We start from the raw sequence: 222,332 nt of genomic DNA on the forward strand, positions 1-222,332 counted from the left end.
CGTCTGCTGCGGGCCACCGCGGTGCTGCTGCAGTGCCCCAAGAGCTTCCGCCCGACGGCCGACAACGTGCGGCGGCTGCGCAGCTTCGTGGCGCAGGTGGAGCGCCCGGCCGGGCGGCTGCTGTGGGAGCCCCGCGGCGAGTGGCCCACCCAGCTGCTCACGGAGCTCTGCTCCGAGCTCGACCTCGTCCACGTGGTCGACCCGATGCAGACCGAGACGGTGACACCGGAGCAGACCTACTACCGGCTGCACGGCACCACGGGCTCCCGGCACGTCCACACCGACGACGAGCTGCGCCGGCTGCGGGACCTCGTCGACGGCCGGCCGTCGCCGTACGTCATGTTCAACAACCTGCCGCGCACCGGCGACGCGGAGCGGTTCCGCGCCCTGCTCTGATCCGTGCCGGGACGCTGGCTACGTGTCGAGCAGCACCAGCCAGGAGCCCAAGCCGTCCTCATTCCAGCTCGGGGTTCCTCCATGACAGGAGATCCTCCCGCTGCACGTGCAGAGGGGGCAGCAGCTGGTCCCTGGCATCGGCCGGGAGCCAGTTCGGATCGGCGAACGTCCGGAGCTCGTAGTCGAGGCTGCGGAGAGCGAGCTCACGGTCCTGCTCGGCCAGGTGACCGGTGAACCGCAGCAGGGCGAACGCCGCCGCGCGAACGATCGCCGCCTGGTCCAGGTGGTCGATGCCCGACATGTGCCCCACCAGGGTGTCGAGCTGCGCTTGGTCGATCTTCATCACGTCGGCGATGGTCGAGTGCGGACCCAGCTCGTCAGGTCGACGTCCCCATTCCCACAAGACGTCTGACCCCTCGTCACTGCCGAACGGTGCGGTCTCCGAGGCGTCGTCGTCATAGGTGGGGTCGGTGAAGTGGGTGGCGAAGGCCGGGTGCGGCGCGAGCATGCTCACGGCGGGAGCCTCCCGCATCTACGGAGCCGAGTCCAGGACCTGCGAGTCCCTTGGGGCCGGCTCGTGGATGATCGGTCCGTGGCGAACCGCGACAGCTGGGAGATCCGCCCCGTGGGCGAGGACTGCGACGACCTCCTGGGACTGAGAAGGCGCTGGTTCCCGCCGGCCGAGGACGACGGTGACGAAGGCTTCGACGAGGAGTTCCGCGCCTGGTGGGCCGCCGAGCGTCACCACCGACGCGCCTGGGTGGCCTACGACGACACCAGGTGCCCGATCGGCATGGCCAACGCCCAGGTCTTCTCGCGCATGCCCGCGCCGGGGCGGCCGCGCACCCAGTGGCTCTACGGCGCCAACGTCTACGTCGTACCGGAACAGCGACGCCGGGGCGTCGGCCGGGCACTGATGACGGCCCTCCTCGGGTTCGCCCGGAGCAACGGCATGGTGCGGGTGGTGCTTGCGCCGTCGGAGGTGTCGATCCCCCTCTACGAGTCCCTCGGCTTCCGCCCCGCCCACGACCTGATGCGCCTCGACCTGTCCTCGTAGCGCGATGACCGACAACAGCTGCTCCGGCAGCTCATCGTCGAGGGACACGCTCGGCGGCGCTGAGGAGTCGCGGCAGGATCGTCGCCAGCTCCGCCAGCGCCGCATCCAGCGGTGCGCTCGCCAGCTTTTCGGCTGTCGCCGCCTCCTCGTGGAGCGCGAGCGCGCGCAGGGTGTCAGCCAGGTCCTGACCCTCGAGGTCGACCTCGACTCCTGGGTCGACCTGGTGGAGGACGAGATCGATGCAGGCACCGACACCTCGCGACTGGTCGTCGGCCTGGGGAAAGGCCGGAAAGCGGTCGCTGAGCTCGTCGTGGCCCGCGCAGTAGATGCCCTGGGTGCCGCCGCACTGCCCGGGGGCGAAGCCCGCCGGTACCAGGACGGGGTCGAGGGCTGCCTTGACCGCCTGGGCGAAGTCCATCTCCACATCCTGACAGGGCTGGCACCGCGCGACCTGGTCATCCCCGGCGCCAGGGTCCCCGGGTAGTGCAGACTCGCCCCTTGTGACCGACGAGCAGCCCGCCCCGCCTTCGCGCCTCGAGGCCATCCTCGGGCTCCCGCTCCTCCCCTTCGTGCTGCTCTGGGACCTCGTTCGCGCGCTCGGACGCCGGGTGCGCGCCGTGCTCTCCGCGGTCGCGTCCGGGGTGGCGCGGCTCCTGGCCGCGATGAAGCGGGGGGTGCTCCGGGTGCTGCGCACTCCCCTGCGCTGGCTCTCCGCGGCGCTGCGCGCCGTGGGCCGGGTGCTGCGCCGACCGTGGCGTTGGCTCGCGACGGCCCTGGGCGCCCTCCTCGGCTGGGTCGAGGCGGCTCTGCGTGCGCTCGGCCGGCTGCTGTCGGCTCCGGTGCGTTGGCTCTGGACGGCCCTGAGCACGCTCGGCGGCTGGGTCGCGTCCGCCCTGCGTGCGCTCGGGCGGCTGCTGGCGGCGCCGGTGCGTTGGCTCTCCGCGGCGGTACGCACGGTGGGCGGCTGGGTCACCCGGGCCCGTCTCCTCGTGGCACGTGTCTTCGGCTCGCCGATCCGCTGGGCCAGGGCCGCCGCCCGCGCCGTGTGGCGTGTGCTCGCCGCACCCTTCGTGTGGGTCGGTGACCGCGTCGGCCGCGCCGTCCGGCGCCTGCGCGACGGCGTGCGGCGGCAGCGCCAGCGCCTGGCGAGCGCCGGCCGCCGTCTCGTGGGTCGGGTGCGCGCAGCGCTGCCTCGCCCGCGCTTCCGCCGACGCTAGGCCGCGGCCTGGGGGCTCCCACCCGAGGTCGTCAGCTCCGCGGCAGTGAACCCAACCAGGGCCGCATGTTGGCGACGGCGTCCGGCATGAAGTCCAGCTCGTCGAGCATCTCCAGCAGCCGCGCCGGGGTCACCCACTGGCCCCAGGCGACCTCCTCGGGTTGCCAGCGGATCGGGCCGTCCCAGAGGCACTCGTAGCAGTAGGCGTGGAACCTGGTCCGGTCGTCCGCGTAGTCGCACTCGAAGAGCGGCACCAGCTGCGCGCCGGAGACCCCCAGCTCCTCCTCGACCTCGCGGGTCGCGGAGACGAGCGGGTCCTCGTCCGCCTGCAGCACTCCCCCAGCGGTGAAGTCGTAGAGGCCCGGGTAGAGGTCCTTGGTCGCGGTGCGGCGATGGACGTAGATCAGTCCCTCGGAGCTGCGCACCACCACATGGGTGGCGGCGTGGCGCAGGTTCTCGCGTCGCACTCGGACTCGGTCGGCCACCTCGCCGGTCGGCTGCCCGTCGGGCCCGTACAGGGCGACCCGCTCGCTCATGCCCGCCGGCCCGCGAGGTCGCCGTCCGCGGTCATCGAGGTGGGCGGGAGCCAGTCGGCACCGAGCAGCTCCGCGAGGTCGGCCAGGCCGCTGGTGTCGCTTCCCACCGAGTCCGACGCCGCGGCGATGCGCTCCACCATCACCTTGCCGACCTGCTCCTCGACCGTGCCCTCGGCGTAGGCGATGTGCCACGGCGAGACCTGGTGGTCGCGGTGGGTGCGGCCGGTGACCTGCCGGGCGGCGATGCCCGAGAAGCGGGCCTGGTGGAAGAGGCCGACCCGCGGCTCGGTGCTCGCCTGGCGGCCGTCGGGGAGGGTCTCGCCGGCGTGCAGGCTGATCGAGGCGACCGTGGTGAAGACGCAGACCTTCGCCTCCCCGGTCTGGAACCTGAGCCGCTCGGCCTCCACGTCGAACCGGTCGCGGCCATAGATCGTGGCCACCTCGATCCCGGCGTCACGCAGCCGGTCGGCGATGGGGTCGGCGGCGGTGGTGACGAACTCGACCGAGCAGGCCACCTGCCGCTCGGCCTGCACCTGCTGGGCGATCCAGGCGACCGTCGAGTCGACCCGGATCAGGCCGGCCTTCTGCCGGAAGCGCAGCAGCGCGGCCCGGCCCTTCACCACGTTGCGGCCGCGTCGCGCGAGGTCCATCTCACGGCAGAACTCGCCCCACTCGGCCTCGTACGCCGTCCGCTCCGTCGGCGTGAGCGTCACCGGCATGCCGGAGATCGGCACCGGCCCCCACGGCGCCGCGCGGTGCAGCATCGCCGGCGGCCGGTCGTCGGCGAGCCACCCCCGCACCAGCTTGAGGTCCGCCGCGCGTCGCGCGGGATCGGCGGTCCAGGTCGCGCCGTAGCGGCCGTGCTCGACTGCGACGCCGTGGCGCTCGAGCGCGGTGGCGAACGCCGTCCCGGGCTGCGTCGCCGAGGTCCACTGCCGCATCGGCTCGCGCAGCACCTGCGCATAGGCGGGTGCCAGGTACGGCAGCTCGAGCGGCGTGTGTCCGGGCGTCGCGGTCGTCGCGATGACGAACGGCGCCTGGTCGTGCGGCTTGCCGTGCCCCGAGACCTTCGCCCAGAGCTTCCACCGCTTCGTCGTCGTCCGTCGCAGCGCATGGGCCTCGTCGGCGATGATCACGTCCCAGGGGTGGTCCTTGACCTTCTCCAGCCGGTCCCAGGTGATCACCACCCACTCCAGGCCCCCGTCGCCCAGCGCGGTGATCGTGCGGCACCAGTGGCCGATGGTGATCGCGGCAGGCCGGTCGGCCACGACGAGCACCCGGCGCGCGCCGCGCAGGTCGCCCACCGCCGTCGCGCCGAGGACGGCCGAGATCGTCTTGCCCACCCCCGGCTCGTCGGCCAGCAGGAACAGCCGACCGCCGCTGGCGGCCCGCTCGGCGATCGCGTCGGCCGCCTCGAACTGGATCCTCCGGGGCTCGAGAGCGTCCGTCGGTGGGGGGTTGGGTGTCGGGTCGTCGGGGTTCAAGGTGTTCTCGAGGAACCGGCCGAGCGTGTGTGGTCCAGGAGCGTAGGGAGCCAGATGCGCGGGCAGCGCGCGCCCGACGAAGAGGTGGGTCTTCACCGCCGGGTGCCAGGCGGCGCCGTCGACCTGGGTGCCGTACGGAACGTCGAGCACCCAGACCCGCTCGCCGGGCCCGGCGGCCGGCAACGGCCGCGGCGGCTGTCGCGTCCGGCCCCGTCGCGCCGACGCGCTGCGCCCGCGAGCACTGGTTCGACGAGAAGTGGCCACCCGCGGACGCTACCCGGCTCGCCCCCTCACCCCGTGGCGCCTCACCCGGTGGCGCTCGCCCAGCGCGGACCCGACCGACCGGGGCAGCGGTACCGAAGCCCGATCCCGGGTACGCACCCCGGGGCCTCGGTGACCCCACGGCCAGCACATTCCTTCGACGAACGGAGCTCCGGATGCCTCCCACTCCCCTGACCGACTCGGCCCGGCAGATGCTCGAGAAGGCCAACCCGGCCGTGATCGCGACCGTCCGCTCCGACGGTCGACCGGTCTCGGCGGCCACCTGGTACCTCCTGCGCGAGGACCGCGTCCTCGTCAACATGGACGAGGGCCGCAAGCGGCTCGCCCACCTCCGGAAGGACCCCCGTGTCTCGCTCACGGTCCTCGACGAGGCGTCGTGGTACACCCACGTCACGCTCATCGGACGTGTCGTGGAGATCTACGACGACGAGGGGCTGGCGGACATCGACGCGCTGTCCACGCACTACAGCGGTCGGCCTTACCCCACGCGCGACCGCGCGCGGGTGAGCGCCCTGATCGAGATCGAGCGCGTCCACGGCTGGGGAGCGCAGAAGAACAACGACCAGCCGGACGGCAGCGAGTAGGGACCCGCTGGGGTTGCTGAGACTCGACAACCCTGCCGTGAGGTGAGGTCAAGCAGAGCCGGTCTGTTCGGAGCGCAGGATTCCCATGAGCACGATGTCCTCGTACTCGCCTCGGACCCACGCATGCTCGCGCTGTCGGCCCTCGACCACGAAACCTGCCTTCTCGTACGCGCGAATGGCGCCGGCGTTCGAGGCGATCGCCTGAAGATGGATTCGGCGGAGGTTGCGACGCACGAACCCGAAATCCACGAGCTGGGCGATCGCTGCCGTTCCGATGCCGCGACCGCGGGCCTGGGGCACCAAGCTGAGCCCGGCCTCGGCGTGACGGGCGAACGAGTCGAACCCGAACAGCGACGCAACGCCGACCGCTGTCCCGTCGACGTCGACGACGAAGTTCACGGCCTCGTCCCGTGCAGCACTGTCGGCGGCGAGCGCGCGTCGCGCATTGAATCGTTCCCTGGTCAGCGGGACTGGTGCCCAAGGATTCCGCTCTTCCCAGGTGTCCAGATCCGCCGCGATGCTGAACAACACATCAAGGTCGTCGTCGGTCTGCGTCCGCAGCAACACTTTGGGCATGTCGGGCATGGGGAGCACCGTAGTTCAGCCCGGGTATCTAGGCTCCGAGAAACGCTCGTTCTGGCGCTCGACCCTTCCCGCACGACTCAGCAGCATGACCGTGGCACCTGCTTCACTGAGAGACCGTGAGCTCACGGTCGAACGGCCGGATGAGATGGCTGTCCGTCGGCGGGTGCTGGCGATACGTTGAAGGCCGCACGGCCATGGGTTTCGGCGACGGGGAGGTGCTCATGCTCGGGGTGTTGTTGGTGGCGATCGCCATCCCGGTCTGCCTGCTCGCCACGCAGCTCTTCTGGGGAGCGGAGCCCACGCGTGCTCGGATCCTGGCCACGATCTGGGGCGGCATCGTCGCCGCCCTGGTGATCTGGATGCTGGTCGCGAAGTTCGTCGGGCTGCCCGAGGAGTCGTCTGGACTGGCAGGTCTGACGATCGAGCTCATCGTGCTGGCCGCGGTGCTCGGCACGACGGGGAAGCGCCGAGTCGCGGCCTGAGCGCGCGGCGACTCCCTCAATGAGGGCCCTGGACAGCGTCGGCGAATGCCTCCACCACTGCGGGACCGTCTGCTGCCATGACCACGTCGACGACGAACCCAGCCTGCGAGTGCCCCACCGGAATCAGCCGTCGTCCCACGACCGCCATGCGAGATCTCGTGACTTCGAAGAGCTCAGGGTGGGTCAGGAACACCAGTGCGCCGACGTCACCGAGCATGTGGTCGCGCCGGACGCTGAGCAGGTCACCGGCGAGCTGAGCCGCCGGTGCTGGCGCGTGCTGCAGCCGCGCGACGAGTCCCGGCGACACGGTGACCGTCTCGAACAGATCGATCGGGTACACCGTGGTCGGAACGCCGGCTTCGAGCACGGCGACTGCGGCAGCTGGATCCTGGCCCACGTTGAACTCCGGCTCGTCCTCGACGACCAGCTCGCCGCCGACCAACACGATCCCTGCAACGCCCCGGCGCGATGCGTAGTGGGCGACGTTCGTCAGCGGAGCGCAGGCGGCCACCGTGATCGGACGATCGGACGTCAGCGCGTCGAAGAGTCCCAGCACATCCATATGCGGCTCTCGCACCTGGCTGGCCGGTCTCGGGTTCACGCCTCCCAATCCGTCGGGCCCGTGATTGGTCGGCCCGATGCGGGGCCCGCTTCCCTGGGTCGAAGCGGACGCACCGGCCGCTACCGGGATCGAGGCCTTGCCGACCGCCGCCAAGACAGTCGCAGCGTTGCGAGCACCTACGTGGACGGGCACGTTCCCGACTACGGCTGACACCCCAGCAACATCGAGGCGTGACGTCGCCGTCGCGTACAGAATCGCCAAGGCGTCGTCGATCCCGGTGTCGACATCAAGAAGAACCCTGGTCGGCTGTGCCATCCAGCCAGCCTCGCAGCCCGGACCGACGACCGCCGCACGGAGTCACCGTGCGGACGGACGCTCTGCTTCGGGGTCTTGGGTGCGTCGGTCATGAAGTGATTCTCGCCCCGTGGGTCAGCTCGTCGACTCGGCCCCGCGCCTCCCCTAGCCTTCGTCCATGCGGACACGGGGGACGACGGGACTGGTGATGGCGTCGTGCGCGGCGCTGCTGACGACGCTGCTCGGGGGCCAGGTCGCCTCGGCGACCTCCCACGGGGCGGCACCGCGCGAGGACGCGCCGAAGATCCTGACGCCGTACCCGAAGTTCTCGCCCAACGGGGACGGCGTCCACGACCGCCTCTCGGTCGGCTACCAGCTCCGTGTCGCCGCGCCGGTGCGGATCCGCGTCGAGCCGGACACGGACACGAAGGTCGCGCCGTTCACCGTCGAGCTCGGGCGGCAGCGGGCCGGCCGCCACACCTGGACGTGGGACGGTCGGACGCCGCGCGGCCGACTCGTGCCGCACTCCTATTACCGGATCCACGTCATCACGCCGCAAGGTAGCGGCGACGCCTTCGCAGAGGCGGACCTGGAGTTCGGGGGCGGCCTCTACGTCGAGGATCGGTACGGCGCCAAGAAGGGCGTGGTGCCCAAGGTCTACCCGCGCTCGGTCGACGTGCGCGACGGCGTGCGGTTGGCGGCCTACGGGGAGGACGGCATGCGACGTGCTGTCGTCTCCTTTCGCAACGCCGACGGACGGGTCGTGCTGCGGCGGACGGTCCGCCTCCGGAAGAAGTGGGGCGCCGAGGTGGTCTGGGAGGGGCGCGACGGCCGCGGTCGCCCCCTGGCTCCCGGGCGCTACACCGGCACGGTCTCGGGCGAGGACGTGCTGGGCAACCGGGGCTCGAGCAAGCCGGTCCCGCTCTACGTCTCCCGCGACCGCCTCGTGTGGCGGGAGGAGACGAGGACGATGACCGCGGAGGAGGCGATGACCCCGCCGTGCGTCGGGAGCTCGTGGCCGGAGTGCTGGGCCTACCTCCCGCAGGGTGAGGTGACGCCCAGCGCCCAGTTCCCTGGCGGCCTGACCCACCGGGCCGACCCGAACCCCGACGTCTGGGGCCGGGCGGAGTCCAACTACTTCGTCCGCGTTCCCGAGGCGGTGCGCGGGCTCGACGCCATCCGGGTCGCCTTCGTGGGGGCGCCGACCAACGCCGGCGAGATCGACGAGGGACACCTCAGCACCGAAGCGTTCCGCGAGGAAGGCGTCGTGGTCTCCTCGAACAGCACCGCGCAGACCCCGTGGGACGAGAACCCGGTCTACGGCGACGGCCAGGGGTGGGGCAGCCGCTCCGAGCGGTTGCCTCCCGGCGCGTACTGGGAGTTCTGGACCGACGGGGACGCCGGGGACGACGCCTTCGACGTCGCGAGCTTCACCCTCGACATGCGCTTCCTAGTCGTCGCGGAGTAGCACGGCTCCGGGTCGCATACGGTCTGGTTGTGGTCATGGACGTGCAGCGAGGAGTCCCCTTGGGCGTTCGGGAGGACCGCGCGCTCGTCGCTGTGCCGACACCGAAGCCTCCGCCGGGGACGGCATTCCCGCCGCGGCGCCTGACCCTTCGCGGGGCACCGGTGTTCGAGCTGGGTCTGTGGTGCGGGACCTGTCCTGCTCTCTTCGAGAAGTTGAGCGAGCCGGTGGCGGCGGATCTGGGGGTTGCGAACGAGCGCCTCAACGCTGGCCTCGGGGCGATCGAGGCTGACGTCTTGCGGGCATACGGGAAGGCGCTGCCCAAGTCGCACTACACGGCACTCCTGATCGATGTGACCCCTCAGCTCGTGACGCCAGGGAGCACGTCCGACTACTTCACTCATGAGCAGGTCGCTACATGGGGCGTGGACCCTGTGGCCGGTTCACCCCAGAACCCGGCCACGCCCTATTACCGAACCTTCGAGACGCCGGTCGGGCCAGACCAGCACCTGTACGAATTCGTGGTGCCCATGGTTCCGCCTGCCTGGAACGACCAAGAGCGTGTGGCCGAGTACAGCGGGAGTTCTGGAGGGGCGCCGCCCACTGCTGTGGCGTACTCGCTCCTCGACGTGATCCAGCCGGCAATGGAAGCAGGGGACGACTACTACGAGCACTGGGTGCTCAGCCACTTCCTGCTGGATGGACACCACAAGGTCCAGGCAGCCGCGGCCGCCGGCAACCCTGTGCGCTTGCTCAGTCTCGTGGACGAGCGCATCAGCATCGCGTCACAGGATGAGATCGCGACCCTCGTCGAGGCGCGCTCCAAGCCGCCTCAGACCAGAACCTGAGCGCAGAGGTCAACGAGAACCTGCGGCGGCCGATCGGCAGCGTCCCCGGATGGCCACAGGCGGGGAAAAGACGCTCTCCGATCCGCAATTGTGCCGAGGCAGATCTAAGGTCGTGACGTGAGAGAACTCCCCGTCCTCGATGCGACTGACCAGCGCATCCTCGGCAGCCTGCTGGAGAAGCAGACGACCGTGCCCGCCACCTATCCCCTCTCCGCCAAGGCACTGGTGTCGGCGTGCAACCAGACGAGCAGCCGCGACCCCGTCACCGACCTCGACCAGCAGACCGTCGAGCGGACCGCGAAGTCGCTCAAGGAGCGCGGGCTGCTGCGGATCGTGTGGTCCGACACCGGACGCCGGACACTGAAGTACCACCAGATCCTCGACGAGCATCTCGCCCTCGAGCCCGACGAGCGAGCGCTGCTCACGGTCCTGCTGCTCCGCGGCGCGCAGGCGCCGGGTGAGCTGCGCACCCGCACCGAGCGATTGCACGGGTTCGCCGACCGGGGCCAGGTCGAGGAGTGCCTGAGCCGAATGGCGAGCCGCCCGCAACCGCTGGTGCGCGAACTCGAGCGCTCGTCCGGCCAGCAGGATCCGCGCTGGATCCACCTCCTGGGCGCCGCGCCGGAGCGGACCTCAGGCGAAACCGATCCGGCTGGGAGTGCCGACCCGTCGCGCATCCACGTCACGCAGATCATCGCCGACCTCCACGTACCCGACCTCCCCGCCTCCAGGAGCTTCTACAGCGACTACCTCGGGTTAGCCGAAGAGGAGTTCAACCTGGGCTGGGTGGCCCGCCACACGTCGCCGGCATCCAGGGCGACGCTCCAGGTGATGACCAGCGATGCCACCGCGCCCGTGGACCCCGTCGTCTCGGTCATGGTCGACGATGTCGAAGCCGCCTACCGCCAAGCACAGGAGCGTGGGTACGAGATCGTGCATCCCCTGACAACCGAGGCATGGGGCGTGACTCGCTTCTTCGTCCGCGCTCCCGATGGCAACGTGCTCAACGTCGTTCAGCAGCACGCAAGCTGAGGGTCTTGGTCATCCGCGGCGGAAAGACGCAGCCCAACGGAGGGAGGGACATGCAGTCCTGAGCGGCGGCCTAGAGGCCACGGATCTCTGCGCCTATGGCGGTGGGTTGCCCCCTCCATTGGTCCCGGCCCCAAGGTGGGTCCTGCTGCGCCTGCTCCTCCGTGATCGGGATGAGACTGAATCCGGAGGGACTTCTTGGGGTCGCGACGTATAGGTCACCCGCTAGCTCTAGCAACATGAGGTCCCCCTGAGTCACGCGAACCCGGGCCGTGAAGACGCTTGATCCCTTCTCGTCCACGAACGACCATGGATCACTGACGACTACAGACACCTTGCGCACCCGTCAACGCTAACCCTTGGCTCGGGGCCGCGAGCAGATCACGCCAGATCCATGCGCCCGGATCGCGGCGGAATGGGTCAGGTCAACCTGGCGCGATCCGTGCAGCCCAACGGTCGTGGCAACTCTCCACGGGCGCGACTACATCCAGGGAGCGAGGTAGCCGGTGCACTCGGCCGGCTTGGTGGTGGTGTAGAGCGAGGACGCGTCGACCAGCACACGACCCGACGCGGGTATGAGCTCTGGATACTCGCCGGAACCGCCGATGATCTCACCGGACTTGTTCGTGCAGACCACCTGGAACGCCGACCCAGCAAGCGGCTCATCGGTCGGATTCGTGACTTCGAACTGGGCGCCGTAGGAGTCGGAGTACTCCGGCTGGTAGATCGTGCCTGGGAAGGTGCCCCAGTCATCGGAGGTCTGGTCGTCGAAGGTTCCCTCGTCCTCGACGAGCACCGTGGCCTCGATGGTTGCGGGCTTCTTCCCCTTCGGCACCTCGACCTGGGTTGCGACCGGGAGCACTTGTCCTGGCCAACTGAAGTGAGATACCTGGGAGCCGCTTGCAAGTAGTCCGCCGGAATCGTCTAGCAGGTTGAAGTTGACGGTGACGGTCTGGCCGGCTGCGCCGAGCTCTGAGCGGTGGGGTCGCTCGAATCGGAGGAGTCGTCAGAACCGCCACCGCAACCGGCAAAGCAGGACCAAGGCCGCGCAAACCGCGAACATTTTCGCATGGAGTGGACCGTAGTGCAGTCGATCGCCGGCGCGGTGCCGATCAGAGAACGTCTAGCTCACGGGCCACTTCATGGGAGGACTCGTTCGCTCGCGCTCGGGTGGTAATTGAGCGCGCGCCATCACATGACCGCTGACGCGGGGGAATGACTCAGCTACCACGGCAGGGGAGATGGCTCCCGCGGTGCGCGAACGTCGTGGATGATGCGCAGGTGACTTCTCTGGGAAACCCCTCGGCGATCGCACGGGCCGTCGAGGAGTTCTTCGCACAGCACGAGGTCGCCACGCTCCGACTTCCCGCAGGATGGTTCGGTCGGCCGTATGACAACTGGCATGAGCTGACGGGAACGCAGGCGGACGGCGAGAACGTGCAGGTACGGCTGGATGACAAACAGGAACTCACCCTCGACGCGCGGAAAGTGTCTCTTCAGAGGAGCGCATCCTTCGGGTCGTGATCCGACGCGGCAATTGGCGCTGGACCGAGTACGGGGCCGACGTCGAGCACACCGAGGTGCTCGGTCCAGGCGTCGTGGAGTTTCACGCGCCGTTCCGTCGCTGACCTAGCGCCCGCACTTCAGCCAGTCCTTGACACAGGGGGGGTGCCAGATCCGTGCGGCGTTCTCGAGACGAAGGCTGATCGCTTCGTGTTGACTGCTCTCGACACTCGACACGAGCAGTCCGAGGACCGACATAACGTCAGTTCATAAACAATCCGTAGGCAAGTTTCACTGCATCGCGGAGGTCCGCGCGGGCTACATCGACGAAACCGGGCTCTTGGGCGTCAGGTCAAAGGACGCACACCATGGGGGCATGCGAACGCATTCCTCGCATGCGTGCGTAGAACCATGGCCGTCGGGTGCCCGGAGTGCAGTGCTCAGCGTGCTTCGGAAATCGGGAGGGCGTCGATGCGGAACGTGCGGCTCCGCCCCGTCTGGGTTGGGTGTGTGATCACCGCCAGCAGCCGCCCGTGGGCCGTGTAGAGACTGTCACCGTCGGGGCTTCTGTAATGCTCGACGTCCTCGTCGGGCTCGATGTCTCGCAGCCGAGGCACCGAAGCGAAAGGCGCCAAGATCCACGCCGGGTCGGTCACGTGCATCACTAGGGTCTTCTGTGCCGGCGTCGCCCGCGTCCAATGCGCCGTGGACAGGCCCCCGGTGCTCGTGGTCTGCACCTCGCCCGAGCGGATGCGGAACCGGTAGTAGCCGCTCTGCTCATCGGCCTTCATCGTCTGGACGTCACCGTTCAGGATGCCGTTGCGGCGAACCACCGTGACGTTGTGCGTGCGGGCTCCCTGAAACTGGGCCACCATTCGGTGGTCGTGCGTGGCAAGCCAGCGCTGGGCGGTGGCCGCGGGGGCCGCCGAATCCGAGGCGGGTGGACGGACCGGCGCGTTGCCGGTGATCCAGGCGACGCTGAGGGCTGCTCCGAGGATGATCAGCAAGCCCGCGGTGACCCCACCTCGACGGCGTCGTCGACGAGAACTCGTGGCAGCACCAGCGCCGGGTGAGCCGTTCGCGATCGCCATGCTCATGCCCGCAGACTAGGGCAAGGCCGCCACGGCTACGCAGGATATGCGAACTGGTGGCCGCGCCGCGCGTCCTGGGCTGAACGCGACCCCCGATGGGACGAAGCATGTCGACTCGACCAAGGCGCGGGCTGTCGAAGACTTCGAGCCCGACATTGGCAACATCCGTGAGAGAGCTGGGCGGCTGCTGAAAGCGGCCAGAGCGAAGGACTGACCTCCGAGTATCCATATGACGGAAATACGTCATTCTGGGTGGTAAGCCGCACCCCTCACCCGCGGCCCGCTCGCTCCTCCCCAAGCCAACCCCGGTTCATCCGCAGCGCGTCGTTGACGCCGTACCGGACCGCCAACCGGATGATCCAGAACAGTGCAAAGAGGACCAGCACGGCGAGCAGGACGAAGAACAGCGAGGCTTCCATCCCCGGAGGCTAGGGCAGACTCCTCCCCCGCCGCGGCAAGAGATGCAGAACGGCCGCCCCGGATCCCCGGAGACGGCCGTCGTGCAAGAGGCGTTCAGCTCTCGCGCCGCACCTTCCGGGCGTGCGCCAGCCAGTCCTTCGCTTTCTCCATGTGCGCGAGGTCGACGTGGGTGCCGCGGAAGCGGACTGCGCCGTGGCCCTCGGCGCTGGCCTTCTCCACGGTCTCCACCAGCTCCTCGTGGTAGGCGACCTCCTCGTCGGAGGGGGTGTAGACCTCGTGCACCACCGGGACGTGGGAGGGGTGGATCAGGATCTGGCCGCGGAAGCCGAGCTGCAGGCCGTAGTCGGCGAACGTGCGCAGGCCCTCGAGGTCGGCGAGGTCCTCCCAGAGACCGGTGAGCGGGTGCAGCCCGAACTGGCGGCAGGCCAGCAGGATGCGGCTGCGCAGGTAGAGCGTCTCGCTGCCCTCGCGCGACTGGCGGTAGCCCACCGCGCGGGCGATGTCGGCGTGCTCGGAGGTCGGCCCGATCATCGCGCCCACCCGCGGGGAGGCGCCGGCGATCTCGGTGGCGTTGGTGATCGCGTCGACCATCTCCACCGGCACGATCATCTCCAGGCCCTCGGCGCCGTTGCGCGCCTCGAACCAGTCGATCAGCGTCTCCCACCGGATCACGTCGGTGGCGTTGCGGATCTTGGGGGTGAACAGACCCGTCAGCTCGGGACAGACGACGGCCTCGAGGTCCGCTCCCGACATCTTGGTGTCCAGCGCGTTGGGCCGCACGAAGAGGCCCACGTCGGGCGACTCGGCACGCAGCTCGGCGAGCGTCTTGCGCGCGGTGTCGCGGGCCGACTCCTTGAGACCGGCCGGGACCGAGTCCTCCAGGTCGATGACCAGGCAGTCGGCCCCGGAGGCCAGCGCCTTGCGGGCCCACTCGGGCTTGTGCGCAGGGACGAAGAGGATCGAGCGGTAGGGATGCACGTCACAGGCTCCTGGAAGAGAGGTGGCTCAGCGGGTCTCGGGGGTCCGGTCGAAGGTGTCCTCGGTGACCCCGAGCTCACGGAGCTTGGCCTTCTGCACCCGCTGCGACGGGGTCTTGGGCAGCTCCTCGACGAAGCGCAGGAAGCGCGGCACCGCGAACGACGGGATCCGCCCGTCGCAGTGCGCCCACAGCTCCTCGGCGGTGACCTTCTCCTTGGTGATGACGTAGGCCATCACCTCGTCCTCGCCCGCCTCGGTGGAGGCCGGCACCGCGATCACCGCGCACTCCACGACGGCCGGGTGACTCAGCACGGAGGTCTCGATCTCGTAGGAGGAGATGTTCTCCCCGCGGCGGCGCAGCGCGTCCTTGAAGCGGTCGACGAAGTAGTACCAGCCCTCCTCGTCCTGCCGCAGCGCGTCGCCGGTGTGGTACCAGAGGTTGCGCCACGCCTCGACGGTCTTCTCAGGGGCGTTGAAGTAGCCCATCGAGCAGATGAAGGGCACCTTGGGCCGGATGACCAGCTCGCCGATCTCACCCACCGCGACCGGCTCGTCGGTCGCCGGGTCGACCAGCGCGACGTCGAACCACTCGTCGGCGGCCAGGCCGGCCGCGCCCGCCGGGCGGTCCTCGCCGTACGGCGAGATGATCGGCGCCGAGGTCTCGGTGAGGCCGAAGACCTCCACGAACGCCTCGATGCCGTAGCGCTCCTTCATCGGCTGCACCAGCGTGGCGGCGGTCGGGGCGGCGAAGACGACCCGCAGCGGGTTGTCGGCGTCGTCCTCGCGGCGATCCTGCTTCCAGATGAAGTCCATCATCACGCCGATGAAGTTGGTGACCGTCACCCGGCTCTCACGGATGTGGTCGATCCACCGGCTCGCGGAGAACTTGCTGCGGATCACGCAGCGGGCCCCGGCGACCAGCGTCGGGTAGGCGGCCATGAACTGGGCGTTGCCGTGGAAGAGGGGGGTGAGCGTCATCCAGGCGTCGTCCGGGGTGAGCCGGACCAGCGAGACGCACTCGTCGGCGAAGAAGTACATCTGGGCGTGCGGCATCGCCACGCCCTTCGAGGGGCCGGTGGTCCCGGAGGTGAAGAGGACCGAGGCGAGGTCCTGCGGCTGCACCTCGGGCAGCTCGACGCTCGTCCCGGCGGGCAGCTCGACCTCGAGCTCGTCCCACGGGGCGGCCTCCCAGCCGTTCTCGCGGAGCAGCGCGATCGCCTTGTCCTGCTGGCCGTTGTCGATCACCCAGAACTTGGTGATCGTCGAGGCCGCCTCCTTGACCGCGACGAACCGCTCGGCGAAGACGTCGTCGATGACCGCCAGCTTCGCCTCCACGGTGCGCACCTGGTGGGCCAGGAAGTCGTGCTCGTAGGCGGTGTTGATCGGCACCTCGACCAGGCCCGCCACCGCGGTGCCGATCCAGGTGCGGACGAAGCGCGAGGAGTTCTGGGCGACCAGCACCACGCGGTCACCCTGGCCGGCGCCGTGGGTGAGGAAGGTGCGGCCCACCCGCTCGGCGGAGGCCAGCATCTCGGCGAAGGTCCACGTGGCGCTCTCCTCCGGCACGTCGAGCCAGACCGAGTCGGGTCGCTCGGCCACGTGGTGGCGCAGCACCGTCGGCAGCGCCCACTTCGAGCGGTCCTCGAAGGTGGGCTTCAGGTCGCGGTAGTAGCGGAACGTCACTGGTTCGAACCCCTCGTCAGGACTTCTTGGCGCGGGCGCCACGGAAGTCGGGTTTGCGCTTGGCCAGGAAGGCCCTGGCTCCTTCGAGCATGTCCTCGCTGCCGATCGCCTGGATCAGCGCGCCGAGGTTGGCGGCCATGTTGTCCTTCGACAGGTTCCACCACTGGTTGGAGCTGGTCTTGGCGATCTCCAGGTAGCGCGGGCTGAGCGCGTCGATCTCGTCGAGCCACCGCTCCACTGCGGCGTCGAGGCCGTCGTCGGGGACGACCTCGTTGACCAGGCCCCACTCGTGGGCCTGGGCGGCGGAGTAGCGACGGCACATCATCGCCATCTCCTTGGCCCGGCGCTCGCCGATCTGCACCGCCATCAGGTTGGTCGCCCCGAGCACCGGCGCGGAGCCGACCTTGGGACCGGTCTGGCCGAACGTCGAGCGCTCGGTGGCGATGGCGAAGTCACAGGCCACGACCATCTCGTTGCCACCCCCGGCGGCGGCGCCGTCGACCGCGGCGATCACCGGGCGCGGGCAGGCGCGGATCGCGTCGAGCAGCTTCAGCGACGTGGTGAAAAGACGCCGCAGCTGGGCCGGGTCGGGCTCGCCGAGCTGGGTCAGCGCGCCACCGGCGCAGAAGCTGCCGGCCGCCCCGGTGATGACCACCGCGCGGGCCTCGGCGGCGTCCTCGACCGCGGTGATCATGGCGCGGGCCATGTCCAGGTCGTAGGCGTTGCGCCGCTCGGGTGCGTTGATGGTGATCCACACGACGTCGCGGCGCTCGGCCACCTCGATGCTGCCCACGGGCGCTCCTCTCCTACCACCTATTGATGGTGTTGATGATCAACATTACCCTCAGACGCTTCCGCTTGGCAACGGCCCCCGCCACCCTCTCCCAGTCGGCCCCCGACCGCGAGGACCCCCGGGACGTCATCGGAGTGGGTCGTCCGGGCAACCAGGGCCGATGACGTCCCGCGGAGGAGTTGCCGGGCCCGATTGGACTCAGGGACCCACGGCTTTACAGATAACCTCCGGAAGAGGCACTATTCTGTTATGGCGACGGGGAAAGACTTCCTGACGACCCAAGAGGTATCCGACCTCCTGGGTATCGAGTCGCGCCAGGTCCGCGGCCTCGCGGAGTCGGGATCCATCACGCGCATCGCCCGCGGCATCTTCGACCGCACCTCGGTGGAGCGGTACCGCGTCGAGCGCGGCTCGGGCCGAACCCGGACATGGGCAGAGCACACCGCCTGGGGTGCGATCGCGCTGCTCTCCAACGTGGCCCCGCTGAACGTCGGCGACACCCAGCGGTCCCGGCTCCGCGCCACCCTGCGGGAGATCACGGACCCGACCGAGCTGGCCATCAGGCTGCGCGACCGCGCGATCGTCTACACCTGCACTGGCCATCGCTCCGTCGCAGAGCGCATCCGCAACGACCTCGTCGTCCCCGGCCGCCAGCGACTCGGGCTCGTGGAGGCCGACACGGCCATCGACGGCTACGTCCACGCAGACCAGATCGCGGACCTCGTGCACCGTTACCGGCTGATCGAGGACGCCACCGGGTCCATCATCCTGCGCAGCACCCGCATGGACGTCGACTTCGTCAGGTACCTCGCGGCCTTCAACAGGACGCTGTCCGCCGTCGACGCCGCCACCTCCCTCGACCCGCGCGAGCGCGGCGTGGGGGAGCGCCACCTACTCAGCAGGCTGGAGCTGTTCCGCCAGAATGACCGACTCTGACCAGCCGGGCGCCAGACGCCCGACAATCGACGTCGCGAGCCCGCTCGGTGGCTGGCCCGCCCCGTGGCCGAACGTCGCCGAGATCGCCGCCGTGCTGCCGACCGACAAGTGGTCCCTCGTCGGCGGCCTGATGGCCCAGCTGCACTCGATTCACCGGAACTTGGGGATCGTGCGGCCGACTAACGACGTCGACATCGTGCTGCACATCGAGACCTCTCGCGGCATCGCTGCCGAGACCGCGGACGCGCTTCGCTCCCTCAGCTACACCCTGCGTCCGGCCGTCGACCCGCGCGACAACACCGCGCACCGCTTCTTCCGCGGCACTAGCAAGATCGACCTGGTCGCGGGACGTCCGGACGAGGACTCCGAGAGGCAGCAGCACGAGCAGGAGGAGGAGGTCGTGGACGTCCTGGTCGCCGACCACCACGCACCAAAGGTCACCCAACGACTCGCCGGCCGCGACATGGTCCGCATCGAGGGCGGAACGCAAGCGCTCCGGCGCACCATCAACGCGCGCCTGGAGATCGAGCCCGGAGCCCTCACCACGGTCTCGGTCCCCGGCCCGTTCGGGGCGCTCATCTTGAAGGCGGCCGCCTACAAGACCGACACCCGTGACCGCGACCGCCACCTGCGCGACGCCGTGGCCCTGCTCGCCTGCATCGACGACCCGTTCGCCGAGCGCGCCGGCCTCACCGGCTCAGACCGATCCCGTCTCCAGACGCTCCGCACCAGGCTCACACCCGACGAGGTGTCGTGGGCCACGCTGACCGGCCAGGAGCTCGTCGACGCGAAGACGGCGTGGGAGATCCTCACCGACGAGGACTGACCCCAGACCGGTACGTACTAGGCATGACGGTCAGCCAGTCCCACGCCTGCGTGGGCAACCGATCATCCAGATCCCGAAACTTGGGTCGCTCATAGGGACACGTCCGGTCAGGGCGGCCCACCGCTCTAGGGCGTCATGGGCACTGGTCGTCCCAGCCACCCAGGTCGATGACGTCCAGCGGGGGTGGGGCCTACGGCCCCGGGACGTCATCGGAGTGGGTCGTCCGGGCGACCAGGGCCGATGACGTCCCGCGGAGGGGGCGGGTCAGGTACGGCGAGCCCGGAAGGCCGCGACCGCGTCGCGGTGCTCCGGGGTGCCGAAGAGGAGCGCGATCGCCTCGACGGACTCCGGGTAGCCGACCTCGGTGCCCCGGTTGAGGAACGCCTTGCCGACCTGCACGGCGAGCGCGGAGTTGCCGGCCATCTCGGCAGCCAGCTCGACCGCCGCGTCGACCAGCCGGTCGTCGGCGTGCACCTCCTGCACCAGCCCCATCTCCAGGGCCTTCGCGGCGTCCACCGTGCGGCCGCTCAAGGCCAGGTAGCGCGTCCAGTGCCGCCCGATCACGTCCGGGCCGCGGACGATGCCGTAGCCGGGCATCAGCCCCACCGAGGCCTCCTTGAAGGAGAACCGGGCCGACTCCGCGGCGTACGCCACGTCGCAGGCCAGGGTCAGCTCGCTGCCCCCGCCGAAGGCGATCCCGTTGACCGCGCCGACCACCGGGACGGCGCACTTCTCCACCGCGTGGAACGCCTCGTAGACCCGCAGCAGGTGGGGCCGGACCAGGTGCACGTCACCGTCCAGGCCATGGAACATGTCGATGTCGCCGCCGGCGGAGAACGCACGCCCCTCCCCCGTCAGCACCACCGCGCGGTGCGGGTCGCCGTCCTTGCCGGCCCGGCGCATCAGGCTGGTCAGCTCGGCGAACCACTGCTGGTCCATCGCGTTGAGCTTCTCGGGCCGGCACATGGTCACCAGCAGCACGCCGGAGTCGAGCGACTCCAGCCGGAACCGCTCGTAGCCCTGCAGGTGCTCGGGCAGCGCGGTGCTCATCAGGCCTCCCGGTCGTAGGTGTCGGGGGTGACCCCGTCCTGGCGCAGCTTGTACTTCTCCACCCGCTGGCTCGGGGTGAGCGGCAGGGCGTCGACCAGGCGCACGAAGCGCGGGACGGCGAAGGCGGTCAGCCGGCCCTCGCAGTGGGCCAGCAGCTCCTTCGGCTCGAGGCGGACGCCGGGAGCCGGGACCACCGCGACCATCACCTCCTCCTCGGAGAGCTCGGAGTCCACCCCGAAGGCGGCGACCTGGGCGACGTCGGGGTGCTCGGCGAGCACCCGCTCCACCTCCCAGGTGGAGATGTTCTCGCCCCGGCGGCGCACGGTGTCCTTCATCCGGTCGAGGAAGGTGAGGTAGCCGTCCTCGTCGAGGACGCCGCGGTCACCGGTGTGGAACCACAGGTTGCGCCACGCCTGCACGGTGGCGGCCGCGTCCTCCTCGTAGCCGTCGAACATCCAGCCCGGGTTCTTGGGCCGGGCCACGATCTCGCCGGGGCTGCCCGGGGGCAGCGCCTCGTCGTTCTCGTCGACCACGGCGACCCGGTAGAGCGGCGACTCCTGGCCGGCGGTGCCGACCCGGCGCCGCTCCGGCGGCATCTCGCAGATCAGCGAGAACTCGGTGCTGCCGTAGATCTCGGTGAGCCGCAGGTCGAACCGCTCCTCGAACGCCTCGAAGATCTCGGCCGGGCACGGGGCGCCGAAGGCCACCCGGACCGGGTTGTCCCGGTCGTCGGGCAGCGCGGGCTGCTTGTGCAGGATGCTCATCATCGCGCCCTGGTAGTTGAAGGCGGTGATGCCCTCGCGACGGCAGATGTCCCAGAAGCCCGAGGCGGTGAAGCGGCGGTGCATCAGCAGCCGCGCGCCGGCCTCGAGGGCGGTCATCACCGAGCAGTAGCGCGCGTTGGAGTGGTAGAGCGGGAAGACGCTGTAGAGCCGGTCGGCCGCGGTGTAGCCCATCAGCCCGACGGTGTGACGGGCCAGGTTGACGTTGGCCCGGTGCGAGAGCCGGACGCCCTTGGGCGGCCCCGTCGTCCCCGAGGTGTAGAGGATCACCGCGATCGAGCCGGGGTCGACCACCGGGGCGTCCGTCGCCGGGTGGGCCAGCAGGTCGGCGAAGGTGCTGGTCCTGAGCCCCGGCAGCTCCACCGGAGCCGCGTGCGCCGCAGCCGGCTCCTCGGGGTCGAGCAGCACCAGGTGCTCCACCGACGAGCCCTCGACCGCGCCCTGCAGCAGCTCGAGCAGCTCGGGTGCGCAGACGACCACCCGGGCCCGCGACTTGGTCAGGCAGTGCTGGAGCAGCACCGTGCCCGACGCCGGGTTGAGCGGGACCTCGACCAGCCCGGCCCGGGCGATGCCGAACCAGGCCTGGAGGGCGGCGATCCGGGCGCTGGTCAGGACGGCGACCCGGTCGCCCGGGCCGAGCCCGAGGGCGAGCAGGCCGGCCGCCACCGAGCTCGCGGCCCGGTCGAGCTCGACGGCGCTGGCCGCCTCGTCCTCGACGACGATCTCGGCGTCGCGGCGCGCGGGGTCGGCGGCCAGGGCGGCCAGCCACCCCCCGATGCTCAGGTCCGGCACGTCAGGCGTCTTCGGCAACGGGCTTCTCCTCCTGGGTCTTCCGGCCTCGACCGTCACCGGCCAGCCGGGTGGAGTCGTGGGAGGCGGTGACCCGGGTGGGCACCACCTCGATCACGACACGCTGGGGGCTGTCGAGCAGCCGCACGAAGGCGTCGGGGTCCTCGGGGGCGAGCCGGGGGGCCAGCTTGCGCACCCTGTCCCGGATCACCTCGCGGTCCCGGTGCACCCGGGCCTCCCCGCGCAGCGCCACCATCCGGCGGCCCGGCAGGTCGGTCCCGGTGTTGGAGACGACCACGGCGACCCGCGGGTCGGAGTCGACCCCGCGGACCTGGCGGCGTCCCTCGACCGTGGCGAACCAGAAGTGCCCGTCCTCGTCGACCTGGAAGCTCATCACCACCGCGGTGGGGAACCCGTCCTGGAGGAACGAGAGCACGCACTCGGTCTGGGCCTCCCAGAGCCGCTGCTGCTCGGCGACGCCGAGGCGCGCCTGGGCGAGGTCCTCGATGTCCTTGTCGCCCGGGCGCCCCGCGGCAGCGACCGGCTGCTCCGGCTGCTCCGGCTGCTCAGGCATCGTCGACGAGCGCTGCCTCGCCCAGCATCGCGTGCACGATCGCCTTGTTGCCGCGCGCCTCCGAGGCGGGGCCGCTCCAGACGGTCTCGCCGCGGTTGACCACGACCACCGAGTCGGCGATCCGCAGCCCGGCGTCGGCGTTCTGCTCGACCATCAGGATCCCGATGCCCGCGTCGGCCATCGTCCGGACGCTGCTGAGCACCTTCTCGACCATCGTCGGCGCCAGGCCCATCGAGGGCTCGTCCATCAGCATCAGCTTGGGCTTCGACATCAGCGCCCGCCCGAAGGCCAGCATCTGCTGCTCGCCGCCGGAGAGCAGGCCGGCCTGGGAGTGGCGCCGGTCGCCGAGGATCGGGAACTTCTCGTAGACCTCCTCCATGCCGGCGTCCAGGCCGCCGCGGGGCGCGGCGTACCCGCCGATGCGCAGGTTCTCCTCCACCGTGAGGGGGAAGAAGATCTTGCGACCCTCCGGGACCAGCACCATCCCCCGGCGCACCACCTTGTGGGCGGGGATGCCGGTGGTCGCCTTGCCGTCGAAGGTGACCGTGCCGGAGGCGGGCTTGTGGAAGCCGGCGACCGCGCGGAGGCTGGTCGTCTTGCCGGCGCCGTTGGCGCCCAGCACCAGCGTGATGCTGCCGGCCTCGGCGGAGAACGAGACGCCGTGCACCGCCCTCACCGGGCCGTAGTTGACGTGCAGGTCGGTGACCTCAAGCATCGTCGGCCGCCCCCTTCCCCAAGTAGGCCTCCTGGACGTCGGGGTGGCGCACCACCTCCGCGGGCGTGCCCTGGGCGATCAGCTTGCCGAAGTTCATCGCGAAGAGGTAGTCGCAGGTGTCGACCATCATCTGCACGTCGTGCTCGACGATGAACTGGGTGATCCCCTCCTCGAGCAGCTGCTTCATCAGCGCGCCGATCTCCTCGCGCTCGGAGGTGTTCATGCCGGCGGTCGGCTCGTCGAGGAGCAGCAGCCGGGGACGGCCGATGATGGCGCGGGCGAACTCCACCCGGCGCTGCATGCCGTAGGAGAGCTCGTCGGGGCGCATCCGCGCCACCTCGCGCAGTCCGATCCGCTCCATCACCTCCTCCACCCGGGTCGAGGCCTCCTTGCGCGTCTCCTTCGGCAGGGTGTCCTGGCCGAGCAGGATGTTGTCGCGCACCGAGCGGTCGTCGAGCAGCCGCACCGTCTGGAAGGTGCGGGCGATCCCCATGTGGTGGACCTTGCGCGCCGGCCGGCGGGTGTAGTCCTCCCCGTCGAGCACGAAGCGCCCGCGGGTCAGCGGCGTCAGCCGGGTCATCGCGCCGAGCAGCGTCGACTTGCCCGACCCGTTGGGGCCGAGAACCCCGTAGATCTGGCCCGGCCGCATCTCGAGGGTGATGCCGTCGACGGCCTTGACGCCACCGAAGTGGACCGCGACGTCCTGGACCTCCAGCAGCGCCGTCCTGGCGCGCACTGCGGTGTCAGTCATCTGCCTCAGCTCTTCTCTTGCAGGAGGGCGGCCACGCGGGCGCGCTCCTCTCGGGTGCGGAAGCGGTGCCAGGCGTCCTTGATCACGCCGAGCACGCCGTTGGGCAGGTAGATCGCGGCGGCGGCGACGATGAAGCCGTAGGCGACCTTCTCCCACTCCTGGACGAACGCGAGCCAGGTGGGCAGCCACACGAAGATGACCGCCCCGATCAGCGCGCCGATCCACGACCGGGCGCCGCCCACCACGATCGCGGTCAGCGCCACGATCACCAGGTGGAAGTTGACCTCGGCCGGGGTGATGGTCGAGCGCAGCAGGGTGGTGATGGCACCGGCCAGGCCGCCGATCAGGCCCGAGAGGGCGAACGACATCAGCCGGTAGCTGTTGACGTCGATGCCCAGGGCGTTGGCGAGCTCGGGGTCCTCACGGACGGTGTCGATCCGCCGGCCGAGGCCGCGGGCCTCGGTCCAGACCAGGACCGCGACGACCGCCAGGGCCACCAGCACGATCTGCAGCATGCTGATCTCGCCCAGCGCCCCGTAGAGGCCGCCGGCCCCGCCGGTCAGGTCGCCGCCGTTGACCGCGACGACCGAGACGATGAGGGTGAAGGCGATGGTCGCCATGCCCATGTAGAGGCCGGTGAGGCGTCGCACCACCAGGCCCAGGACGAAGACCACCAGGGCGGCGGCCAGCGCACCGACGGCCACCGACGGCCAGGTCGACCACTCCAGGTGGACCATCGTCATCGCGGCGCCGTAGCCGCCGACGCCGAAGGCGCCGACCCCGGCGAAGGAGAAGACCCCGAAGCGCAGCGGCACCTGGATGCTCAGCGCCAGCAGCAGCGTGGTCAGCGTCGTCTGGATCAGGACGACGTTCATGTAGTACCAGTCGCTCATGTGCGTCGCACCTCCTTGCGGCCGAGGAGCCCCTGGGGGCGAGCGAGCAGGATCAGGAAGATGAGACCGAAGGAGACCGCGTCCACCCAGGTCCCCCAGTTCATGTAGAGGACGAAGGTCTCCGCGCCGGCCAGCACGTAGGCGCCGATGACGGTGCCCGCCATCGACCCCAGGCCGCCGAGCACGATGACCGCGAACGCCTTGATGATCAGCTGGTCACCGGTCTCCGGCGCGATCGCGCCGAGCTGGAAGGTGAGCAGCGCCCCGGCCAGGCCGGCCAGCGCCCCGGCGACGGCCATGGTGCCGAAGGCCAGGACGGTGCGGTTGACCCCCATGCCGGCGGCGGTCTCGGCGTCGACGCCGATCGCGCGCAGCGCCAGGCCCTGTCGGGACCTGCGCAGCCAGAGGGTGAGGCCGATCCCCATGGCGAGGCCGGCGACGATGATGATGGCCGACGTGGTGGTCAGCCGGAGACCGAAGACCTCGAAGACCTCGGCCTTGTAGCTGCTGTTGAAGCCGAAGGGGCTCGAGCGCGTCTCGCGCTGTGCCAGGGCCAGCGGGATGGCGGCGACGCCGATGCCGCCGATCAGGATCCGCATCTCGGCGGCGTGCTGGTTCTTGGACCGCTTCAGGATCGGTTGGAAGGCGAGCAGCATGGTCAGGGAGGAGATGATCGCGCCGGTCAGCACGGCGATCGCGATCACGCCCAGGAAGGGCAGCTCGGTCTCCCGGCTGACCAGGTGGCCGACGAAGGCCGAGAACATGAAGGTGGCGCCGTGGGCGAAGTTGAGGATGCCGATGGTCCCCCAGACCAAGGCCATGCCCAGCGCGAACAGCAGATAGATCGAGCCCAGCGTCGCTGCGTTCAGCAGATCTTGCACGGGGGTTCCTCTCGGTGTTGACGGGACGGGATCACCGGGGTGCGGTCCCTGCGGACCGCACCCCGGTCGCACTCACTTGACGAGCGTCTCCTTGCCGTCCTGCCAGCGCACGAGGACGCCGTCGATCCGGGCGTCGTTGCCGTCGAAGGTCACCTCGCCCATCGCGCCGGTCAGGCCCTCGGCGGCGATCTCGGCGAGACCCTCGCGGATCCCCTCACGGGAGGAGTCGCCCGAGGCCTTGATGGCCCGCGCGATCCACCACATGGCGTCGTAGCCGTCGGCGGCGTAGGGCGTGGGCTCCTTGTCGAACTTCTCCTGGAACGCCGTGGTGAAGGCGTCCGAGGTCTTGTCCTCCATGGCGACCGAGAAGGGCACCGGGTAGACCAGACCGTTGGCGTTGTCGCCGGCGGCCTCGATGTTGCCGGCGGCCTGGACCGAGGTGGCCACGATCTGGCCGTCGTAGCCCGCGTCGTTGAGCTGGCCGAGCGCGGTCACCGACTGCGGGGCGATGAGCAGCATGACGAGCGCGTCCGCGCCCTCCTTGGCGACCTGCTGGGCCTGGCCGGAGAAGTCCTGCGTGGTCATCTGGACCGGCAGCGACTGCACGATCTCGATGCCGCGCTCCTCGGCCATCGCCGGGACGTCGTCCTCACCGAGCACGGCGAAGGTCGGGAAGGTGGCGTTGTAGAGGACCGAGATGGTCTCGACGCCCTCCTCCTCCAGGAAGTCCATCACCGAGGCGTAGTAGGACTCCATCGGCGGGGTGACGCGGAAGGTGTAGTCGTTGGTCACGACGCCCTCGCCACCGGCCTGGGTGAAGATCGTCGGCACCTTCTGCCGGCCCACCAGCGGCGAGACCGTGGCGGCCTGCTGGGTGGAGACCGGGCCGATGATCGCGGAGACGTCGCGGTCGCCCATCGCCTTGCTCATCTCGCTCGACGCCCGCTCGATCTCACCGGCGGTGTCGAGCTTGTCCAGGTCGATCGTCACGCCGTCGCCGAGGAAGCCCTGCTCCTCGATCTCGTCGATCGCGAGCTCGGCACCCTCCGAGGCACCCAGGCCGGCGTAGGCCACGGTGCCGGTCTGGTCCTGGACCTGGGCGATCTTGATGGTGTCGGCGATGCCGCCGTCGCCACCGCCCGCGCTGCCGCCGCCGCTGTCGCCGCACGCGGCGGTGCCGAACACCGTCGCCATCGCCAGGCCTGCCAGCAGCGCCTTGCGCATCTGCGCTCCTCTACCCATCGTTCCTCCACTGTTCGTTAGGTTGCAGGTCCGGCCGCGGGAGCGGCGGACTCTTGGGTGTCACGCGACCGGGTCGCCCGACAGTTCATGACCGACCAGGTAGGCCAGCGTGAGTCCGCGCCCGAGCGCGATTCCCGAGTTGTAGGCGGTGCCGGTGGTGGTCAGTGCCGCCACCGACCCGGCGGCGTAGAGCCCGGGAACCGGCTCCCCGCCCTCGGCGAGGACGTGTCCGTCGCCGTCGATGCGCACGCCCGAGGTGCCGATCCCGGTGCCGACGAAACGCAGCCGGATGCCGTGGAAGGGAGCCTGGACGACGGGGCCGAGCACGGGGCTCGGCTTGTTCTCCGGGTCACCGGCGAACTTGTTGACGTAGTCCACGGTGCCGCGGCCCCAGTCGGGGTCCTCACCCTTCTCGGCGTACTGGCTGAACCGCTCGGCGGTCCGGGTGAGCTGGTCGCCGTCGATGCCGAGCTTCTCCCCCAGCTCCTCCAGGGTGCCGGCCGAGGTGACCCACCCCTCGGGGTAGTCGCCACCGGGCGGGGTCGCGGCCAGGCCGTACTTGATCCGGTGCTGGTCGTCCCAGACCAGGAAGAACGGCAGGTGGCTGTCGTCGGGGTCGAGGGTGCGGCGGCAGATGTCGACCCAGTAGGAGTCGTTGCAGTAACGGTTGCCGTGCCGGTCGACGATCATCGAGTGCGGCATCGCGTACTCCGGGCCGTAGCCGAAGCCGGTGCCGACCTGCGAGCGCCACCCGGGCAGGATCGGCGTCGCGTTGGCGGGGATCCGGGCGATCTCGCCGCCGACCTGACGGGCCAGCTTGATGCCGTCGCCGCGCAGCGTCTCGGGGGCGACCGAGCCCCAGTCCTCCTCGGTGAGCCCGAGGATCTCGTGGACCAGCTCGGGTTCCCAGTCGTAGGTGCTGGTGGCCAGCACCACCGGGCCGCGGAGCTCCACGGTGCCGTCGGGGGTCTCGGCGCGGAGGCCGACGACGGCGCCCTCCTCGGTGATCAGCTCGACGACCCGGTGCTCGGTGCGGATCTCCACCAGCTCGTGGGCGACCACGCGGGCCAGGAAGCCGGCGACCACGCCGGTGCCGTAGGTGAGCGGGTCGGCGTCGGTCGCCCGCTCGAACTCGGTGCCGTCGGAGAGCCCGAAGGCCGGGAGCCCGGCGTGCGACTGCTTGGTCGCGCTCTGCTCCTCGCCGGCGTCGTCGACGTACGTCGCCCGGCGGCCCTTCTCCAGCAGGTCGCGGTAGGTGGTGCCGACCGGGAAGTAGGGGCTGTAGCGCAGCTTCTCGCGCCACGGGCCGAGCACCGAGCCGTCGATGACCTCGTTGGTCAGGTAGCGCCCCTGCGGGAGGGCGCCGGCGGCCTCGTTGTGGTAGTCGGCGAGACCGGGGATCACGGTCCAGCGGATGGCGCCGTTCTCCTCGAAGTACTCCATGGCGGCGGGCGACACGTCGATCCAGCGCAGCAGCGCCTGCTCGTCGAGCACCTCGGGCGCCAGGTGGGAGGCGACGTCGCGGATGTAGGTCTCGGTCAGCGCCTTGGAGTCGCCCTCGATGCCCTCGCGGCGGGCCACGTGGTTGTCGCCGCACCAGACCTGGCCGCCGGAGTAGGCGGCCGCGCCGCCGACCAGGTCGGCGGCCTCGAGGACCAGCGCCGGGCGGCCGTTGAGCGCACAGGTCAGCGCGGTGGAGAGCCCCGAGAGGCCGGCGCCGACCACGAGGACGGGCCTCTGCTCCTCGCCGGAGGAGGGGGCGGTCGAGGGGCTGTCGGTCATCGGGGAACGCTCCTTGGCCGGGTGACAGTGGTCTGCGTCACAGGTACTAAGGATGAGTGAATATCATGATCACCGTTGTGTCAATATCCCTGCGCATCATTTGACTCGTTATGTGGCGGGGCTCGGACGCCCCTCCCCCACCGGGGTGATCGCGCTGCTGCGTGCCGGCTCACCCGGGAACCGGATCCGGTCCACCTCCGGCAGGGTCGCGGCGTACTCCAGCGCCGAGGTGGCGTAGAGGAACCGGACCTCGCGGCGGGTGAAGACCCAGCGGCCCTCGTGGCGGGCGTACCGGTCGGCGTAGCGGTAGGCGGCCAGCACCACGCCCCGACCGGTGATCAGCTCGCCGTGGCCGCTGGAGCTCCCCACCGCCTCGTCGGGGCCGGTGGTCTCGACCACCACGGCGTGCGGGGTGTGCAGCATCCGCCGGAAGCCGCGCATCGACGCGCCCAGCATCTCCGCGATCTCCGGCCAGCCGGTGGCGAGGTGTCCGTCGCGGTCGAAGACCGCCTCGGGGTGGAACATCGCCTGGAGGGCGCCGAGGTCGTGGTCGTCGACGCGCAGCGCGTAGCGGGCCACCAGGTCGCGCACCTCCTCGCGGTCCAGGAGGCCCTGGACCCGGGGGTCGGCCCCGGCGGCCCCGCTCACACCTGGACCTCGAACCGGGGCGCCGGCAGCTCCCCGAGGACCTTGCGCAGCCGCTCGGGGATGGCCGCCTTGGAGAAGTCGCCGGGGTTGCGCGAGGCGAAGACCATCTGGCCCTTGGTCACCAGCGTGTCCCCCCGGGTGAACTCGAAGCCCACCGCGTAGGAGCTGGCGCCGATCCGCTCGGCGACGGCCTGGCAGACGATCTCGTCGAAGACCTCGACGGTGTCGACGTAGCGGCAGCCCGAGCTGATGCCGACGGTGACCACACCGAGGTCGTCGGCCATCTGGCCGCTGCGGATCCCGTGGGAGTAGAGCCACGTGGAGTAGCAGCGCTCCATCCAGCGGTAGTAGATGTCGAAGTAGGCGATGCCCACCGTGTCGGTGTCGCCGTAGGCCAGCTGGAAGGCGAGGCGGCCCTTCTCGGGCTCGTGGGTCAGCGTCGTCATCGGTTCTCCTCCAGGAGCACGTCGGCGGTCCCGGAGAGCACGACGGCGCCACCGACGACCTCCAGGCTGATGTCACAGGTGGCCACCCGGCCACGCTCGGTCTCCTCGACCGCGGCGACCGTGCCGGTGGCCCGCACCCGGTCGCCGGCCAGGACGTTGCCCTGGAAGCGCACCCGGAAGGCGAGCAAGCGGTCACGTCCGCCGGCCCAGCGGGCCAGCATGGTCTGCAGGTACCCCATGTTGAGCGGGCCCTGGTTGACCGGCCGCTCGTCCATGCCGAGCGCGGCCAGCGCGCGGGTGTCGAAGTGGATCGGGTTGGGGTCGGCCAGCAGCGCGGCCATCACCTTCATCTTCTCCGGGTCGACGGTGAGCTCGAGCTCGGGGATCGTGGTGCCGATCCGGACGTCGCTGGGGGCGCTCATGCCGACCTCCGCGGGAAGACGATCGAGTTGTAGCAGCGGGCCACGTGGTCGCCGCCGTGGTGCAGGTCGAGCTCGTAGCCGACCACGTCCATGGCGCCGGCACGCCGGCCGACCTTGCGGTCGACCGAGACCACCCGTCCGGAGACCTGGTAGGTCGCGCCGGTCTCCAGGGGGCGGTGCAGCGTGGTGTGGTGCTCGCCGAACATCGGGCCGTCCGCGGCGGTGGCGTCGAACCACGCGAAGAGCTCGTCCCAGGTCAGCCCGCTCCCGGCGACGCCGGCCATCCAGGCCAGCACCGGGTGGGGAACCTCGTCCCACGGGTCGTCGAGCAGGGTGTCGGCCACCAGCCAGGCCCGCCAGGGGGCGAGCGTGTACTCGCCCCCCGGGAACTCGCGACCGACCCTGTCCTCGTAGCCTCCCGGCTCAGACATTGCGATCCTGGTCCTCCCAGAACGGCTTGCGCAGCTCGCGCTTGAGGATCTTGCCGGTGGGCGCCTTGGGCAGCTCGACGACGAAGTCGACCGACCGCGGCTTCTGGTAGCTCGCCAGGTGCTTCTTGGCCTGGTCGATGATCTCCTGCTCGGTGACCTCCGCACCCGGCTTGAGCACCACGAAGCCCTTGACCGTCTCGCCCCACTCCTCGTCGGGCACGCCGATCACGGCACACTCGAGGACGGCCGGGTGCGAGGCGATGGCCTCCTCGACCTGGACGGAGTAGATGTTCTCCCCGCCCGAGATGATCATGTCCTTGGCGCGGTCGACGATGAAGACGTAGCGGTCCTCGTCCCAGGTGGCCACGTCGCCGGTCCACATCCAGCCGTCCCGCAAGGTCTGCGCGGTCAGGTCGGGGCGGTTGAGGTAGCCCACCATGTTGGCCGGGCTCTTGACGATGATCTGGCCGGGGGTCTTCCCGTCCTGGGGCACGTCGTTGCCGTCGAGGTCGACGACCCGCACGGTGGTCACGAAGCCCTCGCGGCCGCACGACTTGAGCCGCTCGGGGTGGATCCCGTTGATCGCGTCGAGGTGGTCCTCCTGGGAGAGGAACGTCATCGTGGTGCCCTCGGTCTGCCCGTAGCCCTGGATCAGGGTGCACGGGAAGGAGTCGAGCGCCTGCCGGACAATGTTGGACGGCATCGGCCCGCCGCCGTACTGGATGTTGCGCAGGCTGGAGAGGTCGTACTGCGCGAAGTTGGGCTCCGCCATCATCCAGTTGAGCATCGTGGTGACGCCGAGGAACGCCGAGACCTTCTCGTTCTCGATCAGGTCGAGGGCGAGCTTGGGCGCGAAGTTCATCAGCACCAGCGGGCAGCCGTGCTTGAGGTAGTTCATCGCCAGCACGATCGGGATGTGGTACATCTGCCCGGTCAGCATGTAGACGTCGGTCGGCACGATCCGCTCCGCGACCGTCTGGTTGAGCATGCCGGCCGCGGCGCTGCGGTGGGTGTGCAGGGCGCCCTTGGAGTCGCCCGTGGTGCCGCCGGTGTAGAGCAGGAAGAACGGGTCGTCCTCCCCGACCTCGGCGCTCTGCGCGGGCTCCTCGTCGGAGGACCGGGCGATCAGCTCGTCGAGGCTGCCGTCGGAGCCGGGGCCGAAGGAGAGCGAGGCGATCAGGTCGACCTCACGCTCGACGGCGGTCGCGACCTCGGCGAACTCGCCCTGGGTGATCAGCACCCGGGGCCCGGCGTCGCGGACCACGCCGACGAGCGCCGGGGTGGCCAGCCGCCAGTTGAGGGGCTGGGTGACCAGCCCGACCCGGCCGGCGGCGAAGTAGAGCGCCTGGAACTCGACGCAGTTGCGCGACAGCATCGCGACCTTGTCGCCCTTGGTGAGGCCGAGCGCCAGCAGGCCGTTGGCCAGCCGCCGGACGAGCTCGTCGAAGTCGCGCCAGGTGACGCGCCGGTCGTCGGCGGCGTCGTAGATGGCCTGCTTGTGGGGGGTCATGCGCGCCCACTTGGCAGGGATGAGTCCTTGGTTCATGCAGGTCCTCCGGGAAGTCTCCGAGATCGTCGGGCGGCAGGTGGCGCTCAGTAGGCCTTGTCGAGGTCCAGGTGGAGCGAGCGGAAGCGCAGGCTGCCGCCCTCCTCGACGATCTCGGAGGAGTAGAGGCCCGCGGAGAGCAGGTTGGTCTGGTCGTTCTCCGTGGCGATCAGGGTGAGGTAGTGCTTGGTCCTCGTCACGCCGTCCTCGGTGCCCTCGACGATCAGGTTGGTGTTGACGTGGCGGCGCTGGTCGGTCTGGGACGACATCGAGTCGCGCATCAGCTTCATGATCGCCTCACGGGGTCCGAAGGAGATCTTGTCACCGCCCGCGATCACCATCGAGAAGGTGGCGTCCTCGGTGAAGACCGACTCCATCGTCTCGAGATCGGCGGTGTCGTAGGCCAGGGAGTAGCGGTTGGCGAGATCCTCGAGAGCGGCACGGTCAGTCATGGTGACTCCTTGGTGAGAGCGGGCGCGGCGGTGCGCCCGCACGGAGAGAAGCGATTCGTGCATATTGTGCGCATGGTTTGAACGTGATGTCCACCACGCGCCGCCACGACTTGGGAAATTCCGCCGAGCCCGGCCTTACTGCACCGACGCGCCCCCGTCGACGGGGATCTGCCCGCCCGACACGTAGTAGGACTCCGGCCCGGCCAGCCAGGCCACCGCGTGGGAGACGTGCTCGGGCTCGATCCACGCCTTGCCCATCGGGTTGAGCCCGGCGAACGCCGCCTCGGCGTCCTCGGCCCTCGGCTCGTCCAGGTCGGGGCGGAAGAGCCGGTAGGTCCGGCTGTTCTTCACCATGTCGGTGTCGATGGAGTTGGGGTGGATGGTGTTGACCCGGATGCCGTGCGGGCCGAGCTCGTTGGCCAGCACCTTCATCAAGCCGACGATCGCGTGCTTGGTGGTCGTGTACGCCGCCACGTTGGCCAGGCCCTTGAAGCCCGCCAGCGACGCGATGATGATGACCGAGCCGCCGGGACCCGCGGCGAGGAGGTGCGGCGCCGCCGCCTTGTAGGTGTGCCAGACGCCGGTCACGTTGACGTCCATCAGCTCGCGCCACGCGTCGGCGCTCACCTCGTGGGTCGCCTCGCCGAAGGTGAAGATGCCGGCGTTGGCCACGACGACGTCGAGGCTGCCCAGCGCGGCCACCCCGGCGTCCACCGCAGCGGTCAGCGCGTCGATGTCGCGCACGTCGGCCTGGGCGGCGTGGATGCGCCCGCCCGCCGCCTCCACCTGGCGCACCGTCTCGGCGAGGTCCTCAGGCGTGGCCAGGTCGTAGAACCCGTCGAGGCTGCCGATGTGGTCGCAGAGGTCGACGGCGATGATCGCCGCCCCGTCGCGCACCAGGCGCAGGGCGTGGCTGCGGCCCTGGCCGCGAGCGGCGCCGGTGATGAGGGCGACCTTGCCCGCGAGAGGCCCCTCCCCCTGGCGGGGGGTGGAGGTCGTGGTGGTGGTGTCGGTCATGCGGTCCTGCCTTCCGAGAGAGTGCGGGGCTCGAGGAGCCCCTCGTGGTCTGCCTTGATCTGCAGTGCGAGGAACTTGCCGTAGAAGCGGGCCATCGCCAGGTTGCCGCCCATGAACCAGAGACCCTCCTGGCCGGAGCGGCGCCACACGCCCTGGAGCTCGCCCTCCGCGTCGAGCCCCCAGACGGGGCCGCAGCGGTCGGCGACCTCGTCGCCGAGCAGCCGCCGGGCGGTCGCGAGCATCCCCTTGTAGCCGGTGGCGAAGACGACGACGTCGGCCTCCAGCACGGTGCCGTCCTCGAGCTCCAGGCCGCCGGGGGTGAAGCGGCGTACGCCGACCCCGGAGCGGACCTTGACCTTGCCCTCGGCGATCAGCTCCGAGCAGCCGACGTTGATGTAGTAGCCGCCGCCGCGCTGCAGGAAGAGCTGGAGCGCGCCGGTGCCGTCGATGCCGGAGGAGGTGAGGAAGCCCGCCTGCTCCAGGCCCGCCAGCATCTCCCGGTCGTGCTCCGCCATCGCGGCGGTGGTGGCCTGGTGCATCTCCGGCGCGCAGTTGAAGGGGAAGGAGGCGCTCAGCAGGTCGGCCACCTCCGTCGGCGGCCCGCTCTCGTCGTACATCCCGGTCATCGCGAGACCGGAGCCGGCGACGCTCACCACGTAGGTGGGCGAGCGCTGCACCATGGTCACCTCGGCGCCCTTCTCGAAGAGCTCCTGGGCGATGTCGTGGCCGCTGTTGCAGCTGCCGACGACCACGGCCCGGCGCCCGGCGAAGTCGGCGCCCCGCGGGAACGCCTTGGAGTGGCAGGCCAGGCCGGTGAACTCCTCGGCGCCCGGCAGGTCGGGCAGGTGGGGCTCGGTGCCGCTGACCCCGGTGGCGAGCACCAGGTGGCGGGGCCGGACCGTGCGCACCGTGCCGTCGCCGCGCCGCAGGGTGACCTCCCAGCCGTCGGCCCCTCGGTGCGTGCTCTCCACGAGCTCGGTGCCGGTCCAGACGTTGAGCTCCATGGTCCGGGCATAGGACTCGAGCCAGTCGGCGAGCTTGTCCTTGGGCGTGTAGACCGGCCAGCTGGGCGGGAAGGGGAGGTACGGCAGGTGGTCGTACCAGACCGGGTCGTGCAGCACGAGCGAGTCGTAGCGGTGGCGCCACCCGTCGCCGACCCGCTCGTTGCGGTCGACGACCAGGGTGGGCACCCCGAGGCAGCCCAGGCGGGCGGCCAGTCCCAGGCCGCCGTGCCCGGCCCCGACCACGAGCACGGCCGGCTCCCCGTCGGCGAACTCCTCCTGGCGCCGGCGCGTCTCCGACCAGCTGCGCGCCATCCGGTCGGCGCCCTGCGCGCCGCCGAGCGGTCGCCTGGTGCCGGTGAGCTCCTCGTGGCCCACCAGTTCGTCGGCGGCGGTGAGCAGCGTCCACGCCCGCCAGGCGCCGTCGCGCTGCACCAGGCGCAGCACCCCTCGACCGCGGACGAGGGGGGTCTCCAGGTCGAAGGTGGCCTGCACCCAGGGCTCGGCTCCCGCCTCGACCAGGGCGGGGGCGTCGGTGAGGGTCAGCGTCACCGGTCCGGCGGGCAGCTCCTCGATCCTGGCCGCCAGGGCGTCGTGGCCGTGGGCGGTGCGCAGGTCCCAGGTGAGGGCGAGCAGGTCGCGCCACCACCCGTCGGCGTGGAAGAGCTGCGGCACGGCGGTGGTGGTGCCGTCGCGCAGCACCGCCCTGAACTGCTCCAGCCAGGCTCCGGTGAGGGCACCCAGGTCGGGTGCCACCCTCTCGTCGGTCGTCGTCATGGGCCCGAGACTCCAATCCTGATATCCGTAATCATGAATTGGTAAAAGTGTCTCAGATCACATCAGGACCGACAAGAGGGTGGGACGCTCACTCCCCCGCGACCGCGCGCCCGCAGCGGTACCCGAAGACCATCGCCGGCCCGAGGGTGCCGCCCGCGCCGCCGTAGACCATCCCGGTCGGCGCGGCCATCGCGTTGCCCACCGCGTAGAGGCCGGGGATCGGGTCGCCGTCGACGTCGACGACCTCGCAGTCGGGCGTCGTCAACGGGCCGCCCTTGGTGCCGAGCGAGCTCGAGTGCACGGGCGCGGCATAGAAGGGGCCGCGGTCGATCGGACCCAGCGTGGCGGCGGTCCCCGGGTAGTGGCTGCGGTCGCCGCACCACCCGTCGTACGCCGAGTCCCCGCGACCGTGGTCGGTGTCGCGACCCTGGGCGCAGAGCTCGTTCCACCGGGCGACCGTGGCGTCCAGCTCCTCGCCGGGGACGCCGATCTTGTCGGCCAGCTCCACCAGGGTGTCGGCCCGGGTCATCCACTCCGGCATCTCACCGCCGGCGGGGATGCCGTAGCCGCCGTACATCTCGACGTAGCCCTGGTCGAAGACCGCCCAGGCGGGCTGGTTCTCGTACTCGAAGCGGGTCGGGTGAAAGACGTGGAACGCCGCGCCCAGCGCGTTGTAGTTGGCGGCCTCGTTGGTGAACCGCCGACCGTCCGCGTTGACCATGATCGTGCGGGGCAGGGTGCGCTCGCGCTGCAGCAGCTGGATGCCGTGGTTGGCGTACTGCTCCCCCTCGAACCCGGGGATCGTGACGACCGGGACCCACCACGCCTCGCGCATCACGCCGAGCTGGGCGCCGACGCGCATGGCCATCCGCAGCCCGTCGCCGGTGTTGGTCGGGGCGCCGGGCGCGTGGCTGAGCGGGCCGCGCAGGAACGCGGTGGCCAGCTGCTCATCCCGCTCGAAGCCCCCGGTGGCCAGCACCACCCCGCGACGCGCGCCGATCCGGCGGCCGTCGGCCAGCTCCACGCCGGTGACCCGACCGGAGTCGGTGACCAGCCGGACGGCGTCGGCCGAGGTCCGCACCGCGACGTCGCGGTCGAGCAGACCCTTCAGCAGCGCCCCGAGCAGGCCTCGGCCCAGGCCCTCGAGCGCCTGCTCGGTGCGGCGGGACGCCTCCTCGGGCTCGAGGAAGCCGGTGCCGCCGCCGACCGGCGTCTCACCGACGTACATCGAGCGCGGGAAGCCCAGGAAACGGTCCGCCCACTCCCCCAGCTCGTGGAAGGAGAAGAGCTCGGGCTCGGTCGAGCGGCCACCGCCCGGCATCCCGCCGGGGTGCTCGGGGTGGTAGTCCGGATAGCCCGGGACGAGGCGCATCCGCAGCGGGGTGCGGTCCTCGACCCAGTCGAGCATCTCCTTGACGGTCGAGACGAAGGCCTCAGCCATCTCGGGGCGGATGAGTCCGTGGGAGAGCGCCGAGAGGTAGTCCAGGCCGTCGGCCTCGGAGTCGACCACGCCGTGCTCGGCCTGGTACGTGTTGGCCGGCAGCCAGGCGACCCCGCTGGAGAGCGCGCTGGTGCCGCCGAGCACGTCGGCCTTCTCCAGCAGCGCGACGCGGGCGCCCCGGTCGGCGGCGCTGAGCGCCGACATCATCCCGGCGCACCCGCTGCCGAGCACCACGACGTCGAAGGTCTCCTCGAACCCCTCCCGCTCGCCGCCGCGCTCGATGTCCTGGTCCGTGCTCGTGACGCTCATGCACCCACCTCGTTCGGGTAGAAGGAACGCAACCAACCGAGATCGCCACCGTGCAGCACCGAGGGCCAGTCGGCGGGCCGTGGATCGCCGTAGACCAGGGTGCGCCGGTCGCTCTTCATCGTCTCGACGTACTCCGAGGCGGGCAGGTAGTACATGTAGCCGAGCTGCCGCTCGGCGATCCGCCAGCCGCGCTCGGTGCGGCGGTAGACGTCGTGGTAGCGCAGCGCGACCCACATCGTCTCCCCCTCGCGCACCAGCTCGGCGTGCCCGCTGACCAGGCCGGCAGCCCGGTCGGGGTCCGACTCGTCGAAGCGGGTGAGCACCGAGTGCATGAAGTGGTGGGTGGCACCCAACGAGTCGTAGCGCCCCTGGTAGGTCTGGGCGATCGTCTCGAGGCCGCGGGCGTCGAAGACCCCGTCCGCCGAGGTCAGGTGGGCGTCGGCGGTGAAGAGACTCTCCAGCCCCGGCAGGTCGCGCTCGTCCATCACGAACCCGTAGAGGTGCACGAGGTCCTGGATCGCCTGCCTGTCCTCGAGCCGGCGCAGCCTCTCCTCGGTGGTCGTCATGTCTCTCTCCTTCTCCTCAGGGTCGGTCGGGGCGGGGGCCGAACGACTCCATCGACGCCGGCGCCAGCGCCGAGGGGTCGAGGAACGCCGTGCCCTTCACGTGGAGGCGCTTGGCGCTGATCAGCCACCGCCCGCCGTCGCGCACCATGTCGTCGCGGTAGCGCCCCCAGACCATCCGGGCCTCGCCGGAGGCGTGCGTGGTGACCACCCAGAAGGTGGCGTCGAACCGGACCGGGTCGTAGGGGCCGGTGCCGAGCGGGGAGACCTCCACGTTGGTGGCCATGTGCTGGGCCACCTCGACGTCCGAGGCCGCGAACCGGCGGTAGAGGTCGAGGAACGCCTCGCGCCCGCGGGTCTCCTCGCCCTTGCGGGCGAGGAGCACGTCGCGGGTCACCAGCTCGCCCAGCCCGTCGACGTCCTTGGCGTCGACCAGCCGCTGGTAGGCGTGGAGCAGCCGCTCGGCCTCCCGCTGCGGCAGCAGGCCCTCGAGACCGTCGGCGCTCCCGACCCCGGCCATCAGTACGACCTGGGCAGTCCGAGCACGTGCTCGGCGACGTAGTTGAGGACCATCTCCTGGCTGATCGGGGCGATCCGGTTGAGGCGCGACTCCCGGAAGTACCGCTCCACGTGGTACTCCTTCGCGTAGCCGTAGCCGCCGTGCACGTTGATCGCGACGTCGGCGGCGTTGAAGCCGGCCTCGCTGGCCAGGAACTTGGCCATGTTGGCCTCCCGGCCGCAGGGGATGTCGTTGTCCACCATCCAGGCCGCCTTGTCGCAGATCGCGGTGGCGGCGTCGAGGCGGATCCGGGCCTCGGCGAGCTGACCGGCGATCAGCTGGTTCTGCCCGATCGGCCGGCCGAAGACGATCCGCTCGTTGGCGTAGGCGACGGCGCGGCGCAGCGCGGCCTCACCGAGGCCCAGCGCCGCGTTGGCGGAGATCACCCGCTCGGCGTTGAGGCCGCTCAGGATCACCTTGAAGCCCTCGCCGACCTCGCCGATGACGTCCTCGTCGGCGACGAAGAGGTCGTCGATGAAGAGCTCGTTGGTGTCGACCGCGTGCCGTCCCAGCTTGGGGATCTCGCGGATGGTCACGGCCTCGGGGTCGAGGGTCGCGAACATCAGGGTCAGGCCGCGGTGCGCCTTGCCCTCGCGCGGGGAGGTGCGGACCAGGAGGAACATCCGCTCCGCCTCCTGGGCCTTGGTGATCCAGACCTTCTTGCCCGAGACGAGCCAGCCGCCGTCGACCTTGCGGGCGGCGGTCTGCAGGTTGAGGGTGTCGGTGCCGGCGTCCGGCTCGGTGACGGCGAAGGAGACGTGCAGGTCGCCGGAGACCGCGCGGGGCAGGAAGCGCTTCTTGAGGCTCTCGCTGCCGTGGCGGATCAGGGGCTCGAAGCCGAAGATGCCGATGTGGACCGCCGAGCAGCCGGCCATGCCGGCACCCGAGGCGGAGATCTCGCGCTCCACGACGGCCGCCTCCTGGACGCCGAGGCCGCCACCGCCGTACTCCTCCGGGATGCTCAGCCCGAGCCAGCCGGCCTCGGCCACCGCGTGGTAGAAGTCCCAGGGGAACTCGTGCTTGTCGTCCTGCTTCATCCAGTAGTCGTCGTCGAACCGGGCGCACATGGCTCGCACCGCCTGCCTGATGGACTCGTGCGTCTCGTCCACGGCGAAGTCCATGGTTCCTCCTGCTCTCGGGGCGGCCCGGCTCGCGTGTCCTGGCTCACAAGATTTCCTTATCACTATTATCACTAGAGGAGCCGCGCTGTCACCCCCCGGGGCGGCCCCTCCCCACCGGGGGCGCCCTTCGTGACGGGCGCGCCGCGACCCGGACCAGGAGCATCGCGACCGCCGTGGTGACTGCCATCAGCGCCCAGGCCCAGCCACGACCGCCCGCCGCGGAGAGCAGGCCGAAGCCGATTGGGCCGACGGCCGACCCCACCCCGCTGCCGAGCTGGAGCAGGCCGCTGGCCGCGCCAGCCCCGGCCGAGCGACGGACCAGAGCGACCAGCAGGAGCGCGGGCCAGGTCCACGCCGCGACCAGGCTGAGGAGCACCCCGGCGACCACCAGGGCGCGCCACCCGGCAGCGCCCGCGGCGCTGGGGTCGGTGGCGGGGTCGGGGACGGCGTCCAGGCCCAGGGTGCCGGCCGCGACCAGGGCCAGCGCGAGGACCGCGACGGCCATCACGCCCAGCAGCGGCGCCAGGTCGTCGGCCGGACGGCGGTCCAGCCACCAGCCGGCCGCGACCCGCGCCAGCACGGCCACCAGGCTCCCCGCGGAGACGACGCCCGCCGCCTGTACCGGGCGCAGCCCGGCCGAGACCAGGCTCAGCACCGCGAAGCCGGTCAGGGTGGCGACGGCGAAGGTCCCGAGACCGGCGGCGACCACCACCGGGACCGCCCGCAGCGGGGCCGCCGGTGCTGCCGGCCCAGCCTGGCCGCGGTCGCCCGGGGCCTCCCGCCCGGTGCCCGGGGCGGCCAGCAGCAGGCCGCCCACCACCGCGAGCGGCAGCACCAGGCCGACGGCCATCGCCGGACGCCAGCCGTGCAGGTGGGCGAGGGCGGGGAGGGTGGCGCCGGCCACCGTCATCAGCAGCGGGGGCGCGGTCTGCTTGAGGCCCAGCACGGAGGCCTGCCGCCCGGGCGCCACCGTCGCCATCACCAGGATGTTGCTGGTCGGGGAGGCGAAGGCGTAGCCGAGCCCACTGAGCGCGACCACCGCCAGCAGCGCGGGCAGGGAGTCGACCAGGAGCACGCAGGCGACCAGGCAGGCGGCGGTGAGCAGGGCGCCCCACCACGCCCCGGCCGGCCACCCGCGGCCGTCCACCCAGCGCCCGGCGAGCGGGGCGGCGACCGCGGTCACCGCCCAGAAGGCGGAGACCACCAGGCCGAGCCGGGCATCGTCGAGGCCCAGGTCGGCGGTGAGCTCGACCGAGAGCAGCCCGAGCAGCGTCGGCACCGCCACCGCGGTGCCGAGCAGCAGGAACGCGAGGAGGCCCGCCGACCGTCCTCGCGGACGGCGGCGGGCCGCAAGACCCACGCGGGGACTCAGTCCCGGGAGCCCCGGTCCTCGGCGCTCAGTCCTCGATGGTCAGCGCGATCTCCGGGCACGAGTCGACGCCGAGCGCGGCGGCGTCCTCGAGCTCCTCGGGGATCTCCCCGTCGAACTTCACGATGACCTGGCCCTCGTCGACCGTCACGTCGTAGACGTCCGGGGCGGACATGCGGCAAAGGCCGTGGCCCTGACACTTGTCGAGATCAGCGACAACTCTCATGCTGGCTCCTCCTGACTGGGTGCACCGTCGGTGCCGGCTCCGGGAATCGGTCGAGGCCCGGCGTGTTCGCGCCAGTCTCCCTTGACTCCATGCTGGGTATAACTATTATCATGATCCTGCTCACCCAAGGAACCCCTTGGCCACCAAGGAGGATTGATCTGATGTCCGACCAGCCGCGCTGCCCCGTGACCAACTTCGACCACCACTCGGCGGAACACGCCGCGGACCACGTGGGCGCCTACCGCAAGCTGCGTCAGGAGTCCCCGGTGGCCTGGACGGAGGCACACGGAGGGTACTGGGTCATCTCCAACTACAAGGGGGTCTTCGATGCCTCGCGCGACGACGACCTCTTCTCCTCCGGCCGGCACGACGAGTTCGGCGGCCCCGGCCTCTCGGTGACCATCCCCAAGGCCCCGACCGCCTTCCACATCCCGATCGAGCTCGACCCGCCGCACTTCCGGCCCTACCGCAAGGCCGTCAACAAGGTCACCGCCCCCGCCGCGGTGGAGAACCTGGACGACGTGATCAAGCACTACGTCACCGGCTTCATCGACACCATCATCGAGAAGGGCGAGGCCGACCTCGCGATCGTGGCGGGCGTCCCGGCCGCGGTCACCATCGACTGGCTGGGCCTCGACCCCTCGGAGTACAGCAACTACGTCGACGCGATGCACACCCTGGTCGCGGCCGCGCCCGGCTCCCCGGAGTACGTGCACGCCGCGGAGGTCGCCGTCCCGTGGGTCAGCAAGACGGTCCGCGAGCACATCGCGCACCGCCGGGAGAACCCCAGCGACGACGCCACCACGCACTTCATCAACTCCGAGGTCGACGGCCGGCGGATGGACGACGATGAGGTCTACTCGATCCTCGAGCTGGTCATCTCCGGCGGGGTGGGCACCACCGCCTCCCTGGTCACCCAGTCGCTGGTCTGGCTCTACGAGAACCCCGACCAGCGGCAGCGGCTGATCGACGACCCCTCGATGGTCGACATCGCGGTCGAGGAGTTCCTCCGGGTCTTCTCCCCCACCCAGGCGCTGGCCCGGACGATCATGGAGGACACCGAGTTCCAGGGCTGCCCGGTGCGCAAGGGCGACCGCGCCCTGCTCTCGTGGGGCTCGGCCAACCGCGACGAGGAGCAGTTCGAGAACCCCGACGAGGTCGACATCACCCGCTGGCCCAACCGGCACGTCGCCTTCGGCCTCGGCATCCACCGCTGCGCCGGCTCCCACATGGGCAAGGCGATGGCGCGCGAGATGATCCGCCAGGTGCTCGCCCGGATGGGCGACTACGCGGTCGACATGGAGAACGTGGTGGCCTACCCCGACCAGGGCACCAACGCCGGCTTCCACACCATCCCGGTCACCTTCACCCCCGGGGAGCGCCTGCTCGGCGACACGCCGCTCTTCCGCGACCACTACACCAAGACCGGGAAGTGAGCGCCGCACCCGGCGGCACGTTCCCAGGGCTGGACCCCGAGGACGGACGGGTCGTCGTCGTCGGTGCAGGACTGGCCGCCGCCCGGCTCTGCGCGGTCCTGCGTCGCAAGAAGTTCCGCGGCACGATCACGGTGCTCGGCGCCGAGGACGTGCCGCCCTACGACCGGCCGCCGCTCTCCAAGGCGGTGCTGGCCGGCGAGCGCGACGACTCACCGCTGCCCTTCGACACCGAGAAGCTCGGCGTCGACCTGCGCCTGGGCACGACCGCGACGGGGCTGGACACGGCCTCCCGGACGGTGCTGACAGACGCCGGCACCGACCGTGCCGACGCGGTCGCCTACGACGCGCTGGCGATCGCCACCGGCGCCGCGCCGCTGCGCCTGCCCGGGGACGGCCCCCAGCTGACGCTGCGGACCCTCGACGACGCCCTGGCGCTGCGCGCCCACCTCGTCCCGGGGGCCCGGATCGTGGTGGTCGGCGCGAGCTGGATCGGCGCCGAGGTCGCGACCACGGCCCGGGCGGCGGGCTGCGAGGTCACCTGCGTGGAGTTCGGGCCCGAGCCGCTGGCCGGCGCCCTGGGCGAGAAGGTCGGTGGAGCCTCCCGCGCCTGGTGGGAGGGGATCGACCTGCGCACCTCCACCGGGGTCACCTCGGTGGAGGCCGACGGCGTCCACCTCGAGGACGGCACGGTGCTGCCGGCCGAGGCCGTGGTCACCGGGATCGGGGTGCGCCCCGACCTGGCGTGGCTGACCGGATCAAGCGTGGAGACCGACCGGGGCATCCTCACCGACACCCGCTGCCGGACCAACGTGCCCGGCGTCGTCGCCCTGGGTGACGTGGCCCAGCGCTGGTCGAGGCACACCGGCACCCACCGGCTCACCGAGCACTGGGACGAGGCGAGCATGGTGGCCACCGCCGCGGCCTCCACCCTGCTCGACTGGGAGCAGGGCCCCGAGCACGACCCGGTCCCCTACTTCTGGTCCGACCAGTTCGGCCGCAAGCTGCAGTACGTCGGGGCCCACGGCCTCGAGGACGAGCTCGCGCTGGACCGGGACGCCGACGGCGCCCTGCTCCGCGCCTCCTGGAGCCGCGAGGGCACCCTGACCGCCTGGCTCGGCGTCGACCTGAGCAAGGAGCTGGTGAGGGCCCGGACGGCGGTGGGCGGCCCCCTCTCCGCCCTGGGATGAGCGCGGACCCCGCCCTCGCGGCAGGCACGGAGCCGGGCATCGCGGACCAGGGCGGCCGGCTCCGGACCTGGGTGGCGCTCCTGCTGGTCGTGGGGATCGGGGTCAACATCCGCGCCGTCTTCGGCGTCACCCCGCCCCTGGTCCCGGTGATCAGCGACGACCTGTCACTGAGCGCCACCGCGGCGAGCCTGCTCACCTCGGTGCCGATCCTGGCCATGGCGGTCTGCGCCCCGCTGGGGCACGCACTCTCGACCCGGCTCGGCCCGGACCGGGCGATGATCGCCCTGCTGGCCTTCCTCGGCGTCGCGGAGCTCTCCCGGCTGGCGATCGGCACCGCGGTGTCGCTGGTGGTCTCCGCCGGGCTCATCGGAGGCGCCCTGGGGGCGGTCTCCACGCTGACCCCGGCCTTCATCTCCCACCACCTCCCCCGGCTGCGCGGGCTGGCCACCGGGGTCTACTCGACGTCCATGGCGCTGGGCGTGGCCCTGGCCGCCGGCACCGCGCAGCCGATCACCGAGCTGCTCGGCGGGTGGCGGGTCGCCCTGGGCCTGTGGGGGGTCGCGGCGCTGCTGCTGGTGGCCGCCCTGCTCGCCGCCCGGGCCTCCGGGGCGGGCCTGCCGCGCGAGACCGGGCCGGCGCAGCGGATCTCGCTGCCGCTGCGCGAGAAGCGGGCGTGGTTCGTCACCGCGGTCTACAGCGTCCCGATGTTCCTGGGCTTCGGCGTGATCGCCTGGCTGCCCAGCCTCTTCATCGAGCACGGGCTCTCGGCGGGCACCGCGGCGCTCTACCTGGTCCTCTTCCAGTCCGTCCAGCTCTTCTCCATCCTGTCCCTCACCCCCCTGACCGACCGGATCCCCGGCCGGCGCGGGGTCTTCGCCACCGTGATGGTCACCGCGACGGCAGGGCTGCTCCTGCTCACCCTGGAGCCGCGGGACCTGGCGCTGCCCGGGCTGCTGCTGGCGGGCTTCGGGATCGGGGGCGCCAGCAGCCTGGCCCTGGTCAAGGTGCAGGACGAGGCGACGTCGCCCCAGGACGCCACCCGGCTGAGCTCGATGGCGATGCTCTTCTCCTTCACCGGCGGGGCGGCGGCGCCGTTCCTGATGGGCGCCCTGACCGACCTCACCGGCAGCCTGGTGCCGGGTTTCGGTCTCTGCTTCGGCGTCAGCGCGCTGAGCATGCTGCTGCTGATCGGGATGCACCCGGCGCCCGGCCACCCGCGCGCGCACGCCATACCGGTCTAGAATCCATGCTCATCATTGCCCTAGACTGGGCCAAATTTCCAGAGCTGTACGGAAGGAGTGCCCATGCCCGGCATGTGGTTCGAAGAGTTCGAGGAGGGCCAGGAGTTCAAGCACCCCTGGAGCCGCACCGTCACCGAGATGGACAACATCCTGTTCACCTCCATCACGATGAACCCGGCACCGATCCACCTGGACGCCGAGTACATGGCGACCCAGCCGCACGGCCAGCGCCTGATGAACAGCCTCTACACCGCCGGCCTGATCGGCGGGATGATCGTCTACGACCTCACCATGGGCACCACCCTGGGCAACCTGGGCTACACCAAGTTCGACTTCCCCAACCCGGTCTTCCACGGCGACACCCTGCGGGCCGAGACCACGATCCTGGACAAGCGCGAGTCCAAGAGCCGCACCGACTCCGGCATCGTCAGGTTCGAGCACCGCGGCTACAACCAGCGCGACGAGCTCGTCCACATCGCGCACCGGGCCGGGCTGATGCTCAAGCGCCCGGCCGACGCCTGAGGCCTGGCCGCACCCCTCCGCAAAGCAAAGGGGCCGCTCACCGTGACGGTGAGCGGCCCTTCGCGCGTCCCGGTGAGGGAGGGGCACCGGAGACGCGAGTCAGACGGGCTGCTTGGCTGCCAGCTCGTCGAAGCCGATGCTCTGCAGCTCCTTGAGCGGCTCGACGACCTCGCGGCCGACCTGCTCGAGGTAGGCGGCGGTCTGGTCGGCGTCCATGCCCGGCCAGTGCGGACGCACCAGCAGCGGGCCGACCGGGAGCCGGGAGGCGATGTCGCGGATCTGGTCGCGGACCTGCTCCCCGTTCCCGAGGAGCACGTGGTCCTTGACGTTCTCCAGGAAGTCCGCTTCGACCCGCTCGCGGTCCAGCAGCGCCATCCCCTGGTCGGCGTAGGAGACGTACTTGACCCGGGCGACCTCGGCGAACTTGTGCAGCGCGTCCTCGGGGTCGGTGCCGAGCTGCAGCTCGCGGCGCAGCGGGAACTTGGTCAGCGGCAGGTCGAACTTGGCCCGCTCGTCGAGGTAGGCGCCGACGAGCTGCTCGACCTGCTCGATGGTCTGCTGGGGGGTGATGGTCCAGACGTCACCGTGCCGGGCGGCGCGGCGCACGCCCATCTCCTTCATCGCGCCGAGCCAGATCGGCGGGCGCGGCTTCTGCACGGGGTGCAGGTGGGTGGGCCGGTCCTCGATGTCGAAGAACTTGCCGTGGTGGGTGACCCGGTCCTGGGTCCAGACCTTGGTCATCACCTCGATCAGCTCCTCGAGCAGCGAGTAGCGCTGCTTGTAGGGCTTGCCGAAGACCTCGTACTCGTGCGGCAGGTAGCCGGTGCCGATCCCGACCACCAGCTTGCCGCGCGTGATGATGTCGAGGGTGGCCAGGTCCTCGGCCAGCTGCACGGGGTGGTGGAGCGGCCCGACCAGCACGGTGGTGCCGATCTTGACGTGGTCGTCGAGCTCGGCGGCCAGGCGCGCCAGCATGGGCACCGGCTGGAGCCAGCGGAACCCGTCGTAGAGGTAGTGCTGCCCGATGGTGAGGTAGGTGAACCCCGCCTTCTGGGCCGCCTCGACCTTCCGCAGCATCAGGTCGAGGTGCTCCTCGGGCGGCGTCGAGACCGGCTGGTCCCCCATCAGGATGCCGAATTCCATGCTCTCTCCTCTACTCGTTGCCGCCGTCCGGACCCCTCGGCCGCGGGACGGTCACTGCTCGACTGTGGGACCGGTGCCGACCCGGTGGGGCTCAGGTGCCCGGGGGGCGGGTGATGCCGGCCAGCGCGTACTGGATGTGCTTGACCTCGAAGAACTCCGCGTAGCCGTCCTCGCCGAGCTCGCGCCCGACGCCGCTGCGGCCGGGGCCGCCCCACGGGGCGTCGGGACGCATCCCGGAGCCGCCGTTGACGGTGACCGTGCCGGCGCGCACCCGGCGGGCCACGGCGATGGCCTCGTCGAGCTGACCGAAGACGTTGCTCGCCAGCCCGTAGCGGCTGTGGTTGGCCAGCTCGACGGCGTGGTCGACGTCGCGGTAGCCGAAGATCATCCCGATCGGGGCGAAGAACTCGGTGTCGGCCAGCGGGTCGTCGGGGTCGACGTCGCGCAGCAGGCCGGGACGCAGGTAGTGGCCGGCCTCCAGCCCCTCGGGGCGGCCGCCTCCGGCGCCCCAGCTGGCGCCGCGCTCGAGCAGCTCGGCGACCCAGCCCTCGACCTTCTCGCGCTGGACGGCGGAGATGACGGGGCCGACGACGCTGTCCTCCTCGAGCGGGTCGCCCACCTTGACCCCGGCGATGAACTCGTCGGCGAGCCGGCAGAACTCGTCCACCTTCTCCTCCGGCACCAGGACCCGGCTCCACGCCGCGCAGCCCTGACCCGCGTTGCGGGCGAACCGCAGGATCGAGGCGCCGACGGTGGCCGGGAGGTCGGCGCTGGGCAGGATGATGTTGGGGCTCTTGCCGCCGAGCTCGAGCACCGCCTTGCTCAGCGAGCCGAGCGCGCCCTGCGACATCACCCGGGCGCCGACGGCGTCGGAGCCGGTGAACGACACCATGTCGACGTCCTGGTGGCTGGTCAGGTGGATGCCGATCTCGGGACCACCGGTGACCAGGTTGACCACGCCGGGCGGCAGGCCGACCTCGTCGAGCAGCTCGAAGATGCGCAGGGTGCTCAGGATCCCCTGCGGGGAGGGCAGGACCACGCTGGTGCAGCCCGCCGCGAGCGCGCCGCCGAGCTTCCAGACCAGCAGGTTGAGCGGGTAGTTGAAGGCCGGCAGGCAGGCGATCACGCCGACCGGCTCGTAGTGCAGCAGGCTGCCCGACGGCACCGGGTTGTCGTAGTGCGGGAGCGCCTGCTCGTAGCCGCCGCGGGGGCCCTTGACCGCCATCTGGGCATACCAGCGCAGCACGTCGATGGGCCCGCCGACCTGCATCGTCCGGCAGGCGGCGACGGGGGTGCCGATCTCGGTGGCGATGAGCCGGGAGAGCGGCTCGAGCTCGCGCTCGAGGATGTCGGCGAAGCGGTTGATGGCGTCGGCCCGCATCTGCGGGGTCCAGTCACGCCACTCGGAGCGGTCGAAGGCGCGGCGGGCCGAGGCGATCGCCTCGTCGACCTGCCCGGTCGAGCTGGTGACGGTCTCACCCAGGGGCTGCTCGGTCGAGGGACTCACCGAGACGAAGGACTCGCCCGAGGCGCCATCGACCCACGCCGAGTCGATGTAGGTGCTGGCGGTGCGCTTCTCCACTGTCATCAGTCTCCTCACCATCGGCGGGCACGTCGGAGGGCGACGGCCGGTGCTGACGGGATCATAGCAATCATATGCATGATTGGAAAGGGTGCTGCCGCCTGAGCGGGAGCCGGGGCTCCTGTCACAGCACTTGACGTACGGCCGCTATTCCGTAGGATTGATTATCACTATTAGGGCACGTTTCGTCGCCCGACCCCACGAGCATGGGAGCACCATGACAGTCGCACCCGAGAAGCCGGTCGAGCAGGTCGAACGCGTGGTCATCCGCTTCGCCGGAGACTCCGGCGACGGCATGCAGCTCACCGGTGACCGGTTCACCCAGGAGACCGCGGCGTTCGGCAACGACCTGTCGACCCTGCCCAGCTTCCCCGCCGAGATCCGCGCCCCCCAGGGCACGATCCCCGGCGTCTCGTCGTTCCAGCTGCACTTCGCCAGCCGCGACATCCTCACCCCGGGAGACCGACCCGACGTGCTCGTGGCGATGAACCCGGCGGCGTTGAAGGCCAACATCGCCGACGTGCGCCCCGGCGCGGTGATCATCGTCGACACCCACGACTTCACCGCCCGCAACCTCACCAAGGCCGGCTACACCCAGAGCCCCCTCGACGACGGCTCCCTGGACGACTTCCAGCTCCACGCCCTGGACCTGACCGGGATGACGGTCGAGGCGGTCAAGGAGTTCGGCCTCTCCCGCAAGGACGCCGCCCGGTCGAAGAACATGTACTCCCTCGGGCTCCTTTCGTGGATGTACGGCAGGCCCGTGCAGGGCACGCTCGACTACGTCTCGACCAAGTTCGCCTCCAAGCCGGCCGTCCGGGACGCCAACATCGCCGCCTTCAAGGCCGGCTACCACTTCGGTGAGACCACCGAGTCGTTCGCCGTCTCCTACGAGGTGAAGCCGGCGAAGACCGCCGCCGGGCGCTACCGCAACATCACCGGCAACACCGCACTCTCCTACGGGCTGGTGACCGCCGGACGCCTCAGCGACCTCCCGGTCTTCCTGGGCGCCTACCCGATCACCCCGGCCTCCGACATCCTCCACGAGCTGAGCCGGCACAAGGCGTTCGGCGTCACCACGTTCCAGGCCGAGGACGAGATCGCCGGCATCGGCGCCGCCATCGGGGCGTCGTACGCCGGCCACCTGGGCGTCACCACCACCTCGGGTCCGGGCGTCTCGCTGAAGTCCGAGGCGATGGGCCTGGCCGTGATGCTGGAGCTCCCGCTCGTCGTCGTCGACGTGCAGCGCGGCGGCCCCTCCACGGGTCTGCCCACCAAGACCGAGCAGGCCGACCTGCTGCAGGCGATGTTCGGCCGCAACGGCGAGTCGCCGCTGCCGATCGTGGCGGCCCAGTCGCCGGCCGACTGTTTCGACGCCGCGATCGAGGCGTGCCGGATCGCGATCACCTACCGCACCCCGGTGATCCTGCTCTCCGACGGCTACCTGGCCAACGGCTCGGAGCCGTGGCGGCTCCCGGACGTGGCCTCCCTGGCGAAGATCGACCCCGGCTTCGCCACCGGGCCCAACCACACCTCGGTCGGCAAGGACGCCAAGACCGGCGAGCAGAGCGAGGTGGCCGACTTCTGGCCCTACCTGCGCGACGAGGAGACCTTGGCCCGCCCGTGGGCGCCGCCGGGCACCGCGGGTCTCGAGCACCGCATCGGCGGGCTGGAGAAGGCCGACGGCCACGGCAACATCTCCTACGACCCGGCCAACCACGACCACATGGTCCGCACCCGCCAGGCCAAGATCGACGGCATCGCCCGGTCGATCCCCGACCTCGAGGTCGACGACCCGTCGGGCCGGGCCCGGCTGCTGGTGATCGGCTGGGGCTCGACCTACGGCCCGATCGGCGCCGGCGTCCGCCGGGTGCGCGAGCGCGGCCTCGACGTCGCCCAGGCGCACCTGCGCCACGTGAACCCGTTCCCGCGCAACCTCGGCGAGATCCTGGCCCGCTACGACAAGGTCGTGGTCCCGGAGATGAACCTGGGTCAGCTGTCGCTGCTGCTGCGCGGCGAGTTCCTGGTGGACGCCGAGTCGCGCACCAACGTGCGCGGCATGCCGTTCGGCGCCGAGGAGATGGAGGGCATCCTGCTGGAGTCCCTCGCCCAGCTCGGCGTCGTGCCGCCCGCCCCCACCGACGACCACCAGGCCGAGGAGGCACTGCGATGACCGCCACCCCCACCACGACCGACCTGCCGTTCCCCCGCTCCGGCACCGCCGGGGTCCCGGTGATCGCCGAGGGCGAGAAGCAGACCGGCAAGGAGTTCACCTCCGACCAGGAGGTCCGCTGGTGCCCCGGCTGCGGCGACTACGCCGTCCTCAAGGCCGTCCAGTCCTTCCTCCCCGACCTCGGACTGCGCCGCGAGAACATCGTCTTCGTCTCCGGCATCGGCTGCTCCAGCCGCTTCCCCTACTACCTCGACACCTACGGGATGCACTCCATCCACGGCCGCGCCCCCTCCATCGCCACCGGCATCGCCACCGCCCGCGAAGACCTCTCCGTCTGGGTCGTCACCGGCGACGGCGACGCCCTCTCCATCGGCGGCAACCACCTCATCCACGCCCTCCGCCGCAACGTCAACATGACGATCCTGCTCTTCAACAACCGCATCTACGGCCTCACCAAGGGCCAGTACTCCCCCACCAGCGAGACCGGCAAGGTCACCAAGTCCACCCCCATGGGCTCCGTCGACCACCCCTTCAACCCCGTCTCCCTCGCCCTGGGCGCCGAAGCCACCTTCGTGGCCCGCACCATCGACTCCGACCGCAAGCACCTCACCTCCGTGCTCGCCGCCGCCGCCGCCCACCGCGGCACCTCCCTGGTCGAGATCTACCAGAACTGCCCCATCTTCAACGACGGCGCCTTCGACGCCATCAAGAACCCCGACACCAAGCAAGACGCCATCATCCCCCTCGTCCACGGCGAACAGATCCGCTTCGGCCCCCACGACGACAACGGCCACGGCACCAAGGTCCTCATCCGCGACGAGGTCACCGGCGGCGTCCGCGCCGCCCTCGCCACCGACGTCCCCGACGACGCCGTCCTGGTCCACGACGCCCACAACCCCGACCCGACGCTGGCCTTCGCCATCAGCCGCCTCACCGACTCCGGCTACCTCAACCAGTCCCCCATCGGCATCTTCCGCGCCGTCGACCGCCCCACCTACGACGACCAGGCCCGCGAGCAGCTCGCGGTCGTCGGCGGCTCCGGCGGCGAGGCGGACCTGCAGGCGCTGATCGACGGACAAGACACCTGGACCGTGGAAGGAGAAGCCCGATGACCTACGTGATCGCGCAGCCCTGCGTGGACGTCAAGGACCGTTCCTGCGTCGACGAGTGCCCGGTCGACTGCATCTACGAGGGCAAGCGGATGCTCTACATCCAGCCCGACGAGTGCGTCGACTGCGGCGCCTGCGAGCCGGTCTGCCCGGCCGAGGCGATCTTCTACGAGGACGACACCCCGGAGGAGTGGAAGGAGTACTACGACGTCAACGTCGGGTTCTTCGCCGAGATCGGCTCCCCCGGCGGCGCGACCAAGACCGACGTGAGCGACCGCGACCACCCGACCATCGCTGCCCTGCCGCCCCAGAACCAGGAGTGACGCAGTTCCAGCGGAATCGACAGCAGGCCTGCTCCGGGAGATCCCCGAGCAGGCCTGCTGTCTCTTTCGGTCGCGAGGGTCAGACGTCGGTGACGCGCACCCCGGCGTGCGCCTTGTAGCGCCGGTTGATGCTGATCAGGTTGGCGGTCAGCGCCTCGACCTGGTGGGCGTTGCGGCGGCGGCCGGCATAGACGCCGCGCATCCCGGGGACCGCGTCGGCGAGCGCCTGCACCAGGTCGGTCGCGTCGCGGTCGTCGCCGAGCACCAGCACGTCGGTCTCGATCGTCCGGACCTCCGGGTCCTCCAGCAGCACCGCGCTGACGTTGTGGAACGCCCCGACCACGGTCGACTCGGTGAGGATCGCCGCGGCCTGCTCGGTCGCGGAGCCCTCCTCGACGGGGAGCGCGTAGGCGCCCTGCTTGTCGAAGCCGAGCGGGTTGACGCAGTCCACCACGATCTTGCCGGCCAGCTGCGGCTTGAGCTCCTGGAGCAGCTCGGCGTGGCCGTCCCACGGGACGACGACCAGCACCAGGTCGCCGGCCGCGGCGGCGTCGGCGTTGGCGGCTCCGGTGACGTTGCCACCCGTCGCCTCCGCGAGGTCGGCGGCGGCCTGCTCGGCCTTCTCCGCCGCGCGGCTCCCGACCACGACGGTCAGGCCGGCGGTCGCGAAGCGCCGGGCGAGCCCGCGCCCCTGCGGTCCGGTGCCGCCGAGGATGGCGATCGTGCGGGTGGTCAGTTCGGTGTTCAAGGCACTCTCCTGGTCTGAGGGATCTATGAACATAGTATCCGTGATGACCGGGGTGCCCGTCCGTGTCCGCCTCCGCCGGAACCTGCCGCTCAGGCGCGGGTGGCGCGCGCGTCGGGCACCAGCCGGGACGCCGCCACCAGCGGCAGCACGGCCAGCAGGAGAAGGGCGCCGGCGAAGCCCAGGGGGCCGCTGAGCCCGCCGACCATGGCCGAGCCCACGCTGCCCCCGGTGAGGAAGAGCAGCATCGCGATCCCGAGGGCCACGCCGCGCACCTCGTCGTCCACAGAGTCGCCCACGGCGCGGAGCAGCGCCGGCTGCCCGACGGCGAAGCAGGCCGTGATGGTGACCAGCGACACCGCCAGCAGGAGGGGGGAGGGCATGGCGGCGCCGCCGGCGGCCAGCACGAGACTGGCCGAGGCTCCCACGCTCGCGATGACCAGGCACCCGGCCGCACCGCGTCGCTCCAGCAGGTAGCCGGAGAGGCGCGGGGTGAACAGGCCGGTCAAGGCGCCGGGCACGAGCAGGAGGCCGACCTGCCACGGCTCCCACCCCTCCGCGGCCAGCACGGTGGGGGCACTGACGAGCAGGGCGAACCAGCCCGCGGGTAGGGCGGCCGCCGCCACGGCGCTGCGGATCACGGTCCCGTTGCGCACCACGGCGAGCGGCAGGAAGCCCAGGGGCGCTCGCCGCACCCACAGCGCCAGCGCGGGCACCCCGACGAGCAGCAGCGAGCCGCCGACCACCGCGAGGACCGGGTCGGTGGAGGGCGACTGGACCAGCAGCACCAGCCCCGCCGCGGCGAGGGTGACCAGCAACGCGCCCATCAGGTCGACCGGCTGCCACCGCCCCTCGGCGTGCAGAGCGTGCCAGATGAGTGGCAGCACCAGCACTGCCAGGACCGGGACGGCCATCACGGCACGCCAGCCGAGGGTCGCCTCCACGGCGCCGCCGATCAGGGGGCCGAGGCCGCCCACCACCGCGGCCGCACCGGCCATCCGCCCGAGCGCCCGGCTGCGCACCGCGCCGGCGTAGCGGGCGGTCAGGGCCGCCACCCCGACGGTCGGGACCGCGGCCGCCCCGGTGCCCTGCAGCACCCTGCCGATGAGGTGGAGCTCGTACGTCGGGGCGAGGGCGGCCACCAGGGCACCGACCGTCATCAGCCCGACCCCGGTGGCCAAGGGCCCCCTGACTCCGACGAGGTCCGAGACACGGCCGTAGACGGCCGTCGCGACCCCGAGCGCCAGCACGTAGAGGCTGATCGTCCACACAGTGGTCGTGACCTCGATGCCGAGGTCCCGCGCCATCGGCGCGAGCGCCACGGCGGCCGACGAGGACCCCATGCTGCCGATGCCGAAGAGGGCCCCGACGGCGACGGCCACGCGCTTGGAGTCGTCCATCGGCTCAGTGCGCCTCGGGCTTCGGGAACGCGACGAACAGGCCGGTCGCCGTCACGCACCGGTCGCCGTCGAGGGTGATCTCGCCGGTGGTGACGATCTTGCGCCCCTCGCGGCGTTCCTGCCGCGCCGTCACGGTCAGCTCGGCGAAGAGGGGGCTGGGGCGCAGGTAGCGCAGCTCGAGACGCCCGGTCATCCCGATCTCGCCGGACCACGAGTTCGCCAGCGCCAGCACGTGGTCCAGCACCATCGCCAGCACCCCGCCGTGGACGAGTCCCGGCGGGCCCTGGTGCGCGAGCCCGAACCGCACGGTGCCGCGCACCGAGCCGTCGCTGAGCCCGGTGACCTCGACCGGGGGTGCGTACGGGTTGTGGGCACCCGAGACCGGGTCGTGGAGGCTGTACCTCTCCTGGCGCTCCAGCCCGTCGACGACCTCGTCCGCCGTGAGGGAGCGGGGCTCCAGCCGGTCGGCCAGGCGCTCCAGCTCCTCGGCCACGGAGACCAGCTGCGGTTCCGCGGAGAACGTGTGGCGGATCAGCACGTCGGCAAACCGCCGCGCCGCGGTGATCGCTCGCTCGGCCGCCGGGTCGCTCGGGCTGGGCGCGATGAGCCGGGGCTCCTCCCATGTCATCGCAACACCGTATCCCACCAATCGGTCGGTAGGCTGCGTCTCCATTCCATCGACAAACAGGAGAGGTGCGCCATGGAGCCCATCCCGAGCATCGAGCAGGTCGAGCAGCTCCAGGAGGCGATGGCCCGCGAGGTCGGGGCCGACTGGATCGACGAGAACGGGCACATGAACATCCTGTTCTTCCTTGACCTGAACTCGCGTGGCGCCGACTTCCTGCAGCGTCGCGCCGGGATCGACGACGACTACCGCACCGTGCGTCGCCTGGGGACGTTCACCGTGGAGCACCACATCCGCTATTACTCCGAGCTCAGGCTCGGCGAGGAGCTGGCCGTGCACCCTCGGCTGGTGGCGCTGAGCGACAAGGCGATGCACCTGCTCGTCTTCTGCGTCGACCGCACCAATCGGCGCCTGGCGAACACCTTGGAGGTCACCTTCGTCCACGTCGACCTGGAGAGCCGTCGGGCGACCGCGTTCCCCGACGACGTCCACTCCGGCCTCCACGCGATCCTGGCCGAGCACACGGCCCTGGAGTGGCCGGCGCCGGTGTGCGGAGCGATGGGCATCCGCCGCTGACGGCCCGCCCGTCCCCTGCGGCATCGTCGGTCCCTGCCGGCGGCGGCCAGCCCTGATCGGGCTGACCGCCGACGGCCTCAAGCGGGCCTGCGCTCGTTCAGGACGTCGACGAACAGCCGCTCGATGAACGGCTCGAACGCGTCCCGCCCCTCCTCCTCGTACCAGTCGACGAAGTCGGTCGGGCTCATCGACTCGTCGAAGCCCAGGTCCTCGGTGAGGACCTGGTGCCACTTCGCGGAGGCAGACTCCACGTCGTCCACGAAGGCCTCGGCGTCATCGATCCCCTCGACCCCGTCCCTCGTCTCCTGCAAGATGGTCGCGTTGGTCTCCTGCAGGGCCTCGCGGGCGTCCTCGGCCATCGGCTGGATGCCGCCGCCGCCCTTCTCGGTCGCCTTGACCATCTCGACGTAGCTCTCCAGTGTGGCGCCCATCTGGTGCTTGAAGAAGACGTCCAGCCGGTCGTGCAGCAGCTGGCGGGCGACCAGCGGCAGGGACTCCCACACGTCCTGGTTGATGACCAGGCTGCCCGTCCCCGCGGCGAAGCCTGCCTCCGGGTCGATGGTGACGTGCGGCGTCAGCTCGAAGATGCCGCTGAGGACACCGACGAGCGGGCTGGCGATGGTGCAGTCGATCACTCCGCGCTGCAGGCCCTCGAACATCTCGGTGAAGTCCAGGCTCACCGACTCCATGCCGAGGCCGGCGAACTGCTTGGTCTGCATCCGGGCGCCGGCACGGGCGGCGGCTCCGTCGAAGTCCTCCATCGAGGTGCGGGGCTGGGTGCAGAGCAGCCCCTCGCCGCCTCCCGGGTAGAGCGGGATCAGCGGGTGCGCCCCCTTGCCGTTCAGCTCTTCGGAGATCTCGTCGGTGGCGAAGCCGACCTCGACGAGCATCCCGAGCAGCTGGAGCGTCCCGACCATCGGTGTCTGGCTGGCATGGAACGACAGGTCGATCAGTGCGTTCGTCGCCGGGTAGTTGTCGGGGTCGTACGTCGGAGCCGAGGCCGCCATGTCGAGGCGCCCGTCCTCGATGGCGTCGCCGATCTCGGGCGGCGGTGCCACCACGTTGGCGTAGTTGACGTCGAACTGGATCTTGCCGTCGGACCACTCGGTCACCGACTCGAAGTACTCCTCGAAGAACGAGCTGACGAGGGAGCCCTGGGCGCCACTCGTCTGCCCGGAGATCACCACCTCGTCGACATCGGCGAAGGCCTCCTGGTACTCGTCCATCGAGGCGCCGAACTCAACGCCGCTGCCCGCGTCCGAGGCGCCGCCATCCTCTCCCCCGCAGGCTCCGAGGGCCAGCAAGGCCACGGCCGTCCCCACGGCGGCCGCCCTCGTCCTGCCCGACCGCACGGAAATCACTCTGATCGACATCACTCGTCCTCCTCGTTGCACTACTTGGTCGGGGGTGGTGCCTACTGGAGCTCGACGTTCTTCGCCGCGTCGCTGGTGAACCAGTCCTGGACCAGCTCCATCCCGTCGGCGTCCTTGACCGCGCCACAGATCCGCCCCTCCCGATAGGGGGTGCGCTCGTTGAGGGTCGCGCCGTAGGCGATCGGCGGTGTGACGCCGCCGGTGCCGACAGTGGTGCGGCCGGCACTGGCCACGATGCCCTCCCGGGAGAGGTCGCCGTCCTCGGCAGCCTGCCGCAGGATGGCCTCGAGGATCATCCCGGAGAGCCAGCCGTTGATGTACGAGCCATGGGGCGGGACCTCCCCGAGGGCCGTCTTGAACTCCTCGATCCCCTCCCCCTCGTCGTCCCAGAGCGGGTAGGAGCACGAGGTGAGCAGCTTCTCCTCCAGCGTCGGGCCGACGGGAAGGTCGAGCAGCGAGCCGGTGTAGCCGGAGCCCGGGTTGAGCAGCTGCACGTCGTAGTCGAGGGAGGCGACCGCGCCGGCCGCTGCGATGAGGGCACCGGGCGAGACTCCGAGGAGCACGTGGTCCGCTCCGGCCCGGCGCATGGCCGTCACCTGGGCGGTCAGGTCCTGGGCGGTGGCATCGACCGTGGTCTCGGCCACCAGCTTCGCGCCCGTCGCCTGCGCGACGGCCTGGACCCCGCGCTCGATGCCCTCCCCCATGGCGTCCGCCTGGTAGATGGCGCCGATCTTGGCCTCCGGGTCCTTCTCCAGCACGTGACTCAGGAGCAGGGCCGTGTCGACCTCGTAGGCGTTCATCACCGAGAACGAGTTGGGCTCGGGGTACGGCCCCTTGATGCCGAGGAGGAGGACGCTCTCGTCCGAGGTGAACGAGCGGACGGCGTCCGTGGTGGGGGTGCCGTGGCTCCACACCGCCGCGACGTCTCCGCCGTCACTCTGGTAGGCCTGCACGGCCTTCTGGGGGTCGTACTGGGTGTCCGCGACGATGAGCTCGACCGCCCGCCCGTCGATCCCTCCCCCGGCGTTCAGCTTCTCGATGTAGGCGTCGAGCCCGGCCTGGATCGGCTTGCCGCCGGAGGCGGCTGGTCCGGAGAGGTCATTGAGGGCCAGGACGTTGATCGCGTCGTCGCTTACGCCCGGCCCCGTCCTCACGCCCGCACCGTCGTCCCCACCCCCCGACTCGGGGGCGGCCGTGCAGGCACTCGTGGTCAGCGCCAGGGAGGCGAGGGCCGCCCCCAGCATGCATCGCGTGGGGGTCATGTCTCTCCTCGTGGCTCTAGATGTCTAGATGAAGGTGACGGGGGCTTGACGCCAGGGGGCGAGCGTCGCGTCGGGATCGCCGTACTCCGCGGGCAGGTCCTCGGTCATGGCCAGGGCGGAGTCCATCCGGCCGTAGCCGACGAACGACCCGACCAGCAGGCACAGCTCCATCACCTCGGGGGAGGTGAAGTGCTCGTGCAGGCGGGCGAAGGTCGAGTCGTCCACCCGCAGGTGGTCGGTCGCCATCAGGTCGGCGTAGGCCAGGGCGGCGCGCTCGGCCTCGGTGAGGTCCTCGGCCTCCTCGGGCTTCTCCAGCGAGCAGACGAGGTCCTCGTCGATGCCGCCGGTGGAGTAGCGGATCGCCATGCAGCTGCGGCACTGGTTGTGGAAGGCGACCCGCAGCCGCACCAGCTCCACCAGGCGACCGGGGAGGATCCCCTTCGTGCGGATGGCGGTCATCCAGGCGATGTAGTCGGCGGTCAGGTGAGAGGCCTGGGCATAGATCTGTCGTCGCAGGGAGGCGTCCGCGCCGAAGAGGGGCTCGTAGACGTCGGCCGCGGCCGGGGGTACTCGAGACATGGGGCTCTCCTTCGATCGATCAGTTCTGGGGGCTGGGCGGCTTCATCGCTTGTCGTGACCTGCGCGCTCGAGGACGTGGTACGCGAGAACCCCGCCGGGCGCGAAGCCCGTCTCGACGAAGAGCCGACGCACCTCGTCGCCACCGAAGAACTCCTCGCCCCACTCCTGGTGGTCGAAGTAGAGCTCGAGGTAGGCCAGGCGCGGCGACTCCGTGGTCCGAGAGGTGATGCCCTGGCGCGGCTCGCGCGCATCGTCGTACTCGGACTCCGAGAGGACCCGGTTGCTGACCATGAGCCGCGCTCCGTAGGCGTCTGCCAAGAGCCCTTGGAGCGCCGTCTCGACCTTCTCCACCTCGGCCGTCGCCGCCGTGCGGTCGCTGCCGTCCGGCACGTCGAGGACCACCACGTACTTGTCGCTCGAGAGCTGGCCGGACCGTCGGTCGAGCCACACCGACTCCCTGACCTGGAAGCCGCGCAGGTCGCGGCAGAAGTTCTGGTGGTCGGCGCTGAGGAAGTCGATCACCTCGGCGGGGAAGCCCTTGCTCCCTCCGGGTCGGGTCCGCATCGTGGCGAAGCGCCACAGGTCTGGCGCCTGCCGGAAACCGCCGGTGAGGTCCCACTGCCCGAGCGCGAGGTTGGTGTGGTACGCCACCATGTCGTCCATCCGGCGCACCTCTCTCAGCGCCCAGGGACTGTGGACCTCGAGGTAGTGGCGCTCGCTCTGCTCGCGCGGGATCAGGCCACTGGGCTGGAACTGGATCAGGCTCTTCCGCCACGGCTCAGCTTGGGGCACGACCCTGCTCCTCTGCTGACGTGTGACCTGGACCACAGAGTCAATCGACCAATCGGATGGTTGTCAACGGGCGTCCGGCGCCCCCGAGACGCTCCTTGACAGCCCTCACGGCCCCCTACACAGTGACCAAACAGTTGGTTGATACCAGGAGGCTCCCCATGGTTGCTGCACGGCCGTTCCGCACCCCCCATCCGCTGCGAGGAGCCGGTGCCCTGGCGCTCGCCGCCGTCCTCGCCCTCTCCGGCTGCGGGGGAGGCTCCAACGACACCGACGGGGGCGACGACTCGTCCGGCGTCGCCTTCGGCGCCTCGCAGGCCGACTACGAGGCCGCCTTCGCCGAGATGGACCCCGTCACCCTCTCCACCCAGACCAGCGGAGCCCCCGGGTCCGCGGTGGCCTCGTACTTCGAGGAGTACGGCGCAGTCCTGGACGAGTGGTCGGGGGGCAAGCTGACCCTGGACATCAACTACGCGGACGCGGTCGCACCGGCCACCGAGGTGGACGACGCCGTCGCCGACGGCCGGTTGGACCTCGGCGCGTCGGCTCCCACCTACGGGCCGGACAGGTACCCCGCGACGAACGCGCTCATCGACCTGACGTTCGGCGTCAGCCAGACCCCCGTGGTCGGCACCCTGCAGATGCTCGGCATGATCGCGGAGACGTCCTCCACCCCCGAGGTCCGCTCCGAGCTGAGCAGTCAGGGCGTCCATCCCCTGATCCCGCTGTACTCGGCCGGCACGGACGGCCTGGCCTGCACCGAGCCTCGCTCGTCCTTGGCGGACTTCAACGGCAAGGGCGTCCGGGTCGGCGCGCGCATGCAGCTCCCCCAGTTCGAGGGCCTGGGGATGTCGACGGTCAGCATCGCCTTCCCCGAGATGTTCGAGTCCCTGCAGCGTGGCGTCATCGACTGCACCCCGGCCAGCCCCCTGGTCGGCAGCATGACCGGCATCTTCGAGCTGGCACCTCACCTCACCATCGACCCCGCGGCCGGCCTCACAGCCGCGAGCTCGGGGAGCTACATCGCCAACGAGCAGGTGTGGGACGACCTGCCCACGGTCGCCAAGCAGCTGATGCACGATCGCCTCGACGTCTTCCTCAAGCACCTGATCAAGGCGACCCTCGACAGCTACGCCGAGATGGTGGAGCAGGTGGGCGAGAGCGGCGGCCAGATCACCCCCTTCGACGCCGACGCCCGCGCGGCGCTCCAGGAGACCAACGAGGGCATCCTCGCCGAAGCCCGCAAGGAGCTGGCGGGGATCGAGGACCCGGCCGCCTTCGTCGACGGCCAGGTGGCGTCCACGAAGCGCTGGCACGAGATCGTCACCGAGGAGCTCGGCTTCGACGAGGAGATGACCCCCGAGGAGTTCGTCACCTGGCATGCCGAGCAGGACCTCGAGGTCTACGACGGCTTCGTCGAGCGGCTCTTCGAGGACGTGCTCAACGAGCAGCGCGCGAAGTAGCCCTGACCGGGGGCGCGAGCAGGCCGGCTCGCGCCCCCGACCGAAGGGACGTCACTCCTGGCGCCGCCCGGGGGTCACGACGGCGGGGTTCCCGGAGGTCCAGGTGCGGATCAGCTGGCGGTGCTCGATGCGCCAGCCCTCCGGGACGTGCCTGAGCGCGTCCACGTAGGTGCCGGCGACGATGAAGGTCTCACCTCCGGGGGTCCCCCGCTTCAGGTGCTGGGCCTGGAAGTAGCAGGTGGCCCGGGCCTGGTCGCCCTCGACCGTGGCCCGGAAGGTCGAGACCAGGTGCTGACTGGCGTCCAGCGGGGTGAGCACCTCGCGGACCAGCTCCTTGATCGCCTCGAGCCCCTGCCGTCGTGGCCGTCCCTGGTAGTCGATCACGGCGTCCGGCAGGAAGCAGAGATCCAGGTCGTCCCACTGCCGCTGGTCGATCGCCCACGCATAGGTCGTGGCCACGTTCGCGATCTCGTGGCTGGCCCACATGGTTCGCAGGGCACGCTCGGGGTCGAAGGGCTCACTCTCCGGGCCGGGCGTCGGGTGGGAGGTGCCGCTCATGCGTCGGCGCTCGCGGGGCTGCTCGGCTGGAACTCCACGAACCTCTTGCCGGGCTCCCCTGGCTCCCCCTGCCGGGCCGTCACAGCCGCGTCGCCAAGGCGTAGGCCTGACGGGTCGCGAAGGAGATCCGCCGGGGCGCGTAGGCGTCCCCTAGGACGTGCACCTCGGCGCCCGACTCCGCGAGCTCGTCGTACAGGGCCGAGTCGGCGTCGCCGCCGCAGGCGAGCACGACGCTGTCGAAGCCGGAGTACGACTGCTCGAGGCCGCTGTAGGAGTTCCGGGTCACGACCCGGTCGCCGTCGATCTCGGTGACCCGCTCCATCACCTTGACCTCGGCTCCCCCCGCCGAGAGCCTGGCCAGCGACGCCCCGACCGAGTACTTCCCGACCAGGGGCGCGATGCTCGGGGTCTGGTAGAAGATCGTGACCTCCCGCCCCTCGTCGACCAGGTGGCCGGCGATCGTCAACGGCTGCATGTGGTCCTCGACGGCGACGACCGCCACCCGCTGACCGACCTGCGCGTCGCCGAGGAGGACGTCCCTGCCCTCCAGCACGTGGGCAGCGTCGAACCCCGGCAGGTCGGGACGCCGGGGCCGGGCCCCGGTGGCCACCACGACGACGTCGGCGCCCTCAGCCCGGACGTCGTCGGCGGTGGCCTCCCGGCCCAGCTCCACCGTGACCCCGGCGGCGGCGAGACGCCGTTGCTGGAAGGCGACGAAGGCGCCGTACGCGGCGTTCTCGGGGACCTGCCCCGCCGCCCGCAGCTGGCCGCCCAGCTCGGCGGCGCGCTCCCAGAGGGAGACCCGGTGGCCACGTTCGGCGAGGAGCGCCGCGGTCTCCATCCCGGCCGGCCCTCCGCCGACCACCAGCATGGTGCGCGGAGTCTCGACGGTGGGCAGCGGGCCCTCGACCTCGTGGCCGGTGGAGGGGTTGACGCTGCAGGAGAACGGGAGCGCGTCGACGATCGTCCGGTGCAGGCAGTCGTTGGTGCCGATGCAAGGTCGTACGGCGTCGAACTCGCCGGCCCGCGTCTTGGAGACGAACCGCGACTCGGCGAACATCGCGCGCGCCAGGCCGACCACGTCCGCCTTCCCCTCGGCCACCACCGCGGCCGCCGCCTGCGGCGTGGAGACCCGGCCGGTGTAGATCACGGGCAACCCGATGGCGCCCTTGATCTCCGCGGCCAGGTCGGCCCAGCCGGCCACCGGGTAGTGGTGGGGCTGGAGATAGCTCGGCGCGCCCCAGTTGTTGCCCATCACGCAGTGGACGTAGTCGACGTGGCCGGTCGCCTCCAGCATCTGCGCGATCTCGATCCCGCCGGCGAGGTCGTAGCCGCCCTCGAAGAGCTCGTCCATGTTCATCCGGACGCCGACCGCCATCCCCTCGCCGAGCACGGAGCGGATCCCGGCGAGGATCTCCCGGATGAACCGGCTGCGTCCCTCGAGGTCGCCGCCGTACTCGTCGGTCCGCTTGTTGGTGGCGGGCGAGAGGAAGAGGTGCAGCAGGTCCTCGTGGTTGGCGTGCAGCTCGATCACGTCCAGGCCGGCGGCGACCGACTCGGCGGCCGAGAAGGTGTACTCCTCGACGAACCAGGCGATCTCCGAGCGGGTCAGGACGTGCGGGACCACGTTGTTGTAGTAGTTGGCCAGCACCCCCGAGGGCGAGTGGGGGGTCGCGCCCTGGGCGATGAACTGGATCCCGGCGTGGGCCCCGCCCTCGTGCACCGCGTCCACGTACAGGCTGGCGCGCTCGCGGAAGTGCGGCATCCGGAAGACGCCCGTGATGACGGCGCCCACTCCCGTCGGGTCGAAGCCCGGGATGACCTGGCTGTTGTCGATGAACCCGTTGAGCCCGCAGACCAGCCCGACGCCGTCGGCCGCGCGACTCCCCCAGTAGGCCGCCCCGCGGCGCGCCGCCCGCTCCGAGGCCCAGAGGTTGCCGACCGAGAGCCCGTGCGGCGGCATCATGAAGCGGCTCCGCAGCCGCAGCGGTCCGATGTCGATCGGCTCGAACATGTGGGCCACGGAGGGCACGGGGTCGATCGTGTGGGACGGCACGCTCATGCGTGTCCACCTTTCTGGTCGCCGTGGGAGGTCCCCACGAGGTCGGGAGGAGCGGATCGGGACGAGCGGGTCAGCGCTTGTCGTGCCCGGCGCGCTCGAGCACGTGGTAGGCCGCAGACGACTTCGGCGCGAAGGGCGAGTCGCGCACCGCGCTCTGCACGTCGGCGCGCGCGAAGAACTCTCCGCCCCACTCCTCGTGGTCGAAGTACAGCTCCAGGTAGGAGATCCGGGTGGAGTCGTCGGCGACGCGCGAGGTGATCAGCTGGCCCGGCTCGCGGAGGGCGTCGTACTCGCTCTCCTGGAGCACCCGGTTGACCAGCAGCATCCGGGCGCCGTAGGCGTCGGCGAAGAGCTCGCCCAGACGCGCCTCCACCGACTCGGCCGCCGCCAGCGCGTCGCCCGCTCCGAGGCCGTCGGGCCGGTCGAGCACGACGACGTACTTGTCACTGGTCAGCTGCCCCGAGCGACGGTCCACCAGCACCGACTCCTCGACCGCGAAGCCTCGCAGGTGACTGAGGAAGTTCTGGTGGTCCCGGCTGAGGAACTCGAGCACAGCGGGAGGAAAGCCGCCGCGCCCTCCCGGTCGGCTCCGCATCGTGGCGAAGCGCCACTGGTCGGGCACCTGGTGGAAGCCGCCCAGCAGATCCCACTGCCCCAGCATGAGGTTGGTGTGGTAGCTGACCATGTCGTCCATCGCCCGGATCTCGCGGAGCGCCCAGGGACTGTGGACCTGGAGGTAGTGGGCCTCGCACTGCTCCAGCGGCGCCAGGGCGCTCGGCTGGAAGGCAAGGATCCGCTTGTTCCACTGCTGTACGTCCGGCATGGCTCTCCTCGGTGACGTCGCTGGCTCCGGGCTCCGGTCCACATGCGTGGGCCGACTGTGCCGCCAGTGAACCGACCAAACGGATGGTTGTCAACGGCGTCACCTGGTGGTTAACTGACCAACCGGATGGTGGTCTCTTGCGTGACTCACATCACACTGCATATGATACGCATCAATAGCCCTGATGAGGGGCGACGACCAATGAGGGTGAGGCGCTGACCCATGACCGTCCGTCCCGCTGAGTCGGAGGACTCCGACACCCGGGCACACGCACGCCCGACTGACGTCGTGCTCGACGTGCAGGGCGTGACTCTGCGCTACGGCAGCGTCACGGCGCTGCAGGACGTGAGCTTCACCGTCCGCAGCAACGAGGTCGTCGCGCTCGTCGGCCCCAACGGCGCCGGCAAGACCTCGATGTTCAACTGCGTCAGCGCGTTCTCCCGGCCCACCGAGGGCTCCCTGCGCTACCGCGACATGGACCTCACGAAGTCCAAGAGGCACACGATCGCGGCTGCAGGCGTGGGCCGCATGTTCCAGAACCTGTCGCTCTTCCCGAGTGCCACCGTGATGGAGAACGCGCTCGTGGGCCGGCACCCCCTGATGCGCTCCTCCATCGCCGCCAACCTGCTGCTGTGGCGGCGATCGCGTCGCGAGGACGTCGAGCACCGTCAGGCCGTCGGCGAGGTCCTGCACCTCCTCGACCTCTTCGAGCTGCGCAACACCCCGGTCGGCGACCTGCCCTACGGCACCCGCAAGCGGGTGGAGCTGGCCCGGGCCCTCGCCTCCGACCCGACGCTCCTGCTGATGGACGAGCCGGTTGCCGGCATGAACCCCACCGAGACCGCGGAGCTGACGCAGATCCTCGCCCGGATCCGGCGCGAGCGCGAGCTCTCCATCCTCGTGGTCGAGCACGACATGGCGATGGTGATGGAGGTCGCGGACTGGATCACGGTCCTGGACTTCGGCCACGTCATCGCCCAGGGCCGCCCCGAAGACATCCAGAAGGACGCGCGCGTGCGCGCCGCCTACCTCGGCAACTCTGCCCCCGCGACGACGGAGAACTGACGTGCAAGAGCTCCTCCAGCTGATCGTGAGCGGGGCCTCCCTCGGCTGTGTCTACGCCCTGGTCGCCCTCGGCTTCGTCCTGATCTACAAGTCCACCGGCCACATCAACTTCGCCCAGGGCGACGTGATGGCGATGGGCGCCTTCCTCGTCTACTGGTTCGGGCCAGGACGCTTCGGCATCAACTTCATCACCGCGGTGCTGCTCGCCATCATCGGGACCGCCGTCTTCATGGTCCTGGTCGAGCGCATCGTCGTCCGACGGCTCGCCCAGTACTCCCACGAGGCGGTGCTGATGGGCACGCTCGGGCTGGGCATCCTGATCCGGGCCGTGCTGGCCGCCGCCTTCGGCACCGACAAGCTGGGCATCGGCGACCCGTGGGGCTCCAGCAGCGTCACCGTCGCGGGAGTCGCCCTCACCACCTCCAGCATCTTCGCCATCTGCACCACCGGGCTCATCGTGGGCGTGATGGCCATCTGGTTCCGTCGCAGCCGGACGGGCATCTCCATCACCGCCATGTCCCAGGACCAGGTCGCGGCGGCCGCCCTAGGCGTCAACACCCGGCGGATGACGATCGCGGTGTGGGCCACGGCCGGAGCACTGGCCGTGCTGGCCGGCGTCTTTCTCGCCGGCTACCCGCGGGCCATCGACCCGCACATGGGGCTCATCGCCCTCGCCGCCTTCCCCGGCGCGGTCCTCGGCGGCTTCGACTCCATCAACGGCGCGGTCGTCGGCGGCGTGCTCATCGGCATCATCCAGACCCTGGTGGCCGGCTACGAGGCACCGTTCGCCGGCGTCATCGGCCAGAACTTCCACGTCATCGTGCCGTGGCTGGTCCTGGTGCTGGTCCTTCTCGTCCGCCCCCAGGGACTCTTCGGAACGAAACGAGTGATCCGTGCCTGAGACGACGTCCGAGCTGCCGCCCCGCACCGACGCCCCGGTGAGCGCCGCACCCGGCCTGCCATCCTCCGAGCTGCGGGCCCAGGTGAACCTCCTGGGCACCCGGATGACCCGACTCGCCGCGCTGCTGACGGTGGTGCTCGCCGTCGCGCTGCTGGCCTCCGGCGACGCCAAGATGCTCTCGGTCGTCAACTTCGGCCTGATCGCGGCGATCGCCGCCATCGGCCTCAACCTGGCCATGGGGACCACGGGCATCCTGTCGCTCGGGCACGGCGTCTTCGTCGGGTTCGGAGCCTTCACCGCGGCGGTGGCGGCCGACCACGGCCTGCCCTACCCGGTGGCCGCGATCCTGGCCATGCTCGTCGCCTCGATCGCCAGCCTCTCCATCGGACCCCTGGCGCTGCGCCTCTCCGGCCTCTACCTGGCCGTGGGCACGATCGGCATCGCCTACGTCGGCGAGCACCTCTTCGTGAACCTGCGCTCGCTCACCGGCGGCGGCGCCGGCCGCATGGTGGAGTCGCCGACCCTCTTCGGCACCCGGCTCTCGGAGTCCGCGGGGCTCGCCGGTCGCCTGGTCACCGGCGACATGAAGTGGTTCGTGCTGCTGAGCCTCGTCACCCTGGTCGTCGGCGCCTGCGTGGCCTCGCTCGGCCGGCTGCGCTGGGGCCGCGCCTTCCGGGCGGTCCGCGACAACGAGAACTCGGCAGCGGCCGCAGGGATCGCGGCCAACCAGGTCCGGGTCGTCGCCTTCGCGCTCTCCGCGGCCCTCGGCGGTCTCTCCGGTGCCCTGCTCGCCGGCTACCTGCGCTACCTCAACCCCGAGACCTTCGGCCTCGAGCAGTCCATCCAGTACATCGCGATGATCATCGTCGGCGGGCTGGGCTCGGTGAGCGGCGCCGTCATCGGCGGGCTGCTCATCATCGCGCTGCCGACGGTGCTCAACGAGGTGAGCTCCGCGCTGGGCCTGGTGGAGCAGGCCAGCGGGACCTCGAGCAGCTTCAACACCGGCACCCTGGCCCTCATCGCCTACGGCCTGATCATCGTCGTGGTCATGGCTGTCGCGCCGAACGGCATCGCCGGGGGCCTCTCCCAGCTCGGACGACGACTCGGCGGGCGTCGCGCACAGCAGGGCAAGCAGCACTAGCCGCTTGTCACCACACCGACGCCGACGCCGACGACATCGGGAACATCCTGAAGGGAAACAAAGATGCGACACACACGCACTCGATTCGCCGCCGGCCTGCTGGCCGTCAGCCTCGCCGGCGCAGCCGGCTGCACCGCCGCTCCCAGCGAGGACGGCGACGGGGACGGCGGGCTCAAGACGGGCCCCGGCGTCACCGACGACACCATCAGGATCCTCTCGCTGACCGACCTCTCCGGTCCCGGGGCTGCGGGCGGCAAGCCCGTGCAGACGGGCCTCGACGCCTACGTCGACCAGCTCAACGCGGACGGCGGCATCGACGGGCGGAAGATCGAGCTGGAGACCGCGGACACCCAGTACGACCCGCAGAAGGCCGTGCAGTTCTACCAGGGCGCCCGCGACGACATCGCCGCCGTCGTCTCCTACGGCACCCCCACCACGGACGCGATCCGGTCGTTCAGCCTGGACGACGACCTGCTCGCACTCGCGTTCAAGGGCCCCTTCCCCGAGGAGAACAGCGTCGCCCAGGGCACGGCGTTCGAGGTGGACACGGCCAACCTGCTCACCCACGTCTACGAGGAGAGCCCCGACGCCAAGGTGGGAGCCATCTACCAGGCCGACGCCGTCGGTGACGGGGTCAAGCGCGGCGTCGAGGCGGTGCTCGCCGAGACCGGCAACAAGCTCGTCGCCGAGGCCAGCGCCGACGCCACCAGCCAGGACCTCACCGCGCAGATCTCCTCGATGCGCAAGGCCGGTGCCGACCACGTGGTCATGGGCCTCGCGCCCGGCACGACCATCGCGGCTGTCGGTGCCGTCTCCGCACTCGGCTACGACGCCACCCTGCTCTCGCCCGGCACGGCCTACGGCAAGGCGCTGCTCGACCTGCCGGTGGGTCCGACCATGGAGGAGCAGATGGTCATCACCTGCTCCTACCCGCAGTGGGACCAGGACTCCGAGGGCAACAAGGCCTTCCAGGCCGCGCTGGGCTCGGACGTCGAGCCGAACGCCACCATCGTGCTCGGCTGGATCGCCGGTCGGATGCTCCACGAGTTCCTCGAGACCGCGATCGAGGACGGCGACGTGACCCCTGCCGGCATCATCAGCGCCGCTCAGAAGAGCACCGTCCAGACCGACGGGCTCACCCCGGACATGACCTTCGGCGAGGACATCAACGAGCGCACCCCGTTCCGCGAGTCGCAGGTCTGCACCGTCAGCGATGACGGCGACGACGGCGTCACCGTGGTCCGGGAGTGGTTCGAGAGCCAGGCCGCCACCGACGTCGAGCTGCAGTGACCCCGTGATCCGCCTGAAGCGCAGGAGCTGACGACATGCTCGAGGTCAACGACCTGACCGTGGCCTACCCCGGAGGGGCAGTCGCCCTCGACGGGGTGGGACTCACGGCGGAGACCGGCAAGGTCACCACCGTGCTGGGCGCCAACGGCGCCGGCAAGACCACCCTGCTGCGGGCGCTGGGCGGGCTCCTCCCCCAGTACCGCGCGACGGTGCGCAGCGGGACGATCCTCTTCGAGGGCCAGCGCGTGGAGACGCGCGCCCCGTGGGACCTGGTCCGCCTGGGCGTCGCCCAGGTGCTGGAGGGGCGGCACATCTTCACCGACCTCACCGTCCACGACAACCTCGTGGTGGGCGGTCAGGGGCTCGGCAAGCAGGAGCTCGCCGCGGCCGTCGAGCGGGTCTACGCGCAGTTCCCCGTCCTGGCGGACAAGGCCGGCATGAGCGCGGGCTACCTGTCGGGCGGGGAGCAGCAGATGCTCGCGATCAGCCGTGCGACGCTCAAGCTGCCCAAGCTGCTGATCCTCGACGAGCCCAGCCTGGGCCTCTCGCCGCTGATGATGACCCGGATCGCCGAGGTCGTCAGCGACATCGCAGCCCAGGGGGTCACGGTGCTCCTCGTGGAGCAGAACGCCTCGCTCGCCCTGTCGATCAGCAGCCACGCGATCGTGCTGGCCACCGGTCGCGTGGTGGAGAGCTGTCCTGCGGAGGAGCTGCTCGACGAGGAGCGTCTCTCGGCGGCCTACCTGGGCGGCCAGCCGGTCGTCGCCGGCGTGGAGTGACCGCTCCTCCCCCTTCCTCCTCACCTACCGATCGGAGTGCGAGCTCGTGTCAGGAATCAGCCGCTGGGCGGCCCACTGGTCCAAGTACGGAGCCGACCGACCGGCGATCATCTTCGAGGGCAGGGATCTCTCCTGGGGGCAGCTCGAGGAGGGGTGCGCGCACCTGGCGGCGGGGCTGCACGCGGCGGGCATCCGCAAGGGGGACCGGGTCGGCGGCCTCATGCAGAACGCGCCGGAGCACTTCGAGATCGTCCTGGCCTGCGCCCGGCTCGGTGCCGTCTTCGTGCCGCTCAACCCCCTGCTGACCTCTCGGGAGCTCGCCGCCCTGGCCGGGGACGCGGAGCTCGCCGCGCTGGTCACCGACGACAGCTTCGTGGGGGTCCTCGACCCCCTCGAGGAGCAGGTCGGTGCGGAGCGCATCTTCTTCGTCGGACCGACACCCGAGCAGGGTCGTTCGCTCGACGACCTGCGCCGCTTCGGGGCGCTCCGCGAGGACCTCGACGTAGGGCGGGACGACCCTGCCATGATCTGCTACACCAGCGGCACCACCGGCCGCTCCCGCGGGGCGGTGCTGACCCACGGCAACCTGGACGGGGTCGCCACCAGCGCCGCGTGCCTCGACGCACTGACCTCCGCGGACCGGGCCATCCTGCCGGTCCCCCTCGCCTTCACCGGCGCCGGCGTCTCCTTCGCGATCCCGCTGCTGCGGGCGGGAGGCTCCCTCGTCGTCCGGCAGGGACTGGTCCCTGAGCAGCTCCTGGCCGACATCGAGAACGAGGGCGTCACGTTCATCGGCGTCGTCCCGCTCGTCCTCGAGCGCATGGCTGCGCACCCGGACTTCCAGACCCGCGACCTCAGCGGGCTGCGCCTGGCCAGCTCGGGGGGAGCACCGGTGCCGGAGGCGCTGATCAGGCTCTACCAGTCTCGCGGGGTCGAGCTGGTCAACGCCTACGGCCTGACCGAGGGGACGGGGCTCAACCTGGGGCTGCCGATGCACGAGGCGACGCGCCGGCTCGGCTCCGTGGGCGTCCCGCTGGTCGGCCAGGAGGCCAAGGTCGTGGACTCCGCCGGAGACCAGGTGGAGCCCGGCGAGGCCGGCGAGCTCCTGCTCGCCGGGGCCTGTGTCATGCAGGGGTACTGGCGTGATCCCGAGGCCACCGAGTCCGCCCTGAGGGACGGCTGGCTGCACACGGGGGACGTCGCGACCTTCGACGAGGACGGCTACTTCCGGATCGTCGACCGAGCCAAGGACATGATCATCTCGGGGGGCATCAACATCTATCCCGCCGAGATCGAGGCCGTCCTGGCCCGGCACCCGGACATCGTCGAGGTGGCCGTGGTGGGGCTTCCGGACGAGGAGTGGGGCGAGACGCCGGTGGCTTCGGTGGTCAGCAGGAACGCGGACCTCACGCTGGCCGACCTCGAGGAGTTCACCAAGGACGACCTGGCGAAGTTCAAGCGGCTGCGCGGGCTCGACCTGCGCCAGGAGCCGTTGCCGCGCGGGATGAGCGGCAAGATCCTCAAGCGCGAGGTCCGCGAGGAGCTCGCCCGCCGGTCCTGATCGAGCGGGCCCGGCGGGTCGGGCGGTCCGGCTAGCGACCGGGCAGCGACGCCGCGTGCAACCCGGCCTGGTAGCCGAAGGCCATGGCGGGACCGAGGGTGCCGCCGGCCCCGCCGTAGGTCATCCCGAACGGCGAGGCCATCACGTTGCCGGCCGCGTAGAGACCGGGCAGCACCTCGCCGTCCAGGTCGATCACCCGGCCGTGGCCGTCGGTGAGCGGTCCGCCCTTGGTCCCGAGGGCGCCGGACTTGATCTCGATCGCGTAGTAGGGGGCCGTGTCCAGGGGTCCGAGGGTCCCCCGGCGGTCCCCCTTGTAGGCGGGGTCGCCCCACCAGCGGTCGTGCGCGCTCTCACCACGCCCGAACTCCGGGTCGTGGCCCTCCAGGGCGTTGCTGTTCCAGCGGTCGACGGTCGCGTGCAGGGTCTCGGCGTGGATGCCCAGGTCCTCGGCCATCGCCGCCAGCGAGTCGTAGGGGCGCAACCAGGGCGGCACCTGCTCGCTGGGACCCCGGGTGAGAGATCCGTAGCGCCGCAGGTACTCGTGGTCGAAGATCAGCCAGCACGGCAGGTTGGCGTAGCCGAACGACGAGACGTCCTCCTGGTGGAAGGCGCCACCGAACGCGTTGTAGTTCGCCGCCTCGTTGGTGAACCGGCGGCCGGCCCGGTTGACCATGATCGAGCGCGGCCTGGTCCGGTCGCCGTTGACCAGGGCGGTGTTCATCGAGTTGACGCCCTCGGGCAGGTCGGCGGCCGGGATCCACCAGGCCTCGCGCATGTTGCCGAGCATCGCGCCGGCGCGCATCGCCATGCGCAGGCCGTCGCCCAGGTTGGTCCGCGGGGAGACCGGCCTCGTCAGCGGTCCGCGCAGGAACGCGCGCTTGAGCTCCTCGTTCCACTCGAAGCCGCCGGTGGCGAGCACCACTCCGTGGCGGGCACGCACGTCGCGGCTCCCCTCGGGCCCCTCGAAGCGCACGCCGCGCACCTGCCCGTCCTCGATCACCAGCTCCCGGGCCCGGTGCCCGGTCACCGGCTCGATGCCCTGCGTCAGGCACGCGTGCAGGAGCCGCCCGACCAGAGCCTGTCCCATGCCCCGTTCGTCGCGCTCGCGCCGACGTGCGATCTCCTCCCTGCTCGGCATCACCGGGTCGACCGCGCCGAGCGTGGTCTCGCTCATGGTGAGGTGCCGGTTGGGGAAGTAGGGACTGGTCGTGACCCGGTCGGCCCACTCACCGAGCGCGTCGAAGGGGAAGAGCGGGCACTCGATGGTGCGCCCCCCTCCCGGCTTTCCGCCCGGGTGCTCGGGGTGGTAGTCAGGGAAGTCCGGGACGGCGTAGAACTCGGTGCCGGCGTGCTCGTCGAGGAAGGCGACCATCTGGGGAGCGGCCTCGAGATAGGCGCGGACGAGCTCCTCGCTCAGCAGCCCCCTGGAGAGGCTCATGATGTAGGTGAAGGCCTCCTCCAGGCTGTCCTCCACGCCGACGGCTGCCTGGTGCGGGTTGTTCGGAACCCAGACGTGCCCTCCGGACCAGGCCGTGGTGCCTCCGACCTCGTCGCCGGCCTCGTAGAGGCCGACGTCGAGTCCGTGCACCCCGGCCGTCACCGCGGCTGTCAGGCCGGCGGCGCCGGTGCCCAGCACGAGGAGGTCGTGGTTCGTCTCGGTCATGGGCTGGCTCCTCGTGGTCGACGCCGGGCGCCGCCAGCGTGCCACATGCGGAGGCGGCTTAACTACCATCTGTTTGTTTGATATTTGACCGACCACTTGGTTGGTTAGCCCTTCCGGAGAAGGTGCCGGATGTGCTGTGATGTAGGTCGCAACCGACGGCGTCCCGAGGGCGTCCGCGCCACTCGAGCGCCTCGTCGGAACACCCCCCGGAAGGACCTCCATGAAGCCTTTGCCACGCGCGATCGCCGGTGCCGCCATCTTGTCGATGGGGCTCACCGCCTGCACCTCAGCACCCGCGGACGACTCCGCTGACGGCGCGCAGACCGGTCCCGGCGTCACCGACGACGCCATCAACATCCTCGCCATCACCGACCTCTCGGGACCGGCCGCCACGGGCGGCAAGCCCGTGCAGGCCGGGCTGGACGCCTTCGTCGAGAAGCTGAACGCCGACGGGGGGATTGATGGGCGCTCGCTGAAGCTCATCACCGAGGACACCCAGTACGACCCGCAGAAGGCCGTCCAGGCCTACCAGAGCAACCGGGACGAGATCGCGGCCGTGTGGTCGTACGGCACCCCGACCACCGACGCGGTCCGCTCCTTCGCCGAGGACGACGGCGCCATGCTGCTGGCGCTGAAGGGCCCCTTCGCGGAGGCCAACTCGTTCTCGGTGATGAACGCCTGGGAGGTCGACACCGCGCTGCTGCTCAGCCACGTCGCCGAGGAGACCCCCGACGCCAAGGTCGGCGTGATCTACCAGGCCGACGCGATGGGCGAGGGGATCGAGCGCGGAGTCAAGGCAGTTGCGGAGGAGACCGGCCTCGACATCGTGGCCGAGACGACCGTGGACGCCACCAGCCAGGACATGACCGCTCAGATCACCACGATGCGACGGGCGGGGGCCGACCACATCCTGCTCGGCGTCGGACCCGGAGCACTGATCACCGCGGCCGGCGCCGTGGCTTCCCTCGACGTCGACGCCCAGCTGCTCAACCCCGGGTCCGGCTACACCCGGTCGCTCCTCGACCTCCCGGTCAAGGACGCTCTCGAGAACAACCTGCTGGTCTCGTGCTCCTACCCCCTGTGGGACGACGACATCCCGGCGATCGAAGAGTTCAAGGAGGCACTCGGCGACGTGCCGCCGCACGGCTCGTACATCAACGGCTGGCAGTCGGGCATGATCCTCGAAGGCATCCTTCGCCAGGCCACGGAGGACGGTGACCTGAGCCGCGAGGGAATCGTCACCGCGGCGGCCACCACCACCGTCGACATGCGCGACCTCACACCGCCGGTCTCCTACGGGGAGAGCATCAACGAGCGTTCGCCCTACCGCGAGGGCAGGGTCTGCATGGCGGTCAGCGACGATGACGGCTTCGACCTCGTGAAGGACTGGTTCACCAGCGAGGCGGCCCAGAACGTCGAGCTCCAGTAGCGGCAGCCCCCACCGCTGGCGAGTGCGAAGACCGCCACGTCCCGCCAGGGACGTGGCGGTCTTCGCACTCCCGCCGGGAGCCTCAGCCACCGAAGAGCTCGGCTGAGTTCTCCCAGAAGATGCGCGACCGGATCTCGGGACGGAAGTCGTGCCGGCTCCAGATCTCGAGGGACTCCCCCAGCCCCACCAGCGGATAGGCGCTGGCATAGAGGAGACGCCGGGACATGAACGTGTTGGCGGCCTCGACGTAGAGGCTGGCGCCGGGCATGTTGCAGAGGTAGAGGTCGGGACTGACCCAGACGTTCGGCCGCCGGAAGGCCACGCCCAGCATCTCCATGACATACGGGTTGCCGCCCTTCACGGCGACGAAGCGGACGTCGGGCCACCGGGCGGCGAGCCTGTCGAGATGGAGCGGGTCGGAGTAGGAGAGGTCCGGACCGCAGACGCCGCCGCAGAGCAGCAGGGCCGGCAGGTCGTGCTCGCGACAGGCCTCCCAGATGGGGTCGAGGGCGGGGTCGTCGACGTAGCGAGGCACCTCGGCGAGTCCCGGCTCGACCATCACCGCCACGACGCCCTTGCGCAGCGAGCGCTCCAGCACCGCGGCCGCCTCCTGAGGGGCATCGGTGTCCAGTGCGAGGGCCCCGCGGTAGAGCCCGGGGTCGGAGTCGATGAGCGAGACCACGTCGGCGTTGTCCGGCGTGAGCCCCATGGCTCCGCCCGACCGACCCGCGACGAGGGCTCGGGTGACGCCCGCCTCCTCCACCTCCTTCCTGAACATCGCATAGTCGGGCCCCGCCACAATCGAGGGAGGGATGGCCACCCGGCGCGCCTCGTACCAGGCGGGGTCGGGGGTCGCGGCCATCCGCACCGCCGCGAACGAGCCGTACGGCGGTCGGACACGGGCGTCGAAGACCTGGTCCACGGGCACTGGGCCCCCGCTCAGATCGTGTAGCGGTCGATGCCGGCCGCGATCATCGGCTTGAGGACCCGGTCCTCGAGCGCCTGGAGCTGGGCACCCGACAGGTGCTCGGGCCAGCCGCCCGAGCCACCGGTCCGGATGAACGGGCGGTCGTCGGAGTCCATCCCCTGAGGCACGTTGATCTGAGCGCGTAGCGCCTCGTTGCCCCGCATGTTGGAGGGGTGGGTCTCGCGGACGATCGTGTCGATCCGCTCGGCGCTCGCCTCGCGTCCGAGGAAGTCGGCGGCCACCTGGAGGAAGGCGGCGGGATCGGCCTTGAGGTCCTCGTAGTGGACCTTCATCATATGGGGGTGCTCGAAGGAGTGCCAGCCCAGCGCGGCTTCCAGGTAGGAGCCGCAGGTGACGTGGCCGTCCAGGAAGCGATCGACCCAGCGTTCCCAGTCGGTCTCGGCGTCCGGGTCCTCGGGGTAGACCTCGGCCAGGTTCTTCAGCATGAAGAACTGCGAGACACAGACATCGCGGGGGTCACGGGTGACGTGGATGACCCGCCCCTTCTCGGGCCAGGCGTGCGGCATCGTGTCCTGGTGCAGGTGGGACTTCATCAGCCGCGGGGACGGGGCGGCGACGCAGGCGAGATGACCCTGGTAGTCACCCCGATCGGCCCCCGCGATGTTGGGCACCCTGCGAAAGCGGTTCTGGGTGGTGGTCCAGTCGTCCCAGAGGTTGGCGAGCATGATCTGGACCCAGTTGGTGCCCGACTTCGGGTAGCCGGACACGATCACGTCGGACTCCCCGAGGGGGAAGGCCAGGACGTCGTCGAAGTTCGGGTGGACGTTGAGGTTGTTGTCTGTCAGGTACATGGTTCCGACGTACATGGTCACTCCGTCTCAGGGTGTCTCGAAGGTCTGTCCCGGGCTGTCCAGGAGCGGCGACGGGTGTCGTCGACTACGAGGGCCGGCGGGCGTTGAGCGTCTCCTCGAAGAGGCGCTCGAGGAAGCCGTCCAGGGCGTCGATCGTGTTCTCCTCGTACCAGTCGATGAAGCCGGCAGGCGTCAGGTCGGCCGGCAGACCGAGCTCGTCGGTCACCACCTCGTGCCACTTCGCCGAGGAGGCCACCACGGAGTCCACGAACTCGTCGGCCTCGGCCGGGACGGCGGCGGACCTCGCGTCGTCGAGGATCTGCTCGTTCTCGGCCAGCAGGGCCGCCCGGGCGTCCTCAGAGAACGGCGCGATGTCGCCGTCCTGGGCCGAGGTCTGGCGCACCATCTCGATGTAGCTCTCGAAGGTGCTGACCAGCTGCTGCCTGAAGTAGACGTCCAGACGGTCGTGCATCAGCTGGCGCGCCGGCAGGGGCAGCGAGTCCCAGAGGTCCCGGTTGATCACCACGCTCCCGGTGCCGGAGGTGAAGCCGACCTCGGGATCGATGGTGGCGAACGGGGCGATCTCGAAGAGACCACCCAGCTGGGCGGTCAGGGGCGCGGCCATGGCGCAGTCGACCACGCCGCGCTGCATGCCTTCGAAGACCTCCGTGAAGGCCAGGCTCACGGTCTCCAGGCCCAGCCCTTCCAGCTGCCGCGCCTGGGTCCGGGCGGCGACCCGGGCGACGGTGCCGTCGAAGTCTTCGAGGGAGTCGCGGGAGCTCGAGCACATCAGGATGTCGAGGCCGCTGTGGAAGACGGGGACGAGGGGGAAGAGCCCCTGGCTCGCGAACTCCTCGTCGAGCTCCGGCACCGTCGTCCCGATCTCGGTCAACCATCCGGTCAGCTGCAACGGGCCGACCAAGGGGGCCTGGCTGGTGTGGAACGTCAGGTCGATGACCGCGTTCGCCGCGGGGAAGTTGTCAGGGTCGATGGTCGGCAGCGCGCTCGCGATGTCGAGCTGTCCGTCCTCGACGGCGCTGGCGATCTCGGCAGGCGGCGCCACCGCGTTGGAGTAGTTCACGTCGAAGGTGATCTTCCCGTCCGACCACTCGGTGACCGCCTCGAAGTACCCCTCGAGGAAGGAGCTGACCAACGAGCCCTTCGGGCCGGGCGTCTGGGCGTGCAGGGTGACGGGGTCCACGTCTGCGAACGCCGCCCGGTACTCCTCCTGCGAGGAGCCGTAGGAGACCCCCGGCACCTCGTCCGCGCTGGTCCCCTCCCCCGTCGTTCCGCACGCCGAGGCGACCAGGCTCACGCCCAGGAACGCCGTCAGGGTCCGAAGGACCGGGGATCTCCTGGTGCTCGCTGCGCCGACTCGGTTCACGTCTGCCGTCCTCTTCTCGTCCGGTGTTGCCTTCCCCGCGTGCGGCCTCTACTTGGGGCGCGCGCCGTCCATCACCTCGACGAAGAGTCGATCCACGTACTCGTCGACCTTTGACTCCTGATTTGCGTCCGCCCAGTCGAGAAAATCCTCCGACGCCATGTCGTCCGGAAATGCGAGATCTTCGGTGACGATCGTGTGCCACTTTTCCGACGATGCGATCACGGAGTCGACGAATCCGTTTGAGTCGCTCGGTGTTGACCCCTCACGGGCGGCCGTGAGAATTTCTTGGTTCTCCGCGAGCATCGCCTTTCGGGCGTCTTCGGAGAAGGGCTGGATCGTCCCGTCGTACTGTTCGACCTGCTTGACCATCTCCACATAGCTGTTGAAGCTGCCGCCCAGCGAGTGGGCGAAGAACACGTCCAAGCGGTCATGCATCAGCTGCCGCGCCGGCAGGGGCAGGCCGTCCCACAGATCCTTGTTGATCACGACACTTCCCGTGCCGACCGTGAACCCGACCGCAGGGTCGACCGTGACGTGGGGAGCGATCTCGAAGAGGCCCCCCAGCCCACCGGTGAGCGGCGTGACTCCAGCACAGTCGACGACTCCACGCTGGAGACCCTCGAAGATCTCCGTGAAGTCCAGGCTGACCCCTTCGGCGCCGAGCGCTTCGAGCTGCTGACCCTGCATGCGGGCGGAGACTCGAGACGTGGCGCCCTTGAAGTCGTCGAGAGAGGTCCGCGGCTCCGTGCAGGCCAGCGTCTCCTGGCCCGCGTGATAGGTGGGGACCAGCGCATGGAGTCCTTGGTCCTCGAACTCCTTCTGAATCTCCTCCGAGGCCATGGTCACCTCGGTCAACCAGCCCGCGAGTTGCAAGGGTCCCGCTGGAGGCGTCTGACTGGCAGTGAAGGACAGGTCGATCGCCGCGTTCAGCGCCGGGAAGTTGTCGGGGTCATAGGTGGGCAGAGCGCTGGCCAGATCGAGCCGCCCGTCCTCGACGGCGCTGACGATCTCGGTCGGCGGCGCGATGGCGTTGGAGAAGCCGATCTCGAACTCGATCTTCCCGTCCGACCACTCGGTGATCGCGGAGAAGTACTCCTCCCACATCGAGCTCGTCTGCGAGCCTTCAGGGCCCGGCGTCTGCGTGTTCAAGACGATCGGATCGACGCCCTCGAAAGCCGCCTGATATTCCTCGATCGTGGCACCTGGGGAAACTCCGGCGACATCGTCGTTCTCCCCATTTTCAGATCCGCCGCAGCCAGCCAGCGTGAAAGCCATGACTAATGCGGGAAGTCCGATTCTCTGGCATCGCCTACGCCTCGACGTATTGCTGCTCATATCCCGCCCTCTTCGCTTGCCGCATGAATGTGATCTACACCACGGAAACGTACCTACCAAGTGTTTGGTCGTCAATGGGTGTGCGTCCGGCCTAGTCCCCGTTCCAGAGCTGCCCGGCAGCCACGCCAGGTCTCCTGCACGACCTCCCGCGCTGAGGGCGTCGGCGCGAGCACCTCGAAGCGGGAGGCGACCTGACCGGCGTTGCCCACGCTCGCCGACATGTCCCCCTCGAAGTAGAGCTCCGTCACGCGGTCGAGCACCGCTCTCTCGGGCGCCGACTCCAGCGACGCCGCCAGCGACGTCCGTATCACCCGCATCGTGGGGCTTCCAGGCATGCTCAACAGCGTCGTCCCCACGTCGTCGATGGAGCTGATGGCCAGCTTGAACGCCTCGTGGACGGGCGACTCCCGCGTCACCAGCATCCGCGTCCCCATCTGGACTCCCTCGGCGCCCAGCACGAGCGCGGCAGCCATCGAGACCGCATCGCAGATGCCACCGGCAGCGACGATGGGCAGGTCGGTGTTGGCCGCCACGAGAGGTACGAGCACCAGCGTCGAGGAGCCGCGCTTGTTCTTGAACCCGCCACCCTCGACCCCCTCCACGATGAGGCCGTCCACTCCCGCCCTCTCGGCCTTCTCGGCACCAGCCAGGGTGCCGACGACATGCAGCACCCGGATCCCGGCGTCCTGGAGTCTTGAGGTCAGGAGCGCGGGATCTCCCGACGATGTGGTGACCACCGGCACCGACGCCTCGATGACGCTCCGGAGGACCACCTCACGCAGCGCCAGGTCCTTCAGGGCCGCGAGAGCGATGTTCGCTCCCACGGGTTTCGTGGTCATCTCGCGGACACGCACGAGATCGGAGCGCCCTTCGGGTGTGAGCGTCTCGATGACTCCCAGCCCCCCCGCCTCCGACACCGCCGCGGCCAATCCGGCCCGCGCGATGAAGGTCATCGGGGCCTGAATGATGGGGATGGAGACGCCCAAGAGCTCCTGGACCCTATTCAACGGAAGGGCCCCGGCCCGTGGCCCCCGCGTCCGCGTCGCCGCTGCGATCGCGGAGGGAGCGACGCAGGATCTTCCCGTTGACACTTCGCGGCAGCGCCTCTGTCGTGATCTCGATGCTGGACGGGATTTTGAAGCCCGCAAGCTCCCGACGCAGCGACTCCTCTATATCGGCGGCAGTCAGGCCCCCCGTGGTCACCACCACCGCGTGCGGAGTCTCCCCCCACCTCGGGTGGGGGACGCCGAGAACAGCGCACTCCAGCACTCCCGGGATCGCTTCGATCGCCCGTTCGATCTCGGCCGGAGCGACGTTGATTCCTCCCGTGATGATGATGTCCTTGAGGCGATCGACCACCGTGAGGAATCCCTCCGGGTCTCGTGTCACCAGGTCACCGGTGCGCAACCAGCCGTCCTGCAGGCTGGAGCCGTCCGGCGCACCCTCTCGCCAGTACCCGGACATGATCGCCGGACCACGGAGCTGCAGCTCCCCGGGTTGCTCGTCCTGGCAGAGAGTGCCGTCCTCCAGAATGACCCGGGACTCCATCATCATCATCGGTCTTCCGATGGAGCCAGGCTTCCTCTCGATGTCCTCCGAGCTCAGGTGTGTCGCCACGGCCGAGCACTCCGTGAGGCCATAGCCCTGAGCCAGCCTGATCCCCTTGACACGAAGGCGCCTCATCAGGTCTGTGCTGACCATCGCGCCGCCCGCCGAGACGGTCACCAACGACGAGACGTCGGCGTGCGCCAGCGCCGGATGGGCCTCGATCGCCTCCCACAGCGCCGGGACACCCATGAAGACAGTGATCCGGTCCTCCTCGAACCGGCGAATCGCGCGTCCGGCGTCGAACGAGTGGTCCAGGACGGTCAGTCCGCCCGCCACCAGGGTGGCCATCCAGCACGCCAGGATGCCGCCGGCGAATGCCAACGGATAGGGGACGTAGGTCACCGTCGCGTTCGACCAGGTGTCGTTGACCAGACGATCATGGGCCATCGCGAATATGCTCCGATGACTGATGGCCGCCCCCTTCGGCACCCCGGTCGTGCCCGAGGAGTACAGGATCAGCGCGATGTCATCCAGCTCACGCGTCAGAGCGTCTCGTGCCCCGGCCGCTCCTCGTCCGGCTGCCGCATGACGCCCGGTGATCCCCATCGAAGCGGCTACCTGGGACCCGACAGGGGCGTAGAGCTCGTCGAAGGCGAGGAGGGTCGCGCCGGCGTCTGCCAGCTGCTTCCCCATCTCCTTCGGGTGGAGCCGGTAGTTCACCGGCACCACGATCGCCCCCGCGCCCAGACCTGCCAGGACCGAGACGCAGAACTGACGCGAGTTCGACATCAGGACTCCGACTCGGTCTCCGGGAGACACGCCCAGTCCCAGCAGGACGTCCGTCTCGAAGCCGACGGCCTCGGCGAGCTCCTGCCAGCTCATGTCTCCGTCGGCATCGCGGATCGCCGGACGTGAGGGAATGCGCTCAGCCCAGTGACGCAGGGCCTTCGAGAAGTCCATGGAAGCACCTTCTTGAGGTGAGGTCCTGGCCCGGCCGGCCCCGGGAGCTGTCACCAGCTCCCGGGGCCCGACGCAGGGCGGCGGTCAGCTCGGGCGACGCTCAGACATCGCCTCGTCGAAGAGCTGGGCGAGGAAGTCGTCGAAGACGTCGAGGTTCTTGTCGTTCTCCTCGTACCAGGCGACGAACTCCTCGGGCGTCATCTCGGGATCGAAGCCGAGGTCGGTGGTGACCACCTCACGCCACTGCTCCATGTTCTCGATGGAGGCGTCCACGAACCCGTCCGGGTCCTCGACCCCGGCGAGCTCCTCACGGCTGGCCTCGATGAGGCCGTCGTTCGCCTTGTCGAGCGCGGAGACCACGTCGGCGTCGAAGAGCCCGAGCTCCCCGCCGTGCTCCTTGGTGGACCCCACGGTCTCGGTGATCGCGTTGAGGGTCGCGCCGATCTGCTGCTTGATGAAGACGTCGAGCCGGTCGTGGAGCAGCTGCTGGGCGGGGAGCGGCAGGTCGTCCCAGACGTCGTTGTTGATGACCATCGAGCCCACCCCACCGGCGAAGCCGGCGGACGGCGCGATCTTGGCGTGCGGGGCGATCTCGAAGATCCCGGTCAGGGCGGCCGTCAGCGGGTTGGCGACGGTGCAGTCGACCACTCCGCGCTGCAGGGCCTCGAACATCTCGGAGAGGTCGACGCTGACGCCCTCCATGCCGAGCGCCTTGAACTGGGCGGCGTGGAGCCGCGCCCCCATCCGGGACGTGACGCCGTCGAAGTCGTCGAGCGAGGCGCGGGGCTCGGCGCAGAAGAGCGCGTCCGGCCCCAGCGAGTAGACGGGCACCAGCGGGTGCAGGCCGAGGGCCTCGTACTCGGCCAGGATCTCGTCGGAGGCGTTCGCGGTCTCGATCGACCAGCCCAGCAGCTGCATGACGCCGACGAGCGGCGTCTGGTCCGCCGAGATGCTGAGGTCGATCAGCGCGTTGGTGGCCGGCAGCTCGTCGGGCTGGTAGGCCGGGATCGTGTACGACATGTCGAGCCGGCCGTCGGCGACCGCGTCGCTGACCTCGACCGGGGGCGCGACGGAGTACGCGTAGTTGGTCTCGAACTCGATCTTCCCGCCCGACCAGTCGCTGACCGCCTCCTGGTAGGCCTCGAAGTAGGCGCTGGTCACCGTGCCCTGGGCGCCGGCGGTCTGGGTGACGATGGTGATCGGGTCGAGCTCCTCGAAGGCGGCCTGGTACTCCTCCTTCGAGGCCCCCGCGGCGATGCTCTCGCCGGCCGAGGCGCTGTCGCCGCCGCCGTCCCCGCCGCAGGCGGAGAGCCCGAGGGTGGCGGCGAGGGCCAGGGCACCGAGGTGCTTCGGTGACCAGTTTCTGGTGCGCACGTGGGTTCTGGACATCTGTCTTCCTGTTCTTCGGTGCAGGGTCGTCCCGGGGGGTACGCCGTTGCTGAGTGGATGTGCTGCTGGGCTCCCCGAGGAACTCAGGTGGTGCGGTCATCGGCGGCTGTCACGGCCCGCCGTCGGGTCAGCCGGGACGGTGCTCACTCATGGCGTCGGTGAAGACCCTCGCCACGAACTCGTCGAAGACGTCGTCCTCCTGGTCCTCGTACCAGGCGACGAACTCCTCGGGCGTCATCTCCGGGTCGAAGCCCAGGTCGGTGGTGACCACCTCGAGCCACTCGTCCATCTTCGTGAGGGCGTCGTCGACGAACTGCTCGGAGTCGTCCACGCCCTTGATCTCCTGGCGGTTCGCCTCGATCATCTTCGCGTTCGTCTCCTCGAGCACCGAGGCCACGTCGTCGCCGAACAGCTTCAGGCCGCCGCCGTTCTCCTTCGTCGACACCACCGCCTCGACGACCGCGCTCAGGGTGCTCACGATCTGCTGCTTGATGAAGACGTCGAGCCGGTCGTGGATCAGCTGCTGGGCGGGGAGCGGGAGCTCGTCCCAGACGTCCGTGTTGATCACCATGCCGCCCACGCCACTGCCGAACCCGGCGCTGGGCGCGATCCCGGCGTGCGGCGCGATCTCGAAGGTGCCGGTCAGCGAGGCCGTCATCGGGTTGGCGACCGTGCAGTCGGCGACTCCGCGCTGGAGGGCCTCGAAGAGCTCGGAGAGGTCCAGGCTCACGCTCTCCAGCCCGAGGGCCTCGAACTGCGCACTGTGGAAACGGGCGCCCATGCGAGCCGTGGCGCCGTCGAAGTCCTCGAGGGTCGAGCGAGGCTCCGTGCAGAACAACGCGTCCGGACCCAGGGAGTAGATCGGGATCAGGGCGTGGAGGCCGATGTCCTCGAACTCCGACTTCACCTGGTCCGAGGCGCTCGAGGCGTCGAGCGACCAGCCGATCAGCTGGAGCAGACCCACGAGGGGTGTGTGGTTGGCGGCGATCGTGAGGTCGATCAGGGCGTTGGAGGCCGGCAGCTCGTCGGGCTGGTAGGTCGGGATGGTGTAGGTCAGGTCCAGCCGACCGTCCGCCACCGCGTCGCTGACCTCCGTCGGCGGCGCCACCGAGTAGGCGTAGTTCGTGTCGAACTCGATCTTGCCGCCCGACCAGTCCGTGATCGCCTCCTCGTAGGCCTCGAAGTAGGCGCTGGTCACCGAGCCCTCCGCACCTGCGGTCTGGGTGACGAGGGTGATCGGGTCCAGGTCCTCGAACGCCGCCTGGAACTCCGCCTTCGTGGCGTCCGCCGGCACGCTCTCGCCCGCAGCGCCACCTCCGTCACCCTCCCCGCCACCCCCGCAGGCGGAGAGGGTGAGGGAGGCGGCCACCGCGGCGACCGCGAGCCGCCTCGGCAGGTGGCTGGTGCGGCGGGTTGTCCTGATCGTCGACATGCGTGCTCCTTCTGGGGCGGGTGGGCAGACCGGCCGGACGACAGGCTGCGGGGGGCGTGAGGCGTGCAGCCCCTTAGCCGCCCGTGTGGTCGGGGAGGTAGGTGGCGATCTCCGGGAAGAAGATGAGCAGCACCACGATCAGGATCGAGGCGGGCATCATCCAGGCGATCGCGACGAAGACGTCTCGCAGTGAGATGTCGGTGCCCCGGTTGACCTGGGGATCCTTCGTGATGTTGTGGATGATGTAGGCCAAGATGCCGACCGGTGGCGTGAGCACCGCCAGCTCCCCCATGAAGACCACGAAGACGCCGAACCAGAGCAGCGAGATGTCCAGGATCTCCAGCGTCGGGATGAGGATCGGAACCGTGAGGAGCATCATCGCCAGGGGGTCCAGGAACATCCCCATGATCAGGTAGATCACCGTCATGAGCAGCAGGAACTGCCACGCCGGGAGCTCCATCTCGATGATCCACTCACCGATCCCCCGCGTCACGCCAGAGAGCGTGAGCATCCGGGAGAACATGGTGGCGCCGATGATCAGGAAGAAGATGGCGCCGGTGGAGGAGACGGTGCTGACCGAGGCCTGGCCGATCGCCGCGAACGGCCGGTCGTTGCGCTTGTAGAAGACCGTCAGGACCATGGCCACGAGGGCCGCGACCGCTCCGGCCTCGGTGACGGTGAGCGTGCCGCTGTAGATGCCCCCGATGATGATGCCGATCAGCACCGGGATCGACCAGGCACCGCCCAGGCTGCGCCAGCGCTCGCCCCACGAGATGGTCGGCTTCACCTCGACCTCGCCGCTGACGTTGGTCAACCGCGGGAAGACCATGCTCATGCCGGCGATCACCAGCGCGAAGACGAGGGCGACGAGGATGCCCGGCCCGACTCCGGCCATCAGCTGGGGCCCGACCGGGACCTCGGCGATCCCGGCGTAGATGACCAGCATGATGCTGGGCGGGATCAGCTGCCCCGGCAGCCCCGAGACCGCGACCGCCAGGATCGCCATCCGCCGGTCGTAGCCGGCCCTGATCATCTCCGGTACGCCGACTCGCGCCAGCGCGTAGGTGGTGGCGATCGACGAGCCGCTGACCGCGGAGAGTCCCGCCCCGGCGAAGTTGGTGCCGATGGCGAGCCCGCCCGGCAGCCAGCTCAGCCAGGTCCGCCCCGTGTCGTAGACCCGCGTGGTGATGCCGGACTGCCACAGGAGCAGCCCCATCAGCACGAACATCGGGATGACGCTCAGCGTCCAGGTCGCGGTGGAGTTGTAGGGCAGGTCCGTGAGACCGCTCTTCATCGCCGGGAAGCCGCGCAGGGCGAGGGTCCCGAGCAGTCCGGGGACCATGAGCGCGACGGCCACCGGCGCCTTGATGAAGATGAGTCCCAGCATCATCAGGATCGCGAGCAGGCCGATGATCTCCCGCTCCACCTCCAGGAACATGCCGATGGCGGGCACCACGACGCTGAGGAGGAGGAGGGCGAGGACGACCCATCCGCGGCGGTCGTGACGGGTGGGGGCGGCGGGGGTGGGATCGGATGCCACCGCGGTGATGGTCTCGGTCATCTCAGGCCTCCTCGGGCGGGGTGCCGGTCGAGCGGAGACCGGTGACGGCCTCCCGGAGGGAGGCGACCAGGTCGACGGCGAGCCAGACCGCGAAGAGCGCGAAGGCGATCGGCGCGGCGAAGGTGGCGGGCCAGATGGTGACGCCGCTGACTCCCGCGGTGCGTCCGATCTCCATGCTCTCCATGGCCATCTCGGCCGTGTAGTAGGTGAGGGCGACGGCGAGGGCCAGGGTCAGCAGGTCGGTGCCGGCCTGGACGAACGGCTGCGCACGAGGCGGGATGTGGTCGAAGAGCAGGCGCGCCTCGATGTGCTCCTTGTTGCGCTGAGCCGTGACGATGCCGACGAAGGCGATGATCGGGAGGTACCAGAACTGCGTGTACTCCAGCGTGCCGTGGACGGGGCTGCTGAGGAACGACCGCGAGAGCGCGTTGATGGTGACGTGCAGCATCATCGCGATCGTGACGGCCGCAGCGGCCCCGGCCAGGACCTTGTTGAACAAGCCGCCGCCCTCCGGTGGGGCCTCCAGGGCGGTGATCTCCGCCTCGGCGTTGGTCATGAGTACAACCTCTCGATGGTGGGCGAGTACTTGCGCGCGATCTCGCCGCGGCGCATCTTCGACGTCGGGGTGAGCTCGTCCGAACCGGGCGTCCACTCGACCGGGAGCACGTGGAAGCGCTTGATCTGCTCGGGCCGGTTGAGCTTGGCGTTGCCGGCATCGACGCCCGCCTGCACCGCCTGCAGGAGCTCGGGCGACTCGGCGAGCTCGGCGAGCCCCTGGTGCCCGATCCCCCGCTGCCGGGCCCAGGTGGTCGCGTACTCGGAGTCCAGGACGATCAGGGCCACGTTGTAGGGCCGGGCATCCCCCACGCAGAGGACCTGGCTGATCAGCGGGCTGGCGCTGATGATCGCCGCCTCGACCGCGACCGGGGAGATGTTCTTCCCGCTCGAGCTGATCATGATCTCCTTCTTGCGACCGATCACCTTCAGGTAGCCGTCGGCGTCGACCTCGCCCAGGTCGCCGGTGTGCAGCCACCCCTCGCCGTCGATCGCCGCCGCGGTCGCGTCGGGCCGGTCGTGGTAGCCCACCATGATCGTGGGGCCACGCAGCAGGATCTCGTTGTCGCCGGCGATGGCCAGCTCCACGTGCGGACCGGGACGCCCGACGGTGCCGATCCGGATCGAGTCCGCGGCGGCCACGGTGCCCCCGGCGCCGCTCTCGGTGAGGCCGTAGACCTCGCCCATCGGGATGCCCACCGCGTGGTAGAACTCCATCAGCGGCCCCGGGTTGGGGGCGGTGGCCACCACCGCGATCCGCAGGTCGTCCAGGCCCGCCTGCTCACGCCAGGGCTTGAACAGCCTGGTGCGCGCCTCGCGGGATGCCTCCAGCACGTCCGCGGGGACGGTCTCCCCCGCCTGCTCGCGCCGCACCTGCTCGAGGCTGGCCTCGAGGCCGGCCTCGACCCGAGCACGCTCGCCCTCCTCAAGCCCGATGAGCCAGGAGTCGAAGGTCGCCCGGAGCTTCTCGAAGACCCGTGGCGGGCCGTAGAAGTAGCCGGGCCTGATGTCGGGGACGAGGTCTGCCACCTGGCGCGGGTCGGCGACCGTCACGGCCTCGAAGCCCTGCACGACCGTCATGCAGTAGCCGCCGGTGCGCTCGCCGATGTGCGCGGCGGGGAGCCAGGCGACGATGGTCGTGCCCGACGGCACCCGCACGCTGCGCAGGGTCGAGTCGGCCGCGTGCATGAGGTTGCGGTGCGAGATCAGCGCACCCTTGGGCGGCCCGGTGGTGCCGCTGGTGTAGATCATGGTGAGCAGGTCGTCGGGCTGCGGCTCCGGCACCGAGGCCAGCGCCTCCGGGTCACCGAGCGCGTGCAGTCCGGTCACGTCGAGCCAGCCGTCGTCCGGGGCGCCGTCCAGCAGCACCCGCAGCTCCGGCAACGTGACGACGGAGAGCGCCGGCAGGAACGCCTGCTCGACCACCACGGCCTTCGCGCGAGAGTCGGTGAGCGAGTACTGGTTCTGCTCGGGGGACGAGGAGGCGTAGAGCGAGAACGGCACCGCCCCGATCCGCACCAGCGCCAGGTCGATCGCGTAGAACTCGGGCCGGTTGGTCATCAGCAGGGCCACCCTGTCCCCACGCCGCACGCCCAGGCCGTGGAAGCCCGCGGCCCACCGGTCGACCTCCGTGGCCAGCTCGGACCAGGTGTAGCTCAGCCGCCCGTCGTGGGAGCGGACGGCGACGGCGTCGGGCCGCGCTCGCACCGTGCGCGCCAGGGCTGCGGTCAGGGTCTCCGCGAGCTCCAACGGGACGTACTCGGGGTCCTTGGTCGGTGCGAGCATCCGTCTCCCTCTTCGCTGGTGCCACACGGCGTACCTCGCCGTCGGTGCCGGACCCCGACTCTGGGAGCACGGAATCCGGCATGATGTAGATCACATGATCAACCAACCGTTTGGTCTCGTCAAGGGTGAGGTGCCAACGCCTCCGCGATGCGCTCAGCACTTGACTACCAACCAAGCGATTGGTAGTTATGAGGGCCCCCGACCTGAGGAGCCGCATGAAGCTCTCCACCCCGCTCGACTACGCCGGAGACCCGCGGGCAGCCGCTGACGCGGTCCGCGACCTGGAGGAGGCCGGACTCGACACCGTCTGGGTCGCCGAGGCCTACGGGTTCGACGCCCCGAGCCTGATGGGCTACCTGGCCGCCAGGACCGAGAACGTCGAGATCGGCTCGGCGATCCTCAACATCTACTCGCGGACGCCGACCGCCCTGGGCCAGACCGCCGCGGGGCTGGACAACGTCAGCGGCGGCCGCACCATCCTGGGGCTGGGCGCCTCCGGGCCGCAGGTGATCGAGGGCTGGCACGGCGTGCCCTACGAGAAGCCGGTCGCCCGGATGCGCGAGGTGGTCGACATCGTCCGCCGCGTGCTGCGTCGCGAGGTGATCGAGCACGACGGCCTGGTCAAGCTGCCCCTGCCCGCGGGCCAGGGCACCGGTCTGGGCAAGCCGCTGAAGCTGCTCAACCGCCCCCAGCGTCCGAGCGTGCCGATCTACATCGCCGCCCTGGGCGCCCGGAGCGTCGAGGCGACGGCGGAGTACGCCGACGGCTGGATCCCCACCATGTTCGTGCCCGAGCGGGCGGGGCGCATCTGGGGTGCAGCCCTGGAGGCCGGCGGTGCCAAGCGGAGCTCGGAGCTCGCTCCGCTCGAGGTCGTCGCCGGAGGACTCGTGGCGGTCGGGGACGACGTGAAGGACTGCCTCGACCTGGCGAGGCCGATGTTCGCCCTCTACATCGGCGGGATGGGCGCCAGGGACAAGAACTTCTACAACGACCTCGTCAGCGACCTCGGCTGGGCCGACGAGGCTAAGGAGATCCAGGATCTCTACCTGTCGGGCCGCAAGAAGGAGGCCGAGGCGGCCGTCCCGCTGGACCTCCTGGAGGCCACGAACCTGGTCGGTCCCGAGGGATACGTCCTCGAGCGGATCGCCGCCTACCGCGAGGCGGGTGTGACGAACCTGCAGATCAAGCCCGCCGGCGCCGACCCGGTCGCGACCGTCCGCCAGATGCGGGAGCTCGTGGACCGATGACGGTGCGGCCGTCGGCGGCGCCGCTGGTGCGGCTCGATGTGGACGGCGACGTCGCCACCGTGACGCTCAACCGCCCGCAGCGGCTCAACGCCCTCCTGCCGGGGAGCTTCTCGGAGCTGCGCGACCACCTCACGCACCTCTCGGAGCGGAGCGACATCGGCTGCCTGGTGGTCACGGGGGCGGGGCGCTCCTTCTGCGCGGGGCTCGACCTCGACGTGATCGAGGCTGCGGCGGAAGTCGACGGCCACGACGCGGCCGAGACCATCGACCTCCTCGAGTCGTTCCCGCACCCGACGATCGCCAAGATCCGCGGGCACTGCCTCACCGGCGGCCTGGAGCTCGCACTCGCGTGCGACCTCCTGGTCTGCGCCGACGACGCCCGGTTCGCCGACACCCACGGGCGGTGGGGGCTGGTGCCGGCGTGGGGGATGTCGGTGCGGCTCCCGGAGCGCGTGGGCCGCGCCCGCGCGCGCGAGCTGAGCTTCACCGGCCGAGTCGTGCTCGGTGCGGCCGCCGCCGCGATCGGCCTGGCGAACAGGAGCGTCCCCCCGGACGAGCTCGACAGCACCGTGCGCGAGCTGACCCGGGAGATCGTGGGGAACTCCCGGGACAGCAACCGCATCTACAAGGCGCTGTACGCCGAGCGCGGCGGCGCCGAGCGCACCCGGGCACTGCGCTTCGAGCGCAGCCTCCCCTACGGACTGCCCGCCGACATGGGCGAGCGTCTGGCGCCGCCCGCCGACGGGACCATCAGTCGGCCCTGAAGTCGACCGCGGCGTCCACCGTGGCACGGGAGGTCCGGAAGGCGTTGGCCGGATGGGCCGGGTCCTCGTAGCCGAAGGAGACGGCGCAGACCGTCATCCTGTCCTCGGCGAGACCGAGGTGCTCACGGACACCGTCGGAGTACATGGCGATCGCGGCCTGCGCCACCGAGGCGAGCCCGAGGGACCGGGCGGCCAGCATCAGCGTCGCCACGTAGCCCCCGCAGTCGATGGCGCCGTAGACGCCCTGGTCACGGTCGGTGGTGATGATCGCGACGTGGGGCGCCCCGAAGAACGAGAAGTTCCGCGCCGCCTGCTCGGCGCGGGCCGCGCGGTCCTCGCGCACGATGCCGAGGCTCTCGTAGAGGGCGAAGCCGCTCTCCTTGCGCCGCTCGTCGTAGACGCCGGAGTACCTGGCGGGGATCTCGAAGTCGGAGCGCGGCGGGTGGGATCCGATGTGGGCCGTCAGCGCCTCGGCGAAGCGGGTGGTGGCGGCACCCGAGGTGACCGTGACCTGCCAGGGCTGGGTGTTGCACCACGAGGCGGTGCGCTGGGCGAGCTCGAAGAGGCGGCGCTGGGTGCTCTCGGGCACCGGGTCGGGAAGGTAGCCGCGACAGCTGTAGCGCTCGTCGAGAAGCTGGGCGAGCCCGTCCTCGAGGTCGTTGCGGGGCACGGTCGTCATGCGTTCTCTCCCTTGATCATCGGCACCACGACAGCGGTGTCGTACCACGTGGAGACGGACTTGAGCAGTCCGTCCTCGACCTCGATGAAGTCGACGGCGGGGAAGGTCAGCCTGGTGCCGTCCAGCTTGACCACCGTCGCGGTGATCTCGGCGGCGAGCAGGTCGCCCGCGGTCAGGACCCGCGTCGGGCGGTCCTCGTGCTCGCCCTCCCGGTACTGCAGGAGGATCGCCTGGTAGAGCTTGACCACCTCGTCCCGGCCCTGGGCCGAGAGCAGGTCGGCGTGACGGATCGTGACGTCGGGGTGGAGCACCGACTCCAGGGTCTGCCAGTCCCGTGAGTTGACGGCCTCGAAGTACCGCGTGAGCAGGGCGCGGTTCGCCTCCTCGCCCGTGGTCGTCGCCCGCGTCGGGGCCGGGGCGCCGACCACCTCGCGGCGCAGCTCCCGGCGCAGGATCTTGCCGTTGGCACTGCGGGGCAGGGCCGAGGCGCCCACCCGGATCTGGGTCGGCACCTTGTAGCCCGCGAGCTGTCCGCGCAGGTGCGCCTCGATCCTCTCGGGGGTGAGGGACTCGTCGTCGGTTACCACGAAGGCGATCGGCGTCTCCCCCCACTTCTCGTGGGGTGCGCCGACGACCGAGCACTCCAGCACGCCGTCGATCTCCTCGAGGACACGCTCGATCTCGGCCGGGAAGACGTTGATGCCGCCGGTGATGATCATGTCCTTGAGCCGGTCGACGATGAAGAGGAAGCCGTCCTCGTCCTGGGTGGCGATGTCCCCGGTGGCCAGCCAGCCGTCGTGCAGGACGCTCGGGTCCGGAGCGCCGTCGCGCCAGTAGCCCGCCATCACGGCAGGGCCGCGCAGCCAGAGCTCCCCGGACTCCCCCGGCGGGCACTCGACGCCGGAGGGGTCGACCACCTTGGCCTCCATCCGCATCATCGGGCGGCCGATGGACCCCGGCTTGCGGTCGATGTCCTCCGGCCGCAGCGCGGTCGCCACGCCCGAGGACTCCGTCAGCCCGTAGCCCTGCGAGAGCAGGATGCCGTGGGCGCGCAGTCGCGCCATCAGCTCCGGGGTCACCATCGCGCCACCGGCCGAGACGGTGGCGAGGCTGTCGACGCGGGTCTTGTCGAGGTCGGGGTGGTTGACGATCGCCTGCCACAGCGCCGGCACCGACATGAAGACCGTGATCCGGTCCTCCTCGAACCGCCGCAGGGCGCGACCGGGGTCGAAGGCTGCGTCGACCACCGTCATGCCGCCGGCCACCATCGTCGCCATCCACGACGCCAGGAGACCGGCCGAGAAGGCCAGCGGGTAGGGCACGTAGGTCCGGGTCTCCCGGGACCAGGCGTCGTTGACGATCCGGTCGTGCGCCATCGCGAAGATGCTCTCGTGGGTGATGACCACGCCCTTGGGGCGCCCCGTCGTGCCGGAGGAGTAGAGGATGACGGCGACGTCGGTGCCGGCGCGGACGGTGCGGGCGCGTGCCGCACCCGGTCCGGGCGGCGCGGCCACCTGGTCGGGCGCCGTCGTGACCACGCCGCAGCGCCCGCGCACGTCGGCGGCCGCCTCGGCATGGGTCCCGTCGTGCAGCAGCAGGGCGGCGCCGGCGTCCGCCAGCTGCTCGGCCATCTCGCGCGGGTGCAGCCGGAAGTTGACGGGCACCAGGATGCCTCCGGCCGCCAGGACGGCGAGGGCGGAGACGCAGAACTGCCGGGAGTTCGCCATCAGCAGCCCGACGCGGTCGCCGGGCGCCACGCCCAGGGCGGCGAGCTCGGCTGCACCGGCGTGTGCGTGTGCGACCAGCTCGCTCCAGGTCAGGTCCCCGTCGTCGTCCCGGACCGCCACGGCTTCGCCGGTGAACCGGGCCCAGTAGGCCGGAGCCTCGAAGATGTCCACGCTTCTCGCCTTTCTCCGTCCCGGCCCCTGCGGGCCGGAAGTCGTCTCTGACAGGGGATGGTGGGAGTCACGTTCCCGGCACGAGGACCGCCTTGCCCACCAGCCGGCGGGCCTCGATCTCGGACAGCACGTGGGAAGCCTGCTCCAGGGCGAAGGCCCGGACCGCGGGCGGGTCCAGCAGCCCGGAGCTGAGGTGCGGCAGGAGCTCGTCCCACTGCCGGGCCTCGTAGCCCTCGCGGGTGGCCGTGTAGGCGCCCAGACCCACGCCGACCACGCTGGTGTTGTTGAGCAGGAGGCGGTTGACCTTGACGGTCGGGATCTCGCCGCCGGCGAAGCCGACCACCGCGACCCGTCCGTCCTCGCGCAGGGCACGGAGGGAGTCGGTGAAACGGTCCCCTCCCACGGGGTCCACGACCACGTCGACCCCTCCCAGCTCCTTCGCCCGGGCGAGGAAGCCGGCGGGTCGGACGCACTCGTCGGCGCCGGCCCGCAGCGCGACGGCCTCCTTCTCGTCGGTGGAGACCACCGCGACGACGAGCCCCGCGCCGAACGCCTTCGCCACCTGGATCGCGGCGCTCCCCACTCCCCCGGCGGCGCCGTGCACCAGCACCCGCTCGCCCGGTCGGAGCGCCGCGCGCACGGTCAGGGCGAAGTGGCAGGTGAGGTAGTTGACCGGCAGGGCGGCGGCCTTCTCGAAGGAGATCCCGTCCGGGAGGGGGAAGACCATGTGCTCCTTGGCGGTGGCGACCTCGGCGTACCCACCCGAGGCCGCGACGGCCGCGACCCGGTCGCCGGCCTGGTGCCGCGATCCCGCCGGCGCCTCGAGGACGGTGCCCGCCACCTCGCCCCCGGGGATGAAGGGGAGGTTGGGCTGGAGCTGGTAGAGCCCCTTGCTCTGCAGCAGCTCGGGGAAGGAGACCCCGGCGGCCGCCACCCGGATCCTCACCTCGTCGGGGGCGCGCTCCGGCTCCTCGACCTCGACCAGCCGCAGGTGCGCGGGGCCCTGCTGGTTGACGATGTGGACTGCTCGCATGGTCTCCTCCGCCATCTCAGGCCGGCCTTGCCAGGTGGCGGGGGTTCGCCACCAGCACCTGGTGGTGGACCGACTTCGTCACGGTCTCCACCACCTCGTCCCACCGGTCGTCGAGCGAGCCGTCGAGGATCGCGGCGGCGAGCTCGGTGTCGTCGCGCAGGCCGAGCCTCGCCAGACGCTGCCGGTGCCCGCCCTCGAAGGCCGGGCCGAGGAGGAGCTCGCGCCGCACCGTCCTGGCGACGTTGGCCGCGACCCGGGCGTGGAAGCCGAGCCGGCCCTCCAGCGCCATCGGGCCGGTGACCAGGTAGTGCTCGAGCGCCCCGGCCAGGTCCGCGGCCGACGGGCGTCCCAGGTCGGCCGGACGCACGAGGCCGTCGTCCGCCAAGGGGTCGGCGACGGTCACCGGCTCCGCCAGCCCCAGGGCGAGGAGCACGTCGAGCTCCTGCTCGCAGGTGCGGCGGCCGATGGCTGCCAGCTCGACCGAGGGGGTGCTGCCGTCCAGGTGCCGCTTCGCCTGCACGCCGCAGCCCACGCCCCACCTGAGGGTGGAGTAGAGCTCCCACCAGTGCAGCTGCTCGGACGTCGGGCGCCAGCCGGCCACGGACTCGTAGGCCGCGAGGAGCTCCTCACGGGTCCCCACTCCGGCGACCGGGAGGGCCGAGCCGAACCGCCAGACCTTCGCGCAGAGCCAGCCCATGTCCATCAACGGATCGCCGACCTGGGCAACCTCCCAGTCGAGCACCGCGGCCAGTCCGTCGGGCCCCACGAGGAGGTTGCCCAGCCGGAAGTCCCCGTGCACCAGGCCGGTCGGGCCCGGCGGGACGGGGTGGTCCCGCAGCCAGCGGAAGGCCAGGGCCAGGCCGGGAGGGGGCACGTCGTGCACCGACTGGTCGAGCAGCTCCCGGAGCGGGTTGCCCGAGGGCTGGGCGAGGCTCGCCGTCCCGGGTCCCAGCGGGGTGCGGTGGAGGGTGGCGAGCGCGGAGCCCAGCTGGGCGGCCAGCCGGGGGCGGACGTCGGCGAAGGCGTCGGAGCGCAGGATCCGCGTCGGCAGCGTCTCGCCGTCCACGTGGTCCATCACCATGTACTCGGCCTCGAGCTCGGCGTCCCATCCCGTCAGGTGGACCCTGGGCACCGGGACGCCCGCCTCCCCGGCCGCCCGCATCGCCACCGCCTCGACGGCCAGCGGGACGGCGCCGTAGCCGGAGCCTCGCGCCAGGCGCAGGATCAGCGGGCGGTCGCCGTGGTCGGCACAGACCGCCCGGAACCGCCACGTCTCCCTGCTCGCGCCGCCGGTGAGGGCGACCAGGTCGTGGACCGCCGTCGCCGCTCCCCACTCACGCCGGAGGATCCGGTGGAGCGCGTCGGAGGTGCTCTGCTCGTTCATGGACACCCTCAGAGGAACCCGAAGAGCTGCCCGGCGACACGGCGGATCTGCATTTCCTCGCTGCCCTCGGTGATGCGGTACCGCCGGTGGTGGCGGTAGATGTGCTCGAAGGGCTCGTGCCGGCTGTAGCCAAGCCCGCCGAAGACCTGCATGGCCTGGTCGGCGGCGTCGCAGGCCAGCCGGTTGCCCCGGTAGTTGCACATGGAGACGAAGTGGCCGACCGAGACCATCGAGCCGCCGGCCGCGTCGACCTCGTCCATCTGCCGGGCAGTGCGGTGGATCAGGCTGGTGAGCGCCTCGGCGTCGGTGTGCAGCTCGACGAGCGGCCACTGGACGGCCTGCCGCGAGGCGAGCGGCCGGCCGAAGGTGACCCGTTCCCGGGCCCGCTCGACCGCCTGGTCGATGCAGAACCGTGCCGCCCCGACGCTGCTGGCGGCCTGCCGGATCCGGTTCTCGTGCACGAAGCTCTGCACCAGGTCGAGGGCCTCGCCCTCCTGGCCGAGGATGGCGCTGTCCGGGACCACGACGTCGTCGAGGGTGAACTCCGCGTGGTCCGACGGCATGTTGAAGGTCCACCAGTAGAAGGGGATGTCCATCCCCGCGGTCCCCCGCGGCACGAGGAACGCCGTCAGCCCCGCGGCGTCTCCCGGGCCGCCGGAGGTGCGTGCCAGGACCACGAAGTGGGTGGCGCTGTGGGCGCCGGAGACCCAGCGCTTGCGCCCGTTGAGGGTCCACGTGTCGCCGTCGCGCACGGCTGTGGTCTCCATCCAGGTGGCGTCGCTGCCGTGGTCGGGCTCGCTCATGGCGAAGGCGAACGCGTGCTCCCCCACGATCGTCGCCTCCATGTGCTCGGCGCACTGCTCCGGGCTGCCGAAGAGGTCGAGCATCTGGATGAAGACGAGGTTGCCGACCACCGAGTGCTCGTTCTGCAGGTCGTTGTGGAGCCCCAGCCCCGCACGGGCGAGATGCTCACGGACGGCGGCCATCTCGACGTTCGTGCCGCCCTGGCCGCCGAGGCGGACCGGCAGGCCGAACCGGTAGAAGCCGGCAGCGTCGGCCCGGCGACGCGCCTCGGCCAGCAGCTCCTCCCACTCCTCGCGAGGGGTGCCGCCCTCCTCGAAGTCCGTGCGCGCCCACTCACGCCGGTGGTCGAAGAAGCGCATGTTGTCCGCCTCGTGCTGCAGCGGCGTGATCTCCTCGTCGATGAATCGGTCCAGCGCGGTCAGGAAGGCGGGCAACCGGTCCTCATCGACGGGGGCCATGAAATTCTCCTCGGGGTGGGGGGTCCGGACTCAACCTAACCGTTCAAACAAACGATTGGAAGGTCTAGGAATCGGTCACCAACCAAACGACTGGTTGTCAGGGTCAGTGACACCCGTCATACTCAGGACGTCCCGCACCGGGCGTCGAGTACGCCCCGCGGACGCCGAGATCCCGAACGAGGAGCTGGACGCACATGGGGCAAGACCTGAAGCTCGGCCTGGGACTGGGCTACTGGGCGAAGCGGCCTGACGACGCCACGGACGCGGTGCTCGCGGCCGAGGAGGTCGGGTTCGACTCGGTGTGGGCCGGCGAGGCCTACGGCTCCGACGCGTTCACCCCGCTGACCTGGTACGCCGCCCGCACCACGCGGATCAAGATCGGCACCTCGATCATCCAGCTCGACGCGCGGACCCCGGCCAACGCGGCGATGGCGGCCATGACCCTCGACGCCCTGAGCCAGGGGCGCCTGATGCTGGGCCTGGGCGTCTCGGGCCCGCAGATCGTCGAGGGGTGGTACGGCCGACCGTTCCCCAAGCCCCTCGCCCGCACCCGCGAGTACGTCGAGATCATGCGGCGGATCTGGGACCGCGAGGAGCCGCTGACGCACGAGGGCGAGTTCTTCCCCCTCCCCTTCCCCGGCGGCACCGGGCTCGGCAAGCCGCTGCGCCTGATCACCGAGCCCTACCGTCCGCGCGTCCCGGTCTACCTCGGCGCCCAGGGGCCCAAGAACGTCGCCCTCGCCGTGGAGATCGGTGACGGCTGGATGCCGGCGTTCGTGCACGTCGACAAGTTCCAGGAGATGTACGGCGACGCCCTCGTCGACCGCCGCCCCGGCCTCGACATCGTGGCCTCCGTCAACACCTTCGTCGACGACGACCTGAAGGCCGCCTTCCGGCGGGCCAAGGAGCCCCTCGCCTGGTACGTGGGCGGCATGGGTGCCAAGGGCGCCAACTTCCACTTCGACGCCGTCACCCGGGCCGGGTTCGGCGACGCCGCGGAACGGATCCAGGAGCTCTTCCTGGCCGGCCGCCGCGACGAGGCCGTCGACGCCGTCCCCGACGAGCTGGTCGACGGCACCTCCCTGATCGGGACCCCGCGCAGGATCAAGGAACGCCTCGAGCGCTGGCAGCGCTCCGAGGTGGACACGGTGGTGATGATGGGCCTGCGGGACCCCGCCGACATCGTCGCCCTGGCGAAGGAGCTGGACCTGTGAGCGCACCCACGACCTCGACCCGCACCGCCGCCGAGCTGCGCTTCCGGCCCGGGGTGGCCGCCTGGATAACCCGCCATGCCGACCGCAAGCCCGACCGACCGGCGATCGTCATGTCGGACCGCGAGCTCTCCTACGCCGAGCTCGACGCCCACGTGTGGCAGGTCGCCGCGGCGCTCCGGCAGCTCGGCGTCTCCCGGGGCGACCGTGTGGTGGTGCTCCACGAGAACCACCCCGAGTTCATGCCGGCGACGCTCGGCATCCTCCGCATCGGCGCGATCTTCGTCCCGCTCAACCTGCGGCTCGCCGCCGCCGAGATGGCCGCGCTCGTCTCCGACAGCGAGCCGGTGGCCCTCATCACCACCAGCAGCCACCGCGAGGAGGCCGCCCTCTTCGCCGCCGCGCACCCGACCCTGACCACCCTCTTCACCGACGAGGTGCCCGACGGGTTCACCGGTCCCGTCCAGGAGTGGCCCGCGCCGGGCGGGGCCGCGGAGCCCTTCGAGGTGGAGGAGTTCGACGACGACGCGGCGGCCGGGCTCTTCTACACCTCCGGCACCACCGGCCTGCCGAAGGGGGCGATCATCACCCACGGCAACATCCGGTCGGTGGCCACCTCCCTGGCCGTCGACATCGGCTTCAACAGCCAGGACCGCCCGCTGATCTCCCTGCCGATCAGCGTCTCGGGGGCGATGCTGGCCGGCGTCCTGCCGTTCCTGCACCTCGGCTGCACCCTCCGGATCCTCGAGGTGGGCACGCCCGAGGCGATCGCCGCCGCGATCCGGGACCACCGGCCCACCTACATGGCCAGCGTGCCGACCGTCTACAAGGCGCTGCTGGACCACCCGGCGTTCGACGACCTCGACCTCACCTGCTTCGAGCGGGTGCTCTCGGCCGCGGCCCCGATGCCGGTCTCGTTGATCGAGCGGTTCCAGGCGCGCGGCCTCACCGTCTTCGTCCAGGGCTACGGCCTGACCGAGTCCTGCGGCTTCTCGACCTACCTGATGCCCGAGGACGCGGTCCGCAAGGCCGGCTCCATCGGCCGGTCGCTGCTCTACAGCGACGTGCGGGTCTTCCAGGGCGACCGGGAGGCCGCCCCCGGCGAGATCGGGGAGCTCCGGGTCTCGGGCCCCTCGATCATGTCCGGCTACTGGAACAGGCCGCAGGAGCGCGCGGTCGTCGACGGGTGGCTGCACACCGGCGACCTCGGGTACGCCGACGAGGAGGGCTACCTCTACGTCACCGGCCGGCTCAAGGACATGATCGTCACCGGCGGCTTCAACGTCTATCCGGCCGAGGTGGAGAACGTCGTCTACCGGCTGCCCGAGGTCGCCGAGGCGGCCGTCATCGGGGTCCCCGACGAGCACTGGGGCGAGCGGGTGGTGGCCGTGGTCCGGCTCCACCCCGGCAGCCGGCTGGACGCGTCCGCCGTCTCCGCGATCTGCGCCGAGAGCCTGGCGGACTACAAGCGTCCCAAGGAGGTCCTGCTGGTGGAGACCCCGTTGCCGGTCAACGCCACGGGCAAGATCGTCAAGGCCCGGATCCGCGAGGCCGTCGCCTCGGGCACCCTGGCCTGAGTCGGGCCCGGACGCCTCCCGGCGTCCGCGGTGATCACGGCAGGCGCAGGGGCGTCCGGCTCATCATCCAGGTGCCGGTCCCGACCACGCAGAGCCGCCCGGCGGCGTCGTAGAGGCGGGCGTGCGGGACGCAGGTGCGGCGTCCGGCCTTGAGGATCTCCACCTCGATGCGCAGCGGGCCGTTGCGCACCGGCGCCAGGTAGCTCAGGCCGAGGTCCCCGGTGACCGAGTCCAGGCCGGTGGTGCCGGTGACGGCGATCCCGGCGGCGACGTCGATCGCGCCCGCCGTGATCGCACCGGAGACGTGCCCGTCGGGGTTGCGGTGCCGGTCGGCGACCTCGACCTCGACCACGGCGCCGGTGGGCAGCAGGCCGACGCAGCGCACGCCGAGCATCCGGTTGACCGGCAGGGTGTTGAACCAGGCGATCAGCGCCTCCTGGGTCGCCGGGTCCGGCGCAGCCTCGGTCCGCTCGTCCTGCGCGGTCACCTCACTGGTCCCGGAACTGCGGGGAGCGCCGCTCGACGAACGCCGAGGTCGCCTCGCGGAAGTCGTCGGTCGAGGTCATCATCACCTGGGTCCGGTTCTCCATCTCGATCATCTGCTCGAGCGTGGCACCGTCGCGGGAGAGGTTGAGCAGGGACTTGGTCATCCGGGTGGTGAACGGCGCCACCTCGCACATCCGCCCGGCGACCTCCAGGGCGGCGTCGAGCCCGGCCCCGGCGGGCACGAGCTGCCCGAGGAGGCCCAGCTCGAGCGCCTCCTCGGCGCCGACGTCCCGGGCGGTGAGGAGCATCTCGGCCGCCTTGTCGAAGCCGATCACCCGCGGCAGCAGCCAGGAGGAGCCCATGTCGCCGCCGGAGACACCGAGCCGCGAGAAGGCCGGGTTGAACTGTGCGGCCGGTTCGCCGATCCGCACGTCGCCGGCACAGGCCACCGAGAGACCCCCACCGGCGGCCACCCCGTGCACCACCGAGATCACCGGCTGCGGGATCCTGCGCAGCTTGAGCACCAGACGGCCCACCGCCTCCTGCAGGGCGTAGGTGCCCTGGGTCCGGCCCACGTCCTCCACCCAGAGCTCGCCCGCGGCGACGGCGTTCAGGTCCATCCCCGCACAGAACGCCCGGCCGGCACCGGCGAGCACCACGACCCGGCAGGAGTAGTCGTAGAGGAGGTCGTCGAGGAGCTCGTGCCAGCGGCGGAGCAACCCGTGGGAGAGCGCGTTGAGCCGGTCGGGGCGGTTGAGGGTCAGGATCGTCACGGGCCCCCGGCGCTCGACGGTGACCGCGTCGACGTCGACCGCCGACCTGCTCACGAGGTCTCCCGGTCGGCCATGTCGGCGCGGAGCTCGCGCTTGAGGATCTTGCCGCTCATGCCGCGCGGCAGCGGCTCCGGCCGCAGGATCAGGCGGCGCGGCTGCTTGTAGCGGGCCAGCTGGTCCTTGGAGAACTCGTTGAGCGCCGCGATGTCGAGGTCGGGGTTGGAGCTCACGACGCACGCGACCGGGGTCTCCCCCCAGGTGGCGTCCGGGACGCCGATCACCGCCACCTCGAGGACGTCGGGGTGCGCCGACAGCACGGCCTCGACCTCGGCGGGGTAGATGTTGATGCCCCCGGAGATGATCATGTCCTTGGAGCGGTCGACGATCCGGAAGTAGCCGTCCTCGTCGACGGTGGCCACGTCCCCGGTGTGCAGCCAGCCGTCCCGGAGGGTGCGGGCGGTGCTCTCGGGGTCGCGCCAGTACTCCTTCATCACGCAGTCGCCCCCGAGGAGCAGCTCGCCGGGCTCGCCCGGGGCCGTCTCGTTGCCGTCGGCGTCGACGACCTTGGCCTCCTGCCCCATCAGCGGGATGCCGACCGAGCCGAGGCGGGCGGTCGCCTCGTGGGCCTGCAGCTCGAGGTTGAGGCCGGAGCCCTCGGTGAGTCCGTAGGCGTTGACCATCCCGACCCCGCGCGACTGGTAGAGCCGGATCAGGTGCTCGGGCACCACCGCGCCGCCGGACTTCACGATCCGCAGGCCGCTGAGGTCGCGCTCGGCGAAGTCGGGCTCGGCGGCCAGCCGCTCGAGGACGAGCGGCACCACCCCGATGAAGGTGACCCCGTGGTGCTCGATGTCGTCGAGCGCACGGGCGGGCTCCAGCTCCCGGCGGATCAGGATCGAGCCGCCGCAGCGCATCAGCGGCACGGCGAAGGAGACCCCGGCGCCGGTGAAGGCCAGCGGGACGGCCACGATCGCGCGGTCGTGGTGGGTGAGGCCGTCGACGGAGATCGCGCTCGCCGCGACCCCCGCCATGTTGCCGTGGGTGAGCACCGCCCCGCGGGAGCGGCCGGTGGTGCCGCTGGTGTAGCAGATCATCGCCGCGTCGGAGTCGCGGATGTCGTCCTCGAGGCGCACCTCGCCGTGCTGGCGCAGCACGTCCAGGGCGCGACCCTGGTCGGGCGGCGTGCCGACGAAGAAGATCCGCGAGGCGCCGACCACCTCCTCCAGGGGACCGAGCACGTCGACGAAGGTGTGGTCGGTGACCACGGCGCCGAGGTCGGCGTCGGTCGCCACCTCGCGCAGCTCCCGTGTGGTGAGCAGCGGGTTGAGCGGCACGAAGACGACGCCGATGCGGGCGCACGCCATCAGCACCTCGAAGTGCTCCGGGGCGTTGCGGATGAGGCACCCGAGCCGGTCCCCCTTGCGCAGCCCCTCGGCCAGCAGACCGGCCGCGATCTCCGCGCAGCTCGACTCCAGACGGCCCCAGGTGACGGTGCCGCCTTCATGGATCAGCGCCGGCCGGTCAGCCCCGAACCGAGCCCAGTAACGAACCCACCCACTCATTCCTGACATGTGGTGAAACTACCAATCGGTTGGTATGTTGTAAACACCTTGGGCGTCCTAGGACGAGCCAAGGCGCCGGCCTCGGCCGGTCATCCGGACCAAACTCGAAGGGGCAGGAACACATGACGATCAACAAGCTGATGGTGGTCGGCGGCGGTGGCCAGATGGGCAACGGCATCGGCCAGGTGGCGGCGGTCGCGGGCCTCGAGGTGACGCTCGTCGACCTCGCCCAGGCCGACCTGGACCGCGGCCTGGGGCGCATCGACAAGAGCCTGGCGCGGATGGTCCGCAAGGGCGAGCTCACCGACTCCGAGGCCAAGGAGGCCCGGGACCGGATCACCACCAGCACCGACCTCGAGGGCACCGCCCGCGAGACCGACCACGCGGTGGAGTCGGTGGCCGAGGACCTGGAGATCAAGAAGGACATCTTCCGCCGGCTCGACGCCCACGCCCGCCCCGAGGTGATCCTCGCCTCCAACACCTCGCAGTTCGCCATCTCGGCGATCGCCAGCGCGACCGACCGCCCCGACCGGGTGATCGGCACCCACTGGTTCAACCCGCCGCCGGTGATGCGGCTGATCGAGATCGTGCGCGGCGTCGAGACCAGCGACGAGACGCTGGAGACGATCCAGCAGCTCGCCGAGCGCTTCGGCAAGGAGACGATCGTCTGCCAGAAGGACACGCAGGGCTTCCTCACCTCGCGCCTCATCATGATCCTGGTGGTCGAGGCGATGCGGATCGTCGAGGAGGGCATCGCCACTCCCGAGGACGTCAACCGCGCCTGCCAGCTCGCCTTCAACCACGCGATGGGCCCCCTGGCCACCGCCGACATGGGCGGTCTGGACACCTTCGTGAAGGCGTCCGAGGCGATGACCCACCACTTCGGTGAGCGCTTCCGCCCCACCCAGGGGCTGCGCGCGCTGGTCAACGCCGGTCACTACGGCTACAAGACCGGGCGCGGCTTCAGCGAGTACGGCGAGGCCCGGTAGGCATGACGTCCTCCCAGGACACCGCGCCCTCCGGGGCCGACCTGTCCGCCGGGACCGCCGCAGGTGACCGCGCCCGCCTGGCCTTCCGCCAGGTGTGCGCGGCCCTGCGGCCCCGGCCGCTCGGCGGCGAGGCGTTCACCGGGGCACCGGTCCCGGTGCAGTGGGGCGTCCCGTACGGCGGCCTGCTGGTGGCGCAGGCTCTCTCGGCCGCCCTGCACGAGACGGCCGCGGACATGTGGCCGCGCAGTCTCCACGCCTACTTCATCGGGGTCGGGCAGGACGACGAGCCGGTGCACCTGCAGGTGACCACGATCAACGAGAGCCGCTCCACCGCCTGGCGGCGGGTCGACGTGACCCAGGACGGCCGCCTCCTGCTGCACGCGGAGGCGATGTTCTCCAAGGATCGCGACGAGGACCGCGCCGGGGGGCCCGGGCACGCCCAGGAGATGCCCCTCGCCCCTCCTCCGGAGCAGCTGAGCAACGTCGGGGAGGAGCTGGCGGCGTACTCCGACACCTTCACGCCGTGGGGCACGGACTCCGCCTTCGACCTGCGCTACGTCGGGACCCCGCCACGGGTGGGCGCGGCGGCGTGGGGCACCGGTCCGGCGACCTCACGCGCCTGGGTCCGAGCCGCCGGCGAGGACCCGGGCGACCCCCGGCTCGCCTACGCGCTGCTCGCCTACGCGAGCGACATGTGCCTGCTCGACCCGTGCCTGCGGCCCTCCGGGCTCTGGTTCGGTGAGGGCTCGGCAGCGGGCCTGACCCTGGACCACAGCATGTGGTTCCATGCCCGGGCACGGGTCGACGACTGGCTGCTCTTCGACCTCCAGTCCCCCGTCCTGCGCGGCGGACGCGGCCTCGCGATCGGCGACGTGCACGCCCGTGACGGCGAGCTGCTCTGCTCGGTCGCCCAGCTCGGCTCCATCCGCCCCCACCTCCGAGGAGACACCTGATGAGCAGCACCACCCAGGACCTGGTCGACCGCTACTTCGACGCCGTCAACCACCACAAGTGGGACGAGCTGGCCGAGCTCTTCCACCCCGAGGTCACCATCCAGCACGGGATGACCCTGAGCACGACCGGCCGGGAGAAGGCGGTCAAGCTGCTCTCCGCGGTCGTGCGCCAGTTCGCCGAGCACGAGGACATCCCCACCCGCACCCTGGTCGACGGCCACGTCGCGGCGATCGAGATCCGGTTCGTCGGCGCCAAGGCCGACGGGACGCCCGTGGAGTTCGACGCCGTCGACTTCATCGACACCGACGGCACCCACGTCACCAAGGTCGCCTCCTGGTACGACACCGCAGCGGTGCTGCCGCTGATCCAGGGCTGACCCGCACCCTCGCCGCACGCACGACGGCCGCACCCGCTCGCTGAGCAGGTGCGGCCGTCGTCGTCCGTGCCGGGTCGGGTCGGGTCGGGTCGGCGCCTAGTAGGAACGCGGCAGGCCGAGACCCGCGACGGCGATCTGGTTGAGCGCCAGCTCCCGGGAGACCGGGGCGGTCCGCAGCAGCCGGACGTAGCCGAAGCGGTCGAAGAGCATCGTCTCGTCGGTGAACCCGCTGCCCCCGAAGGTCTGCAGCGCCGCGTCGGCCGCCATCAGCGCCGCGTCGCACGCCTTGACCTTCGCCATGTTGCAGGCGAGCCCGGCGTTGCCGCCGGCCTCGTAGGCGGCGGCCCCGCGCTCGACGAGCGCCCACGCCGCCTCGAGCTCGATCAGGGCCTCGGCCAGCGGGTGCTGGACGGCCTGGTGCTGCCCGATCGGGACGTCGAAGACCACCCGCTCCTTGGCGTACTCGGCCGCCTTGTTGAGGCACCAGCGGCCGATGCCGACCGCCTGGGCGGCCACGATCAGCCGCTCGGGGTTGAGGCCGTCGAAGAGCGCCCGGCCGCCGTCCCCCGGCTTGCCGATCAGGGCGTCGGCAGGCAGCGGCACGTCGTCGAAGAAGACCGTCCACTGCGACTCCGGCACCCCCACCATCACGTTGACCTGCTGCAGCTGGAGCTGGTCGCAGGGCAGCGGCAGGGTGAAGAGGGAGAAGCCTCCGCTCTCGGAGTCCTTGGCGACGACCAGCATCACGTCGGAGTCGTCGACCGCGGAGATGTAGGTCTTCTGCCCGTTGAGCCGCCACCCGTCGGCCGTGCGGGTGGCCTTGGTGGTCATGTTGGCGGCGTTGGAACCGGCACCCGGCTCGGTGAGGGCGAAGCAGAAGCTCAGCGACCCGTCGGCGATGGCGGGCAGCCACTCGCGCTGCTGCTTCTCCGTGCCGTGCCGGAGCAGGACGGCCCCGGCGATGGCCGTGGAGATGGTGAGCTTGCCGGCGAAGAAGCCGCCGGCGGCCAGCCGCTCCGCCACCAGCAGGAGGTCGCCGATCCGGCCGGCGCCGCCGTACTCGGTGGGCAGCGAGATCGCCGGCAGCCCGGCCTCGCAGACGTCGCGCCACTGCTCCCGGCCGGCCTCGACGTCGTGGTAGGACCGGTGCTGGTACTTGGCACCCAGCGAGAAGGCGAGGTCGGCCAGGGCCGCCCGCTCGTCGTCGCCGATCTCCTCGAAGGTGGGGGTGCCGGCGCCGGACGCGGCGAAGGTCGTCATCGTCGCCTCCTCAGCCGACCTGGACGGCGGCCGCGTCGGCCTGGCCGAGGCCGCCGCAGATCGCCGCGACCCCGCGACCGCCACCCTGCTCGCGCAGGCCACGGGCCAGGGTGAGCAGGATCCGCGCGCCGGAGGCGCCCGGCGGGTGGCCCAGGGCGACGGCGCCGCCGTTGGGGTTCACCTTGTCGAGGATGGCCTTCTCCCGGGCGCGGTCACCCTCGGCGAGCACCCGGACGGAGGTGAGCGGCACGGCCGCGAACGCCTCGTTGATCTCGTAGCTGTCGAGGTCGTCCGGAGACCAGCCGGCCTGCTTGAGCGAGTGGCGGATCGCGTCGGCCGGGGCCACCGGGATCTCGCGGGGCGCCCGGGCGGCGCTGCCGGTCCCGGTCAGCGTCGCGAGCACCTCCAGGCCACGGGCCTCGGCCCAGCTGCGCCGGGCGAGCACCAGGTAGCAGCCGCCGGTGTCCTGCCCCGGCGCGTTGCCGGCGGTGACGATGGGGCCGCCGAAGATGGTCTTGAGGCTGGACAGCCGCTCCAGCGAGGTGTCGGCGCGCGGCCCCTCGTCGCGCTCCAGGCTGCCCTTCTCACCGGCGTACGCCACGACCTCGCCGTCGAAGTAGCCGCGCTCGAGGGCCGCGAAGTAGTTCTGGTGGCTGCGCAGCGCGAACTCGTCGGACTCCTCGCGGGTGATGCCGTGCTCGGCCGCGACCTCGCCGGCGTCGACCGCCACCGGCTTGCCGCCGATGTCGGCGCCGGGCTCGGCCATCGGGTCCTTCAGCTTCGGGCCGCCGCGCTTGATGCCCCACCGGATGTTCGGGTTCATCAGGAACGCGGCACGCCCCATGTTGTCGGCGCCGCCGGCGAGGACGACGTCGCTCTGCCCGCTCTGGATGGCGCGCGAGGCCAGGTGCACCGCGGTCATCGAGGAGCAGCACGCCCGGTCGATGGTCAGGGAGAGCCGGTCCTGCGGGACGCCGGCGCGGAGCATCGCGACCCGGGCCGGGATCGACCCGTCGAGGGCCTCCTCGGCGGGGATCGTCACCCCGTTGTAGACCTCGTCGACGTCCTCGGGCCGGATGCCTGCCGCCTCCATGGCGGCGGTCATCGCGAAGGCCGCCAGGTCGACGCTGGGCACCTCCCGCAGCGCGCCGCCGAACCTGCTGAACGGGGACCTCGCCCCGTTGACCAGCACCACGTCGTTCTCAGTCATCTCGATCTCCTCGCTCATCTGTGGACGGGGTGGCCCAGGCTCGCGCCGAGCTCACCACCTCGTGCGGCAGGTCGAGACCCGCCAGGACCGTCTCGGTGTCCCCGCCCACCTGTGCCGTGGCACGGGTCGGACGGGGCAGGGGGTGGCCCAGCCGGATCGGGTTGGCCACCTGCAGGACGTCGTCGGCCCCCGGGACCGGGACGAACATCTCCCGGGCCGCGAACTGCGCGTCGTCGCGCACCTCCGGGAACTTCAGGACCGGTGACGCGCAGGTCTGGAGCCCATCGAGCGCCTTCACCCACTCCTCGAGGTCCCGGGTGGCGAACAGGTCGGCCAGCTCGCCGATGGCGGCCGGGTCGTGCTGCCGGGCGACCAGGTCGGGACGGTCGAGGGCGTCGACCAGCTCGGCCCAGAACTGCGGCTCGACCGCGGCCACGCTCAGGTAGCGACCGTCGGCGCACCGGTAGACGCGGTACGACGGCCCGACGCCGGTCACCGCCGTCGACTCGGGCCCGGAGGCGTCACCCCCGGCGAGCCAGGAGGAGACGTGCACCCCCATGCCCCAGAGGGCGGCGTCGGCCAGCGCCACCTCGACCCGGTCGCCCTGACCGGTGGTGCGCGCGGCCAGTAGGGCGGCGAGCAGCCCGATGCCCCCCGCGAGCCCGCCGAGCAGGTCGGCGACCTGGATGCCCCCCGGGTGCGGACCGTGCTCGCGGGTGCCCCCGAAGTGCATGGCGCCCGCGTAGGAGAGGTAGTTCATGTCGTGGCCCGCGTCGTGGTCGCGCGGGCCACCGGTGCCGTAGCCGTTGACCGAGCAGTAGACGAGGGCGGGGTTCAACGCCCGCAGCTGCTCGTGGCCGACCCCGAGCCGCTCCGCGACGCCGGGCCGGAACGACTCCAGCACCACGTCGGACTCACGCGCGAGTGCGTGCACGACCGCGACGCCGTGCGGGTCCTTCAGGTCCAGGGCGAGCGACTTCTTGCCGCGGTCGAGGAAGGCGTGGGTGGCGGACGTACCGGCCACCCGGGCCCCGAAGTGCCGGCCCTCCTCCCCCGTCCCGGGGCGCTCCACCTTGACCACGTCGGCACCGAGGTCGGCGAGCATCTGGCTCAGCACCCCGACGGGCAGCATGCGGCTCAGGTCGAGGACCCGCACTCCCTCCAGCGGACCCATGTCAGCGGTGGGTGAACTCGGGGGTGCGCTTCTCCACGAACGCGGAGAAGCCCTCCTTGAAGTCCTCGGACCGCGCCGTCTCGAGGAAGATCTCGCGCTCCGTCACGAGCGCCTCGGCGAGGTCCTCGCGGGTGGCCCGCTTGAGCGCCTGCACGGCGACCCGCGGGTGCCGGGCGATCCGGGTGGCCATAGCCCGCGCCTCGTCGAGCACGGCGCCGGGAGCGCTGATCCTGTTGACCAGTCCCAGCTGCTCGGCCCGGGCGGCGTCGACGACGGTGCCGAGCAGCATCAGCTCCATGGCGACCTGGAGGCCGATCCGCCGCGGGAGGCGCTGGGTGCCGCCGCCCCCGGGGATGAGGCCGAGCTTGACCTCGGGCAGCCCGAACTTCGCCCGGGGATCGCTGAGGATGATGTCGGCGGTGAGGGCGATCTCGAGTCCGCCGCCGACCGCGCTGGCCTGCACCGCGGCGATGACCGGCTGCGGCAGGTCGGCCCAGGACGCCAGGACGCCGCCGGCCCAGGCTCCGTGCTTCTCCATCCCGCCGGGCTCGCCCTGCAGCCGCTCGAACTCGCTGATGTCGGCCCCGGCCATGAAGGCCTTCTCGCCGCCGCCGGTCAGCACGACCGCCCGCACCGACTCGTCGCTCCGGAGACGGGCCGCCACGTCGCCCAGACCCTGGAGGACCTCCTGGCCCATGGCGTTGACGGGCGGGCTGTCCACGAGGACCACGGCGACGCCGTCGGTCAGCGTCACGGACACCGGTCCGTGGGTCTCGGTCGCGACTTCACTCACTGCTTGCCTCCGGTCCCGGCGTCGGCGGAGTAGGCCGACGCCTGCTGTCTGTGAGACCGAGGCTATGTCTGGCGACGGCTGGTGTCAACCAACCGTTTGATTAGTTAAGGTGCCCGTCGGGAATCAGTCCCGCTGCACGTCCGTGGGGCACATCAGGCTCGCCATCGCGTACTCCGAGAGCTTGGTGACGACCTCGTCGACCGTGAGGGACCCGCCGGGGTGGAACCAGTAGGAGATCCAGTTGGTCATCCCGAAGACCGCGCGGGCCGCGAACGCCGGGTCGACGCCGTCGCGCAGCTCGCCGCGCTCCAGGGCCGCCGCGACCAACCCGCGGAACTCGGCGTCGTAGGCGTCCTGGGTCTTGCGGATCTCCTTGGCCCGCTCGGGACTCAGCGCCCTGAAGTCGCGCACGAAGACCTCGGAGAAGGTCGGGTTCCACATCGCCTCGCGCATGTGCCCCTGGATGAACGAGCGGATCGCCGCCACCGGGTCCTCGATCTCGCGCCACCCGGAGTTCCCCTGGGTGATGTGGTCGTGGTTGCGCTTGATGATGGCGAAGAGGAGGTCCTCCTTCGTGTCGATGTAGTGGTAGAGGCTGCCCTTGAGGATGCCGATCTCATCGGCGATCTGCTGGAGGCTGGTCGCGTCGTAGCCGTTGGTGCGGAAGATCTCCGCAGCGGCGGTGATCAGCATCTCGTAGCGGTCGAACCGGCGGGCGGTCTTGCCCCCCTCCGCCTGCTCGCTGCCGTCGCTGCCGTCCTGGGGGAGCGCTCGTCGCTTCGCCATGGTCTCTCCGTCGTCTGTGCGCCGCGGCGCCGGTTGCTGTGCTCTGCTTGCGGACTGATTATGTGCGCCACACGGCGCCGGCTCCGCAACGCCTCACCCACGCGGGAGGCCCAATGCCCTCTCGCCGATCAGGTTGCGCAGGATGTTGTCGGTGCCACCCGCGATCGAGAACGCCTCGGCCGCCAGCACCCTGTCCAGCATCTCTCGCACCTGCACATCCCGTTCCGGGTCCCAGGCGGCCGCGCTCCCGGCCAGCAGCTCGGCGGCCAGGTGGGCGGCTCCCTGCACGGCCCGGGTCATCAGCAGCTTGGCCACCGAGCCCGCCTCGGCGGGCGGTCCCGCAGCGTCGGCCCCGGAGGCCAGCCGGTCGACGTAGGCGCGCAGGCGCCGCTCGCGCAGCACCTGCTCGGCCAGCATCGTCCGCACCGACGGGTCGTCCGCGATCCCGGCGCGCTCCGCGGCGTGGACGAGGTCGGCGAGGACCACCCGGCGCACGGCGGTGCTCCCGAGGGCCTGCCGCTCGTGCTGCAGGACGAGGCGAGCCACCCGCCACCCGTCGTGCAGCCCCCCGAGGAGAGCGCTGCGGGGCACCCGCACCTGGTCGAGGAAGACCTCGTTGAACTCGGTCTCCCCGGTGATCTGGCGCAGCGGGCGCACCTCGACGCCGGGGGCGTCCATCGGCACCAGGAACATCGAGAGCCCCGCGTGCTTGGGCGCGGCGGGATCCGTGCGGGCCAGCAGGAGCGCGAGGTCGCACAGGTGGGCGTTGGAGGTCCACACCTTCTGCCCGGTGACCACGAAGTCGTCACCGTCGGCCACGGCGCGGGTGCTGGCGGCGGCCATGTCCGACCCGGAGCCCGGCTCGGAGAAGAGCTCGCACCAGACCTCGTCCCCACGCAGCAGCGGGGGCAGGTAGCGCCGGCGCTGCGCCTCGTCGCCGAGGGCCAGGATCGCGGGTCCGATCATGCCGGTGCCGATCCGGAAGAGCTTGTCCTCCCCCGCCCCGGTCCGGACGGTCTCCTCGAAGAACGCCTCCTCGAACTCGGGGCCGAGGCCGGCCCCGCCGTACTCGACGGGGTAGGTGAGGCCGGAGAAGCCGGCCGCCTGCAGCGCGGCCTGGTGGCGACGGGCGGCGTCCACCCCCTCGTGGGTCGTGCTGGGCGGGCCCGGCCTGGTCTCGGGGGCCTCGCCCGCGGCGACCGCCTGGACGAGCCACTCCCGGGCGCGCAGGCGGAAGCGGTCCAGCTCGGTCGGCTGCCGCGACGCGGGCGCCGCCGCGGCCTCCTCGGCCTCCTCGCTCCTCGGCGCGTCGAGCTCGTGCGGCAGCGCCAGCTCCAGCAGGCGAGCCAGACGCGACGCCCGCGGACCGGACTGCCCGCGGGCCACGATCGCCCGCCGGTGGAAGAGGTGCGCGTCGTGCTCCCAGGTGAAGCCGATGCCCCCGTGCAGCTGGATCGCCCGGTGCGTGGTGCGGAAGAGCGCGTCCTCGACGACCAGGCCGGCGGCGAGCACCTCCGGGGAGTCCGCGCTCGTCGTGGGGTCCTCGTGGGCGGCGCGGACCGCCTCCGCGGCGACGGCGGCCGCGGCCTCGCCGTCCACGTGCAGCTCGGCGAGGTCGTGCTTGACCGCCTGGAACGAGGCGATCGTCCGTCCGAACTGCTCCCGCGTGGCGGCGTACGCCGTGGTGAGGGCGTGGACGGCACGCAGGGAGCCGACTCCCTCGGCCGCCCGGAGGACGGCGTCCAGCGTCCGGGCACGGCCGACGCGGAGCGACACCTCGGACGCCGGGAGCTCGACCCGCACGGCCGGCGTGGACCGCAGCCCGAGCAGGCCGCTGCACCGGGTGAGGTCCAGGTGCCCGGAGGGCTGCCGGGGGTCCAGCGCCGCGGCCTCGACCAGGAAGAGGCAGGTCCCGCTCCCGTCGTCCGCGCTCACCAGCAGGGCGTCGCAGGAGTCGAGGAGCTCGACCGGACGGGGCGCGGCGTCGAGGAGCCACCCGCCCGACGGGGCGGGGACGGCCCGGGCCCACTCCCGCGGGAGGACGACCGCGAGCACCTCCTCACCGGCGGCCACCCGCTCCAGCCGGGGCGCCTCGGCCGCGACGCCCTCGAGCAGCACCCCGGCCAGCCAGGCGTGGAGGTAGGGGCCTCCGTAGAGGACCCGCCCGGCCGCCTCGGCGACCAGGGCGGCCTCCTCGACCCCGGCCTCCAGCCCGTCGTGCGCCGGGCCGAGCAGGAGCCGGGCGCCGCCGAGCTCCTGGCAGAAGCGGCGCCACAGCGACCGGTCGAACGCCGGGCCGTCCTCGAGGTGGGGGCGCAGGGCGGAGAGCGGCGCCTCGGTGTCGAAGAACGCCCTCGCGGCCGCCGCGATCCCGGCGCGGACGTCGTCGACCGCCCCGGCCGTGCCGCCCCGGGGGCCGTGCTGGCCGCTCACAGGCGCTGGATCAGGGTCGCCGTCCCGAAACCGCCCCCGCAGCACATGGTGACCAGGCCGACCTCCTTGTCCGCGCGCTCCAGCTCGTGCAGGAGGGTGGTGAGCAGCCGGGCACCGCTGGCGCCGAGCGGGTGGCCCAGCGCGATGGCGCCGCCGTTGACGTTGACCCGGTCCCGCTCGGGCTTGAGCTCGCGCTCCCAGGCGAGCACGATCGGGGCGAAGGCCTCGTTGACCTCGAAGAGGTCGATGTCGGCGATCGACATGCGGTTGCGCTCGAGGATGCGGCGGGTGGCCGGGATCGGCCCCTCGAGCATCATCACCGGGTCGCAGCCGACGGTGATGGCGTCGAGCACCCGGGCGCGCGGGCGGAGGCCGAGCGCCTCTGCCCGGCCCCGCTCGGCAACCAGGACCGCGGCCGCCCCGTCGGAGATCTGGGAGGAGCTGCCGGCGGTGATCCGGCCCTCCTCGCGGAAGACGGGGCGGAGCGAGGCGAGTCCCTCGACGGTGGTCCCGGGGCGGATCCCCTGGTCCTGGGTGACCTCCCCCGCGGCGGTCGAGACCCCGACGATCTCCCGGTCGAACCTGCCCTCGGCCTGCGCCTGGGCCGCGAGCCGGTGCGACCGCGCGGAGTACTCGTCCATCGCCTCGCGGGTGACGTGGTACTTCTCCGCGACCCGCTCGGCGGCCTCGCCCTGGCCGACCAGGGCGTGGTGGGCCATCAGCTCGGGGGTGAACGGGTTGCCGTACCGCTGCTGGATGTCCGGGCCGGCGGAGAAGGGAATCCTGCCCATGTGCTCGACGCCGGCCCCCATCATCACGTCCGCGGCACCGGCGGCCACCGCGGCCGCGGCCATGTTGACCGCCTGCTGGGAGGAGCCGCAGGCCCGGTCGACCGTGGTGGCCGGGGTCTCCACCGGGAGGCCCTCGTGGAGCCAGGCGTTCCGCGCGACGTTGGCGGACTGCACCCCGAAGGGCTGACCGCATCCCGCGGCGACGTCGTCGACGTCGGCGGGGTCGATCCCGGCACCCTCGAGCGCCGAGGTGTAGGCACGGCCGAGCAGCGCCACCGGGTGCTCGTCGCGGAAGACGCCCTTCTCCGGGTGGCCCTTGCCGATGGGGGTGCGGGTGGCGGAGACGATGACCGCCTCGCGTCCGGTGAGTCCTGTCATGGTGTGGTCCTCTGCTCGTTGCCGTGCTCGGTGGGGGTGCGGGAGGGTGGCGCTCAGGGCGCCGGGGGGATGAGGTCGAGCGGCGGCTCGTCGCCGAGTCGCCCCGCCGGGATCGGCAGGTAGGCGGGCCGGTCGTCCCGGCCGAGCGTCGCGCCGACGGTGACGAAGTCCCGGCCGCTGAGCGTGCGCTTGGTGATCTCGTCGGCGTCGTCGAGCGCCTCCCAGATCGTCGACTCCTGGGCCCGCTGGGCCTGCCACTTGATCAGGCCCATCGAGACGGCCGAGCTGTTCTCGACCAGTCCCCGGGCGTAGGCGACGGCGGCGGGGAGGAGCTGGTCGGGCTCGTGCAGCTGGTCGACCATCCCGAGCGCGTGCGCCTCCGTCCCGTCGATCACCCGTGAGGTGAGGAGCAGGTCGAGGGCCGTGGAGTGGCCGACCAGCCGGGGCAGCAGCCAGGCGAGCCCCTGCTCGGCCACCAGGCCGCGGCGCGCGAAGCCGGTGCCGAACTTGGCCGCGGGGGTCGAGAACCGCAGGTCGCAGGCGAGCGCGAAGACCAGGCCGATGCCGGCGCAGGCGCCGTTGACGACGCCGATCACCGGCTTGGGGATGGTGCGGGCGACCAGGAACTCCCGCCCCGGCATCTCGACCTTCTCCTCGCCCTGGCCCAGGGAGTCGAGCACCTCCAGGTCGGCGCCGGCGCAGAAGCCCCGGCCCGCTCCGGTCAGCAGCACGACGCGGACGTCCTCGCGCTCCCCCGCCTCGCGGAGCCGCGCGGGCAGGCCCTCGCGCATCGCGCCGTCCATCGCGTTGAGCCGCTCGGGGCGGTGGAGGGTGACCGTGGCGACGCCGTCCTCGACGGTGAGCCTGACCGCCTCGGCGGCCGCGGACGAGAGGGTGGGCGCGCTCATGCGTAGAGCTCCTCGATCACGTCGCTGTAGAGCGAGGCGATCTCGCTCCGGCGCATCTTCGACGTCGGGGTCAGCTCGCGTCCTGGGAGCCACTCGCCCGGCACGATGTGGAACCGCTTCACCTGCTCGGGCCGGTTGAGCCGGCTGTTGCCCGCCTCCACGCCCGCGGCCACCTGAGCCCTGATCTTCTCGTTGCGGGCGAGCGCGGCCAGCGAGGTGTCGGCGATCCCCTCCTGCCGCGCCCACTCGGTGACGTACTCGGCGTCCAGCACGATCAGGGCGACGGTGAAGGGGCGCGCGTCGCCGACGCAGCAGACCTGGCCGATGAACGGGCTGGCCGACAGCAGCGCGGACTCCACGGTCACCGGGGCGATGTTCTTGCCCGAGGAGCTGATGATGATCTCCTTCTTGCGCCCGATCACCCGCAGGTAGCCGTCCTCGTCGAGGGTGCCGAGGTCGCCGGAGTGCAGCCACCCCTCGGAGTCGACCGCCCGGGCGGTCGCCTCGGGGAGGTTGAGGTAGCCGACCATCACCGCGGGGCCGCGGAGCAGGATCTCCCCGTCGTCGGCGATCCGCAGCTCCATGTTGCGGCTGACCTGCCCGACGGTGCCGATCCGGATGCTCCCGGGGTAGGACGCCGTGCCCGAGGCACCGCTCTCGCTGAGCCCGTACGCCTCGCCCATCGGGATGCCGATGGCGTGGTAGAAGCCCATCAGCGGGCCCGGGTTGGGCGCGGTGGCGACCACGGCCACGGTGAGCTCGTCGAGACCCACGGAGCGCTTCCACGGCATGAAGAGCTCGTCGCGGGCCCGGACGGAGGAGTCCATCAGGTCGTCGGGGACGGGATCGCCGGCCTGCTCGAGCTCGACCCGGCGTTCGCTGTCGGCGAGCCCGCGCTCGACCTCGGCCCGCGCGGCCGGCTCCAGCCCCAGCACCCAGGCGTCGAAGGAGGCTCGCAGCTTCTCGAAGATCCGCGGCGGCGCGAAGAAGTAGTGGGGGTGGATGACCTCCAGGGCGGCGATGACCTGGCGCGGGTCGTCGACCGTGACGATCTCCCAGCCCTGGACGAGGGCGATCACGTAGCCGCCCAGGCGCTCGCCGACGTGGGCGGACGGCAGCCAGGAGACGACCGTGGACCCCTCGGGGATCCGCTGGGCGTCGAGGGTGGCCTCCGCGGTGGTGAGGAAGTTGCGGTGGCTGATCATCACGCCCTTGGGCAGCCCGGTGGTGCCGCTGGTGTAGATCAGGGTCAGGAGGTCGTCCGCCCCGGGGCGCGCGACCTGGCTGACGTCGGTGCCCCGCCCTGCCTCGACCACGCTCTCCAGCGTCGTCCAGCCGGGCCGCAGCTCGCCCTCGAGCTGGATCCGGTGGGAGGGCAGGTCGATCGCCTCGAGGCTGCCCATGAGGGCGGGTTCGGCGATCACGGCCTTGGCCTGCGAGTCGCGCAGGGCGTGCGCCTGCTGCTCGGGGGACGACGTGGCGTAGAGCGAGAACGGGACGACGCCGAGCCGCACCAGCGCCAGGTCGAGGGGGTAGAACTCGGGGCGGTTGCGCAGCAGCAGGGCGGCGGTGTCGCCGCGCCGCAGGCCCAGCGCGTGGAACGCGGCGGCCAGCTCGTCGACCTTGGTCGCGAGCTCGCTCCAGGTCCAGCGGATCCGTCCGTCGTGGCTGCGTACGGCGGTCTGGTCGCGCCGCATCTCGACCATCCGGTCGAAGGCGTCCGTCAGCGTCTCGGGAAGAGGGAGAAGGCGAAACTCGTCGTGGGCGGGGCTCATGCCGAGACGATAACCAATCAACTGGTTGGTAGGCAATGGCTCTCGCGACCCAGGAGGTCAGGCCGCCGCGGCGCGCTCCCGGCGTACCTCCGGCATGATCGCCAGGATCCCGAGCAGCGGCAGCACCGCCAGCACCAGGAGGCTGCCCGGGATGCCGAGCACCTCCCCCAGCCCGGCGACGATGGCCGACCCGACGCTGCCCCCGACCAGGAAGACGAGGGTGGCGACGCCCAGCGCCGCGCCCCGCACGTCGGACTCGACCGCGTCGCCGACGACGGCGATCATCGCCGGCTGGCCGAGGCCGAAGGCGATGGTCGTCAGCACGACGGCGACGGCGACCGCCACCGGCCACACCTCGGCGGTGGCCAGCGCGGAGACCAGCATCGAGCCGGCGGCCACCACGGCGGCGATCACCAGGGTCTGGGGTCCGCCCCGCCGGGTCAGCAGCCAGGAGGTCAGCCGCGGGAGGAGGAGAGCGGCCACCGCGCTCGGCACCAGCAGCAGGCCGACCTTCCAGGCCGCCCAGCCGTCATCGACGAGGGCGGCCGGGACGCCGACCAGCATCGCGAACCAGGAGGCGGGCATCGCCGAGGCCGCCAGCGCCGAGCGCACCACGGTGCCGTTGCGGATCACCGAGGCGGGCAGGAAGCCGTGCGGGTGCCGGCGCACCCGGCGGGCGACCAGCGGGGCGCCGAGCACCAGCAGAGCGACGCCGATCCCCGCCACGACCAGGCCCGTGGAGGGCGACTGCACCACCATCACCAGCCCGGCGGAGGTGCCGGCGACCAGCACCGCGCCGACCACGTCGAGGCGAGCGCCCGACCCTCCCCCGGCGATGGTGCGCCAGATGAGCGGGAGCACCAGCACGCCGAGGATCGGCAGCGCCATCACGCTGCGCCACCCGAAGGCGTGCTCGACCACCCCGCCCGCCAGCGGGCCTAGACAGCTGAGGCCGGCGGCCACCGCGGCGAGACGGCCCAGCGCCAGGCCGCGCACCTCCCCGTCGTACCGGGCGCTGAGCACCGTCACCCCGAGCGTGGGGACGGCCGCCGCACCGGCCCCCTGGAGGATGCGCATGACGAGCAGCAGCTCGAAGGAGGTCGCGGCCGCGGCCCCCAGCGCGCCGAGCGTCATCAGGCCGACCCCCGCCAGCAGCGGGATCCGCACGCCCACCAGGTCGGAGACGCGGCCGTAGATCGGGGTGGCCACGGCCAGCAGCAGCACGTAGCCGCTGATCGTCCAGGCGGCGACCCCGACGGAGGTGTCGAACTCGGCCGCGACCGCCGGCAGCGCGATCGCCGCCGAGGAGGAGCCCATGCCCGCGAGCCCGAAGAGCAGCCCCAGGAGCAGCGAGACGCGCCTGGCGTCCTGGGTCGGGGTCATGACCAGCCGCAACCCCCGCCGGTCCCGCTTGATTCCCCCACCCGCCCACGGGCGCGCTATCCGGCCAGCGCGGGCAGCACCTTCTCGCCGAAGGTCTGCACGAAGGCGGCCTGGTTGGGGCCGACGTTGTGCACGAAGACCCGGTCGTAGCCGAGGTCGAGGTAGGTGCGGATCTCGGCGACGTGGTCGGCCGGGTCCGCGCTCACCGGGAGGCGGCCCTCAAAGTCCTCCGGGCGCACCAGCCGGGCGATCTGCTCCACCACGTGCGGCGAGCGCAGATCGCCGCGGGCGAACCGCATCGCGGCCATCGGGTAGCGGTCGGCGACGTGCTGCACGGCCGCCTCGCGGGTCGTCGCCCAGCTCAGGTTGAGGTGGAGCCACGCCGGCATCGTGGCCGGGTCCTTGCCGCCCTCCCGGGCGCCCTCACGGAACCGCTCCAGCAGCAGGCCCGCCTGCTGGGGGCGCACCGCGACCGCCAGCAGCCCGTCGGCGCTGCGCCCGGCCCGGCGGGCGGTCTGCGGCCCGGAGGTGGCCACCAGCACGGCCGGCGCCTGCTCCGGCATGGTCCACAGCCGGGAGTTCTCCATCTGGAAGTGGGCCCCGTCGTAGCGGACCTCGCGCCCGGCCGACGACCCGGCATAGAGCCGCTTCACCAGCTCGACGGCCTCGAAGAGCCGCGCGATCCGCTGGGGCGCCTCGGGCCAGTAGCCGCCGACGACGTGCTCGTGCAGCGCCTCGCCGACGCCGAGCGAGACCCAGTGGCGGCTGGGGTGCAGGGCCGCCAGCGTGGCCGACGCCTGCGCCAGGGCGGCGGGATGCATCCGTCCCCCGGAGGCGGCCATGCCGACCCCGAAGTCGCCGGTGGTGTGCTCGGCCAGCGCCCCGAGCAGGGTCCAGGCGTGCGGCGCCTGCCCGAGGCTGGGCAGCCAGGGCTGGAACGTGTCGGCCACCATCGTGCCGGAGAAGCCCGCGTGCTCGGCCAGCACGCTGAGCTCGACCGCCTCCCGGGGGGTCACCGCGTCGACAGGTACGACGTACCCGACGCGTCCTTGCGCCCGTGCCTGCACGCTGCCTCCTGCCTCGACGCCCCTGCCGCGCGTCAGTCTAGGTTCCGGCTAGGCCGGGGTCGGCGCGTGCACCTGTCGGGAGAAGGCGATCAGGGGGCGACCGGTCCTGGGATGGGCGACCACGTCGGCCACCACGCCGTAGGTCTGGGCGATCAGCTCGGGCGTGAGCACGTCGCCGACCGCACCGACGGCCCGCACCCGCCCCTGGGCCACCACGACGACGTGGTCGCAGTGCGCCGCGGCCAGGTTGAGGTCGTGCAGGGCGGCCATCACCGTGATGCCCGTCCCGGCGATCTCGCGCAGCAGGGCCAGGGTGTCGAGCTGGGCGCGGACGTCGAGGTGGTTGGTGGGCTCGTCGAGGAGCAGCAGGCGGGGCTCCTGGGCGAGCGCCCGGGCGAGCTGGACCCGCTGCTGCTCACCGCCGGAGAGCGTCGCCAGCGACCGGTCGGCGAGGTGCTCGGCACCGACCCGCGCCAGGGCGGCGTCGACGACCGCGGCGTCGCCGGCGGCGACCGCCCAGGGCGACTCGTGCGGGATCCGGCCCAGCGCGACGACCTGGCGGACGGTCAGCGAGAACTCCGCGCGGGCGTCCTGCTCGACCAGCGCCACCACCCGGGCCCGCTCGCGGCGCCGCAGGGCCAGCAGGTCGACCCCGTCGAGGACGACGCGCGCGGGCAGGCCGCCCTGGGCAGCACCGGGCAGCCGGTCGGAGGTGGCGGTGCCGGCCACCAGGCGCAGCAGGCTCGACTTCCCGGCCCCGTTGGGTCCGACCAGGGCCACCAGCCCGCCGCCGGGCACCGCGAAGGAGGCGTCCTCGAGCAGCACCTGGCGGCCGACGACCCGCGAGAGCCCCTGGACACCGAGGCCGCCGGGAGGGACCGAGGCGCTGCCGCTCATGCCCGCCCCCGGTGGGAGAGCAGGACCATCACGAAGACCGGTGCCCCGACCAGCACGGTGATGATGCCGACCGGCACCTCGCGCGGGTCGAAGAGCGTGCGGGCCACGGTGTCGACCCAGACCATGAAGATGGCGCCGGTCAGCACGCTGAGCGGCAGCAGCCGCCGGTGGCGGGAGCCGACCACCAGCCGGACGGCGTTGGGCAGGACGAGCCCCACGAAGCCGATGGCGCCGCTCACCGAGACCATCGCGCCGGTGAGCAGGGCGGAGCCGGCGAGCAGCAGCCAGCGGGTCCGGCCGGTGTCGATCCCGAGCGCGGCGGCGGCGGTGTCGCCGAAGGCGAAGGCGTCCAGCACCCGGCCCTGCAGCACGACGGGGATCCCGATGAGGAGCAGCACCGACCAGGAGATGGCCACCGCCGCCCAGTCGGCGCCGGCCAGCGACCCGAGCATCCAGTTGAGCACCTCGCGGAAGGAGTCGCCGTCGGCGTTCCAGAAGACCAGCATCGAGGTGACCGCGCCGGCGAACGAGGAGACCGCGAGCCCGGCGAGCACGGTCCGGCTCGGGGTGATCTCGCCCAGGGAGCGGGCGAGCCCCAGGGTGGCGGCCAGCGCGACCAGCGCGCCCACGAAGGCGGCGAGCGGAAGCATCACCGAGAGGCCGAGCAGCAGCACCAGCACGGCACCGGTGGAGGCGCCGGAGGAGAGGCCGAGCAGGAAGGGGTCGGCCAGCGGGTTGCGGGTCAGGGCCTGCATCACCGCGCCGCTGAGCGCCAGCCCCGCTCCCACGGCGGCGGCGGTCAGCACCCGGGGCAGCCGGAGCTCCCAGACGATGCCGGCCCGCAGGGCGGTGACCTCGGTGTCGCCCAGGCCGAGGGCGTCGAGCCCGAGCCGCTGCGCGATCACCCCCCACACCTCGCGCACGCCGAGGTCGGCGGGGCCGATGGTGACCGCCCAGCTGATCGAGCCCGCCAGCACGACGAGGAGCACCGGCAGCCAGAGCAGCCAGGGCTCCGGCCGGCGGCGCCGGCGGGCGGGGGCGACCGGGGCGGGGGCGTCCCCGGCCCGGCGAGCCTGCTCGGCGACCGTCACGGCGCCTGCTCCGAGGCGGCCAGCAGCCCGAGGTCGTCGAGCTGCCGGGCCAGCTCGGTGGCGGCGGGCACCGAGCGGACGCCGGCCTCGGCGGCGGGGAACGGCACGGTGAGGTAGCGCCGGTGCCGGACGGCGGTGAGGCCGCGGGTGGCGGCGTCCGACTCCAGCGCGGCGATCTTGTCCTCCGCACGGTTCCACTCCGCGTCGACCAGGACGATCACGTCGGGGTCGGCGTCGACGACCGACTCCCAGCCCAGCGAGGTCCAGGTCTGGTCGACGTCGGCCACCACGTTCTCCATGCCGACCGCCTCCATCACCATCTGGGGGGCGCCGATCCCGCCGCCCACGAAGGGGGTGTCGGTGCCCGAGGACCACCAGAGCGCGGTGGTGCCCTCCTGCACCTGGGGCACCTCCGACAGCTCGGCCCGCTGCTCGGCGACCAGCTCCGCCGCGGCGTCCGGCACCCCGAGGATCCGGCCCATCTCCTCGAACTGGTCGAAGAGCAGGTCGTAGGTCATCGGGTCGGGGCGGTGCTCGGGCGCCGTGCAGGCCGCCGGCGAGACGTAGGTGTCGACCCCCAGCCGGGCGAGCGTCTCCCGCTCGCCGGCGGTGTCCCCGGCGAGGTTGCTCTCCCAGCCGGCCAGCACCAGGTCGGGCTCCTGCTCGAGCACCACCTCCTGGCTGGGGGCCTGGTCGGAGAGGGTGGTGATCGAGGCGGCCTGGTCGGCCCACTGCTCGGGCACCGGCCCGTCCTGGAAGGCGTGCGCGACGATCCGGTCGGCCGCGCCCAGGGCGAGGAGGAGCTCGGTCGAGGTCGACTTGATGGTGACGACGCGCTCGGGGGCGTGGTCGAAGGTCACCTCGGTGCCGCAGTTGTCGACCGCGACCGGGTAGCCGGCCGCCGCGGCCGCGCCCGCCGGCGGGGCGTCCGACCGGGCGTCGGGCTGGTCGTCCTGGCCGCAGCCGGCGAGAGCCAGCACGGGGCTCAGCACGAGGACGGCGGGAGCGAGGCGCGCGGCGAGCTGCCGTGGGCGACGGGACATGCGGGGACCTCCGGGTCTGGGCGTGACGGGGGAAGGCCGCGGGCAGTCACCGCGGACGATCCGTCGCCCCAATCCGGGTCCGACTCCCCGGCCTGGACAGACGGCCGAGTGATCGAGGACACCTTAACCCGCGCCTCGCCCCGCGCCGGGAGGCGGGCGGGAGACGGGCGGCGGGTGTGCGCCGTCAGTCGCGCACGTGGACCACGACGTCGCCGACCGGCGCCCGCGAGGTGCGGAACCGGTTGGCGGGGTGGTCGGCGTCGGCGTACCCCAGCGCGACCGCGCAGACGACCAGTCGGTCCTCGGCCAGGTCGAGGAAGTCGCGCACCTTGTCGGCGTACATCGCGATCGCCGCCTGCGCCACCGAGGCCACCCCCAGCGCGGTGGCGGCGTTGGTCAGCGTGGCGACGTAGCCGCCGCAGTCGATGGCGCCGTAGGTGCCCTGCTCGCGGTCGGTGGTGATCACCGCGACGTGCGGGGCCCCGAAGAAGGTGTAGTTGAGCAGCGCCTGGGCGCCGCGCGCGAGCTTGTCGTCCCGGGCCACCCCGACGGCCTCGTAGAGCGCGAAGCCGGACTCGCGGCGCCGCTCGGCGTAGACGCCCGAGTAGCGGCCGGGCATCTCCAGGTCGGGGCTCTGCGGCTGGGAGAGCACGTGGTCGGTGAGCTCGGCGGAGAGCCGCTTGATCGCCGGCCCGGAGACCAGGTGCACCTGCCAGGGCTGGGTGTTGCACCACGACGGCGTGTGCTGCGCCAGCTCGAAGAGGCGGCCGAGGGTCTCCTCGGCCACCTCCTCGCCGCGGAAGGCGCGGCAGCTGTGGCGGGCGGCGAGGACGTCGGCGAACTCCATGCCGCCGATCCTCTCAAGGACCCGGTCAGTTCGGGGTGAGCCCGCGCATCCCCCTGTTGACCGCCTGGTCGGCGCGCTCGTAGTCGGTCGCGCTGGAGCGCAACAGCTCGGCGGCCGCGGCGACGGCGCGCGCGCCGGTGCGGGAGCTGTCGGCGGCAGCTCCGATCAGCCGGACCACCGCCCTGGCGGTGGGGCCGGCCCCCGGCACCTCGCCGAGCAGGTGCCCGGGCACCTGGACGCCGTCGAGCTCGGCCCCGATCGCCTTCAGGTCGCTGGCGGGTGCGCCGTGCTCACCGGCGGCGGTGCGCAGCGTGTCGGGCTCGACCTCGAACTCCTCGCCGGCACCACCCAGGCCGAGCTCGGAGAGCGGCGTGCGCGTCATGTAGGGGTTGCCCCACAGCTCCTGGTCCTCCTTCCACCAGAGCATGCCGGTGCTCTTGTTGGCGTGGTCGAACTCCTCGGCACCCGACTCGTAGGTGACGACCAGCTGACCGTCCACCTCGACGACGCCCTGGGACATGCTGGGCAGGTCGTAGGGGTCCCCGTAGGAGCCGTCGAAGCCGCCGACGTAGAGCTGGCTGTTCTCCTCGTGCCGCCCCGAGGAGGCGCTGTAGACGATCTCGTCGTCACGGACCACGACGCCCTGGACGTTGGGCGGGGTGTCGATCGTGTCCACCTTCACCCAGTCGCCGCCGGACCTCTCGTAGACGTAGAGCTTGTCCTGCTCGTGGTGGCCGAGGTAGAGGCGGCCGTCCTTGATCGCCGAGTAGGAGCCGCCGGAGACCCCGCTCTGGGTCGACGAGGCCGGCACCGTCCCGCCGTCCTTGGCGCCTCGGATCGCCTCCAGCGAGTAGGTGAAGAGCTTGCCGTTGTCGGCGACGTACACCTTGTCGCCGTCGACGGTCACCCCACCGGCGTGCGTGGGCTGGTCCCCGTCGCGCGGGACCCCGTTCGCGTCCAGCGGTCCCCCGAGCTTGACCGAGCCCATCTCTTGCCCGGTCACCTCGTCGATGACGGACAGGTAGGACTCCAGCCCCTTCCCGTCGGGCCCCTTGACGTAGTAGCCCTGCATCAGGGTCCCGGACTCCGGGTCGTAGCCGAGCCCCTGCGGGATCCAGCCCCGGGAGTCGCCGTTGGCACCGATGTGCGGGATCCGGGGCCCGAGGCCGCTGTCGTTGCCCTCCAGCCACTCCTGGTTCTTCGCCAGGCCGTCCTCGACCCACTTCCGGGTCTCCTCGTCGAGCTCGTCGAGGGTCACCTCGTCGCCGGTCAGCACCGCCCGGATGCCCGCGAGCTGCTGGTTGTAGGACTTCCCGACGTCGATCAGGCGCGCGTTGACCAGCCGGGCGAAGAGCTCCTCGACGACCGGCGGCCAGCCGGCGGGCCGGTTGCGCCAGCAGCCGATGTAGTGCTCGGCGTTCGTCTCGGCGGTCTCGTAGGCGCCGGTCGCCGCGTCCAGGGCCCAGTGGGCGCGGACGACTGCGGAGCGGGTCACCGAGAGGCCCCGCTGCAGGCCGTTCGCGCGGAGGTGGAACGAGGACGCCGCCGGTCCCGACCACACCGGGACCTCCTGGGCGTGGGTGAGGTCCTCGTCCACGCCGGCGATGTCGTGGATCACGCCTTCCAACGTGGCGAGCCTCGTCCTCAGGGCGGCTCCGTCGCCCGAGACGATCCTGCGGTACTCGATCTCCGGGTTGGTCATCCGTCCACTCCTCCCAGGTCGACAGCCGTGAACGCCGTCGCGCCGACGGGCAGCACGACCTTGCGGCCGGTGGAGTCCGGCCACGTCGTGCACGCTCCAGACGGCACGACGCACGTCATCAGCGTCGCCGCGTCGCCGGGCGCCATCCGCTTCCCGGTGCCGGGACCGGTGACGACCATGCCGACCACGGTCTCCTCGTCCGCCCACCAGGAGAGCCACCAGCGCGGCTCGTCGACGGAGAGGGCGACCTCCTCGCCCTCCGGGCCGACCACCCGGTCCGGCCCGGCGTCGGGCTTCTCGATCGACCAGTGCCCGTCGGGGCTCACCAGCGGGTCGGACCCCCCTCGCACGTCGTCCTCGCCCGCCGGGCGTCCCTTCCCGGTGGCGAGGTCGTAGACGAAGTCCCCCTCGGAGGCGGCCACGTGGACCTCGTCGTCGGTGATCCACCAGACCTGGACCTCCGCCTCGAGCAGCTGGTCGACCGGGTCCTCGGCCTCGGGCTCCATGCCGTCGGAGGAGGTCCATGCCTCCCCGCGGGCCAGGTCGAAGAACCGCAGTGCGGCCTCGCCCGTGTCGTAGTCGGCCTCGAGGACGACGAGCGTGTCACCGTCCGGCGACGCCGCCAGGGCGTCGTCCGCGACCTTGAGACCGGTGTCGACCGGCTCCCCGCCGGGGGCGACGAAGAACAGGTCGCCGCCGGAGAACTGCAGGGAGTCGTCCTCACCCTCGCCGGGGACGAAGAAGACCCCGTCGCCGGCGACGACGAAGGCCAGCACCGGGTCGCCGGTCTCGACGGTGGTGCCGTCGCCCAGGGTCACGGTGGAGCCGGTCGCCCAGGCGAACCCCCCGGTCTCCACCGGGTCGGTGCTGGTCCGCCACGGGGCCTCAGGGTCGTCGGCCGCTCCGCCGTCGTCCCCGCAGCCGCCCAGCGCCAGGACCAGCGCGAGGACCAGCGCCGGCACCGCGGCACGCGCCCGCAGACGCGTGCCGCGCGCCCTCCCCCGTGTGCTCACACCTGCACGATCCCACCGCGGGGGCCATCTCAAACCTCAGCGCGCCGGGGCCGCCCCGGTCAGCCCCCGCGACCCGGCAGCCAGAGCACGATCTCGGGGAAGACCGTCAGCACCCCGACCGCTCCGAGCATGATCAGCACGTAGGGGAACGCACCGCGGAAGATCACCCCGAGCGGCTCCTTCGAGACCCCCTGCAGGATGAAGAGGTTGACCCCCACCGGCGGTGTGATCAGCCCGATCTCGATCAGGATCACCATCACGATGGCGAACCAGACCAGGTCGACCTCATAGAGCTGGAGCAGCGGGAAGAGGATCGGCATGGTCAGCAGCATCATCGAGATGCCTTCCATGAAGAGCCCCAGGAAGAGGAAGAGCACGTAGACCAGGAGCAGGAAGACGGTCTTGTTGGGCGCCAGGTCGGTGATCACCGAGGCCAGCTCCCGCGCGCCGCCGGTGATGGCCAGGGCGTAGGAGAGCATGTGCGCACCCACGATGATCAGCATGATCATGGCGGTCACCTCGGCGGTGCGCCGCAGGATCTCCCAGAGCCTGGCGAACGAGAGCTTGCGCATGGCGGCGGCGATCAGGAGCGCTCCCACGGCGCCGAGCGCGGAGGCCTCGGTGACCGTGACGTAGCCCGCGTAGATCCCGCCCAGGACCACCACGATCAGGATGCCGAGCGGCACCAGGTCGCGCAGGGCTCCGAGGCGATCGCTCCAGGTGACCTCGCCGACGGCCTCGGCCTCCGGGTCCACGGGGATCGGGTTGCGCCGGTGCGCCACCGCGACGTGGACCATGAAGGCGAGGAGCATCAGGAGGCCGGGCACGATGGCCGCCGCGAAGAGGTCGACCACCGAGACGGAGACCAGCGCCGCGTAGAGGATCAACGGGATGCTGGGCGGGATGAGGATGCCGAGCGTGCCGCCGCCGGCCAGCGACCCGACGCTGAGCCGCGTGGAGTAGTTGCGCCGCCGCAGCTCGGGGTAGGCCACCTCCGAGATCGTCGCCGCGGTGGCGACGCTGTTGCCGGCGATGGCGCTGAAGACGCCCGAGGCGACGATGTTGGTCTGCAGGAGCCCACCCGGGGCCTTCTCCAGCCACAGCGCCAGGGCGCGGTAGAAGTCGGCGCTGATGCCCGTGCGGAGCACCACCTGCCCCATCAGCAGGAAGAGTGGGACGGCGGTCAGGACCGGGTTGTCGATGCCGTTCCACGCCGCGTAGGCGAAGCCGCCGAAGGGCGCGCCGCCCTCGTGGCTCAGCACGGCGAGGAAGGCGGCGAGGCCGAGGGCCGCACCCACCCACACGCCCGCCAGGAGCAGGATCAGGGTCGCCGCCAGCAGGACGATCGTCGCGAGGCTCACAGGACCTCCTCCACGTCGGTCGCCGGGTGCTCGTTGCGGACGAACTGGCCCGCGGCCACGACCGCCTGCCGCACCGTCTCGAGTGCCAGCACCGCGAAGCCGAGCACCGTGAAGCTCTGCACGATCCACAGCGGGGTCCGCGCGATGGTGACCGAGACGGTGCCGTTGTCATAGGAGTTCATCGCCAGCACCCCGAGGTGGTAGCCGAGCACGGAGGTGAAGACCAGCAGGGCCAGGCACGAGAGCAGCTGGAGCAGCGCCTCGGGCCGCGGCCCGAACCGCCGGCCCAGCCACTGGAGCAGGATCGTCAGCCGGACGTGCTGGCCGGAGCGCAGCGCCCCGGCCAGACCGAGGAACGAGAGGATGACGAGGCCGTAGGCGCTGTACTCGTCGGCGACCAGCGTGGACCGACCCCAGAACGTGCGGTAGGCGATCTCCACCACCATGATCCCGAGGACGCCGACCAGGGCCAGCGCGGCCAGCACGTCGGCGGTCCGGCCGATCACGTCGACCACCCGCCCGGCCCACCCGGCCGGACCGGTCTGCGGAGGCGGCGCCGCAGGTGCGGCGTCCGGCTCGGTCATCTCAGTTCTCGCCGAGGGCGGTGCGGATGTCGGCGAGGAGCGCCTCGGCGTCCGGCCCGCGGTCCGCGGCCCACTCGTCGTACTTCGGGCTCAGGGCGTCGACGATCTCGGCGAGCTCCGCCTCGTCGGGCTCGACGATGTTGGTCCCGGCGTCCTCGACCGCCTGCCAGAACTCGTCCTCGCCTGAGCCGATCTGCACCTCCATGAGCCGCTCGGTGGCGCTGGCGCCCGCGGTGCGCAGGACCTCCTGGTCCTCCGCGCTCAGGCCCTTCCAGATGTCGGCGCGGATCCCGAAGAAGTCGTAGATGTAGCCGGCGTCGGTCTTGACGACCGACTTCGCGAGCTCGGGCAGGCTCGACCCGACGGCGTGGGAGACCGACGTCCAGGCGCCCTCGATCACGCCGCGCTGGATGGAGGAGTTGACCTCGGCGGCCGGCATCGTCACCGGCTCCATCCCCATCTCCGTGCTCGCCGTGGAGAAGGAGGTGTTGAAGACCCGCACCTTCGCGCCCTCCGCGTCGGTGATCCCGGAGACGGAGTCGTCGGCCAGCCAGAGCTCCTGCGGCGGCCACACGTACTCGCCGAGCCGGATCATGTTGTGCTTCTGCTCCAGGACCGGGTCGAAGTGCTCGTTGATCACCGGGCGGACCGCGTCGAGGTCCTCCTCGCTGCCGAGCAGGAACGGGAAGCTGGGCACGTCGAAGAGCGGCTCGTCGCCGCCGACGGAGCCGGTCGTGGCGAGGGTGGCGTCCATCAGGTTGGAGCGCATCGTGTCCAGCGCCTCGTCCTGGGTGTACGGGACCTCGCCGGCGGGGCGGAGGACGAACGTGAGGCGGCCGTCGGTCTTCTCCTCGACCTCGTCGGCGAAGGCCTGGAGCTCGAGGTTGACCGGGTGGTCGAGACCGACGTGGGTGTACATGTCGAAGCTCTGGGTGCCACTGTCGTCGTCGGAGCCGCCGCAGGCTGCGGCGCCTGCCAGGACCATCGCGGTGAGGAGACCGAGGGCGGGGCGCTTGGCGATCATGCGGGAGACTCCGATGTGAGTGAGGTAACAAGCAGTTAATGCTTCCTATCATGCGCATAGTCTTCTGAACAGGGGTGTCTCGTGACCGGCTCCCCCACCACCGACCCCGCCGAGGCGCCCCGGGACGACCTCGGCGTCGAGGTCGCCCTGCCCGCCGTCGTACGCCGGGTGGTCAGCCTGGTCCCCTCCCTCACCGAGGCGATCGCCTCGGTCGACGGGGACGCCTTGGTCGGCGTCACCGACTGGTGCACCCGCCCCGAGGGGCTCGACGCCCTTCGGATCCGGGGCACCAAGAACCCCGACACGAAGGCGATCGCCGCCCTCGCCCCCGACCTGGTCGTGGCCAACAAGGAGGAGAACCGCGAGCTCGACGTACGCCGGCTCCGGGCCGTCGGGATCAGCGTCTGGGTGACCGAGATCGAGACCGTGCCGCAAGCCATCGGCTCGATGGAGCGGCTCTTCGACGACGCCCTGGGCTGGGAGCGCCCGGAGTGGCTCGCCGAGGCCGGTGACCTGTGGTGCGGCGACCCGCTGCCGCCGCGGGCCCGCACGGTGACCGCGATCTGGCGCGACCCGTGGATGGCGGTCGGGCGCGACACCTTCACCGGCGACCTGCTGGCCCGGGCTGGGCTGCCCAACGTCCTGGCGGGGCACGCCGACCGCTACCCCACGCTGCCCGTCGAGGAGCTCGACGGCGCCGGCGCCGACCTGGTGCTGCTCCCCGACGAGCCCTACGCCTTCACCGCCGACGACGGTCCGGAGGCGTTCGCGCGCACCCCCACCGAGCTCGTCGAGGGGCGCCTGCTCACCTGGTACGGGCCGTCGCTGGTCGAGGCGCACGCGGTGCTGTCCCGGATCGCGGCGGCACGCCCCGGCAAGGGGGGCTGACTCCGCTAGCCTGCCCGGCACCGCCACGGCCGTTCCAGGGGGGAGACGCCATGCTGCGAGACCGCCCTCGGCCGTCTTGGCTCTCACGCCGGTCCTGGCCGCGCCGGCTCCCCCGTCCGCGCCTGGCCGCCCTGCGTCACCGCGGCGTCCTGGTGCTCGGGGTGCTGCTCGTCGTGGCGGGTGGGGCGGGCGCCGTGGCCCACGGCCCCGACGACACCCTGATGCTCGGGGAGCAGACACAGTCGGCGGCCACCGCGGGCCTGCCGTCGGTGGTGCGTCCCGTCTCGACCGCGGTGGGCGGCGCCGCGCTGGTGGTCCGGGCGCAGGCGCCGGGCGGCGTCTTCCTGGGGGCCGCCGACCGCCTCGACGTGAGCGACCTCGTCGAGGGCGTGAGCCACGTCCAGGTCGACTCCCTCGGCTGGCGCGAGGGCTCCTTCGCCGACGGCGTGCCGGCGCTGCTGCGACCCGAGCGCCTGGTCGGCTGGCGCGAGCGCGCGGAGGGCGACGGGGTCCAGGAGGTCCAGATCGACCTGCACGGCCGGCCGATCGACCTGCTGGCCGTGCCGACGCGACCCGGCGCGGCGGTCACCATGTCGTTCGGCGTGCACGTGTCGGGGATCTTCACCAAGACGCTGCTCAATGTGGCCCTGGGCCTGGTCCTGATCGTCGCGTGGGTGGTGGCCGGGCGCAGCCGCCGTCGCGTCGCCGTCGCCCCGCCGGCCCAGGGAGTCGCCGCGCCCGCTCCTGCACCGGTCCCTGAACCTGTCCCTGAACCAGTCCCTGCGCCGGTCCCGGTGCCGGCCAGACCGGTGCCGGCCACACCGGTGCCGGTCCGTCCCCCCGCTCGCCCGGGCGTCGGCGCGGGGGTCGCGGTCGGCGCGGCAACGATCGCCCTGGGCTGGTGGGCGCGGCGGCGACGCCGGCGTACGACGTTCCTGCTGCTGCTGGCGCTCCTGCTCAGCGGCTGCGGTCTGGCCGCCGGCGACGACCAGTCCGGCGAGAAGCCCGGCCTGGAGCCGGCCGCGGTCGCCGAGGCGCTCGACGACTACGCCGTGCGGCGGACCCGGGCGGCGCGCCGCTCGCGCGCTCCCCGCTCCGACGACACCGCCTGGCCCCTGGCCCAGGCCGGTCCCCTGCTGGCCGCCTCCGAGTGGCGCGCCGCCGTGCAGCGCCTCACCAGCGAGGAGCCGCGGGTGCGCCGGCCCGTCCTGATCGGGGAGCAGGTGCACGCCCCGCTCTTCCGCGACTACCCGCTGTGGGCCGCGGTGGTGGTCAAGGAGAAGGGCGTGGGCCGGTCGCTGGTGGTCTTCACCCGTGACGCCTTCGTGGAGCCCTGGCGGGCCACCGCCGCAGTCGACGTCACCCGCGACACGGTCCCGGAGCCGCAGCCGGAGCCCCGCGACCTCTCCGGCTCGGCGCTCGAGGAGGCCGCGGCCACCAGCGACCTGATCGGCGTCTGGTGGCAGGAGGGCACGGCCGACCGCCTGGTCGTCGACCGCGCGACCAGCCGGCTGCGCGAAGAGCTCGTCCCGGGCTTCCTGCCCCCGACGGTCGTGGAGTGGCCGGAGCCGAACGAGCAGAGCCACGTGGTCGAGGTCCGTGGCGGTCACCGGATCCTGGTCACCGTCCACCAGCTCACCTTCGGCAACGAGACCCACGCGCTGACCACGCTGGCGCTGCTGCGCACCGGCGCCCACCCGCGGGTGCTGGCCACCACCGCCCTGCGGATCAGGGGCTGGGCCGACCTGCTCTGACCCCGCGGCGGGAACTGGTGGGCTAGTGCAGCCAGACGCCTCCTGGCGCGCATCGTTCCACCAGTTCGCTAGCGGCGGACGAGCCAGCGACCCAGCAGGGTGCCGTCCTCCTCGAGCAGCAGCGTGGGCTCGAGCGGGACGTCGACGGCCGCGCCGGCGGTGATCCCCAGGTGCGTCCCGGCGATCAGCCGAGGCACCACGGTGAGGCAGAGCTCGTCGGCGACCCCGACGGCCATCATGTCGCGGAGCAGCTGCGGCCCGCCCTCGCTGAGGACGTCGGTCCAGCCGCGCTCGGCCAGCCGCTCCTTGAGCAGCACCAGGTCGACGGTCCCGGGCGCGGCCTCGGCGTCGAGGCACCACACGTGCTCCTCGCCGAGCAGGTCGCGCGCCTCGTCGAGGTGGGGGGCGCCCGTGGTGGTGGCCAGCAGGACCCGGCCAGGGTCGGCGCCGCGCAGCGTCTCCGGCACGCTCCCCGAGCGGGTCACCACGACGATGGGGAGCTGGGCCGGTCCGTAGCCCTCGGCCCGCGCCGTCCCGGCGCCGACGACCAGGCAGTCGGCCATCCGGCGCAGCGCCCGGAAGACCCGCTTGTCGACGGCGTTGTTGATGCCGCCGCTGCGGCCGTCCTCGCCCTGGGCGGCGCCGTCGACGGTGGCGACCATGTTGACCCGCAGCCACGGTCGGCTCGGGGCGGCATAGAGGGTGGCGAGCTGCTCGTCGTCCACCTCGCCGGAGACGGGACCCATCAGGACGCGCACTGCCACCTCACCACCCAGTACTGGACTCCGTAGGGGTCTGCATCGAGGTCCACCTGGACCTCCCCGACCGAGACCCCGCGCTCGGTCAGCTGGCGGGCCAACAGGCTCAGCGACCGCAGCCCCGAGGCCAGCAGCTCCTCGCCCTCGTCGACGTCGAGGGAGGCGAGGCCGGCCAGGTCGCCGAGGCGCAGCAGCTGCCGCAGCCAGTCGTCGTAGCCGGCCGCCCGCGGGTCGAGGTGACCCGGCGCCCGCTCGGAGCGCCGAGCCGAGCCGTTGGCCATCACCAGCAGGTCCTCGCCGTCGAAGTCGCTGCGCCGGCCGAGCAGCGCCTCCCCGATCCGCGCCGCCTCGCCGTCGTCGGCGAGGACCCGCACCGAGGGGCCGAGCCAGTCGACGGCGGCGGCGCAGGCGGCGCGCAGGTCGGCGACCGGGTCGACCAGCGAGGCGTACGCCGGCAGCAGCGCCGGCGTCGGAGGCGCGATCACGATCCTCATGCCAGCCCCCGGATCGCCCGGGCGGGCGGCCGGCGCCCCGCGATGGACCACACCATGTCGACCGTCTGCCGGGTCTCCACGACCTCGTGCACCCGATAGATCCGGGCACCAGCGAGGGCGCTGACCGCGGTGGCGGCCAGGGTGCCGACCAGCCGCTCCCCCACCGGGAGGTCGAGGGTCTCGCCGACGAAGTCCTTGTTGGAGAGGGAGACCAGCACCGGCCAGCCGGTCTCGACCATCTCGCCCAGCCGCCGGGTCACCTCCAGGGAGTGGAAGGTGTTCTTCCCGAAGTCGTGGGCCGGGTCGATGATGATCGACTCCCGCGCCACCCCGGCGGCCAGGGCTCGGCGGGCGTAGGCGGTGGTGTCGGCGATCGCGGCGGTGACCACGTCGGCGTACTCCAACCGGTGCGGACGGGTGCGTACCCGTATCCCCCCGGTGTGGGTGCAGACCAGGGCGGCGCCGTGGGCGGCGGCGACGTCGACGAGCTCGGGGTCGGCCCCGCCCCAGGCGTCGTTGAGCAGGTCGGCGCCCGCCTCGCAGACGGCGTCGCCCACCGAGGCCCGCCAGGTGTCGACCGAGATCACCACCTCGGGGAACGCCTCCCGGACCCGGGCGACGAAGTCGACGACCCGCGCCTTCTCCTCGGCCTCGCCGATCTCGGCGCCGGGGGCGGCCTTGATGCCGCCGATGTCGACGATCTCGGCGCCCTGGGAGACGACCAGCTCGACCCGGGCGAAGGCGGCGTCCTCACCCCAGGTGGCGCCCTTGTCGTAGAACGAGTCGGGGGTGCGGTTGACGATCGCCATCATCAGGGTGGCGTCGTCGTCGAAGCAGCGTGAGCGGAGCCTCAGCATCAGGCCTCCCCCGCTTCCGCCAGCAGCGGCCCGGCGGGCGGGCGCTGGTCGACCGGCACCCGCGAGACCTGGGGGCGTACGCCGTCGCCTGCCGCCGCCGGCAGGAACTGGGTCAGCGCGATCGCGTCGGCGTGGTGGCTGTGGCTGGAGCGCGCCCAGCCGGCGGTGAGGATCTGGGTGGCCATCGCGCCGAGGTCGAGCAGCGGCTGCTGGTGGTGGGCGCGGCGGCCGAGGTCGACCTGGGCGAGGGCGTCGAGGCCGGCGCCGCGCCAGGTGTCGATCAGCGCAGCCAGCTCGACGGCGTACCCGGTGGGCACCTCGAGACTGGCGAAGTGGTCGCGGCGCACCGCCCACTCCCCGGCCAGCGGCTGGACCAGCCCGGCCAGCGGCGGGAAGAGGAGGGCGATCAGCGGGCGGGCGACCAGCTCGGTGACCCGGCCGCCCTCGAAGGGTCCGCCGGCCTCGCCGCCGCCGGGCCGCTGGTAGAAGCCCTTGACCAGCTGCACCGTGGGGTCGGTGAGCAGCGGGCCGAGCAGGCCGGGCACGAAGTGGGTGTCCCAGTCGGTGAGGTCGGCGTCCATGAAGACCAGCACGTCGCCGGAGGTGACGAAGAGCGACTTCCACATCGCCTCCCCCTTGCCGGGGCGGCTGCCGAGGTCGGGGCGGATCTCGGCGCTGCGGTGCACCACGGCACCGGCGCCGGTGGCCACCTCGTAGGTCGCGTCGGTGGAGTCGGAGTCGACCACCACGATCTCGTCGACCAGGGCGGCGGTCTCCATCAGCACCTCGCGGCACCGGGTCACCACGTCGCCGACGGTGGCGGCCTCGTTGCGGGCCGGGACGACGAGGCTGACGCGGGTGGTGCCCTTGGCGGCCCGCAGCTCGGGGAGGGACCAGTCCTGCCAACGGTGGGTGTGCCGCGCGAACCAGTCCTCGATCACGGCGTCAGCCTACGCAGCCGTCCCTCGCAGCCCGCGACAACCTGGCCCCGGTGGGTGACACTGGAGCGATGGACACCAAGCGGCCGCCCTGGCCCCGGTGGGTCTACGGACCCGGCCAGGACCCGCCCTACCAGTCGACCCTCTCCAACGAGCGGACCTTCCTGACCTGGGTCCGCACCGCGCTCGCGCTGCTCGCCGCGGGGATGGCGCTCGACGTGGTCGACCTGTCGGTCTCCCGCACGGTGCAGACCGCGATGGCCCTGGCGCTGGTCGTCCTCGCGCTCGTCTGCGCCGTGGTCAGCTGGGTGCGCTGGGGGACGACGGAGCGGGCGATGCGCCGCAACGAGGCGATCCCCTCGATGGGGTTCGCGGTGGTCTTCGTCCTGGTGATCCTCGGCATCGGGGTCGTGATGGCCGTGTCCTGGCTGTGGTGAGCGACCCGCCCCCCGGCGAGCCGGACCCCCGGGACCCCGGGGGGTCCGAGGCGCGCGACGTGATGACCTGGCAGCGCACCACGCTGGGCCTGGTCGCCGTCGCCGTGGCGTCCGCCCGCCACACCTGGTCGACCCTGGGGCTCTACGCGCTGCTGCCGATGGGCGTGGTGCTGCTCTTCTCGGCCTGGGTGCTGGGCGAGGGGTGGCACCGCTACGACGAGGACCAGGAGGGCCTCGAGCGCCCCGACGGCGGACCCACCCTCGCGCTCTCGGCCGTCGTCGCCCTGATCGCCGCCCTCGAGGTCGTCTACCTGCTCAAGGCCTGACGCCGGCCGTGCTCACTCGCCCGCCTGCTGGAACCGCTCCCAGCTGGGGAGCAGCTCGGGCAGCGGCGCGGCCTTCGGCTCCGTGCCCGGCCACCGCACCCGCAGCGGGTCGAGGCGGCCGGCCAGCTCGCGCAGCGGCATCGCGTAGAAGGCCAGCACCTGGCGGGAGCGGAAGCGCCAGCGACCCTCGTCGCGGACGTAGCGGTCGTGGTAGCGGAAGCCGGTCACGAACATCTCGTGGTCGATCTCCATCTCGGCGCTGGAGAGCACGGTGCCGCGTGCGGCGTCCTGCTCCAGCTCGTCGAGCACCAGCGTGTGCGGGATGTGGAGGGTGACGCCGTAGGACCTGAGCCGCTCGCCGTAGTAGCGCATCGCGGCGTCGCGGCCCACGGAGTGACCGGCGACGGAGTCGAACTCGAAGTCGGTGGCGAAGCAGGCGGCGAGGGCCTCCATGTCGCGGTCGTCGCAGGCGTTGCCGTAGCGCGCCAGCAGCTCCTCGATGGCGATCCTGTCCTCGATTCGGCGCACCCGCTCGAGCAGCTCCTCGCTCATGCGAAGACCTCCGCGGCGGCGTGCAGCACGACCGGCAGCGACGGCGGGCAGCGCAGCATGAACCCCTCGTCGGGCGGCAGCTCGCCGGCCGGCTCGATCCGGGCGACCCGGCTGCCGAGCTCGCGCAGCGCGTGGCGCATCTCGGTCTGGGCCAGCCGGGCGCCGACGCAGTAGTGGCTGCCGGCGCCGAAGGGGAGGATCTCCCCGGCCGCGGTGAACTGCTTGCTCCCCTGGCCGACGTAGCGGTCGATCCGGAAGGTCTCGGGGTCGTCGAAGACCTCCGGGTCGCGGTTGGCCGAGACCAGCAGCAGGCAGACCCGCTCCCCCTCGGGCACCAGGGTGTCGCCGATGGTGACGTCGGCGACGGTGCGGCGCATCAGGCCGTTGACGGGCGGGAAGTAGCGCAGCGCCTCCGCGGAGAGGGCGGCGACGGCGTCCTCGTCGTCGAGGCGCTCGCGCAGCCACTCCCAGACGGCCGGGTCGGTCGCGACGTGGCGCAGCATGCTGGCGAGCACCCGCTCGGTGGTCTCGACGCCGGCGACGAGCAGGAAGACCACCGAGGAGACGATCTCGGAGAGGGGCAGCGGCTTCCCGTCGTACTCGGCGGTGGCGAGCGAGGAGACGAGGTCGGTGCCGGGCTCGCGGCGGCGCTGCTCGACGTACGGCGCGAGGAACTGCTCGAGCTCGTCGCGGGCGGCCAGGGCGCGCGTCCTCGCCTCGGGGTTGTTGACGCTGGCGACGCCGCCGGAGCCGACCGCGCGGTACCAGCGCTCGAACGACTCCTCGTGGCCCAGGTCGGTCATCTCGGTGATGGCCAGCAGCGGGATCCACATCGCGAACTCGCGGCGCAGCTCGATCGGCGACCCCAGGGTGAGCGCCTCCGCGGTGCGCACGGCGATGTCGTGGACGCGGTCGTCGAGGCCGTCGCGCAGGGCGTTGCGGCTGCGGATCCGGTTGGCCACGACACCAACCTTCTTGGCGTGCTCGTGCCCCTCCATGTGCAGGTAGGTCCGGCCGTACGGCGGGGCGCCGGGACCGCTCTGCACCGCCCGGAAGCTCTCGGCGTCGCGCAGCACCCCGCGCACGTCGTGGTAGCGGCTGACCACCCAGGCCCCCAGGGTGGTGCTGAAGAAGACGGGGCTCTCCTCGCGGAGCCGCGCGAAGACGGCCGCCCGGTCGACGTCGGGGTCGTCGGCGACCACCCGGTCGAACTCTTGTTCCAGCACGGTCTCTGTCTCCTCGGGGCTGTCTGGGCTGTCAGGGGCTGTCAGGTGGTGGCGCCGCGGGCGCCGTCGATCACGAGGTGCGAGCCGTTGATGTACTCCGCCTCCCGGCTGAGCAGGAAGAGCGCCGTCGACCCGACCTCGTCGGGGCGGCCCAGCCGGCCGGAGTAGTTGCGGCCGATCAGGTCGGCGGCGGCCGCGGCGGGGTCGCCGGTGCCCTCCAGGTGCTGGGTGAGCAGGGCGGTCTCGATGCTGCCGGGGCAGATGGCGTTGCAGCGGATGCCCTGGCGGCCGAAGTCGACGGCCACCGCCCGGGTCAGGTTGAGCATGCCGGCCTTGCTGACCGCGTAGGCGACGTGGCCGGGCCGGGCGAAGAGCCCCTCCAGCGAGGAGATGTTGACGATCGCCCCGCCGCCGGCCTCGAGCATCGCCGGGATGAGCGCCCGGCACATCCGCCAGGCCCCCTTGAGGTTGACGTCCATGACGGCGTCCCACTGCTCCTCGGTGAGGGAGACGACGTCGGCCTCGATCAGTCGGCCCGCGTTGTTGACCAGGCCGGTCACCCGGCCCTGCCAGTCGAGCACGGTGCGCAGCGCGGCGTCGACCGAGGCGGCGTCCGTCACGTCGAGCACGGTCCCGTGAGCGGAGAGCCCGTCGGCGGTCAGCTCGGCGACGCAGGTGTCGACGGCCGCCTTGTCGAGGTCGCCGATGAGCACGTGGGCGCCGGCCTCGGCGGCCGTCCGGGCGATCGCGGCACCCAGGCCGCGGGCGGCGCCGGTGACCACGACCACCTCGTCGAGCAGGCGGGGCGCCGGGGAGGTCACTGCCATCTCAGCACCCACCGCTCGAAGACGCCCAGCAGCCGGTCCATCACGAAGCTGATCAGCGCCAGCACCACCAGGACGGCGAAGACGCCGCCCACCTGGAGGGTGTTGCTGTAGCGGACGATGTCGGTGCCGAGCCCGTCCCGCGAGCCGATCATCTCGCTGGCGATGACGCCCAGCAGGGCGTAGGTCAGCGAGAGCCGGATGCCGGCCACCACGACCGGCACCGAGCCGGGGAGCACGATCTTGCGGTAGCGCTGGATCGTCGACATGCCGAGCGAGTCGGCGAGCACCAGCAGGTCGCGGTTGGTCTCCTTCACCCCGGCGCGGGTGTTGAAGAGCATGATGAAGACGACCAGGGTGACGCCGACGGCGGCCTTGGCGTTGACGGTGAGGCCGAACCAGACGATGAAGAGCGGCGCCAGCGCGATGCGGGGCAGCGAGTTGAGCGGCACCAGGAAGGGCTCGAAGACCCGGTCGAGGTAGTCCGAGGAGCCGAGCACCAGGCCGGCCAGCCCGCCGAGCGGGACGCCGATCAGCAGGGAGAGGCCGACCGCGTGCATGGTGGCCAACGTCTGGCTCCAGAGGGAGCCCGACTCGTAGAGGTTGCGCAGCTGCTCCCAGACCTCCAGCGGCCCGGAGATCAGGGACTTGTCGACCAGCTCGTGGCGGCCCAGGGCGTCCCAGGCGAACATCAGGACGACGAAGAGCACCACCTGGCTGAGCAGCACCGCGCGGCGGCTGTGCCAGAAGGAGCCCGACGGGCCCTTGGGACCTCGGCGCCGCGGCGCCTTGCCTCTGCTGGGGCCGGCGGTGGGGCCGGTGGCCTCGGCGGTCGCGACGCTCATCGTTCGCCCTCCTTGAGCTCGTCGAAGAGCTGACGGTGCAGGGTCCGGAAGCTGTCCTCGAAGAGGATCTCCTCCAGCCGCAGGTGGCGGGGCCGGGGCACGTCGACGGTGTGGTCGTAGGCGATCCGGCCGGGGTGGGGGTGCATCACGATCACCCGGTCGGCCAGCAGGAGCGCCTCCTGCAGGTCGTGGGTGACGAAGAGGACGGTGGCACGGTCCTCGGGCCGGTTGGACTCCCAGAAGAGGAGCAGCTCGCGCTGCAGGCGCAGCTTGGTCTGGGCGTCGAGGGCGGCGAAGGGCTCGTCCATCAGCAGGATCTCGCGGTTCGGCGCCATGGTGCGTGCCAGCGCGACGCGCTGGCGCTGGCCCTGCGAGAGCTGGCTGGGGTGGCTGGCGGCGAGGTGCTCCAGCTCCACCGAGCGCAGCGCCTCCCGGGAGCGCTCCTGCAGCTCGGAGCGGGAGATCCCCTCCCCCTCCATGCCGAGCTCGACGTTGCGCTGGGCGTCGCGCCACGGGAGCAGCGCGTCGCGGGCGAACATGTAGGAGGTGTCCTTGCTGCCCATCTGGGGTGCGTGGCCGTTGACCTCGACGGCGCCGTCGGCGGCGGCGAGGAGCCCCGCGAAGACGTGGAGCAGCGTGGTCTTGCCGCAGCCGCTGGGGCCGACCAGGGCGACGAAGTCACCCTTGGCCACGTCGAGGCTGACGTCGTCCAGGATCGGCACCGTCGACCCGCCGCCCGACGACGGCTTCCCCGTGAGGCGGCCCAGCAGCGAGCCGCTGCCCTTGCGGGGCGGGTAGTGGAAGGTCAGGTTGCTGACCTTCAGCGCAGAGGGCTGCGGTGCGGTGGTCACGGCGCTGGCCCGTTCGGCGGCGGCGGTCTCAGCCATCGAGGCCCTCCCAGAGCATGTCGGCACACCGGATCGTCGGCTCCGACTCCACCGTCTTGGCCTCCTCGGCCTGCTCGGCGCTGAGGTCGATCGCCGCGCAGTCGAGCTCCGGGGAGAAGATCGTGGTCATCCCGTCGGGTCCGACGAACTGCTCGGCGACCGCCTCGTCGAGGCCGAAGTCGTCGGCCAGGAAGGAGACGACGTCGGCGGAGTTGGCGTCGTCCTGGAGCCACTCGTCGGCCTCGGTGATGGCCGCGCAGAAGTCCTTGGCCTTCTCGGGGTTCTCCTCGAGCCACTCGGTGGTGGCGAAGTAGCCGGTGTGGAAGGGCAGCTGCTCCCCCGACTTCACCATGTCGACCGCGACCCGGGCGTTGCCGGCGGCGACCTCCGACTGCTGCACGAAGGGGTAGCCGAAGATCGCGTCCACCCGGCCGGAGCCCAAGGTGGCGGCGGCCTCGCCCACGGTGCCGACGGCGACCAGGGTGATGGAGTCGATGTCGGCGCCCGCCTGGTCGACCAGCGAGCGGAAGTAGGCCTCCTGCCCGGCGCCGAGGCTGTCGAGGCCGAACGTCTTGCCCTCCAGCGCCTTGATCCCCTCCTTCCAGTCGGTCGGGTCGACCGTCTCGATGTCGGAGTCCTCGGTGACCATCACGACGTTCCACGCCTTGTCGACCCCGCCGCAGAAGAAGCGGACGTCCTGGCCCTGCTGCTGGGCGGCCATCACCTGGCTGACGGCGTTCTGGGCGACGTCGATCGAGCCGGAGGTGAGGGCGGCGAGCTGGGTGCCGGCCGAGGTGACCTGGACGAAGTCGGGGGTGATGCCCCGCTCCTCGAAGAAGCCCTTCTCGGCGGCGATCTGGTCGGGCACGGTGATGCCGGCGCCGGCGAAGTTCGCGATCGTCACGGCGTCCGAGGAGGCGCTCTCGTCGCCGTCGTCGCCCCCGCAGGCGGAGGTGAGCGCGAGCATCCCGACGCACGCGACGGCGAGGGCGGTGCGACCGGGGCCGCGTCGAAGACCTGAATTCATGAGCACTCCTGCGTTGGGGAACGAGTGTGACTTAAATCACACGATAACTGACAATAGTGAATAGGAATAGGGAGTCAAGGGTGTGCCAGGGGCTGGTCCGCAGCGGGGCGTCGACCCGCCGGCGGAGCCGACTTCCGGCCCGCTCTCAGACCCGGATGGCGGTCCAGGTGAGCTCGGCGACCCGGTGCCACTGGTCGGGGTCCGAGCGCCCCTGTTCGGAGAGACGACCGGCCATCCCGAGGATGAGCAGGGTCAGGTCGGCGTAGCTCACGTCGTCGCGGACGAGCTCGGCGCGCACGGCCCGGCGGAGCGCCTCGGTGAAGCGGGCCTCGACCCGGGCTCGGGCGTTGCCCATCCGCTCCGTGAGGTCGCCGGCCCGCAGCAGGTCGAGCGCCATCCGGTTCTGCCGGAACCGCTCCACCACCTCCGCGATCAGGTCGCGCAGGGTGTCCTCGCGGGCGTCGTCGGCGACCCGCTCGTCGAGCACCTCGGCCCACTCCTCGAGCCAGCGGGTGGCCACCTCGCTGAGCAGCTCCTCCTTGGTGGCGAAGTTGCGGAAGACGGTGGCGTTGCCGACGTCGGCCCGCTCGGCGATCTCCGCGACCGTGGCGCTGAGCCCGCGCTCGGCGAAGACGGCGACCGCGGCGTCGGAGACCCGGCGACGGTTGCGCGCAGCATCGGCCCGCGGCCGGCGCTGCGGGACCTCCGCCGCCCCGTCGTCGACGCCCTCCTCGACGGGGGGCGTGCCGGTGGCGATCTCAGCCCCCCGCGGTCACGAGGGCCGGGCCGCCGAGCTGCTCGGTCGCCGCCGGGACGACCGAGCGGGCCAGGGCCCGGAGCCGGTCGTCGCCCTTGGTCGCCACCGGGTGCGGCACCACCAGGCTGTGGTAGCCGGGAGCGCCCAGGTTGGCGGCGAAGCGGGCGACGTGGGAGATGAAGACCTCCGTGATCAGCACGGTCGAGGCGACGCCCGCGCGCTCCATCAGCAGCGCGTCCTGGAGCGAGGAGGCGCTGCACGAGCCGCAGTCGCCGACGCCGGCGATCACCAGGTCGGCGCGGGCCACCAGGTCGGCGATCTGGTCGTCGTCGAGCGGGACGGCGGCCGAGGCCTTGCTGATCATCACGACGTCGGCGAGGCCGAGCGCCTCCTGCAGCTCGGCGCCGATCATCCGGAGCAGGTCGCCGGCGCGGGGCTTGCCGTTGTCGACCAGACCGAGCCGGGCGCCGGCGAGCGCGGGCCGCGCGGCGAGGCTGATCGGCTCGGCGGGCGGGTCGGCGACGGCCGGCACGTGGACGGTGATGGTGTTCATGGCCCCTCCTGGGCGTCGGTGGGTCAGGCCTTGGCGAGCGTGGAGAAGTCGATCTCGCAGGCGTCGGGGCCGCAGTCGGGCATCGCCTCGCCGAGGGTCCGCACCCGCCGGGTCACCGCGCGCACGTGCTGGACGCCGGCGAAGCTGGGGAGGTAGGCCGACCAGCCCGGGCCGCCGCCGCCGGCGGTGACCAGGAAGACGTCGTCGGCGCTGGCCATCGCGGGCAGCTTGCCGTCGGGGCCGGGGGTCATGTCGTGCTGGCTGTTGACCTCGAGCGGTACGCCGTCGGCGAGCAGCTCCGCGGGCGTCACCCGGCTCTCGCGGGCCAGGAACTCGCGGGTCTGCTCCTGGGTCCAGCCCGCCTGGGTCAGCGCGAGGGCGTGCTCGGGCCCGAAGACGACGATGCCCTGCCCGCCCTTGCCGACGGGGAAGTTGGAGGAGGCCTTCATCGCCGAGACGAAGGTGCGCAGCACCTGCTCGGGCACCTCGGAGAGGTGGTTGGCCACCTGGCGCGGCGCCTCGGTCGCCATCACAGTCACCGTGGTGTCGTCGAGCTCGTAGCCCTCCTGCACCCGCAGCGGCGACCAGGGCGCGGCCGGGTCCGACTCGGCGAAGCAGAGCGTGTACTTGCCCGGGTTGCCCAGCGACGAGGCGTCGAGGTCGCCGGTGGCGGCGCCGAAGACGTTGCGCGCCACCAGCCGCACCGCGCGGCCGATGGTCGCGTTGGCCCGGTTGCCGGCGCCCAGGGCGTTGTGGCCGGAGTTCATGCCGATCTCCTGGGCCAGCGGGCCGCTGACCACCACGCAGGTGGCGGCGCCGCCGGTGCTGGTCCAGGCGGCGTGGGCGTTGAAGGTCGGGTCGAGCGCCGCGGAGAGCGCCGCCACCACGACCGGGAAGTACGACGGGAGGCAGCCGGCCATCACGGCGTTGACCGCCGCCTGCTCGGCCGTCACCGAGCGGCCGCGCCGCGGGATGCCGCCGATGACGTCGTCGCGCTCGAGGTCGACGGCGGCCAGCATCGCGTCGACGGCGGGCACCGTGGGCGGCACGACCGGGAGGCCGTCGGTCCAACCGCGCCGGAAGAACTCCTCGGCGACGTCGTCCTGGTCGAGCTCCAGCAGCTCCGACATGGCGATCTCCTTCGGTCTGGTGTGACCTGACCCACAGTAGGAAGCAAAACGGACTGAGTCAATCCGTTTCGGTGGTCAGTTTCGGCGGGCCGCTGGCGGCGGGCCCCGCGGTGCTGCCTAAAGTGACGGCACCGTGCCCGCCCCCGCCCCTCTCCTGCTGCCCACCCTGGTCCTGCTGACCACCGTCTCGGCGCTGATCGGGTCGCTGGGTGCCCCCCTGGTGCCGGAGATCGCCGGCGAGTACGGCGTCTCCCTCGACACCGCGCAGTGGTCGCTGACCACGAGCCTGCTGGTCGGGGCCGCGGCCACGCCGGTGCTGGGGCGGCTCTCGGCAACCCGGCACCGCAACGCGGTGGTGGTCGCCGGGCTGGCCGCGGTGACCGTGGGCGGCGTGCTCTGCGCCTTCCCGCTGGGCTTCGGGGTCTTCCTCACCGGTCGCGGCCTGCAGGGCCTGGGCTACGGGCTGACCCCGGTGGCGATCGCGATCGCCCGCACCCACCTCCCCGAGGCGCGGCGGGCCGGCGGCATCTCCCTGCTCTCGGTCACCACGGTGGCCGGGGCCGGGCTCGGCTTCCCGTTCGCCTCGATGATCGCGGAGGCGTGGGGCCTGCACCTGGCCTTCCTGACGGGCACCCTGCTCAGCGCCGCGGCCCTGGCGCTCTGCCTCGCGGTGCTCCCGGTGAACCCGTGGGACGAGCCCGCCCGCGTCGACTGGGTCGGCACCCTGCTGCTCTCCGGCGGCACCACGGCCGCGCTGGTGGGGCTGGCCGAGGCGACCAGGGCCAGCACGCCGTTCCTGGTGACGACGTTCGGGCTGGCACTGGTCTGCGCGCTCACCTGGGGGTGGTGGGTGCGGCGCACCCCGCGCCCGATCGTCGACCTGCGCCTCGCGCTGCAACCGGTGCCGCTGCTGGCGCACTCCACGTCGTTCCTGGTCGGGCTGGGCGCCTACCTGCTGCTGCCGCTGGTGACCGTGGTGGTCCAGGCCGACGGCTGGGGGCTCGGCCACGGCCCGGCCGCGGCGGGGTGGCTGATCACGCCCTACTCGGTGCTGAGCGTGGCGGCGAGCCGGGCCGGGCTGCGGCTGGCCACGGTGATCGACCGGGTCTACCTGCTGCCGCTGGGCTCTGCGACCTACCTGGTGGCCTTCGGCTGGGTGACCCTCTTCCACGAGTCGCTGCCCCAGCTGGTGGTCGGGATGGTGCTCGCCGGCACCGGCAGCGGACTCGCGCTGGCCGCCATCCCGGGGCTGCTGGTCAGCTCGGTGCCGGCCTCGGAGACCGGCAGCAGCCTGGGCTTCAACATGGTCGTGCGCTACCTGGGGTTCTCCCTCGGCAGCACCCTGGGCGTCTTCGTGCTCACCTTCCACGGCGAGCCCGACGGCGCGGCGTTCACCCGGGCGATGCTGGTCTGCTGCGCCGCGGGGGCGGTGATGGTCGCGGTCTCCCTGCTGTACGCCGTCCGCGCGCGGCGACTACGCCCGTAGCGGGTCTCACCCGTCGCGGAAGTGACCCGTCCAGTCGTCCAGCGCCGCCTCGGGGGTCCCGTGCTCCACCAGCCAGCCGCGCGCTCCCCCGTGCCGGGGGTCGTCGATCACCTCGACCACCTCGGCCATCGCCTCGGACGAGGTGAGCAGCCACTGGGGGTTGACCGGCTTGCGCGTCATGTCGGCGTGCTTGCGGATCCGGGCGACCACGGCGTCCATGTTGTCGCCGGTCAGCGCGTAGTCGGCGATGACGTCGTCGGGGGCGACGCCTGAGCTGAGGAGCAGCGCGGCGACCACGATCCCGGTGCGGTCCTTGCCGGCGGTGCAGTGGACCAGCGCGGGGCCCGGTCGGGTGACCACGATCTCGGCCGCGGCGGCGACCCGGTCGGCGGCGGAGTCGAGGATGTGCCGGTAGAGCTCGCCGATGGCGGCGTCGCGAATGTTCTCCGGGGCGGCGGCCTCGTGGAGCGGGTGCAGGATCCGCTCGGCGCCCTCCAGGGAGTACGGCACCCGGTTGGCCTCGCGCTCCATCCGCAGGTCGACGACGGTGGCCGGGGGCCAGTGCGCGACGTGCTCGGGGTCGAGGTCGTCGGGGTGGGGGGCGTCGCTGCGGTAGAGCACCCCGCGCCGGGTCACCCCGCCGCCGGCGACCGGGAGGCCGCCGAGGTCGCGGAGGTTGACCAGCCGGTCCGCCTCGGGCGCCGTCATTCCTCGTCCAGCACCTTCTTGGCGAACTGCGGCTTCTCCTTGGCCAGGAAGGCGCGGACGCCCTCGGCGAAGTCCGCACCGGTGTAGACCTCGCGCAGCAGCTCCTCGTCGAAGGCGGGTGCGTGCTCCTGCTCGGTGGCGCGGGCGTGGAGCTGCTGCTTGGTGGCGCGCTGGGTGGTGGCGGAGGCGCCGATGATCTCGGCGACCAGCTCGTCGAGGGTGCCGTTGAGGTCCTCGGTGATCTCGGTGAGCGCGCCGACGGAGAAAGCCCGCTCGGCGTCGACGAGGCGGCCGGTGAGCAGCATCTTGCGGGTCAGGGACTCGCCGAAGACCGCCGCGCAGCGGTGCACGATCGGGGCGGCGAGCGCGTTGCCGAGCGTCTTGGCGATCGGGTAGCCGAAGCGCGACTCGGGGGTGGCGATCCGGATGTCGCAGTGGGTGGCGACGGCCAGCCCGCCGCCGACGCAGAAGCCGTCGATGGCGGCGACGGTCACCTGGGGTACGGCGAAGAGGAGCCCGAGCAGCTCACGGATCCACTCCTCGTAGGCGACGGCGTCGGCCTCCAGGAAGTCGGAGATCTCGTTGCCCGCCGCGAACGCGCGGCCGCCGGCCCCCCGCAGCACCAGGACCCGGACGTCCGGGCGGTTCTGCAGGTCCTCACAGAGCTCGCGCAGCTCGCGGTACATCGCCTTCGTGAAGGCGTTGTGCCGTTGCGGACGGTTGAAGACCACCGTCACCACGCCGTCCGCCTTGGTCACCAACAGCTCTGGATCGTTCACCACCCCAGACTAGGGAAGCCGTTCCGGGGCTCGGCACCGGGTCCGGCTGACGTGTGGGTGCCCCGCGCAGAGGGTGGTCGTGGCCCCCAGAATTGGGGAACTTCGGAGGGCCCGGCCCCACTCACGCGGGATGCCTGTGGACAGCCGAGGGCAGGGCCGAGGGCTGCCCCTACTGTCGATCGCGCACGGCTCTTCCGGGGGAGGTACTCCATGTCTGTACGACGACCAGGCCCGTCCGCGCGACGCTCGCTCGCCCTCCTCGCTGGGGCTCTGGCGCTCTCCCTCGGTGGGTGTGCGGAGGATGCGGAGCCCAAGTTCGCCGAGCCGTCGGTGTCACCGTCACCGTCGCCGTCGGAGGCGGAGGCGGAGGCGGGTGTCGAGGAAACGCCCGAGGAGTTCATCCAGCGGTGGGTAGACACGGACCTGGAGATGCACAACACCGGAGACACCAGGGCGCACAACAAGATCGCCGGTGAGTGCGAGCCATGCCTCGAAACCGCTGATCGCATCGAGAAGATGTACGCAGCCGGGGGATTCGTCGAGTGGGACGGCATGGAGATCACCAGGCTCCAGAAAATATCGCCCCATAACTACGACATCTGGGTGACCGTGGCACCCACGCGCTATAAGACGGCAAGCACTGCCCCCGTGGAACGCTTGGCTGGCGGCGAGACCAAGTACATGCTCACCCTGCGGCGAACGCAGGAGGGTTTCACGCTCGTCGACCTGTCTCGTAGGCCGCTGTGAACCTCGCGGTAGTCCTCATCCTCGTCAGCTCGCTGAATCCGGCACCCGTGCCAACCCCGGCTGCCGACGAATGCAGTACAGACGTGGCTCTTCGTGACGTGAGCGTGACGTGCACTCGCACACCCGAGGAGATCCGCCAGCGGATCAATAGCACCGTCAACCAGTACGAGTATCGCGTCAGGAGGCTCTGCCAAGACCTGGAGACGGGCGTGCGTCCGATCGACGAAGGGCCATGTGACCGCCCTGCCTACTGCGACGAAGCCTCTTCGACCGGGCGCTACCTGGTCGATCGCCGGCTCCGCACCGGCGGCCCCTGGACGTTCGACAGCCACGTGTGTCTCGGGGAGGAGAACGAGGTCAACACCCAGGGCGAGCCGGGTCCCGCAGAGGCAGCCGCCGCCTTCGCGACACTCCAGTGGCCAGCGGCCACCCTGGTCCTCCAACCGCCCGGCGGCGAGACCTTAGTCAACCTCGACACGGTCTTCTCCACCCCCTCCGTTACCCCCGTGACCCAGTCCGTCACGCTGCTGGGCCAAGCGGTGACCATCGAGGCCAGTCCCGTCTCCTTCGCCTGGACCTGGGACACCAGCCCCGACGCCCACCCGGACGACGCCAGCACGACCACCACCTCCCATGGCGGGACGCCCTTCCCCGAGGGCGGGACGGCCCTGCCCGACGACGCCATCACCCACCGCTACACCCAGGCCGACACCAAAGTCCGTCCTAGGCTCGACGTCACTTACAAGGGCAGGTTCCGCGTCGGCGACGACCCCACCTGGCAAGACATCCCCGACACCCGCACCATCACCGGCGCCCCCCAAGAGCTCACCGTCCTGGAGGCCCGACCCACCCTGGTGCGCTGACGGGTCAGCTCAGGACGTGGTCGCCGCGCTCGTCGAAGGCCAGGATGTTCCTGCCCTCCACCGGAGACTCCATCCGCAAGGCCACCAGCGACTTCTGGGCGCTCCACTTCACGATGTCGCCGACGATCTCGATGACCTCCTCCGGGGAGAAGAACTCGAGCACCTGGGTGCGGAGCTCCGGCGAGACGCCGACGGGGGTGAAGATCATCGCGTCGGTCAGGCGGAGCGCGACCTTGACCCGTTCGGGCAGGTCACTGGTTTCGTAGCGGTCGATAGCGGCGCTGGTCTCGTCATCGAAGCCGGCGGCAAGGGCGTCGCTCGACCGGAGCGACTGGCACAGCCGGCAGTCGTGCACGCGGGCACAGCGCAGCCGCACCGCCTCGGTGACCAGGCTGTCGACCCCGCCCTGGCGGACGGCGACGCGGGCATAGCTGCGGATCGCGGCGTCGAGCGGGGTGCCACGTCGTCCGGAGCTCCGGTCGAGGATGTCGAGGCGGGGCTTCAAGGTCTCCATCTCAGCCTCCCAGGCCCTGGTCGCCGACCGGCTGCTCGTCGAAGATCGAGCCGAGCACCAGGTCGGCCCGCGAGGAGAGGTCCTGGACGTAGAGCGCCATCACGAAGTCGTAGATCTGCTCCTCGGACCACCCCGGCTTCAGGGCGTCGATGTCTGCTTGCGACACCGCACTCACCGACAGCACGAACTGCTCGGTGAGGTTGAGGCAGGCCCGCTCCTGCTCGCTGAACAGGTCGGACTCCCACCACTGCGACAGCGCCGCCACCTTCGCCGGCTCGAGCTCCGCGGAGGACCCCGCGGCCGAGGCAGGCGCCACGGCCGAGGCGTCGGAGTGCATCTGGCGCATCCGCAGCAGGCACAGCCCCACCTCGGGGCCGTGGCTCGTCGCCGACGCCACGTCCCTCATGGCGAGCAGCTCCTCCACCAGCTCAGGGGCCTTGCTGTGGACGAAGCCGCCCGTGGCCAGGGCGCTCATCGCGCCACCCGGGGAGATTCCATGCGCATCAATCTCCCACCGACTGGCCGGTAGGTCAACGGCTCACTCGTAGCCGAGGATCTCCTTGCGCTTCTCGCCCCACGCCAGCGCGGAGGCGATGGCGTCGTCGAGGGCCAGCTCGGTCTTCCAGTCCAGCAACCGCGAGGACTTGTCGACATTGGCGAACGCACCGACCGCGTCACCCGGACGCGGCGGCGCCTCGCGGACCGGCACCGGCTGCCCGAAGACCCGCTCGAAGGAGGCGACCAGCTCGCGGACGGTCGTCCCCTGCCCCATCCCGACGTTGATCACCGTGCTGGGCGCGTCCTCGGCGGCCAGCACGTCGTCGAACCGCTCGACGGCGCGCACGTGAGCGCGGGCGAGGTCCCAGACGTGGATGTAGTCGCGGATGCCGGTGCCGTCGCGGGTCGGGTGCTCGACGCCGGTGATGGTGAAGGCGTCCTTGAGGCCGCGGGCGGCCATCACCAGCTGGCCGAGCACGTGGGAGGGCTCGCGCACGTAGATTCCGGACTCCAGGTCGGGGTCGGAGCCGACGGGGTTGAAGTAGCGCAGGATGATCGCGCGCAGCGAGGTGGCCTCGGCCATGTCCTGCAGCACCTGCTCCATCATCCGCTTGGTGCGGGCGTACGGCGAGCCGGGCGCGAGCGGGTCCTCCTCGGTGACCTCGAAGTCGGCCTTCTCGGCGTACAGGGAGGCGGAGGAGGAGAAGAGCACCCGCGGCTTGCCGAGCGCGACGAGCTCGTCGAAGAGCTCCAGCGACTTCGCGACGTTGTCGCGGTAGTACTCGTAGGGCAGCTTCATCGACTCGGGCACGAGGATCCGCGCCGCCATGTGGATGGTCGCCTCGATGTCGGGGTGGTCGGCGAAGATCCGGCGCAGCAGCTCGCGGTCGGCGATGTCGCCCTCGTAGAAGATGCGGTCGCCCACGAAGGCCCGCGGGCCGCTGAAGAGCGAGTCGAGCACGACGGGGGTGTGGCCGGCCTGCTCGAGCGCCTTGCAGGTGATGGTGCCGATGTAGCCGGCGCCGCCGGTGACGAGGATCTTCATGGTCGTCCACCCTAGCGGCGGGGCCCGACCACCTCGTAGCGCGCACAGAGGAAGGCGCCGTTGCGGTCGTGCTCGACCAGCCGCAGGTCGAAGGCTCGCGGGAAGAGCGGCCGTCCGGCGCCGAGCGTCACGGGGGCGATCGAGACCACCACGTCGTCCAGCAGCCCCCGCTCGGCGAACTGGGCGGCCAGGTCTCCCCCGCCGACCACCCACAGGTCACGTCCCTCGGCGGCCGCGACCATGGCGGCGTGCACCTCCTCCACCGGCGCGGCGGTGAAGGTGATCCGCTCGCCGACGGGCTTCAGGTCGCGGTGGGTGAAGACCCAGCTGGGGATCTCGTAGGCCCACTTCTCCCCGGTCCCGGCCATGTGGTCGACGATCCACTGATAGGTGGTGGCGCCCATCGCCAACGCCCCGATGCGGGCATAGAAGTCGTCGTAGTTCATCGGCCCGCGCTCGTCGATCTCCTGCTCGAAGAGCCAGGCCAGCGAGTCGTGCTCGTCGGCGAGGAAGCCGTCGAGGGTGGTGGCGGTGTAGTAGGTCGTGCGGGTCACGGGAGCCCTCCCCTGTCCTGGCAGCCGGACGGCCGCGTGACCAGTGTGTCCACGTGCGCAGACATCTCATCCGCGCAGACGCTCCACCCCCGCGCCCGACTGGGCGTCAGACTGCGAGACTTCTCCGCATGACGCAGCCCGACAACCCCGGTGGCGCGAAGCCGCGTGCCCTCATCACCGGCATCACCGGGCAGGACGGCCTCTACCTGGCCGAGCTGCTGCTGGCCAAGGGCTACGAGGTGCACGGGGTGATCCGCGGGCAGAACAATCCCCGCCGCGAGCTGGTCGAGCAGCTGGTCCCCGACGTGCACCTGCACAACGGGGACCTGACCGACATGTCGAGCCTGATGCGCGCGCTCACTGAGTCGCAGCCGCACGAGGTCTACAACCTGGGGGCGATCTCGTTCGTCGCCTACTCGTGGGAGAACGCCGCCCTCACCACCGACGTCACCGCCAAGGGCGTGCTGACGATGCTGGAGGCGCTGCGTCTGCACACCGGCGACGAGCCTGGGGCGGTGCGGTTCTACCAGGCCTCCAGCTCGGAGATGTTCGGCAAGGTGCAAGAGACGCCGCAGCGGGAGACGACGCTCCTGTGGCCGCGCTCGCCCTACGGCGTGAGCAAGGTCTTCGGCCACTACATGACCATCAACTACCGCGAGTCCTACGGGATGCACGCCTCCTCGGGGATCCTCTTCAACCACGAGTCACCGCGCCGAGGTGAGGAGTTCGTGACCCGCAAGGTCGCCAAGGCGGTGGCCAAGATCCACCTGGGGCTCCAGGACGAGCTGGTGCTGGGCAACCTCGACGCCCGGCGCGACTGGGGGTTCGCCGGCGACTACGTCGAGGCGATGTGGCGGATGCTCCAGCAGGACGAACCCGGCGACTACGTGATCGCCACCGGCGTCTCCCACTCCATTCGCGACCTGGTCGAGATCGCCTTCGGTCACGTGGGGATCGACGACTGGCAGCGCTTCGTGCGCCAGGACGAGCGCTTCCGTCGCCCGGCGGAGGTCGACACCCTCGTCGGCGACGCGACCAAGGCACGCGAGGTGCTCGGCTGGGAGCCCAAGGTGGCGTTCCCGGAGCTGGTCACCATGATGGTCGACGCCGACATCGAGGCCCTCAAGGCCGGCTGGAAGTGACTCGGGGATGACCCGGGCCTTCGTCACCGGCATCGGCGGGCAGGACGGCAGCTACCTGGCGGAGCAGCTGCTCGCGGACGGGGTCGAGGTCCACGCGTTGAACCGCGCGCCGACACGTCCGGCGTACTGCCCTGCCGAGGTGGTCCTCCACCAGGGCGACGTCACAGACCACGAGGGCACCCGGCGGCTCCTGCTCGAGATCGCGCCCGACGAGGTCTACAACCTCGCCGCGATCAGCTCGGTAGCGCGCTCCTGGCAGGAGCCGGAGCTGGTCCAGGCGGTCAACGGTGATGCCGCCGTGGCGCTCCTGGAGTCGGCGCTGGTCCTCCAGGAGGCAACGGGACGCGGCGTGCGCTTCGTGCAGGCCTCCAGCGCGGAGATCTTCGGCTCCCCCGCCACTGCCCCTCAGGACGAGTCCACCCCGATCGCCCCCACCAACCCGTACGGCGAGGCGAAGGCCCTCGCCCACCTGGCGGTCGCCGACGCCCGCGGCCGCGGCCTGCACGCGGTGAGCGCGATCCTCTACAACCACGAGTCGCCACGCCGCCCGGAGACGTTCGTGAGCCGCAAGATCACCCGGACGGTGGCGGCGCTCGCTCGTGGCGAGGCGGACGAGCTGGTGCTGGGCAATCTGGACGCGCGACGCGACTGGGGCTGGGCGCCCGACCACGTCGCGGCGATGGTGCTGGCGGCTCGGCACAGCGTGCCGCAGGATTATGTCGTCGCCACGGGAGAGAGCCACTCAGTGCGGGAATTCGTCGCGGCAGCCTTCGCCGCGGCCCGCATCAGCGACTGGGAACGATGGGTCCGAGTGGACCACTCCCTCGTCCGGAAAACTGACGCAGCAGACCTACGGGGTGACAGTTCTCGTGCCCGCGCAGCGCTCCACTGGCAACCTACTCGTGAGTTCCATGATGTGATCTTTGACATGGTCGCCCACGAATTCGAAGCAGATGCAGAGTGATCATGCCGAATTTTGTGGGATTCCCTACCTAGTACCGGTCAGTAGTGATAGTCAGAGACATGTCATGTGCCGGCGAGTTCGGCGACACTCTGACCGAAGGCTGAAAATTCTCGGGATTCGGCGTAGGGGTTTCCAATGGCACAAGCACGCTCACAGGACGTCATGACAGAGACGCCCGAAGAAAGGATTCCGCGCCCGCGGAACTCACAGCCAAGGCCCGCGCGATGGCGGGTCGGCAACCAGAGCCAGTTCATCCGGTCCATCCCCCACGTCGTCTTCCTCATGGACGCGCTGCTCATCAGCGCCGTGCTCATCTCTGCGGCCTACCTGAGGGACCATGTCGAGTGGGGCTTGGACAGCCACATCACCGGCGATGTCCGCTGGCTCGCTCCCCTGATCGCCTTGGGCTGGCTCGGCGGCGTCTTCTTCGTCGGCGGATATCAGCCAGAGGTCTTCGACGCCGGAATTGACGAATACAAACGCGTCCTCCACGGCACCCTCCTGGCCGCCGCGACCGTCGGAATCGGCTGCTACCTCTTCAAGTACGGCCTCTCGCGCGGTTTCTTCGTGCTGGCGTTCACCTACGGAACCACTGTGCTACTCCTTGGTCGCTACGGGTTGCGGCAAGCGGCCTCTGCGCTTCGGAAGCGCGGACATCTCATGCACAAGGTGGTTATCGCGGGCTCGCGCTCCCACGCCGACGAGCTCGCGCTCAACCTGATCAGGGAACGACGGCTTGGGTATCGCGTGATCGGCGCGGTCACGCCGGCCTATGACATGCACGAGCGGACCCAAAGTGGCATTGCCGTGTTCGGCGACATCGAGGATCTCGCGCGTATCGCCATCGAATCGGGGTCCGACGTGGTCTTCATCGCGGGCGGCGCTTTCGGCACGGCCGGGCAGCTCAAGGAGCTCGCCTGGGCGCTGGAGAATCATCAGATACAGCTCGTGGTGGCGCCGAGTCTCACCGACGTCTCGGGCGAACGCGTGCGTTTCCGTCCCGTGGCGGGATTGCCGCTCATCCACGTCGAGGGGCCTCGCGGCCACTTGGCCACCCGAGGTGGCAAGCGGGTCTTCGACACCTTTGCCTCGCTCTTCCTGATCCTCCTCCTGGGCCCCGTTCTCCTCGGCATCGCGCTGAGGATCAAGCTCCACGACGGCGGCCCGGTGCTCTTCCGCCAGACCCGAACCGGCAGAGACGAGAAGGAGTTCGCCTGCCTCAAGTTCCGCACCATGGTCGTTGATGCCGAGGGGCTTCTGGAGAAGCTCCGCGCCCAGCAGGAGCAAGAGGGTTTTCTCTTCAAGATGAAGGACGACCCCAGGATCACGGGCCCTGGCAAGCTCCTCCGTCGTCTCTCCCTGGATGAGCTCCCCCAGCTCTTCAACGTGCTCCGCGGCGACATGAGCCTGGTCGGCCCTCGGCCGCCGCTTCCGCACGAGGTTGCCAAGTACTCGACCGACATGAGACGACGCCTGCGGGTCCGTCCGGGCATGACCGGTCTCTGGCAGGTCTCCGGGCGCTCTGACCTGTCATGGGCCGAGACGGTGCGGCTCGATCTCTACTACGTGGACAACTGGTCCATGCTTCAGGACCTTGCGATCCTCTGGCGCACGGTCGGCGCGGTGCTCAGTTCCCGCGGTGCCTACTGAGGACGCGCTTCAGCGGTCACCCAGCAGGCCGATGAGGTAGGCGCCGTAGCCGCTCTTGCGGAGAGGCTCGGCCCGCTCGCGCAACTCGTCGTCAGTCAGCCACCCCATTCGCCAGGCGACCTCCTCGGGGGCACCGACCTTGAAGCCCTGCCGGCTCTCGATGGTGCGGACGAAGTTGGAGGCGTCGTTGAGCGAGTCGAAGGTGCCCGTGTCGAGCCAGGCGGTGCCGCGGGGCAGCACCGAGACCTGGAGCCGTCCCTCGTCCAGGTAGCGGCGGTTGAGGTCGGTGATCTCCAGCTCGCCCCGAGGTGACGGCTTCAGCTCCTTGGCGTAGCCGACCACATCGTTGTCATAGAAGTAGAGCCCCGGCACCGCGTAGGAGCTCTTGGGCTCGGTGGGCTTCTCCTCCAGCGAGATGGCTCGGCCCTGGTCGTCGAACTCCACCACGCCGTAGGCGGTGGGGTCGGCGACGTGATAGCCGAAGACCGCCGCGCCCTCGAGCTCGGCGAACTCGGAGAGCTGGTGGCCCACCCCGGTGCCGTAGAAGATGTTGTCGCCCAGCACCAGGCCTGCGGTGTCGGAGCCGATGTGCTCCTCGCCGATCAGGAACGCCTGAGCCAGACCGTCGGGGCTGGCCTGGACGGCGAAGGTGAGGTTGATGCCGAACTGGGAGCCGTCGCCCAGTAGTCGCCGGAACGCCTCCGCCTCGTGCGGGGTGGTGATCACCAGGACGTCGCGGATGCCGGCCAGCATCAGCGTGGTGAGCGGGTAGTAGATCATCGGCTTGTCATAGACCGGCACGAGCTGCTTGCTGATGCCCTGGGTGATCGGGTGCAGGCGCGAGCCGGTCCCCCCGGCCAGGATGATTCCACGCATGCGGGCCACCCTAGGGGTTCCGGGCGCGCCCTCTAGACTCCACGCCCATGAAGCGTCTTCTCGTGACCGGTGGCGCCGGCTTCATCGGCTCCAACTTCGTCCACTACCTCATGGAGCACACGGACGCGACGGTCACGGTGCTCGACAAGCTGACCTACGCCTCCACCAAGGAGTCGCTGGACGGCCTCCCGGACGACCGGGTGGAGCTGGTCGTGGGTGACATCGCCGACGCTGAGGTGGTCGACCCGCTGGTCGCCTCCCACGACGCGGTGGTCCACTACGCGGCCGAGTCGCACAACGACAATTCGCTCCACGACCCCTCGCCGTTCATCCAGACCAACATCATGGGGACGTTCGTCATCCTGGAGGCGGTGCGCAAGCACGGCGTGCGGCTCCACCACATCTCCACCGACGAGGTCTACGGCGACCTCGAGCTCGACGACCCCAAGCGGTTCACCGAGGACACCCCCTACAACCCGAGCAGCCCCTACTCGGCGTCCAAGGCCGCCTCCGACCACCTGGTCCGGGCCTGGGTGCGCAGCTTCGGGGTGCAGGCCACGCTCTCCAACTGCTCCAACAACTACGGGCCGTGGCAGCACATCGAGAAGTTCATCCCGCGCCAGATCACCGAGGTGATTGACGGCCGCCGCCCCAAGCTCTACGGGTCGGGTGAGAACGTCCGTGACTGGATCCACGCCGACGACCACTCCTCCGCCGTCTGGACGATCCTCAACAAGGGCCAGATCGGGGAGACCTACCTGATCGGCGCCGACGGGGAGAAGAACAACCTCGAGGTCGTGCAGTTGATCCTCAAGCACTTCGGTCGCTCCGAGGACGACTTCGAGCACGTCAACGACCGGGCGGGCCACGACCTGCGCTACGCGATCGAGTCCGGCAAGCTGCGCACCGAGCTGGGCTGGGAGCCGAAGTTCCAGAACTTCGAGGACGGGCTGGGCCGCACCATCGAGTGGTACCAGGCCCACCAGGAGTGGTGGCGCCCCGCCAAGGAGGCCACCGAGGCCGCCTATGCGGCGAAGGGGCAGTGACCCTCGTGACCGAGACTGCGCTTCCCTCCCTCGAGACCACGCCCATCCCGGGCCTCGTCGTCGTCCGCCTCGACCTCCGCGAGGACGCCCGAGGCTTCTTCAAGGAGAACTGGCAGCGGGAGAAGATGCTCGCGATCGGGCTCCCCGACTTCGGCCCGGTGCAGAACAACGTCTCCTTCAACTCCGACCGGGGCGTCACCCGCGGCATCCACACCGAGCCGTGGGACAAGTTCATCTCGCTGGCCACCGGCCGGATCTTCGGCGCCTGGGTCGACATGCGCGAGGGCGACACCTTCGGGGCGACCTTCACCCTCGAGATGGACCCCTCGGTGGCGATCTTCGTGCCGCGCGGCGTCGGCAACAGCTATCAGACGCTCGAGGACGACACCGCCTACACCTACCTGGTCAACCAGCACTGGCGGCCCGGCATCACCTACCCGGCCCTGGACCTCGCCGACCCGACCGTGGCGATCCCCTGGCCGATCCCGCTGGACGAGGCGATCATCTCGGAGAAGGACCAGCACAACCCTGCGCTCGACCCGAGCACCGCGATCCCGCGGCAGAAGACGCTGATCATCGGGGCGAAGGGCCAGCTCGGCCGGGCGCTCCAGGCTGATTTCCCGCACGCCGAGCTGGTCGACCTCGACGAGCTCGACGTCACCGACGCCGACGCGGTGGCCGCGTGGCCGTGGGTGGACTACGACCTGGTCCTCAACGCCGCCGCCTACACCGCGGTGGACGCCGCCGAGACCGCCGAGGGCCGGGTGACCGCCTGGGCCGCGAACGCGAGCGCTCCGGCCACCCTGGCGCGCCTGGCACGGGAGCACGGCTTTACGCTCGTGCACTACTCCTCGGAGTACGTCTTCGACGGCACCACGCCGCTCGAGCCGGGTCACGCCGAGGACGAGCCGCTCTCACCGCTGGGGGTCTACGCGCAGTCCAAGGCGGCCGGCGACCTCGCGGTCGGTCTGGCGCCGAAGCACTACCTGCTGCGCACCTCCTGGGTGATCGGCGAGGGCAACAACTTCGTCCGCACCATGAAGTCGCTCGCGGACAAGGGGATCTCCCCCAGCGTCGTGGACGACCAGGTGGGCCGGCTGACCTTCACCAGCGAGCTCTCCCGGGCCACCAAGCACCTGCTGGAGGTCGGTGCCGACTACGGCACCTACAACCTCTCCAACGCGGGCCCGGCGGTCTCGTGGTGCGAGGTGGCGAAGCAGGTCTTCGAGCTGGCCGGGCGCAGTCGCGACGACGTCTCGCCGGTCACCACCGAGGAGTACTACGCCGGCAAGGCGGGCATCTCTCCCCGGCCGCTGCACAGCACCATGGACCTGGCGAAGATCCGCGCCACCGGGTTCGAGCCGGAGGACGCCGCCGAGGCGCTCCGCCGCTACCTAGCTGGCTGACGACTCGTCGTCCCGACCGTAGTCGTCCTCGAGACGGCAGATGTCGTCCTCACCCGTGTAGGCGCCGTGCTGCACCTCGATGATGATGAGCTCTTCCGAGTGGTTGTTGCAGATCCGGTGCGCCGCTCCCTGCGCCACGTCCACTGACTGACCGGGCCCGGCGACGATGGTCTCGCCGTCGACCACGCAGGTCGCGACGCCGAAGATGACGACCCAGTGCTCGGACCGGTGCTCATGCGTCTGGTAGGAGAGTCGCTGACCGGGGAACACGTGAATGCGCTTCACCTTGTAGCCCTGACCGTCATCGATGACGTGCCAGGAACCCCAGGGTCGCTGCTCCGACTCCATGCCCATTGCCTACCTCGTTCCGTGGCGTGAGCCGCGACGTTACCTCAAAGTAACAAGGGAGTTAACCCCTGCCATGGTCTCGGCTCAGCGCCGGGTCACGCTCTGGAGCGCCGGCCGCACGTCGGCGAGGTAGACGAACGCCGCGATGGTGAAGGCGATGTTGATCAGCCCGAGCACCCCGGGCAGCACCAGCGCCGCGACGAAGCCCAGGCCGAGGATCAGGCACCAGGTCACCTTGGTCAGCTTGCCGGCCGCCTCGTAGGCCTCCGCGGAGAACATCAGCGACGTGACGAAGGCGAACCCCTTCACCAGCAGCAGGCCGAGGAAGACGACCAGCATGAGGCCGCCCTGAAACGCGAAGAAGTCCACCGCCTCAGGATACGTGCTCACGCACGGAACCCCGGGCGCGTCCGCGCCCGGGGCTCCGTGTCTGGGCCGTGAGATCAGAAGAGCATCAGCTGCTCCTCGTCACCGTTCCTTCAGTCGCCGACCTTCTTGGCGGCGTCGGTGACGGCGTTGGTCGCCGCGGCCGCGGTCTGAGCCGCGGTGGTGGCGGTGGCCTTGGCCGACGACTTGGTGGTGGAGGCCTTCTTCTTGGCCGGGGTCGACTTCACCGCCTTCTTGGCGGTGCTCTTCGCCGCGGAGCCGGTCTTCTTGGCCTGCGTCGTGGTGGTCTTGGCCTTGGCGCTGGTCGACTTGGCCTGCTTCACGGTCGCCTGGGTGGACTGCTGGCGGCGGATCCGGCCGACGAGCACCTCACCGCGCTTGACCAGCTCGGCGTAGGTCTCGGTGGCGGTGTCGACGTTCTCGTCGAGGAGGGCCTGCACCTTGGCGGGGTAGGTCTTGGCGTCGGCCTGCAGCTCGGAGACGCGCGCCTCGATGCGGGCGCGCAGGGCGTTGAGGTCGAGGTCGAGGCTGGTGACGTCCTTCTGCACCTTCGCGACGCGAGCCTGCACGTCGGCGACGTAGTCACGCACCTTCTCGACGGCGAGGTCGTTGACGCCGACCCCGGCGTAGAAGACCTTCGCGGCCCCGGTCCTGACGTCGAACTTCGTCGTGGTCTTGGCCATGATCGTTCACTCCCTTTCGGTGGATGGAGCCTCGGCGGTCGGAGTCTCCGGCGGTCGAGCTGAGCCCTCCCCGGCGTTGAGCGCCAGGAAGGAGGTGTAGACGTCGAGCAGCGACTGCTTCTGCCGCTCGGTGAGCCTGGGATCGCCCAGGATGGCGGTCTCGGTGGCGCCTTCGTGACCCTCACGCGGGTCGAGGATCCCTGCCTGCACGTAGAGCTGTTCGGACGAGATGCGCAGTGCCTTCGCGATCTGCTGGAGCACGTCGGCCGAGGGTTTGCGCAGACCACGCTCGATCTGGCTGAGATAGGGGTTGGAGACGCCCGCCAGGTCAGCGAGCTGACGGAGCGACAGCTTGGATGCGAGCCGCTGCTCCCTGAGGTACTCCCCCAGCTCCCCTATCTTCCCCTTGGCCACGGCTTCATCGTGCTAGCAATAGTTAGCAGTTGCAAGCACGTCGGGAGTGAGTCACGACACTCACACATTTGGTACGCCGGTGGGCAGGCAGGCGCGGACCTCGCCGACCACCCGCCCGCCGCCGAGCAGCTCGGCTCTCCCGGTCGCCCGGACGGCCTCGCCGTCCACGCCCGGCTCGGCCAGCACGCCCGAGCGCGCGAGTGCCGCCGCCATCACCACCGGTCGCGCGCGGGTGCCCCCGTCGTCGATCTTGAGCGCGAAGGCGCGCCCGTCGGGCAGGGCCACGGCGTAGCAGGCCTCGGCGCCGGCCTTCCCGATCGCGCCGGGGATCGCGGTGAGCAGCGCGGCCTCGTCGCGGGTGGTGCCGGAGATGTAGGTCGGGTGCGAACGGATCGCCTCCGCGACCAAGTGCTCGGGTCCGGAGTCGGCGACGGCGAGGGCCCGGAACGCCCGGGCCAGGCCGGTCAGGGAGGTGGAGAGCAGCGGCGCACCGCACCCGTCGACCGCGACGACCTCGACCGGCTCGCCCGTCAGCTCCGCGAACGTCTCGGCGATGGCGCGCTGCAGCGGGTGCTCGGGAGCGAGGTAGGTCGCGGTGTCCCACCCGCGCAGCACGCAGGTCGCGAGCATCGCGGCGTGCTTGCCCGAGCAGTTCATCAGCAGCGGTGCCGGTTGGGCACCCTGGCGCAGGGCCGTCTCCTTCGTGGCGTCGTCCAACGGGAGGTCGGGCGGGGTCTGCAGCGCGGTCTCGTCCAGCCCTGCACCGGCCAGGATGCGCCGCACCCCCTCGATCTGGAACGGCTCCCCCGAGTGGGAGGCCGAGGCCAGGGCGAGCAGCTCGGGAGGCAGGTCGAGCCCGAGCCTGACCATGGCGAGCGCCTGGATCGGCTTGTTGCACGAGCGCGGCAGGATCTGGCCGGTCACGTCGCCGACCGACCACTCCGCCGAGCCGTCGGCGGCGAGGGCGACCACCGACCCGTGGTGGCGGCCCTCGACGAATCCGGAACGGACGACTTCGGCCACGAGGGCGGGGGTGGACATGTCGGTCAGGCTAACGACCGCGCCTTTGAGAGGATGTCGCGCGTGTCCGCCTCCTCGCCGCCCCAGCACTGCCCCACTCCGGTGGAGCTCGACGACCTCGAGCTCCTCGTCTCGGGGGCGTTCGCGCCCACCACGGGGTTCAACGAGCCGGGGAGTCCGATCACCCTGGCGCTGCCAGCGGCGTTGCAGGACGCCGAGACCGTCGAGCTGGTCGACCCCGAGGGGCTGCCCCTGGCGCGGGTCTCCGGGACCACGGTGGAGCCGCTCACCCACGCCCAGTTCGGGCCGTTCCGCGACCACTACCTCTCCCCGGCGCAGGTGCGGGAGCGCTACGCCGGGCGCACCGTCGTCCCGGTCACCGACGCCCTCACCACCGCCCACCTCGACGAGCTGGCGGGGCTCGGGCCGGTGCTGCTCCTCGCCCTCGCCGGCGCGGGCACCCCGGCCCTCTCCCCCGTCGCCCTGGTCCGCGTCACCCTGGCCGCCGCCGCGCTGCTCCGGGACGCGGTCGTCGCGGTCGTCCCGTTCGCCTCGCACGGCGACGCCGACCTCGACCACGAGCTCGGCGTGCGGGTGGTCGACAACTACGCCCAGGGCGACCCGGTCCACGGTCTCGCCGCCCCTTCGGACGACGACTACCCCGACGAGATCGCGGCGATCGTCGAGTTCGACCGTCCCGAGCCCGGACGGCAGGGGCTCGTCCTCTTCTTCACCGGCCTCTCGGGCAGCGGCAAGTCGACGCTGGCCCGCGCGCTGACCGACCGGATCCTGGAGCAGGGCACCCGGACCGTCACCTCACTGGACGGCGACGTGGTGCGCCGCAACCTCTCGGCCGGGCTCGGCTTCTCCAAGGAGGACCGCGAGACCAACATCCGCCGCATCGGCTGGGTGGCCGCCGAGATCGCCCGCCACGGCGGCGTCGCCGTCTGCAGCCCCATCGCCCCCTTCGACTCCACCCGGCAGCAGGTGCGCGAGATGGTCGAGGAGGCCGGCGGGGAGTTCTTCCTCATCCACGTCGCAACCCCCCTGGAGGAGTGCGAGCGGCGGGACCGCAAGGGCCTCTACGCCAAGGCGCGCCGCGGCGAGATCCCGGAGTTCACCGGCATCTCGTCGCCCTATGAGGAGCCGGCGGACGCCGCCGTCCGGGTGGACACCACCGGCCGGACCATCGACGACGCCCTCGACGACGTGCTCCGCGGGCTCGCAGCTTCCGGTCACCTCGTCCTGAGCGGCGGGCCGTCGCCCGATGCGGCTGCGGTCGCACCCGCCGAGGAGCCGCTGAGGGTGCTCTTCGTCTGCACCGCCAACATCTGCCGGTCGGCGTACGCCGAGGTCACCGCTCGGCGGCTCGTGGCCGGCCGCACCGACGTCGAGTTCACCAGCGCCGGCACGCACGGGCACGACAGGGAGCCGCTCGACGCGGAGATGGCCGCCGTCCTCGCCGAGGGCACCGCGCACGACACCTTCGCCAGCCGTCCGCTCTCCCGCGATCTGGTCGCCGATGCCGACCTCATCCTCACCGCCGAGAGCAGCCACCGGGGCTTCGTGCTCGAGGAGCACCCGGAGGCCTTCCGCAAGGTCTTCACCCTGGGCCAGTTCGCGGAGGCCGCGGCCGCCAGCGACCTGCGCGGCCGCGCGCTCATCGAGGAGCTCGGTCGGCGGCGCAGCGCGCCGGAGGCCGCGCTCGACATCCCCGACCCCTACCGGCGCGGCGCCGACGCGGCCCGCGCCTGCGCCGACCTCATCGACCGCCACCTCGGCGTGGTGATCCCCGCGCTGACCGAGACCCAGGACTCCTGATGGACTGGCTCAGCGGAGACGTCCTCACCGGGGCCTTCTTCTCGATCCTGGCGGCCGGCTTCATCGTCGGGATCGTCGTCGGCCTGACCGGGATGGGCGGCGGGGCGCTGATGACCCCCGCCCTGATCTTCCTGGGCGTCGGGGAGACCGCGACGGTCGTCACCGCCGACCTTACCGCGGCCGCGGTCTACAAGACCGGCGGCGCGATCGTGCACAAGCGCGAGGGCTCCCCCAACATGCGGCTGGCCCTGTGGCTGGTGATCGGCTCGGTGCCCACCGCGCTGCTCGGGCCCTACCTGGTCTCGTGGTTCACCGACAGCCCCGAGCAGCTCGACCGGACGCTCAAGCTATGCATCGGCTTCGCGCTGCTGCTGGCGGCGCTCACCTACGCGCTGCGTCTCTACATCAACCTTCTCCGCGTCCGCGCCGGCAACCACGTGGTCGACGACAACCCGGTGATCCGTCCCGTGCCCACCCTGCTGGTCGGCATGGCCGGGGGCCTGCTCGTCGGCGTCACCAGCGTGGGCTCCGGCTCGGTCATCATGATCTCGCTGCTGATGCTCTATCCCGGACTGTCGGCGGTGAAGCTGGTCGGCACCGACCTGGTGCAGGCGGTGCCCCTGGTGCTGGCGGCCGCCATCTCCAACATCGCCATCCACGGCCTCGACTGGGGCATCCTGATCCCGCTGGTCCTCGGCTCGGTGCCCGGCACCATCCTCGGCAGCAAGCTGGCGCCGCGCGTGCCGCAGTCGCTGATCCGCCGCGCGATTGTGGTGGTGCTGACCATGTCGGGGGTCGCACTGCTCGACAAGGCGGGCTGGGCGCCCCTGGGGGCCGGCGAGGACGAGACCTCGCCCATGCTGGTCGCCGCGGTCGGGCTGGTCATGGTGGTGCTGGTGCCGCTCATCTGGGGTCTCATCCGCAGGACCACCGGGCTGCCGATGTTCGGCTCGCCGACGGTCGCGCAGCTGGAGGACCCGTCGTACCGTCCCGGCCTGGTTGGCATGAAAAAGGACCCCGGCAGTTAGGCTGTCCCCTCCGGTCGGCTGACACTAAGGGGAAGTGTGGAACTCCGCGACTACTGGCGCATCGTCCAACGCCGCTGGATGTTCATTCTCGGAACCGTCGCCGTCTGCCTGGGCGTCGCCGCACTCCTGACGCTCAACGCGACCCCGCAGTATTCGTCGAGTGCGCGACTCTTCGTCTCCACCAGCCAGTCGGACACCTCGCAGGCCTACCAGGGCAACCTCTTCGCCACCCAGCGGGTCGCCTCCTACGCCGACCTGGTCGGTGGACGCGAGCTCGCCGAGGTGGTGGGGCAACGCCTCGACCTGGACGAGGACGAGATCAGCGGCCTCCCAGATCGGGTGACCGCCAGCGTGGTGCCGGAGACGGTGATCCTGTCGATCACCGCGACGGATCCCGACCCCCGTGCCGCGCAGAACTTGGCCCAGGCCTATGTGGAGGAGCTTCAGGACCTGATCCGGGAGCTGGAGACCCCGTCGGGCGAGGACATGGCGGCTCCCATCAAGGCGACGGTGGTCGACGACGCCTCGTTCGACGACGACCCCGTCTCCCCGCAGCCTCTCCGCAACTACGGCCTCGCCAGCGTCCTCGGCCTCCTCCTCGGGCTCGGGATCGCCGTGCTCCGCGAGGTGCTCGACAACACCGTGAAGACGAGCGAGCAGGCCACCGCAGCAGGCAACGCGCCGGTGCTCGGCTCGATCACCTTCGACAGCGCCGCCCCCAAGCGCCCGCTGATCACCTCGCTCGAGCCGCACGCGCCTCGGGTGGAGGCCTTCCGGGTGCTGCGCACCAACATGCAGTTCGTCGACGTCGACCAGGACGGCGGCCGCGTCTACGTCGTCTCCAGTTCCGTGCCCGGCGAAGGCAAGACCACCACCTCGGCCAACCTCGCCCTGGCCATGGGCCAGACCGGCTCCAAGGTCGTGGTGGTCGAGGCGGATCTGCGCCGCCCGCGTCTCGCGTTGGCGCTCGGGCTCGACAACACGATCGGGCTGACCACCGCGCTGGTGGGCAAGGTCTCGCTCGACGACGCCCTCCAGGAGCACGAGTCCGGCATCACCGTCCTGCCCAGCGGCGCCGTCCCACCGAACCCGTCGGAACTCCTCCAGTCGCACGCCATGGCGGAGCTGCTGGCCTCCCTGCGCTCGCGCTTCGACCTGGTGATCCTGGACGCGCCGCCCCTGCTGCCCGTCACCGACGCCGCGCTGATCGCCGCGCAGGCGGACGGTGCGCTCCTCGTCGCCCGGCACGGCAAGACCACCAAGGACCAGCTGGCCCACGCGGTCGAGCGCCTGGACGCCGTCGGCGCCCGGACCGTGGGCCTGGTCCTCAACATGGTCCCGCGGCGCAAGGGCCTGGGGAGCTACGGCTACGGGTATGGCTACGGCTACGCACCCGACGTCGAGGTGCAGCCCAAGCAGGGACGGAAGACCGCCAAGGCTTCCGCCTGACGAAGGCTTCCGCCCGGTTCAGCAGGCCGAGTCGAAGGAGGTGTCGGCGTCTCCGGAGACGATGCTCGGCGTCACTCCCACGACGCCGTCTCCCGTCTGTCCCGCACCCGTCGTCATCCGCCAGGTGACGTCGACATTGTCGGTCGGCGTGAGCAGGGCGACCATCGACGCCACCGGCCGCCCGTTGAGCTCGACCGTCTCCACGTCGACCGGCTCCCCGTCGAACCTGACGTCCGAGATCTTGCCGCCGACGGGCCCATAGACCCGTGTCACGACGAGCTGGGAACCAGCGTCGGTGCCGTAGGTCCCCCCACCGGAGATGTAGATGGGAAGGTCTTCCACCTCGGCCCGCGAGATGGTGGATCCGAGCCGCAGCGACCCGGCGAGACCCTGCCGGTCTCCGGTGCAGGACTCCGCACGGACCTTCACGCTGTGCCGCAGGTAGTAGGACATCTTGGAGCCGGTGGCGTCGTCCAGGGTCACGTCGACCACGGGCACCTCCGGCTGCTGGGACGTCAGTTCGCCAGCGACGGCAGTCCCCGCCAGCTTCTCCTGATCCGCTTCCACGAACGAGTGCACGAGGAAGCGCCCCTCTCGGCCGGCGCGGCCGAACCCAGCGGCCAAGTCCATCGGCGACTCAGGGTCGCCGGTCACTGCGTCGAAGATCGCGACGGCCATCGCCTGGAACCGGGCGTCCTGGGCAGCCGGGTCTTCGAGGTCGCGGTAGGTCTGGTGGAGCAGCTCGTCGACCGCGTTGTCCGCATCGATGGTCACCCCACCAGCGGAGACCGGTCCCGTCCCCTTGAGCAGGTAGGAGAGGGCGACGGTGTCGAGGCTGAGGACGCCGTCGAGCTCGGTGTCACGGCCGTCCTCGAAGTGCGCGCGCCACAGGTCGGCAGCGCGCGGGAAGTGCGGCGTGAAGTTCGCGTCGTGCCAGTAGGTGCCAAGCTGCACGTCGTAGATCTCCCGCTCCGCCGGGGTGAGCCGCAGCACGGGAGCGTCCCGTTCGGGGAAATCCGAGGTGGAGCCCTGCTCGACCATCGCGATGCGACCATCATCGGTCCGCAGATGTGCCCAGGCACCCGGCAGGCCTCCGCCGGCGCGGATCTCGGCGTTGTTCTGGAAGACCACCAGGTAGTCCCGCGAGCCTGACCCGCCGAGCATGCCCGGCAGGAGCTCGGTCGCGGTGGTCGCGGCACCGAAGCCGCGGTCGGCACTTGTCACCAGGTCGGCGTACTCCTCGAAGGGATCACGCAGCGCCGAGACGAAACCGTCGCTGTCGACCTCGGAGACGTCGTCTGCCGCGTCCGCGAGAGCCGTAGCCGCCTCCTGGACCGGGGCCCCGAGCGCGCTCACTGCCGACAGGCTCACCCCGTTGCCGCCGCTCACCTCCCGCAAGAGCTCCGAGGTCTCGAGCAGGGGAGGCACCGCATCAACCGCGAGGGTCTCGAGCGAACGCGCCAGTGCGCGCACACCGCGTGCGTCGTCGCCGAAGACCGGAAGATATCCAGCGACACGCCAGACGACACCGTCGGCTCGACTTCTCGCCGCGGTGCTGGAGTGCTCGAGGTCGGCCGCGGCAGGCTCTGCCGCGGCCGGGTCGTCGCCTTGTATCGCCGCCTGCAGGTCGCGCGCGTCACCCTCGGCGGCGTCGAGGTCGCCCTTGAGCTGCCAGCCGACCCAGGCGCCGTACCCCACCATCAGCAGAAGCACGAGAAACAGGAGTCCTAGGGCGCGGCGCAGGGGGAACACTCACAATTCCTTCGTCGGGGGTAGAGACGGAGTTCAGCGTAGGCAGAAGGCCCCGTCTCCCGAGGGAGACGAGGCCTTCTGAGACGCTCAGAAAAGAGCGATCAGGTCAGCGAGCGCCGACCTTGAAGTTCACGGTCTCGCGCGAGTTCTTGTAGACCGAGTTCTTGGCGGACTTGAACTTCACGGCGACCTTGTACTTGCCGCGCGGGAGCTTGCCGATGCCGAACGTGCCCGAGCTGCTGTACTTGCGGGTGATCGTCTTGACCTTCTTGCCGTTGGGCTTGCGCACCACGAAGGTGATCTTGCCCTTGGCCTTGGCGTTGCCGACAGTCGCGATGTTGATCTTGAACCGCACCGGCTTGCCGGGGGTGATCACGTTGGGAACCTTGGGCTTCACGACGGTCTCGACGCTGGGCGGGTAGGGCGCGGCGGTGGCGGTGGTCGCGGCGCCGACAAGGCCGGCGGCGGTCAGGAGGCCAGCGGTTGCGGCACCGGCGATGAGCTTCTTCATGTGTACGTCTCCCCCATGTGAAAGGCGTCAGAGTTCATTGATATTGGAAGGTCTGAGCGTGACCCTACGTGACGGGATTGGATCGTGCACATCACTAGCGCTATCTGGACACAACGTCACCCAGAGTTAACAACTGGCCCACCCTCGGACGGGGATGTCTGGGTCCTCCGGGGGCGGGGCTAGCATGTGGGCTGCTGTTCCGACGAGAGGCGCTAGTCAGTCATGACCCACACCCACGCCGACTACCAACTGAGTCAGCTCGACCAGCTGGAGGCGGAGTCGATCCACATCTTCCGCGAGGTCGCCGCGGAGTTCGAGAAGCCGGTGCTGATGTTCTCCGGCGGCAAGGACTCCATCGTGATGATGCGGCTGGCAGAGAAGGCCTTCTTCCCCGCGAAGATCCCCTTCCCCGTCCTCCAGGTCGACACCGGCCTGGACTTCGACGAGGTGCTCTCCACCCGCGACAACTGGGTCAACCGCCTCGGCGTGCGGCTCATCGTGGCGAGCGTCGACGAGGCCATCGCGAGCGGCGTCGTCGTCGACGACGGCAAGACCTCGCGCAACCGCCTCCAGATCGGCACCCTGCTCCACGCCATCGAGGAGGGCGGCTTCACCGCCGCCTTCGGTGGCGGCCGTCGCGACGAGGAGAAGGCCCGCGCCAAGGAGCGCGTCTACTCCCACCGCGACGAGTTCGGCCAGTGGGACCCCAAGATGCAGCGCCCCGAGCTGTGGAGCCTCTACAACGGGCGCATCCACCCGGGTGAGCACATGCGCATCTTCCCGATCTCCAACTGGACCGAGCTCGACGTCTGGCACTACATCGACCGCGAGGGCATCGAGATCCCGTCGATCTACTTCGCCCACGAGCGCGAGGTCATCAAGCGCGACGGCATGTGGCTGAGCCTCTCCGACGCCGTCCAGCCCAAGGGCAACGAGACGGTCGAGAAGAAGATGGTCCGCTTCCGCACGGTGGGCGACAAGTCGCAGACCGGCTGCGTGGAGTCGACCGCGGTCACCACGGCCGAGATCATCGACGAGATCGCCATCGCCCGGGTCACCGAGCGCGGCGCGACCCGTGGTGACGACCGATTCTCCGAGGCGGCCATGGAAGACCGCAAGAAGGAAGGCTACTTCTGATGAGCCCCGAGATCTCTCCCGTCGCCGAGAAGCACGAAGGACGGGCCTCGATGGACCTGCTCCGCTTCGCCACCGCCGGCTCGGTCGACGACGGCAAGTCGACGCTGATCGGGCGCCTGCTGCTCGACTCGAAGTCGATCTTCGAAGACCAGCTCGAGGCCGTCGAGGCGTCGTCGCAGTCCAAGGGCTACGACTACACCGACCTGGCGCTGCTCACCGACGGGCTTCGCTCGGAGCGCGAGCAGGGCATCACCATCGACGTCGCCTACCGCTACTTCGCCACCCCGAGCCGCAAGTTCATCATCGCGGACACGCCGGGACACATCCAGTACACCCGCAACATGGTCACCGGCGCCTCCACCGCCGACCTGGGTCTGGTGCTGGTCGACGCCCGCCACGGGCTGACCGAGCAGTCGCGTCGTCACGCGGTGCTGCTGTCGCTGCTGCGGGTGCCGCACCTCGTGCTGGCAGTCAACAAGATGGACCTCGTCGACTGGGACGAGGCCGTCTACGAGCGGATCCACCACGAGTTCACGACCTTCGCCACCAAGCTCAACATCCCGGACCTCGAGGTCATCCCGATCTCGGCGCTCAACGGCGACAACGTGGTGACCCGCAGCGAGAACACGCCCTGGTATCACGGGCCGACGCTGATGCACCACCTCGAGCACGTGCACGTGGCCTCCGACCGCGACCTCGTCGACGTCCGCTTCCCCGTGCAGTACGTGGTGCGCCCGAAGTCGGACGCCTTCCACGACTACCGCGGCTACGCCGGCATGGTCGCCGGCGGCGTGCTGAAGAAGGGCGACGAGGTCATCGTGCTGCCCAGTGGCATGACGTCGACCATCGAGGCGATCGACCTCTTCGACAAGGAGATCGACCAGGCCTTCCCGCCCATGTCGGTCACCATCCGTCTGGCCGACGACGTGGACGTGAGCCGCGGCGACATGATCGCCCGGGTCAACAACGCGCCGAAGCCCAGCCAGGACATCGACGCGATGATCTGCTGGATGACCAACGAGCCGCTGCGGCCACGCCAGAAGCTGGCCATCAAGCACACCACTCGCACGGGGCGCGCCATGGTCAAGGACATCCAGTACCGCTTGGACGTCAACAGCCTGCACCGCGACCAGGACACCAAGGAGCTCGGGCTCAACGAGATCGGTCGTGTGCAGCTGCGCACGACGGTGCCGCTGCTGTGCGACCCGTACGCGAAGAACCGGACGACTGGGTCCTTCATCCTGATCGATGAGGCCACCGGAGTCACCGTTGGCGCGGGGATGATCAACACCGGTTCATAGGGATACTCGGAAGGTCGCCATGAACCTCCAACGCATCGTAATGGTCGGAAGCGCCAACAACTCCTCCAACCTGGGGGACGAATGCATGTGGGAAGCGGCTGCTGGAATAGTTCGGGCCCAGTACCCGGGCTTGGAGATTGTGACAGACGGTCAGCACCCCTCCCAGTGGGATGTGCCGGTATCCAACGTCAAGGTCCACCCCTTTCTATACCCGGCACTTCAGCGCGGCGAACGATTCTTTCCAGGCAGGGAAAATCCGTCCATACCTCACAAACTGGTTAGTCGGCCGTTCCGGATTCGCGCAGCACAGAAGATACTTGAGAATGAGCTGGCTGGAACATCCACGTCCTCGCTCGCCCGCGAATGGGAGGAACTCGTAGCCCACAGTCAGGGCTTGATATTCACGGGGGCTGGCGCGATTACCGACGACTACGCAATTCACGGCGTCTACTCATGGAGGCTTCTCACGGAGTACGCAGTCCGTCACAATGTACCAATAGCTTTTCTGGGCCAAGGCGTAGGACCTCTTGCTCATCCTCTGCTACGTGCAAACGCGTCCGCCATGCTCAACTTGGCCGAGGTAGTGCGCGTGCGCGAGAGGCCTTCCCTCGCGGTGGTCGAGTCTCTGGGTGTCGGTCACGCCCAGGTGGAAGGCGACTGGGCACTTCTGCTGACGCCCACAGACACGGATCGGCAGACAGCAGTCAAAGCACTAAGAGCAAGTGGTATCGCTGGCAGATTCCTGGCCGTCTCGTTGCACAAGCGGGCCAACTTCAGCTCCCAGCAAATGGAGGAGTACGCAAGCCTCATCATTGAGCTACAGGCCCGCGCATCGACACGAGGCTTGGAGCTCCTGTTTGTCCCCAACATGACGCGCGGAAGATATTCAGACGATCGTGCCACTGCGCGCGACATCCTTGACCGGACAGGGCTCGGACCCAGCGCCATGCGAATCCTTGAGACACCTCTCTCTGCAGCTTCCACTAAAGCGCTTCTTGGGCTCGCCGACTCCGTTATAACGAGTCGCTATCACCCACTGATATTCGCAATGTCTGAGGGCGTACCAACTATCGGCGCGTCGTTGGATGAGTACTACGACCAGAAGCTCGAGGGAGCATCCTCGCAGTTCGGCGTCCACGGCAATGTAGCGCGGATTGCAGAACTCCTGGATAGTTTGGACAGTCGGCTCGCTTCGCTGGAGTCAATTCGTCCTCGACCGATTAATCAGGAGCGCACGCAATCAATGCGCGATGGCTTGCTAGACTTTCTCAATCGCGCTCTTCAGCTTTGACCCCATTGGCTGATCACAACCGCCGCGAGATTGAGTTAGACACTGCTTTAAGCAGCGTGAGACACACCAAAGTTTGACCGATTACAGCTCCCCACACAGCACCGGTGAGACCCCAGCTCCAGATCCCGACGCCTACGACGAGTAGTTGCGGGACCACCGTGATCAACCTCGCCCTGACCAATAGGGCGGTGCGTGCAGCCAGGCGCAAGCTGATCTCACAACCGAGACTAATCGCAGCTAGGAATCCGGCTATCGCAATCGGAATCAATGCTGGTTCTGCCTTCGCCCACGACTCACCCAGAAGTGCTGATCCCAACTTGTCACTTCCAACGAAGAACACCACACAGAGGCTGCCAAAGACTGTCGCCTGAATAGCGATCCAACGCCACATCTCCCGGCACGCTGCCCGCGCGGTAGATGAACGTGCCAAGAAAACGGGGAATAGTGCCTGCGGCACCTGCTGGGCAACCGCAACCAAAGACTGCGCGCCGCGATACCCAGCTAACGCGCCCGCTCCGCTTGTAGCACCCAGTAGACCGACAGGACCGATCCAAGTGAGCGATTGGATCGCGAACGACGTGCCTGTATGCTTCCACTCTGCACGATAGGTCTTATACGCGCAGGCTAGGGCTGGGAAAGACGGGAAAATTGACCGTCTTAAGCTCACCCCCCCCACCATGGTCGAGACCAGGCCCACTCCGGCCCATGGAACCCATGCGCTCGACTGAGTGATATCGGCGGTTAACGCGATGGAGCATCCCATTATCAGGACCAGACATCCCAGGTACCCGCTCACGTGGTTTCGACGTCGTGCTTGGAACTCAAGACGGGCACGCTCTTGAACTAAGGAGCCCGTAGCGGCGGCACAAAAGGCAAATGCGACGGGAAGGGTCATCCAGCCAAACATGTAGGCCGCCGCGGCGCTAAGCGCGCACAGAGACGCGAGGAGAACCGATACCGTCGTAACAGCTCGAGCGAGAAGCCGATCAGTTGCTCCACGATGCAGAAGCGAGGCCCCTACAGTTTGGCGAACCGCCTGCACCAGAGTTGCGGTCACAACTTGTAGTCCAGCGATCAAACCGAATTCCGCTGGCGATCCGAGGCGAGCAGCGGAAACGGTGACCACGAAGGCCGTAATTGATAGCGCACCTTGGTCAAGAAGCGCTCCGAAAGTCCTTTTCATCGTCTAGTTGCTCGTTGTAAGCGAGGACACATAGGGGAGTAAGTCTCCAAAGCTTGAGGCGTAAGCAACGAAATAGGCCAACATTCCGAGGCCTAGCCCGAATCTCACGACCGGCCTGAGTTGATTCCACTGTGCTGCATAAGCGGGTATTAGAAAGATCGCGAAGTAGAGTTCGAGACGCCCTAGCACCACGCTTTGCGTTCCGAGGAGGATGAACGGCAAACCCAGGATGGCATACGTGGTGTAGCGGGCAGTGCGCGCGTTCAGGTGCTCTCTGCGTAGGACAAGCAGTGACACGAGAAGCAGATGTGCGACCGCAACCAGGTATGTCCCAATTCCAGACCCATCTCCGCCCAAATAATCAGCGTAGCGCGGATTCAAGGCCAACGCGACGTTGAGGACGATACTTGACGAGGCATAAACGGCCGCAAGCACTAGCCCTCCCGCTGCGGCAGCGACCAGAAGCTTTGGTGTGGGCCGCACCGACTTCGCGAGGTAGAGTAGGGCAGCAACAGGGATGGCGCTCGAATGCAGCAATCCAGCTAGGACGCTTAGGGCCAAGAACCACGTTCGCCTGGGCAACAGCGTCACAGCGAGAAGTATGAGGCTCATTGCAGCCCCCTGACGCATGATGTTGAAAGAAGCCAGGTAATGTCCTGCCATGACGTAGGCTGCCAATCCCACGGTCAGAGGCAGAGCCTCGCGTCGCAGCGCAAGAGCAACTGGGACTACCGTGAGGAAAGCCATTACCCACAGGAATGACTGAAATTCAAGACCCGCGCTTTTGCCGAGCAACTGCAGAACGGTGTAGCCGATCTCTTGCGGGGACTCCCGTAGCGTGTATGCCCAGTATTCTGGTTCGGTGCGTCGATACAACGTCGCGTAAAGCGGATAGTCGGTTCCCACCCCGACTCGCGAGCCCAAAAACCCAACCAACAGTAGGACTGGGAGCCAGTCCCAAACGGTGTGAGCGCGACGGTGATGGACCAGAATGTCGCGGCCGCGAAGCGGGCCTGATGTTCTTCCAATGGCGCTAGCGGCGGAATCTGCCACAAGCGCGCCAAGAACAACCATCAACAGGATTGCGAAGTAGACGATCAAGACTAACGCACCAAACGCCTGTTGGCTAATGCTGCGGCGTACACACGTTCTGTTCCCTCAAACATCGCCTCTTTTGTGAAGGTCGCTCGGACGTGTTCTTGCCGCAACTTCCCTTCAGATTCAGCCTGATCAAGGTTCTCAAGATGCTGTGCGATAGAAAGCGCCAAAGCCTGCGGGTCCCCAGGCGACACTAGACGCCCGGCCGTCGGCCCAAACACCTCTGGCAGTCCGCCAGTCCTTGTCGCGATCAGTGGGACACCAACGGCCGTGACTTCGAGAGCAAAGTAGCCGAGTGCCTCGGCAAGGGAAGGCATTACGGCCAGTTTCGCGGATGCTAAGCGGGCGCGAACGTCAACACTGTGGGGCACCAAGGTAACATTCAAGAGGCCCAGTCCCTCTATCAGACCTTTATATCTCTCCACTTCAGCGCGGGTGCCCGGGCCGGCAATTAACACACGGGGGGTATGGCCATCTTCAGCCAGGAGGGTCAGGGCTTCGATTAGGACATCAACACCCTTGAGTTCACGGAGATGTCCCATGAAGGCGACATCGTACTCCTTCGGCGCGAAGGGCAGCGGCACGAAATCGTCTTCGTCAAGGCCATTGTAAATCAGTCGGGCATTATCACCGGGCGGTGCGATTTTGTCCCGGAAGGACTTCTTCTCAAACTCCGCCACAAAGACTAGGCCGTCCGTCCGCCGAAGCAATTGACGCTCCACGAAGAACAGAGGCCTAGCTGAGATGCCGCCGTAGTGCAGTACTCCTCCATGGGGAGAATAGATCGTGGCGCCGATCCGTGCTATCCGACTGTAGAGCCCCCCTTTGGCACCGTGCGCGTGTGTTACGTCCGGCTTCATGGCTTTCAAGGCGCGTCGGACCTGCAGGATCGTGGCGACATCACCGACGCCCGGCTTTCGCCTGATGGGTACGAGGTGAATGCCGAGACGGAACAACTTCGCGTCGAAGTTCCTGGGTGGATGCAGGGCGTCGATCGGGCCACACACCAGCCCCACTTCGTAACCAGCCTCCGTCTGGTGTCGCGCTAGGTCCGTAATATTGCGCATGATCCCCCCGAGGGGCTCCCGCACCACGTGGACTATGCGCGTTCCTTGAGGCAAGACTTCCGCGTTAGCCTCTCTCTCGGACGCCCCTTTCACGAGGGCCATCCTGGGACTCTTCCGCGGAGGGCGACTGTCATGTCCGCGTGGGCTCTGACTCGGCTAGCTTCATCTAAGGCGTCCACCTTTCGACGCAAGATGCGGCCCGCAGCACCAAGCGGCACCGTGGACGAGAAGATAACTTCCTTGGCCATCGATCTGATCAGAAGTTTCCTCTCGCCGCCGATCCCAACCAGCGCACGGGCATGACGGCGGATGACTGCCCTGTCGTGTTGAGCGTCTTGCCGATGTTTCGCAACTCGCGGTTTGGCGACCCGATAGAACAGGGTGTCCTCCGGAGTCTTGAGGAACCGAGAGGTGCCATTCGTGCGCAACCAAAGTTCTTTGTCTTCGCCTCGACGAAGGGACTGGTCGTAAGGATTCTTTCGGAACCATTGCGTCCGCCCCATCACTGTCGGATGAGTCAAGGCGTGGCTTACTAGATAGCCGGCAGGTGATTCGGGCAACGGAGGTTCCCGCAAGCGCCCGAGTATGTGCATGCTCTCGTCAACTGCGATGGCGCGAGAACCCATGACGTCAAGGTCGTCGTCTGAGAAATAGCTGACTTGTATTGCCAGTCGGTCAGGGTGCATAACGTCATCGGCGTCCATGCGTGCGAGAAGCGGAGTCTCGCACATTCTTGCGAGTTGATTTAGCCGCGACGCAAGGCCGAGACGCCGCCGGTCCACTACCAGTTCCACTCGGGGGTCTGTGATCGCTGCCAGGAGTTCAACCGTGTCTTGCCGAGGGTTGTCGCCCACGAGCGTCAGCCGCCATTGGGTGCTCGTCTGTGCAAACACCGAACGGATGGAAGCTTCGATTATTGATGGCGGTTCGTTGGAAAAGGGAATACCAACCGTGACCGTGCCTGGTCCCGCGATACCGTGTGTCACGCACGGATCATCTCATCTTCCTGTAGCTCGCCCTCTACCCGTCCCCGGGGACGGACGCCAACCCGCCAGTTGTCGGTCTGACGGGCGAACTCTGGTTGCGCGTTACGATGTCGGTCAGGGGCCCGAGAGAGGTGGAGTATCACCGACACGACTGGTGCGACCGCAGGCATTTGGGCGCGCTGCTGGGGAACTGATGGGATCTCGGATCCGCCGATTTCTGCACCGTCCGTTCTGGGGTAATCCGGAGTCTTACCGCCTCTCATCACTCGCGTTCTTCGGCCCGGATGCGAGTGTGTCCCCGAACGTAAGTTGCCAGGGGCGGCACGGAGACCTGGACACAAGCCGCAAGGTTGAAAGACACCGCTGCGGTGAAGGGACGCTCGTGACGTTGCGCTAGGCGTCTTCACGAAGGCCGTGAACGGAGCATCAGCAGAGTTGCGGTGGGGGTCACGCCACGGGGCTTTTGCGCGTTGCAAGGCGGGGCATGCAGGAGCACGAGCCGGGCGCTGTCGACGACAGTGCCGGCAGCCAGAAAAGCGAGTGGTCCTCGCCGATGAACGAGAGGCTCGACCCCAACCAGCGCGTCATAGCTGGCCGGTTTGCCTACCACAGCGTCGTCGACAACCGTCGGGAGCACGCCCTTCCAGGCAAACTGCTCGAAGTACCCGGCTCACCGGTCTCACCCAATGAGTCGAAGCGGACCTCCTCCATGCCTGCGACCTTGCTCTCGTGCGGTTCGGCAGCCGCGACGGAACAAGCTCTAGGGCCCCTCATCCGGTGCACTGCGAAACTGGCGCCAAGCCATAGGCTGGTCGGGCGAGACACGCTCAGACTCCTCGGCTCGCAGGGCTCGGAAGAACTCGGCCGCACGACGTGTCAGTGCCCTCGGTGCCGGTTGAGCCACCGCTCGAGCAACACCCCCAGCAACGCCCCCAACGTGTTCGCCACCACGTCCACGTACTGCGCACTCCTGACGGGCAACAGCAGGCCCTGCGTCAGTTCGACCGCGAGCGACCCGACGAACGCATAGACGACCCAGTTCGCCCACGGGTGCTTCGGCACCGCGAGCGAGGCCAGCAGGGTCAGCGGGGCGAACATCAAGGCGTTGAGCCCAAACTGCACCCGACCATACGTGGCGAGCTCCTGCGGGAAGCCGATCCAGAGCAGCACGTCACGGGTCTCTGAGATCACCCGGTCGGCCAGCGAGGCGTCGGGCTGGAAGAGCACACCCGCGAGGAAGACGACGTACCCGGCCAGGAGCAGGAGGAGCGGGCGTCGTGTCACCGCCCCAGTGTGGCGGGTGCGTGGGGCTGCCTGTTCAGCAATCCCCCGACTGGGTACAGGCCGACTCGAACCAACCCACAGGAGGAATACAGATGGCCACCGGTTACCGCGTGCCCGGCATGTCCGCCAAGGACAGCGAGACCGTCGTCAAGGCGCTGCAGGATCGTCTCAACGCCTACAACGACCTTCACCTCACCCTCAAGCACGTGCACTGGAACGTCGTCGGTCCGAACTTCATCTCCGTGCACGAGATGATCGACCCGCAGGTCGAGGCCGTCCGCGGCTTCGCTGACGACACCGCCGAGCGCATCGCGACCATGGGTGGTGTGCCGATCGGCACCCCGGGTCGCCTCGTCGAGGGACGCACCTGGGACGAGTACTCCATCGGCCGCGACACCGCCCAGGCCCACCTCGGCGCCCTCGACCTGGTCTACACCGGGATCATCGAGAGCAACCGCAAGGCGATCGAGGAGGCCGGCGAGCTCGACCCGGTCACCGAGGACCTGCTCATCTCCCAGACCTCCGAGCTCGAGCAGTTCCACTGGTTCGTCCGCGCCCACCTGGAGAACTCCTCCGGCCAGCTGAGCACCGCCGGTGCCACGACGGAGAAGCAGGCGGCCTCCAAGGCCAAGGGCGGCAGCAGGAAGAAGTAGTCTCCGCTCCTCGCTACGACTCCGCAGCTCCGGCCCCGAGAAGGGGTTCGGAGCTGCGGTCGGTTTTTGCCCTTCTCCGGTACGACGCCCGCACCGGGCGGGCCCTTCACCCCACGGTCACCGTCCGTTCACCCGCGCCGGGGACCCTCCTCCCCATGAAGACGACACTCGCCGCCCTCGCCACCCTCCCCCTCCTCGCCGCCGGAGGCGTCCTGGTCGCCGCCCCGGCGTACGCCGACGACGTCAGCTGCCGCGGCACCCTGGGCGCCACCACCCTCGACGACAACCTCGTCGTCCCACGGAACGTCACCTGCCGGCTCAACGGCACGCGGGTCGAGGGCAATATCGAGGTCGAGAGCGGCGGGACGCTGGTCGCCAGCGGCATCCGCGTCGACGGTGACATCCAGGGCGAGAGGTTCAAGCGCGTCGTGGTGAAGCCGCGCAACGGCGACCGCTCCCGCGTCGGGGGCAACATCCAGCTCGAGGACGGCGGCAAGGGCCGGATCGTGCGCTCCGTCGTCGACGGCGACATCCAGCTCGAGGACAACGGGCGCTTCGTGGTGCGCCGCAATGTGGTGGACGGCAACCTGCAGTGCGAGGACAACAGCCCCCGACCGGCCGGCGCCGGCAACCGGGTCGCCGGTGACAAGGAAGGCCAGTGCCGGAGGCTGTGATCCTCAGAGCACGTCGAACGTCTCGCCCAGCCGCTCGCCCGTGTCGTCGTGGGAGGCCTCCAGACAGGCACCCGTGACCCCGAGGGTCAGGACGCCCGGCTCGAACTTCGCCTCCACGACGCTCAGCCGGGCCCGCTCGTCTCCCTCGCCGCTGACCAGGTTGGCGTAGGGGCGGGGGGTCTCCGCCGCGCTCTCGACCTCCCACCCCTCGCCTTCCAGGAGCCCGGAGGCCGCTGCCACCCGGGCGGCGGCGTCGCCGTCCCCCCCGGTCAGCGTGCCGCCGGCCGAGTACTCCATCGCCTGCCGCGGGTCCATGCCGCACATCCGCCACTCGCCGGTCGCCTCGGTGACCTCGAAGCCGGCCCCGGCGAGCACGTCGGCGGCCTCCCGGAGCTGGCTCTCGACCTGTTCCTGCGAGGCCGTCAGCGACGCGCGCGACTCCTCGGGCTCCGGCTCTGACCCGCATCCACCCAGCACGAGCGCCAGCATGGCACCCAGGGCCGCCGTCTGCACGACCACACCACGTCGCGCCGTCATCGACGGTCGCTCGTCTCCGAGCGGCCGGGCACCCGCTCCGTGGGGTCGCGGGTCCACTCCGGGTCCTCCGCCTCGGAGTACCACGGGTCATAGCTGTGCTCGGCCTCGTTGACCTGGTCGCCATGACCGTCCACGATCAGGCCGATGTTGTAGAGCGACTCGGAGTCGACCCGCAGATAGCTGGAGTGCGCCTCGCCCGCGCTCGGGATCGACCCGCGATCGACCCGCTCCGCCTCGAACCGGGTCGCGCCGAAGTCCTCCGACGAAGGATCGGTGCCGAGACCGACCGGGCCCTTGCCCACCCAGCCCTCGTCGCCCAGGAAGGCCACCATGTCGCGGCTGTCGCGGCCCACGTAGACGTGGTCCTTGCCGACGTTGAAGTCGCTCGCCTGGTCGGCCGGCCCGGCGCCCGGGCTGCCGACCAGCACCACGTCGTCGGCGTCGACGTCGAACTTGCCCGTCGCGTAGGAGGTGGCGGTCGAGCCGTAGCTGTGCCCGATGGCGGTCAGGTGGGCACGGTCGTCGGGGTCGTCGCCGCGACTCGCTCGCAGCCCGTCGATGGCGTCGGCCAGCCGGCGCCCGCCGTCCTCGGCGCGACCCTCGGTGACGGTGGCGGGGTCCACGACGCTGTCGGGTGCGTCGTACCCCAGCCAGAACATGGCCGCCACGCTCGAGCCGTCGCCGTTGTAGCGGGTCGCCTCGTAGAGGTTGTACATCTGGCCGGTGTACTCGTCGACCTTGCCCATGTCGGTGGTGATGCCGGGGGTGAAGACCGCGACGTCCTCCGCGGTGTCCAGGTCACCCACCGCGACGGCCACCCGGCCGTCCCCGTCGAAGGCGGTCGGGTCGTAGAGCCACAGCTGCGCGCCCGGCCGCTGGCCGGTGCCGGGCAGCGGGTCCTCATAGCCCTCCGCGTTGCGCAGCGCCTTCTCCGTCGCCCGGGCGTTCTCCAGCGCCTTGCGCTCCAGCGGCGTCAGCGTGCCGTCGTCCTCCTTGGCGGTCAGCCGGGCCAGGTCGCCGTCGAGCAGCACCCGGTTGGCGTCGTCGCGGGCACCGGCGGGCAGCCCGTCGGCGGCGCCGATCACCTCCGGGTACGCCGACGTGACGGCCTCCCGCTCCGCGTCGGTGAGGCCGGACCACCAGTCGTGCACCTGCTCGGGGCTCGCGTTGGGCCCGGGCGCACCGGGCTTGTTCATCGCGTCGCGGGCGGTGTCGCTGACCCCGCCCAGGTCGGAGAGGGCGTCGCCCAGGTCGGTGGCGGCCTCGAACGAGCGGCGCAGCAGGTCTTCGGCAGCCTGCACCTGCGCCAGCAGCACGTCGCGGTCGGTCACCAGGTCGTCGACCGTCTTGACCAGGTCGCGCGCCCGGCTCTTGAGCTCGGCGATCTGCTCCGGGGTCGCCTCGGTGGCGGCCTTGATGTCGGCCAGCAGCACGTCGCGCCGCGTGTTGGCCGCCGTACGCCGGTCCTGCAGCTGTTCGTGGGTGCGCAGCAGGTCGCGCAGCGTGTCGGCGTACGCCGTGACCGCGTGGCCGATCCGCTTGACCGTCGCCGCCATCGAGGAGTGCTCCCCCGACGCCTTGGTGGCCGCCTCCCGGTAGGCGACGTAGGCCTCGCCCCACCAGCTGTCCTCCATGCTCTGCAACGAGGCGGCGGCGTCGCCGAACTCCTCGTAGCGCCCCGCCGCGGCATAGAGCGCCTCGGCCAGGGAGTCGGCGCTGCCCGGGTTGCCGCCGGGCCGCCGGATCGGCGGCACCTCCGCCGGGACCTCGATCGACACCGTGCTCATCGCTGCGGCCCCAGACGCCCGTCGAGCTGGCCGTAGTCGGCCGCCTGCCCCGAGTCGGTGCCGACCACGTCGGCGACCGAGGCACGCAGCGCCCCGGTGAAGCCCTCCGCGATCGCCTTGCTCTCCTTGGCGTAACCCGTCCACGCCGTCAGGAAGGCCGACGCCGCGCCCTTGACGCTCGGCGCCACCCCGCCCGTGGGCGCCGAGCCCAGCTCGTCGGCGGCCTCCGACATCAGGGTCTCCAGCTCCTCCCACCGGCCGATGCCGCGCTGGATGGCCGCCATCTCCCACTCCATGTGCGTCACGACGCCACCGCCAGCTCGTGCGCCGTGGCCTCGCCGACCGCGTGGTCGACGCTGCGCACCCGCAGCACCAGCCGCCCGGCCTCGGGGACCAGCACCAGCTGGAGCTCGGCGCGGCCCAGCGCACCGTCGCGCCCCGCCATCACCCGGGGGAAGCCGGTCGGCGGCACCAGCACCTGCCAGCCGTCGTCGCGCAGGGACTGCGCGGCGCTCTCCAGCCGGCTCACCACCGTCACCGCGTCGACCCCGTCGGCGGTCAGCGTCGCCTCCCGCCGCACCCGGTCGGGAGCCCCGCCCGGCACCCAGCGCGCGGACCAGCCCGCCTCCACCGGGCCGAGGTCGCCGACCAGCCGCACCCAGGCGCGGCGCACGTCACCGTCCTCGCGAGCCGCCGCGGTCGCCGGCTCCTCCACCGCCGCACCCGGCGGCGTGGGGACCTCGGGCTCGTCGGGGAGCACCACGATGTCGACCTCGGGATGGCGCCGGCGGACCACCGACCAGAACGGGTCCTGGGTCACCACCCGGGCCGCCACCGGCCCGTGACGCCCGCGCGGCGCCTGCTGCTCGTCGTTCTCGGTCATGTCACTCCTCCTCGTCGAGGCCGGCGAGCTGCCGGATGCGCTCGGCGACCAGCTCGACCGCCGTCTGGTACTGCTCCGGGGTGTGCGGCTTGTAGTCGAGCAGGCCCTTCTTCCCCTGGGGCCCGAGCCCGGTGAGCGACACCTCGTAGGGCCCGACGGTGAAGTAGGCCTTCCGGGTGTCGCCCTGGAGCCTGCTGTCGTCGAAGAGGTAGGCCACGTCGGCGGCCGTCCCCTCGAGCTGATCCACCAGGCCGATCACCCTGGCCCCGTCGATCGTCACCTCGTCCCACAGATGCTGCGGGTACGTCGTCCGCACATAGTGGACCGCGAGCACCTCCATGGCCTCCACGTCGTCCTGGGCGAAGCGGATCTCCATGGTCAGGTCTGCGGTGTAGCCGATGTCCCCTCGGGGGTTCCTCTCGCTGACCTGGCGGGTGCACGAGCTGGACGACACCTGGGTGAACGGCTCCGACCCGATCGCCCGGCGCTCCTCGGGGGAGCGCGGCAGCGACATCACCTCGGGCTGGTCGGTCTCGGCCTTGCCGAAGACCTCCTCGAAGATCTCGGGCGTGAGCACCTCGCACGGCTCCAGCCAGGCGATCCCCTCGGGCGACTCCGTCGAGCCGTCGAGGCTGGTGGGCAGCGGCTGCCCGGCGATCGCCGGGTCGGCGATGCGCTCCGCGATCGTGGCGAAGAGCTGCTTCATCACCGGCACCTGCTGGCGGTACTCCTTCGGCGTCAGCGGCGGGGGCGTGAAGGTGCTGATGTCGGAGGTCCCCAGGGAGACCGAGACCATGGCGTGGCCGTGCCCGACCACGAACTTGCGGCCGCCCTTCACGTGGAGCACCCCGTCGAGGCCCTTGACCGGTACGCCGCCGGACCGCTTGGCGCTGTCGATCTCGAGGTCGATGATCCACTGCTCGGCGTTGGTGCGCCGCAGGTAGGCCAGCTCCTTGCCGGTCCCCGACCGCTCGGTGCGCCGCATCTTCTTCGCCACGGTCTCGGCGTCGGCGAAGTTGCGCACGTCCACCTGGAGCAGCGTGGAGTTCTTGCGCTTCGGGTCGAGGTCGTGGTCGTTGTAGAGGTAGCGGCAGCTGGTGTCGACGCTCTCACCGACCGTCCGGGAGATCCGCTTCACCTCCTGGTTCGACACCGGGACCGACTGGAGCCGCTGGGTGACGTAGCCGCGGGGCGACATCGGCTTGGTCACCGCCTCCACCACCTCCACCGGCAGCAGCGCGCACGCCTGGACGGCCGGGTTGTCGCCGATCATCACCGGCTCGGGGGCCGCGGTCTCCTCGACCGGCTGCGTCGTCGTCGCGCCGTCGTCGCCCCCACCGCCGGCGGCCTCGTCGTCGGACCCGCTCCCCCGGCTGGTGATCGAGACGGTCAGCGCCGCCACGATCACGGCGACCACCACGAAGAGGACGGCTCCGAGCGCCACCTTGCTCCCCGTCGTACGCCCTTGCTCCATGACTCCCCGATTCGCCCGCGCCGCATCGCCCTCCCGTCGTTCCTGCCCCGTTGTGCACCTCGGGAAACCCCTTGACCATCTCGATGGCAGGATCGCCCTCATGCATCATCTGGCTCGGGGACTGCGGCAGGCACTGACGATCTCGCTCGGCGCGACGCTGCTCCTCCAGGGACTCACCGGCTGCGCCGACGCCACCGAGCCCAGCGGGGCGGCGGCGTCGGGGGCCGCGGCGTCCTCGACGGCCTGGGAGGGCGCCGGCAGCGACCGCCGCCCCTACGCGACCATCGACTCCTCCCGGCTCGAGGCCGGCGACGGGAGCGACGACCGGCCCAACATCGTCATGGTGCTCACCGACGACATGCGCGCCGACGAGCTCGACCAGATGCCCAAGACCCAGGCGCTGATGCGCGAGCGAGGCCTCGACCTCACCGACGCCGTCTCCCCGCACCCGCTCTGCTGCCCCGCCCGCGCCATGCTGCTCACCGGGCAGTACGCGCAGAACAACGGCGTGCGGCACAACGAGTCCAAGTACGGCGGCTACGACCGGATCAAGACCGACAACACCCTCGGCACCTGGTTCGCCGGCCAGGGCTACAACACCGCCTTCGTCGGCAAGCACGCCAACGGCTACGAGCACGACAGCCCGCGCGACCCCGGCTGGCACGTGTGGGAGCCGATCACCGGCAACCCCACCGACTACTACCGCTTCCACTTCTTCGGCCGCGAGCAGTGGCGCGACGACTACGTCACCACCCGCATCGAGGAGAAGACCAACGACGCGGTGCGCAAGATGGCCGCCGCCGACAAGCCGTTCCTGCTGCTCTCCAACCACATCGCCCCCCACGAGCGCCAGCAGTACGGCCCCGGCGGCCTGGTCTCCGCACCGCCCGCCCAGAAGCACGCCGACATGGAGATCAACGAGGTCGCCCCCTCGATCAAGGCCAAGTCGTTCAACAAGAAGGTGCGCGGCGGGCTGCCGAAGAAGATGCGCGGCAAGAAGATGCCGGCCCGGCAGGTGCAGAAGAAGTGGGAGGCGCGGATCCGCTCGCTGCAGTCGGTCGACGACGCCGTGGCCAGCCTCTTCGCCGAGCTCGACGCCGCCGGCGAGGCCGACAACACCTACGTCGTCTTCACCTCCGACAACGGGTTCAGCATGGGCGAGCGGCGGCTCCACAAGAAGAACAACCTGGTCGAGGAGGCGCTGAAGGTGCCGATGGTCGTCACCGGCCCCGGAGTGCCCAGCGGCGCCCGCTCCGACCTGCCCGTCACCCTCGTCGACCTGGTCGCCACCATGGCCGACCTCGGCTCGGTGAAGCCGCGGCTCAAGGTCGACGGCGTCTCCTTCCGCCGTACCCTGCTCGGCGGCAGGCAGCCGTGGCGCGACACCACGCTCATCCAGACCGGCGAGAAGTACCACCCGCGCAAGCACCGCAACCTGCGCTGGAAGGGCTGGGGGCTCCGGGGCGTCCGCACCGACCGCTACACCTACGCCCGCGACGTCAACACCGGCGAGCGGATGCTCTTCGACCACGCCCGCGACCCGTGGGAGCTGCGCAACGTCGCCCGGGCGCCGCGCTACCGGCGTACGGCGGCCGAGCTCGACAAGCGGACCACCCGGCTGATGCGGTGTGCCGGCGCGAGCTGCAACCGGACCTTCGGGAAGCTGCCCGGCCCGCGCTGACCCTCTCCCGGCCGTGGCGGGAAGCGTAAGCACCTCTTCGCCCGCCGATCTGGTGCTCTGGTTTCCCCTCACCTGCCCACCACCCGCCAGCGCCGAGGCCCGGACGACGCCCTGGCCCGCTCCATGGCAGCCTTCATCCGCCGGACCTGGACCTGTCGGCTGTCCCCGGCCACCACGGTGAAGGTCTCCAGCCCGACGGCGCGGAACCGCTCCGCCCGGTCGACGTCTGCCCGGTGACGGGAGCGGGAGCGGTGCAGGGCGCCGTCGTACTCCCCCGCGACGCCGAGCTCCTCGTCCAGGAGGTCGGCGACGCCCACCAACCGCCCGGCCAGGTCGACCACCCGGGCGTTGACCAGCGGCTCGTCGAACCCGGCGTCCAGCTGCCAGACCAGGCGCATCAGGGTCTCGCGCGGGGAGGCGCTCCCTTCGGCGCTCAGCCCCAGGGCCCACCTCATCCGGCGGGTCCCGCGTCTGCGCACGTCGAGGTCGAGACGTCGGCGCACCTGGGCGACGGTCGTCAGTCCTGCCGCCATGGCCATCTCCATCACCACCACGGCCGCCCGGTCGTGGGAGGCGAGCATCATCTCGTCGAGCACCGCCGTCTCGACGTCGCTGCACGGGATCGACTGCCGCATCAGCCCGCGAGTGGGGGTGGTCGTGCGGAGCGTCCTGGCCCCGGCGACCGCCCGGCGGTACTCGTGCGGGATGCGGATCGGCACCGGCAGCAGCGACGCGCCGTCCGGGGAGAGCCCGTCGAAGAATCCCCCGCCCGCCAGCCTCAGGCTCGCCCAGCCGGTGACCTGTCCGCCGGGCGGCAGCGCCACCGCCACCTCCGCGGCTCGTTGCTCAGGCGTCCGGGCCACATCGGAGGGCACGTGGAAGCCGCCACCCACGGGCCGCCACCTCCTCCCCCGGGCCTGCCCGCGGGTCGGTCCCAGGAGCCCGGAGGGGTCCAGTCGTGCCGGGGGCACGACCGTGGCCGGCGGGCAGACTGGGCGCCACTCGTCTCGTTCCATGGCAGGAGCGTGAGGGAGACCAGTGGTCCGGCGCGGCCAGCCGGCGGCAGCCTGTGCACAGCCCGCCTGGCGGGAAGCCGGAGCACCGGCTGGGGAGAGCACGTGGTGCGTCAGCGTCCCGCCGCGGCCCACCGGGCCGTGGCGGGGAAGCTCACGAGCGCTGTCGCGCCGCGTCCTCCCGCTCGAGGCGGGCCAGCCACTGCGCCTCGACGGCGGTGATGGTGCCGTCGGCCGTCTTGGCGCGCAGCCGGGTCGCCACCTCCTCGTCCCGGATCCGGTCGGCCCGCTCCCGCACCTCCGGCGGGATCCCCTCGGAGTCCGCGAGCCGGTGTGAGTACGACGCCGTCACGGCGCGCCGCTCCTCCGGGGAGAGCTTCCGCCACCACTCCTTGACCTCGGCCGGGCTGCTCTCGCCGCCCAGCGGGGAGCCCTTCTGCTCCATCGCCCGCTGGGCGATCTCGGGGCGGCCGCCGTCGACCGCGGTCACGTCGTCGCGGTCGGTGGCCGACTCCAGGGTCTGGGCCAGCAGCTCCTCGTTGCTGCGGACCAGCTCGCGCAGCGCCCGGTCGTCCTCGACCAGGCCCTGGTAGCGCCGGGCGAGCTCGTCGGCGCGGTCCTGCAGCTGCTGGACCTGCTCCGGCGTCACCTCGGTCGTGGCCTCCATCTCCGCGGTGAGCCGCGCCAGCCTCTCGTCGAGGCGCCGCTTCCGCTCCACCAGCTCGTCGTAGGTGCGACGGTGGTTGCGAAGCCGGTCGGCGCAGGCGAGCATCGCCCGGCCGGTCCGCTTGAGGGTGTTGCGCATCCGGCCGGCCCGGACCGTGACCCGCTTGGCCTTGGCGACGTACGTGTCGTTGCTCTCCCCGGTCCACCCGCGCATCCGGTGGAACTGCCGCGACTCGTCGGAGTACTCGTCGTAGCGACCCGCGGCCTCCAGCACGACGGCGGCCATCGCGTCGATGCCCGCGGGGTCGCCCTCGGGCTTGAAGAGGACAGCCGGCTCCGAGGCGGGGAGCCTGATCTCGACGCTGACCGTGCTCATGGCAGCTGGCCGAGACGTGAGCTGAGGCTGGGCATGGCGGGGGGCGGCGACGGCTCCTCCGGCGCGGCCGGACACCCCACGGTGACGCCGGGGATCGGCTCGTCCGGGGGACAGCCGACGGCGAGCTGGGTGAAGCGCTCGGCGAGCCCGCCGTCGGTGACGTCGAAGTCGCGCAGCGTCTCCTCCAGCGAGGTGACGATGTGGCCGGCGTCGTCCGCGGACTCCCTGGCATAGAGCGCCCAGGCCTCCACGAACGCCGTGCCGGCCGGCTGCACGGCCGGTGGCAGCACCGCCGTGCTCGCACGGTCGAAGTCACGTGCTGTGTCCGTCATCAGGTTGACCACGTGCCGCCAGTCCAGCGCGTCCTGCACGACGTCGTCCCGGCTGACCAAGATCTCCCGCATGCTTCCCCCCGTCTTCACCCCAGTGGCCCAGGGCCCCCGCAGCCACCATGACCCCACCGCGCCCGCTCCACACGTGGACCACGGCAGATTCGCGGGCCGTGGACCGCCGCTCGGCGATCACTCCCAGAGATGTCTAACGGGTCTCCGCCGCCCCCGCCGGACTTCTCCACAGGGGAGGTCGAGCGCTCAGGTGTCGAGGAACTTCGCGATCCGTGCGTGGTAGCCCGCCGGCGAGAGCAGGAAGGAGTCGTGCCCGTGCGGCGAGGTGAGCTCCTCGAAGTCGACGTCGACCCCGCAGGCGCGCAGCCGCTCGACCATCCGCACCGACTGCGCGGTGTCGAAGCGCCAGTCGGAGTCGAACGACGTCACCTGGAACCGGGTCACCGCGCGCGCGAGCGCCTCCGCCGTGCCCGGGTCGCCGAACGGGTCGAAGTAGTCGAGCAGCCGGGTCAGGTAGAGGTAGCTCAACGCGTCGAACCGGTCGAGGAACGTCTCCCCCTGGTGCTGCAGGTAGTGCTCGACGGCGAAGTCGGGAGCCAGCGTCCAGTCGTCGCCGGTGCGGTCGCGCCGGTGGCCGAACTTGCGCTCCAGCGACTGCCCCGACACGTAGGTGATGTGCGCCATCATCCGCGCCACCTTCTGGCCGCGCCGCGGGGTGACGCCGTGCTCGACGTACCGGCCGCCGTGGAAGTCGGGGTCGCCCATGATCGCCTCCCGCGCCACCGCGGAGAAGGCGATGTTCTCGGGGGTGAGCCGTGAGGAGGCGGCGACCACCACCGCCCGGTCGACCTCGTCGGGCGCGTCGATCGCCCACTGGAGCACCTGCATGCCGCCGAGCGAGCCGCCCACCCCGGCGTAGAGCCGCTCCACGCCCAGGTGGCGCAGCAGCCGACGGTGCACCTGCACCAGGTCGCTCATGTGCAGCAGCGGGAAGTCCAGGAAGTACGGCGACCCGGTCGCCGGGTCGGTCGACAGCGGCCCCGTCGTGCCCGAGCAGCCGCCCAGCAGGTTGGGGCTGACGACGAAGAAGCGGTCGGTGTCGACCGGCTTGCCCGGTCCGATCAGGTTGTCCCACCAGCCGCGCTTCTTGGCGCCGACGTGCATCCCGGCCGCGTGGGCGTCACCGGTGAGCGCGTGGCAGACGAAGACCACGTTGTCGCGGGCCGGCGACAGCTCGCCGTACGTCTCGTAGGCGACCTCGACGTGGTCGAGGCGGCCGCCCCCGCGCAGCAGCAGCGGGTCGGCGTGGGAGGCCAGGACGGCGCGCTGGGTCTCCACATAGCCAAGGGTGCCGCTCACGCGGCGACCCTACTTGCTCAGCCGATCAGCACCCCGCGGCTGGTCAGGGGTGCGACCCCTCAGCGCACCGTCTTGACGTCGCTGACCAGCACGAGCGGCCCCCCGCTCCCGCGGCGGTACGTGGCCCGGAGCGACAGGCCGGCGCCCCGGTCCTGCGTGGTCACCCGGTACAGGAAGCCCGTCGCGCCCGAGATCGGCTTCCCGTCGCGCAGCCACTGACGGCTCAGCGACCAGCCGGGGCGCGGCAGCACCACGCCCAGCAGCGCGCTGCCGACCCTGGCGGTGCCGACCACCACCGGACGCGACCACCAGCCCGGCGACGGCGTCGGGGCCGTCGTAGGGACAGCCGTGGGCACGACCGTGGGAACAGGCGAGGTCGTCTGGGTGGGGACCGGCGTGGTCGGCACCGGGGTCGGAGGAGCGGTCGGTGGCGGCGTGGGTGTGGGGGTCGGGCCCGACCATCCTCCGCTGGAGAGGTCCATGTCCACGCTCGTGACGGTCCCCGCACCGAGCGGGATCGGGGTCGACGGCGCCGAGCACTCGGCGGTGGAGTCCTCGTAGACCTCGACGACCTTGGAGGAGCCCAGGATCCATTCGGCCTGGAGGTAGTACTCCCCCGGCGGCATCCCGACGATGGCGTAGTAGCCCGACGCGTCCGTCTGGACCTGTTGCATCGAGAGGCAGGACCCGCCGGGCGCCACGTCGGTGAGGAGGACGGACGCCTGGATCGCGCGCCCGTCACCGGTGATCCGGCCCTGCACGGCCCCGCCGTCCACGTCCAGGTCCAGGCCGTCGACGGGGTCCGTGGTCACCTCGACGTCTGTTCCCTCGGCCGGCGGCACCGGGATCCCCGCCATCCCGTGGTCTATCTCCACCCGGTAGCGACCGGGTGCCACCGGCACCGTCCACGCGCCGGCGGCGTCCGTCCGGAACTCCTCGTAGAGGACCCAGCTGCCCGCGACGTCCTGCCGGAACACGTTGAGCTTCGCCGCGCGCACCGGCTTGCCACCCACGGTGAGCCGGCCGCCCAGGCTGAGCGCTCCCCGCTCGAGCTGCGCATCGACCACGGTCTCGCCCGCGACGAGCTCGAGGTCCTGCGCGAGCTCGAGCTCCGGCTGCCCGCGGTGGTACTCGGGGACCAGGCCCGGCGCCCGGAACCGGACCCGCACGGCGCTGACCTGCAGGACCTCGAGGATCCCCTTGATGTCGGAGGTCCGGTAGGTGCCGTCGGGGCCGGTCCTGAAGACGCCCAGCGGGACCCACCCGGTGGGGGTCCTCCCGTAGAACTCCGCGACGGCTCCCTCGACCGGTCCGCCGGGCCCGGTGACGGTGCCGACGACCACCCCGGCGGTGGGCGGGTCCTCAGCGCCGGCGGCGGTGACCATCCACGTGGAGAGCAGCAGCGCGAACGCCACCGCCACCGCGCCGAGGCCCTGGCGCACGGATCGTGCAGGCGTGCGTGTGGTCATGGTGGCCCTCCTCAGGGCAGCGAGCAGCGGGGACGTCATCGCACCCGCACCCCGAGGCTGGTCACGACGGACGGCTGCTGGCCCGCTCGTGAGTAGGTGACGCGGAACGAGAGCGTCGTGCCCCGGTCCGCCTTGCGCACGACGTGGAGCGTGCCGGTCGCTCCGGGGACGGGCTTCCCGTCCCGGAGCCACTGGCGGGCGACCGTCCACCCCGGACGGGGCCACGGCAGGCCCACCAGCACCCCGCCCACCCTGGGGATCCCCAGGACGAACGGGAGCGGACCGTCGACGGGCGACGGCGTCGGGTCGAACGTCGGGCTCGGACCCGCCGTCGGACTCGGGTCGGTGCTGGGACTCGGGTCGATGCTGGGGCTCGGGTCGATGCTGGGGCTCGGGTCGATGCTGGGGCTGGGCGACGACCCCACGCGCCGCGGCTCGATCTCCACGAAGGCGGCGCGGTCCTCGTCGACGAGCACGCCGACCCCGTCGTACCCCTCGCCGCAGGGACGGTAGGGCAGGCCGCCGGGCATCGTCGCCTCGAAGGGCCCGTCCGGATAGAGGGGGCGGGAGCTGGCGAAGTACGTACCTGCCCGGAGTCCCACCACCGAGAAGTGGCCCTCCGTACGGAGCGGCAGCACCCCGGCCTCGACGCACGGCGTCGTCCCCGGGCCGGGCCCCCAGGTCTCGAGCAGCACGTCGGCGACGCGACTCCCCCCGTCCTCGCCGACCTGTCCCTGGAGCACCCCTCCCCGGAGGTCATGGTCGACCTCCGTCAGGTCCTCCGTGGACACCTCGACGGTGGTGCGCGTCCCGGCGGTCCCCAGCCACACCGGGTCGGCCGCGGGGAGCTGTTTCCCGAAGCGCACCTGGTACCGCCCGGGGTCCACCCGGACCGACCACACGCCGTCCTCGTCGGTGACCGTGCTCGAGCTGTAGACCAGCGAGCCGTCGTGCCGCACCTGCGAGACCACCGCGTCCGTGACCCGCACCGGCTCACCGCGCACCGTGAGACGCCCACCCAGCACGCGGGCGCCGCGCCGCAGCTCGGGGTAGACGCTGTAGGTGCCGGGACCGGTCAGGACGATGTCCTGCGCATCCTCGACCGTGATCGCGTCGGGATGGAACTCGGAGATCCAGCCCTCCGCCCGCACCTCGAGGCGGTAGGTCCCCGGCTCCAGGCGATCGCTGTAGAAGAGCCCGTCGTTGGAGCTGTGCAGCTCGTGACGCGGCTGCCACGGGCCGGTGCCGCCCTCCCGGGCCCACAGCGTCAGGGAGGGGTTGTCGACGTAGGGGCTCCACCCTCCGTCCCCCGCCTTCACCCAGCCCTTGAGGTAGATCGGCCCCTCGCTGGGCGTGGGGTCGTCGGGCGTCGGGACCGTGGTCGCCCCGGCACCCGCGGTCGCCGTGAGATGGAGCATCCCGGAGACCAGGGCCACCAGGGCGACCGCGATCAGAGGGCGGACGTACCTGAGGACGCGTGCGCTCATGGCGGGGCCCCTCCCAAGGCCGGCGCGCCGTCCCTCCCAAGCCGGCGCCCCTTCACCCTAGGGGCACAACCTACGGTCCGGTAGGCCCCGAACTGGGGACGCGTGAGCAATCCGAAACGTCCGCGGCAGTGCTCACTTGGCCGCGGCCAGCGCCTGCTCCAGGTCGGCGATGAGGTCCTCGACGTTCTCGATGCCGATCGAGAGCCGCACCATGTCCTCCGGCACGCCGGCGGCCTCGAGCTCCTCGGGCGTCAGCTGGCTGTGGGTGGTGGTGGCGTTGTGGATCGCCAGCGACTTGGCGTCACCGATGTTGGCCAGGTGGCTGAAGAGCCCCAGCGACTCGATGAACGTCTTGCCGCCCTCGCGTCCGGACTTGAGGCCGAAGCTGAGGATGCCGCCGTACCCCTTGCCGGTGAAGGTGCGGTCCGCGACCTCCTTGTAGGCGCTGGACTCCAGACCCGGGTAGCTCACCCAGGAGACGGCGTCGTGGCCCTCGAGGTACTGGGCGACCGCCAGCGCGTTCTCGGAGTGCCGCTCCATCCGCAGGTGGAGCGTCTCGAGGCCCTGGAGGAAGAGCCAGGAGTTCATCGGGGTGATCGCCGCGCCGGTGTTGCGCAGCAGCACCGTGCGGGCGCGGATGATGTACGCCGCCGGTCCGGCGGCCTCGGTCCAGACCGCGCCGTGGTAGGCCGGGTCCGGCTTGGTGAGCCCCGGGAACCGGTCGGAGTGCGCTGCCCAGTCGAACTTCCCGGCGTCGACGATGACGCCGCCGATGGAGGTGCCGTGACCGCCGATGTACTTGGTGGCCGAGTGCACCACGACGTCGGCGCCCTGCTCGAGCGCGCGCACCAGGTAGGGAGTCGGCGCGGTGTTGTCGATGATCAGCGGGAGGCCCGCGGCGTGCGCCGCCTCGGACCAGGCCGGGATGTCGATGACGTTGATCTTGGGGTTGCCGACGGTCTCGCCGAAGACCAGCTTGGTCTTCTCGTCGACGTGCTTGGCCAGCTCCTCGGGCTTCTCCGGGTCGACGAACCGCACCTCGATGCCGAACTGCGGCAGCGTGTGGGCGAAGAGCGCGTAGGTGCCGCCGTAGAGGGTGGAGAGCGCCACGATGTTGTCGCCGGCGTAGGTCAGGTTGAGCACGGCGTACGTCGTGGCCGCCGAGCCGCTGGCCGTCGCGAGCGCCCCGACGCCGCCCTCGAGCTGGTTGATCCGGTCCTCGAAGACCGACTGGGTCGGGTTCATGATCCGGGTGTAGATGTTGCCCGGCTCGGCCAGCGAGAACAGGTTGGCCGCGTGCTCGGTGTCGTTGAAGACGTAGGAGGTCGTCTGGTAGATCGGCACGGCCCGCGAGTTCGTCGTCGGGTCGGCCTCCTCCTGTCCGGCGTGCACGGCGAGGGTCTCGGGGCGGTACGTCATGGGGGCTCCTGCTCGGGAAGGATCGAGGTGGTCAGCACCTCGAAGTGTAGTGAAGAAGTAGACTTTAGCGGTGGGTCAGCCACCCCGGTGCGCCGAAGCCCCGCCTCCCCCCGAGGGGAGCCGGGGCTCGGGCGTCGGCCGGTCAGACGGCGATGGCGACCTCGGCCACCTCGCCGATCTGGGCGCGGACCGTGCGGTCCACGGGGTCGGCCTTGGGGGCCAGCGTGCGCAGCGTCCACTCACCGGTCTTGGCGAAGAAGCGGAAGTGGCCGCTGGCCGAGGTCGGCACCTCGGCGGTGAACTCGCCGGTGGCGTCGAGGAGCCGCACGTACGCCGAGCCGACCGGCTCGCCGCTGCGGGTGACCTGGCCCTGGATCACGGCCTCCTTGGCGACGTTGACGCCGTCCAGGGAGAGGCCGCCCTCAGTCGCTCCGCACATCTCAGGCCTCCCCGGGCTCGTCGCCGAGGGCGATCGGGACGCCGACGAGGGAGCCGTACTCGGTCCACGAGCCGTCGTAGTTCTTCACGTTCTTGAAGCCCAGCAGCTCCTGGAGGACGAACCAGGTCAGCGAGGAGCGCTCACCGATGCGGCACAGCGCGATGGTGTCCTTGGAGTCGTCGATGCCGACCTCGTCGTAGAGCTTGCGCAGGTCGTCGTCGGACTTGAAGGTGCCGTCGTCGTGGCAGTTCTTGCTCCACGGCACGTTGAGGCTGGTCGGGATGTGGCCGGCGCGCTGCGACTGCTCCTGCGGCAGGTGGGCCGGCGCGAGCAGGCGGCCGGCGAACTCGTCGGGGCTGCGCACGTCGATGAGGTTCTGCACGCCGATCGCGGCGACCGCGTCGTCGCGGAAGGCGCGGATCGAGCGGTCCTGCTCGGTCGCGGTGTAGGTGGTCTTCTCCCGGGTCGGGACCTCCTGCACCAGCTCGCGGGAGTCGAGCTCCCACTTCTTGCGGCCGCCGTCCATCAGCTTGACGTCGCGGTGGCCGTAGAGCGTGAAGTACCAGTAGGCGTAGGCCGCGAACCAGTTGTTGTTGCCGCCGTAGAGCACCACGGTGTCGTCGTTGCCGACCCCACGCTCGGAGAGGAGCTTCTCGAAGCCCGCCTTGTCGACGAAGTCGCGGCGCACCTGGTCCTGCAGGTCGGTGGTCCAGTCGAGCTTGATCGCGGTGCGGATGTGGCCCTTGTCGTAGGCCGTGGTGTCCTCGTCGACCTCGATCAGGACGATGCCGGGGGTGTCGAGGTTGTCCTCGACCCACTGGACTGTGACGAGCGAGTCTTCGCGGCTCATGGGTTGCTTCTCTCTTTCGGTGGGTGGGTGCTTCTCGACGTGCGTGGAGCGTGAGACGGGGGATCAGGAGGGGTGGGCGGCCCGCGCGGCGCCGGCCCTGAGGCCCAGCCGGCGGCCGACCAGGTAGAGCTCGCAGCCCAGGCAGAAGCCGAAGGCGGAGTTGAGCAGGGCCGCGGCCAGCGCGAAGCCGGTGGCGACCAGGCCCAGGACCGTCACGCCGGAGACGAACCCGGCCAGGCCGACCACGGCGAAGCCGAGCCCGACGGACTGCGCGAAACGCGGGGGCGCGGCGTCCTCGAGGTGGGCCGGGGCGGAGAGCCGCGGCCGGACGAGGGCGCGGAAGAGCCAGGCGTACGGCGTGTGCTGGACGCCGCGGAGCGCGCCGACCGCGAAGACCAGCGCCTGGACGGCGAGCAGCGCGGTGGCCACCGGCCCGGGCGCGGTCAGCAGCACCCCGGCCAGGACGACCGTGGTGATCGCGGCGGCGAAGCGTGCGCCGCGCGGATCGATCTGGGTGCTCATGCTGCGTCCTGTCCTGCTCGACTCTGACGAGGTCTCCGACCGCCGGCCGCGCGAGGACGGCAGGCGGGGCCGGGCAGCCGCGGGGGGCGGCGCGCGGCGGGGCGACGGGCTGCGGGATCCCGGCCGGACGGCCGGGCGCAGCGTGGGGTCGGCCCCTCAGGACATTCGACAGAGGGACGAGCGCATGCGGCAGTGATCCACCGCGCGCCGCTTCGTCAACCAGGTCGAGCTCATGGGCAAGAGCCTAGGGCCGGAGGTCGCCCGACCAGAAACGCGCGTCTCGCCATTCGGGACGCCCGTCCACATAGTGGTCAGCGCTCGTCCGTGACGGGTGCCGCCAGCCGCCCGAGCGCCGCGAGGACCTGCTGAGGGGTCGGCACCCCGGCTGCGCGAGCCACCTCGCGTCCCTGGGCGTCCAGCACCAGCGTCGTCGGCGTGCGCAGCACCCCGACCCGCCGCACCAGCTCGAGGTGGGACTCCGCGTCGACCTCGACGTGCGCGACGTCGTCCATCGCCTCGGTGACCTCCGCGAGCGTGCGCCGGGTCGCCCGGCACGGGGCACAGAACGCGCTGGAGAACTGGAGCAGCGTCGCCCGCTCCCCCAGCCGGTCGGCGTACTCGGTGTCCGCGACGACCGAGATCGGCGTCCCGGTCCCGGTCCCGGTCCCGGCCTGGTCGCGCCAGCGGCCGTCCGTCCGGGCGCGCCAGCCGCCGAACGCCACGGCCGCAGCCACGGCGATCAGGAGCACCCACTGTCCGGTCGTCACATCAAGTCCCAACGCCGGGAGCGACGTTCGCCATTCCCGCCCGCGAGCCCACCGCCTGCGGGCGTGCCGTCGCCCGGGGACGACAGTGGCCCCGCCCCGGCACAGAGCCGGGACGGGGCCACCTGAGGATCAGAGGGGATCAGAGGTGATCAGAGGATCACTTCTTGCCCTTCTTGCCCTTCTTCTTCTTGTTCTTCTTGCCCTTGTTGCCCTTGTTGCCGGCCTTGCCCTTGACCTTCTCGAGCTTCTTCTTCGAGACGGTGGACTTGGACTCGACGAAGTTCTTGCCGGTGAAGACGAAGGCCACCTTGGCGTTCTTCTTCTTCTTGCCCTTGAGCTTCTTGAGGGCCTTCTTCATCTTCTTGGAGCCGAGCACCTTGGTGATCGTGACCTTGGCCTTGCCGTTCTTCACCTTGGCGGAGCCGACGGTCACCATCTTCTTCTTGTTGATCACCAGCTTGACGGCCACCTTGCCGTCGACCGCGGAGGCGGCGATGGACGGGGCCGAGACCTTGACCGCGACCGTGCCCTTCTTGGCCTTGGCCTTGGTCGAGGTGGTGGACTTGACCGCGGCGGTGGACTCGCTGACCGCGACACCGGAGTAGACCCGGTCGGTGGTCTCGATGCGGTTGCCCACGCGCACGGCGATGGCCTTGCCGAACTGAGCGGCGCTCAGGGACAGGGTCGGGCCGGTGGCGACGACGGCGCCGTCGGCCAGCCACTCGTAGCTGAACTTGGCGCTGCCCATGCCGTTCCACACGCCCGGGTCGGCCGTGAGGGTGTTGCCCACCAGCGCCTCGCCGGCGATGGTCGGCCGGTCGACGGCGACCAGCGACTTGGTGAGCGAGGCGTCGATGCCGGCGGTACGGGCGCCCGAGGGGACGACGACCTTGGTCGCCTTGCTCCGCACGGTGCCGTTCCAGAACTCGCCCACGTGCTCCTCGGCCCAGAAGGAGACCGTGTAGGTGCCCGGACGCAGCCAGGAGAGCTTGTAGGTGCCGTCGAGCTCGACGTCGACACCCTCGATGGCGTCGCCGTCCTCGTTGTGGACGGTCACACCGGCGGACTCGAGCTGCTCACCGGTCTCGGAGGTCACCGTGCCGGTGATCCCACCCTGGCGGACGAGCTGGATGTCCGCGGTGGCGGGCAGGCTGGCCGTCGGGACGGGGGTGGCGTTCTCGTAGGACTCGGTGCCGCCGAACCAGGCGCCGATGACGCCGAACGCCTCGATGCCGGTGGAGTCCTCCTCGCGGGGACCGAAGCCGTTGGCGTAGACCTTGATGGCGTCGTCGGGGATGCCGTCGAGCTCGGTGAACTGGTAGACGCCGTCACGGTTGGTGTACGCGACCACGGACTCGCGGTCGTCGAGGTCGGCCGGGGTGGTCGACGCGGCGACCGGCAGGCCGACGAGCGGCGTGCCGTTCTGGTCGGTCACCCGGCCGGAGAGGTCGACGCCGGTGACCGGCTCGACCACCCGCGGGGTGAGGGCGAAGTTGACACCCGTGACGGCCTGGTCCTTGGCGGCCGCGACCAGGTTGGGCGTGCCGCCCGGCGCGACGTTGTCGTAGGACTCGCTGACGTACTCGCCGATCTCCGGGTCCTCAGCCGTGATCTCGTAGGAGCCGGCCGAGACACCCTCGAGCAGGTAGGCGCCCGTGGAGTCGGTGTAGTCGCTGACGTTGCTGCCGGTGTCGGCGTTGTAGCCGTTGACCCGGATCCGCGCGAGCGGGACCCCGGCGTCGCTGGTCACGACACCGGCGATGGTGGCGCCCTTGGTCATGACGACGTTGCCGAGGTTGGGGCCGGCAGCACCGTTGACCGGGGTGGCGGTGGCCAGGGAGACCTGGTCGTTGTACCACTCGGTGGCGAAGCCCTGCGCGGCGAACCGGAGCTTGACGTCACCGGTGCCGGTCGGCGCCTGGAAGCTGCCGTCCTTGCGGGTGTAGGTCTGGTCGCGCAGGTTCCCGCTGGCGGCGTCGTAGACCTCCACGCTGGCGTTGGAGATCGGTCGGCCGGCACCGTCGGTGACGGCACCCGCGACGTACGGCGCGTAGTCGATCGTCCACGGCGACAGCTGCGCGACGCCGTCGGCGACGGTGACGGCGGTGGCGGTGGCGGCGGTGGCCTGGTCGAGGTAGTACTCGGTGCGCAGGCGCGAGTCGAAGGGGTCGAACGAGACCGTGTAGGTGCCGGCGGGCACGGTGGCGGAGACACGGCCGAGGTCCACGTAGGCGTCGGTGACGTAGGAACCACTCGTCGTGTAGACCGAGAGGTACCCGCTGACCGGGTTGCCCTTCGGGTCGACCACGGTGCCGCGGAGGTTGTCCTCAGCGGCGTAGGCAGGGACGCCTCCCATCGAGAGAGCCCCCATGACCAGGGCCCCAACGGCCCCAGCACTTACCAGTCGGCGCGAAGCGCCACTGATCTGCGTTCCCATCTTGTGCCTTTCTACCTGCGGTCCGCCGAATGCGGGCCGGGCTAGCGGGACGCTAGTGGTTTTTACTTTGTTAGGAGACTGGTTTCAAAGTCACGGGCGCAAAGTGATCTTGAACACTGATATTTGGCCGTCAGCCGCCCGCGAAGGGCGGGAGGAACTCCACCGTCGACCCCGGGGAGACCAGCACGCTCCCGGGCTCCGCGCGCCCCACCGGCCGGTCGTCGACCAGCGCCGAGCAGACGCCGAGCACCTGCGGGAGGCGCTCAGCGTCGGGGTGCAGCGCGATCGCCCGCTCCACCAGCGCCTCCAAGGTGAGGGCCTCGTCGGCGGGCACGACGTCGGTCGCCACGCCCGCCGCGTGCCGCGCACCCGCCCAGTAGCGCAAGGTGATGTTCCCGGCGACATGACCACCGGCTGGACCATTGTCGGCCTGCAGCGCTCCCATGACGGATATCATCCCCCAACGTCGCTACGACAGGAGGTGGTCATGAGCACGCTGCTGTTGCTGACCAGCGCCCTCCAGCCCTCGGCCGAGGTGCTCCCGGGGCTGACGCTTCTCCCCCACGCGGTCAAGATCCTGCCCGCCGAGGGCAGCGCCCTGCTCGAGGCCCCCGACGCCCACCTGGTGCTCGTCGACGGACGCCAGGACCTCGCCCAGGCCCGCGACCTGTGCCGGTTGATCCGCACGACCGGCGCCGACGTGCCGGTCCTGCTCGTCGTCACCGAGGGCGGGCTGGCCGTGGTCGCCCACGACTGGGGCATGGACGACGTGGTGCTCCACACCTGCGGCCCCGCAGAGCTCGAGGCCCGGATCCGGATGGCCACCGGTCGCCTCGCCGCCGCCCGTGCCGCCGCCGACCCCGACGCCCACGTGATCCGCTCCGGCGAGGTCGTCGTCGACGACGCCTCCTACACCGCCCGGATCGGCGGCCGGCCGCTCGACCTGACCTTCAAGGAGTTCGAGCTCCTCAAGTACCTCGCCCAGCACCCCGGCCGGGTCTTCAGCCGCCAGCAGCTCCTCCAGGAGGTGTGGGGCTACGACTACTTCGGGGGCACCCGCACGGTCGACGTCCACGTGCGCCGCCTGCGCGCCAAGCTCGGCCCCGAGCACGAGACGCTGATCGGGACCGTCCGCAACGTCGGCTACCGCTTCGTCCTGCCCAGCCGGGCCGAGGGCCTCCTCCCCGTCGAGCAGGAGACCACCGGCTCCTGAGGGGTGTCCCCTAGGCTCGGGGCATGCCCACCCTCGAGGCCCTGATCTCCCGCGCCGAGGTGGCGGACGGCGTCGCCCCGTTCGACGAGGCCACCCTGATGGCGCTGCGCACCGGTCGCCTCCGCTCGCTGCGCCGCGAGGGCGGCCTGGCCCTGGTGCGCGACGAGGAGCTCGCCCTGCTCGTCGACCCGCCCGCCCGCGGGCGCGGCCTCGGCGGCAGCCTGGTCGACCAGGTGCTCGCCGAGCACCCGGAGGTCTCCCGCGCCTGGAGCCACGGCAACCACCCCGCGGCGGCACGGCTGGCGGCCCGCCACGGGTGGGAGCGGGTCCGCGACCTGTGGGTGATGCGGCGCACCGCCGAGGAGCTCCCCCCGCTCGACCCGCCGGCCGACGTCGTCGTGCGCAGCTGGCGCGAGAGCGACCGCGACGAGCTGCTGCGGGTCAACGCGGCGGCGTTCGCCCACCACCCCGAGCAGGGCGCGATGGACGAGGAGAACCTCGCACTGCGGATGGCCGAGCCGTGGTTCGACCCCGAGGGCCTGATCGTCGCCACCGACCCGCGCGGTCGGATGCTCGGCTTCCACTGGACCAAGCAGCACTCCCCCCAGCAGGGCGAGGTCTACGTCGTCGCCGTCGACCCCGCCGCCCAGGGCCGCGGGCTGGGCCGGCTGCTCACCCACACCGGGCTCGCGCACCTCGCCACCCGGGGCGTCTCGGAGGTGATCCTCTACGTCGAGGCCGACAACGCCGCGGCGGTGGCGACCTACGCCGGGCTGGGGTTCCACCACGCCGAGGCGGACACCCACGTGATGTACGCCCGCCCCTGAGCGGTCAGCGGAGCTTGGGCCGCACGTGCAGCCCGACCTCCGGGTCGACCACGACCTCCTGCGTCGCCGGCATCTCGGCCACGCTCAGCTGGGCGTCGACCGGCACGTTGCGCTTGAGCATGGCCAGCCCGATCGGGCCCAGCTCGTGGTGCCGGGCGGAGGAGCCGACGAACCCGACCACCTTGTCGCCGTGGCTCACCGCCGCCCCGATCTCCGGCAGCCTGTTCTCGGTGCCGTCGAGGTGGAGCAGGGTCAGCCGACGCGGCGGGCGCCCCAGGGTGTGCACCCGGGCGACCGTCTCCTGCCCGCGGTAGCAGCCCTTGTCCAGGTGCACCGCGGAGCCGATCCAGCCCGCCTCGTTGGGGATCGTGCGGTGGTCGGTGTCGACGCCGAAGCGCGGCTCGCCGCGCTCGATGCGCAGCGCGTCGTAGGCCCACAGGCCGCACGCCGGCCCGGCCGCCTCGGCGTACGCCGTGAGCTGGTCGCGCGGCACCAGGTCGAAGGTGCCGCCCCCGGCCGGGCGCCACATCACCGCGAGGTCGTCGGCGGGCGTCACCTCGACCCGCATCATGAAGCGCATCCGGTCGAGCCACTGCACCAGCGCCTCGCCGGCGCCCGGCTCGGTGTGGGCCAGGAAGGTCTCGCCGTCGTCGACCCCGTGGAAGTGGTGCTCGACGTGGCCCTGGGGACTCAGCACCAGCGCCTGCGTCGGCGTCTTGGGAGGCAGCGCCTCCAGATGCTGGGTGGTCAGCGAGTGGAGCCAGGTCAGCCGGTCGGGGCCGGTGACCCGGAAGACGTCACGGTGGGAGAGGTCCACGAAGCCGTCGCCCGAGGCGAGGGTGCGCTGCTCCAGGTTGAAGGAGCCGTAGTGCGCGGCCACCGGAGCGTCGACGCCGTCGCCGCTCACCGCCCCGAGCAGGTCAAGGAACGGGCTGGTCGTCGCCGTGCTCATCACAGTCCTCACATCGTCCGAAGATCGCCAGGTGCCCGACGTCCGTCACGAACCCGTGCCGGGCCCGCAGCAGGCCGAGGAACTGCTCGGCCTCCTCAGGGTCAACCGAGGTGACCTTGCGACAATTCCGGCACACCAGGTGGATGTGCTCGGACTCCCTGGTCGAGTGGTAGGTGGGCGCCCGGTCGCTCAGGTGCGTGTGCCGCACCAGGCCGAGCTGCTCGAGCACGTCGAGCGCGCGGTAGACGGTGGAGAGGTTGGCCGCCCCGCCGACCTGGTCGCGGATCTCGTCGGGGGTGGCGTGGCCGAGCTCCTCGACGGCCTCCAGCACCAGCCGGCGCTGCGGGGTCAGCCGCAGGCCGCTGCCGCGCAGCGCCTCGGCGAGGTGGTCGGAGCCCGCCGTCATCGCCCGGTCACGCCCGCTTCAGGCGCGCCCACAGGTGAGGCTGCAGCGCCTGGCCCACCGCAGCCATGTCGTAGGCGTAGAGCAGGTCGCCCTCGACGTTGCCGTAGAGCCGCTTGCCTGCGGTGACCTCCTTGGCCGACTCGGTGCGGACCACGGCGTCGGTGGTCAGGTCGAGCTTGCCGCCGGTGGCCTCGCCGTACCAGACCTCGACGAAGCCGGTGTTGTGCGCGAGCAGGAACTCGACCTTGCCGGGCTCGGGGCAGCGCAGGAAGCCGGTCTCGATGGCGCCGTCACGGACCTTCTCGCCGTTCTCGTCGAGGACCCAGGCACGCGACATGTAGTGGAAGAAGGGGCGGCCGTCGTGGGTGAAGATCAGCTCCTGGCCGAACTGGAACTTCTCGATCGTCGGGTAGTCGCCGTGGCCGTTTCCGCGCCAGGTGCCGAGCAGCCAGGCGACCGGGCCGCAGTTGGGGTGCAGGTTGTCGGGGAGCTCGAACGGCATACCGCCACTGTAGTGCGGCGCCCGGCCGCCCGGTTTGGCAGACGGCCCGCGGGGCATACCCCTGGCCATGCGACCGACGCCGACGCACCGCCCGCGACGCCCCCGGCGGCGCACCGGCGCCCTCTCGCTCGCCGCGTGCACCCTGCTGCTGGCAGGGCTGCTGGCAGGGTGCCAGGGGCAGGCGACCGAGGAGGCGCCAAGCAAGGCCCCCGATCCGGCCTCCCCCGCCGCGACCGAGACGCCGTCCGAGGATGGTGCCGCGCCCGACGCGGCGCAGTGCCTGCTCTCCGCGGACCAGCTCGCCCGGATCACCGGGGTGACACAGGCCGCCATCGAGCCCCGCAAGCCCCGGGAGACCCTGGTCTGCGAGCCCGAGTCGGCCGACGAGCGCGGCGTGTGGATCTGGTGGTACCTCGAGGAAAGCGCCGATGGGTCTTCCCCGACCTTCGCGGAGCTGAAGGACGAGGCGGAGCTGCCCGGCGGGGAGATCGCGCGCGCCACGCTCGACGACGGGAGCGAGGCCTGGCTGGTCCAGGGCGGGTCGCAGACCCAGCCCGGCCTCCAGGTGATCGCCGCCGGCGACGCCACCGTCGTCCAGGTCTTCGCCTCGACGATGCCCTCGCCGCAGGACCCGTTTCCCCGGCAGCAGCTCACCGAGGAAGCGCTCGCCACCGCCGCCGCGCTGCTCTCGGCCCTGGGCTGAGCGGGCGGGCGACGCCCGGCGGACGCGGACCTAGAGTGGGCCCATGAGTCGCGCACTGGTCGTCAAGGTCACCTGCGGAGCCGAGGACGCCGAGCGCCTCAACCAGGCGTTCACCGTCGCCGCCGCAGCGACCGCCGCCGGCGCGGAGGTCTCGCTCTGGCTCACCGGGGACGCCGCCTGGATGGGGGTCCCGGGACGCGCCGAGGAGTTCGACCTGCCGCTGGCCACGCCGCTGTCCCAGCTGCGCGACGCCGTGCTCGGCGCCGGCACGCTGACGGTCTGCTCGCAGTGCGCCGCCCGCCGCGGGCTCGTCGAGGCCGACATGGTGCCCGGCGTCCGGGTGGCCGGCGCCGCCCTCTTCGCCGAGGAGGTCCTCGGCGAGGGCGTCCAGGCGCTCGTCTACTGAGCTCCCGGGCCGTCTCACGCGGGACGCTCGCGCGGCCTCGGGCGGACGTCATCACCGCCGGTCGCCCGGAGCCCCGCTCACGATGACGTCCGGCAGGCCCCCCGCGAGACGTCATCACCGCCGGTCGCCCGGGGCACCGCTCACGATGACGTCCGGCGGGCGCCGGCGGGTGGGGGCCGGCAGGCGGCTGCTAGGAGCGGGCTCGTACGCCGAGCAGCTCGCGCGCCGCGGCGGGGGTCATCGGCTCGCGCTGCGCGAGCGCACCGGCCGCCACGGCCCGGCGTACCAGCTGGGCGTTGGACTCCACCGGGACGCCGCGGCTGATCGTCAGCACGTCCTCCATGCCGACCCGCAGGTGGCCGCCCTTGGCGAGCGAGGCCAGCATCACCGGCAGGGTGGAGCGGCCGATCCCGGTGGCCGACCAGGAGGTGACCTCGGCCGGCAGGTCGCGGACGGCGGCGACCATGGCGTCCGCCGTGCCGTCCATGCCGCCGGGGACCCCCATCACCAGGTCGACGTGGACCTTGCCGCCGGCGGGCAGCCCGTAGCGGTCAAGCAGCCGGGTCAGCGCGTGCACCTGCCCGAGGTCGAAGAGCTCGAACTCCGGCACCACCGCCCGCTCCTGGGCCAGCTGGTAGAGCTCGACCACGAACGGCCACGGGTTGAGGAAGACGTCGTCGCCGAAGTTGGTGGTGCCCATGGTGAGGCTGCAGGAGTCGGGCTCCGCGTCGAGGACCTTGAGCCGGTCGGCCAGCGGGTCGTGGACCGAGCCGCCGGTCGAGAGCTGCACCACCAGGTCGGTGCTCTCGCGCAGCGCGGCGACCGTCTCCCGGAGTCGCCCGGCGTCGAGGGTGGGCCGGTGCTCGCCGTCGCGGACGTGCACGTGGATCATCGCGGCCCCGGCAGCCTCGCACTCCCGCGCGGTGGCGACCAGCTCCTCGGTGGTGGTCGGCAGCTGGGGGCACTCGGCCTTGGAGGTCTCGGCCCCGGTCGGGGCGACGGTGACGAGGAGGGGGCCTGGCATGGGCCCATGCTGGCAGACTCGGGGTCCACAGCCCCAGCATCGACAGGAGGATGTTCTTCGTGCGCGCCGTGGTTCAGCGAGTGGTGTCGGCTTCGGTCTCTGTGGACGGAAGAGTTGTGGGGCAGCTCCACGGGCCCGGCCTGCTCGTCTATCTCGGGGTCACCCATGACGACGGACCCGCCGAGATCACCTGGATGGCCCGGAAGGTCTGGGGGCTGCGCGTGCTGCCCGAGGAGCGCTCGGCGAGCGAGGTGGACGCGCCGATCCTGGTGGTCAGCCAGTTCACCCTCTACGGCGACGCGGTCAAGGGGCGCCGACCGACCTGGTCCGCCGCCGCGCCGGGGCCGGTCAGCGAGCCGGTGTACGACGAGTTCTGCGGCGAGCTGGAGGCGCTCGGAGCCCGGGTGGAGAAGGGGATCTTCGGCGCCGACATGCAGGTCGAGTCGGTCAACGACGGCCCCTTCACCCTGCTCCTCGAGCGCTGACCCCGGCTCCCGCTCAGACCCCGGCGGTCTCCTGGCCCAGCCGCTCCAGCTCGCGTCGGATCGACGCGTTGCCGCGCCGGAGCAGCAGCTCCCCGGTGCCCGGGAGCCGACCCAGCCCATGGGTGAGCGGGACGTTGACCGCCATCCGCCAGGCGGTGAACCAGGGCGGGCGCACCGGGAGGCCCAAGTCGCGCATCGCTCCCGGTCCGAGCAGCCCGGTCGCGGTGCTCAGCACCCGCTCCCGCTCCCAGCGGGTCGCCGCCTGCCCGCGCTCGACGGAGTCGATCGACGCGATCAGGGCCCGGGCGAGGTCGCGGGTGTTCTGGTCGGGCGGCGGGTCGGCGGCGAGGAACCGGTAGAGCAGCCGGCGGCCGATCCGCTCGGTGCGCGGCAGCCACTCCTCGTCGACCCCCATCAGCCACCCGACGTAGGACCACAGGTGCATGACCGCGTCGCCGTCGCGCCGCGAGACCCGGTGACCGAGCAGCCGGGCGTGCAGCAGGAAGCTGGTGCTGAAGACCCCCAGGGTGCTGGCCTGGTCGTACTGGTTGATCGGCGTGCCGCGCAGTCGCCAGTCCCAGTCGTCGGCGTGCTCCAGCTGGTCGTTCACCATCGCGTGCACCACCCGGACGTGGACCGCCGCGCGCCAGCCCGGAGCGCGGGCCGCGAGCCCGCCGGGCGCGGTGATCGCGAGCCACCAGGCGGTGGTCTCGGCCAGCCGCCCACCGGCGTCGGGGCCGACCAGCCGGCCGGTCCGCACCAGAGGCTCCAGCGCCGCCGCGGTCCGGTAGCCGCCGAGCAGCGAGCCGAGGCCCAGCACCCGCAGCCCGTCCACCCCGAACCGGCGGCAGGCGCGCGCGCCGCGCGCCAGCAGCTCGTCGTCGACCCAGGCGGGGCGCGGCTCCAGGGCGTCGACGAAGGCGCGCAGGGCAGCCGGCCCCTCCGGACCGACCCCGTGCTCGAGGGCGTGCGACACCTGGCCCATCGTGACGCTGCGGTCGCGCCGGATCGCCTCGACCAGCGCGGCACCCGGCTCGTCGCGGCGCAGCAGCCCCTTCTGGAGCCGCACCACGTCGGCGGGCGTCGGCTTGGCGCCGGGGCCGGCGACCAGCCGCAACGGGGCGGCCGCCCGCTCGGACCATCCCGGGTCCTGCCGGTAGCGCCTCGGGACGACGTGCTCCGGCAGCGGGTTCCTCGACATGAGGGCACCCTAGGGAGGGCCGGCGGCGCTGTCACCCGGCTCTCACCTGGCTGTCGCCCGAACGCGCGGGCCGCGGCGCGTGCTCTCGGCCACCTCCCGTTCACCGAGCGGTGCCACACTGAGGACCATGTCCTCACCGCTCCCCATCCACGTCGGCGCGGCCAGTGAGGAAGGGCCGGGTGAGTCCGAGCCGTTCGCCCACGCGCCGGACACCTTCGACGTGGAGCCGCCGTACGTCCCCGACGCCGAGACCGTCGCGGCGGTGGAGCAGTACGGCGACCGCTTCCTGGACCGCGAGCTCTCCTGGCTCCGCTTCAACCAGCGGGTGCTGGAGCTGGCCGAGGACCCGTCCGTCCCGCTGCTGGAGCGCACCCGCTTCCTGGCCATCTTCACCAGCAACCTCGACGAGTTCTTCATGGTCCGGGTCGCCGGCCTCAAGCGCCGGATCGCCGCGGGCGTCGCCGTCCGGGCCGCCTCCGGGCTGCTCCCCCGCGAGGAGCTGAAGCAGATCTCGTTGCAGGCCGGCGCGCTGATGAGGCGCCAGGCCCGGCTCTTCCTCGACGAGGTGATCCCGGCGCTGCGCGACGAGCGCATCGAGCTGGTCCGCTGGGACCAGCTGACCCGGGAGGAGCAGAAGCAGTGCAAGCGGCTCTTCAAGGAGCGCGTCTTCCCGGTGCTCACCCCGCTGGCGGTCGACCCGGCCCACCCCTTCCCCTACATCTCCGGCCTCTCCCTCAACCTCGCCGTCATCGTCCGCGATCCCGAGACCGGCGTCGAGCACTTCGCCCGGGTCAAGGTGCCGCAGATCTTCAACCGCTTCGTGCCGGTCGGCAACCAGCGGTTCGTGCCGCTCGAGGACGTCATCCGCGAGCACCTCAAGCGCCTCTTCCCGGGGATGGAGGTGGTCCGCTCCCACACCTTCCGGGTCACCCGCAACGAGGACCTCGAGGTCGAGGAGGACGACGCCGAGAACCTCCTCAAGGCCCTGGAGAAGGAGCTGCTGCGCCGCAAGTTCGGCCCCCCGGTGCGCCTGGAGATCGAGGACTCCATGGACGACCGGATGCGTGACCTGCTCGTCTCCGAGCTGGGGGTGCACGCCGACGAGGTCTTCGCGCTGCCCGGCCCACTGGACCTGCGAGGGCTGCACGGCATCGCCGACCTCCCCCGCGAGGACCTGCAGTACCCCACGTTCGTGCCCACCACCCACCCGCTGCTGGCCGAGGTGGAGTCCTCCTCCCCGGTCGACGTCTTCGACGCCGTACGCCGCCACGACGTGCTGCTGCACCACCCCTACGACTCCTTCGCCACCTCCGTGCAGCGCTTCCTGGAGCAGGCCGCCGCCGACCCGCACGTGCTGGCGATCAAGCAGACGCTCTACCGCACCTCCGGCGACTCCCCGATCATCGACGCCCTCGTCGACGCCGCGGAGGCGGGCAAGCAGGTGCTGGTGATCGTGGAGATCAAGGCCCGCTTCGACGAGCAGGCCAACATCCGCTGGGCCCGCAAGCTCGAGCAGGCCGGGTGCCACGTGGTCTACGGCCTGGTCGGCCTCAAGACCCACTGCAAGCTCGCGATGGTGGTCCGCGAGGACCCCGACGGGATCCGTCGCTACACCCACATCGGGACCGGCAACTACAACCCCAAGACCGCCCGGCTCTACGAGGACCTCGGGCTGCTGACCTGCGACGACGCCATCGGGGAGGACGTCGCCCACCTCTTCAACAACCTCTCCGGCATCTCCCGCAACGTCTCCTACGAGACGCTCCTGGTCGCCCCCGCCACCGTCCGCAGCGGACTGGTCGAGCAGATCCACGCCGAGGTCGCCCACCACCTGGCCGGCCGGCCCGCGCGCATCCGGATCAAGGCCAACTCGGTGGTCGACGAGGCGGTCATCGACGCGCTCTACCTCGCCTCCCAGGCCGGGGTGCCGGTCCAGCTGCTGGTGCGCGGCATCTGCGCCCTCCGCCCCGGCGTCCCCGGGCTCTCCGAGACCGTCCAGGTGCGCTCGGTGCTGGGCCGCTTCCTGGAGCACAGCCGGGTCTTCTGGTTCGACAACGGCGGCGACCCGACCGCCTGGCTCGGCTCCGCCGACATGATGCACCGCAACCTCGACCGGCGCGTGGAGGTGCTGGTGCGGCTGCCCGACGGCGCCAACCGGGACCGGCTCGGAGCCGTCCTCGACCTCGCCTTCGACCCCGGGACCAGTGCCTGGGAGCTCGGACCGGACGGCGAGTGGCACCGGCACCGTGGTGACGTGCATCTCCAGTCGGCCCTGATCGAGCGTCAGCGGCGGCGGCGCTGACTCCCACCCCCTCCCCCTGACTTGCAATCTGAGGACGTCGTGCCCGTAGCATGACGAGCGTTCCCGTCCTGCTCACCAGGAGTTGTCCGTGGGTTTCAGGTTCCGCCCCGTCGAGTCTTCCTTCTACGACCTTTTCAGCGAGTTCGGCACCCACCTCGTGCGAGGTGCCGACATCCTGGCCGAGATGCTGTCGGACCAGTCCGACCGTGAGGACGTCGCCCGCCGCATGCGGGAGGCGGAGCACGCCGCCGACGAGACGACCCACGCGATCATCCGCCGGGTCAACTCGACGTTCGTGACGCCGTTCGACCGTGAGGACATCTACAACCTCGCCTCCGGTCTCGACGACATCATGGACATGATGGACGAGGCGGTGGACCTGATCCTGCTCTACGAGGTGCACAACCTCCCCTCGGAGCTCTCCAACCAGGTCGAGGTCATCCAGCGCTGCGCCGAGCTGACCGCCGAGGCGATGCCGCGGCTGAAGTCGATGGCCGACCTCGACGACTACTGGATCGAGATCAACCGCCTCGAGAACACCGGCGACAAGAGCTACCGGCGGATCCTCGCCAGCCTGTTCAGCGGCAAGTACGAGGCGCTGGAGGTGCTCAAGCTCAAGGACGTCGTCGAGTCGCTCGAGGGCGCCATCGACGCCTTCGAGAAGGTCGCCAACACGGTGGAGCAGATCGCGGTCAAGGAGTCCTGACCCGATGGAGCTCGCGATCGTCATCGCGGTAGTCGTCGTTGCCCTCGTCTTCGACTACACCAACGGCTTCCACGACGCCGCCAACGCGATCGCCACCTCGGTCTCGACCCGCGCGCTGACGCCGCGGGTCGCGCTCGGGATGGCGGCCGTCATGAACTTCGTCGGGGCGTTCCTCGGCCAGAAGGTCGCCCAGACCGTCTCCGACGTCATCGACCCGGGGCTGGGCAGCCATGCCCTCACCATCGTGATGGCCGGCCTGCTGGGCGCCATCGCGTGGAACATGATCACCTGGTACTACGGCCTCCCCTCCTCCTCCTCGCACGCCCTGATCGGCGGCCTGGTGGGCGCGGCGCTGGCCGCCGGCGCCTTCGTGAAGTGGGACACCGTGGTCGCCAAGGTCGCGATCCCGATGATCCTCTCGCCGCTGGTCGCCTTCACCCTCGGCTTCGTGGTGATGCTCGGGATCATGTGGGCCGCCCGCCGGGCCAACCCCTCCAAGGCCAACCGCGGCTTCAAGATCGCGCAGACCGTCTCCGCCGCCGCCATGGCGCTCGGCCACGGGCTCCAGGACGCGCAGAAGACGATGGGCGTCATTTTCCTGGCCCTGCTCGCCGGGGGCTACGTCTCCGACGGCGACTCGCTCCCCCTGTGGGTGATCATCGCCGCCGCGGGCGCGATCTCGCTCGGCACCTGGTCGGGCGGCTGGCGGATCATGCGCACCCTGGGCCGCCGGATCATCCACCTCGACCCGCCGCGCGGCTTCGCGGCCGAGTCGGTGGCCGCCTCGGTGCTCTACACCACGGCGTACATCTGGGAGGCACCGATCTCGACCACCCACACCATCACCTCCGCGGTGATGGGGGTCGGCGCGACCAAGCGACTCTCCGCGGTGCGCTGGGGCGTGGCGAAGTCGATCCTCGCCGCCTGGGTGCTCACCTTCCCGGCGGCAGGCCTGGTGGCAGCGGTCTGCTACTGGATCGCCCACCTCTGGCTGCCGTGATTCCTCGGCCCGCCGAGCCCTCTACTCTGCTCGCATGACCTCGACGACCGGCAGGGCCTCGCCGGTCCAGCGACTCGCCGCGACGGCCGTGCACGCCTACACCGCGGTCGGCTCGGTGCTGGCGCTGCTGATGGTCCACTTCTCCTACGAGGGCCGGGTCGAGCTGGTGCTCTGGCTCTTCCTCGTCGCGATGGTGATCGACGGCACCGACGGGCTGCTCGCACGACGGCTGCGCGTCAAGGAGGTGCTCCCCGGGTTCGACGGGGCGTTGCTGGACAACATCGTCGACTACATCACCTACGTCTTCGCCCCCATGGTGCTGCTGTGGGCCAACGGCTACCTGCCGTCGGGGTGGCTCGGCGGCGTCTGTGCGGCCGTGCCGCTGCTGGCCTCCTGCTACCAGTTCTGCCGGACCGACGCCAAGACCGACGACCACTTCTTCCTGGGCTTCCCCAGCTACTGGAACATCGTGGCGTTCTACGCCGTCGTGCTCGGCCTGGGCGAGGGCACCACCGCGGGCCTGATCCTGGTGCTCACCGCGCTGGTCTTCGTGCCGGTGAAGTACGTCTACCCCTCCCGCACCCCCGCGCTCTGGGCGGTCAACATGACGCTGGCGACCCTGTGGCTGGTCCTCTTCGGCCTCATCACCGCCGACCTCCCCGACCCCCACGACCTGCTGGTCGTGCTCTCGCTCCTCTACGTCGCGTACTACGTCGCGGTCAGCCTGTGGCTCACCGCCGGCAGCGCCCGCCGTACGGTCGTGGCGCACCGCGACGCCCGGCGTACCGACCGCCAGCCCGCCTGACCCGCTCCCCCGGCGCCGCCTGCCTGGCGCCCCCGGCGGACGTCATCGTGACTGGTCGCCCAACGCACCGCTGGTGATGACGTCCCGCGGGAGGGGGCAGCCCCGCGAGGCGAGCGCGCGGGCGATCTGGCGGAAGAAGTCGTCCGGCGCCACGCGCAGGCCGAGCAGCGGCAGTCGCAGGACCAGCGCTCCGTGCATGGTCACCTCGTTCTGGCGGAGCGCATCGGGCACCACCACCGCGGCCCACTGGTGGTGCGCGCCGTCGACCTCGACGACGACCCCCCACTGCTCCCACATCACGTCGAGGAAGTGCGTGCCGTGGGCACTCCTGCGGCGCACCTGTCGTGAGGGCTCCGGCAGCCCACGGCTCCGGCACTCGCGCGCGAAGTCGAGCTCACCGAGGGAGCGCACCCCGTCGAGCAGGTCGAGCAGCAGCCCGTGGATGAACACCCTGCGCCTGTCGCGTCGTACGGCGAGCATGGCGACGCCCAGGAGCTCCGGAGTGGTCAGCCCCTGCTGGACGGCCATGGTGAGGACGAGCGCGGCCTGCTTCTCCGTGCGCGCCCAGAGTGCGGCCCGGACCGCCGCCACGTGGGGCTGGGTCCTCGGAACGCCGTGCGGCACGACGTCCGCCGCACTCCACCTCCGCGTCTGGCGCATGTCGACCCCCGGCACGCGGGTGACCAAGGCGCCCCGCGGCAGCGAGACGCGGATGCTGTCGACGTCGAACCCCTTGAGGCCGGCCGCCACGAGTGCGGAGACACCGTCGAGGCAGGCGCGGGGTCCGCCCTCCAGCACCGCGACCCACTCCCTCGCCCGGTCGTCGAGCGGTCCCGTGTGGACGGCGAGCGTCTGCCGGCCGGTACGACGCCAGCGCTCGGCACGGACCTGGGCGCGGACCTCTCCCCGGGTGACGCCGGCGGCGTACAGCTGGCGACGAGAGACGATGCCCGCCTGCGCCGTAGCCAGGGCAGCCGCGCGGCGGCGACGCGCGTGACGGGGTCGGGTGACGGGGCGCGGTCCCTGCGATGACATGGGACGAACGTGCCGGAGCCGCCGGCCGCCTCGCCGACGCGCACTCACCGCCCTGTGGATGAGTACGTCGTCCCCAGGGCGCCGCCCTCCCTGCGCCCTCCGCCCGACGCTCGGACGTCATCGGAAGCGGTGCCCCCGACCACCGCTCGCGATGACGTCTGGCGGGGAGGGGGGCGCCGACGGTGAGACGTCATCGGAAGCGGTGCCCCCGACCACCGCTCGTGATGACGTCCGGCGCGGCGGGGGGCGGGGAGGGCGGTGGGTCAGCCGAAGCGGCCGGAGATGTAGGCCTCGGTGGACGGGTCGTCGGGGTTGGCGAACATCTTCTGGGTCGGGTTGAACTCGACCAGGTGGCCGGGCTCTCCCGTCGCCTTCAGGTTGAAGAAGCCGGTCTCGTCGGAGACCCGTGCCGCCTGCTGCATGTTGTGGGTGACGATCACGATCGTGTAGTCGCTCTTGAGCTGGTGGATCAGGTCCTCGATCGCCGCGGTCGAGATCGGGTCGAGCGCCGAGCAGGGTTCGTCCATCAGCAGCACCTGGGGCTCCACGGCGATCGCCCGGGCGATGCAGAGCCGCTGCTGCTGGCCGCCCGAGAGCCCCATCCCGGGCTTGGCGAGCCGGTCCTTGACCTCGGTCCACAGGTTGGCACCGCGCAGCGACCGCTCCACGATCTCGTCGGCCTCGGCCTTCTTCATCTTGCGCGCGTTGAGCCGGTTGCCGGCCAGCACGTTCTCGTAGATCGACATGGTGGGGAAGGGGTTGGGGCGCTGGAAGACCATCCCGATCTGGCGCCGCACCTCCACCGGGTCGACCCCGGGGTCGTAGAGCGACTGGCCGTCGACCACCACCTTGCCCTCGACCCGCGCGCCCGGGATCACCTCGTGCATCCGGTTGAGCGAGCGCAGGAAGGTCGACTTGCCGCAGCCGGACGGGCCGATGAACGCGGTCACCGACCGCGAGCGGATCGTCATGTTGACACCCTGGACGGCGAGGAAGTCGCCGTAGTAGATGTCGAGGTCGGAGATGTCGATGCTCTTGGCCATCGGTTCGTCGTTCTCTCTCTGGTTCTTCGTCGGGAAAGCGGGTCAGCGGCCGGTCTTGGGGGCGAAGCGCCGGCCGATCGCACGGGCCAGCAGGTTGAGCGTCATCACGATCGCGATGAGCACCAACGCGGCGCCCCAGGCCCGCTCCCGGCCGAACTCGGGCGGGATCCCCGGCTGCATGTAGGAGTAGTAGATGAAGACCGGCAGGGTCGCCATCCGCTCGGCGAACGCGTTGAGGTTCACCGAGTCGGTGTCGCCGGCGATGATCAGCAGCGGCGCGGTCTCCCCCGCGACCCGGGCCACCGCAAGCATCACCCCGGTGACGATGCCGGCCATCGAGGTCGGCAGCACCACCTTGGTCACGGTGCGCCACTTGGCCACGCCCAGGGCGTACGACGCCTCGCGCAGCTCGTCGGGCACCAGCTTGAGCATCTCCTCGGTGGAGCGGACCACGATCGGGATCATCAGCACCGCCAGCGCCACCGACCCACCGAACCCCATCCGGACCCCGGGGCCGAAGAAGAGCACGAAGAGCGCGTAGGCGAAGAGACCGGCCACGATCGAGGGGATGCCGGTCATCACGTCGACCAGGAAGGTGATCACCCGGGCGGTGCGGGTGCCGGCGCCGTACTCGACGAGGTAGATCGCCGCCATCACGCCGATCGGCACCGAGATCGCCGCCGCCCAGGCGGTGATGATCAGGGTGCCCAGGATGGCGTGGTAGATCCCGCCGCCCTCGCCGACGACGTTGCGCATCGAGAAGGTGAAGAACTCGCGCGACAGCGCCGGGACCCCGTTGCCGATCACCTGCCACAGCAGGCTGATCAGCGGCACCATGGCCAGCCCGAAGGCGCCCCACATCAGGGAGGTGGCCAACCGGTCGCGGGCCTTGCGCGAGCCCTCCACGGCGCCGGACCAGACCGGCAGCGCGACCAGGTGGGTGACGGCCGCGACCAGCACGCCGGCGACCGGCCCCCAGCCGAGGACGACCATCGGCAGCGCTCCGACGGCGACGGCCAGGGCGAGCACCAGGGCCGGGGCCTGGGCGGGGAGCTGCGGGCGGACCAGCGGGATCGACCCGGCCGGCGCGGCGGCGGGAGCGGCGTCGCCCCCGGAGCCGGACGGCTGCGTGGCCGAGACGTCGGGCTGCGTCTTCAGGGGCGTCGGGGTCTCCATCTCAGCGACCTCCCTTCACGGCGCCCCGCGTGGCGATGAGCCGGGCGAGGAAGTTGACGACGAAGGTGACGACGAAGAGCACCAGGCCGGAGAAGATCAGCACGTTGACCCGCACCCCGGAGGCCTCGGGGAACCCGAGCGCGATGTTGGCGGCGATGGTCGACGGGTTGACCGAGGAGATCAGGTTGAAGGTGATCACCCCGGTCGCGGAGAGGACCATCGCGACCGCCATCGTCTCCCCCAGCGCCCGGCCCAGGCCGAGCATGACCGCCGAGATCATCCCGGACCGGGCGTAGGGGAAGACGGTCATCCGGATCATCTCCCATCGGGTCGCCCCCAGGGCCAGAGCCGCCTCCTGGTGGAGCGTGGGGGTCTGGGCGAAGATCTCGCGGCAGATGGCGGTGATGATCGGCAGCGCCATGATCGCCAGCACCAGGCTGGCGGTCAGGATGGACCGGCCGTTGGCCGGGCCCTCGAAGAAGGGCAGCCAGCCCAGGTGCTCGGCCAGCCACTCGTAGACCGGGTAGACCCGCGGGGCGAAGAACTGGATCCCCCACAGCCCGTAGACCACCGAGGGCACGGCGGCCAGCAGGTCGATCAGGTAGCCGATCGGCTTCGCCAGGCGCCGCGGGGCGTAGTGGGAGATGACCAGGGCCAGCGCGATGCTCAGCGGGGTGGCCACCAGGATCGCCAGGAGGGCGGCCAGCAGCGTGCCGAAGAGGAGCGGCCAGACGTAGACGACGATGTTGTCAGCGCCGATCCGCTCCGCGGGGGCGGTGATGGCCGGGACGCCCTCGATGGTCAGGAAGAGGGCGACCCCGGCCAGGGCGACCAGGATCAGGACCCCGGCGGCGCGGGCCAGCCCGGCGAAGACGAGGTCCCCCGTGCGCCGCACCTCGGTGGGGACGGCACGCTGGGTGGAGGGCGATGACACGGAGGTCCTTCCTGGTCCGATCACACGCGGCGGGTGAGGGTCACCCGGCCGAGATGGCGTCGACGTGACCCTGCGCCTCCTGGGCGAGGGCGTCGGCGAGCGGCGCGGAGCCGGCGTTCTCCTGGGCGGTGGCCTGGCCCTCGTCGCTGAGGACGTAGGTCAGGTAGCCCTTGACCAGCTCGGCGGTCTCGGCGTCCTCGTAGGTGCCGCACGCCATCAGGTAGGAGGTCAGCACGATCGGGTAGACACCGGCCTCGTCGGTCTCGTAGTCGAGGTCGAAGACCATGGAGGTCTCGGCACGGCCCTCGACCCGCGGGGAGACCTCCAGGATCTTGGCGGCCGCCTCGGCGGTCGGCGCCACGAACTCCTCGCCCACCTGGACCCGGGCGACGCCCAGGTCCCCGGCCTGGCTGGCGTCGGCGTAGCCGATGCTGTTGACCCCGTTGCTGACCGCGGAGACGACGCCGGAGGTCTGGTTGGCGCCCTCCCCGGCCTTGATCGGCCACTCCTCCACCTCGCCGTGCGGCCAGGCGTCGGGGGCCACCACCGAGAGGTAGTGGGTGAAGTTGCCGGTGGTGCCCGACTCGTCGGAGCGGTGGACGGCGGTGATGGCGGCGTCCGGCAGGTCGGCGTCGGGGTTGGTCTCGACGATGGCCGGGTCGTCCCAGCGGGTGATCTTGCCGTTGAAGATCCCGGCGATCACCTCGGGGGTCAGGTTGAGCTCGTCGACGCCCTCGACGTTGAAGACCACCGCGATGGGAGAGACGTAGTTGGGGATCTCGATCGGCGCCGCGGTGCACCGCTCGGTGGCCGCGGAGAGCTCGCCCTCGTCGTCGTCGAGGTAGGAGTCGGAGCCGGCGAAGGCGAAGCCGCCGGAGACGAAGCCCTCGCGGCCGCCGCCCGAGCCGGTGGGGTCGTAGTTGACGGTCACGTCGGGGTTGGCCTGCTGGAAGCCGGCCCGCCAGGCGTTCTGAGCGGCCTCCTGCGAGCTGGCGCCACCCCCGTTGAGGGTGCCGGAGAGACCGCTCGGCGTCTCGCCGTCGGCCGAGGCCTGCTCGTTGCCCGCCGCGCAGGCCGAGAGGGTCAGGGTGAGGGCCGCGATACCGGGGACGATCACCCGGCGGAAGGAAGTGCTCGTCACGTCGTTGTCTCCTGAGTCTTCATGAGTGCTGACAACAGGAGTGAAGACCGCCGAGGTGACCATCGCCCCGGACGTCGGTGAACGCCGGGTGAACGGGGGTCGGGAGTTGGCGGAAGCCGGGTGCCGTCAGGCCTCAGGGAGCGCCGAGGAGCTCGGTCGCGACCACCCGGCCCCCACGGTGGTGGACCACCACCATCCCGCCCTTCTCCAGCTTCGTCGCCGGCAGCCCGAGGGCGTCCAGGACCGCGGGCAGCACCGGGCGGTGGGAGCACAGCACCGCGCACTCCTCCCCCCGGAGGAGCTGCTCGACCAGTGCCGTCACCGCGCGCGCGGTGGCGCCCTCCTCGCTGAGCGCGTCGGTCGCCTCGATCGCCAGCCCGTCGGCGGCGAACGGCGCGACGGTGTCGACGCAGCGGGTGGAGCTGGAGGTGACCACGCGGGTCACGCCGTACGCCGCCAGCACGGGCGCCAGGGCTTGGGCCTGCTCGGCGCCGACGTCGGTGAGCGGCCGCTCGCGGTCGTCACCGTCCCAGGCCTTGCGCGGCAGCGCCACCGCGTGGCGCAGCACCACCAGGGCCTCGGTACGGCGACGCACCCGCTCGGCGTGCCCCAGGGTCTTCCGGTCGCGGGCGTAGGTCAGCCGTGCGGCGGCGTCGGACCACGGCACCCAGGCGACGCGGTCGATCTCGGCGGCGCGCGTGTAGTGGTCGACCGCGTCGTCCCCGCTCACCCGGCCGGCCCAGTAGTGCACCACCTTGTCGCGCCCGCCGATCACGTAGCGCTGGGGCGGCAGCGGCACCCCCAGGCGCACCCGCAGTCCGGTCTCCTCCTCGACCTCGCGGGCCGCGCAGGCCCGCAGCGGCTCGCCGGGATCGAGCTTGCCCTTGGGGAAGGACCAGTCGTCGTACCGAGGGCGGTGCACCAGCAGCACCTCGTGGCCAGGACGGGTGACGACCGCCCCGGCGGCCACGATCTCCGCGCTCCCGGCGGGACCCTGCGTCGGCATGGCGGCAGTCTCACACACCCTGATGACGGGCCGATGACGGGCGGTGGCGCTCAGCCGGTCAGGTCGCGGCGGCGTAGCCCGGCCAGCCCCACACCGGCCGCGACGACGGCCAGGGCGAGCACCACCGTCGCGGGCACCGGGTCCCAGGGGTCGGCCGGAAGCAGCGGCAGGTGCCAGAACGGGGAGATGCCCGCCACCGCGTCCGGCAGGTCCAGCAGGTCGCCCAGGTAGGACTGGAGGAGGGCGAAGGCGAAGAACGCCCAGGCCAGCACCGTCCACCGCGGCCCCCACCCGAGGAGCAGCACCACCGAGGCGGCCACCAGCAGCACCGCCGGCACGGTCGCCAGGCAGGCGCCCAGCACCGGCCAGAAGAGGTCGGAGTCACCCGAGACCAGGGCATGGGTGCCGGCCATGCCCACCCCCATCAGCAGCATCACCAGCAGGGTCCCGCCGACGGTGACCCCCAGGTGCCCCAGCGCCCACCGGGTCCGGGAGACGCCGGTGGCCAGCACCACCTCGGCCCGGCCGTCGGTCTCCTCGTGGCGCAGCCGCATCGCCGAGGAGACGGCGTACGCCGAGGCGAGCACGGCGAGGAACGAGACGGCGAAGCCGAAGTAGCCGCGGACCACGTCGTCGAGCCGGCCGCCGATGACCTCGGCGATCCCGGGGTTGGACTCCACCAGCGTCTCCACCTCACGGCCGACCGCCCCGAAGAGGCAGCCCAACGCCAGCAGGCCCGCCCCCCAGCCCAGCGTCATGCCCCGCTGCACCCGGAGCGCCAGCCCGAACGGGGTACCCAGCGAGGCCGGCGCCCGCGGCCGCCCGCCCCGGGGCCGCAGCAGACCGGCCCCGAAGTCACGGTGCGCCGTGAGCCACCCCGCCCCCGCGAGGACCAGCCCGGCGAAGGCGAGGAGCAGCAGGAGCGGCCACCACCGCTGGTCGCCGTAGGCCCGCACACTCTCCTGCCAGCCGAACGGGGAGAGCCAGACGAGCCGGTCGCCCCGGACGGCGCCGACGCCGCGGACCAGAAAGAGGACGCCGAGCACCGCGATCGCCAGACCCAGCGCGCCGCGCGCCGAGGAGGCCACCTGTGCGGCCACCGCGGCCACGGCGGTGAAGGCCAGCCCGACGCCGACCAGGGCGGCACCGTGCAGCAGCGAGCCGCTCGCCGGGAGGCCGGCGGCGATGAGCACCGCGGCGTCCAGCAGACCGACGAGCAGACAGGCGCCGGTGGCGACCAGCAGCGTCGCCGCGATGGCGGCATGCCGACCGAGCACCGTGCTGCGCAGCAGCTCCGCGGCGCCCGACTCCTCCTCGGCCCGGGTGTGCCGGACCACCAGGAAGGTGACCATCAGGGCGACCAGCACCCCCAGGGTCGCGGTGAGCTCGTAGGCGGTGATGCCGCCCAGCGTGTCCACGGCGTACGGCGTCCCGTTCAGGAGCTTGCCGGCGGCGCTGCTCTCGACGGTGGCGCGGTAGCCGGACACCTTGGCGGGGGTGTCGTAGAGGGACTGCAGGGACGCCGACGAGACGGCGGTGAGCGCGGTGAGGCCGACGACCCACAACGGCAGCCGGACCCGGTCGCGGCGCAGCGCGAGCCGGACCAGGTGACGGGTGCCGGTCAGGTCGCTCACTGCTCGATCCGCTCGCCGTACTGCTGGAGGAAGAGCTCCTCCAGGGTCGGGGGGTGGGCCTGCAGGGAGAGGAGGCCGGCGTCGGAGAGGTAGCGCAGCGCCTCGCCGACGCGGGCGGAGTCGACCTCGAAGGAGACCCGCCCGTCCTGGCGCTGCACGTGGTGGACACCGGCGACCTCGTCGAGTCCGACGGCCGGTCGCGCGGTCTCCGCCACCACGGTGGTGCGGGTCAGGTGCCGCAGGTCGGCGAGCGACCCGCTGAGCACGTTGACGCCCACGCGGATGATGCTGACCCGGTCGCAGAGCGCCTCCACCTCGGCGAGGATGTGGCTGGAGAGCAGCACCGTGGCGCCCTCGGCGCGCATCTCGTGCACCACCCGCTGGAACTCCGCCTCCATCAGCGGGTCGAGCCCGGAGGTCGGCTCGTCGAAGAGGTAGAGCTCGACCCGGGAGGCCAGCGCGGCGACCAGCGCGACCTTCTGGCGGTTGCCCTTGGAGTAGGTGCGCGCCCTGCGGGTGGGGTCCAGCTCGAACCGCTCGAGCAGCTCCGCGCGCCGGCGCTCGTCGAGCCCGCCGCGCATCCGCCCCAGCAGGTCGATCACCTCGCCCCCGGTCAGGGTGGGCCACAGGTTGACGTCGCCGGGCACGTAGGCGAGGCGGCGGTGCAGCTCGGCGGCCTCGCGCCACGGATCGCCGTCCAGCAGCCGGACTCTCCCCTCGTCTGCCCGCAGCAGCCCCAGCAGCACCCGCATCGTGGTCGACTTCCCCGACCCGTTGGGCCCGAGGAACCCGTGCACCTCGCCGGTCTCCACCCGCAGGTCGAACCCGTCCAGCGCCCGCACGGTGCCGAAGGTCTTGACCACCCGCTCGATCTCGATCGCGCTCATGTGCTCACTGTGGCAGCCCCCAGCGGGGTGGGGAGCTTGCTCCGGTTTCCCCGCTCAGGCGGGGATGTGCGAGGTTCGTGGGGGCTGCATGCGCCACAAACCCTGTGGAACCCCGCCTGAGCGGGGAAACCAACCGCCGCCTACCGGAAGCGGCGGAGGCGGAGGCTGTTGGTCACCACGAAGACCGAGGAGCAGGCCATCGCGGCGCCGGCGAGCATCGGGTTGAGCAGGCCCGCAGCGGCGAGCGGGAGGGCGGCGACGTTGTAGGCGAAGGCCCAGAACAGGTTGCCCTTGATCGTCGAGAGGGTGCGGCGGGAGAGGCGTACGGCGTCCGCGGCGGCGCCGAGGTCGTCGCGGACCAGCGTCAGGTCGCTCGCCTCGATGGCCACGTCGGTGCCGGCCCCCATCGCCAGGCCGAGGTCGGCCTGGGCCAGGGCGGGGGCGTCGTTGACGCCGTCCCCCACCATCGCCACCACCCGGCCCTCGTCCTGGAGCCGCTTGACGACCTCGACCTTCTGCGCGGGCAGCACCCCGGCGACGACCTCGTCGATCCCGACCTGGGCGGCGACCGCACGGGCCGCGCCCTCGTTGTCGCCGGTGACCAGCAGGGGGCGCAGGCCGAGCCGGCGGAGCTCCGCGACGGCCGCGGCGGAGCCTTCCTTCACGGTGTCGGAGACCACGAGCACGCCCCGGACCCGGCCGTCCCAGCCGACCGTGACCGCCGTACGCCCCCCGGACTCGGCGGCCGCGACCGCCGCGGCCAGGTCGGCCGGCAGGTCGCCGTCCCCGACCGTGGAGGCACGCCCGACCGTCACCACCCGGCGCTCGCCGTCGACGTCGACGACCGCGCGCGCCCCCAGCCCGGGCAGGACCTCGAACTCCTCGGCCGCCGGACGGTCCGGCGTCGCCTCGACCACGGCACGCGCGATCGGGTGCTCGGAGCCGGACTCGACGGCGGCGGCCACGGCCTGCAGCCGCTGGGGGTCCTCACCGTCGCCGGCGACCACGTCGACCAGCGACATCCGGCCGGTGGTCACGGTGCCGGTCTTGTCCAGCACCACGGTGTCGACCCGGCGGGTCGACTCCAGCACCTCGGGCCCCTTGATCAGCACCCCCATCTGGGCGCCGCGGCCGGTACCGACCAGCAGCGCGGTGGGAGTCGCCAGGCCGAGCGCGCAGGGGCAGGCGACGATGAGCACCGAGACCGCCGCGGTGAAGGCCGCGCTGGTGGTGGCGCCGGCGCCGAGCCAGAAGCCGAGGGAGGCGGCGGCCAGCAGCAGCACGACGGGGACGAAGACGCCGGAGACCCGGTCGGCCAGCCGCTGCACCTCGGCCTTGCCGGACTGTGCGTCCTCGACCAGCCGGGCCATCTGTGCCAGCTGGGTGTCGCCGCCGACCCGGGTGGCGCGCACCAGGAGCCGCCCGCCGGTGTTGACGCAGCCGCCGACCACCTCGGAGCCGGCACTCACCTCGACCGGCACCGACTCGCCGGTGACCATCGAGGCGTCGACGGCCGAGGTCCCGGTGACCACGACCCCGTCGGTGGCGATCCGCTCCCCCGGCCGGACGACGAACTCGTCGCCGACCACCAGCTGCTCGACCGGGACCCGGGTCTCCACACCGGCGCGCAGCACCGCGACGTCGCGGACGCCGAGGTCGAGCAGGGCACGCAGAGCGGCCCCGCTGGCCCGCTTGGCCCGCTTCTCGAACCAGCGCCCGGCGAGGAGGAAGGTGGTGACCCCGGCGGCGACCTCGAGGTAGAGGTTCATCGTGGGGTCGCCGCGGGCGATGGTCAGCTCGAACTCGTGGGTCATGCCGGGCTCGCCCGCCGAGCCGAGGAAGAGCGCGTAGAGGGACCAGCCGGTGGCGGCCAGCACCCCCATCGAGACCAGGGTGTCCATGGTCGTCGCGCCGTGGCGCAGGTTGGCCCACGCGGCCCGGTGGAAGGGCCACGCGCCCCAGGTCACCACGGGGGCGGCGAGCACCAGGGACGCCCACTGCCAGTGGTCGAACTGCCAGGCCGGCACCATCGCGAGCACGATCACCGGCAGCGACAGCAGCGCGGACCAGACCAGGCGGGTGCGCAGCGCCTCGACCTCGGCGTCGCGCCGGTCGGGGGCCGGCTCGGCACCCGCTTGGGACGCCGCGGACGCCGGGGGCGCGGGGAGTGCCGCGGAGTAGCCCGCGGCGGCCACGGTCTCCAGGAGCACGTCGGGGGTGACCGACTCCGGGAAGCGCACCCTGGCCTTCTCGGTGGCGTAGTTGACCGAGGCGGTGACCCCGTCGAGCTTGTTGAGCTTGCGCTCGATGCGGTTGGCGCAGGACGCGCAGGTCATCCCGGAGATGTCGAGCTCGAGGTCGGACGTGGGCTCCGCCTGCCCCACGGTCTGCTCAGTGGTCATGGCTCCCCTCCTCGTGCTCGTGACCGGCCCCGTCGCCCGCCCCGTCGCCGGTGGGCGGGCCGCCGGCCACCACGGTGAAGTCGGCGGTACGGACGGTCCCCTCGTGCTTGAAGTCGAGGAAGAGGCGGTAGGTGCCCGGGGTCGGGAAGGTGGTGTCGAAGGTGATCTCCGGTCCGCCCGGACCGGTGCCCTCACCCTCGGGGTGCACGTGGAGGTAGCCGAGGTCGCCGGCGCGCAGGGCCACCAGGTGACCGTGGGCGCCGAGGTAGGGCTGCAGGTCGTCGACCGGCCTCCCGACGCGACGTACGCCGAGGGTCAGCTCGGTCGCGACGCCGGGCGCGGTCTCTCCGTCGAGCGTCACCTCGTAGTCGCCCACCCGGTCGCTCCGCCGGTCCCGCTCCTCGGGGGCCGGGGCGAAGCGGCCGGAGACCGACAGGTCGTCGGCGAGGGTGACCTGCTCCCAGCCGCCGGGGACGAAGTCGGCGATCACCCGCCAGCTGCCGGCGGTGAGGTCGGCGCGGGTGGTCCAGAGACCGGTCTCCTGGTCGAGGACGGGGTGGACGTGCTGGAAGCCGACGAGATCGCGCCGTACCACGATGAGGTGCAGCTCCCTCTCGTGCTGGGTCTCGTAGTCGAGCAGGGGCCGTCCGCTGGAGGTCTCGATCGTGAAGGCGAGGCGGGCCCCCTGGCTCGCCCGCACGGCGCGGTCCGCCAGCACGAGGGTGAACCCGTCGGCGCGGGCGGTGAGCCCCGAGACGTCGTGGTCGCCCGCCGGCGAGGCCGACCCCTCCTCGTGGGCGGCCTCCCCGTGGGCGGCTGCGCCAGCGTCGTGACCGGGGCCGTCGTCCCCGTGAGCGCCCGGGTCGTCGGCGTGCACCTCGGGCTCGACGTCGACGGGTCCCACCGCCCGGCCGACCCCCACGGCGAGCGCGAAGGACGCGACCAGGGCGGCGACGAACGCAGCGACGCGCAGAGGTGTGCTCATCCTCGACCTCCTCGTGCTGGGACTCGTGCTGGGACTCGTGCTGGGGACCGGCGGTCGTCAGGCCAGCGCGTAGCCGGCTTCCTCGACGGCCTCCCGGACGGCGGTCTCGTCGACCGGCTCGTCACTGGTCACGGTGAGCGCGCCGGTCTCGAGGACGACGTCGACGGCGCTGACGCCCGGGACCTCGCCGACCTCCTCGGTGACGGAGGCGACGCAGTGCTGGCAGGTCATGCCGGTGACGGTGAAGGTGGCGGTCTGGGACACGGGTGCTCCTCGGATCGGGGTGGTCAGGACTTCACGAGTCGGGTGATGGCGGCCATCGCCTCGTCGACCTTGGCCTGGGCCTCGGCGTCTCCGGCGCGGGCGGCGTCGACGACGCAATGGCTCATGTGGTCCTGCAACAGGCCGAGGGAGACGGCCTGCAGAGCCTTCGTCATCGCGCTCACCTGGGTGAGGATGTCGATGCAGTACTTCTCCTCCTCGACCATCCGCTGCAGCCCCCGCGCCTGACCCTCGATGCGGCGCAGTCGGGCGAGGTACTCCTCCTTGCCCTGGATGTAGCCGTGGTGATGGTCCATGCCCTCACGGTACCCCTGGGGGGTACCCGTATCAAGAGAACGGGGAGAAGCAGAAAGGGCCCTCGCCACGAGGTGGCAGGGCCCGTCGGATCCGAGGAGGAAGGAAGGTCAGCGCTGGTGAGGCACGGGGGCGACGCCGAGGATGCGGTCGATCTCCTCGGTGGTCAGCGGGTCGTCGGACTCGCTCGCGGCGATGATCAGCGTGGTGGTGAGCTCCACCTCGCCGATGAGGTCGCCATCCTCGAGCGTCACATCGAACGGATCGTGCACGAAGCGAGCCTCCTCACGGCTGATGGTCGAATCCGGATTGTGGGTGTGATCTGCGGCCTGCGCGGAACATCAGGTCTAGCGTGCCCTTTTTGGAGGGCCGTAAACAGCCGATCCCCCAAACATCCCCCAAGTGAGGGAGACGCCGCATAGCCCACTCGGGCCTTGACAGGGCACCCAGTCACATGTCCGAGCGCTGAGACAGTTTACAACTGAGCCCCCGGTGTTCAAGGGACCCGCGCCCAGTGGACCCTGGGCGCCGGCCATGAACGGACCGAGGCCCCGTCCTTGCGGACGGGGCCTCGGCACGAAGTCGTGGAACAGGTGCTCCACGTTCGAGAATCACACAGCGCGGACGTTCTCCGCCTGCGGGCCCTTGGGCCCCTGGGTGACGTCGAACTCGACCTTCTGGTTCTCGTCCAGGGACTTGTAGCCCTGGGTCTGGATCGCCGAGTAGTGCACGAAAACGTCGTCGCCGCCGTCCTCCTGCGCGATGAAGCCGAAACCCTTCTCGGCGTTGAACCACTTCACGGTGCCTTGAGCCATTGCTCTGTTACTCCTGTTATCGGGCGAGAGGCCGTCACTTCGACGACCCCGCATCAGATGCGGTGACACGTCGCTCCGACCCGGGGTATCGCACTCGAGAAGAAACGCCGTTGGATCACAAACTCCGCGGGCGTCTACCTGCTGGAACTTGCACCTGTTGCGCCAACCACACTACCAACAAAGCGCCTCTTGACCAGATCCCGAACGGGCCAATTCCCACTGATTGGGTGAACTTCTCGTTACGAGGGACTCACGCCGGGCCGCCCAGGACCGTCCACCCGGCGCCAAACCGCCGGCCGGCGAGCGGCGCCGGGCCGCCTACCCCCCGACGTCGAGCCGGCCCTTCTCCATCTCCCGGGTCAGCGCCTGGAGGAACTCCACGAGAGCGGGCCGCGCCTCCGGGGGCACGGCGGCGGCGATCTCCTTCATCCGCTGGTGCATGTCGTCGAGGTGGGCGTGCATCTCCTGCCGGGCCCGCGCGGTGGGGACCAGCAGGACCGAACGACGGTCCGCGGGGTGCGGAGTCCGCTCCAGGCGCCCGGAGTCCACCAGCCGGTCGACCAGGTTGGTGGTGGCGGCGGTGGTGATCTGGAGGTGGTCGGCGAGCTTGCGCGGAGTGACGCCATGCGGCTCGGGCGACCCCGCGTCCTCGGCCTCCTGGACCCGACGGATCACGTGCCTGAGCGCCTGGAGGTCGGTGGTGTTCACCGCCATGGAGCTGCCGACGCGTCGGCGCATCTCCCGGTCGGCCCGGACCAGGTGCCTGACCGCGCGCAGCAGCTCCCTCTCCTCCAGGGTGTACTCGGAGGTCATCCGGGTACTCGGGTACTCAGCGTCGTCGGTCACAGAAGTATCTTACTAGGTTGATATCTAGTTTGCCTAGTAATACGCTGTCTGTTCCGACACTGGAGGTACGGCGATGGAACGCACCCTCACCCGAGAAACGGGTCCCGGGTCC

At 71.0% G+C, this 222,332-nt stretch carries 221 protein-coding genes and 1 pseudogene (2 of these 222 cut by a window edge); 65 read left to right on the forward strand and 157 right to left on the reverse strand.

Annotated features, from left to right (window positions below):
- On the forward strand, positions 1-396 hold the 3' portion of the coding sequence (locus AC3X7R_RS01850) for a DUF72 domain-containing protein (protein WP_489963844.1). The gene continues 312 nt to the left of window position 1, outside the view; 396 of the gene's 708 nt are visible here — the last part of the coding sequence; its start codon lies off the left edge, out of view; the stop codon is at positions 394-396.
- A gap of 58 nt (positions 397-454) precedes the next feature.
- Here AC3X7R_RS01850 and AC3X7R_RS01855 read toward each other — a convergent pair whose 3' ends face one another.
- Positions 455-910, reverse strand: coding sequence for a hypothetical protein (locus AC3X7R_RS01855; protein WP_489963845.1), 456 nt, complete (start codon positions 908-910; stop codon positions 455-457).
- 78 nt (positions 911-988) lie between these two features.
- Between AC3X7R_RS01855 and AC3X7R_RS01860 the strand changes: the two genes are divergently transcribed.
- The gene (locus AC3X7R_RS01860; RefSeq protein WP_489963846.1) at positions 989-1,453 is read left to right on the forward strand and encodes a GNAT family N-acetyltransferase; all 465 of its coding nucleotides are present in this window, start codon (positions 989-991) and stop codon (positions 1,451-1,453) included.
- Between the two features lie 31 nt (positions 1,454-1,484).
- On the opposite strand, the gene AC3X7R_RS01865 is transcribed toward AC3X7R_RS01860, so the two are convergent.
- Positions 1,485-1,871 (reverse strand): hypothetical protein, encoded by a 387-nt coding sequence (locus AC3X7R_RS01865; protein WP_489963847.1) that lies wholly within the window; start codon positions 1,869-1,871, stop codon positions 1,485-1,487.
- Between the two features lie 82 nt (positions 1,872-1,953).
- On the opposite strand from AC3X7R_RS01865, the gene AC3X7R_RS01870 reads away from it, so the two are divergent.
- Positions 1,954-2,670, forward strand: a complete 717-nt coding sequence (locus AC3X7R_RS01870) for a hypothetical protein (RefSeq protein WP_489963848.1) — start codon at positions 1,954-1,956, stop codon at positions 2,668-2,670.
- 31 nt (positions 2,671-2,701) lie between these two features.
- Here the strand turns inward: AC3X7R_RS01870 and AC3X7R_RS01875 are convergent, their stop codons facing one another.
- Together AC3X7R_RS01875 and AC3X7R_RS01880 are read right to left on the reverse strand one after the other, a co-directional pair.
- Positions 2,702-3,205, reverse strand: a complete 504-nt coding sequence (locus tag AC3X7R_RS01875) for an NUDIX hydrolase (RefSeq protein WP_489963849.1) — start codon at positions 3,203-3,205, stop codon at positions 2,702-2,704.
- The gene (locus AC3X7R_RS01880) at positions 3,202-4,839 is read right to left on the reverse strand and encodes a DEAD/DEAH box helicase (protein WP_489963850.1); all 1,638 of its coding nucleotides are present in this window, start codon (positions 4,837-4,839) and stop codon (positions 3,202-3,204) included. Before AC3X7R_RS01880 ends, AC3X7R_RS01875 begins: the two co-directional genes overlap by 4 nt.
- 287 nt (positions 4,840-5,126) lie before the next feature.
- On the opposite strand from AC3X7R_RS01880, the gene AC3X7R_RS01885 reads away from it, so the two are divergent.
- The gene (locus tag AC3X7R_RS01885; RefSeq protein ID WP_489963851.1) at positions 5,127-5,555 is read left to right on the forward strand and encodes a PPOX class F420-dependent oxidoreductase; all 429 of its coding nucleotides are present in this window, start codon (positions 5,127-5,129) and stop codon (positions 5,553-5,555) included.
- Between the two features lie 48 nt (positions 5,556-5,603).
- On the opposite strand, the gene AC3X7R_RS01890 is transcribed toward AC3X7R_RS01885, so the two are convergent.
- A complete protein-coding gene (locus AC3X7R_RS01890; protein ID WP_489963852.1) occupies positions 5,604-6,140 on the reverse strand; it encodes a GNAT family N-acetyltransferase in 537 nt (178 codons plus the stop codon).
- Between the two features lie 194 nt (positions 6,141-6,334).
- Here AC3X7R_RS01890 and AC3X7R_RS01895 point away from each other — a divergent pair, with 194 nt between their 5' ends.
- Complete coding sequence (locus AC3X7R_RS01895) at positions 6,335-6,622, forward strand: hypothetical protein (protein ID WP_489963853.1); 288 nt, start codon at positions 6,335-6,337, stop codon at positions 6,620-6,622.
- Positions 6,623-6,638: 16 nt separating this feature from the next.
- Here AC3X7R_RS01895 and AC3X7R_RS01900 read toward each other — a convergent pair whose 3' ends face one another.
- On the reverse strand, positions 6,639-7,499 hold the full coding sequence (locus AC3X7R_RS01900; RefSeq protein ID WP_489963854.1) for a nucleoside hydrolase: 861 nt from the start codon (positions 7,497-7,499) through the stop codon (positions 6,639-6,641).
- A gap of 157 nt (positions 7,500-7,656) precedes the next feature.
- On the opposite strand from AC3X7R_RS01900, the gene AC3X7R_RS01905 reads away from it, so the two are divergent.
- The 3 genes from AC3X7R_RS01905 to AC3X7R_RS01915 all read left to right on the forward strand — a co-directional run bounded on the left by AC3X7R_RS01905 (position 7,657) and on the right by AC3X7R_RS01915 (position 10,823).
- Entirely contained in the window at positions 7,657-8,946 is a 1,290-nt protein-coding gene (locus AC3X7R_RS01905; protein ID WP_489963855.1) for a hypothetical protein, read from the forward strand.
- A 212-nt stretch (positions 8,947-9,158) separates the two neighbouring features.
- On the forward strand, positions 9,159-9,791 hold the full coding sequence (locus tag AC3X7R_RS01910) for a hypothetical protein (RefSeq protein ID WP_489963856.1): 633 nt from the start codon (positions 9,159-9,161) through the stop codon (positions 9,789-9,791).
- A 117-nt stretch (positions 9,792-9,908) separates the two neighbouring features.
- Positions 9,909-10,823: a DUF480 domain-containing protein gene (locus AC3X7R_RS01915; protein ID WP_489963857.1), complete on the forward strand. Its 915-nt coding sequence runs from the start codon at positions 9,909-9,911 to the stop codon at positions 10,821-10,823.
- Positions 10,824-11,301: 478 nt separating this feature from the next.
- Here the strand turns inward: AC3X7R_RS01915 and AC3X7R_RS01920 are convergent, their stop codons facing one another.
- Entirely contained in the window at positions 11,302-11,655 is a 354-nt protein-coding gene (locus tag AC3X7R_RS01920; RefSeq protein ID WP_489963858.1) for a hypothetical protein, read from the reverse strand.
- A gap of 446 nt (positions 11,656-12,101) precedes the next feature.
- Between AC3X7R_RS01920 and AC3X7R_RS01925 the strand changes: the two genes are divergently transcribed.
- Positions 12,102-12,344 carry a hypothetical protein gene (locus tag AC3X7R_RS01925; RefSeq protein ID WP_489963859.1) on the forward strand — a complete coding sequence of 81 codons (243 nt, stop codon included), beginning with the start codon at positions 12,102-12,104 and terminating at the stop codon, positions 12,342-12,344.
- Positions 12,345-12,763: 419 nt separating this feature from the next.
- On the opposite strand, the gene AC3X7R_RS01930 is transcribed toward AC3X7R_RS01925, so the two are convergent.
- The 5 genes from AC3X7R_RS01930 to AC3X7R_RS01950 form a co-directional block, all read right to left on the reverse strand.
- Positions 12,764-13,420: a hypothetical protein gene (locus AC3X7R_RS01930; protein WP_489963860.1), complete on the reverse strand. Its 657-nt coding sequence runs from the start codon at positions 13,418-13,420 to the stop codon at positions 12,764-12,766.
- 263 nt (positions 13,421-13,683) lie between these two features.
- On the reverse strand, positions 13,684-13,833 hold the full coding sequence (locus AC3X7R_RS01935) for a hypothetical protein (protein ID WP_489963861.1): 150 nt from the start codon (positions 13,831-13,833) through the stop codon (positions 13,684-13,686).
- Positions 13,834-13,927: 94 nt separating this feature from the next.
- On the reverse strand, positions 13,928-14,812 hold the full coding sequence (locus AC3X7R_RS01940) for an HpcH/HpaI aldolase/citrate lyase family protein (protein WP_489963862.1): 885 nt from the start codon (positions 14,810-14,812) through the stop codon (positions 13,928-13,930).
- Between the two features lie 27 nt (positions 14,813-14,839).
- Positions 14,840-16,495: an AMP-binding protein gene (locus AC3X7R_RS01945; RefSeq protein ID WP_489963863.1), complete on the reverse strand. Its 1,656-nt coding sequence runs from the start codon at positions 16,493-16,495 to the stop codon at positions 14,840-14,842.
- Between the two features lie 16 nt (positions 16,496-16,511).
- Entirely contained in the window at positions 16,512-17,288 is a 777-nt protein-coding gene (locus AC3X7R_RS01950; RefSeq protein WP_489963864.1) for an enoyl-CoA hydratase/isomerase family protein, read from the reverse strand.
- 249 nt (positions 17,289-17,537) lie between these two features.
- Between AC3X7R_RS01950 and AC3X7R_RS01955 the strand changes: the two genes are divergently transcribed.
- Positions 17,538-18,224 (forward strand): type IV toxin-antitoxin system AbiEi family antitoxin domain-containing protein, encoded by a 687-nt coding sequence (locus tag AC3X7R_RS01955; RefSeq protein ID WP_489963865.1) that lies wholly within the window; start codon positions 17,538-17,540, stop codon positions 18,222-18,224.
- Positions 18,211-19,050, forward strand: coding sequence for a hypothetical protein (locus AC3X7R_RS01960; RefSeq protein ID WP_489963866.1), 840 nt, complete (start codon positions 18,211-18,213; stop codon positions 19,048-19,050). Before AC3X7R_RS01955 ends, AC3X7R_RS01960 begins: the two co-directional genes overlap by 14 nt.
- A gap of 264 nt (positions 19,051-19,314) precedes the next feature.
- Here AC3X7R_RS01960 and AC3X7R_RS01965 read toward each other — a convergent pair whose 3' ends face one another.
- From AC3X7R_RS01965 to AC3X7R_RS02075, 23 genes are all read right to left on the reverse strand, one after another.
- Entirely contained in the window at positions 19,315-20,100 is a 786-nt protein-coding gene (locus AC3X7R_RS01965; RefSeq protein WP_489963867.1) for an enoyl-CoA hydratase/isomerase family protein, read from the reverse strand.
- Complete coding sequence (locus AC3X7R_RS01970) at positions 20,100-21,692, reverse strand: AMP-binding protein (protein WP_489963868.1); 1,593 nt, start codon at positions 21,690-21,692, stop codon at positions 20,100-20,102. Before AC3X7R_RS01970 ends, AC3X7R_RS01965 begins: the two co-directional genes overlap by 1 nt.
- The gene (locus tag AC3X7R_RS01975; RefSeq protein ID WP_489963869.1) at positions 21,676-22,245 is read right to left on the reverse strand and encodes a pyridoxamine 5'-phosphate oxidase family protein; all 570 of its coding nucleotides are present in this window, start codon (positions 22,243-22,245) and stop codon (positions 21,676-21,678) included. The genes AC3X7R_RS01970 and AC3X7R_RS01975 overlap by 17 nt, the downstream gene beginning before the upstream one ends.
- Positions 22,238-22,960 carry an ABC transporter ATP-binding protein gene (locus tag AC3X7R_RS01980; protein WP_489963870.1) on the reverse strand — a complete coding sequence of 241 codons (723 nt, stop codon included), beginning with the start codon at positions 22,958-22,960 and terminating at the stop codon, positions 22,238-22,240. The genes AC3X7R_RS01975 and AC3X7R_RS01980 overlap by 8 nt, the downstream gene beginning before the upstream one ends.
- The gene (locus AC3X7R_RS01985) at positions 22,953-23,711 is read right to left on the reverse strand and encodes an ABC transporter ATP-binding protein (protein ID WP_489963871.1); all 759 of its coding nucleotides are present in this window, start codon (positions 23,709-23,711) and stop codon (positions 22,953-22,955) included. Before AC3X7R_RS01985 ends, AC3X7R_RS01980 begins: the two co-directional genes overlap by 8 nt.
- A gap of 5 nt (positions 23,712-23,716) precedes the next feature.
- The gene (locus AC3X7R_RS01990) at positions 23,717-24,604 is read right to left on the reverse strand and encodes a branched-chain amino acid ABC transporter permease (protein WP_489963872.1); all 888 of its coding nucleotides are present in this window, start codon (positions 24,602-24,604) and stop codon (positions 23,717-23,719) included.
- Positions 24,601-25,485, reverse strand: coding sequence for a branched-chain amino acid ABC transporter permease (locus AC3X7R_RS01995; RefSeq protein WP_489963873.1), 885 nt, complete (start codon positions 25,483-25,485; stop codon positions 24,601-24,603). The genes AC3X7R_RS01990 and AC3X7R_RS01995 overlap by 4 nt, the downstream gene beginning before the upstream one ends.
- 72 nt (positions 25,486-25,557) lie before the next feature.
- A complete protein-coding gene (locus tag AC3X7R_RS02000) occupies positions 25,558-26,709 on the reverse strand; it encodes an ABC transporter substrate-binding protein (RefSeq protein ID WP_489963874.1) in 1,152 nt (383 codons plus the stop codon).
- A 78-nt stretch (positions 26,710-26,787) separates the two neighbouring features.
- On the reverse strand, positions 26,788-28,509 hold the full coding sequence (locus AC3X7R_RS02005; RefSeq protein ID WP_489963875.1) for an FAD-dependent oxidoreductase: 1,722 nt from the start codon (positions 28,507-28,509) through the stop codon (positions 26,788-26,790).
- 108 nt (positions 28,510-28,617) lie between these two features.
- On the reverse strand, positions 28,618-29,157 hold the full coding sequence (locus AC3X7R_RS02010; RefSeq protein WP_489963876.1) for a nuclear transport factor 2 family protein: 540 nt from the start codon (positions 29,155-29,157) through the stop codon (positions 28,618-28,620).
- Positions 29,154-29,603 carry an acyl-CoA thioesterase gene (locus AC3X7R_RS02015; protein WP_489963877.1) on the reverse strand — a complete coding sequence of 150 codons (450 nt, stop codon included), beginning with the start codon at positions 29,601-29,603 and terminating at the stop codon, positions 29,154-29,156. The genes AC3X7R_RS02010 and AC3X7R_RS02015 overlap by 4 nt, the downstream gene beginning before the upstream one ends.
- Positions 29,600-30,025: a MaoC family dehydratase gene (locus AC3X7R_RS02020; RefSeq protein ID WP_489963878.1), complete on the reverse strand. Its 426-nt coding sequence runs from the start codon at positions 30,023-30,025 to the stop codon at positions 29,600-29,602. Before AC3X7R_RS02020 ends, AC3X7R_RS02015 begins: the two co-directional genes overlap by 4 nt.
- Entirely contained in the window at positions 30,022-30,456 is a 435-nt protein-coding gene (locus AC3X7R_RS02025) for a hypothetical protein (protein ID WP_489963879.1), read from the reverse strand. Before AC3X7R_RS02025 ends, AC3X7R_RS02020 begins: the two co-directional genes overlap by 4 nt.
- A complete protein-coding gene (locus AC3X7R_RS02030) occupies positions 30,449-31,966 on the reverse strand; it encodes an AMP-binding protein (RefSeq protein WP_489963880.1) in 1,518 nt (505 codons plus the stop codon). The genes AC3X7R_RS02025 and AC3X7R_RS02030 overlap by 8 nt, the downstream gene beginning before the upstream one ends.
- Positions 31,967-32,049: 83 nt before the next feature.
- Positions 32,050-32,454 carry a nuclear transport factor 2 family protein gene (locus AC3X7R_RS02035; RefSeq protein WP_489963881.1) on the reverse strand — a complete coding sequence of 135 codons (405 nt, stop codon included), beginning with the start codon at positions 32,452-32,454 and terminating at the stop codon, positions 32,050-32,052.
- A gap of 135 nt (positions 32,455-32,589) precedes the next feature.
- Positions 32,590-33,471, reverse strand: a complete 882-nt coding sequence (locus AC3X7R_RS02040; RefSeq protein ID WP_489963882.1) for a mycofactocin-coupled SDR family oxidoreductase — start codon at positions 33,469-33,471, stop codon at positions 32,590-32,592.
- On the reverse strand, positions 33,468-35,249 hold the full coding sequence (locus AC3X7R_RS02045; protein ID WP_489963883.1) for a flavin-containing monooxygenase: 1,782 nt from the start codon (positions 35,247-35,249) through the stop codon (positions 33,468-33,470). The genes AC3X7R_RS02040 and AC3X7R_RS02045 overlap by 4 nt, the downstream gene beginning before the upstream one ends.
- Positions 35,250-35,337: 88 nt before the next feature.
- Positions 35,338-36,999: an FAD-dependent oxidoreductase gene (locus tag AC3X7R_RS02050; RefSeq protein ID WP_489963884.1), complete on the reverse strand. Its 1,662-nt coding sequence runs from the start codon at positions 36,997-36,999 to the stop codon at positions 35,338-35,340.
- Positions 36,996-37,565 carry a nuclear transport factor 2 family protein gene (locus AC3X7R_RS02055; protein WP_489963885.1) on the reverse strand — a complete coding sequence of 190 codons (570 nt, stop codon included), beginning with the start codon at positions 37,563-37,565 and terminating at the stop codon, positions 36,996-36,998. The genes AC3X7R_RS02050 and AC3X7R_RS02055 overlap by 4 nt, the downstream gene beginning before the upstream one ends.
- Positions 37,566-37,581: 16 nt before the next feature.
- A complete protein-coding gene (locus AC3X7R_RS02060; RefSeq protein ID WP_489963886.1) occupies positions 37,582-38,082 on the reverse strand; it encodes a nuclear transport factor 2 family protein in 501 nt (166 codons plus the stop codon).
- Positions 38,082-39,242 carry an acyl-CoA dehydrogenase family protein gene (locus tag AC3X7R_RS02065; protein WP_489963887.1) on the reverse strand — a complete coding sequence of 387 codons (1,161 nt, stop codon included), beginning with the start codon at positions 39,240-39,242 and terminating at the stop codon, positions 38,082-38,084. The genes AC3X7R_RS02060 and AC3X7R_RS02065 overlap by 1 nt, the downstream gene beginning before the upstream one ends.
- A gap of 88 nt (positions 39,243-39,330) precedes the next feature.
- The gene (locus AC3X7R_RS02070; protein ID WP_489963888.1) at positions 39,331-40,602 is read right to left on the reverse strand and encodes an MFS transporter; all 1,272 of its coding nucleotides are present in this window, start codon (positions 40,600-40,602) and stop codon (positions 39,331-39,333) included.
- A gap of 37 nt (positions 40,603-40,639) precedes the next feature.
- On the reverse strand, positions 40,640-40,837 hold the full coding sequence (locus tag AC3X7R_RS02075; protein ID WP_489963889.1) for a ferredoxin: 198 nt from the start codon (positions 40,835-40,837) through the stop codon (positions 40,640-40,642).
- A 161-nt stretch (positions 40,838-40,998) separates the two neighbouring features.
- Here AC3X7R_RS02075 and AC3X7R_RS02080 point away from each other — a divergent pair, with 161 nt between their 5' ends.
- From AC3X7R_RS02080 to AC3X7R_RS02095, 4 genes are all read left to right on the forward strand, one after another.
- Positions 40,999-42,273, forward strand: a complete 1,275-nt coding sequence (locus AC3X7R_RS02080) for a cytochrome P450 (RefSeq protein ID WP_489963890.1) — start codon at positions 40,999-41,001, stop codon at positions 42,271-42,273.
- Positions 42,270-43,460, forward strand: a complete 1,191-nt coding sequence (locus AC3X7R_RS02085; RefSeq protein WP_489963891.1) for an NAD(P)/FAD-dependent oxidoreductase — start codon at positions 42,270-42,272, stop codon at positions 43,458-43,460. The genes AC3X7R_RS02080 and AC3X7R_RS02085 overlap by 4 nt, the downstream gene beginning before the upstream one ends.
- Complete coding sequence (locus AC3X7R_RS02090) at positions 43,457-44,701, forward strand: MFS transporter (RefSeq protein WP_489963892.1); 1,245 nt, start codon at positions 43,457-43,459, stop codon at positions 44,699-44,701. Before AC3X7R_RS02085 ends, AC3X7R_RS02090 begins: the two co-directional genes overlap by 4 nt.
- 63 nt (positions 44,702-44,764) lie before the next feature.
- Positions 44,765-45,223 carry a MaoC family dehydratase gene (locus tag AC3X7R_RS02095; RefSeq protein WP_489963893.1) on the forward strand — a complete coding sequence of 153 codons (459 nt, stop codon included), beginning with the start codon at positions 44,765-44,767 and terminating at the stop codon, positions 45,221-45,223.
- 99 nt (positions 45,224-45,322) lie between these two features.
- Here AC3X7R_RS02095 and AC3X7R_RS02100 read toward each other — a convergent pair whose 3' ends face one another.
- Together AC3X7R_RS02100 and AC3X7R_RS02105 are read right to left on the reverse strand one after the other, a co-directional pair.
- Entirely contained in the window at positions 45,323-46,366 is a 1,044-nt protein-coding gene (locus AC3X7R_RS02100; RefSeq protein WP_489963894.1) for an LLM class flavin-dependent oxidoreductase, read from the reverse strand.
- Between the two features lie 91 nt (positions 46,367-46,457).
- Entirely contained in the window at positions 46,458-47,954 is a 1,497-nt protein-coding gene (locus tag AC3X7R_RS02105) for an aldehyde dehydrogenase family protein (protein ID WP_489963895.1), read from the reverse strand.
- A 211-nt stretch (positions 47,955-48,165) separates the two neighbouring features.
- On the opposite strand from AC3X7R_RS02105, the gene AC3X7R_RS02110 reads away from it, so the two are divergent.
- From AC3X7R_RS02110 to fdxA, 3 genes are read left to right on the forward strand one after another with little or no spacing between them, the layout of a single operon-like run.
- The gene (locus AC3X7R_RS02110) at positions 48,166-50,121 is read left to right on the forward strand and encodes a 2-oxoacid:acceptor oxidoreductase subunit alpha (protein WP_489963896.1); all 1,956 of its coding nucleotides are present in this window, start codon (positions 48,166-48,168) and stop codon (positions 50,119-50,121) included.
- Positions 50,118-51,233 (forward strand): 2-oxoacid:ferredoxin oxidoreductase subunit beta, encoded by a 1,116-nt coding sequence (locus tag AC3X7R_RS02115; RefSeq protein WP_489963897.1) that lies wholly within the window; start codon positions 50,118-50,120, stop codon positions 51,231-51,233. Before AC3X7R_RS02110 ends, AC3X7R_RS02115 begins: the two co-directional genes overlap by 4 nt.
- Positions 51,230-51,553: a ferredoxin gene (fdxA, locus tag AC3X7R_RS02120; RefSeq protein WP_489963898.1), complete on the forward strand. Its 324-nt coding sequence runs from the start codon at positions 51,230-51,232 to the stop codon at positions 51,551-51,553. Before AC3X7R_RS02115 ends, fdxA begins: the two co-directional genes overlap by 4 nt.
- A gap of 79 nt (positions 51,554-51,632) precedes the next feature.
- On the opposite strand, the gene npdG is transcribed toward fdxA, so the two are convergent.
- From npdG to AC3X7R_RS02135, 3 genes are all read right to left on the reverse strand, one after another.
- On the reverse strand, positions 51,633-52,301 hold the full coding sequence (npdG, locus tag AC3X7R_RS02125; protein WP_489963899.1) for an NADPH-dependent F420 reductase: 669 nt from the start codon (positions 52,299-52,301) through the stop codon (positions 51,633-51,635).
- A gap of 89 nt (positions 52,302-52,390) precedes the next feature.
- Positions 52,391-53,698: an MFS transporter gene (locus AC3X7R_RS02130; RefSeq protein ID WP_489963900.1), complete on the reverse strand. Its 1,308-nt coding sequence runs from the start codon at positions 53,696-53,698 to the stop codon at positions 52,391-52,393.
- Between the two features lie 4 nt (positions 53,699-53,702).
- Positions 53,703-54,326: a PaaI family thioesterase gene (locus AC3X7R_RS02135; protein ID WP_489963901.1), complete on the reverse strand. Its 624-nt coding sequence runs from the start codon at positions 54,324-54,326 to the stop codon at positions 53,703-53,705.
- Positions 54,327-54,398: 72 nt separating this feature from the next.
- On the opposite strand from AC3X7R_RS02135, the gene AC3X7R_RS02140 reads away from it, so the two are divergent.
- Positions 54,399-54,899 (forward strand): thioesterase family protein, encoded by a 501-nt coding sequence (locus tag AC3X7R_RS02140; RefSeq protein WP_489963902.1) that lies wholly within the window; start codon positions 54,399-54,401, stop codon positions 54,897-54,899.
- Between the two features lie 77 nt (positions 54,900-54,976).
- Here AC3X7R_RS02140 and dctP (AC3X7R_RS02145) read toward each other — a convergent pair whose 3' ends face one another.
- From dctP (AC3X7R_RS02145) to AC3X7R_RS02160, 4 genes are all read right to left on the reverse strand, one after another.
- Positions 54,977-56,209, reverse strand: coding sequence for a TRAP transporter substrate-binding protein DctP (dctP, locus tag AC3X7R_RS02145; RefSeq protein WP_489963903.1), 1,233 nt, complete (start codon positions 56,207-56,209; stop codon positions 54,977-54,979).
- 104 nt (positions 56,210-56,313) lie between these two features.
- Complete coding sequence (locus tag AC3X7R_RS02150) at positions 56,314-57,534, reverse strand: ABC transporter substrate-binding protein (protein WP_489963904.1); 1,221 nt, start codon at positions 57,532-57,534, stop codon at positions 56,314-56,316.
- A gap of 24 nt (positions 57,535-57,558) precedes the next feature.
- A complete protein-coding gene (locus tag AC3X7R_RS02155) occupies positions 57,559-58,113 on the reverse strand; it encodes a carboxymuconolactone decarboxylase family protein (protein WP_489963905.1) in 555 nt (184 codons plus the stop codon).
- Between the two features lie 42 nt (positions 58,114-58,155).
- Positions 58,156-58,905, reverse strand: coding sequence for a hypothetical protein (locus AC3X7R_RS02160; RefSeq protein ID WP_489963906.1), 750 nt, complete (start codon positions 58,903-58,905; stop codon positions 58,156-58,158).
- A 158-nt stretch (positions 58,906-59,063) separates the two neighbouring features.
- On the opposite strand from AC3X7R_RS02160, the gene dctP (AC3X7R_RS02165) reads away from it, so the two are divergent.
- Positions 59,064-60,365, forward strand: a complete 1,302-nt coding sequence (gene dctP, locus AC3X7R_RS02165) for a TRAP transporter substrate-binding protein DctP (protein ID WP_489963907.1) — start codon at positions 59,064-59,066, stop codon at positions 60,363-60,365.
- Positions 60,366-60,416: 51 nt separating this feature from the next.
- Here the strand turns inward: dctP (AC3X7R_RS02165) and AC3X7R_RS02170 are convergent, their stop codons facing one another.
- The 3 genes from AC3X7R_RS02170 to AC3X7R_RS02180 all read right to left on the reverse strand — a co-directional run bounded on the left by AC3X7R_RS02170 (position 60,417) and on the right by AC3X7R_RS02180 (position 63,808).
- The gene (locus AC3X7R_RS02170; protein WP_489963908.1) at positions 60,417-60,923 is read right to left on the reverse strand and encodes a nuclear transport factor 2 family protein; all 507 of its coding nucleotides are present in this window, start codon (positions 60,921-60,923) and stop codon (positions 60,417-60,419) included.
- Positions 60,924-61,002: 79 nt separating this feature from the next.
- Positions 61,003-62,985, reverse strand: coding sequence for an oxidoreductase (locus AC3X7R_RS02175; protein WP_489963909.1), 1,983 nt, complete (start codon positions 62,983-62,985; stop codon positions 61,003-61,005).
- Between the two features lie 70 nt (positions 62,986-63,055).
- Positions 63,056-63,808 carry a hypothetical protein gene (locus tag AC3X7R_RS02180; protein WP_489963910.1) on the reverse strand — a complete coding sequence of 251 codons (753 nt, stop codon included), beginning with the start codon at positions 63,806-63,808 and terminating at the stop codon, positions 63,056-63,058.
- Positions 63,809-64,030: 222 nt separating this feature from the next.
- Between AC3X7R_RS02180 and AC3X7R_RS02185 the strand changes: the two genes are divergently transcribed.
- From AC3X7R_RS02185 to AC3X7R_RS02210, 6 genes are all read left to right on the forward strand, one after another.
- Positions 64,031-64,873, forward strand: a complete 843-nt coding sequence (locus AC3X7R_RS02185) for an ABC transporter ATP-binding protein (RefSeq protein WP_489963911.1) — start codon at positions 64,031-64,033, stop codon at positions 64,871-64,873.
- Position 64,874: 1 nt separating this feature from the next.
- Positions 64,875-65,774: a branched-chain amino acid ABC transporter permease gene (locus tag AC3X7R_RS02190; RefSeq protein ID WP_489963912.1), complete on the forward strand. Its 900-nt coding sequence runs from the start codon at positions 64,875-64,877 to the stop codon at positions 65,772-65,774.
- Positions 65,767-66,915 (forward strand): branched-chain amino acid ABC transporter permease, encoded by a 1,149-nt coding sequence (locus tag AC3X7R_RS02195; RefSeq protein ID WP_489963913.1) that lies wholly within the window; start codon positions 65,767-65,769, stop codon positions 66,913-66,915. The genes AC3X7R_RS02190 and AC3X7R_RS02195 overlap by 8 nt, the downstream gene beginning before the upstream one ends.
- A gap of 63 nt (positions 66,916-66,978) precedes the next feature.
- Positions 66,979-68,205, forward strand: coding sequence for an ABC transporter substrate-binding protein (locus AC3X7R_RS02200; RefSeq protein WP_489963914.1), 1,227 nt, complete (start codon positions 66,979-66,981; stop codon positions 68,203-68,205).
- A gap of 35 nt (positions 68,206-68,240) precedes the next feature.
- Positions 68,241-68,984, forward strand: a complete 744-nt coding sequence (locus AC3X7R_RS02205; RefSeq protein ID WP_489963915.1) for an ABC transporter ATP-binding protein — start codon at positions 68,241-68,243, stop codon at positions 68,982-68,984.
- A 46-nt stretch (positions 68,985-69,030) separates the two neighbouring features.
- Positions 69,031-70,545, forward strand: a complete 1,515-nt coding sequence (locus AC3X7R_RS02210) for a class I adenylate-forming enzyme family protein (protein WP_489963916.1) — start codon at positions 69,031-69,033, stop codon at positions 70,543-70,545.
- 31 nt (positions 70,546-70,576) lie between these two features.
- Here the strand turns inward: AC3X7R_RS02210 and AC3X7R_RS02215 are convergent, their stop codons facing one another.
- Positions 70,577-72,208 carry an FAD-dependent oxidoreductase gene (locus tag AC3X7R_RS02215; protein WP_489963917.1) on the reverse strand — a complete coding sequence of 544 codons (1,632 nt, stop codon included), beginning with the start codon at positions 72,206-72,208 and terminating at the stop codon, positions 70,577-70,579.
- 220 nt (positions 72,209-72,428) lie between these two features.
- On the opposite strand from AC3X7R_RS02215, the gene AC3X7R_RS02220 reads away from it, so the two are divergent.
- Positions 72,429-73,637, forward strand: a complete 1,209-nt coding sequence (locus AC3X7R_RS02220) for an ABC transporter substrate-binding protein (RefSeq protein WP_489963918.1) — start codon at positions 72,429-72,431, stop codon at positions 73,635-73,637.
- A gap of 82 nt (positions 73,638-73,719) precedes the next feature.
- Here the strand turns inward: AC3X7R_RS02220 and AC3X7R_RS02225 are convergent, their stop codons facing one another.
- From AC3X7R_RS02225 to AC3X7R_RS02275, 11 genes are all read right to left on the reverse strand, one after another.
- Positions 73,720-74,565, reverse strand: coding sequence for an amidohydrolase family protein (locus AC3X7R_RS02225; protein WP_489963919.1), 846 nt, complete (start codon positions 74,563-74,565; stop codon positions 73,720-73,722).
- Between the two features lie 11 nt (positions 74,566-74,576).
- Entirely contained in the window at positions 74,577-75,416 is an 840-nt protein-coding gene (locus AC3X7R_RS02230) for a sulfotransferase domain-containing protein (RefSeq protein ID WP_489963920.1), read from the reverse strand.
- A gap of 85 nt (positions 75,417-75,501) precedes the next feature.
- Complete coding sequence (gene dctP, locus AC3X7R_RS02235; protein ID WP_489963921.1) at positions 75,502-76,800, reverse strand: TRAP transporter substrate-binding protein DctP; 1,299 nt, start codon at positions 76,798-76,800, stop codon at positions 75,502-75,504.
- 48 nt (positions 76,801-76,848) lie between these two features.
- A complete protein-coding gene (gene dctP / locus AC3X7R_RS02240) occupies positions 76,849-78,075 on the reverse strand; it encodes a TRAP transporter substrate-binding protein DctP (RefSeq protein ID WP_489963922.1) in 1,227 nt (408 codons plus the stop codon).
- Positions 78,076-78,206: 131 nt separating this feature from the next.
- A complete protein-coding gene (locus AC3X7R_RS02245) occupies positions 78,207-79,226 on the reverse strand; it encodes an NAD(P)H-dependent flavin oxidoreductase (RefSeq protein ID WP_489963923.1) in 1,020 nt (339 codons plus the stop codon).
- Positions 79,135-80,643 carry a class I adenylate-forming enzyme family protein gene (locus tag AC3X7R_RS02250; protein WP_489963924.1) on the reverse strand — a complete coding sequence of 503 codons (1,509 nt, stop codon included), beginning with the start codon at positions 80,641-80,643 and terminating at the stop codon, positions 79,135-79,137. The genes AC3X7R_RS02245 and AC3X7R_RS02250 overlap by 92 nt, the downstream gene beginning before the upstream one ends.
- An 84-nt stretch (positions 80,644-80,727) precedes the next feature.
- Positions 80,728-82,032 carry a TRAP transporter substrate-binding protein DctP gene (dctP, locus tag AC3X7R_RS02255; RefSeq protein ID WP_489963925.1) on the reverse strand — a complete coding sequence of 435 codons (1,305 nt, stop codon included), beginning with the start codon at positions 82,030-82,032 and terminating at the stop codon, positions 80,728-80,730.
- Positions 82,033-82,159: 127 nt separating this feature from the next.
- Positions 82,160-83,464, reverse strand: a complete 1,305-nt coding sequence (dctP, locus tag AC3X7R_RS02260) for a TRAP transporter substrate-binding protein DctP (RefSeq protein ID WP_489963926.1) — start codon at positions 83,462-83,464, stop codon at positions 82,160-82,162.
- Between the two features lie 73 nt (positions 83,465-83,537).
- The gene (locus AC3X7R_RS02265; RefSeq protein WP_489963927.1) at positions 83,538-85,025 is read right to left on the reverse strand and encodes a TRAP transporter large permease; all 1,488 of its coding nucleotides are present in this window, start codon (positions 85,023-85,025) and stop codon (positions 83,538-83,540) included.
- A 1-nt stretch (position 85,026) separates the two neighbouring features.
- Positions 85,027-85,581: a TRAP transporter small permease gene (locus tag AC3X7R_RS02270; protein WP_489963928.1), complete on the reverse strand. Its 555-nt coding sequence runs from the start codon at positions 85,579-85,581 to the stop codon at positions 85,027-85,029.
- Entirely contained in the window at positions 85,578-87,365 is a 1,788-nt protein-coding gene (locus AC3X7R_RS02275) for an AMP-dependent synthetase/ligase (RefSeq protein ID WP_489963929.1), read from the reverse strand. Before AC3X7R_RS02275 ends, AC3X7R_RS02270 begins: the two co-directional genes overlap by 4 nt.
- Positions 87,366-87,580: 215 nt before the next feature.
- On the opposite strand from AC3X7R_RS02275, the gene AC3X7R_RS02280 reads away from it, so the two are divergent.
- Entirely contained in the window at positions 87,581-88,612 is a 1,032-nt protein-coding gene (locus tag AC3X7R_RS02280; protein WP_489963930.1) for an LLM class F420-dependent oxidoreductase, read from the forward strand.
- Entirely contained in the window at positions 88,609-89,376 is a 768-nt protein-coding gene (locus tag AC3X7R_RS02285; RefSeq protein ID WP_489963931.1) for an enoyl-CoA hydratase/isomerase family protein, read from the forward strand. Before AC3X7R_RS02280 ends, AC3X7R_RS02285 begins: the two co-directional genes overlap by 4 nt.
- On the opposite strand, the gene AC3X7R_RS02290 is transcribed toward AC3X7R_RS02285, so the two are convergent.
- The 5 genes from AC3X7R_RS02290 to AC3X7R_RS02310 form a co-directional block, all read right to left on the reverse strand.
- On the reverse strand, positions 89,363-90,055 hold the full coding sequence (locus tag AC3X7R_RS02290) for a nitroreductase (protein ID WP_489963932.1): 693 nt from the start codon (positions 90,053-90,055) through the stop codon (positions 89,363-89,365). The genes AC3X7R_RS02285 and AC3X7R_RS02290 overlap by 14 nt on opposite strands.
- Positions 90,052-91,953, reverse strand: coding sequence for an AMP-binding protein (locus AC3X7R_RS02295; protein WP_489963933.1), 1,902 nt, complete (start codon positions 91,951-91,953; stop codon positions 90,052-90,054). Before AC3X7R_RS02295 ends, AC3X7R_RS02290 begins: the two co-directional genes overlap by 4 nt.
- Before the next feature lie 67 nt (positions 91,954-92,020).
- Positions 92,021-92,986 carry an NADPH:quinone oxidoreductase family protein gene (locus AC3X7R_RS02300; protein ID WP_489963934.1) on the reverse strand — a complete coding sequence of 322 codons (966 nt, stop codon included), beginning with the start codon at positions 92,984-92,986 and terminating at the stop codon, positions 92,021-92,023.
- Positions 92,987-93,002: 16 nt separating this feature from the next.
- Positions 93,003-94,370: a phosphotransferase family protein gene (locus AC3X7R_RS02305; protein ID WP_489963935.1), complete on the reverse strand. Its 1,368-nt coding sequence runs from the start codon at positions 94,368-94,370 to the stop codon at positions 93,003-93,005.
- 8 nt (positions 94,371-94,378) lie between these two features.
- Positions 94,379-95,632: an acyl-CoA dehydrogenase family protein gene (locus tag AC3X7R_RS02310; RefSeq protein ID WP_489963936.1), complete on the reverse strand. Its 1,254-nt coding sequence runs from the start codon at positions 95,630-95,632 to the stop codon at positions 94,379-94,381.
- A gap of 194 nt (positions 95,633-95,826) precedes the next feature.
- Between AC3X7R_RS02310 and AC3X7R_RS02315 the strand changes: the two genes are divergently transcribed.
- Together AC3X7R_RS02315 and AC3X7R_RS02320 are read left to right on the forward strand one after the other, a co-directional pair.
- Positions 95,827-96,846: an LLM class F420-dependent oxidoreductase gene (locus AC3X7R_RS02315; RefSeq protein ID WP_489963937.1), complete on the forward strand. Its 1,020-nt coding sequence runs from the start codon at positions 95,827-95,829 to the stop codon at positions 96,844-96,846.
- Entirely contained in the window at positions 96,843-98,420 is a 1,578-nt protein-coding gene (locus tag AC3X7R_RS02320; RefSeq protein ID WP_489963938.1) for a class I adenylate-forming enzyme family protein, read from the forward strand. Before AC3X7R_RS02315 ends, AC3X7R_RS02320 begins: the two co-directional genes overlap by 4 nt.
- A gap of 34 nt (positions 98,421-98,454) precedes the next feature.
- Here AC3X7R_RS02320 and AC3X7R_RS02325 read toward each other — a convergent pair whose 3' ends face one another.
- Genes AC3X7R_RS02325 through AC3X7R_RS02335 form a run of 3 tightly spaced genes read right to left on the reverse strand, consistent with a single transcriptional unit; the run spans position 98,455 to position 101,250 of the window.
- On the reverse strand, positions 98,455-98,907 hold the full coding sequence (locus tag AC3X7R_RS02325) for a PaaI family thioesterase (RefSeq protein ID WP_489963939.1): 453 nt from the start codon (positions 98,905-98,907) through the stop codon (positions 98,455-98,457).
- A gap of 1 nt (position 98,908) precedes the next feature.
- The gene (locus AC3X7R_RS02330; RefSeq protein WP_489963940.1) at positions 98,909-99,733 is read right to left on the reverse strand and encodes an enoyl-CoA hydratase/isomerase family protein; all 825 of its coding nucleotides are present in this window, start codon (positions 99,731-99,733) and stop codon (positions 98,909-98,911) included.
- Positions 99,730-101,250, reverse strand: a complete 1,521-nt coding sequence (locus tag AC3X7R_RS02335; protein WP_489963941.1) for a class I adenylate-forming enzyme family protein — start codon at positions 101,248-101,250, stop codon at positions 99,730-99,732. The genes AC3X7R_RS02330 and AC3X7R_RS02335 overlap by 4 nt, the downstream gene beginning before the upstream one ends.
- A gap of 113 nt (positions 101,251-101,363) precedes the next feature.
- Between AC3X7R_RS02335 and AC3X7R_RS02340 the strand changes: the two genes are divergently transcribed.
- From AC3X7R_RS02340 to AC3X7R_RS02350, 3 genes are read left to right on the forward strand one after another with little or no spacing between them, the layout of a single operon-like run.
- Positions 101,364-102,230, forward strand: a complete 867-nt coding sequence (locus AC3X7R_RS02340) for a 3-hydroxyacyl-CoA dehydrogenase family protein (protein ID WP_489963942.1) — start codon at positions 101,364-101,366, stop codon at positions 102,228-102,230.
- Between the two features lie 2 nt (positions 102,231-102,232).
- Positions 102,233-103,183 carry an acyl-CoA thioesterase gene (locus AC3X7R_RS02345; protein WP_489963943.1) on the forward strand — a complete coding sequence of 317 codons (951 nt, stop codon included), beginning with the start codon at positions 102,233-102,235 and terminating at the stop codon, positions 103,181-103,183.
- Positions 103,183-103,560 carry a nuclear transport factor 2 family protein gene (locus AC3X7R_RS02350; protein WP_489963944.1) on the forward strand — a complete coding sequence of 126 codons (378 nt, stop codon included), beginning with the start codon at positions 103,183-103,185 and terminating at the stop codon, positions 103,558-103,560. The genes AC3X7R_RS02345 and AC3X7R_RS02350 overlap by 1 nt, the downstream gene beginning before the upstream one ends.
- 96 nt (positions 103,561-103,656) lie before the next feature.
- Here AC3X7R_RS02350 and AC3X7R_RS02355 read toward each other — a convergent pair whose 3' ends face one another.
- The 20 genes from AC3X7R_RS02355 to AC3X7R_RS02450 form a co-directional block, all read right to left on the reverse strand.
- Positions 103,657-104,820: an acyl-CoA dehydrogenase family protein gene (locus AC3X7R_RS02355; protein ID WP_489963945.1), complete on the reverse strand. Its 1,164-nt coding sequence runs from the start codon at positions 104,818-104,820 to the stop codon at positions 103,657-103,659.
- 10 nt (positions 104,821-104,830) lie between these two features.
- A complete protein-coding gene (locus AC3X7R_RS02360; RefSeq protein ID WP_489963946.1) occupies positions 104,831-106,030 on the reverse strand; it encodes a thiolase family protein in 1,200 nt (399 codons plus the stop codon).
- Positions 106,023-107,204 (reverse strand): CaiB/BaiF CoA transferase family protein, encoded by a 1,182-nt coding sequence (locus AC3X7R_RS02365; RefSeq protein WP_489963947.1) that lies wholly within the window; start codon positions 107,202-107,204, stop codon positions 106,023-106,025. The genes AC3X7R_RS02360 and AC3X7R_RS02365 overlap by 8 nt, the downstream gene beginning before the upstream one ends.
- A 1-nt stretch (position 107,205) precedes the next feature.
- Positions 107,206-107,997 (reverse strand): enoyl-CoA hydratase/isomerase family protein, encoded by a 792-nt coding sequence (locus tag AC3X7R_RS02370; protein WP_489963948.1) that lies wholly within the window; start codon positions 107,995-107,997, stop codon positions 107,206-107,208.
- Positions 107,998-108,120: 123 nt separating this feature from the next.
- Positions 108,121-108,783 carry a TetR/AcrR family transcriptional regulator gene (locus AC3X7R_RS02375; protein WP_489963949.1) on the reverse strand — a complete coding sequence of 221 codons (663 nt, stop codon included), beginning with the start codon at positions 108,781-108,783 and terminating at the stop codon, positions 108,121-108,123.
- A gap of 93 nt (positions 108,784-108,876) precedes the next feature.
- Positions 108,877-111,216, reverse strand: a complete 2,340-nt coding sequence (locus AC3X7R_RS02380; RefSeq protein WP_489963950.1) for an acyl-CoA dehydrogenase family protein — start codon at positions 111,214-111,216, stop codon at positions 108,877-108,879.
- Positions 111,213-112,385 carry a thiolase family protein gene (locus tag AC3X7R_RS02385; protein WP_489963951.1) on the reverse strand — a complete coding sequence of 391 codons (1,173 nt, stop codon included), beginning with the start codon at positions 112,383-112,385 and terminating at the stop codon, positions 111,213-111,215. Before AC3X7R_RS02385 ends, AC3X7R_RS02380 begins: the two co-directional genes overlap by 4 nt.
- A gap of 53 nt (positions 112,386-112,438) precedes the next feature.
- A complete protein-coding gene (locus AC3X7R_RS02390) occupies positions 112,439-113,293 on the reverse strand; it encodes an enoyl-CoA hydratase-related protein (protein ID WP_489963952.1) in 855 nt (284 codons plus the stop codon).
- Positions 113,290-115,068, reverse strand: coding sequence for an AMP-dependent synthetase/ligase (locus AC3X7R_RS02395; protein ID WP_489963953.1), 1,779 nt, complete (start codon positions 115,066-115,068; stop codon positions 113,290-113,292). The genes AC3X7R_RS02390 and AC3X7R_RS02395 overlap by 4 nt, the downstream gene beginning before the upstream one ends.
- A 57-nt stretch (positions 115,069-115,125) precedes the next feature.
- Positions 115,126-116,451, reverse strand: a complete 1,326-nt coding sequence (locus AC3X7R_RS02400) for an MFS transporter (protein WP_489963954.1) — start codon at positions 116,449-116,451, stop codon at positions 115,126-115,128.
- A gap of 56 nt (positions 116,452-116,507) precedes the next feature.
- On the reverse strand, positions 116,508-117,518 hold the full coding sequence (locus AC3X7R_RS02405) for a TIGR03557 family F420-dependent LLM class oxidoreductase (protein WP_489963955.1): 1,011 nt from the start codon (positions 117,516-117,518) through the stop codon (positions 116,508-116,510).
- A 48-nt stretch (positions 117,519-117,566) separates the two neighbouring features.
- A complete protein-coding gene (locus AC3X7R_RS02410) occupies positions 117,567-118,415 on the reverse strand; it encodes an ABC transporter ATP-binding protein (RefSeq protein ID WP_489963956.1) in 849 nt (282 codons plus the stop codon).
- A complete protein-coding gene (locus AC3X7R_RS02415) occupies positions 118,412-119,506 on the reverse strand; it encodes a putative F420-0 ABC transporter permease subunit (protein ID WP_489963957.1) in 1,095 nt (364 codons plus the stop codon). Before AC3X7R_RS02415 ends, AC3X7R_RS02410 begins: the two co-directional genes overlap by 4 nt.
- Complete coding sequence (locus tag AC3X7R_RS02420) at positions 119,503-120,549, reverse strand: putative F420-0 ABC transporter substrate-binding protein (RefSeq protein ID WP_489963958.1); 1,047 nt, start codon at positions 120,547-120,549, stop codon at positions 119,503-119,505. Before AC3X7R_RS02420 ends, AC3X7R_RS02415 begins: the two co-directional genes overlap by 4 nt.
- A 184-nt stretch (positions 120,550-120,733) precedes the next feature.
- Positions 120,734-121,396 carry a nitroreductase gene (locus tag AC3X7R_RS02425; protein ID WP_489963959.1) on the reverse strand — a complete coding sequence of 221 codons (663 nt, stop codon included), beginning with the start codon at positions 121,394-121,396 and terminating at the stop codon, positions 120,734-120,736.
- Positions 121,397-121,421: 25 nt separating this feature from the next.
- Entirely contained in the window at positions 121,422-123,098 is a 1,677-nt protein-coding gene (locus AC3X7R_RS02430) for a hypothetical protein (RefSeq protein WP_489963960.1), read from the reverse strand.
- Complete coding sequence (locus AC3X7R_RS02435; protein ID WP_489963961.1) at positions 123,095-124,111, reverse strand: hypothetical protein; 1,017 nt, start codon at positions 124,109-124,111, stop codon at positions 123,095-123,097. The genes AC3X7R_RS02430 and AC3X7R_RS02435 overlap by 4 nt, the downstream gene beginning before the upstream one ends.
- 59 nt (positions 124,112-124,170) lie before the next feature.
- A complete protein-coding gene (locus AC3X7R_RS02440; RefSeq protein ID WP_489963962.1) occupies positions 124,171-125,472 on the reverse strand; it encodes a TRAP transporter large permease in 1,302 nt (433 codons plus the stop codon).
- The gene (locus tag AC3X7R_RS02445; RefSeq protein ID WP_489963963.1) at positions 125,469-126,056 is read right to left on the reverse strand and encodes a TRAP transporter small permease; all 588 of its coding nucleotides are present in this window, start codon (positions 126,054-126,056) and stop codon (positions 125,469-125,471) included. The genes AC3X7R_RS02440 and AC3X7R_RS02445 overlap by 4 nt, the downstream gene beginning before the upstream one ends.
- A 1-nt stretch (position 126,057) precedes the next feature.
- Positions 126,058-127,080, reverse strand: a complete 1,023-nt coding sequence (locus tag AC3X7R_RS02450; protein WP_489963964.1) for a TRAP transporter substrate-binding protein — start codon at positions 127,078-127,080, stop codon at positions 126,058-126,060.
- An 81-nt stretch (positions 127,081-127,161) separates the two neighbouring features.
- Between AC3X7R_RS02450 and AC3X7R_RS02455 the strand changes: the two genes are divergently transcribed.
- Both AC3X7R_RS02455 and AC3X7R_RS02460 read left to right on the forward strand, forming a co-directional pair.
- A complete protein-coding gene (locus AC3X7R_RS02455; protein WP_489963965.1) occupies positions 127,162-127,968 on the forward strand; it encodes a helical backbone metal receptor in 807 nt (268 codons plus the stop codon).
- A 50-nt stretch (positions 127,969-128,018) separates the two neighbouring features.
- Positions 128,019-129,722: a DUF8094 domain-containing protein gene (locus tag AC3X7R_RS02460; protein ID WP_489963966.1), complete on the forward strand. Its 1,704-nt coding sequence runs from the start codon at positions 128,019-128,021 to the stop codon at positions 129,720-129,722.
- A gap of 68 nt (positions 129,723-129,790) precedes the next feature.
- Here the strand turns inward: AC3X7R_RS02460 and AC3X7R_RS02465 are convergent, their stop codons facing one another.
- Genes AC3X7R_RS02465 through AC3X7R_RS02480 form a run of 4 tightly spaced genes read right to left on the reverse strand, consistent with a single transcriptional unit; the run spans position 129,791 to position 132,772 of the window.
- A complete protein-coding gene (locus AC3X7R_RS02465; protein ID WP_489963967.1) occupies positions 129,791-130,486 on the reverse strand; it encodes a dihydrofolate reductase family protein in 696 nt (231 codons plus the stop codon).
- A complete protein-coding gene (locus tag AC3X7R_RS02470) occupies positions 130,468-130,974 on the reverse strand; it encodes a class III extradiol ring-cleavage dioxygenase family protein (protein WP_489963968.1) in 507 nt (168 codons plus the stop codon). The genes AC3X7R_RS02465 and AC3X7R_RS02470 overlap by 19 nt, the downstream gene beginning before the upstream one ends.
- A complete protein-coding gene (gene folP / locus AC3X7R_RS02475; protein WP_489963969.1) occupies positions 130,971-131,831 on the reverse strand; it encodes a dihydropteroate synthase in 861 nt (286 codons plus the stop codon). The genes AC3X7R_RS02470 and folP overlap by 4 nt, the downstream gene beginning before the upstream one ends.
- Entirely contained in the window at positions 131,831-132,772 is a 942-nt protein-coding gene (locus AC3X7R_RS02480) for a glucosyl-3-phosphoglycerate synthase (RefSeq protein WP_489963970.1), read from the reverse strand. Before AC3X7R_RS02480 ends, folP begins: the two co-directional genes overlap by 1 nt.
- A gap of 50 nt (positions 132,773-132,822) precedes the next feature.
- On the opposite strand from AC3X7R_RS02480, the gene AC3X7R_RS02485 reads away from it, so the two are divergent.
- Positions 132,823-133,206, forward strand: coding sequence for a DUF202 domain-containing protein (locus tag AC3X7R_RS02485; RefSeq protein WP_489963971.1), 384 nt, complete (start codon positions 132,823-132,825; stop codon positions 133,204-133,206).
- Entirely contained in the window at positions 133,203-133,532 is a 330-nt protein-coding gene (locus AC3X7R_RS02490) for a YidH family protein (protein ID WP_489963972.1), read from the forward strand. The genes AC3X7R_RS02485 and AC3X7R_RS02490 overlap by 4 nt, the downstream gene beginning before the upstream one ends.
- A 12-nt stretch (positions 133,533-133,544) precedes the next feature.
- Here AC3X7R_RS02490 and AC3X7R_RS02495 read toward each other — a convergent pair whose 3' ends face one another.
- The 10 genes and pseudogenes from AC3X7R_RS02495 to AC3X7R_RS02540 form a co-directional block, all read right to left on the reverse strand.
- On the reverse strand, positions 133,545-134,084 hold the full coding sequence (locus AC3X7R_RS02495) for a nuclear transport factor 2 family protein (protein WP_489963973.1): 540 nt from the start codon (positions 134,082-134,084) through the stop codon (positions 133,545-133,547).
- A complete protein-coding gene (locus AC3X7R_RS02500; protein WP_489963974.1) occupies positions 134,081-135,310 on the reverse strand; it encodes a cytochrome P450 in 1,230 nt (409 codons plus the stop codon). Before AC3X7R_RS02500 ends, AC3X7R_RS02495 begins: the two co-directional genes overlap by 4 nt.
- 41 nt (positions 135,311-135,351) lie before the next feature.
- Positions 135,352-136,137 (reverse strand): SDR family NAD(P)-dependent oxidoreductase, encoded by a 786-nt coding sequence (locus AC3X7R_RS02505; RefSeq protein WP_489963975.1) that lies wholly within the window; start codon positions 136,135-136,137, stop codon positions 135,352-135,354.
- Entirely contained in the window at positions 136,128-136,979 is an 852-nt protein-coding gene (locus AC3X7R_RS02510; protein WP_489963976.1) for an ABC transporter permease, read from the reverse strand. Before AC3X7R_RS02510 ends, AC3X7R_RS02505 begins: the two co-directional genes overlap by 10 nt.
- Entirely contained in the window at positions 136,976-137,866 is an 891-nt protein-coding gene (locus tag AC3X7R_RS02515) for an ABC transporter ATP-binding protein (RefSeq protein ID WP_489963977.1), read from the reverse strand. Before AC3X7R_RS02515 ends, AC3X7R_RS02510 begins: the two co-directional genes overlap by 4 nt.
- A complete protein-coding gene (locus AC3X7R_RS02520) occupies positions 137,859-138,893 on the reverse strand; it encodes an ABC transporter substrate-binding protein (RefSeq protein ID WP_489963978.1) in 1,035 nt (344 codons plus the stop codon). Before AC3X7R_RS02520 ends, AC3X7R_RS02515 begins: the two co-directional genes overlap by 8 nt.
- A 145-nt stretch (positions 138,894-139,038) precedes the next feature.
- Entirely contained in the window at positions 139,039-139,413 is a 375-nt protein-coding gene (locus AC3X7R_RS02525) for an SbtR family transcriptional regulator (RefSeq protein ID WP_489963979.1), read from the reverse strand.
- A gap of 9 nt (positions 139,414-139,422) precedes the next feature.
- Positions 139,423-139,650 (reverse strand): annotated as a pseudogene (locus AC3X7R_RS02530) (helix-turn-helix domain-containing protein); the annotation flags it as partial.
- A 1-nt stretch (position 139,651) separates the two neighbouring features.
- Positions 139,652-140,203 (reverse strand): UGSC family (seleno)protein, encoded by a 552-nt coding sequence (locus tag AC3X7R_RS02535; RefSeq protein ID WP_489963980.1) that lies wholly within the window; start codon positions 140,201-140,203, stop codon positions 139,652-139,654.
- A gap of 23 nt (positions 140,204-140,226) precedes the next feature.
- Positions 140,227-141,333 (reverse strand): hypothetical protein, encoded by a 1,107-nt coding sequence (locus AC3X7R_RS02540; protein ID WP_489963981.1) that lies wholly within the window; start codon positions 141,331-141,333, stop codon positions 140,227-140,229.
- Between the two features lie 133 nt (positions 141,334-141,466).
- On the opposite strand from AC3X7R_RS02540, the gene AC3X7R_RS02545 reads away from it, so the two are divergent.
- Positions 141,467-142,819: an MFS transporter gene (locus AC3X7R_RS02545; protein WP_489963982.1), complete on the forward strand. Its 1,353-nt coding sequence runs from the start codon at positions 141,467-141,469 to the stop codon at positions 142,817-142,819.
- A gap of 6 nt (positions 142,820-142,825) precedes the next feature.
- On the opposite strand, the gene AC3X7R_RS02550 is transcribed toward AC3X7R_RS02545, so the two are convergent.
- Positions 142,826-143,527 (reverse strand): tyrosine-protein phosphatase, encoded by a 702-nt coding sequence (locus AC3X7R_RS02550; RefSeq protein WP_489963983.1) that lies wholly within the window; start codon positions 143,525-143,527, stop codon positions 142,826-142,828.
- Positions 143,524-144,306: an enoyl-CoA hydratase-related protein gene (locus tag AC3X7R_RS02555; RefSeq protein WP_489963984.1), complete on the reverse strand. Its 783-nt coding sequence runs from the start codon at positions 144,304-144,306 to the stop codon at positions 143,524-143,526. The genes AC3X7R_RS02550 and AC3X7R_RS02555 overlap by 4 nt, the downstream gene beginning before the upstream one ends.
- A gap of 210 nt (positions 144,307-144,516) precedes the next feature.
- Here AC3X7R_RS02555 and AC3X7R_RS02560 point away from each other — a divergent pair, with 210 nt between their 5' ends.
- Both AC3X7R_RS02560 and AC3X7R_RS02565 read left to right on the forward strand, forming a co-directional pair.
- Positions 144,517-145,053 (forward strand): hypothetical protein, encoded by a 537-nt coding sequence (locus tag AC3X7R_RS02560; RefSeq protein WP_489963985.1) that lies wholly within the window; start codon positions 144,517-144,519, stop codon positions 145,051-145,053.
- Between the two features lie 209 nt (positions 145,054-145,262).
- A complete protein-coding gene (locus tag AC3X7R_RS02565; RefSeq protein WP_489963986.1) occupies positions 145,263-145,916 on the forward strand; it encodes a hypothetical protein in 654 nt (217 codons plus the stop codon).
- A gap of 4 nt (positions 145,917-145,920) precedes the next feature.
- Here AC3X7R_RS02565 and AC3X7R_RS02570 read toward each other — a convergent pair whose 3' ends face one another.
- The 4 genes from AC3X7R_RS02570 to AC3X7R_RS02585 form a co-directional block, all read right to left on the reverse strand.
- The gene (locus AC3X7R_RS02570; RefSeq protein ID WP_489963987.1) at positions 145,921-146,430 is read right to left on the reverse strand and encodes a carboxymuconolactone decarboxylase family protein; all 510 of its coding nucleotides are present in this window, start codon (positions 146,428-146,430) and stop codon (positions 145,921-145,923) included.
- Position 146,431: 1 nt separating this feature from the next.
- Positions 146,432-146,905, reverse strand: a complete 474-nt coding sequence (locus tag AC3X7R_RS02575; protein ID WP_489963988.1) for a carboxymuconolactone decarboxylase family protein — start codon at positions 146,903-146,905, stop codon at positions 146,432-146,434.
- A 63-nt stretch (positions 146,906-146,968) separates the two neighbouring features.
- A complete protein-coding gene (gene galE, locus AC3X7R_RS02580) occupies positions 146,969-147,973 on the reverse strand; it encodes a UDP-glucose 4-epimerase GalE (protein WP_489963989.1) in 1,005 nt (334 codons plus the stop codon).
- Between the two features lie 11 nt (positions 147,974-147,984).
- The gene (locus AC3X7R_RS02585) at positions 147,985-148,527 is read right to left on the reverse strand and encodes a dihydrofolate reductase family protein (RefSeq protein WP_489963990.1); all 543 of its coding nucleotides are present in this window, start codon (positions 148,525-148,527) and stop codon (positions 147,985-147,987) included.
- Between the two features lie 128 nt (positions 148,528-148,655).
- On the opposite strand from AC3X7R_RS02585, the gene gmd reads away from it, so the two are divergent.
- The 3 genes from gmd to AC3X7R_RS02600 all read left to right on the forward strand — a co-directional run bounded on the left by gmd (position 148,656) and on the right by AC3X7R_RS02600 (position 152,283).
- On the forward strand, positions 148,656-149,669 hold the full coding sequence (gene gmd, locus AC3X7R_RS02590) for a GDP-mannose 4,6-dehydratase (protein ID WP_489963991.1): 1,014 nt from the start codon (positions 148,656-148,658) through the stop codon (positions 149,667-149,669).
- A gap of 7 nt (positions 149,670-149,676) precedes the next feature.
- A complete protein-coding gene (locus tag AC3X7R_RS02595; RefSeq protein ID WP_489963992.1) occupies positions 149,677-150,633 on the forward strand; it encodes a GDP-mannose 4,6-dehydratase in 957 nt (318 codons plus the stop codon).
- Positions 150,634-150,915: 282 nt separating this feature from the next.
- On the forward strand, positions 150,916-152,283 hold the full coding sequence (locus AC3X7R_RS02600; RefSeq protein WP_489963993.1) for a sugar transferase: 1,368 nt from the start codon (positions 150,916-150,918) through the stop codon (positions 152,281-152,283).
- Between the two features lie 9 nt (positions 152,284-152,292).
- Here the strand turns inward: AC3X7R_RS02600 and rfbA are convergent, their stop codons facing one another.
- On the reverse strand, positions 152,293-153,159 hold the full coding sequence (gene rfbA / locus AC3X7R_RS02605; protein WP_489963994.1) for a glucose-1-phosphate thymidylyltransferase RfbA: 867 nt from the start codon (positions 153,157-153,159) through the stop codon (positions 152,293-152,295).
- Between the two features lie 47 nt (positions 153,160-153,206).
- On the opposite strand from rfbA, the gene rfbB reads away from it, so the two are divergent.
- On the forward strand, positions 153,207-154,205 hold the full coding sequence (rfbB, locus tag AC3X7R_RS02610; protein ID WP_489963995.1) for a dTDP-glucose 4,6-dehydratase: 999 nt from the start codon (positions 153,207-153,209) through the stop codon (positions 154,203-154,205).
- 5 nt (positions 154,206-154,210) lie between these two features.
- On the forward strand, positions 154,211-155,611 hold the full coding sequence (locus AC3X7R_RS02615) for a sugar nucleotide-binding protein (protein ID WP_489963996.1): 1,401 nt from the start codon (positions 154,211-154,213) through the stop codon (positions 155,609-155,611).
- Here AC3X7R_RS02615 and AC3X7R_RS02620 read toward each other — a convergent pair.
- The 5 genes from AC3X7R_RS02620 to AC3X7R_RS02640 all read right to left on the reverse strand — a co-directional run bounded on the left by AC3X7R_RS02620 (position 155,600) and on the right by AC3X7R_RS02640 (position 158,484).
- Entirely contained in the window at positions 155,600-155,959 is a 360-nt protein-coding gene (locus AC3X7R_RS02620; protein ID WP_489963997.1) for a phosphomannose isomerase type II C-terminal cupin domain, read from the reverse strand. The two genes, AC3X7R_RS02615 and AC3X7R_RS02620, sit on opposite strands and share 12 nt — an antisense overlap.
- 84 nt (positions 155,960-156,043) lie before the next feature.
- Positions 156,044-156,349: a DUF2516 family protein gene (locus AC3X7R_RS02625; protein WP_489963998.1), complete on the reverse strand. Its 306-nt coding sequence runs from the start codon at positions 156,347-156,349 to the stop codon at positions 156,044-156,046.
- A gap of 89 nt (positions 156,350-156,438) precedes the next feature.
- The gene (locus AC3X7R_RS02630) at positions 156,439-157,029 is read right to left on the reverse strand and encodes a hypothetical protein (protein ID WP_489963999.1); all 591 of its coding nucleotides are present in this window, start codon (positions 157,027-157,029) and stop codon (positions 156,439-156,441) included.
- 6 nt (positions 157,030-157,035) lie between these two features.
- Positions 157,036-157,443, reverse strand: coding sequence for a helix-turn-helix domain-containing protein (locus tag AC3X7R_RS02635; protein ID WP_489964000.1), 408 nt, complete (start codon positions 157,441-157,443; stop codon positions 157,036-157,038).
- A gap of 60 nt (positions 157,444-157,503) precedes the next feature.
- Complete coding sequence (locus tag AC3X7R_RS02640; RefSeq protein ID WP_489964001.1) at positions 157,504-158,484, reverse strand: asparaginase; 981 nt, start codon at positions 158,482-158,484, stop codon at positions 157,504-157,506.
- 42 nt (positions 158,485-158,526) lie between these two features.
- On the opposite strand from AC3X7R_RS02640, the gene cysC reads away from it, so the two are divergent.
- Genes cysC through AC3X7R_RS02655 form a run of 3 tightly spaced genes read left to right on the forward strand, consistent with a single transcriptional unit; the run spans position 158,527 to position 162,761 of the window.
- Entirely contained in the window at positions 158,527-160,284 is a 1,758-nt protein-coding gene (gene cysC / locus AC3X7R_RS02645; RefSeq protein ID WP_489964002.1) for an adenylyl-sulfate kinase, read from the forward strand.
- Positions 160,284-161,312, forward strand: coding sequence for a sulfite exporter TauE/SafE family protein (locus AC3X7R_RS02650; protein ID WP_489964003.1), 1,029 nt, complete (start codon positions 160,284-160,286; stop codon positions 161,310-161,312). The genes cysC and AC3X7R_RS02650 overlap by 1 nt, the downstream gene beginning before the upstream one ends.
- A gap of 36 nt (positions 161,313-161,348) precedes the next feature.
- Entirely contained in the window at positions 161,349-162,761 is a 1,413-nt protein-coding gene (locus AC3X7R_RS02655; protein WP_489964004.1) for a tyrosine-protein kinase domain-containing protein, read from the forward strand.
- Between the two features lie 18 nt (positions 162,762-162,779).
- Here AC3X7R_RS02655 and AC3X7R_RS02660 read toward each other — a convergent pair whose 3' ends face one another.
- Both AC3X7R_RS02660 and AC3X7R_RS02665 read right to left on the reverse strand, forming a co-directional pair.
- The gene (locus AC3X7R_RS02660; protein ID WP_489964005.1) at positions 162,780-164,474 is read right to left on the reverse strand and encodes a DUF4012 domain-containing protein; all 1,695 of its coding nucleotides are present in this window, start codon (positions 164,472-164,474) and stop codon (positions 162,780-162,782) included.
- Positions 164,475-164,619: 145 nt separating this feature from the next.
- Entirely contained in the window at positions 164,620-165,024 is a 405-nt protein-coding gene (locus AC3X7R_RS02665; protein WP_489964006.1) for a hypothetical protein, read from the reverse strand.
- 222 nt (positions 165,025-165,246) lie between these two features.
- Here AC3X7R_RS02665 and cysD point away from each other — a divergent pair, with 222 nt between their 5' ends.
- The 3 genes from cysD to AC3X7R_RS02680 are packed head-to-tail and all read left to right on the forward strand — an operon-like array spanning position 165,247 to position 168,753.
- Positions 165,247-166,161 carry a sulfate adenylyltransferase subunit CysD gene (gene cysD / locus AC3X7R_RS02670; protein ID WP_489964007.1) on the forward strand — a complete coding sequence of 305 codons (915 nt, stop codon included), beginning with the start codon at positions 165,247-165,249 and terminating at the stop codon, positions 166,159-166,161.
- Positions 166,161-167,462, forward strand: a complete 1,302-nt coding sequence (locus AC3X7R_RS02675; RefSeq protein WP_489964008.1) for a sulfate adenylyltransferase subunit 1 — start codon at positions 166,161-166,163, stop codon at positions 167,460-167,462. Before cysD ends, AC3X7R_RS02675 begins: the two co-directional genes overlap by 1 nt.
- A gap of 19 nt (positions 167,463-167,481) precedes the next feature.
- Positions 167,482-168,753: a polysaccharide pyruvyl transferase family protein gene (locus tag AC3X7R_RS02680; protein ID WP_489964009.1), complete on the forward strand. Its 1,272-nt coding sequence runs from the start codon at positions 167,482-167,484 to the stop codon at positions 168,751-168,753.
- A 1,186-nt stretch (positions 168,754-169,939) separates the two neighbouring features.
- Here the strand turns inward: AC3X7R_RS02680 and AC3X7R_RS02685 are convergent.
- The 4 genes from AC3X7R_RS02685 to AC3X7R_RS02700 form a co-directional block, all read right to left on the reverse strand.
- Positions 169,940-171,037, reverse strand: a complete 1,098-nt coding sequence (locus AC3X7R_RS02685; protein ID WP_489964010.1) for an EpsG family protein — start codon at positions 171,035-171,037, stop codon at positions 169,940-169,942.
- A gap of 2 nt (positions 171,038-171,039) precedes the next feature.
- The gene (locus tag AC3X7R_RS02690) at positions 171,040-172,203 is read right to left on the reverse strand and encodes a glycosyltransferase family 4 protein (protein WP_489964011.1); all 1,164 of its coding nucleotides are present in this window, start codon (positions 172,201-172,203) and stop codon (positions 171,040-171,042) included.
- Positions 172,191-173,087, reverse strand: coding sequence for a glycosyltransferase family 2 protein (locus tag AC3X7R_RS02695; protein ID WP_489964012.1), 897 nt, complete (start codon positions 173,085-173,087; stop codon positions 172,191-172,193). Before AC3X7R_RS02695 ends, AC3X7R_RS02690 begins: the two co-directional genes overlap by 13 nt.
- An 876-nt stretch (positions 173,088-173,963) precedes the next feature.
- Complete coding sequence (locus tag AC3X7R_RS02700) at positions 173,964-174,371, reverse strand: VanZ family protein (protein WP_489964013.1); 408 nt, start codon at positions 174,369-174,371, stop codon at positions 173,964-173,966.
- A 92-nt stretch (positions 174,372-174,463) separates the two neighbouring features.
- Between AC3X7R_RS02700 and AC3X7R_RS02705 the strand changes: the two genes are divergently transcribed.
- Positions 174,464-175,024, forward strand: coding sequence for a Dps family protein (locus tag AC3X7R_RS02705; protein WP_489964014.1), 561 nt, complete (start codon positions 174,464-174,466; stop codon positions 175,022-175,024).
- Positions 175,025-175,179: 155 nt separating this feature from the next.
- Positions 175,180-175,698, forward strand: a complete 519-nt coding sequence (locus tag AC3X7R_RS02710; protein WP_489964015.1) for a hypothetical protein — start codon at positions 175,180-175,182, stop codon at positions 175,696-175,698.
- A gap of 3 nt (positions 175,699-175,701) precedes the next feature.
- On the opposite strand, the gene AC3X7R_RS02715 is transcribed toward AC3X7R_RS02710, so the two are convergent.
- From AC3X7R_RS02715 to AC3X7R_RS02735, 5 genes are read right to left on the reverse strand one after another with little or no spacing between them, the layout of a single operon-like run.
- On the reverse strand, positions 175,702-176,235 hold the full coding sequence (locus AC3X7R_RS02715; protein WP_489964016.1) for a hypothetical protein: 534 nt from the start codon (positions 176,233-176,235) through the stop codon (positions 175,702-175,704).
- Entirely contained in the window at positions 176,232-178,022 is a 1,791-nt protein-coding gene (locus AC3X7R_RS02720) for an alpha/beta hydrolase (protein WP_489964017.1), read from the reverse strand. Before AC3X7R_RS02720 ends, AC3X7R_RS02715 begins: the two co-directional genes overlap by 4 nt.
- Positions 178,019-178,327: a hypothetical protein gene (locus tag AC3X7R_RS02725; RefSeq protein WP_489964018.1), complete on the reverse strand. Its 309-nt coding sequence runs from the start codon at positions 178,325-178,327 to the stop codon at positions 178,019-178,021. The genes AC3X7R_RS02720 and AC3X7R_RS02725 overlap by 4 nt, the downstream gene beginning before the upstream one ends.
- Positions 178,324-178,905: a hypothetical protein gene (locus AC3X7R_RS02730; protein WP_489964019.1), complete on the reverse strand. Its 582-nt coding sequence runs from the start codon at positions 178,903-178,905 to the stop codon at positions 178,324-178,326. The genes AC3X7R_RS02725 and AC3X7R_RS02730 overlap by 4 nt, the downstream gene beginning before the upstream one ends.
- 1 nt (position 178,906) lies before the next feature.
- Entirely contained in the window at positions 178,907-180,379 is a 1,473-nt protein-coding gene (locus AC3X7R_RS02735; RefSeq protein ID WP_489964020.1) for a hypothetical protein, read from the reverse strand.
- Positions 180,380-180,479: 100 nt separating this feature from the next.
- Here AC3X7R_RS02735 and AC3X7R_RS02740 point away from each other — a divergent pair, with 100 nt between their 5' ends.
- Entirely contained in the window at positions 180,480-182,060 is a 1,581-nt protein-coding gene (locus tag AC3X7R_RS02740) for a sulfatase family protein (protein WP_489964021.1), read from the forward strand.
- Positions 182,061-182,128: 68 nt separating this feature from the next.
- Here AC3X7R_RS02740 and AC3X7R_RS02745 read toward each other — a convergent pair whose 3' ends face one another.
- The 13 genes from AC3X7R_RS02745 to AC3X7R_RS02805 form a co-directional block, all read right to left on the reverse strand.
- Positions 182,129-183,076, reverse strand: a complete 948-nt coding sequence (locus tag AC3X7R_RS02745) for a hypothetical protein (RefSeq protein WP_489964022.1) — start codon at positions 183,074-183,076, stop codon at positions 182,129-182,131.
- Positions 183,077-183,227: 151 nt separating this feature from the next.
- Positions 183,228-184,115 carry a hypothetical protein gene (locus tag AC3X7R_RS02750; protein ID WP_489964023.1) on the reverse strand — a complete coding sequence of 296 codons (888 nt, stop codon included), beginning with the start codon at positions 184,113-184,115 and terminating at the stop codon, positions 183,228-183,230.
- The gene (locus AC3X7R_RS02755) at positions 184,112-184,519 is read right to left on the reverse strand and encodes a hypothetical protein (RefSeq protein ID WP_489964024.1); all 408 of its coding nucleotides are present in this window, start codon (positions 184,517-184,519) and stop codon (positions 184,112-184,114) included. Before AC3X7R_RS02755 ends, AC3X7R_RS02750 begins: the two co-directional genes overlap by 4 nt.
- Before the next feature lie 186 nt (positions 184,520-184,705).
- Positions 184,706-185,818 carry a homoserine O-acetyltransferase MetX gene (metX, locus tag AC3X7R_RS02760; protein ID WP_489964025.1) on the reverse strand — a complete coding sequence of 371 codons (1,113 nt, stop codon included), beginning with the start codon at positions 185,816-185,818 and terminating at the stop codon, positions 184,706-184,708.
- Between the two features lie 59 nt (positions 185,819-185,877).
- Positions 185,878-187,287 carry a collagen binding domain-containing protein gene (locus tag AC3X7R_RS02765; RefSeq protein WP_489964026.1) on the reverse strand — a complete coding sequence of 470 codons (1,410 nt, stop codon included), beginning with the start codon at positions 187,285-187,287 and terminating at the stop codon, positions 185,878-185,880.
- A 35-nt stretch (positions 187,288-187,322) separates the two neighbouring features.
- Positions 187,323-188,774: a hypothetical protein gene (locus AC3X7R_RS02770; protein WP_489964027.1), complete on the reverse strand. Its 1,452-nt coding sequence runs from the start codon at positions 188,772-188,774 to the stop codon at positions 187,323-187,325.
- A 132-nt stretch (positions 188,775-188,906) separates the two neighbouring features.
- Positions 188,907-190,193, reverse strand: a complete 1,287-nt coding sequence (locus AC3X7R_RS02775) for an O-acetylhomoserine aminocarboxypropyltransferase/cysteine synthase family protein (protein ID WP_489964028.1) — start codon at positions 190,191-190,193, stop codon at positions 188,907-188,909.
- Positions 190,194-190,335: 142 nt separating this feature from the next.
- Positions 190,336-190,632: a DUF1416 domain-containing protein gene (locus AC3X7R_RS02780; protein ID WP_489964029.1), complete on the reverse strand. Its 297-nt coding sequence runs from the start codon at positions 190,630-190,632 to the stop codon at positions 190,336-190,338.
- Position 190,633: 1 nt separating this feature from the next.
- Positions 190,634-191,482, reverse strand: coding sequence for a sulfurtransferase (locus AC3X7R_RS02785; protein WP_489964030.1), 849 nt, complete (start codon positions 191,480-191,482; stop codon positions 190,634-190,636).
- 63 nt (positions 191,483-191,545) lie between these two features.
- On the reverse strand, positions 191,546-192,004 hold the full coding sequence (locus tag AC3X7R_RS02790) for a DUF4395 domain-containing protein (protein ID WP_489964031.1): 459 nt from the start codon (positions 192,002-192,004) through the stop codon (positions 191,546-191,548).
- A 311-nt stretch (positions 192,005-192,315) separates the two neighbouring features.
- A complete protein-coding gene (locus tag AC3X7R_RS02795) occupies positions 192,316-192,771 on the reverse strand; it encodes a TlpA family protein disulfide reductase (RefSeq protein WP_489964032.1) in 456 nt (151 codons plus the stop codon).
- 157 nt (positions 192,772-192,928) lie between these two features.
- A complete protein-coding gene (locus AC3X7R_RS02800; RefSeq protein ID WP_489964033.1) occupies positions 192,929-195,127 on the reverse strand; it encodes a carboxypeptidase-like regulatory domain-containing protein in 2,199 nt (732 codons plus the stop codon).
- Positions 195,128-195,338: 211 nt separating this feature from the next.
- Positions 195,339-195,653 carry a MoaD/ThiS family protein gene (locus AC3X7R_RS02805; RefSeq protein WP_489964034.1) on the reverse strand — a complete coding sequence of 105 codons (315 nt, stop codon included), beginning with the start codon at positions 195,651-195,653 and terminating at the stop codon, positions 195,339-195,341.
- Between the two features lie 42 nt (positions 195,654-195,695).
- Between AC3X7R_RS02805 and AC3X7R_RS02810 the strand changes: the two genes are divergently transcribed.
- Positions 195,696-196,421, forward strand: a complete 726-nt coding sequence (locus AC3X7R_RS02810) for a response regulator transcription factor (RefSeq protein ID WP_489964035.1) — start codon at positions 195,696-195,698, stop codon at positions 196,419-196,421.
- Between the two features lie 23 nt (positions 196,422-196,444).
- On the forward strand, positions 196,445-197,248 hold the full coding sequence (mshD, locus tag AC3X7R_RS02815) for a mycothiol synthase (protein WP_489964036.1): 804 nt from the start codon (positions 196,445-196,447) through the stop codon (positions 197,246-197,248).
- A gap of 4 nt (positions 197,249-197,252) precedes the next feature.
- Here the strand turns inward: mshD and ygfZ are convergent, their stop codons facing one another.
- Genes ygfZ through AC3X7R_RS02830 form a run of 3 tightly spaced genes read right to left on the reverse strand, consistent with a single transcriptional unit; the run spans position 197,253 to position 199,108 of the window.
- Positions 197,253-198,200 (reverse strand): CAF17-like 4Fe-4S cluster assembly/insertion protein YgfZ, encoded by a 948-nt coding sequence (gene ygfZ / locus AC3X7R_RS02820; RefSeq protein ID WP_489964037.1) that lies wholly within the window; start codon positions 198,198-198,200, stop codon positions 197,253-197,255.
- Positions 198,169-198,606, reverse strand: coding sequence for a Fur family transcriptional regulator (locus AC3X7R_RS02825; RefSeq protein ID WP_489964038.1), 438 nt, complete (start codon positions 198,604-198,606; stop codon positions 198,169-198,171). Before AC3X7R_RS02825 ends, ygfZ begins: the two co-directional genes overlap by 32 nt.
- Positions 198,607-198,613: 7 nt before the next feature.
- Positions 198,614-199,108, reverse strand: a complete 495-nt coding sequence (locus tag AC3X7R_RS02830) for a heme-binding beta-barrel domain-containing protein (RefSeq protein WP_489964039.1) — start codon at positions 199,106-199,108, stop codon at positions 198,614-198,616.
- 67 nt (positions 199,109-199,175) lie between these two features.
- Here AC3X7R_RS02830 and AC3X7R_RS02835 point away from each other — a divergent pair, with 67 nt between their 5' ends.
- Both AC3X7R_RS02835 and AC3X7R_RS02840 read left to right on the forward strand, forming a co-directional pair.
- Positions 199,176-199,811, forward strand: a complete 636-nt coding sequence (locus tag AC3X7R_RS02835) for a hypothetical protein (protein WP_489964040.1) — start codon at positions 199,176-199,178, stop codon at positions 199,809-199,811.
- 43 nt (positions 199,812-199,854) lie between these two features.
- A complete protein-coding gene (locus AC3X7R_RS02840; RefSeq protein WP_489964041.1) occupies positions 199,855-200,217 on the forward strand; it encodes a DsrE family protein in 363 nt (120 codons plus the stop codon).
- A 190-nt stretch (positions 200,218-200,407) separates the two neighbouring features.
- Here AC3X7R_RS02840 and AC3X7R_RS02845 read toward each other — a convergent pair whose 3' ends face one another.
- Complete coding sequence (locus AC3X7R_RS02845; RefSeq protein WP_489964042.1) at positions 200,408-201,241, reverse strand: beta-keto acid cleavage family enzyme; 834 nt, start codon at positions 201,239-201,241, stop codon at positions 200,408-200,410.
- Positions 201,242-201,300: 59 nt separating this feature from the next.
- On the opposite strand from AC3X7R_RS02845, the gene dtd reads away from it, so the two are divergent.
- Positions 201,301-201,726, forward strand: coding sequence for a D-aminoacyl-tRNA deacylase (dtd, locus tag AC3X7R_RS02850; RefSeq protein WP_489964043.1), 426 nt, complete (start codon positions 201,301-201,303; stop codon positions 201,724-201,726).
- Positions 201,727-201,739: 13 nt separating this feature from the next.
- Here the strand turns inward: dtd and AC3X7R_RS02855 are convergent, their stop codons facing one another.
- Complete coding sequence (locus AC3X7R_RS02855) at positions 201,740-202,927, reverse strand: oxygenase MpaB family protein (protein ID WP_489964044.1); 1,188 nt, start codon at positions 202,925-202,927, stop codon at positions 201,740-201,742.
- Between the two features lie 127 nt (positions 202,928-203,054).
- On the opposite strand from AC3X7R_RS02855, the gene AC3X7R_RS02860 reads away from it, so the two are divergent.
- The 4 genes from AC3X7R_RS02860 (at position 203,055) to AC3X7R_RS02875 (ending at position 207,740) form a co-directional block, all read left to right on the forward strand.
- A complete protein-coding gene (locus AC3X7R_RS02860; RefSeq protein WP_489964045.1) occupies positions 203,055-205,229 on the forward strand; it encodes an RNA degradosome polyphosphate kinase in 2,175 nt (724 codons plus the stop codon).
- A gap of 88 nt (positions 205,230-205,317) precedes the next feature.
- Positions 205,318-205,935 (forward strand): DUF47 domain-containing protein, encoded by a 618-nt coding sequence (locus AC3X7R_RS02865; RefSeq protein ID WP_489964046.1) that lies wholly within the window; start codon positions 205,318-205,320, stop codon positions 205,933-205,935.
- A 4-nt stretch (positions 205,936-205,939) separates the two neighbouring features.
- Complete coding sequence (locus AC3X7R_RS02870) at positions 205,940-206,935, forward strand: inorganic phosphate transporter (RefSeq protein WP_489964047.1); 996 nt, start codon at positions 205,940-205,942, stop codon at positions 206,933-206,935.
- Between the two features lie 34 nt (positions 206,936-206,969).
- Positions 206,970-207,740 (forward strand): CDP-alcohol phosphatidyltransferase family protein, encoded by a 771-nt coding sequence (locus AC3X7R_RS02875; protein ID WP_489964048.1) that lies wholly within the window; start codon positions 206,970-206,972, stop codon positions 207,738-207,740.
- A gap of 42 nt (positions 207,741-207,782) precedes the next feature.
- Here AC3X7R_RS02875 and AC3X7R_RS02880 read toward each other — a convergent pair whose 3' ends face one another.
- The 15 genes from AC3X7R_RS02880 to AC3X7R_RS02950 form a co-directional block, all read right to left on the reverse strand.
- Positions 207,783-208,775 (reverse strand): DUF559 domain-containing protein, encoded by a 993-nt coding sequence (locus AC3X7R_RS02880; protein WP_489964049.1) that lies wholly within the window; start codon positions 208,773-208,775, stop codon positions 207,783-207,785.
- 263 nt (positions 208,776-209,038) lie between these two features.
- Positions 209,039-209,818, reverse strand: coding sequence for a phosphate ABC transporter ATP-binding protein PstB (gene pstB, locus AC3X7R_RS02885; protein ID WP_489964050.1), 780 nt, complete (start codon positions 209,816-209,818; stop codon positions 209,039-209,041).
- 42 nt (positions 209,819-209,860) lie between these two features.
- The gene (gene pstA, locus AC3X7R_RS02890; protein WP_489964051.1) at positions 209,861-210,994 is read right to left on the reverse strand and encodes a phosphate ABC transporter permease PstA; all 1,134 of its coding nucleotides are present in this window, start codon (positions 210,992-210,994) and stop codon (positions 209,861-209,863) included.
- A gap of 1 nt (position 210,995) precedes the next feature.
- A complete protein-coding gene (gene pstC / locus AC3X7R_RS02895; protein WP_489964052.1) occupies positions 210,996-211,928 on the reverse strand; it encodes a phosphate ABC transporter permease subunit PstC in 933 nt (310 codons plus the stop codon).
- A 40-nt stretch (positions 211,929-211,968) separates the two neighbouring features.
- Entirely contained in the window at positions 211,969-213,069 is a 1,101-nt protein-coding gene (gene pstS, locus AC3X7R_RS02900) for a phosphate ABC transporter substrate-binding protein PstS (RefSeq protein ID WP_489964053.1), read from the reverse strand.
- A gap of 133 nt (positions 213,070-213,202) precedes the next feature.
- On the reverse strand, positions 213,203-214,075 hold the full coding sequence (locus tag AC3X7R_RS02905; RefSeq protein WP_489964054.1) for an NUDIX hydrolase: 873 nt from the start codon (positions 214,073-214,075) through the stop codon (positions 213,203-213,205).
- Between the two features lie 50 nt (positions 214,076-214,125).
- Positions 214,126-215,709 carry an ABC transporter permease gene (locus AC3X7R_RS02910; protein ID WP_489964055.1) on the reverse strand — a complete coding sequence of 528 codons (1,584 nt, stop codon included), beginning with the start codon at positions 215,707-215,709 and terminating at the stop codon, positions 214,126-214,128.
- Positions 215,706-216,596, reverse strand: coding sequence for an ABC transporter ATP-binding protein (locus AC3X7R_RS02915; protein WP_489964056.1), 891 nt, complete (start codon positions 216,594-216,596; stop codon positions 215,706-215,708). The genes AC3X7R_RS02910 and AC3X7R_RS02915 overlap by 4 nt, the downstream gene beginning before the upstream one ends.
- A 140-nt stretch (positions 216,597-216,736) precedes the next feature.
- Complete coding sequence (locus AC3X7R_RS02920) at positions 216,737-218,998, reverse strand: heavy metal translocating P-type ATPase (RefSeq protein ID WP_489964057.1); 2,262 nt, start codon at positions 218,996-218,998, stop codon at positions 216,737-216,739.
- Positions 218,988-219,983 (reverse strand): DUF8832 domain-containing protein, encoded by a 996-nt coding sequence (locus AC3X7R_RS02925; RefSeq protein WP_489964058.1) that lies wholly within the window; start codon positions 219,981-219,983, stop codon positions 218,988-218,990. Before AC3X7R_RS02925 ends, AC3X7R_RS02920 begins: the two co-directional genes overlap by 11 nt.
- Before the next feature lie 57 nt (positions 219,984-220,040).
- Positions 220,041-220,247, reverse strand: a complete 207-nt coding sequence (locus tag AC3X7R_RS02930; protein WP_489964059.1) for a heavy-metal-associated domain-containing protein — start codon at positions 220,245-220,247, stop codon at positions 220,041-220,043.
- Between the two features lie 23 nt (positions 220,248-220,270).
- Entirely contained in the window at positions 220,271-220,561 is a 291-nt protein-coding gene (locus tag AC3X7R_RS02935) for a metal-sensitive transcriptional regulator (protein WP_489964060.1), read from the reverse strand.
- Between the two features lie 108 nt (positions 220,562-220,669).
- Complete coding sequence (locus AC3X7R_RS02940; RefSeq protein WP_489964061.1) at positions 220,670-220,831, reverse strand: hypothetical protein; 162 nt, start codon at positions 220,829-220,831, stop codon at positions 220,670-220,672.
- A 339-nt stretch (positions 220,832-221,170) separates the two neighbouring features.
- Complete coding sequence (locus AC3X7R_RS02945; protein ID WP_068108172.1) at positions 221,171-221,374, reverse strand: cold-shock protein; 204 nt, start codon at positions 221,372-221,374, stop codon at positions 221,171-221,173.
- A 318-nt stretch (positions 221,375-221,692) separates the two neighbouring features.
- A complete protein-coding gene (locus tag AC3X7R_RS02950; RefSeq protein WP_489964062.1) occupies positions 221,693-222,220 on the reverse strand; it encodes a MarR family winged helix-turn-helix transcriptional regulator in 528 nt (175 codons plus the stop codon).
- Between the two features lie 73 nt (positions 222,221-222,293).
- On the opposite strand from AC3X7R_RS02950, the gene idi reads away from it, so the two are divergent.
- A protein-coding gene (idi, locus tag AC3X7R_RS02955; RefSeq protein ID WP_489964063.1) for an isopentenyl-diphosphate Delta-isomerase crosses the window boundary here: on the forward strand, positions 222,294-222,332 show its start. Its footprint extends 642 nt past the window's final position; the window shows 39 of its 681 coding nt (coding positions 1-39); its start codon is at positions 222,294-222,296; the stop codon falls past the right edge of the window.

The sequence above is a fragment of the Nocardioides sp. Z22_16 genome (assembly GCF_058134365.1).

What these genes read in the sequence shown, in the direction of transcription:
- AC3X7R_RS02345 (WP_489963943.1), top strand. Translation starts at nt 102,233, where the DNA reads ATGACGTCCTCCCAGGACACCGCGCCCTCCGGGGCCGACCTGTCCGCC.
- gmd (WP_489963991.1), top strand. Translation starts at nt 148,656, where the DNA reads ATGACGCAGCCCGACAACCCCGGTGGCGCGAAGCCGCGTGCCCTCATC.
- AC3X7R_RS02045 (WP_489963883.1), bottom strand. Translation starts at nt 35,249, where the DNA reads ATGACGACGACCGACGAGAGGGTGGCACCCGACCTGGGTGCCCTCACC.
- AC3X7R_RS02250 (WP_489963924.1), bottom strand. Translation starts at nt 80,643, where the DNA reads ATGGACTTCTCGAAGGCCCTGCGTCACTGGGCTGAGCGCATTCCCTCA.
- AC3X7R_RS02375 (WP_489963949.1), bottom strand. Translation starts at nt 108,783, where the DNA reads ATGGCGAAGCGACGAGCGCTCCCCCAGGACGGCAGCGACGGCAGCGAG.
- AC3X7R_RS02770 (WP_489964027.1), bottom strand. Translation starts at nt 188,774, where the DNA reads ATGAGCGCACGCGTCCTCAGGTACGTCCGCCCTCTGATCGCGGTCGCC.
- AC3X7R_RS02025 (WP_489963879.1), bottom strand. Translation starts at nt 30,456, where the DNA reads ATGTCTGAGCCGGGAGGCTACGAGGACAGGGTCGGTCGCGAGTTCCCG.
- AC3X7R_RS02390 (WP_489963952.1), bottom strand. Translation starts at nt 113,293, where the DNA reads ATGAGCGCGCCCACCCTCTCGTCCGCGGCCGCCGAGGCGGTCAGGCTC.
- AC3X7R_RS02040 (WP_489963882.1), bottom strand. Translation starts at nt 33,471, where the DNA reads ATGACCGACACCACCACCACGACCTCCACCCCCCGCCAGGGGGAGGGG.
- AC3X7R_RS02090 (WP_489963892.1), top strand. Translation starts at nt 43,457, where the DNA reads ATGAGCGCGGACCCCGCCCTCGCGGCAGGCACGGAGCCGGGCATCGCG.
- AC3X7R_RS02185 (WP_489963911.1), top strand. Translation starts at nt 64,031, where the DNA reads ATGACCGTCCGTCCCGCTGAGTCGGAGGACTCCGACACCCGGGCACAC.
- dctP (WP_489963926.1), bottom strand. Translation starts at nt 83,464, where the DNA reads ATGTCGACGATCAGGACAACCCGCCGCACCAGCCACCTGCCGAGGCGG.
- AC3X7R_RS02925 (WP_489964058.1), bottom strand. Translation starts at nt 219,983, where the DNA reads ATGAGCACACCTCTGCGCGTCGCTGCGTTCGTCGCCGCCCTGGTCGCG.
- AC3X7R_RS02570 (WP_489963987.1), bottom strand. Translation starts at nt 146,430, where the DNA reads ATGGAGACCTTGAAGCCCCGCCTCGACATCCTCGACCGGAGCTCCGGA.
- AC3X7R_RS02805 (WP_489964034.1), bottom strand. Translation starts at nt 195,653, where the DNA reads ATGGGAGCGCTGCAGGCCGACAATGGTCCAGCCGGTGGTCATGTCGCC.
- AC3X7R_RS02030 (WP_489963880.1), bottom strand. Translation starts at nt 31,966, where the DNA reads ATGACCCCCCACAAGCAGGCCATCTACGACGCCGCCGACGACCGGCGC.
- AC3X7R_RS01895 (WP_489963853.1), top strand. Translation starts at nt 6,335, where the DNA reads ATGGGTTTCGGCGACGGGGAGGTGCTCATGCTCGGGGTGTTGTTGGTG.
- AC3X7R_RS02690 (WP_489964011.1), bottom strand. Translation starts at nt 172,203, where the DNA reads ATGGCCCTCGTGAAAGGGGCGTCCGAGAGAGAGGCTAACGCGGAAGTC.
- AC3X7R_RS02710 (WP_489964015.1), top strand. Translation starts at nt 175,180, where the DNA reads ATGAAGACGACACTCGCCGCCCTCGCCACCCTCCCCCTCCTCGCCGCC.
- AC3X7R_RS02750 (WP_489964023.1), bottom strand. Translation starts at nt 184,115, where the DNA reads ATGAGCACGGTCAGCGTCGAGATCAGGCTCCCCGCCTCGGAGCCGGCT.
- AC3X7R_RS02470 (WP_489963968.1), bottom strand. Translation starts at nt 130,974, where the DNA reads ATGAGGATCGTGATCGCGCCTCCGACGCCGGCGCTGCTGCCGGCGTAC.
- AC3X7R_RS02785 (WP_489964030.1), bottom strand. Translation starts at nt 191,482, where the DNA reads ATGAGCCGCGAAGACTCGCTCGTCACAGTCCAGTGGGTCGAGGACAAC.
- AC3X7R_RS02135 (WP_489963901.1), bottom strand. Translation starts at nt 54,326, where the DNA reads ATGACATGGGAGGAGCCCCGGCTCATCGCGCCCAGCCCGAGCGACCCG.
- AC3X7R_RS02575 (WP_489963988.1), bottom strand. Translation starts at nt 146,905, where the DNA reads ATGAGCGCCCTGGCCACGGGCGGCTTCGTCCACAGCAAGGCCCCTGAG.
- AC3X7R_RS02875 (WP_489964048.1), top strand. Translation starts at nt 206,970, where the DNA reads ATGACCTCGACGACCGGCAGGGCCTCGCCGGTCCAGCGACTCGCCGCG.
- cysD (WP_489964007.1), top strand. Translation starts at nt 165,247, where the DNA reads ATGACCCACACCCACGCCGACTACCAACTGAGTCAGCTCGACCAGCTG.
- AC3X7R_RS02945 (WP_068108172.1), bottom strand. Translation starts at nt 221,374, where the DNA reads ATGGCTCAAGGCACCGTGAAGTGGTTCAACGCCGAGAAGGGTTTCGGC.
- AC3X7R_RS02920 (WP_489964057.1), bottom strand. Translation starts at nt 218,998, where the DNA reads ATGACCACTGAGCAGACCGTGGGGCAGGCGGAGCCCACGTCCGACCTC.
- AC3X7R_RS02620 (WP_489963997.1), bottom strand. Translation starts at nt 155,959, where the DNA reads ATGGAGTCGGAGCAGCGACCCTGGGGTTCCTGGCACGTCATCGATGAC.
- AC3X7R_RS02285 (WP_489963931.1), top strand. Translation starts at nt 88,609, where the DNA reads ATGACGGTGCGGCCGTCGGCGGCGCCGCTGGTGCGGCTCGATGTGGAC.
- AC3X7R_RS02780 (WP_489964029.1), bottom strand. Translation starts at nt 190,632, where the DNA reads ATGTGCGGAGCGACTGAGGGCGGCCTCTCCCTGGACGGCGTCAACGTC.
- AC3X7R_RS01935 (WP_489963861.1), bottom strand. Translation starts at nt 13,833, where the DNA reads ATGGAAGCCTCGCTGTTCTTCGTCCTGCTCGCCGTGCTGGTCCTCTTT.
- AC3X7R_RS02155 (WP_489963905.1), bottom strand. Translation starts at nt 58,113, where the DNA reads ATGTCTCGAGTACCCCCGGCCGCGGCCGACGTCTACGAGCCCCTCTTC.
- AC3X7R_RS02680 (WP_489964009.1), top strand. Translation starts at nt 167,482, where the DNA reads ATGAACCTCCAACGCATCGTAATGGTCGGAAGCGCCAACAACTCCTCC.
- AC3X7R_RS02315 (WP_489963937.1), top strand. Translation starts at nt 95,827, where the DNA reads ATGGGGCAAGACCTGAAGCTCGGCCTGGGACTGGGCTACTGGGCGAAG.
- AC3X7R_RS01990 (WP_489963872.1), bottom strand. Translation starts at nt 24,604, where the DNA reads ATGAGCGACTGGTACTACATGAACGTCGTCCTGATCCAGACGACGCTG.
- AC3X7R_RS02000 (WP_489963874.1), bottom strand. Translation starts at nt 26,709, where the DNA reads ATGCGCAAGGCGCTGCTGGCAGGCCTGGCGATGGCGACGGTGTTCGGC.
- AC3X7R_RS02275 (WP_489963929.1), bottom strand. Translation starts at nt 87,365, where the DNA reads ATGCTCGCACCGACCAAGGACCCCGAGTACGTCCCGTTGGAGCTCGCG.
- AC3X7R_RS02410 (WP_489963956.1), bottom strand. Translation starts at nt 118,415, where the DNA reads ATGAGCGGCAGCGCCTCGGTCCCTCCCGGCGGCCTCGGTGTCCAGGGG.
- AC3X7R_RS02845 (WP_489964042.1), bottom strand. Translation starts at nt 201,241, where the DNA reads ATGCCAGGCCCCCTCCTCGTCACCGTCGCCCCGACCGGGGCCGAGACC.
- AC3X7R_RS02810 (WP_489964035.1), top strand. Translation starts at nt 195,696, where the DNA reads ATGAGCACGCTGCTGTTGCTGACCAGCGCCCTCCAGCCCTCGGCCGAG.
- AC3X7R_RS02205 (WP_489963915.1), top strand. Translation starts at nt 68,241, where the DNA reads ATGCTCGAGGTCAACGACCTGACCGTGGCCTACCCCGGAGGGGCAGTC.
- AC3X7R_RS02535 (WP_489963980.1), bottom strand. Translation starts at nt 140,203, where the DNA reads ATGAACACCATCACCGTCCACGTGCCGGCCGTCGCCGACCCGCCCGCC.
- AC3X7R_RS02035 (WP_489963881.1), bottom strand. Translation starts at nt 32,454, where the DNA reads ATGACTGACCGTGCCGCTCTCGAGGATCTCGCCAACCGCTACTCCCTG.
- AC3X7R_RS02270 (WP_489963928.1), bottom strand. Translation starts at nt 85,581, where the DNA reads ATGACCAACGCCGAGGCGGAGATCACCGCCCTGGAGGCCCCACCGGAG.
- AC3X7R_RS01890 (WP_489963852.1), bottom strand. Translation starts at nt 6,140, where the DNA reads ATGCCCGACATGCCCAAAGTGTTGCTGCGGACGCAGACCGACGACGAC.
- AC3X7R_RS02825 (WP_489964038.1), bottom strand. Translation starts at nt 198,606, where the DNA reads ATGACGGCGGGCTCCGACCACCTCGCCGAGGCGCTGCGCGGCAGCGGC.
- AC3X7R_RS02335 (WP_489963941.1), bottom strand. Translation starts at nt 101,250, where the DNA reads ATGTCAGGAATGAGTGGGTGGGTTCGTTACTGGGCTCGGTTCGGGGCT.
- AC3X7R_RS02230 (WP_489963920.1), bottom strand. Translation starts at nt 75,416, where the DNA reads ATGTACCTGACAGACAACAACCTCAACGTCCACCCGAACTTCGACGAC.
- rfbB (WP_489963995.1), top strand. Translation starts at nt 153,207, where the DNA reads ATGAAGCGTCTTCTCGTGACCGGTGGCGCCGGCTTCATCGGCTCCAAC.
- AC3X7R_RS02105 (WP_489963895.1), bottom strand. Translation starts at nt 47,954, where the DNA reads ATGACAGTGGAGAAGCGCACCGCCAGCACCTACATCGACTCGGCGTGG.
- AC3X7R_RS01885 (WP_489963851.1), top strand. Translation starts at nt 5,127, where the DNA reads ATGCCTCCCACTCCCCTGACCGACTCGGCCCGGCAGATGCTCGAGAAG.
- AC3X7R_RS02705 (WP_489964014.1), top strand. Translation starts at nt 174,464, where the DNA reads ATGGCCACCGGTTACCGCGTGCCCGGCATGTCCGCCAAGGACAGCGAG.
- AC3X7R_RS02340 (WP_489963942.1), top strand. Translation starts at nt 101,364, where the DNA reads ATGACGATCAACAAGCTGATGGTGGTCGGCGGCGGTGGCCAGATGGGC.
- AC3X7R_RS02730 (WP_489964019.1), bottom strand. Translation starts at nt 178,905, where the DNA reads ATGACCGAGAACGACGAGCAGCAGGCGCCGCGCGGGCGTCACGGGCCG.
- AC3X7R_RS02745 (WP_489964022.1), bottom strand. Translation starts at nt 183,076, where the DNA reads ATGGAACGAGACGAGTGGCGCCCAGTCTGCCCGCCGGCCACGGTCGTG.
- AC3X7R_RS02020 (WP_489963878.1), bottom strand. Translation starts at nt 30,025, where the DNA reads ATGAGCGCCCCCAGCGACGTCCGGATCGGCACCACGATCCCCGAGCTC.
- AC3X7R_RS02425 (WP_489963959.1), bottom strand. Translation starts at nt 121,396, where the DNA reads ATGGAGTTCGCCGACGTCCTCGCCGCCCGCCACAGCTGCCGCGCCTTC.
- AC3X7R_RS02735 (WP_489964020.1), bottom strand. Translation starts at nt 180,379, where the DNA reads ATGGAGCAAGGGCGTACGACGGGGAGCAAGGTGGCGCTCGGAGCCGTC.
- AC3X7R_RS02290 (WP_489963932.1), bottom strand. Translation starts at nt 90,055, where the DNA reads ATGACGACCGTGCCCCGCAACGACCTCGAGGACGGGCTCGCCCAGCTT.
- AC3X7R_RS02280 (WP_489963930.1), top strand. Translation starts at nt 87,581, where the DNA reads ATGAAGCTCTCCACCCCGCTCGACTACGCCGGAGACCCGCGGGCAGCC.
- AC3X7R_RS01905 (WP_489963855.1), top strand. Translation starts at nt 7,657, where the DNA reads ATGCGGACACGGGGGACGACGGGACTGGTGATGGCGTCGTGCGCGGCG.
- AC3X7R_RS02740 (WP_489964021.1), top strand. Translation starts at nt 180,480, where the DNA reads ATGCATCATCTGGCTCGGGGACTGCGGCAGGCACTGACGATCTCGCTC.
- AC3X7R_RS02385 (WP_489963951.1), bottom strand. Translation starts at nt 112,385, where the DNA reads ATGACAGGACTCACCGGACGCGAGGCGGTCATCGTCTCCGCCACCCGC.
- AC3X7R_RS02445 (WP_489963963.1), bottom strand. Translation starts at nt 126,056, where the DNA reads ATGACCGAGCCGGACGCCGCACCTGCGGCGCCGCCTCCGCAGACCGGT.
- AC3X7R_RS01960 (WP_489963866.1), top strand. Translation starts at nt 18,211, where the DNA reads ATGACCGACTCTGACCAGCCGGGCGCCAGACGCCCGACAATCGACGTC.
- pstB (WP_489964050.1), bottom strand. Translation starts at nt 209,818, where the DNA reads ATGGCCAAGAGCATCGACATCTCCGACCTCGACATCTACTACGGCGAC.
- AC3X7R_RS02265 (WP_489963927.1), bottom strand. Translation starts at nt 85,025, where the DNA reads ATGACCGAGACCATCACCGCGGTGGCATCCGATCCCACCCCCGCCGCC.
- ygfZ (WP_489964037.1), bottom strand. Translation starts at nt 198,200, where the DNA reads ATGAGCACGGCGACGACCAGCCCGTTCCTTGACCTGCTCGGGGCGGTG.
- AC3X7R_RS02860 (WP_489964045.1), top strand. Translation starts at nt 203,055, where the DNA reads ATGTCCTCACCGCTCCCCATCCACGTCGGCGCGGCCAGTGAGGAAGGG.
- AC3X7R_RS02360 (WP_489963946.1), bottom strand. Translation starts at nt 106,030, where the DNA reads ATGACTGAGAACGACGTGGTGCTGGTCAACGGGGCGAGGTCCCCGTTC.
- AC3X7R_RS02720 (WP_489964017.1), bottom strand. Translation starts at nt 178,022, where the DNA reads ATGAGCACGGTGTCGATCGAGGTCCCGGCGGAGGTGCCGCCGATCCGG.
- AC3X7R_RS01965 (WP_489963867.1), bottom strand. Translation starts at nt 20,100, where the DNA reads ATGAGCACCGCGCTGCCCGAGCACCTGCAGGGCTACGAGCGGTTCCGG.
- AC3X7R_RS02675 (WP_489964008.1), top strand. Translation starts at nt 166,161, where the DNA reads ATGAGCCCCGAGATCTCTCCCGTCGCCGAGAAGCACGAAGGACGGGCC.
- AC3X7R_RS02880 (WP_489964049.1), bottom strand. Translation starts at nt 208,775, where the DNA reads ATGTCATCGCAGGGACCGCGCCCCGTCACCCGACCCCGTCACGCGCGT.
- AC3X7R_RS01975 (WP_489963869.1), bottom strand. Translation starts at nt 22,245, where the DNA reads ATGCCTGAGCAGCCGGAGCAGCCGGAGCAGCCGGTCGCTGCCGCGGGG.
- AC3X7R_RS02790 (WP_489964031.1), bottom strand. Translation starts at nt 192,004, where the DNA reads ATGAGCACCCAGATCGATCCGCGCGGCGCACGCTTCGCCGCCGCGATC.
- AC3X7R_RS02115 (WP_489963897.1), top strand. Translation starts at nt 50,118, where the DNA reads ATGACCGCCACCCCCACCACGACCGACCTGCCGTTCCCCCGCTCCGGC.
- mshD (WP_489964036.1), top strand. Translation starts at nt 196,445, where the DNA reads ATGCCCACCCTCGAGGCCCTGATCTCCCGCGCCGAGGTGGCGGACGGC.
- AC3X7R_RS02015 (WP_489963877.1), bottom strand. Translation starts at nt 29,603, where the DNA reads ATGACGACGCTGACCCACGAGCCCGAGAAGGGCCGCCTCGCCTTCCAG.
- AC3X7R_RS02650 (WP_489964003.1), top strand. Translation starts at nt 160,284, where the DNA reads ATGGACTGGCTCAGCGGAGACGTCCTCACCGGGGCCTTCTTCTCGATC.
- AC3X7R_RS02540 (WP_489963981.1), bottom strand. Translation starts at nt 141,333, where the DNA reads ATGTCGGAGCTGCTGGAGCTCGACCAGGACGACGTCGCCGAGGAGTTC.
- AC3X7R_RS02460 (WP_489963966.1), top strand. Translation starts at nt 128,019, where the DNA reads ATGCTGCGAGACCGCCCTCGGCCGTCTTGGCTCTCACGCCGGTCCTGG.
- AC3X7R_RS02595 (WP_489963992.1), top strand. Translation starts at nt 149,677, where the DNA reads ATGACCCGGGCCTTCGTCACCGGCATCGGCGGGCAGGACGGCAGCTAC.
- AC3X7R_RS01900 (WP_489963854.1), bottom strand. Translation starts at nt 7,499, where the DNA reads ATGGCACAGCCGACCAGGGTTCTTCTTGATGTCGACACCGGGATCGAC.
- AC3X7R_RS02100 (WP_489963894.1), bottom strand. Translation starts at nt 46,366, where the DNA reads ATGGAATTCGGCATCCTGATGGGGGACCAGCCGGTCTCGACGCCGCCC.
- AC3X7R_RS02560 (WP_489963985.1), top strand. Translation starts at nt 144,517, where the DNA reads ATGTCTGTACGACGACCAGGCCCGTCCGCGCGACGCTCGCTCGCCCTC.
- folP (WP_489963969.1), bottom strand. Translation starts at nt 131,831, where the DNA reads ATGCTGAGGCTCCGCTCACGCTGCTTCGACGACGACGCCACCCTGATG.
- AC3X7R_RS02050 (WP_489963884.1), bottom strand. Translation starts at nt 36,999, where the DNA reads ATGAGCGTCACGAGCACGGACCAGGACATCGAGCGCGGCGGCGAGCGG.
- AC3X7R_RS02200 (WP_489963914.1), top strand. Translation starts at nt 66,979, where the DNA reads ATGCGACACACACGCACTCGATTCGCCGCCGGCCTGCTGGCCGTCAGC.
- AC3X7R_RS02905 (WP_489964054.1), bottom strand. Translation starts at nt 214,075, where the DNA reads ATGCCGACGCAGGGTCCCGCCGGGAGCGCGGAGATCGTGGCCGCCGGG.
- AC3X7R_RS02835 (WP_489964040.1), top strand. Translation starts at nt 199,176, where the DNA reads ATGCGACCGACGCCGACGCACCGCCCGCGACGCCCCCGGCGGCGCACC.
- AC3X7R_RS02005 (WP_489963875.1), bottom strand. Translation starts at nt 28,509, where the DNA reads ATGACCGACAGCCCCTCGACCGCCCCCTCCTCCGGCGAGGAGCAGAGG.
- pstA (WP_489964051.1), bottom strand. Translation starts at nt 210,994, where the DNA reads ATGGAGACCCCGACGCCCCTGAAGACGCAGCCCGACGTCTCGGCCACG.
- AC3X7R_RS02095 (WP_489963893.1), top strand. Translation starts at nt 44,765, where the DNA reads ATGCCCGGCATGTGGTTCGAAGAGTTCGAGGAGGGCCAGGAGTTCAAG.
- fdxA (WP_489963898.1), top strand. Translation starts at nt 51,230, where the DNA reads ATGACCTACGTGATCGCGCAGCCCTGCGTGGACGTCAAGGACCGTTCC.
- AC3X7R_RS02395 (WP_489963953.1), bottom strand. Translation starts at nt 115,068, where the DNA reads ATGAGCCCCGCCCACGACGAGTTTCGCCTTCTCCCTCTTCCCGAGACG.
- AC3X7R_RS01865 (WP_489963847.1), bottom strand. Translation starts at nt 1,871, where the DNA reads ATGGACTTCGCCCAGGCGGTCAAGGCAGCCCTCGACCCCGTCCTGGTA.
- AC3X7R_RS02870 (WP_489964047.1), top strand. Translation starts at nt 205,940, where the DNA reads ATGGAGCTCGCGATCGTCATCGCGGTAGTCGTCGTTGCCCTCGTCTTC.
- AC3X7R_RS01930 (WP_489963860.1), bottom strand. Translation starts at nt 13,420, where the DNA reads ATGAGCATGGCGATCGCGAACGGCTCACCCGGCGCTGGTGCTGCCACG.
- AC3X7R_RS02310 (WP_489963936.1), bottom strand. Translation starts at nt 95,632, where the DNA reads ATGGCCCCCGTCGATGAGGACCGGTTGCCCGCCTTCCTGACCGCGCTG.
- AC3X7R_RS02665 (WP_489964006.1), bottom strand. Translation starts at nt 165,024, where the DNA reads ATGAAGAAGCTCATCGCCGGTGCCGCAACCGCTGGCCTCCTGACCGCC.
- AC3X7R_RS02520 (WP_489963978.1), bottom strand. Translation starts at nt 138,893, where the DNA reads ATGAATTCAGGTCTTCGACGCGGCCCCGGTCGCACCGCCCTCGCCGTC.
- AC3X7R_RS02075 (WP_489963889.1), bottom strand. Translation starts at nt 40,837, where the DNA reads ATGAGAGTTGTCGCTGATCTCGACAAGTGTCAGGGCCACGGCCTTTGC.
- dctP (WP_489963925.1), bottom strand. Translation starts at nt 82,032, where the DNA reads ATGTCCAGAACCCACGTGCGCACCAGAAACTGGTCACCGAAGCACCTC.
- AC3X7R_RS02080 (WP_489963890.1), top strand. Translation starts at nt 40,999, where the DNA reads ATGTCCGACCAGCCGCGCTGCCCCGTGACCAACTTCGACCACCACTCG.
- AC3X7R_RS02505 (WP_489963975.1), bottom strand. Translation starts at nt 136,137, where the DNA reads ATGGCAGTGACCTCCCCGGCGCCCCGCCTGCTCGACGAGGTGGTCGTG.
- galE (WP_489963989.1), bottom strand. Translation starts at nt 147,973, where the DNA reads ATGAAGATCCTCGTCACCGGCGGCGCCGGCTACATCGGCACCATCACC.
- AC3X7R_RS02915 (WP_489964056.1), bottom strand. Translation starts at nt 216,596, where the DNA reads ATGAGCGCGATCGAGATCGAGCGGGTGGTCAAGACCTTCGGCACCGTG.
- AC3X7R_RS02350 (WP_489963944.1), top strand. Translation starts at nt 103,183, where the DNA reads ATGAGCAGCACCACCCAGGACCTGGTCGACCGCTACTTCGACGCCGTC.
- AC3X7R_RS02180 (WP_489963910.1), bottom strand. Translation starts at nt 63,808, where the DNA reads ATGCCGGACGTACAGCAGTGGAACAAGCGGATCCTTGCCTTCCAGCCG.
- AC3X7R_RS02450 (WP_489963964.1), bottom strand. Translation starts at nt 127,080, where the DNA reads ATGATCGCCAAGCGCCCCGCCCTCGGTCTCCTCACCGCGATGGTCCTG.
- AC3X7R_RS02130 (WP_489963900.1), bottom strand. Translation starts at nt 53,698, where the DNA reads ATGGACGACTCCAAGCGCGTGGCCGTCGCCGTCGGGGCCCTCTTCGGC.
- AC3X7R_RS01875 (WP_489963849.1), bottom strand. Translation starts at nt 3,205, where the DNA reads ATGAGCGAGCGGGTCGCCCTGTACGGGCCCGACGGGCAGCCGACCGGC.
- AC3X7R_RS01955 (WP_489963865.1), top strand. Translation starts at nt 17,538, where the DNA reads ATGGCGACGGGGAAAGACTTCCTGACGACCCAAGAGGTATCCGACCTC.
- AC3X7R_RS01980 (WP_489963870.1), bottom strand. Translation starts at nt 22,960, where the DNA reads ATGCTTGAGGTCACCGACCTGCACGTCAACTACGGCCCGGTGAGGGCG.
- AC3X7R_RS02765 (WP_489964026.1), bottom strand. Translation starts at nt 187,287, where the DNA reads ATGACCACACGCACGCCTGCACGATCCGTGCGCCAGGGCCTCGGCGCG.
- AC3X7R_RS02175 (WP_489963909.1), bottom strand. Translation starts at nt 62,985, where the DNA reads ATGAGCGTGCCGTCCCACACGATCGACCCCGTGCCCTCCGTGGCCCAC.
- AC3X7R_RS02365 (WP_489963947.1), bottom strand. Translation starts at nt 107,204, where the DNA reads ATGGGTCCGCTGGAGGGAGTGCGGGTCCTCGACCTGAGCCGCATGCTG.
- AC3X7R_RS02600 (WP_489963993.1), top strand. Translation starts at nt 150,916, where the DNA reads ATGGACGCGCTGCTCATCAGCGCCGTGCTCATCTCTGCGGCCTACCTG.
- AC3X7R_RS02110 (WP_489963896.1), top strand. Translation starts at nt 48,166, where the DNA reads ATGACAGTCGCACCCGAGAAGCCGGTCGAGCAGGTCGAACGCGTGGTC.
- AC3X7R_RS02495 (WP_489963973.1), bottom strand. Translation starts at nt 134,084, where the DNA reads ATGAGCGAGGAGCTGCTCGAGCGGGTGCGCCGAATCGAGGACAGGATC.
- AC3X7R_RS02935 (WP_489964060.1), bottom strand. Translation starts at nt 220,561, where the DNA reads ATGGACCATCACCACGGCTACATCCAGGGCAAGGAGGAGTACCTCGCC.
- AC3X7R_RS02830 (WP_489964039.1), bottom strand. Translation starts at nt 199,108, where the DNA reads ATGCCGTTCGAGCTCCCCGACAACCTGCACCCCAACTGCGGCCCGGTC.
- AC3X7R_RS02355 (WP_489963945.1), bottom strand. Translation starts at nt 104,820, where the DNA reads ATGACGACCTTCGCCGCGTCCGGCGCCGGCACCCCCACCTTCGAGGAG.
- AC3X7R_RS02775 (WP_489964028.1), bottom strand. Translation starts at nt 190,193, where the DNA reads ATGACGTACCGCCCCGAGACCCTCGCCGTGCACGCCGGACAGGAGGAG.
- AC3X7R_RS02400 (WP_489963954.1), bottom strand. Translation starts at nt 116,451, where the DNA reads ATGACCCCGACCCAGGACGCCAGGCGCGTCTCGCTGCTCCTGGGGCTG.
- AC3X7R_RS02305 (WP_489963935.1), bottom strand. Translation starts at nt 94,370, where the DNA reads ATGAACGAGCAGAGCACCTCCGACGCGCTCCACCGGATCCTCCGGCGT.
- AC3X7R_RS02300 (WP_489963934.1), bottom strand. Translation starts at nt 92,986, where the DNA reads ATGCGAGCAGTCCACATCGTCAACCAGCAGGGCCCCGCGCACCTGCGG.
- AC3X7R_RS02800 (WP_489964033.1), bottom strand. Translation starts at nt 195,127, where the DNA reads ATGGGAGGCGTCCCTGCCTACGCCGCTGAGGACAACCTCCGCGGCACC.
- dctP (WP_489963907.1), top strand. Translation starts at nt 59,064, where the DNA reads ATGGTTGCTGCACGGCCGTTCCGCACCCCCCATCCGCTGCGAGGAGCC.
- AC3X7R_RS02150 (WP_489963904.1), bottom strand. Translation starts at nt 57,534, where the DNA reads ATGACCCCCACGCGATGCATGCTGGGGGCGGCCCTCGCCTCCCTGGCG.
- AC3X7R_RS02715 (WP_489964016.1), bottom strand. Translation starts at nt 176,235, where the DNA reads ATGACGGCGCGACGTGGTGTGGTCGTGCAGACGGCGGCCCTGGGTGCC.
- AC3X7R_RS02515 (WP_489963977.1), bottom strand. Translation starts at nt 137,866, where the DNA reads ATGGCTGAGACCGCCGCCGCCGAACGGGCCAGCGCCGTGACCACCGCA.
- AC3X7R_RS02430 (WP_489963960.1), bottom strand. Translation starts at nt 123,098, where the DNA reads ATGACCAACCCGGAGATCGAGTACCGCAGGATCGTCTCGGGCGACGGA.
- AC3X7R_RS02630 (WP_489963999.1), bottom strand. Translation starts at nt 157,029, where the DNA reads ATGGCCAAGACCACGACGAAGTTCGACGTCAGGACCGGGGCCGCGAAG.
- rfbA (WP_489963994.1), bottom strand. Translation starts at nt 153,159, where the DNA reads ATGCGTGGAATCATCCTGGCCGGGGGGACCGGCTCGCGCCTGCACCCG.
- AC3X7R_RS02855 (WP_489964044.1), bottom strand. Translation starts at nt 202,927, where the DNA reads ATGTCGAGGAACCCGCTGCCGGAGCACGTCGTCCCGAGGCGCTACCGG.
- AC3X7R_RS02420 (WP_489963958.1), bottom strand. Translation starts at nt 120,549, where the DNA reads ATGTCCCGTCGCCCACGGCAGCTCGCCGCGCGCCTCGCTCCCGCCGTC.
- AC3X7R_RS02550 (WP_489963983.1), bottom strand. Translation starts at nt 143,527, where the DNA reads ATGACGGCGCCCGAGGCGGACCGGCTGGTCAACCTCCGCGACCTCGGC.
- AC3X7R_RS02220 (WP_489963918.1), top strand. Translation starts at nt 72,429, where the DNA reads ATGAAGCCTTTGCCACGCGCGATCGCCGGTGCCGCCATCTTGTCGATG.
- AC3X7R_RS02640 (WP_489964001.1), bottom strand. Translation starts at nt 158,484, where the DNA reads ATGTCCACCCCCGCCCTCGTGGCCGAAGTCGTCCGTTCCGGATTCGTC.
- AC3X7R_RS02170 (WP_489963908.1), bottom strand. Translation starts at nt 60,923, where the DNA reads ATGAGCGGCACCTCCCACCCGACGCCCGGCCCGGAGAGTGAGCCCTTC.
- AC3X7R_RS02065 (WP_489963887.1), bottom strand. Translation starts at nt 39,242, where the DNA reads ATGGACTTCGCCGTGGACGAGACGCACGAGTCCATCAGGCAGGCGGTG.
- AC3X7R_RS02755 (WP_489964024.1), bottom strand. Translation starts at nt 184,519, where the DNA reads ATGCGGGAGATCTTGGTCAGCCGGGACGACGTCGTGCAGGACGCGCTG.
- AC3X7R_RS02055 (WP_489963885.1), bottom strand. Translation starts at nt 37,565, where the DNA reads ATGACGACCACCGAGGAGAGGCTGCGCCGGCTCGAGGACAGGCAGGCG.
- AC3X7R_RS02140 (WP_489963902.1), top strand. Translation starts at nt 54,399, where the DNA reads ATGGAGCCCATCCCGAGCATCGAGCAGGTCGAGCAGCTCCAGGAGGCG.
- AC3X7R_RS02510 (WP_489963976.1), bottom strand. Translation starts at nt 136,979, where the DNA reads ATGAGCGTCGCGACCGCCGAGGCCACCGGCCCCACCGCCGGCCCCAGC.
- AC3X7R_RS02060 (WP_489963886.1), bottom strand. Translation starts at nt 38,082, where the DNA reads ATGGCCGGGGTCGGGAGCGCCGACGGTCTCGAGGGCCTGCTGCCGCAG.
- AC3X7R_RS01985 (WP_489963871.1), bottom strand. Translation starts at nt 23,711, where the DNA reads ATGACTGACACCGCAGTGCGCGCCAGGACGGCGCTGCTGGAGGTCCAG.
- AC3X7R_RS02840 (WP_489964041.1), top strand. Translation starts at nt 199,855, where the DNA reads ATGAGTCGCGCACTGGTCGTCAAGGTCACCTGCGGAGCCGAGGACGCC.
- AC3X7R_RS02215 (WP_489963917.1), bottom strand. Translation starts at nt 72,208, where the DNA reads ATGACCGAGACGAACCACGACCTCCTCGTGCTGGGCACCGGCGCCGCC.
- dctP (WP_489963922.1), bottom strand. Translation starts at nt 78,075, where the DNA reads ATGGCTTTCACGCTGGCTGGCTGCGGCGGATCTGAAAATGGGGAGAAC.